Source organism: Cobetia sp. QF-1, from assembly GCF_002213105.1.
GTDB classification, from domain to species: Bacteria; Pseudomonadota; Gammaproteobacteria; order Pseudomonadales; family Halomonadaceae; genus Cobetia; species Cobetia crustatorum.
The window spans coordinates 461,374-692,059 of sequence record NZ_NBVS01000002.1 but is presented as its reverse complement, the minus strand read 5'-3'; the positions used below and the strand labels follow the sequence as shown (position 1 = coordinate 692,059).

General features: G+C 56.8%; 195 protein-coding genes and 7 tRNA genes (1 of these 202 cut by a window edge). 70 read left to right on the top strand and 132 right to left on the bottom strand.

All coding sequences use genetic code 11. The features are described from left to right. Positions 1-405: 405 nt before the first annotated feature. A complete protein-coding gene (locus tag CFN46_RS06315) occupies positions 406-1,347 on the bottom strand; it encodes a LysR family transcriptional regulator (protein ID WP_024953390.1) in 942 nt (313 codons plus the stop codon). A gap of 311 nt (positions 1,348-1,658) precedes the next feature. Here CFN46_RS06315 and CFN46_RS06310 point away from each other — a divergent pair, with 311 nt between their 5' ends. Continuing rightward, the gene (locus CFN46_RS06310; protein WP_024953389.1) at positions 1,659-1,958 is read left to right on the top strand and encodes a hypothetical protein; all 300 of its coding nucleotides are present in this window, start codon (positions 1,659-1,661) and stop codon (positions 1,956-1,958) included. Positions 1,959-1,974: 16 nt separating this feature from the next. After that, positions 1,975-3,387 carry a nucleotide 5'-monophosphate nucleosidase PpnN gene (gene ppnN / locus CFN46_RS06305; protein ID WP_088742979.1) on the top strand — a complete coding sequence of 471 codons (1,413 nt, stop codon included), beginning with the start codon at positions 1,975-1,977 and terminating at the stop codon, positions 3,385-3,387. A gap of 87 nt (positions 3,388-3,474) precedes the next feature. On the opposite strand, the gene CFN46_RS06300 is transcribed toward ppnN, so the two are convergent. Beyond that, the gene (locus CFN46_RS06300) at positions 3,475-3,888 is read right to left on the bottom strand and encodes a hypothetical protein (RefSeq protein WP_024953387.1); all 414 of its coding nucleotides are present in this window, start codon (positions 3,886-3,888) and stop codon (positions 3,475-3,477) included. Between the two features lie 33 nt (positions 3,889-3,921). After that, entirely contained in the window at positions 3,922-4,383 is a 462-nt protein-coding gene (locus tag CFN46_RS06295) for a flavodoxin domain-containing protein (RefSeq protein ID WP_088742978.1), read from the bottom strand. A 546-nt stretch (positions 4,384-4,929) separates the two neighbouring features. Here CFN46_RS06295 and CFN46_RS06290 point away from each other — a divergent pair. Both CFN46_RS06290 and CFN46_RS06285 read left to right on the top strand, forming a co-directional pair. Next, a complete protein-coding gene (locus CFN46_RS06290; RefSeq protein WP_088742977.1) occupies positions 4,930-5,868 on the top strand; it encodes a DMT family transporter in 939 nt (312 codons plus the stop codon). 543 nt (positions 5,869-6,411) lie between these two features. Further along, the gene (locus tag CFN46_RS06285) at positions 6,412-7,323 is read left to right on the top strand and encodes a LysR family transcriptional regulator (RefSeq protein WP_176426421.1); all 912 of its coding nucleotides are present in this window, start codon (positions 6,412-6,414) and stop codon (positions 7,321-7,323) included. 70 nt (positions 7,324-7,393) lie between these two features. Here the strand turns inward: CFN46_RS06285 and CFN46_RS06280 are convergent, their stop codons facing one another. Continuing rightward, entirely contained in the window at positions 7,394-8,209 is an 816-nt protein-coding gene (locus CFN46_RS06280; protein ID WP_088742976.1) for a hypothetical protein, read from the bottom strand. 196 nt (positions 8,210-8,405) lie between these two features. Here CFN46_RS06280 and CFN46_RS06275 point away from each other — a divergent pair, with 196 nt between their 5' ends. After that, positions 8,406-8,837 carry a secondary thiamine-phosphate synthase enzyme YjbQ gene (locus CFN46_RS06275; RefSeq protein ID WP_088742975.1) on the top strand — a complete coding sequence of 144 codons (432 nt, stop codon included), beginning with the start codon at positions 8,406-8,408 and terminating at the stop codon, positions 8,835-8,837. Positions 8,838-8,931: 94 nt separating this feature from the next. Here the strand turns inward: CFN46_RS06275 and CFN46_RS06270 are convergent, their stop codons facing one another. The 5 genes from CFN46_RS06270 to CFN46_RS06250 all read right to left on the bottom strand — a co-directional run bounded on the left by CFN46_RS06270 (position 8,932) and on the right by CFN46_RS06250 (position 12,415). Next, the gene (locus CFN46_RS06270; protein ID WP_088743062.1) at positions 8,932-9,372 is read right to left on the bottom strand and encodes a hypothetical protein; all 441 of its coding nucleotides are present in this window, start codon (positions 9,370-9,372) and stop codon (positions 8,932-8,934) included. Between the two features lie 5 nt (positions 9,373-9,377). Continuing rightward, the gene (locus tag CFN46_RS06265; protein WP_088742974.1) at positions 9,378-9,791 is read right to left on the bottom strand and encodes a hypothetical protein; all 414 of its coding nucleotides are present in this window, start codon (positions 9,789-9,791) and stop codon (positions 9,378-9,380) included. A gap of 134 nt (positions 9,792-9,925) precedes the next feature. Next, a complete protein-coding gene (locus CFN46_RS06260) occupies positions 9,926-10,399 on the bottom strand; it encodes a phosphate-starvation-inducible protein PsiE (protein ID WP_088742973.1) in 474 nt (157 codons plus the stop codon). A 152-nt stretch (positions 10,400-10,551) separates the two neighbouring features. Further along, positions 10,552-11,250: a DnaA regulatory inactivator Hda gene (gene hda, locus CFN46_RS06255; RefSeq protein WP_088742972.1), complete on the bottom strand. Its 699-nt coding sequence runs from the start codon at positions 11,248-11,250 to the stop codon at positions 10,552-10,554. A 49-nt stretch (positions 11,251-11,299) separates the two neighbouring features. Next, entirely contained in the window at positions 11,300-12,415 is a 1,116-nt protein-coding gene (locus CFN46_RS06250; RefSeq protein ID WP_088742971.1) for an AI-2E family transporter, read from the bottom strand. Positions 12,416-12,715: 300 nt separating this feature from the next. Between CFN46_RS06250 and purM the strand changes: the two genes are divergently transcribed. Next, positions 12,716-13,798, top strand: coding sequence for a phosphoribosylformylglycinamidine cyclo-ligase (gene purM, locus CFN46_RS06245; protein ID WP_024951822.1), 1,083 nt, complete (start codon positions 12,716-12,718; stop codon positions 13,796-13,798). After that, on the top strand, positions 13,795-14,571 hold the full coding sequence (gene purN, locus CFN46_RS06240) for a phosphoribosylglycinamide formyltransferase (protein ID WP_088742970.1): 777 nt from the start codon (positions 13,795-13,797) through the stop codon (positions 14,569-14,571). Before purM ends, purN begins: the two co-directional genes overlap by 4 nt. 129 nt (positions 14,572-14,700) lie before the next feature. On the opposite strand, the gene CFN46_RS06235 is transcribed toward purN, so the two are convergent. The 4 genes from CFN46_RS06235 to CFN46_RS06220 form a co-directional block, all read right to left on the bottom strand. After that, positions 14,701-16,662: an autotransporter domain-containing protein gene (locus CFN46_RS06235; protein WP_176426420.1), complete on the bottom strand. Its 1,962-nt coding sequence runs from the start codon at positions 16,660-16,662 to the stop codon at positions 14,701-14,703. A gap of 190 nt (positions 16,663-16,852) precedes the next feature. Next, the gene (gene dcd / locus CFN46_RS06230) at positions 16,853-17,419 is read right to left on the bottom strand and encodes a dCTP deaminase (RefSeq protein ID WP_024951825.1); all 567 of its coding nucleotides are present in this window, start codon (positions 17,417-17,419) and stop codon (positions 16,853-16,855) included. 119 nt (positions 17,420-17,538) lie between these two features. Continuing rightward, complete coding sequence (gene apbC, locus CFN46_RS06225) at positions 17,539-18,387, bottom strand: iron-sulfur cluster carrier protein ApbC (RefSeq protein WP_254918423.1); 849 nt, start codon at positions 18,385-18,387, stop codon at positions 17,539-17,541. A 175-nt stretch (positions 18,388-18,562) separates the two neighbouring features. Next, positions 18,563-19,276 (bottom strand): RNA pseudouridine synthase, encoded by a 714-nt coding sequence (locus CFN46_RS06220; RefSeq protein ID WP_024951826.1) that lies wholly within the window; start codon positions 19,274-19,276, stop codon positions 18,563-18,565. A gap of 527 nt (positions 19,277-19,803) precedes the next feature. On the opposite strand from CFN46_RS06220, the gene CFN46_RS06215 reads away from it, so the two are divergent. Further along, a complete protein-coding gene (locus CFN46_RS06215) occupies positions 19,804-20,451 on the top strand; it encodes a cell wall hydrolase (RefSeq protein ID WP_217897782.1) in 648 nt (215 codons plus the stop codon). A gap of 101 nt (positions 20,452-20,552) precedes the next feature. On the opposite strand, the gene CFN46_RS06210 is transcribed toward CFN46_RS06215, so the two are convergent. Both CFN46_RS06210 and CFN46_RS06205 read right to left on the bottom strand, forming a co-directional pair. Next, positions 20,553-22,175, bottom strand: a complete 1,623-nt coding sequence (locus CFN46_RS06210) for an alkaline phosphatase (RefSeq protein WP_246116512.1) — start codon at positions 22,173-22,175, stop codon at positions 20,553-20,555. A gap of 351 nt (positions 22,176-22,526) precedes the next feature. Beyond that, entirely contained in the window at positions 22,527-23,012 is a 486-nt protein-coding gene (locus CFN46_RS06205; RefSeq protein WP_088742968.1) for a TerB family tellurite resistance protein, read from the bottom strand. Positions 23,013-23,280: 268 nt separating this feature from the next. Here CFN46_RS06205 and metG point away from each other — a divergent pair, with 268 nt between their 5' ends. Beyond that, positions 23,281-25,335, top strand: a complete 2,055-nt coding sequence (metG, locus tag CFN46_RS06200) for a methionine--tRNA ligase (protein ID WP_088742967.1) — start codon at positions 23,281-23,283, stop codon at positions 25,333-25,335. A gap of 91 nt (positions 25,336-25,426) precedes the next feature. Here metG and CFN46_RS06195 read toward each other — a convergent pair whose 3' ends face one another. Beyond that, positions 25,427-25,933 (bottom strand): DUF3465 domain-containing protein, encoded by a 507-nt coding sequence (locus CFN46_RS06195; RefSeq protein ID WP_254918422.1) that lies wholly within the window; start codon positions 25,931-25,933, stop codon positions 25,427-25,429. Between the two features lie 405 nt (positions 25,934-26,338). On the opposite strand from CFN46_RS06195, the gene rsxA reads away from it, so the two are divergent. The 9 genes from rsxA (at position 26,339) to CFN46_RS06150 (ending at position 36,363) form a co-directional block, all read left to right on the top strand. Continuing rightward, entirely contained in the window at positions 26,339-26,920 is a 582-nt protein-coding gene (rsxA, locus tag CFN46_RS06190; protein WP_024951830.1) for an electron transport complex subunit RsxA, read from the top strand. Position 26,921: 1 nt separating this feature from the next. Continuing rightward, the gene (gene rsxB / locus CFN46_RS06185) at positions 26,922-27,575 is read left to right on the top strand and encodes an electron transport complex subunit RsxB (protein WP_024951831.1); all 654 of its coding nucleotides are present in this window, start codon (positions 26,922-26,924) and stop codon (positions 27,573-27,575) included. Next, entirely contained in the window at positions 27,575-30,295 is a 2,721-nt protein-coding gene (gene rsxC / locus CFN46_RS06180; protein WP_254918421.1) for an electron transport complex subunit RsxC, read from the top strand. Before rsxB ends, rsxC begins: the two co-directional genes overlap by 1 nt. 43 nt (positions 30,296-30,338) lie before the next feature. Next, the gene (rsxD, locus tag CFN46_RS06175) at positions 30,339-31,379 is read left to right on the top strand and encodes an electron transport complex subunit RsxD (RefSeq protein WP_024951627.1); all 1,041 of its coding nucleotides are present in this window, start codon (positions 30,339-30,341) and stop codon (positions 31,377-31,379) included. Continuing rightward, entirely contained in the window at positions 31,376-32,209 is an 834-nt protein-coding gene (gene rsxG, locus CFN46_RS06170) for an electron transport complex subunit RsxG (RefSeq protein WP_088742966.1), read from the top strand. The genes rsxD and rsxG overlap by 4 nt, the downstream gene beginning before the upstream one ends. Next, a complete protein-coding gene (locus CFN46_RS06165; protein ID WP_024951629.1) occupies positions 32,202-32,912 on the top strand; it encodes an electron transport complex subunit E in 711 nt (236 codons plus the stop codon). Before rsxG ends, CFN46_RS06165 begins: the two co-directional genes overlap by 8 nt. 30 nt (positions 32,913-32,942) lie before the next feature. Next, entirely contained in the window at positions 32,943-33,578 is a 636-nt protein-coding gene (nth, locus tag CFN46_RS06160; protein WP_088742965.1) for an endonuclease III, read from the top strand. Positions 33,579-33,727: 149 nt separating this feature from the next. Beyond that, entirely contained in the window at positions 33,728-35,938 is a 2,211-nt protein-coding gene (locus CFN46_RS06155; protein ID WP_088742964.1) for a bifunctional diguanylate cyclase/phosphodiesterase, read from the top strand. 137 nt (positions 35,939-36,075) lie between these two features. Continuing rightward, positions 36,076-36,363 (top strand): hypothetical protein, encoded by a 288-nt coding sequence (locus CFN46_RS06150; RefSeq protein ID WP_088742963.1) that lies wholly within the window; start codon positions 36,076-36,078, stop codon positions 36,361-36,363. A gap of 121 nt (positions 36,364-36,484) precedes the next feature. Here the strand turns inward: CFN46_RS06150 and pepN are convergent, their stop codons facing one another. The 6 genes from pepN to CFN46_RS06120 all read right to left on the bottom strand — a co-directional run bounded on the left by pepN (position 36,485) and on the right by CFN46_RS06120 (position 43,571). Further along, entirely contained in the window at positions 36,485-39,130 is a 2,646-nt protein-coding gene (pepN, locus tag CFN46_RS06145; protein ID WP_088742962.1) for an aminopeptidase N, read from the bottom strand. A gap of 124 nt (positions 39,131-39,254) precedes the next feature. After that, positions 39,255-39,704 (bottom strand): YbaN family protein, encoded by a 450-nt coding sequence (locus CFN46_RS06140; RefSeq protein WP_024951753.1) that lies wholly within the window; start codon positions 39,702-39,704, stop codon positions 39,255-39,257. A 189-nt stretch (positions 39,705-39,893) separates the two neighbouring features. After that, a complete protein-coding gene (locus CFN46_RS06135) occupies positions 39,894-41,114 on the bottom strand; it encodes a glycerate kinase (protein ID WP_024951754.1) in 1,221 nt (406 codons plus the stop codon). A gap of 186 nt (positions 41,115-41,300) precedes the next feature. Continuing rightward, positions 41,301-42,143 (bottom strand): S1 RNA-binding domain-containing protein, encoded by an 843-nt coding sequence (locus CFN46_RS06130; protein ID WP_024951755.1) that lies wholly within the window; start codon positions 42,141-42,143, stop codon positions 41,301-41,303. A 218-nt stretch (positions 42,144-42,361) separates the two neighbouring features. Next, positions 42,362-42,850 carry a YajQ family cyclic di-GMP-binding protein gene (locus CFN46_RS06125; protein ID WP_024951756.1) on the bottom strand — a complete coding sequence of 163 codons (489 nt, stop codon included), beginning with the start codon at positions 42,848-42,850 and terminating at the stop codon, positions 42,362-42,364. 133 nt (positions 42,851-42,983) lie between these two features. After that, complete coding sequence (locus CFN46_RS06120) at positions 42,984-43,571, bottom strand: N-acetyltransferase (RefSeq protein WP_024951757.1); 588 nt, start codon at positions 43,569-43,571, stop codon at positions 42,984-42,986. Between the two features lie 218 nt (positions 43,572-43,789). On the opposite strand from CFN46_RS06120, the gene CFN46_RS06115 reads away from it, so the two are divergent. Next, positions 43,790-45,337: a RimK family protein gene (locus CFN46_RS06115; protein ID WP_024951758.1), complete on the top strand. Its 1,548-nt coding sequence runs from the start codon at positions 43,790-43,792 to the stop codon at positions 45,335-45,337. A gap of 184 nt (positions 45,338-45,521) precedes the next feature. Here the strand turns inward: CFN46_RS06115 and CFN46_RS06110 are convergent, their stop codons facing one another. The 6 genes from CFN46_RS06110 to CFN46_RS06085 form a co-directional block, all read right to left on the bottom strand. Then, positions 45,522-46,391: a glycine betaine ABC transporter substrate-binding protein gene (locus tag CFN46_RS06110; RefSeq protein WP_088742961.1), complete on the bottom strand. Its 870-nt coding sequence runs from the start codon at positions 46,389-46,391 to the stop codon at positions 45,522-45,524. 177 nt (positions 46,392-46,568) lie between these two features. Then, on the bottom strand, positions 46,569-47,528 hold the full coding sequence (locus CFN46_RS06105) for a DUF2797 domain-containing protein (protein ID WP_246116509.1): 960 nt from the start codon (positions 47,526-47,528) through the stop codon (positions 46,569-46,571). Continuing rightward, on the bottom strand, positions 47,516-47,803 hold the full coding sequence (locus tag CFN46_RS06100; protein WP_024951761.1) for a YeaC family protein: 288 nt from the start codon (positions 47,801-47,803) through the stop codon (positions 47,516-47,518). Before CFN46_RS06100 ends, CFN46_RS06105 begins: the two co-directional genes overlap by 13 nt. Before the next feature lie 148 nt (positions 47,804-47,951). After that, positions 47,952-48,848: a rhomboid family intramembrane serine protease gene (locus CFN46_RS06095; RefSeq protein WP_088742960.1), complete on the bottom strand. Its 897-nt coding sequence runs from the start codon at positions 48,846-48,848 to the stop codon at positions 47,952-47,954. A 298-nt stretch (positions 48,849-49,146) separates the two neighbouring features. Then, complete coding sequence (locus CFN46_RS06090) at positions 49,147-50,226, bottom strand: metallophosphoesterase (RefSeq protein ID WP_024951763.1); 1,080 nt, start codon at positions 50,224-50,226, stop codon at positions 49,147-49,149. Between the two features lie 16 nt (positions 50,227-50,242). Further along, a complete protein-coding gene (locus CFN46_RS06085; protein WP_024951764.1) occupies positions 50,243-51,127 on the bottom strand; it encodes an NAD(+) kinase in 885 nt (294 codons plus the stop codon). Positions 51,128-51,425: 298 nt separating this feature from the next. On the opposite strand from CFN46_RS06085, the gene CFN46_RS06080 reads away from it, so the two are divergent. Then, entirely contained in the window at positions 51,426-52,082 is a 657-nt protein-coding gene (locus CFN46_RS06080) for a sigma-70 family RNA polymerase sigma factor (protein WP_024951765.1), read from the top strand. Continuing rightward, positions 52,079-52,882, top strand: a complete 804-nt coding sequence (locus tag CFN46_RS06075) for an anti-sigma factor (protein ID WP_088742959.1) — start codon at positions 52,079-52,081, stop codon at positions 52,880-52,882. Before CFN46_RS06080 ends, CFN46_RS06075 begins: the two co-directional genes overlap by 4 nt. A gap of 196 nt (positions 52,883-53,078) precedes the next feature. Here CFN46_RS06075 and CFN46_RS06070 read toward each other — a convergent pair whose 3' ends face one another. Then, on the bottom strand, positions 53,079-53,465 hold the full coding sequence (locus tag CFN46_RS06070) for a histone-like nucleoid-structuring protein, MvaT/MvaU family (protein ID WP_024951767.1): 387 nt from the start codon (positions 53,463-53,465) through the stop codon (positions 53,079-53,081). A 703-nt stretch (positions 53,466-54,168) separates the two neighbouring features. Here CFN46_RS06070 and bioA point away from each other — a divergent pair. Then, positions 54,169-55,482, top strand: a complete 1,314-nt coding sequence (gene bioA / locus CFN46_RS06065) for an adenosylmethionine--8-amino-7-oxononanoate transaminase (RefSeq protein ID WP_088742958.1) — start codon at positions 54,169-54,171, stop codon at positions 55,480-55,482. Positions 55,483-55,623: 141 nt separating this feature from the next. On the opposite strand, the gene CFN46_RS06060 is transcribed toward bioA, so the two are convergent. Further along, entirely contained in the window at positions 55,624-56,244 is a 621-nt protein-coding gene (locus tag CFN46_RS06060; RefSeq protein WP_088742957.1) for a YrbL family protein, read from the bottom strand. A 279-nt stretch (positions 56,245-56,523) separates the two neighbouring features. Here CFN46_RS06060 and CFN46_RS06050 point away from each other — a divergent pair, with 279 nt between their 5' ends. Then, positions 56,524-57,870 carry a Na+/H+ antiporter family protein gene (locus CFN46_RS06050; RefSeq protein WP_024950933.1) on the top strand — a complete coding sequence of 449 codons (1,347 nt, stop codon included), beginning with the start codon at positions 56,524-56,526 and terminating at the stop codon, positions 57,868-57,870. A 207-nt stretch (positions 57,871-58,077) separates the two neighbouring features. Further along, positions 58,078-59,139 (top strand): DNA polymerase IV, encoded by a 1,062-nt coding sequence (dinB, locus tag CFN46_RS06045; RefSeq protein WP_024950934.1) that lies wholly within the window; start codon positions 58,078-58,080, stop codon positions 59,137-59,139. A gap of 1 nt (position 59,140) precedes the next feature. On the opposite strand, the gene CFN46_RS06040 is transcribed toward dinB, so the two are convergent. From CFN46_RS06040 to purU, 5 genes are all read right to left on the bottom strand, one after another. Further along, a complete protein-coding gene (locus CFN46_RS06040) occupies positions 59,141-59,962 on the bottom strand; it encodes an HlyD family efflux transporter periplasmic adaptor subunit (RefSeq protein WP_088742955.1) in 822 nt (273 codons plus the stop codon). 28 nt (positions 59,963-59,990) lie between these two features. Then, complete coding sequence (locus CFN46_RS06035) at positions 59,991-60,260, bottom strand: hypothetical protein (protein ID WP_088742954.1); 270 nt, start codon at positions 60,258-60,260, stop codon at positions 59,991-59,993. Then, entirely contained in the window at positions 60,260-61,615 is a 1,356-nt protein-coding gene (locus tag CFN46_RS06030) for a glycosyltransferase family 2 protein (protein WP_088742953.1), read from the bottom strand. The genes CFN46_RS06035 and CFN46_RS06030 overlap by 1 nt, the downstream gene beginning before the upstream one ends. A gap of 13 nt (positions 61,616-61,628) precedes the next feature. Continuing rightward, the gene (locus CFN46_RS06025) at positions 61,629-63,059 is read right to left on the bottom strand and encodes a hypothetical protein (RefSeq protein ID WP_141103635.1); all 1,431 of its coding nucleotides are present in this window, start codon (positions 63,057-63,059) and stop codon (positions 61,629-61,631) included. Between the two features lie 374 nt (positions 63,060-63,433). Beyond that, a complete protein-coding gene (gene purU / locus CFN46_RS06020; protein ID WP_088742951.1) occupies positions 63,434-64,288 on the bottom strand; it encodes a formyltetrahydrofolate deformylase in 855 nt (284 codons plus the stop codon). A gap of 373 nt (positions 64,289-64,661) precedes the next feature. On the opposite strand from purU, the gene CFN46_RS06015 reads away from it, so the two are divergent. Further along, the gene (locus CFN46_RS06015) at positions 64,662-66,242 is read left to right on the top strand and encodes a ribonuclease J (RefSeq protein ID WP_088743055.1); all 1,581 of its coding nucleotides are present in this window, start codon (positions 64,662-64,664) and stop codon (positions 66,240-66,242) included. Positions 66,243-66,371: 129 nt separating this feature from the next. Here the strand turns inward: CFN46_RS06015 and CFN46_RS17720 are convergent, their stop codons facing one another. The 10 genes from CFN46_RS17720 to CFN46_RS05965 all read right to left on the bottom strand — a co-directional run bounded on the left by CFN46_RS17720 (position 66,372) and on the right by CFN46_RS05965 (position 75,340). Continuing rightward, entirely contained in the window at positions 66,372-66,833 is a 462-nt protein-coding gene (locus CFN46_RS17720; RefSeq protein ID WP_246116508.1) for a hypothetical protein, read from the bottom strand. A gap of 53 nt (positions 66,834-66,886) precedes the next feature. Next, positions 66,887-67,873, bottom strand: coding sequence for a GTP 3',8-cyclase MoaA (gene moaA, locus CFN46_RS06005; RefSeq protein ID WP_176426419.1), 987 nt, complete (start codon positions 67,871-67,873; stop codon positions 66,887-66,889). After that, entirely contained in the window at positions 67,873-68,448 is a 576-nt protein-coding gene (gene moaE / locus CFN46_RS06000) for a molybdopterin synthase catalytic subunit MoaE (protein WP_024950939.1), read from the bottom strand. The genes moaA and moaE overlap by 1 nt, the downstream gene beginning before the upstream one ends. A 1-nt stretch (position 68,449) precedes the next feature. Then, a complete protein-coding gene (moaC, locus tag CFN46_RS05995; protein ID WP_088742950.1) occupies positions 68,450-69,340 on the bottom strand; it encodes a cyclic pyranopterin monophosphate synthase MoaC in 891 nt (296 codons plus the stop codon). Between the two features lie 255 nt (positions 69,341-69,595). Further along, complete coding sequence (locus tag CFN46_RS05990) at positions 69,596-71,047, bottom strand: molybdopterin-binding protein (protein ID WP_088742949.1); 1,452 nt, start codon at positions 71,045-71,047, stop codon at positions 69,596-69,598. After that, complete coding sequence (mobB, locus tag CFN46_RS05985; protein WP_088743054.1) at positions 71,044-71,643, bottom strand: molybdopterin-guanine dinucleotide biosynthesis protein B; 600 nt, start codon at positions 71,641-71,643, stop codon at positions 71,044-71,046. The genes CFN46_RS05990 and mobB overlap by 4 nt, the downstream gene beginning before the upstream one ends. Before the next feature lie 406 nt (positions 71,644-72,049). Continuing rightward, positions 72,050-72,763 (bottom strand): molybdenum cofactor guanylyltransferase MobA, encoded by a 714-nt coding sequence (gene mobA / locus CFN46_RS05980; RefSeq protein WP_051511132.1) that lies wholly within the window; start codon positions 72,761-72,763, stop codon positions 72,050-72,052. Between the two features lie 45 nt (positions 72,764-72,808). Continuing rightward, positions 72,809-73,579, bottom strand: a complete 771-nt coding sequence (locus tag CFN46_RS05975) for an ATP-binding cassette domain-containing protein (protein ID WP_024953338.1) — start codon at positions 73,577-73,579, stop codon at positions 72,809-72,811. A gap of 145 nt (positions 73,580-73,724) precedes the next feature. Further along, positions 73,725-74,399 carry an ABC transporter permease gene (locus CFN46_RS05970; RefSeq protein ID WP_211242490.1) on the bottom strand — a complete coding sequence of 225 codons (675 nt, stop codon included), beginning with the start codon at positions 74,397-74,399 and terminating at the stop codon, positions 73,725-73,727. A 26-nt stretch (positions 74,400-74,425) separates the two neighbouring features. Next, entirely contained in the window at positions 74,426-75,340 is a 915-nt protein-coding gene (locus tag CFN46_RS05965; protein ID WP_024953336.1) for a substrate-binding domain-containing protein, read from the bottom strand. Between the two features lie 445 nt (positions 75,341-75,785). On the opposite strand from CFN46_RS05965, the gene CFN46_RS05960 reads away from it, so the two are divergent. The 3 genes from CFN46_RS05960 to CFN46_RS05950 all read left to right on the top strand — a co-directional run bounded on the left by CFN46_RS05960 (position 75,786) and on the right by CFN46_RS05950 (position 80,204). Next, complete coding sequence (locus tag CFN46_RS05960) at positions 75,786-77,270, top strand: sigma-54 dependent transcriptional regulator (RefSeq protein WP_088742948.1); 1,485 nt, start codon at positions 75,786-75,788, stop codon at positions 77,268-77,270. Then, a complete protein-coding gene (locus tag CFN46_RS05955) occupies positions 77,267-79,489 on the top strand; it encodes a cache domain-containing protein (RefSeq protein WP_088742947.1) in 2,223 nt (740 codons plus the stop codon). Before CFN46_RS05960 ends, CFN46_RS05955 begins: the two co-directional genes overlap by 4 nt. Positions 79,490-79,577: 88 nt before the next feature. Then, positions 79,578-80,204: a helix-turn-helix domain-containing protein gene (locus CFN46_RS05950; protein ID WP_088742946.1), complete on the top strand. Its 627-nt coding sequence runs from the start codon at positions 79,578-79,580 to the stop codon at positions 80,202-80,204. 32 nt (positions 80,205-80,236) lie between these two features. On the opposite strand, the gene CFN46_RS05945 is transcribed toward CFN46_RS05950, so the two are convergent. The 17 genes from CFN46_RS05945 to CFN46_RS05865 form a co-directional block, all read right to left on the bottom strand. Continuing rightward, positions 80,237-81,421 carry a glycosyltransferase gene (locus CFN46_RS05945; RefSeq protein WP_254918420.1) on the bottom strand — a complete coding sequence of 395 codons (1,185 nt, stop codon included), beginning with the start codon at positions 81,419-81,421 and terminating at the stop codon, positions 80,237-80,239. Positions 81,422-81,628: 207 nt separating this feature from the next. Then, positions 81,629-82,966, bottom strand: a complete 1,338-nt coding sequence (locus tag CFN46_RS05940; protein WP_024952448.1) for an O-antigen ligase — start codon at positions 82,964-82,966, stop codon at positions 81,629-81,631. Between the two features lie 99 nt (positions 82,967-83,065). Next, positions 83,066-84,352, bottom strand: a complete 1,287-nt coding sequence (locus CFN46_RS05935) for a uracil-xanthine permease family protein (RefSeq protein WP_088742945.1) — start codon at positions 84,350-84,352, stop codon at positions 83,066-83,068. Positions 84,353-84,476: 124 nt separating this feature from the next. Beyond that, positions 84,477-85,106 (bottom strand): uracil phosphoribosyltransferase, encoded by a 630-nt coding sequence (upp, locus tag CFN46_RS05930; RefSeq protein WP_024952449.1) that lies wholly within the window; start codon positions 85,104-85,106, stop codon positions 84,477-84,479. 173 nt (positions 85,107-85,279) lie between these two features. Beyond that, complete coding sequence (locus CFN46_RS05925; RefSeq protein WP_088742944.1) at positions 85,280-86,572, bottom strand: hypothetical protein; 1,293 nt, start codon at positions 86,570-86,572, stop codon at positions 85,280-85,282. Positions 86,573-86,586: 14 nt separating this feature from the next. Beyond that, positions 86,587-87,936, bottom strand: coding sequence for an undecaprenyl-phosphate glucose phosphotransferase (locus CFN46_RS05920; RefSeq protein WP_088742943.1), 1,350 nt, complete (start codon positions 87,934-87,936; stop codon positions 86,587-86,589). Between the two features lie 55 nt (positions 87,937-87,991). Beyond that, positions 87,992-88,459 carry an adenylyltransferase/cytidyltransferase family protein gene (locus CFN46_RS05915; RefSeq protein ID WP_088742942.1) on the bottom strand — a complete coding sequence of 156 codons (468 nt, stop codon included), beginning with the start codon at positions 88,457-88,459 and terminating at the stop codon, positions 87,992-87,994. A 41-nt stretch (positions 88,460-88,500) separates the two neighbouring features. After that, positions 88,501-91,059: a CDP-glycerol glycerophosphotransferase family protein gene (locus CFN46_RS05910; protein ID WP_176426418.1), complete on the bottom strand. Its 2,559-nt coding sequence runs from the start codon at positions 91,057-91,059 to the stop codon at positions 88,501-88,503. A 36-nt stretch (positions 91,060-91,095) separates the two neighbouring features. Beyond that, positions 91,096-91,776, bottom strand: coding sequence for a hypothetical protein (locus tag CFN46_RS05905; protein WP_141103634.1), 681 nt, complete (start codon positions 91,774-91,776; stop codon positions 91,096-91,098). A 556-nt stretch (positions 91,777-92,332) separates the two neighbouring features. After that, positions 92,333-93,529, bottom strand: a complete 1,197-nt coding sequence (locus tag CFN46_RS05900) for a glycosyltransferase family 4 protein (RefSeq protein WP_088742939.1) — start codon at positions 93,527-93,529, stop codon at positions 92,333-92,335. Positions 93,530-93,986: 457 nt separating this feature from the next. Continuing rightward, a complete protein-coding gene (locus CFN46_RS05895) occupies positions 93,987-94,607 on the bottom strand; it encodes a sulfotransferase family 2 domain-containing protein (RefSeq protein ID WP_088742938.1) in 621 nt (206 codons plus the stop codon). Between the two features lie 285 nt (positions 94,608-94,892). Next, positions 94,893-95,969: a glycosyltransferase family 4 protein gene (locus tag CFN46_RS05890; protein WP_176426417.1), complete on the bottom strand. Its 1,077-nt coding sequence runs from the start codon at positions 95,967-95,969 to the stop codon at positions 94,893-94,895. Between the two features lie 141 nt (positions 95,970-96,110). Continuing rightward, a complete protein-coding gene (gene ung / locus CFN46_RS05885) occupies positions 96,111-96,830 on the bottom strand; it encodes a uracil-DNA glycosylase (protein WP_088742936.1) in 720 nt (239 codons plus the stop codon). A gap of 1 nt (position 96,831) precedes the next feature. Next, a complete protein-coding gene (gpt, locus tag CFN46_RS05880) occupies positions 96,832-97,329 on the bottom strand; it encodes a xanthine phosphoribosyltransferase (RefSeq protein WP_024952458.1) in 498 nt (165 codons plus the stop codon). 164 nt (positions 97,330-97,493) lie between these two features. Beyond that, positions 97,494-98,039, bottom strand: coding sequence for an adenine phosphoribosyltransferase (locus CFN46_RS05875; RefSeq protein WP_024952459.1), 546 nt, complete (start codon positions 98,037-98,039; stop codon positions 97,494-97,496). Further along, positions 98,039-99,340 carry an NCS2 family permease gene (locus tag CFN46_RS05870; protein ID WP_024952460.1) on the bottom strand — a complete coding sequence of 434 codons (1,302 nt, stop codon included), beginning with the start codon at positions 99,338-99,340 and terminating at the stop codon, positions 98,039-98,041. Before CFN46_RS05870 ends, CFN46_RS05875 begins: the two co-directional genes overlap by 1 nt. Before the next feature lie 329 nt (positions 99,341-99,669). After that, positions 99,670-100,281, bottom strand: a complete 612-nt coding sequence (locus CFN46_RS05865; RefSeq protein ID WP_024952461.1) for a riboflavin synthase — start codon at positions 100,279-100,281, stop codon at positions 99,670-99,672. A 512-nt stretch (positions 100,282-100,793) separates the two neighbouring features. On the opposite strand from CFN46_RS05865, the gene CFN46_RS05860 reads away from it, so the two are divergent. From CFN46_RS05860 to CFN46_RS05840, 5 genes are all read left to right on the top strand, one after another. Further along, positions 100,794-101,837: a methionine ABC transporter ATP-binding protein gene (locus tag CFN46_RS05860; protein ID WP_088742935.1), complete on the top strand. Its 1,044-nt coding sequence runs from the start codon at positions 100,794-100,796 to the stop codon at positions 101,835-101,837. Beyond that, positions 101,818-102,471, top strand: coding sequence for a methionine ABC transporter permease (locus CFN46_RS05855; protein ID WP_024952463.1), 654 nt, complete (start codon positions 101,818-101,820; stop codon positions 102,469-102,471). Before CFN46_RS05860 ends, CFN46_RS05855 begins: the two co-directional genes overlap by 20 nt. Before the next feature lie 119 nt (positions 102,472-102,590). Then, the gene (locus CFN46_RS05850; protein ID WP_088743052.1) at positions 102,591-103,409 is read left to right on the top strand and encodes a MetQ/NlpA family ABC transporter substrate-binding protein; all 819 of its coding nucleotides are present in this window, start codon (positions 102,591-102,593) and stop codon (positions 103,407-103,409) included. Between the two features lie 214 nt (positions 103,410-103,623). Then, positions 103,624-104,112, top strand: a complete 489-nt coding sequence (locus CFN46_RS05845; RefSeq protein ID WP_088742934.1) for a GAF domain-containing protein — start codon at positions 103,624-103,626, stop codon at positions 104,110-104,112. Positions 104,113-104,268: 156 nt separating this feature from the next. Next, positions 104,269-105,252 (top strand): alpha/beta hydrolase, encoded by a 984-nt coding sequence (locus CFN46_RS05840; protein WP_088742933.1) that lies wholly within the window; start codon positions 104,269-104,271, stop codon positions 105,250-105,252. A 119-nt stretch (positions 105,253-105,371) separates the two neighbouring features. On the opposite strand, the gene CFN46_RS05835 is transcribed toward CFN46_RS05840, so the two are convergent. The 7 genes from CFN46_RS05835 to glpT all read right to left on the bottom strand — a co-directional run bounded on the left by CFN46_RS05835 (position 105,372) and on the right by glpT (position 110,593). After that, positions 105,372-105,448: transfer RNA gene (locus CFN46_RS05835), tRNA-Val, on the bottom strand. Between the two features lie 45 nt (positions 105,449-105,493). Continuing rightward, positions 105,494-105,570: transfer RNA gene (locus CFN46_RS05830), tRNA-Val, on the bottom strand. A 38-nt stretch (positions 105,571-105,608) separates the two neighbouring features. Continuing rightward, positions 105,609-105,685: transfer RNA gene (locus CFN46_RS05825), tRNA-Val, on the bottom strand. 333 nt (positions 105,686-106,018) lie between these two features. Then, positions 106,019-106,741 (bottom strand): MIP/aquaporin family protein, encoded by a 723-nt coding sequence (locus CFN46_RS05820; protein WP_088742932.1) that lies wholly within the window; start codon positions 106,739-106,741, stop codon positions 106,019-106,021. Between the two features lie 198 nt (positions 106,742-106,939). Beyond that, the gene (locus tag CFN46_RS05815) at positions 106,940-107,662 is read right to left on the bottom strand and encodes an MIP/aquaporin family protein (protein WP_024953439.1); all 723 of its coding nucleotides are present in this window, start codon (positions 107,660-107,662) and stop codon (positions 106,940-106,942) included. A 2-nt stretch (positions 107,663-107,664) separates the two neighbouring features. After that, the gene (gene glpK / locus CFN46_RS05810) at positions 107,665-109,158 is read right to left on the bottom strand and encodes a glycerol kinase GlpK (RefSeq protein ID WP_088742931.1); all 1,494 of its coding nucleotides are present in this window, start codon (positions 109,156-109,158) and stop codon (positions 107,665-107,667) included. 91 nt (positions 109,159-109,249) lie between these two features. Further along, on the bottom strand, positions 109,250-110,593 hold the full coding sequence (gene glpT, locus CFN46_RS05805; protein WP_088742930.1) for a glycerol-3-phosphate transporter: 1,344 nt from the start codon (positions 110,591-110,593) through the stop codon (positions 109,250-109,252). Positions 110,594-110,979: 386 nt separating this feature from the next. On the opposite strand from glpT, the gene CFN46_RS05800 reads away from it, so the two are divergent. Together CFN46_RS05800 and glpD are read left to right on the top strand one after the other, a co-directional pair. After that, positions 110,980-111,762: a DeoR/GlpR family transcriptional regulator gene (locus CFN46_RS05800; RefSeq protein WP_088742929.1), complete on the top strand. Its 783-nt coding sequence runs from the start codon at positions 110,980-110,982 to the stop codon at positions 111,760-111,762. 551 nt (positions 111,763-112,313) lie between these two features. After that, on the top strand, positions 112,314-113,816 hold the full coding sequence (glpD, locus tag CFN46_RS05795; protein ID WP_088742928.1) for a glycerol-3-phosphate dehydrogenase: 1,503 nt from the start codon (positions 112,314-112,316) through the stop codon (positions 113,814-113,816). 128 nt (positions 113,817-113,944) lie between these two features. Here glpD and CFN46_RS05790 read toward each other — a convergent pair whose 3' ends face one another. Then, a complete protein-coding gene (locus tag CFN46_RS05790; RefSeq protein WP_024952289.1) occupies positions 113,945-115,342 on the bottom strand; it encodes an aspartate ammonia-lyase in 1,398 nt (465 codons plus the stop codon). 523 nt (positions 115,343-115,865) lie between these two features. Between CFN46_RS05790 and CFN46_RS05785 the strand changes: the two genes are divergently transcribed. Both CFN46_RS05785 and nadB read left to right on the top strand, forming a co-directional pair. Next, positions 115,866-117,128: an FUSC family protein gene (locus CFN46_RS05785; RefSeq protein WP_024952290.1), complete on the top strand. Its 1,263-nt coding sequence runs from the start codon at positions 115,866-115,868 to the stop codon at positions 117,126-117,128. Then, positions 117,125-118,819, top strand: a complete 1,695-nt coding sequence (gene nadB / locus CFN46_RS05780; protein ID WP_254918419.1) for an L-aspartate oxidase — start codon at positions 117,125-117,127, stop codon at positions 118,817-118,819. The genes CFN46_RS05785 and nadB overlap by 4 nt, the downstream gene beginning before the upstream one ends. Positions 118,820-118,843: 24 nt before the next feature. Here the strand turns inward: nadB and CFN46_RS05775 are convergent, their stop codons facing one another. Then, entirely contained in the window at positions 118,844-119,278 is a 435-nt protein-coding gene (locus tag CFN46_RS05775; protein WP_088742927.1) for a hypothetical protein, read from the bottom strand. A gap of 373 nt (positions 119,279-119,651) precedes the next feature. Further along, on the bottom strand, positions 119,652-119,927 hold the full coding sequence (locus tag CFN46_RS05770; RefSeq protein WP_024952293.1) for a succinate dehydrogenase assembly factor 2: 276 nt from the start codon (positions 119,925-119,927) through the stop codon (positions 119,652-119,654). Between the two features lie 270 nt (positions 119,928-120,197). Here CFN46_RS05770 and CFN46_RS05765 point away from each other — a divergent pair, with 270 nt between their 5' ends. The 3 genes from CFN46_RS05765 (at position 120,198) to lapB (ending at position 122,093) form a co-directional block, all read left to right on the top strand. Further along, on the top strand, positions 120,198-120,494 hold the full coding sequence (locus tag CFN46_RS05765; protein WP_024952294.1) for an integration host factor subunit beta: 297 nt from the start codon (positions 120,198-120,200) through the stop codon (positions 120,492-120,494). Positions 120,495-120,608: 114 nt separating this feature from the next. Further along, positions 120,609-120,914 carry a lipopolysaccharide assembly protein LapA domain-containing protein gene (locus CFN46_RS05760; RefSeq protein ID WP_024952295.1) on the top strand — a complete coding sequence of 102 codons (306 nt, stop codon included), beginning with the start codon at positions 120,609-120,611 and terminating at the stop codon, positions 120,912-120,914. Continuing rightward, the gene (gene lapB / locus CFN46_RS05755; protein WP_088742926.1) at positions 120,915-122,093 is read left to right on the top strand and encodes a lipopolysaccharide assembly protein LapB; all 1,179 of its coding nucleotides are present in this window, start codon (positions 120,915-120,917) and stop codon (positions 122,091-122,093) included. Positions 122,094-122,288: 195 nt separating this feature from the next. On the opposite strand, the gene CFN46_RS05750 is transcribed toward lapB, so the two are convergent. Next, on the bottom strand, positions 122,289-123,749 hold the full coding sequence (locus tag CFN46_RS05750) for a sodium-dependent transporter (protein WP_024952297.1): 1,461 nt from the start codon (positions 123,747-123,749) through the stop codon (positions 122,289-122,291). Positions 123,750-124,216: 467 nt separating this feature from the next. Between CFN46_RS05750 and CFN46_RS05745 the strand changes: the two genes are divergently transcribed. Next, on the top strand, positions 124,217-124,870 hold the full coding sequence (locus CFN46_RS05745) for a TrkA family potassium uptake protein (protein WP_024952298.1): 654 nt from the start codon (positions 124,217-124,219) through the stop codon (positions 124,868-124,870). A gap of 67 nt (positions 124,871-124,937) precedes the next feature. After that, positions 124,938-126,332, top strand: coding sequence for a TrkH family potassium uptake protein (locus CFN46_RS05740; protein ID WP_024952299.1), 1,395 nt, complete (start codon positions 124,938-124,940; stop codon positions 126,330-126,332). Positions 126,333-126,521: 189 nt separating this feature from the next. On the opposite strand, the gene ihfA is transcribed toward CFN46_RS05740, so the two are convergent. The 14 genes from ihfA to galE all read right to left on the bottom strand — a co-directional run bounded on the left by ihfA (position 126,522) and on the right by galE (position 142,939). After that, positions 126,522-126,881 (bottom strand): integration host factor subunit alpha, encoded by a 360-nt coding sequence (gene ihfA / locus CFN46_RS05735; protein ID WP_024952300.1) that lies wholly within the window; start codon positions 126,879-126,881, stop codon positions 126,522-126,524. 26 nt (positions 126,882-126,907) lie between these two features. Next, the gene (gene pheT, locus CFN46_RS05730; protein ID WP_024952301.1) at positions 126,908-129,292 is read right to left on the bottom strand and encodes a phenylalanine--tRNA ligase subunit beta; all 2,385 of its coding nucleotides are present in this window, start codon (positions 129,290-129,292) and stop codon (positions 126,908-126,910) included. A 56-nt stretch (positions 129,293-129,348) separates the two neighbouring features. Further along, positions 129,349-130,368 (bottom strand): phenylalanine--tRNA ligase subunit alpha, encoded by a 1,020-nt coding sequence (gene pheS, locus CFN46_RS05725; protein ID WP_088742925.1) that lies wholly within the window; start codon positions 130,366-130,368, stop codon positions 129,349-129,351. A gap of 367 nt (positions 130,369-130,735) precedes the next feature. Beyond that, positions 130,736-131,086 (bottom strand): 50S ribosomal protein L20, encoded by a 351-nt coding sequence (gene rplT / locus CFN46_RS05720; RefSeq protein WP_024952303.1) that lies wholly within the window; start codon positions 131,084-131,086, stop codon positions 130,736-130,738. Between the two features lie 45 nt (positions 131,087-131,131). Beyond that, positions 131,132-131,326: a 50S ribosomal protein L35 gene (gene rpmI, locus CFN46_RS05715; RefSeq protein ID WP_024952304.1), complete on the bottom strand. Its 195-nt coding sequence runs from the start codon at positions 131,324-131,326 to the stop codon at positions 131,132-131,134. A gap of 102 nt (positions 131,327-131,428) precedes the next feature. Beyond that, a complete protein-coding gene (gene infC / locus CFN46_RS05710; RefSeq protein WP_084488080.1) occupies positions 131,429-131,968 on the bottom strand; it encodes a translation initiation factor IF-3 in 540 nt (179 codons plus the stop codon). Between the two features lie 34 nt (positions 131,969-132,002). Then, positions 132,003-133,901, bottom strand: coding sequence for a threonine--tRNA ligase (thrS, locus tag CFN46_RS05705; RefSeq protein ID WP_024952306.1), 1,899 nt, complete (start codon positions 133,899-133,901; stop codon positions 132,003-132,005). 350 nt (positions 133,902-134,251) lie between these two features. After that, complete coding sequence (locus CFN46_RS05700) at positions 134,252-135,127, bottom strand: OmpA family protein (RefSeq protein ID WP_024952307.1); 876 nt, start codon at positions 135,125-135,127, stop codon at positions 134,252-134,254. A 280-nt stretch (positions 135,128-135,407) separates the two neighbouring features. Continuing rightward, positions 135,408-136,562, bottom strand: coding sequence for an amidohydrolase (locus CFN46_RS05695; RefSeq protein ID WP_024952308.1), 1,155 nt, complete (start codon positions 136,560-136,562; stop codon positions 135,408-135,410). A gap of 51 nt (positions 136,563-136,613) precedes the next feature. Further along, complete coding sequence (locus CFN46_RS05690) at positions 136,614-137,126, bottom strand: DUF2489 domain-containing protein (protein WP_088742924.1); 513 nt, start codon at positions 137,124-137,126, stop codon at positions 136,614-136,616. 193 nt (positions 137,127-137,319) lie between these two features. Then, positions 137,320-138,465: a glycosyltransferase family 4 protein gene (locus CFN46_RS05685; RefSeq protein ID WP_254918418.1), complete on the bottom strand. Its 1,146-nt coding sequence runs from the start codon at positions 138,463-138,465 to the stop codon at positions 137,320-137,322. Further along, complete coding sequence (locus CFN46_RS05680) at positions 138,462-139,814, bottom strand: UDP-glucose/GDP-mannose dehydrogenase family protein (protein ID WP_088742923.1); 1,353 nt, start codon at positions 139,812-139,814, stop codon at positions 138,462-138,464. The genes CFN46_RS05685 and CFN46_RS05680 overlap by 4 nt, the downstream gene beginning before the upstream one ends. A gap of 1 nt (position 139,815) precedes the next feature. Continuing rightward, positions 139,816-141,666 (bottom strand): phosphoethanolamine transferase, encoded by a 1,851-nt coding sequence (locus CFN46_RS05675; RefSeq protein ID WP_176426415.1) that lies wholly within the window; start codon positions 141,664-141,666, stop codon positions 139,816-139,818. Between the two features lie 250 nt (positions 141,667-141,916). Beyond that, positions 141,917-142,939: a UDP-glucose 4-epimerase GalE gene (galE, locus tag CFN46_RS05670; protein WP_024952312.1), complete on the bottom strand. Its 1,023-nt coding sequence runs from the start codon at positions 142,937-142,939 to the stop codon at positions 141,917-141,919. A gap of 427 nt (positions 142,940-143,366) precedes the next feature. Between galE and CFN46_RS05665 the strand changes: the two genes are divergently transcribed. Continuing rightward, a complete protein-coding gene (locus CFN46_RS05665; RefSeq protein WP_024952313.1) occupies positions 143,367-144,875 on the top strand; it encodes a DASS family sodium-coupled anion symporter in 1,509 nt (502 codons plus the stop codon). Positions 144,876-144,966: 91 nt separating this feature from the next. Here the strand turns inward: CFN46_RS05665 and gltS are convergent, their stop codons facing one another. Continuing rightward, positions 144,967-146,157 (bottom strand): sodium/glutamate symporter, encoded by a 1,191-nt coding sequence (gene gltS / locus CFN46_RS05660; RefSeq protein ID WP_024953409.1) that lies wholly within the window; start codon positions 146,155-146,157, stop codon positions 144,967-144,969. Between the two features lie 480 nt (positions 146,158-146,637). Continuing rightward, entirely contained in the window at positions 146,638-148,362 is a 1,725-nt protein-coding gene (locus CFN46_RS05655; protein ID WP_088742921.1) for a 2-isopropylmalate synthase, read from the bottom strand. A 575-nt stretch (positions 148,363-148,937) separates the two neighbouring features. Here CFN46_RS05655 and CFN46_RS05650 point away from each other — a divergent pair. Then, positions 148,938-149,426: an Lrp/AsnC family transcriptional regulator gene (locus CFN46_RS05650; protein ID WP_024953411.1), complete on the top strand. Its 489-nt coding sequence runs from the start codon at positions 148,938-148,940 to the stop codon at positions 149,424-149,426. 151 nt (positions 149,427-149,577) lie between these two features. Here CFN46_RS05650 and hppD read toward each other — a convergent pair whose 3' ends face one another. Continuing rightward, complete coding sequence (hppD, locus tag CFN46_RS05645) at positions 149,578-150,657, bottom strand: 4-hydroxyphenylpyruvate dioxygenase (RefSeq protein WP_088742920.1); 1,080 nt, start codon at positions 150,655-150,657, stop codon at positions 149,578-149,580. A gap of 423 nt (positions 150,658-151,080) precedes the next feature. Then, on the bottom strand, positions 151,081-151,686 hold the full coding sequence (locus tag CFN46_RS05640) for a LysE/ArgO family amino acid transporter (RefSeq protein WP_088742919.1): 606 nt from the start codon (positions 151,684-151,686) through the stop codon (positions 151,081-151,083). A gap of 141 nt (positions 151,687-151,827) precedes the next feature. Here CFN46_RS05640 and CFN46_RS05635 point away from each other — a divergent pair, with 141 nt between their 5' ends. Next, entirely contained in the window at positions 151,828-152,826 is a 999-nt protein-coding gene (locus tag CFN46_RS05635; RefSeq protein WP_088742918.1) for a LysR family transcriptional regulator ArgP, read from the top strand. Positions 152,827-152,848: 22 nt separating this feature from the next. Here CFN46_RS05635 and argE read toward each other — a convergent pair whose 3' ends face one another. After that, positions 152,849-154,078 (bottom strand): acetylornithine deacetylase, encoded by a 1,230-nt coding sequence (argE, locus tag CFN46_RS05630; protein WP_088742917.1) that lies wholly within the window; start codon positions 154,076-154,078, stop codon positions 152,849-152,851. A gap of 146 nt (positions 154,079-154,224) precedes the next feature. After that, positions 154,225-155,151, bottom strand: coding sequence for an EamA family transporter (locus tag CFN46_RS05625; protein WP_088742916.1), 927 nt, complete (start codon positions 155,149-155,151; stop codon positions 154,225-154,227). A 181-nt stretch (positions 155,152-155,332) separates the two neighbouring features. Between CFN46_RS05625 and CFN46_RS05620 the strand changes: the two genes are divergently transcribed. After that, entirely contained in the window at positions 155,333-156,712 is a 1,380-nt protein-coding gene (locus tag CFN46_RS05620; RefSeq protein ID WP_088743049.1) for a PLP-dependent aminotransferase family protein, read from the top strand. A gap of 146 nt (positions 156,713-156,858) precedes the next feature. On the opposite strand, the gene fdhA is transcribed toward CFN46_RS05620, so the two are convergent. Next, entirely contained in the window at positions 156,859-158,067 is a 1,209-nt protein-coding gene (fdhA, locus tag CFN46_RS05615) for a formaldehyde dehydrogenase, glutathione-independent (RefSeq protein ID WP_024953178.1), read from the bottom strand. Between the two features lie 420 nt (positions 158,068-158,487). Between fdhA and CFN46_RS05610 the strand changes: the two genes are divergently transcribed. Continuing rightward, a complete protein-coding gene (locus CFN46_RS05610) occupies positions 158,488-158,865 on the top strand; it encodes a hypothetical protein (protein WP_024953179.1) in 378 nt (125 codons plus the stop codon). 432 nt (positions 158,866-159,297) lie between these two features. Then, positions 159,298-160,476: a cyclopropane fatty acyl phospholipid synthase gene (cfa, locus tag CFN46_RS05600; protein ID WP_024953180.1), complete on the top strand. Its 1,179-nt coding sequence runs from the start codon at positions 159,298-159,300 to the stop codon at positions 160,474-160,476. 61 nt (positions 160,477-160,537) lie between these two features. On the opposite strand, the gene CFN46_RS05595 is transcribed toward cfa, so the two are convergent. Both CFN46_RS05595 and CFN46_RS05590 read right to left on the bottom strand, forming a co-directional pair. Then, the gene (locus CFN46_RS05595) at positions 160,538-161,098 is read right to left on the bottom strand and encodes a MarR family winged helix-turn-helix transcriptional regulator (RefSeq protein ID WP_088743048.1); all 561 of its coding nucleotides are present in this window, start codon (positions 161,096-161,098) and stop codon (positions 160,538-160,540) included. Positions 161,099-161,255: 157 nt separating this feature from the next. Then, entirely contained in the window at positions 161,256-162,809 is a 1,554-nt protein-coding gene (locus CFN46_RS05590) for a sigma-54-dependent transcriptional regulator (RefSeq protein WP_024953182.1), read from the bottom strand. Positions 162,810-163,231: 422 nt separating this feature from the next. Between CFN46_RS05590 and phhA the strand changes: the two genes are divergently transcribed. The 3 genes from phhA (at position 163,232) to CFN46_RS05575 (ending at position 165,760) form a co-directional block, all read left to right on the top strand. Next, entirely contained in the window at positions 163,232-164,164 is a 933-nt protein-coding gene (gene phhA, locus CFN46_RS05585) for a phenylalanine 4-monooxygenase (protein WP_088742914.1), read from the top strand. Between the two features lie 62 nt (positions 164,165-164,226). Beyond that, the gene (locus CFN46_RS05580) at positions 164,227-164,565 is read left to right on the top strand and encodes a 4a-hydroxytetrahydrobiopterin dehydratase (RefSeq protein WP_024953184.1); all 339 of its coding nucleotides are present in this window, start codon (positions 164,227-164,229) and stop codon (positions 164,563-164,565) included. 1 nt (position 164,566) lies between these two features. Next, complete coding sequence (locus CFN46_RS05575) at positions 164,567-165,760, top strand: amino acid aminotransferase (protein ID WP_088742913.1); 1,194 nt, start codon at positions 164,567-164,569, stop codon at positions 165,758-165,760. A gap of 131 nt (positions 165,761-165,891) precedes the next feature. On the opposite strand, the gene CFN46_RS05570 is transcribed toward CFN46_RS05575, so the two are convergent. From CFN46_RS05570 to CFN46_RS05555, 4 genes are all read right to left on the bottom strand, one after another. Beyond that, positions 165,892-167,085, bottom strand: coding sequence for a LysR family transcriptional regulator (locus CFN46_RS05570; protein ID WP_088742912.1), 1,194 nt, complete (start codon positions 167,083-167,085; stop codon positions 165,892-165,894). A gap of 228 nt (positions 167,086-167,313) precedes the next feature. Continuing rightward, a complete protein-coding gene (locus CFN46_RS05565; RefSeq protein WP_088742911.1) occupies positions 167,314-167,697 on the bottom strand; it encodes a RidA family protein in 384 nt (127 codons plus the stop codon). Positions 167,698-167,783: 86 nt separating this feature from the next. Continuing rightward, positions 167,784-169,043, bottom strand: coding sequence for a D-amino acid dehydrogenase (locus CFN46_RS05560; RefSeq protein ID WP_024952936.1), 1,260 nt, complete (start codon positions 169,041-169,043; stop codon positions 167,784-167,786). A gap of 335 nt (positions 169,044-169,378) precedes the next feature. Next, a complete protein-coding gene (locus tag CFN46_RS05555; RefSeq protein WP_088743047.1) occupies positions 169,379-170,680 on the bottom strand; it encodes an MATE family efflux transporter in 1,302 nt (433 codons plus the stop codon). Between the two features lie 426 nt (positions 170,681-171,106). On the opposite strand from CFN46_RS05555, the gene CFN46_RS05550 reads away from it, so the two are divergent. Continuing rightward, positions 171,107-172,069, top strand: coding sequence for a LysR family transcriptional regulator (locus tag CFN46_RS05550; RefSeq protein ID WP_024952935.1), 963 nt, complete (start codon positions 171,107-171,109; stop codon positions 172,067-172,069). Positions 172,070-172,217: 148 nt separating this feature from the next. On the opposite strand, the gene CFN46_RS05545 is transcribed toward CFN46_RS05550, so the two are convergent. Continuing rightward, positions 172,218-173,942, bottom strand: coding sequence for a bifunctional diguanylate cyclase/phosphodiesterase (locus tag CFN46_RS05545; RefSeq protein WP_024951819.1), 1,725 nt, complete (start codon positions 173,940-173,942; stop codon positions 172,218-172,220). A gap of 464 nt (positions 173,943-174,406) precedes the next feature. Between CFN46_RS05545 and queC the strand changes: the two genes are divergently transcribed. From queC to CFN46_RS05525, 4 genes are read left to right on the top strand one after another with little or no spacing between them, the layout of a single operon-like run. Next, positions 174,407-175,105, top strand: a complete 699-nt coding sequence (gene queC / locus CFN46_RS05540; RefSeq protein WP_088742910.1) for a 7-cyano-7-deazaguanine synthase QueC — start codon at positions 174,407-174,409, stop codon at positions 175,103-175,105. After that, the gene (gene queE / locus CFN46_RS05535; protein ID WP_088742909.1) at positions 175,105-175,797 is read left to right on the top strand and encodes a 7-carboxy-7-deazaguanine synthase; all 693 of its coding nucleotides are present in this window, start codon (positions 175,105-175,107) and stop codon (positions 175,795-175,797) included. The genes queC and queE overlap by 1 nt, the downstream gene beginning before the upstream one ends. 8 nt (positions 175,798-175,805) lie before the next feature. Further along, a complete protein-coding gene (locus CFN46_RS05530) occupies positions 175,806-176,723 on the top strand; it encodes a 6-carboxytetrahydropterin synthase (RefSeq protein WP_141103632.1) in 918 nt (305 codons plus the stop codon). Beyond that, complete coding sequence (locus CFN46_RS05525; protein ID WP_024951815.1) at positions 176,720-176,998, top strand: YkgJ family cysteine cluster protein; 279 nt, start codon at positions 176,720-176,722, stop codon at positions 176,996-176,998. The genes CFN46_RS05530 and CFN46_RS05525 overlap by 4 nt, the downstream gene beginning before the upstream one ends. Before the next feature lie 76 nt (positions 176,999-177,074). On the opposite strand, the gene CFN46_RS05520 is transcribed toward CFN46_RS05525, so the two are convergent. From CFN46_RS05520 to CFN46_RS05510, 3 genes are all read right to left on the bottom strand, one after another. After that, positions 177,075-178,280 (bottom strand): GTP-binding protein, encoded by a 1,206-nt coding sequence (locus tag CFN46_RS05520; protein WP_088742908.1) that lies wholly within the window; start codon positions 178,278-178,280, stop codon positions 177,075-177,077. Positions 178,281-178,456: 176 nt separating this feature from the next. Continuing rightward, entirely contained in the window at positions 178,457-179,608 is a 1,152-nt protein-coding gene (locus CFN46_RS05515) for an iron-containing alcohol dehydrogenase (protein ID WP_024951813.1), read from the bottom strand. 340 nt (positions 179,609-179,948) lie between these two features. Next, the gene (locus CFN46_RS05510; protein ID WP_024951812.1) at positions 179,949-180,947 is read right to left on the bottom strand and encodes an NADP-dependent oxidoreductase; all 999 of its coding nucleotides are present in this window, start codon (positions 180,945-180,947) and stop codon (positions 179,949-179,951) included. 269 nt (positions 180,948-181,216) lie between these two features. Here CFN46_RS05510 and CFN46_RS05505 point away from each other — a divergent pair, with 269 nt between their 5' ends. Further along, complete coding sequence (locus CFN46_RS05505; RefSeq protein WP_051510832.1) at positions 181,217-182,173, top strand: LysR family transcriptional regulator; 957 nt, start codon at positions 181,217-181,219, stop codon at positions 182,171-182,173. Between the two features lie 107 nt (positions 182,174-182,280). Here the strand turns inward: CFN46_RS05505 and CFN46_RS05500 are convergent, their stop codons facing one another. The 10 genes from CFN46_RS05500 to CFN46_RS05455 all read right to left on the bottom strand — a co-directional run bounded on the left by CFN46_RS05500 (position 182,281) and on the right by CFN46_RS05455 (position 191,760). After that, the gene (locus tag CFN46_RS05500; protein WP_088742907.1) at positions 182,281-184,095 is read right to left on the bottom strand and encodes a SurA N-terminal domain-containing protein; all 1,815 of its coding nucleotides are present in this window, start codon (positions 184,093-184,095) and stop codon (positions 182,281-182,283) included. A gap of 257 nt (positions 184,096-184,352) precedes the next feature. Continuing rightward, a complete protein-coding gene (locus CFN46_RS05495) occupies positions 184,353-184,625 on the bottom strand; it encodes an HU family DNA-binding protein (RefSeq protein ID WP_024951809.1) in 273 nt (90 codons plus the stop codon). 176 nt (positions 184,626-184,801) lie between these two features. Further along, positions 184,802-187,210: an endopeptidase La gene (gene lon, locus CFN46_RS05490; RefSeq protein ID WP_088742906.1), complete on the bottom strand. Its 2,409-nt coding sequence runs from the start codon at positions 187,208-187,210 to the stop codon at positions 184,802-184,804. Positions 187,211-187,444: 234 nt separating this feature from the next. Beyond that, complete coding sequence (clpX, locus tag CFN46_RS05485) at positions 187,445-188,734, bottom strand: ATP-dependent Clp protease ATP-binding subunit ClpX (protein ID WP_024951807.1); 1,290 nt, start codon at positions 188,732-188,734, stop codon at positions 187,445-187,447. An 88-nt stretch (positions 188,735-188,822) separates the two neighbouring features. Beyond that, positions 188,823-189,443 carry an ATP-dependent Clp endopeptidase proteolytic subunit ClpP gene (gene clpP, locus CFN46_RS05480; protein ID WP_024951806.1) on the bottom strand — a complete coding sequence of 207 codons (621 nt, stop codon included), beginning with the start codon at positions 189,441-189,443 and terminating at the stop codon, positions 188,823-188,825. A gap of 121 nt (positions 189,444-189,564) precedes the next feature. Further along, a complete protein-coding gene (gene tig, locus CFN46_RS05475; RefSeq protein WP_024951805.1) occupies positions 189,565-190,917 on the bottom strand; it encodes a trigger factor in 1,353 nt (450 codons plus the stop codon). A gap of 313 nt (positions 190,918-191,230) precedes the next feature. Next, positions 191,231-191,305: transfer RNA gene (locus CFN46_RS05470), tRNA-His, on the bottom strand. Between the two features lie 66 nt (positions 191,306-191,371). Next, a tRNA-His gene (locus CFN46_RS05465) sits at positions 191,372-191,446 on the bottom strand. Between the two features lie 92 nt (positions 191,447-191,538). Further along, positions 191,539-191,615: transfer RNA gene (locus CFN46_RS05460), tRNA-Arg, on the bottom strand. Between the two features lie 68 nt (positions 191,616-191,683). Continuing rightward, positions 191,684-191,760, bottom strand: a tRNA-Pro gene (locus CFN46_RS05455). A 375-nt stretch (positions 191,761-192,135) separates the two neighbouring features. On the opposite strand from CFN46_RS05455, the gene folD reads away from it, so the two are divergent. Then, on the top strand, positions 192,136-193,005 hold the full coding sequence (folD, locus tag CFN46_RS05450; RefSeq protein WP_024951904.1) for a bifunctional methylenetetrahydrofolate dehydrogenase/methenyltetrahydrofolate cyclohydrolase FolD: 870 nt from the start codon (positions 192,136-192,138) through the stop codon (positions 193,003-193,005). Positions 193,006-193,077: 72 nt separating this feature from the next. After that, positions 193,078-193,788, top strand: coding sequence for a 5'-methylthioadenosine/S-adenosylhomocysteine nucleosidase (gene mtnN, locus CFN46_RS05445; protein ID WP_024951903.1), 711 nt, complete (start codon positions 193,078-193,080; stop codon positions 193,786-193,788). A 123-nt stretch (positions 193,789-193,911) separates the two neighbouring features. Here mtnN and cysS read toward each other — a convergent pair whose 3' ends face one another. Together cysS and CFN46_RS05435 are read right to left on the bottom strand one after the other, a co-directional pair. After that, on the bottom strand, positions 193,912-195,294 hold the full coding sequence (gene cysS, locus CFN46_RS05440) for a cysteine--tRNA ligase (RefSeq protein ID WP_088743046.1): 1,383 nt from the start codon (positions 195,292-195,294) through the stop codon (positions 193,912-193,914). A gap of 251 nt (positions 195,295-195,545) precedes the next feature. Next, positions 195,546-197,225: a glutamine--tRNA ligase/YqeY domain fusion protein gene (locus CFN46_RS05435; protein WP_024951901.1), complete on the bottom strand. Its 1,680-nt coding sequence runs from the start codon at positions 197,223-197,225 to the stop codon at positions 195,546-195,548. A 225-nt stretch (positions 197,226-197,450) separates the two neighbouring features. On the opposite strand from CFN46_RS05435, the gene CFN46_RS05430 reads away from it, so the two are divergent. Further along, on the top strand, positions 197,451-197,945 hold the full coding sequence (locus CFN46_RS05430; protein WP_024951900.1) for a peptidylprolyl isomerase: 495 nt from the start codon (positions 197,451-197,453) through the stop codon (positions 197,943-197,945). A gap of 150 nt (positions 197,946-198,095) precedes the next feature. Further along, a complete protein-coding gene (locus tag CFN46_RS05425) occupies positions 198,096-198,863 on the top strand; it encodes a UDP-2,3-diacylglucosamine diphosphatase (RefSeq protein ID WP_088742905.1) in 768 nt (255 codons plus the stop codon). A gap of 102 nt (positions 198,864-198,965) precedes the next feature. On the opposite strand, the gene CFN46_RS05420 is transcribed toward CFN46_RS05425, so the two are convergent. The 3 genes from CFN46_RS05420 to CFN46_RS05410 all read right to left on the bottom strand — a co-directional run bounded on the left by CFN46_RS05420 (position 198,966) and on the right by CFN46_RS05410 (position 204,240). Beyond that, a complete protein-coding gene (locus tag CFN46_RS05420; RefSeq protein ID WP_088742904.1) occupies positions 198,966-202,880 on the bottom strand; it encodes an AAA family ATPase in 3,915 nt (1,304 codons plus the stop codon). A gap of 96 nt (positions 202,881-202,976) precedes the next feature. Then, positions 202,977-203,666, bottom strand: coding sequence for a tRNA-(ms[2]io[6]A)-hydroxylase (locus CFN46_RS05415; RefSeq protein WP_088743045.1), 690 nt, complete (start codon positions 203,664-203,666; stop codon positions 202,977-202,979). Between the two features lie 85 nt (positions 203,667-203,751). Next, positions 203,752-204,240 (bottom strand): DUF1289 domain-containing protein, encoded by a 489-nt coding sequence (locus CFN46_RS05410; protein ID WP_024951898.1) that lies wholly within the window; start codon positions 204,238-204,240, stop codon positions 203,752-203,754. A gap of 462 nt (positions 204,241-204,702) precedes the next feature. Between CFN46_RS05410 and acnB the strand changes: the two genes are divergently transcribed. Next, on the top strand, positions 204,703-207,306 hold the full coding sequence (gene acnB / locus CFN46_RS05405) for a bifunctional aconitate hydratase 2/2-methylisocitrate dehydratase (RefSeq protein ID WP_088742903.1): 2,604 nt from the start codon (positions 204,703-204,705) through the stop codon (positions 207,304-207,306). 181 nt (positions 207,307-207,487) lie between these two features. Here the strand turns inward: acnB and CFN46_RS05400 are convergent, their stop codons facing one another. Next, the gene (locus CFN46_RS05400; RefSeq protein WP_024951896.1) at positions 207,488-208,108 is read right to left on the bottom strand and encodes a porin family protein; all 621 of its coding nucleotides are present in this window, start codon (positions 208,106-208,108) and stop codon (positions 207,488-207,490) included. Positions 208,109-208,485: 377 nt separating this feature from the next. On the opposite strand from CFN46_RS05400, the gene rraA reads away from it, so the two are divergent. Further along, positions 208,486-208,986: a ribonuclease E activity regulator RraA gene (rraA, locus tag CFN46_RS05395; RefSeq protein ID WP_088742902.1), complete on the top strand. Its 501-nt coding sequence runs from the start codon at positions 208,486-208,488 to the stop codon at positions 208,984-208,986. A gap of 130 nt (positions 208,987-209,116) precedes the next feature. Here rraA and CFN46_RS05390 read toward each other — a convergent pair whose 3' ends face one another. Together CFN46_RS05390 and ppsA are read right to left on the bottom strand one after the other, a co-directional pair. Next, on the bottom strand, positions 209,117-210,382 hold the full coding sequence (locus CFN46_RS05390) for a dicarboxylate/amino acid:cation symporter (protein ID WP_211242412.1): 1,266 nt from the start codon (positions 210,380-210,382) through the stop codon (positions 209,117-209,119). A 419-nt stretch (positions 210,383-210,801) separates the two neighbouring features. Further along, complete coding sequence (gene ppsA, locus CFN46_RS05385) at positions 210,802-213,174, bottom strand: phosphoenolpyruvate synthase (RefSeq protein WP_024951893.1); 2,373 nt, start codon at positions 213,172-213,174, stop codon at positions 210,802-210,804. A 474-nt stretch (positions 213,175-213,648) separates the two neighbouring features. Between ppsA and CFN46_RS05380 the strand changes: the two genes are divergently transcribed. Both CFN46_RS05380 and CFN46_RS05375 read left to right on the top strand, forming a co-directional pair. Beyond that, entirely contained in the window at positions 213,649-214,482 is an 834-nt protein-coding gene (locus CFN46_RS05380) for a pyruvate, water dikinase regulatory protein (RefSeq protein WP_024951892.1), read from the top strand. 108 nt (positions 214,483-214,590) lie between these two features. Next, positions 214,591-214,878 (top strand): pyrimidine/purine nucleoside phosphorylase, encoded by a 288-nt coding sequence (locus CFN46_RS05375; protein ID WP_024951891.1) that lies wholly within the window; start codon positions 214,591-214,593, stop codon positions 214,876-214,878. A gap of 95 nt (positions 214,879-214,973) precedes the next feature. Here CFN46_RS05375 and CFN46_RS05370 read toward each other — a convergent pair whose 3' ends face one another. The 7 genes from CFN46_RS05370 to CFN46_RS05340 form a co-directional block, all read right to left on the bottom strand. After that, the gene (locus CFN46_RS05370) at positions 214,974-216,383 is read right to left on the bottom strand and encodes an MATE family efflux transporter (RefSeq protein ID WP_088742901.1); all 1,410 of its coding nucleotides are present in this window, start codon (positions 216,381-216,383) and stop codon (positions 214,974-214,976) included. 129 nt (positions 216,384-216,512) lie between these two features. After that, positions 216,513-216,926 carry a rhodanese-like domain-containing protein gene (locus CFN46_RS05365; RefSeq protein WP_024951890.1) on the bottom strand — a complete coding sequence of 138 codons (414 nt, stop codon included), beginning with the start codon at positions 216,924-216,926 and terminating at the stop codon, positions 216,513-216,515. Between the two features lie 144 nt (positions 216,927-217,070). After that, on the bottom strand, positions 217,071-217,985 hold the full coding sequence (mmsB, locus tag CFN46_RS05360; RefSeq protein ID WP_024951889.1) for a 3-hydroxyisobutyrate dehydrogenase: 915 nt from the start codon (positions 217,983-217,985) through the stop codon (positions 217,071-217,073). Between the two features lie 103 nt (positions 217,986-218,088). Next, complete coding sequence (locus CFN46_RS05355) at positions 218,089-219,270, bottom strand: enoyl-CoA hydratase/isomerase family protein (RefSeq protein ID WP_088742900.1); 1,182 nt, start codon at positions 219,268-219,270, stop codon at positions 218,089-218,091. Then, positions 219,267-220,103: an enoyl-CoA hydratase gene (locus tag CFN46_RS05350; RefSeq protein ID WP_088742899.1), complete on the bottom strand. Its 837-nt coding sequence runs from the start codon at positions 220,101-220,103 to the stop codon at positions 219,267-219,269. The genes CFN46_RS05355 and CFN46_RS05350 overlap by 4 nt, the downstream gene beginning before the upstream one ends. A gap of 65 nt (positions 220,104-220,168) precedes the next feature. After that, a complete protein-coding gene (locus tag CFN46_RS05345) occupies positions 220,169-221,335 on the bottom strand; it encodes an acyl-CoA dehydrogenase family protein (RefSeq protein WP_088742898.1) in 1,167 nt (388 codons plus the stop codon). 160 nt (positions 221,336-221,495) lie between these two features. Continuing rightward, the gene (locus tag CFN46_RS05340; protein ID WP_088742897.1) at positions 221,496-223,085 is read right to left on the bottom strand and encodes a CoA-acylating methylmalonate-semialdehyde dehydrogenase; all 1,590 of its coding nucleotides are present in this window, start codon (positions 223,083-223,085) and stop codon (positions 221,496-221,498) included. A 290-nt stretch (positions 223,086-223,375) separates the two neighbouring features. Here CFN46_RS05340 and CFN46_RS05335 point away from each other — a divergent pair, with 290 nt between their 5' ends. The 3 genes from CFN46_RS05335 to CFN46_RS05325 all read left to right on the top strand — a co-directional run bounded on the left by CFN46_RS05335 (position 223,376) and on the right by CFN46_RS05325 (position 226,929). Continuing rightward, positions 223,376-223,873, top strand: a complete 498-nt coding sequence (locus CFN46_RS05335; protein WP_024951885.1) for a MerR family DNA-binding transcriptional regulator — start codon at positions 223,376-223,378, stop codon at positions 223,871-223,873. Positions 223,874-224,047: 174 nt separating this feature from the next. Beyond that, positions 224,048-225,787 carry an AMP-binding protein gene (locus tag CFN46_RS05330; protein ID WP_024951884.1) on the top strand — a complete coding sequence of 580 codons (1,740 nt, stop codon included), beginning with the start codon at positions 224,048-224,050 and terminating at the stop codon, positions 225,785-225,787. Positions 225,788-225,852: 65 nt separating this feature from the next. Beyond that, entirely contained in the window at positions 225,853-226,929 is a 1,077-nt protein-coding gene (locus CFN46_RS05325; RefSeq protein WP_088742896.1) for a cyclopropane-fatty-acyl-phospholipid synthase family protein, read from the top strand. A gap of 361 nt (positions 226,930-227,290) precedes the next feature. Here the strand turns inward: CFN46_RS05325 and CFN46_RS05320 are convergent, their stop codons facing one another. Genes CFN46_RS05320 through CFN46_RS05310 form a run of 3 tightly spaced genes read right to left on the bottom strand, consistent with a single transcriptional unit; the run spans position 227,291 to position 229,778 of the window. Continuing rightward, complete coding sequence (locus tag CFN46_RS05320; protein ID WP_088742895.1) at positions 227,291-228,265, bottom strand: biotin-dependent carboxyltransferase family protein; 975 nt, start codon at positions 228,263-228,265, stop codon at positions 227,291-227,293. Next, positions 228,262-229,005: an allophanate hydrolase subunit 1 gene (locus tag CFN46_RS05315; RefSeq protein ID WP_088742894.1), complete on the bottom strand. Its 744-nt coding sequence runs from the start codon at positions 229,003-229,005 to the stop codon at positions 228,262-228,264. The genes CFN46_RS05320 and CFN46_RS05315 overlap by 4 nt, the downstream gene beginning before the upstream one ends. Beyond that, the gene (locus CFN46_RS05310) at positions 229,005-229,778 is read right to left on the bottom strand and encodes a 5-oxoprolinase subunit PxpA (protein WP_088742893.1); all 774 of its coding nucleotides are present in this window, start codon (positions 229,776-229,778) and stop codon (positions 229,005-229,007) included. The genes CFN46_RS05315 and CFN46_RS05310 overlap by 1 nt, the downstream gene beginning before the upstream one ends. Positions 229,779-230,058: 280 nt before the next feature. Between CFN46_RS05310 and CFN46_RS05305 the strand changes: the two genes are divergently transcribed. Both CFN46_RS05305 and CFN46_RS05300 read left to right on the top strand, forming a co-directional pair. Then, positions 230,059-230,493, top strand: coding sequence for a VOC family protein (locus CFN46_RS05305; protein WP_088742892.1), 435 nt, complete (start codon positions 230,059-230,061; stop codon positions 230,491-230,493). Between the two features lie 142 nt (positions 230,494-230,635). Then, positions 230,636-230,686 carry the 5' portion of a LysR family transcriptional regulator gene (locus tag CFN46_RS05300; protein ID WP_088742891.1) on the top strand. 879 nt of this gene lie beyond the right edge of the window, so only the first 51 of its 930 coding nucleotides appear in the window; the start codon lies at positions 230,636-230,638; its stop codon lies off the right edge, out of view.

Sequence of the window (230,686 nt, the reverse complement as noted above, 5' to 3'; positions counted from 1 at the left end):
AATGGCGGTGTGCCAAGAGCTATGTGCTAAGAGCTAAGAGCTACGCGCCAAGAGCCATGTGCCAAGAGCTAAGAGCTAAGAGCCATGTGCTGAGCGCGTCAGGTGAAGCATCAGTAGGCACTCATATCAGCTTCCCATGTCGACTGGCCTCTCGCATCAGGCCTTGGTCGATATCGGGGTCCACAATGCGGAATCCAGAGATGCAGGAATGTCGACCTGCCATGTTGCGCCCGCCATGCACCCCGCGAGATGTCCCAGATCACGCAAGACGCATTCAGTGCATCTCATCGTCATCCGTCGTATCTATGTGAGCACTATAGCCACAAAAAAGCCCGCTCCTGGGGAGCGGGCTTTCGATGATAACGCCACTTGATCACACGCGACGTCATCAAGCGTGCCGTGGCGTTACACCATGCGATCGAAATCCATGTTGTCGAAGCTGTCTGGCGCATCGGCGTAGCCATACAGCGTATTACGACGTTGCAGGCGGAATTCACCCAACAGCTGCTCGTAGCGACGCGGCACTTCGGCGTTGTCCCGCGTGACGATATACAGATTCTCGTAAACCGCCTCGGTCAGTGGCATCTCTCGCACCTGACGCTGCCACGGCGAGGTCTCAAGCACGGTACGCGAGACCACCGTGAAGCCCAGGCCACGCGCCACGGCGTCCAGCACCATGCCGATGTCGTTGGTGAAGCCCTGCTGCGGGAAGTGGCTCATGGAGCGGAACTCGCCCGTGAAATTGGCGCGCAGCAACGCACTGGCGTTGTTGACGCCGTCCGCGTAATTCATGAAGCCCAGCGCCATCAGCTCGTTGAGGCTGTTACCGGCAAAATCAGCCGGCACCACCAGACACAGCGGCTCCTGATGCCATAACTCAAAGTTGAGATCAGGATGCTTGACCGGCTCGGTGACGATACCGAGGTCAAAGCGACCGGCCAGCACGTCCTGCACGATCTCGGAATTGTAGGCAAAGCTGTAGCTTACCGTCAGGCCCGGATGCTGTTGCTGATAGCCCAGCGTGAACGGGTAGAACATCAGCCCGACACTTGAGGGACTGGCCACACGGCATTCACCGCTATCAGGAGAGTCATCATCCAGCGAGTGCATGAACTGGGTGTGCTCAGCAAACAGTTTGATGGAGTAGTCGTAGCAGCGACGTCCTGCCGACGTCAGCGAGAACTTGCGTCCCTGACGATTGAGCAACGAGCGCTCCAGGTACTGCTCCAGCTTGCGGATATGCTGACTGACGCCAGGCTGGGTCATTTCCAGCTTGCGTGCGGTATGGGTAAAGCTGCCGGTCTCCACCAGAGTGATGAAGGTACGAAAATACTGGGCATTGAACATGGAGGCACTGACCACTCACGAACGGGGGACGCGACTCGGCGCGTCGTGTTGCCGAATAGCTGCCTGAATGTCTGCACAGGTGCCACCGACCCGCAAAGCCCATGATTCTATCAGAGCCAGCGCCTATGCGCAGCGCTGCGCGGTGGCACTCTCGCGTGTTAGCATCGAGGCATTGTTGAGCAAGAATTGCCGAGTGCAGCCTTGGCCAATATTCCGCGGCCGCGTGCTTCGGAATAAGTGCCACCCTCTGCCCTTTTTATTTGTCTTTGCCGGTGCCTTGGAGCACTGGCTCGAATCACGAGATGCTCCCGATGCTTGATCCTCTGGCCGCACGCGGCGAAGCCATTCACAAGGCGCTGCTCGCGATGGAAAGCGAATGCGCTGAAGTTGACCTGTTCCCACTGGGTTACATGATCCCCCAGGTGGAATTGGTGCTCGAGAACGCCGATTACGCCGCCGATGACGTGGTCGCGGAAGATTTTGACGCCACCTTTGAAGAGTGGATGCATCACGCCTTTGCACAAGACAGCATGAGCGTGGATGACCGCGAACGCATCGGCGAACTCTGGACAGAAGTCCGGAAACGCGCCCAGACCACCGTGGGCGCCTGACACAAGGAAGACGGCCATGAATTCTGTCACCAGTGAAGCCACCACTTATTCACGCGATACCAGCTCTACGCTGGTATCGACCATCATCTCGCCGGAAGGCAGCCTGGAAGTGCTGTCTCAGGATGAGGTCAATCGCCTGCGCGACACCTCCTCCAATGGCCTGCATGACATCCTGCGCCGCTGTGCGCTGGCAGTACTGAACTGCGGTAGTCAGACCGATGACAGCGTCTCGGTGCTCAACGCCCACAAGACCTTCGAGATTGAAGTGCTGCAGCAGGATCGCGGCATTCGCTTGAAGCTGGATAACGCACCGGGCGATGCATTTGTCGATGGCAAGATGATTCGCGGCATCCGCGAGCATCTCTCCAGCGTGCTGCGCGATATCGTCTATGTGGCCAACGAGATCCAGAACACACCGCGTTTTGATCTCTCGACCACCGAAGGCACCACCAACGCGGTGTTCCATATCCTGCGTAATGCCGGTGCCCTCAAGGCCTCGCGTGAGCCGAGTCTCGTCACCTGCTGGGGTGGCCACTCCATCAACCGCGAAGAGTACGAGTACACCAAGGACGTGGGCTACCACCTCGGCCTGCGTGAACTCGACATCTCCACCGGCTGTGGCCCCGGTGCGATGAAGGGGCCGATGAAAGGCGCCAACGTCGCGCACGCCAAGCAGCGTCGCAAGGAAGGGCGTTATCTGGGAGTGTCGGAGCCGGGCATCATCGCGGCTGAGTCGCCGAACCCGATCGTCAATGAACTGATCATCATGCCGGACATCGAGAAGCGCCTTGAAGCCTTCGTGCGCACCGCGCATGGCATCATCGTCTTCCCGGGCGGCGTGGGCACCGCAGAAGAGATTCTCTATCTGCTGGGTATTCTGCTGCATCCGGAAAACGAGGGGCTGCCTTTCCCGGTCATCTTCACGGGGCCGGCAGCCAGCGCTGAATATTTCCAGCAGATCGACGAATTCATCACCTATACCCTGGGTGAGGAAGCGCGCGCGCGCTACACCATCATCATCGATGATCCGGTTGAAGTGGCCCGCACCATGCGCGCGGGCATTGATGAAGTGGCCGAGTTCCGCCGCAGCCATCATGACGCCTTCTACTACAACTGGCGCCTACACATTGCCCCGCACTTCCAGCAGCCGTTTGCACCGACGCATACCAACATGACGGGCCTTGCGCTCCACCGCAATCAACCGGTGCATGAACTGGCCGCCAACCTGCGTCGCGCCTTCTCAGGCATCGTCGCCGGTAACGTCAAGAAGGAAGGCATCGAAGAGATCGAGCGCGATGGCCCCTTCCGCCTGACTGCTGAGCCAGAGCTGATGCATCGCCTGGATGCATTGCTGACATCCTTCGTGGCCCAGGGACGCATGAAGCTGCCGGGCACCGATTACGTGCCCTGCTACACCCTCAGCAAGTGATACCTCACGACCATTGCTGAGAACAAAAACGAGAACGCCCCGATCAGTGATGATCGGGGCGTTCTCGTTTGTATGAGACCGAGCGTCTTACTTGTCGTTGCGACCACGGTGCATCCACAGGCTGATCACATGCGCGACCAAGCCCAGCGTCAGGCCATCCACCAGCACTTCAAGACTACCTTCCTGCACACGGTCCAGCATCGGCGCGGCGAAGTTGAAGGCTGCCATTGCGGCAAGCCCGACCACCATCCAGACCAGCAGGCGGCGCATCAGCATCGGCACTTCGCCCTTGGCGGTATCCGGCAGCTGACGATAGATGTAGACGCCTAGTGCGGTAATCGCCACGGCAAAGCCCACGATCAGCATGAGACGGGTGTTATCGCCACTCATCAGGAAGCGCGGCACATTGGCGACCATCACCACCGCCAGACCCGCCAATACCGAGACACGCTGCGGCGTCAGATTACGCGCGCGGGGATGATCAGATTTCAGTTTCGTCATGCAATCAGTCTCTGGAGTACGTTACGCGGGAAATCAGGCAGTCGCCGGCAGGGTCGGAATCCATGCCTCGACCCACGGCAGCGCCGCATCATCAGCCATGAAGGTTTCCATGGCATCAATCTCGAGGCGCTCACCGTGACGCGTGGCACCGAGGTCCGCCAGGCGCTCGTCAAGATGACGGCCAGCGCCGCAATAGGTTTCACCGTAGGAGCTATCGCCCAGCGCGATCATCCCATAGCGCAACCAATCGAGTGCGGGTGACTCAGTGCTGAGCGTATTGAGAAAGCCGGTGAGATTACCGGGCACATCGCCACTGCCGGTGGTGGAGGTGACGAATAGCGCCAGATCAGGGCGCGTCTCGGTCAGGTCAGTCAGCGTCGGCTGATCCAGCACCTCGACCGTATACCCTGCCTGCTCGAACAACGGCTGCACCTGCTCGGCCACATCCAGTGAACCGCCATACATCGTGCCGACAAAAATCTTCAGTAGCGCCATGCATCCTTCCTTATCCGGGCTATCACCCGCCAGTGGCGGGAACATGAATACCGAGCCAAGCGCGATGAGCTATCGCACCCAACATTTGGTCGCGATGGTAGCACAGCCTGTCGGCCTCCCACAGGCACCGCCGACCTTCGGCAGTCACCTCCCAACGCCGTGTTCTACCTTCATCAGCCACGAAACACACGCCACGTCTCAAAAGATATTCACCCAGTGACATCAGCCCGAAAACGTAACGTAAAAGCACACCCTACATCACATGCAGTCGACACCTCGCTGAGCCATGCTAGAACAGCGCCACGCATTTCGCGTGCCGCCAGCGACTTCCACCATCCCGCATTCACCGACGTCCTACACGGGTCTCATACAAGCCACGCTCATGCCACGACATCATTCTCCAAGCGCGCCACATGACCTTATCGAACAACATCAGCTCACCGCGCAACATTCCGAGCCGGGCCCTCTGCGCAGAAGCAGCACACTCCATGGCCATGCCAATGATGATCACGATCATCAATGCCAGTCTTGGCAGAGGGAATCCGCATGAGCCTGCCATCGTCCGTACCCGACCCCGCCTTCTCGATTCCTCCGCTAGCGCTGACATTACTGGGAGTATCAGCCGTACTGCATGCCAGCTGGAACCTGCTCGGCAAGCGTGGGCGTCCTTCACTAGCCTTCTTCAATCTCGCGATGCTGTATGGCGGACTGCTCTATCTCCCGATTCTATTGTGGAGCGGTTGGAGCATCAGCCAGACGCCCATGGCTTTCTGGGGCTGGCTAGCAGCATCAGGGCTATGTCAGGCGCTTTACATGGGCGGATTAGCCTGGGCCTATGCGCGTGGTGACATCAGCCTGCTCTATCCACTGGCACGCGCACTTCCGGTAGTGATGGTGCCTGTCGTGGGCCTGATGCTGGCGCTGGAACCCTGGCCGAGTGGACTGCACCTCACGGGCTTCATGCTGATCATGCTCGGTGCGCTACTGATGCCGCGAGGCTCGCGAGTGCCGACCAGCTCCCGCGTTACCCTGCCAGCACTCGGCTTTGTCCTGCTCGCCGCACTGGGGACTACCGGCTATTCACTGGTCGACAAGCAGGCCGTTGACGTACTTGGCGTCTCAGGCATGTCTGCCATACAGGCCGGCGCCAGCTTCATGGTGTTACAAGCGCTCGCATCAGCCGCATGGATGCTACCGATAGTCGCGCTCATCCCTGACGAACGGCGTGAAATGCGCCTTATTCTCCGCCAAATCGATATGTGGCCCTGCCTGACGGGCATCATGATGATGGGCACCTATGGGCTAGTGCTGGTCGCCATGGCCATGAGCAGCAACGTCAGCCAAGTGGTAGCGCTCAGACAGCTCTCGATTCCCATCGGAGTACTGCTGGGCATTCTGTATCTTGGCGAGCGCCCGGGAGGTTGGCGACTGGCGGGACTGGCGATTCTGCTCAGTGGTCTTGTCATGGTGGCGTGGCCCAGCTGATGGGCAGCGTGTGACAAGACTGAAAAGATGCCCATGTGTCGCGGATGGCGCTTTATGCGTACGTCATCAGTCATCAAGTCGCTTTTATGGCACCTGTCTGTCATCAGATACGGAACCATCTCCTTTATCTGACGTCTGAGCCGATAGGGCAGTAGAAAAGAATGTCGTACAGGGACGATATCCCCCCTGATCGTCGCGCCTTGCTGATACCGGAGTCGCGCAATACCTGGCTTCGTCAGATGCAACCTTGGCATAGCAATGATATAGTTAGCCTGCTCAGAGTGATCCTCCCTTTTTTATAGGTCCACTCCCTGTACCTGAGCCGGCATATCCCTGACATGTCGTACGTAATGCACTATCCGATTGTTGATCGATGAGCGTGTCTTTGCCGGTATCACGAACACCGGAAAGAGGGGCACGGTCATCGACAGGCAATCCGTTGTGCAGCGCCACGCGCTGCTGCGAGCGTCTTGCGAGGCTCGTGACAAGGTGGGTGTTTCCTTGATGGCGCACCCCGACCCACTGAACAACCGGACCTATTCGATGAGCGATATCGACGCCTATAACACCTTCCTGATGGTGGCAGACCTTGGCAGCCTGTCCCGCGCCGCAGAACGTCTGCGCCTGCCCAAGTCCACCGTCAGCCGTCGTCTCGATGCCCTCGAGGGTCGCTTCGGCACTCGTCTGGTCGAACGTGGCCACCGCGGCATTCGCCTGTCGGAAGCTGGCGAAACGCTATACCGATACGCCCGATCGATGGCCAACCTCGATGACGAGGCACATCGCGCTATCGAAGATCGTCAGTCTGATCTCACGGGCACCATTCGTATTCACGCCACACCGGCACTCGGGCGTCACTTCCTGGGCCGCGCGCTGACAAGCTTCCTGTCAGAGCACGATGGCGTCGATATCAAGCTAAAGCTGTGGCACAACGGCCGCGAGATTCTCGAAAACCAGCCACATCTGGTCATCGGCTTCCCGCATCTGGCCGGTAGCACTCACGTCTTCCGCCCGCTGACCCAGTGGCAGCAGGCCGCCTACGCGGCCTCTCACGTCGAGAATCCTGACGAGCTGCCGTGGGGCGAACTGGAGCCACTCGTTTCTGGTACCTCGCTGTCGCGTCACCCGGAAGACCCGCGTCCGAATCACATCCAGTCCGATGACTTGGAAGTGCTGACGGATTACGTGGCTGACGGCCTGATTCGCGCCGTGCTGCCGACTGACTGGGTCAACTCGCTCAGCGAACGCAACGGCCAGTCCTTCAAGCGTCTGGAATGTGACGAAATTCCGCCGGTCGAGATCGGCATGCTGCTACCGCGCGGCCCGATCCCGACCCGTGTGCGCCTGCTCGCCGACTGGCTGGCACGCGAAATCGGCAAGAACGAGCCGGAACGTGTCACTGCCAAGGCCGCACGTCGCACTGTCAGCGAAGCCGCCGCCAGCACGACAGGCTGATCAAGCGCGCCACACAACGCCCGATCAGTGCAGCAAAAAAGGCCAGCCCCTGAGGGCTGGCCTTTTTTGCTTAGTAGAAAAATGATTTCAACCCTTCGAAAAAAAGCAAAGCCTTTTCCTCATTAGTTATAAACCACATAAATAGCTGAGCCGCTATACCTAAAGCCCCAATAAGGAGTATTGCACTAGATATTTTATTACTCATCTTAGTTGATTTTAAAATATCCTTATGCCTCTGGATATTCAGCTCATATTCGGATAAAGTGATTAAGGCCTTTCCAGTAACACGATAACCATTTTCGTGTTTTTTAATATCACCAGATTCTACAAATGAATCTAAAATTAATTGTAGATGTGCTCGATACCGTTCTTTGTCCGGATGATAAAGCCATTTGTGTGCTTTCTTATTAAGCGCCATACTTATAGAGTCAAAGTTTTCCTTATCATTTTCAATCTTCTTCTCAACAAGATAGTTAAGCACATCCATTCTTTCTTCTCTAACTATAGACCTATTGTTATATAATGACTGATCGAGGCCATCCTTTAAAACTAGAAACTTATACCACTTAATATAATCAAAAAATATGAATTTAACAGCTGAGGTGTATGTAAATTGATGCCCTCGATAATAATGTTCTATTCTTAAGCTGTATTTTGCGTAACATTCTTCATCTATATTTAATACCCTCCTTATCCCTATTTCTTCGCCTTGCCATACAAGGCAGTTGAAGCCAAGATTTCCTTTCTCTTTCACTAAAATTTTACTATTATCACCTACAAGTTCAACTGAATAAAAATTATTATTTGAAGCTGATGGTAAGCTTAATGGAATTCGCGCAGGGGGCGGCTTCCTGATTGCTCTATCCAAAGCAATTGACAATAGCATAAACCACCTTTCCTTTTTATATGTATAAAACTGCGCTCATTTAGTTATACCTCATCTACATATTCGTAACAAAAAACAGCCTTATCTTGCAAAATATAGCTATAGACTTACAGCTATTAGGCTAGCTATCAAGGTAATTCCCTGACTACACACTAGGTGTTAAGGTAAATGCCAAACTTTTAACATAGGTGCTTTTATGTGGCAGCGCGACACCCTCAACCTCTCCGCTCGCAAGCGCGGCTTTCACCTCATCAGTGACGAGGTGGAGCAGGCGTTAGCCGAAATGCCACCGGTCAGTGTCGGCCTGTTGCATGTGCAGCTACTGCACACCTCCGCCTCGCTGACGCTCAACGAGAACGCAGACCCCGACGTACGCCACGACATGGACGCCTTCCTGCGCCGCCTGGTACCCGGCAACCTGCCCTACTTCCGCCATACGCTGGAAGGCGATGACGACATGCCCGCCCATGTCCTCGCCAGCCTGCTCGGCACTCAGCTCACGCTACCTGTCGAAGCCCGCCGCGGCGTCAACCGGCTCGCCCTCGGCACCTGGCAAGGCATCTGGCTCGGCGAACACCGCGACCACGGCGGCAGCCGCAGGTTGTGTCTGACGTTAAGTGGCGAATAAGAAGAACTGAAGCTAAACAAAAAAATCTAAAATACAGCCATCAATAAAAGAAAACTCATCAAGCATTAGTAAAAGGTATGATTTTGAACAACTCTCAACCAAGCCCAATAAGCACTCCACCACCAGACATTGTATTACCAGTGAATGTGCTTCCGCCAACTTTCAAAGATGACGAATCACCATAAATATTAAAACCAATCAATCTAAAATCCATCAACTCTACAACCGCAGACTTCTCAGAGGTAGATTTGACACTAAGGATAGCCTTACCTTGAAGCTTTACAGTAATTACCCCTGAAAGCTCGATAATATCTATAGCAGGATGTTTTGATACAGAGTTTTCTACAATAGATATGTAATTTTTAGACTGACCGTCAGAAGCAGCTTGTAACCATATTTGAGGCTTGTCTCCAGCGCCTATAATCAGAGGCAATACATCTCCTATAGACATAATATGACCACCGCCTAAAATTTTATTACTGCAAACAGTTAACTGATCATATTGAGAATACGATTTTGGAAGATTATTTCTCATGAAAGTCATTCGCTTATACCTCGAACTAACTGCTTACGCTTAGGAGAATTTTTAAAGTGATCTTTAATATCCTTCATAACTTTCTTATGATCACTTGACACAAAGAAACTTAGGGTAAAGAAAGCAATAGTAAAAAAAGCACCTACAGAGAATGCAATCCATTCGCCAAAATAAATTTTCTGGTCTACTCCAAAAACAACAGATGAAGCTTTTGCACCAAGATTAATGCCATAGCCAATTGTTATCAATAACAACCCATGGGCCAGTGTATAGAAGAAGTGTCGGCCATGTTTTATATGCTCAAATTCAACAGCAGTTAAAGAGTAATCGGCCTGTAGCGTAGCGACACTTGCATCAGTTAATGCATCGGGAACTACTACTGTATGAGTTATTACTTTATTCTCAAATATTTTATTCACTCAAAGCCCCATCCCTTTGAACTTCGTAATAACAGTAGCAACTCACAAAGGCTACTTTTAACACCTCAAAACAACGGCATACAAACATACAATAAAGATCAATTCTATATTAATAGTATATTATAATAACTCACCTATCGCGTCGAGTCCTCGTCCCCTACCGTACCGCCCATCGGATCGATGGATTTGCTGGAGGGGTATTTGTAGGAGGCGAAGCGTACGGCGAGTACCGAGAGGGCGAGGAAGAAGATGCCGCCGCAGAGGTAGAGCAGGCCGATATCGGGGGCCTTGTGGTGGGAGACATCGCCGATGAGGTAGCGCGTCAGCGCGGTGATGGCGATGTAGAGCAGAAAGCGGATCGGCAGGTGGTTGGTCTTGAAGTAGATACCGACCATCGCGCCGAGTTCGAGATAGATGAACAGCAGCAGAATGTCATCGACGCTGGCCGCGCCCTTCTCGATCATCTCCATGAAGGCGGTGACCGAGGCGATGGCAATCGCGCCACCAATGGCAAACAGCCCCAGATAGTGAAAGCCTTCAACCAGGAAGTTGCCAACCGAATTGGCGTGTTTGTGCATTTGATCCCGACTCTTGTCTAGCCAGTTCATGTCATGTCTCCTCGGACATCACGGCGGTGATAGATAGCGGTTTCACTGCAAGATCGGGGCCGCGCGCTGACGCGGTATCATCCGTATTGGCCCGCCCTACTCTCAACGGCCATCACGGGAGTTAACCGGACATCTGGAATAGAAAGCGGGCTTTACCAGCCAAGCGTCTGCTTGACGAAGGGAATGGTGAGCCTGCGCTGAGCCGAGAGCGAGGCGTTGTCGAGCTGACTCATGGCAGCAAACAGGCCCGGTAGGCTGCGCGGGCCGCGATGCAGGATGTAGCGGGCGACTTCATCCGGCAGCGCAAGGCCGTGATCACGTGCGCGCAGCTTGAGCGCTTCGAGACGCTGGCCATCATCGAGTCCGGAGAGGTGGAAGGTGACGCCCCAGGAGAGCCGCGAGGCGAGGTCCGGCAGGGTCGCGGGCAGCAGGCGCGGTGCGCAGCTGGCACTGACCAACAGATGACGGCCACCATCGCGCAGACGGTTGTAGAGGTGGAACAGCGCCTCTTCCCAGCGCTTGCGCCCGATGACGCCATCAAGGTCATCAATGGCGACCAGATCCATTTCATCCAGTCCTTCCAGCATGTGCGGCGGAAAGTGACCTATCTCATTGAGTGGCAGGTAGAAGGCACGCTTGCCCTGCTCCCCCGCCAGATGGCACGCCGCCTGCAACAAATGACTGCGACCACTCTGCTCGCCGCCCCAGAGGTAGACGAACGGCTCCCCACCGGGGGAGAGCTGTCCTTTGAGAGCCTCCGCCAGCGAGGTGGAAGTGAAGTGATAGTTGCTGAAGGTGGCAGCGTCGCGTACCCCGACACCGAGCGCCATCTGTCCTTGAGTCATTGCCATCCGTTGTGCTGTTTGTTGTTACCGTGATCAAGCATCACGCGGCGACTCATCAATGAGAGTCCTGAGTCGCGGAGGTCTCTGCTCCTGCTTCAGCGGAAGAGGTCACCCCACGAGAATCTCGCTGTTGGTCATATAAAGTACTGTTTTTATAGCGATCTAGCAGATAACGCAAGACCACCATGATGACCGCAGCCATCGGTAAGGCAAGCAGAATGCCGGTGAAGCCGAACAACTGCCCGCCCGCCATGACCGCAAAGATGACGGCCACTGGATGCAGTCCGATCTTGTCGCCCAACAGCAGCGGTTGCAACACCACGCCTTCCAGTAACTGTCCCAGCGCAAAGACGCCGCCCACTGCCAGCAGTGCCCACCATTCCCCAAACTGGAAGAAGGCGACGGTCGCGGCGATCACTACGCCGACGATCACGCCCAGATACGGCACGATACTGGCAAGCCCGGCGATCAGCCCGATCAACAGCGCAAACTTGAGGCCGATGATGGCAAGGCCGATGGCATAGACGATTCCCAGCGCCAGCATCACCAGCAGCTGACCGCGCAGGAAGGCACCCAGCACCTCATCACAATCATGCGCAAGCTTGGTGGCGGTGGGCTCCATGTGCCGCGGCAGCAAGGCTTGCAGCTTGTCTTTCATGCGGTCCCAATCGAGCAACAGATAGAAGGTGACCACCGGAATCAGCGCGATGTTGCCCAACCAGATGGCCATCGCCAGCCCGGACTTGGAGACCGTGCCCAGCAGCGCCGCCGCGAAGGTGCCGGTTTCTTTCCAGTTACCCAGCAGCAGACTACGTACCTGATCAAAGTCAGCGCTGAAATCCATGCCGGTAAACGACTGGATTTCGGGCAGTACGGTTTCTCGAATCCAGTTGAAGACCATCGGCATGAAGCTGATCAACTGCGCGAGCTGACGCCCCAGTAGCGGCACCAGTATCAGCACGGCGATCAGCAGTACCACCGACAGCACGCTGAACACCAGGCTGACGGCCAGACGCCGCGACAGGCCTCGCTCTTCCAGCCAGTCCGCCAGCGGATCGCCGAGGTAGGCGAGAATCATGCCGATGAAGAACGGCATCAGAATCGGTTCGAGCAGCACCAGCAAACCAACGAAGGCCATGCCCGCTGCCAACAACCACCATTTACGCTGCATCATCACTCCTTGAAAGGTGCCTGTATGGCGGCGATGCCATGTCACGTGGAACGGATCATACTCGATGCGTCATTGTTGCCTGTCCCCGAGTCACTCACAAGGCACGAAGACCGCCAATGCTGGGATGCCTTGCGACAGGTACGCCATGAAAGCCTCAACCTGTTCACATCATTCACATTTCAAGTGGTTTTTGTGAATCGGCACAGTGTCAGCCGTGATGCGCAATGCTACAATAGCCGCCTTCAATTCCCCCCGATCGATCGTGTCTCACCGCCCAGGCCGCACCGACAGGAACCGCACATGACGCAACGCCCCCAGGACTCCTCGCCTAGCAAGACTTCCCTGAGCTACAAGGACGCCGGTGTCGATATCGATGCAGGCAACGCCCTTGTAGAACGCATCAAGGGTGTCGCCAAGCGCACTCACCGCCCTGAAGTGATGGGTGGTTTGGGTGGCTTCGGCGCCCTGTGCGAACTGCCGGCCGGTTATCGCCAGCCTGTGCTGGTCACCGGTACTGACGGCGTCGGCACCAAGCTGCGCCTGGCCATGGACCTCAATCGTCACGACACCATCGGCATCGATCTGGTCGCCATGTGCGTCAATGACCTGGTCGTCGCTGGCGCCGAGCCGCTGCAGTTCCTCGATTACTACGCGACCGGCAAGCTCGACATCGACATCGCCGCTGACGTGGTGACAGGCATCGGTGAAGGCTGCCTGCAATCTGGCTGCGCACTGGTCGGTGGTGAAACTGCCGAGATGCCCGGCATGTACGAAGGCAGCGACTATGATCTGGCCGGTTTCTGCGTCGGTGTGGTCGAGAAGTCCGAGATCCTCGACGGCAGCAAGGTCGGTGCCGGTGACGTGATTCTGGGCCTCGCATCCTCCGGCCCGCACTCCAACGGCTATTCATTGATCCGCAAGATCCTTGAAGTCGCTGATGCGTCTCTGCTCGAGCAGGACATCGACGGCCAGCCGCTGGCTGACGCCCTGATGGCGCCGACACGCATCTACGTCAAGCCGCTGCTGTCACTGCTGCGCGAATCCGGCCTCAGCGTGCACGCCATGTCCCACATCACCGGCGGTGGCCTGCTGGAGAACATCCCGCGCGTGATGCCGAAGGATTGCACCGCTGAAATCGACATCGCCAGCTGGAAGCGTCCGGCGGTATTCGACTGGCTGCAGCAGCAGGGCAATGTCGAAGAACACGAAATGCACCGCGTGCTGAACTGTGGCGTGGGCATGGTCGTGGTCGTCTCGGCCACTGATGCCGCCGCTGCACGTGCACACCTGGAAGCGAGTGGCGAGACTGTCTTCACCCTCGGCAGCATCCGCACCCGTCAGGGTGAGGAAGAACAGGTCCAACTGGAGAATCTGTCGGCATGATTGATCCGAATACCACACCCACCGACGGCAGCACGCTCGGCGGATTCGGTAACGGATTCGAAGCCGATGACACGGTAGAGCGCCCCAGTGTCGTAGTGCTGATTTCTGGTAGCGGCAGTAATCTGCAAGCGCTGCTGGACGCACAGGAACATGACGAACTGGGCGGCGACGTGGTTGCCGTCGTCTCCAATACGGCCGACGCTTACGGGCTGGTACGTGCCCGTGAAGCCGGCATCGATGCTGTCGTGCTGCCACACACAGAGTATGACTCGCGTGAAGCGTACGATAGTGCGTTGATCAAGGTCATCGAGCGTCACTCGCCGGACCTCGTCGTACTGGCGGGCTTCATGCGTATTCTGACGCCGCTGTTCGTGCAGTACTTCTTCGGGCGTCTGCTCAATATCCATCCGTCACTGCTGCCGGCCTGGCCGGGACTCGGCACTCACCACAAGGTGCTGGACGCCGGCGAGAGTGAGCACGGTGCCAGCGTGCACTTCGTCACCGAAACGCTGGATGGCGGCCCTGTCGCGATTCAGGCGGTGGCCAATGTGCTGGACGGCGATGATGAGGCGAGCTTGCAAGAGCGCGTCCATACCCGTGAGCACCTGATCTACCCGATCGCGGTGCGCTGGGCACTGGAAGGCCGCTTGAAGCTTGAGGGCGATGTGGCCACGCTGGATGGTCACGCATTGCCGGTCGGCGGACTGCGCTTGTCACATGCTGATGTGGAAGAAGAACTCAGCGATGAGCTGCCGGAAGACGACGACGAATAAGCGCTGAGCACAACACCTTCTCATGTGCTGATAGCCTTTGCTGTCATGAAAAGCCCCGCGGCACTCATTGTGTCGCGGGGCTTTTGTCTGGGGCTCATTGCGGCCTGAACAGACCCGATCAAGACCTTATCAGAACGCGTAGCTGGCCCCCACTTCGACGCGTGTACTGACCTCATCCCACGTCTCGATGCCACCGCCAAGATGCAACATGCCGTTGGCCCCCAGCTGCATCCGCCAGCCACCATCGAGGCGCACATAGTGATCACTGCCGCGATCAAGGTCCTCTGCGCTGTAGGCATTGGTCGACAGGCTCGCCAGACGTACTTCGGCACTGTCAGCATCATCGTCAAGGCGCTTGCCGTAGGCCAGCTCACCGTAGAGTCCGAAACCATCGGCGATGGCGCGGTCGACCATGAAGCCCGCTTCTACGCGGCGGTCACGCAATGTCTGATCAGAGACACTCAAGGCATTGGCCGCCGAGCCGGACTCGGTGTAGCCATCAATATCAGATTCGGTATGGCGATAGGCCACGAAGGGCGCGCTGTACCACAGCGAATCGGCGTTGGTCAGACGATAATCGAGGCGTAGCTCACCGCTGAAACCGTCGCCCTCGGTCTCACCTGACAGCGTACGCGACGACTGGCCGAGCGTGACGGTACGATCCAGGTCGTAATCAAAGTCACCATAGCTGGCCAATGCCTGCATGCCGACCGCACCCCACTGCTGGCGTGCAAACAAGCTGAATACCTGCCCATCCAGTTCCAGATCGCTACCACCATCGACATCGTAATCGGCAGTACGGCGACTCACCGCCACCCCGCCCCATGCCTCACCCAGCGCATTATCCAGCGGCAACATCACACCGACTCCCGCACCGCGCTGCTCACTATCAAAGCCCTGTTGACCACTGGAAGTCTTGCTATCGCCGGTACCGTCACTGGATGAACCGATGGCGAAGACGCGTACTCCCTTATTCTCTTGCTGAGCACCGGGGCGTAATTCATCAGAGAGACTACGCTGGCTGGCATTGAGCGCACCGCTACCTAGTTGCGGTGCCAGCCCCAGCACCGAGGGCGCGGCGAGCATCGCATAGGCGTAGTCGGCGAGAATCTCCTGACCAGCGGTGGTCGGGTGAACGCCGTCATTGAACAGTAACTTGCTCGGGTCTTCCGCGGCCCCGCCCAGTCCATAGTCCGTGACGTTGCAGCTGTCAGAGAAGCACACCTGTGTCAGCGGTACATCGGTGGCAAAACCGAACTCGGCCGGCGATGCCAACACTTCATTGAGGATACCGACAGTGTCCAGACGAATGACATTGACCTGGCCATCCAGCGCGGCGAGCCGAGCACCAAGCGCATCATTGAAGACAGAGACCAAGGCAGAGGTGCCCGCGGCCTGGGCGGCACCACCTGATTGCCCTGCCGGGGTGCTACCGACATCCGGCAGGTTGGAGACCATGATGGTCGTGGCCCCGGCTGCCGCCAGCGCCTCGACCGCTGAGGCCAGATTGCCCGCAGAAGCGACCGCCGTGGCAGGTGACGTGATCACGCCCTGCAGGAAGTCATTGCCGCCGCCATTGACGTAATAGAGCGCGCTCGGGTCAGCGCTACCCTCGGCTCTGATCAGATAGCCATCCTCGCTACGCAGCACGGTGCCCGCTCCCGGACTCCCCACGGGGATGGCCACCTCGGAGCCATCCTCCTCCGTCACCGAGGCCAGAATCTGCGCGGTGGTATAGCCACCCACCGCGTAGTTGTTGCCATCATTGAAGCCTGCCAGCTGATAGATGACCGAGGTGGAAGGGTCTGCCGACAACCCAAGCTCCGTCGCCAGCAATTGGGTCGAGACGCTACCGTAAGGCGAATTCTCGTAATCCGGCCCGCTGCGATTGGTGAAACGCAGGCTGTTGATGCCGCCGAGATCACTATCCGGGAACTGACCGGAATCACTCAGGCTGTCACCAAAGATATACATGTTGGAGTAGGCCTGTGCTGGCGCGGCCAGCAAGGCACTACTGATGGCGAGCGCCAGGCTGCTCAAGGTGAAGTGCTTGGCGAGCCCGCTTCTCTTGCTGCGTGATCCAGATGACATGATGTGCCCCTTGCTCGAATTTTTATTGGCGCAGGCCGTCAAGGCGACCCACTCACAGCATAGGCAACAAACATTCAATTGAATCGGTTGTTTCATACAACTTCAGGCTAATGAGACTGGCCTGGCGGCGGAATCCGACGCATAAAAAAACGCGCCTCCGAAGAGACGCGTTTTTGCACTGCCATCGCGATCAGGCGCGTGGCAATGTCACACCACGCTGGCCCTGATACTTGCCACCGCGATCCTTGTAGCTGGTCTCACAGATTTCATCAGACTCGAGGAACAGCATCTGTGCCACACCTTCATTGGCATAGATGCGTGCCGGAAGGTTGGTGGTATTGGAAAACTCAAGGGTGACGTGGCCTTCCCACTCTGGCTCCAGCGGCGTCACATTGACGATGATGCCGCAGCGCGCATAGGTGGACTTGCCCAGACAGATGGTCAACACGTTACGCGGAATACGGAAGTATTCGACGGTGCGGGCCAATGCGAAGGAGTTGGGCGGAATCACGCAGGAATCGCCCTTCACATCGACGAAGCTTTTCTCATCGAAATTCTTCGGGTCGACGATCACGGAATGGATATTCGTGAAGACCTTGAACTCATCCGAGCAACGCACATCGTAGCCGTAACTGGAGGTGCCGTAGGAGATCACACGGCGTTCGTCGTGAAAGCGCACCTGATCGGCTTCAAAGGGTTCGATCATGTCGTGGCTTTCCGCCATGCGACGGATCCACTTGTCGGATTTGATGCTCATCGAGCGTACCTGACTGACTGATGGGATAAAGACGCGCGTACACGCCATGCAGAATCGGGCCAGCATGATACCGGCCCGCTGCTCTACTGGATACTGCTACGCCGTTGGCAATCGTTGCCTCAGCTGAAGCTGATGCTCGGTCCCTGTTCGGCATCGGCACCGTCCAGTGCCGCGGCGACCTGGCGAGCGATGACACGGAAGCTTTCGGCCACTTCGCCTTCCGGTTCCGCGATGACACTCGGGCGCCCGCCATCGGCATTGGCGCGAATGCTCAGGGTCAACGGCAGCTGACCCAGCAGGCGTGTTTCATACTCGCCCGCGATACGCTCACCACCGCCCGCACCGAAGACCGCTTCGGTATGGCCACATTGGGTGCAGGTGTGAGTGCTCATGTTCTCGACCACACCCAGCACCGGCACCTTGACCTTGCGGAACATCTCGATGCCCTTCTGGGCATCCAGCAACGCGATGTCCTGCGGCGTGGTAACGATGACGGCACCAGAAACCGGCACCTTCTGCGACAGCGTCAGCTGGATGTCGCCCGTGCCCGGCGGCATATCGATCAACAGGATGTCCAGCTCGCCCCAGGCGGTCTGGTTCAGCAGTTGCTGAAAGGCGCCCGCGACCATCGGGCCACGCCAGACCATCGGGTCCTTGACGTCGACCAGATAGGCCATCGACATGGTCTTGATGCCATGCGCAATGATAGGGCTGAAAACCTGCTCGCCAGCCATCTCCGGACGCTGCCCTGTCGGTACGCCAAACATCTGCGCCTGGCTCGGGCCGTAGATGTCGGCGTCCAGCAGGCCGACCTTGAGACCTTCACCTGCCAGTGCCAGCGCCAGATTGGCAGTGACAGTCGATTTGCCGACGCCACCCTTGCCAGAAGCGACCGCGACGATGTGCTTGATGCCTTCCATACTTTGAGACTCCTGTGACGGCCCGCCGCGATGATCTGCGAGCTTCAATGCCCATGAATACCGCAGGCGCAGCCGTCTGAACTGTCAGCGAAATGAGCTGTGAAACACGATGCGCACAGTATGCCTTCCCTCCGCGACGGGAGCCAACCCGTCACGATGACGTCAACTCTTCAGCGTCCGTCACATGCCAGTGGTGCATCGACTCCACACAGTGGGGAGCGGACTAGAAGCGCACATCAACCGGCAGGAAACGCCACTCGCCCGGTGCCATGCGACCCAGGGTGACGGCACCCAGACGCAGACGACGCACCTCGTTCACCTTGAGGCCTTGTGCCTCAACCGCAGCACGGATACCGCCCGGCGGCACGCGCTTCATCGCGATACGCAGGCGAATATCACTCTGCCAGCTGACGCTGACCTTAGGCTTGCGTCCGCGAATATCGGCACACAGTGCATAGCCGATACGCCTGAGGCCTTCTTCATCCAGCTCACCTTCCACTTCGACGATATATTCCTGCTCGAGCTGATCAAGGTCATCACCGAGCTTGCGGATGACACCGCGATTCTGCGACCAGACTGCCAGCCCTGACTCGCCTTCGCCAAGCTCTGCCAGTGGATGTTGAGACAGGAAATGCACCTTGAGCCAATCTGCGCCACTGTTATCCAGCGCACTGCGGGGGGCGCCATCACGTAGCGTCAGCGGGTCTATCTGCTCTTCACCGGGGGACTGATACCACACCAGGGTCAGCGGCTCGATAGGCTCCATGCTGGCGCCCTCATCGACAGTGACAATCTCGTCAGTGACCTTGAAGAACGGCGCTTCGACGATTTCACCCGCGACACGGACCACACCACTGGCGATGAGATGCTCGGCCTCACGGCGCGAGATACCCTGCTGATGGGAAAGAAACTTGGACAGACGGACGGGTTCGGTCATGGGGAGACTCTCAAAGCGGCAACGCAAGAAACACGCAGAAGATGGGGATGCCTGACTGGCGATCACAAATAGCCGGCCATGATAACGGCATGCGCCAACGATGACACGGCCGAATCATGATGCCACGGGATCGCTCAGCACCTCTCGTAGGCGTCGTGTCACGAGAAATGATATTCTATTGGGGCGCGCGCAGCGGGCACAACACGACGACTCTGCCCGTTGGGGCACGGAACCCTTTGCGCCGGACACCGCCAGAGTGACGTTGAACAGTACTGTGCTTAACAAGAACTGCGTTGAAGCTATTCATACGTCATGCCGACATGGAGTCAGGCAAACTATCGGGCTTGTCCGTGAAATGCCGCCATCAAAGACCGGCGGTGACTGCCGAATCGATCGGCCAGCGACCCATCAGAATGAGCGTCACCTCTCATCTGAACAGCCATCGCCCGCCGCCAAGTCTCTCCATGCTCCTCAGGCCATGATGTTCTTCAGGCCATGCCCTCAGGTCATGTTCACAGGTAATTCGTATGCGTCTACACCACCTTATGCGCCACGCACCATGTACTACCCGCACTTTACGCCACCTGGTGCTGGTGTTTGGTATTACCCTGGCCGCGGGCTGCTCCGCTCCACAGGCTGCGGATGCGCCCGCCAGCACTGCCACCAGCGCAGTAGTCAAGGCTGAGCGCCTGGAAAACTTGCTGGCACAGGGCGAGACCAACATTCCCGACACCTTGTTGCTGACTCAGGCTGGCGCCCGTGCCATTGATCCCAACGGTCAGCGCCCGCTGGATGACCCGCTGACCTGTCTGGCCCGCGCTGCCTACTGGGAAGCCAAGGGTGAAGGCAAGAGCGGTATGCAGGGTATCGTCAATGTCGTGATCAATCGCGCTGCTGATCCGCGCTTCCCTGACAGTCTGTGTGGCGTGATCAAGCAAGGTGGCGAAACGGGGAGCTGTCAGTTCTCCTGGTGGTGCGACGGACGCTCGGATGATGTACGTGAACCCAAGGCCTACGCTCAGGCACGCGACGTGGCACGTCAGGCGCTAAATCATCAGCTGGAAGACACCACTGATGGCGCACTCTACTTCCACGCACGCTATGCCACGCCTTATTGGGCCAAGCGCTTCGTGCGCACCGCACGCATCGGCCAGCATCTGTTCTATCGCAACTGATCATCAGAACGCGATAAAAAAGCCCGCCATGCAATACGCATGGCGGGCTTTTTTACGTCATGACATTTTCACCCTACACCATGGTAAAGCGGGCCTGATGACTAGTCAGCGACCAGCGTCTTCAGGTACTGACCCACCTCAGAGTGATGCAGGATAGAAGACACTGGCAGAATGGTTTCTGCTGGCCCCCAGGCAAAGACGTTAACTGGCGTATGCGTGTGCGTACCGGTACCCCAGACGGTATTCTGCTCAGTCGCCAGTGCACGTCCGAGCAAGTTGCCACGATCGTTGTAAGGGAAGAAGGCATCGAAGTCCTTTATCGCCGGCACTTCAGTGACGCCCAGATAGCTGTGTCCTTCGACATGGTAGGGATTGGGCTTGCTGGCCAACACATCCGTTGCCTGCGCTTCGGTAATCTGGAAGTCACTGTTGGCATTGACCATCTTCATCAGCTGCGCTGGCGTCCGCTCAGCCTCCGGTAGCGCCTCGAAGTCACTCAGCAGATTGTAGTAGTTCTGCTTCTGCTCATAGAGGCTATCCAGAATCGCAAAATCGCCGAAGTTGAAGTTAGGTGCGTAATCCTGGCTTTTGAAAGCCGGACCTGACTTCTTTTGCGCAGGCGGCAAATTGGCGCTGGAATAGCTGAAGCCAAAGGCGCCTGTTTCATGGTCCGCCGTCACGATAATGACCGTATCATCACGCCCCTTGGCCCAGTCATAGACACCCTGCACGGCCTCATCGAACTTGACCATTTCATTGAGCATGGTGCCGGCATCATTGGCATGCGCTGCCCAGTCGATCTGACCACCTTCCACCATCAGGAAGAAGCCATCCTCGTCCTGCTCCAGCATCGAGAGCGCTTTCTGAGTCATCTCGTGTAACGTGGGCTGCTGGCGCTGTGGATCATCGTGGCTATCACGGTAGGTGATACCGTCAGCCATGCCGGAGTTGGCGAACAGCCCCAACACCTTGTCACCCTTGAGTGCCGCCAATTGCTCGCGAGTGAAAGCTAATCCATAGCCCTGATCTGCCGCTTCCTGTAGCAGATTGCGTTCATCCTTGCGCTTGGAAGCAGGTGCCCAGGCGCCTCTCATCAGCGTGGCAACGCTATCGGCGCTTTCGCCCGGCTCACTGACTGACTGCGGCACGAAATAACGCAGGCCACCGGAAAGCATGACATCAGGCCCTGTGGTCAGCATGTCCTCGGCAATGGCATTTTCCAGCGAACGGTGCGGCTGGTGCGCTGCGAAGGCGGCCGGTGTGGCATGAGTCAAACGTGTGTCAGAGACCAGGCCTGTCGCCTTGCCAACGCGCTTGGCGAGTTCCAGCACTGTCTCGACCGTATTGCCCTCCGAGTCGATGCCAATCACCTCAGAGCCCGAGAAGATTCCCGTCGACAGCTGCGTCGCCGAACAGGCGGAATCGACCACGATGGCATCTTCCGGATGCGTCAGTGACGCTCCGACTACCCCTTCTTTCGCCAGCTGATGGAGCGCTGTCGGGCGCCCTTGGTAGATCGAATTCGGGGCACGATTGGCATAGGTCTCCAACATGCCGACCTGCTGCGGCCCCATGCCATCCCCGATCATCAGAATCACGTTCTTTATCTCGGCGGCGTTCGCCAGTGGCATAAAGCTCATGCCACCAATCAATGCCGCAGCGGTCCACCCAGCGCGACCCCATGGGCGGCGCGTGTCATGCTTGGATATCGCTGTAGTGATCATCCAGAACTCCTTGGCCTTGCCGGATATTCCGCCGCTGAATCACGTACGAGCTCTCCACTCTGGAAGCGGCAAATTACACGATTCACCTAATGACGCCAGACACCACGCTGACGACAGGAACGCGAGAGACATTCCTCATGGAATGCGGCAAAAAACCAGCGTAATGCATTGTTTTTATAGGCGTTCTAACTTGCCAGCACGATAACACCATCACTCTTCGGCACATGGCGTGCACTTCACTATTATCGAGACAGGCAGGGCCGTCTACCAAAACAGCCCCTGAGAAGGAGAAATGTGACGAAAGGATGACAGTCGGTGCTGTTACCCAGAAAGGCGGTGCAGCGGAATCAATCAGTGACGGGAGTCGTCTTCGGGACGCGCCGCCAGCTTGGTGCGAATGAACTCGCTGTGACTGACGTGCAACAGTCCGGCGAGACGACGGATACGATGCTCTTCATGGGCATCCAACTCGCCATCAGCATAAGCCAGCTCCCACATCATGCCGAGTAGCTCAGTACGCTCCTCAAGGCTCATGTGCTCATTGATCTGCTTGACGAAACGGTAGTAGTCAGTGGCTTGCTCAGCGTCGTGCTCGGCCTGCTCCAGCAAACTGGCCAGCTCGTCATCCGCGAGCGAGAAACGATCTGCCAGCTGATGCGCCAATGCCTGTCGCTCGCGTATATCCAGATCATCATCAGCGTGTACCACTTCGAACAGCAATACCGCCATCGAAAGCTCAGGGCCAGGCACATCATTGGGCCTGGCGTTGCTGCCGGGGGCCATCACTTGACGAACAAGACGATTGATCTGGCCGGCGACTGATAATCTGCTGGACATGAAATACCTCCACTGTCGTGAGCTGAATGAACGTGAACTGAATCATCACGATCAACTCTCTTCATGGGGTCCCTCGGGCGCGATTCGAAGTACGGGTCGCGCATGGAGGCGTTGCCAGTTACGCGACGTGCCCTTCGCGCCGCCCGCACCTTCGCGATATAGTATTGGCATCCCGTCGGGCCGGCTCTGCCAGCCCGAATCACGAGTCATTCCGGCAAACCTCTGCTGTCCGTGCAGTAGGCGCCCTTTACCATCAAGACGAGGCCTCATGTCAGCGCGCAAGATTCTGGTCACCAGTGCCCTGCCCTACGCCAATGGGTCGATCCACCTGGGTCACCTGCTTGAGTACATCCAGACGGATATCTGGGTACGCTTCCAGAAAAGCCGTGGCCACGAATGTCACTACGTGTGTGCCGACGATGCTCACGGCACCGCCATCATGCTGCGTGCCGAGCTGGAAGGTGTGACCGCTGAGCAATTGATCCAGCGTGTGAGTGATGAGCACCAGGCCGACTTCGCCAAGTTCGGTGTGGGCTTTGACAACTACCATTCCACGCATTCCCCGGAAAACCGCGCCCACAGCGAGCGTATCTATCTGGCACTACGTGATGCTGGCCATATTGCCACCCGTGATATCGAGCAGATGTTCGATCCGGTCAAAGGCCTGTTCCTCGCCGACCGCTTCATCAAGGGTACCTGCCCGAAGTGTAAGACCGAAGACCAGTACGGCGACAACTGTGAAGCCTGCGGGGCGGCCTACACCCCGGCCGAGCTGATCGATCCGGTCTCCGCCATCTCCGGTGCCACCCCGGAAATGCGTACCTCCAAGCACTACTTCTTCAAGCTGCCGAATTTCGAAGACTTCCTGAAGGAGTGGACCAAGAGCGGTCGCGTACAGAGCCAGATTTCCAACAAACTGCAGGAATGGTTCGAAGCGGGTCTGGCCGAGTGGGATATCTCCCGCGACGCACCTTACTTCGGCTTTGAGATTCCGGATGCACCGGGCAAGTACTTCTATGTCTGGCTGGATGCACCGATCGGCTATCTCGCCAGCTTCCAGAACCTGTGCGAGCGCGAAGGCCTCGACTTCGACAGCTACTGGAACGCCGATTCCGACGCCGAAGTGCACCACTTCATCGGCAAGGACATCGTCTACTTCCACGCCCTGTTCTGGCCGGCCATACTGGAAGGCGCAGGCATGCGCACGCCATCCAGCGTCAATTGCCACGGTTTCGTGACCGTCAATGGCGCCAAGATGTCCAAGTCACGCGGCACCTTCATCAAGGCCGACACCTACGCGCAGTTCCTGAACCCGGAATACCTGCGTTACTACTTTGCTGCCAAGCTGACGGCGGGTGTGGATGATCTTGACCTCAATCTCGACGACTTCACGGCACGCGTGAATTCAGACCTCGTCGGCAAGGTTGTCAATATCGCCAGCCGCTGCGCAGGCTTCGTCAAGAAGTTCGGCGACGGAAAATTGTCCGCCGAATGCGCCGAGCCAGCACTGGTCAACCGCTTCATCGCCGCCGGTGAAGGCATTGCGGCTGATTTTGAAGCACGTGAATTCGCCCGCGCCATGCGCAAGGTGATGGAGCTGGCTGATGAGGCCAACACCTACATCGCCGACAAGGCACCGTGGGCAATGGCCAAGGAAGACGGGCGTGAGCAGGAAGTGCTTGAGGTCTGCTCGGTGGGTATCAACCTGTTCCGTCAGCTGATGGTCTACCTGGCGCCGGTCATCCCGACGCTGACCGACAAGGCGCGTGAGTTCCTGAATGTCGATAGTCTTGACTGGGCCAGCCGTGAAGTCGTGCTGATCGGCCATGCGATCAACAAGTTCACCCCGCTGCTGACGCGTGTCGAGCCAGAACGCATCGACAAGATGCTTGAAGCCTCACGTGAAGTGCTGGTGGAAGAACAGAAGATCAAGGACGGTAGCGCCAAGGCAGAGGCTACCGCTGCAGCGCAGAGCGCTTTGGAAGCGGACCCGATCGCAGACGAGATCGACTTCGATACCTTCATGAAGACCGATCTGCGTGTGGCGAAGATCGTCAAGGCAGAACACGTCGAGAAGGCCGCCAAACTGCTCAAGCTGACGCTGGATATCGGTGGCGAGACTCGCACCGTATTCTCCGGCATCAAGTCTGCCTACGCGCCGGAAGCCCTGGAAGGCCGCATGACCGTGATGGTGGCCAACCTGGCCCCGCGCAAGATGCGCTTTGGCATGTCAGAAGGCATGGTGCTGGCCGCCGGTGATGATGAAGGCATCTACCTGCTGGAGCCGCATACTGGCGCCAAGCCGGGCCAGCGTGTGACCTGATCCACTGATGACCGAAAGCTGAGAGCCATTCAGCAAAACGCCCCGCCAACGATTCTCTGGCGGGGCGTTTTTGTATCAGGCAGACCGATTGTCACTCATAACGTCGACCTGCGTGCTCCAGCCAGCCGTCCACATGGCGGCCACCGGGATCATGATGCGTCCAGTGAATCACTCCGCCCTTGTCGTTCCATTCATACTCGCCGTAGAAGCCGAGGCGATCACCGACCTTGAGGCTGTCGATACGCGGCGCGAGATCGATATTGTGCGCCACCAGAATGGTCGTCCCCCCCACCACACGGATCAGGAATTTCTGATGACGACTGCCCTTGAGATCATCCCGGAGCAGACGTATCACCTCCCCCGTGCCATGCACCTGCACATCACTCTGCTGAGCGCTGATGGCGCGACGCAGACGGCTTTCATCCGCGGTAGCGGTGCCCGCACCCTGCGCAACCTCAGCGCTCGGTGACTGGAAGCCACTCCACAACTGGGAGAGCGAGAAGTTGCCATTGCCAGACAGCTGGGAGATGCCCGCCATGACGACCACGATGATGATGACCCATAACGGCCGCCTGCCCCGCGAACCTGCTCCACGCATACCTACTCCTTACTGATGAAAAGTCTCTGACGAACACCAGCATTATCAAAAAGCTATAAAGGAATAATTCTTTATTACTTCAAGTGCCAAGCAAAACACGAAACAATACCCGCCACATACTGGCCACAATACGCCTTACTGGCCGCGTCGCAGGCTATCGATAAGTAGTATCTTGCGTATAATACGCCGCGCTCAGCAATCACTTTGCCATATCGCTTCCTGACAGCGTGCGGCAGACCAGCAGTGACATGCTTGCATGCCTGAACGCTGACAACTGCCCGTGCAGCAGAGCAATGCCATACGCTATCGTGACTGCATGCACCAGCGTGTCTGAATGTGTGTGACAGCATGACGACAGTGAACAGTAGAGCGCCTTCGAAATACCCTGACCGAGCGACGCCCCTGATGAGTGAATACCTTCTTATCCTGATCAGCACCATTCTGGTCAACAATTTTGTACTGGTGCAGTTCCTCGGCCTATGCCCCTTCATGGGTGTTTCCAACAAGCTCGAGTCGGCAATGGGCATGTCACTGGCAACGACCTTCGTGCTGACACTGTCCTCGATGTGCGCCTATCTCACCTATCACTACATCCTCGCCCCGCTTGGGCTTGAGTATCTGCGCACCATCGCCTTCATCATGGTGATCGCCGTCGTCGTGCAGTTCACCGAGATGGTGGTCAAGAAGACCAGTCCGCTGCTTTATCAGGTACTCGGTATCTTCCTGCCGCTGATCACGACCAATTGTGCAGTGCTCGGCGTGGCACTGCTGACGCTGAATCGCAACTCAAGCTTCATGGAAGCCACCCTGTATGGCTTCGGCGCTGCAGTCGGCTTCTCGCTGGTGCTGGTGCTGTTCGCTGCAATGCGCGAGCGCTTGGCCGTCGCCGATGTGCCGCGTCCTTTCCAGGGGCCCGCGATCGCGATGGTCACCGCCAGCCTGATGTCGCTGGCCTTCCTTGGTTTCTCCGGACTGGTGCAGATCTGACATGCTCGATTTTCTCAACGACCATACCCTGATCTCCGCCATCGTCGCACTGGTCGCCATGGCGGTCGTGTTCGGTGCGCTGCTCGGCTTTGCCTCGGTCGCGTTCAAGGTCGAGGGCGATCCGATCGTCGAGCAGATCGATCATCTGCTACCCCAGACACAGTGCGGCCAGTGCGGCTACCCAGGCTGCAAGCCATATGCACAGGCCATTTCCGATGGCGATGAGATCAACAAGTGCCCGCCGGGTGGCGAAAGCACCATCGCGGCACTGGCGGACCTGCTCGGTCGCGAGGCAACTCCCCTGGATGGCGACAGCGACAACACACCCAAGGTGGCCGTCATCCGTGAAGATGAATGCATCGGCTGTACCAAGTGCATTCAGGCCTGTCCGGTAGACGCCATTCTCGGTGCCGCCAAGCACATGCACACCGTGATCGCCGATGAGTGCACCGGCTGTGATTTATGTGTCGAGCCCTGCCCGGTGGACTGCATCGACATGCTGCCAGTAGCCACCGATGTGCGTAGCTGGCACTGGCCAAAACCCGCCGGACCGATGCTCGACAACATCCGTTTCAGCGGTAGCCTGATCGCCACGGATGCTGCTGGCAACAACACGAATACTGCTTCCGCATCATCTGCAAGGAATGTCGCCTGATGGTTCTTTCGCTACTCAAATCCATGGTGACGTCCTCCTCAGCCCGCGGAAAGGCTCGCAATGGCGCGATGAGTGGTACATCTGGTGCCGACTCAGGCTGTGATGCCTCGCACAAGGTGTTCGATTTCAATGGCGGCATTCATCCACCAGAGCGCAAGGCGCTCTCCAATCGCACACCGCTGGTCGCCGCGCCGCTGCCGAGCGAGGTCGTGTTGCCGCTCAATCAGCATATTGGCGCGCCGGCTCAACCGTTGGTCGTGGTCGGACAGCGCGTGCGCACCGGCGAGCTGATCGCCCGTGCGCAGGGCATGATTTCAGCTCCCGTGCATGCCAGCATCACCGGCGTCGTGACAGCGATAGAGAAGCGCCAGATTCCCCACGTCTCGGGTCTTGAAGATCTGTGCATCGTGATCACCCGCGAAGGTGAGAGTGATGAATGGGTCAAGATGGACGCCTGGCGCGACTGGCGCGAACAGGACGGCCAGGACCTGATTCAGCGTCTGCAAGATTCCGGCGTGGTTGGCCAGGGCGGCGCGGGCTTTCCTGCCGCCGTCAAGGCACGTGTGCGCGAACGCCATGCCATCGATACGCTGATCATGAACGCCGCGGAGTGTGAGCCTTACATCACCGCTGACGACCTGACCATGCGCACCCACCCTGAATCACTGATCGAGGGGCTTGAGATTCTCGCTAGTTTGATCGGGCCAGAATGCATTCTGATCGGCATCGAGGATAACAAGCCTGAAGCCGCCATCACGCTTGAACAGGCCATTCGTGCACGCAAGGCCGACACTCGGCTGCCCGCGCTCGATGCACGTCTGGAAGTGGTGGTCGTGCCGACCAAATACCCCTCCGGCGGCGAAAAACAGCTGATCAAGTTGCTGACCAACCGCGAGGTACCTAGCCGCGGCCTGCCTGCCGATGTCGGTGTGGTGGTGCACAACCCGGGTACGGTACGTGCCGTGCAGCGCGCGGTATGTTTCGGCGAACCGATGATCTCGCGCGTCATCACCCTGACAGGCGAAGCGTTGGGCCATCCGCATAATGTCGAGGCACGACTCGGTACTGCGATCAGCGACTTGCTGCGCTTGGCCGCACCTTCGCCGGCGGGTATCGCGCGCCTGATCATGGGGGGGCCAATGATGGGCTTCACGCTGCAAAGCGATGCACTGCCCATCATCAAGACTACCAACTGCCTGCTGGCCGTCTCTGACGAGGCACTGCCGGCACCTGCGGTTGAGCAACCCTGCATCCGCTGTGGCATGTGTGAGCAGGCCTGCCCCGCTGATCTGCTGCCGCAGCAGCTCTATTGGTTCTCCAAGGCACGCGAATTCGACAAGGCGGAGCTTTACAACCTGGCCGACTGCATCGAGTGCGGTGCCTGTGCCTATGTCTGCCCGAGCCAGATTCCGTTGGTGCAGTATTACCGTTTCGCCAAGGGCGAGATTCGCAGCGCTCAGCACGAGGCGCGCAAGTCAGAACGTGCCCGTCATCGTTTCGAGTTCAAGCAGGCACGTCTAGCGCGCGAAGATGCCGAGAAAGACGCCAAGCGCAAGCAGCGTGCTCAGGCGGCACAGCAATCTGCGGCAGCACGTGCAAAACCCTCGGCCACGACGACCTCTGAAGCGACAACGACCTCAGCGCCAACAGCCGCGCCAGATGCGATGACTGACCTCAAGGCACTCAAGACGGCGCGCGCCGCCGCCAACATCGCGGTCAAGAAAGCCGAAAAGGCGCTCAAGCTCGCACAGGAAAATGGTGAAGGGGATATCGCCGCGCTTGAGGCGGCCGCCAATGCTGCACGCGAGACGTTGACCCACGCCGAGGCAACGCTGAAATCCGCCAGTGAGGCAGCAGATACCTCTGTCACTCCGGTCGCCGCTGCTCCATCAGTCTCCTCTGCTACACCAGCGGCATCACCCACGGCCAGCGCGAACCTCAAGGCGCTCAAGACGGCGCGCGCCGCGGCCAACATTGCGGTCAAGAAGGCCGAAAAAGCGCTCAAGCTCGCGCAGGAAAGTGGTGAAGGGGATCTAGCAGCGCTTGAGGTGGCTGCCAATGCTGCACGCGAGACGTTGACCCACGCCGAGGCGACGCTGAAATCCGCCAGTGAGGCAGCAGATACCTCTGTCACTCCGGTCGCCGCTGCTCCATCAGTCGCCCCTGCTACACCAGCGGCTTCACCCACGGCCAGCGCGGACCTCAAGGCGCTCAAGACGGCGCGTGCCGCGGCCAACATTGCCGTCAAGAAAGCCGAAAAAGCGCTCGCACGGGCCAGTGAAAGTGGCGAAGGCGATATTGAAGACCTGCAGACACTGTTGGCGACAGCGCAGGAAAACATGCGCGCCGCTGAGGTCCGATTGACAAGTGCTCAACCAGACGGTGGCGGCCAGATGCCTGAGCGCATACCAGGACAACGATCTGAAGCGCCGCAAGGGGCTGAGCCCACTGGCGGGCGTGGCAGCATGGCCAGTAACGTGACGCTCTCACAGGCCGAGATTGAAACGGCACGGGCCGAGAATCTCGCCAAGCGTCACAAACAGGTGACCATTGGCGCCAAGGCGGCCGAGATGGCGTACCACAAGGCTGAAGCGGCACTCACCAGTGCCGATGACGAGAGTCGCGCGCGCCTTGAGACCAAGCTCGACCGCACACGGCGTAATCTAGAACATGCCCGCGAGTCGCTCGCCGAGGTCCAGGCACTGGTGGATGCGCAATGATCAGCAAGATGCCACTTCCCCCCTTCAAGGAAATGAACGCCTCATGAGCCTGATGCACGCAAGCTCCCCTCATGCCCACGGGCCAACCGCGACCTCTCGCGTGATGGCATGGGTGCTGGCCGCCACGCTGCCGGGGATTGCCGTACTGTGCTGGCACTATGGCTGGGGCGTCCTGTTCAATCTGGCCTTTGCTTGCATGGCTGGCGTCACACTCGAAGCCCTACTGCTCACGCTGCGCGACCGTCCGGTGAGCTTCTTTCTCAAAGACAACTCGGCATTGGTCACCTGTGTGCTGCTGGCCGTTTCACTGCCACCATTGGCACCTTGGTGGCTAGTACTGACAGGAGTGATCGCGGCCATCGTAGTTGCCAAGCAACTCTACGGTGGACTGGGACAAAACCCGTTCAATCCGGCGATGGTCGCCTATGCCCTGCTACTGATTTCCTTCCCGGTCGAGATGTCACGCTGGTCAGCGCCTGATGGCTTCGTGCTTGGCTTCAGCGATAGTCTTGCGCAATTCTTTGGGCTCATCTCGACACCAGATGCCCTTACCGGCGCCACGCCACTGGACACCTTCCGCAATAAAGGTGAACTGAGCACTGCTGAGTTCTGGGCCAACCCCACGCTACTACCAGCAGCCAATCTACTGGCCTGGCAGCAGATAGCCATTGCCTGGGGGCTAGGCGGGCTCGTGCTACTCGCCAAACGCCTGATCACCTGGCATATCCCTGTCGCCGTACTGGGTAGTCTCGCGGTCATGTCTGGCATCTTCTATGTGATCGATGGTAGCCAGCATGCCAGCCCTGTCTTCCATCTATTGTGTGGCGCGGCCATCTTCGGGGCCTTCTTCATCGCCACCGATCCCGTGACAGCGGCAACCTCCAACAAGGGCAAGCTCTATTACGGCGTCGGTATCGGTGTGCTGATCTACCTGATTCGCACCTTCGGTGCCTATCCGGACGCTATCGCCTTTGCGGTGCTACTGATGAACTTCAGCGTACCCTTCATCGATTACTACACCCAGCCTCGTAGCTATGGCCACAAGAAGGCCCGTCGTGGCATCAAGCTGGAGGACAAGGCATGAGCCAGACGCCCGACACCCCCCCGAACGTGCCAGAGAATGCTCACGGATTCGGTCACAATATCCGTCGTGCCGCTTTAGGCCTTGCGGTGTTCGCCATTGTCACGGCGGGGGTGGTGGCCGTGACACAGATCACGACTGCAGACACCATCGTCGAAAATGAGCGGGCCGCTCAGAGTGCCGCGCTGGCCGAGATCATTCCGCCGTCCCTGCATGACAACAGTCTGCTGGACGATGCCTTTGCGCTGCCGCCCTCGCAGGTATTGGGCCTGGAAACCGCTGACACTGGCTGGCGTGCGACCCAGGACGGCAAGACGGTCGCGGTGCTGTTGCCAGTGGTCACGGGCAAGGGCTACAGCGGTGATATTCGTCTGCTGGTCGGTATTCGTGCTGATGGCAGTGTCGCGGGTGTACGTGCGGTTAAGCACAGCGAAACACCCGGGCTTGGCGACAAGATTGAAACGCGCAAGTCAGGGTGGATTCACGAATTCGATGACCAGACGCTCAGCTCCATGGATTGGAAGGTGCAAAAGGATGGCGGCGACTTTGATCAGTTCACCGGAGCCACTATCACGCCACGCGCTGTCGTGGGTGCTGTTCGTCAGGCACTGATCTACTTCATGGCGCATCGCACTGCCTTGTTGGCAGGAGACAGTGAGACATTGACGGCGACTCGGCGTGTCAGGCAAGAGACACTATCGCCAGCAGCTGAATCGCCCTCTGAATCAGCGCCAGAATCGGCCGCTGGATCTACATCAGCACAGTCCTCGGCATCCGCTGAAGGCAACACTCCCTCCTCACTCCAGCACAGCGGAGACAACGCTCATGAGTGATATCTCACTTGGCAAGATCAGCCGCGACGGACTGTGGAATAACAATCCGGCACTGGTACAGCTGCTGGGCCTGTGTCCACTGCTTGCCGTGACAGCGAGCATCGTCAATGCGCTGGGTCTGGGGCTGGCGACGTTGTTGGTGCTGGTCGGCTCAAATACTGCCGTCTCACTGATCCGAAATCTGGTACCCACGGAAGTACGCCTGCCGGCCTTCGTGATGATCATCGCGTCCTTCGTGACCTGTGCCGAGCTGCTGATGAAGGCGTATACCTTCGAGCTCTATCAGATTCTGGGCATCTTCATCCCGCTGATCGTGACCAACTGCGCCATTCTCGGGCGTGCTGACGCCTTTGCCGCCAAGAATCCGGTACTGCCGGCCGCGACCGATGGACTGATGATGGGGCTCGGTTTCATGGCCGTGCTGGTGTTGCTCGGCGCCATGCGTGAATTGTTCGGCCAGGGCACGCTATTTGCCGGAATGGAGCTTTTGCTGGGGCCGATGGCTGCCGATTGGCAACTGACGGTTTTCCCGGATTATTCCTTCCTGTTCCTGGTGCTGCCGCCGGGAGCCTTCTTCTGCATGGGCTTGATCATCGCGACCAAGAAGGCCATCGACGAGCGACTGGATCAACGTCGCAAGGCTGCTGCCGCGGAGACACCCAAGGTATCGCGCCGCGTGCGTGTCACCGGTACGATTTCCTGACGCCCCTTTCCGCCCCAGCCCAGAGATGACATGAACGCTCAGAAACGCCTCGAAATATTTACGCGCCTGCGGGCAGAAAACCCTGAACCCCGCACAGAGCTTTACTGGACAACCCCCTTTGAGCTACTGATCGCGGTGCTTCTCTCGGCACAGGCGACCGATGTCGGTGTCAACAAGGCGACGGCAAAGCTCTACCCCGTCGCCAATACGCCAGAGAGCATTCTGGCGTTGGGCGTCGAGGGCCTGAAGGAGTACATCAAGACGATTGGCCTTTACAACACCAAGGCCGAGAACGTCATCAAGACCTGCCGCATGTTGATTGAATTACACGACAGCGAAATTCCTCAGACTCGCGAAGCGCTGGAAGCCTTGCCAGGGGTCGGCCGCAAGACGGCCAATGTCGTGCTCAACACTGCTTTTGGGCAGCCGACAATGGCGGTCGATACCCATATTTTCCGAGTCTCGAACCGGACGCGCATTGCCCCAGGCAAGAACGTGCTGGAAGTCGAGCACAAGCTGATGCGCCATGTACCGAAGGAGTTCTTGGTCGATGCGCATCACTGGCTGATTCTGCACGGGCGCTATACCTGCGTGGCGCGCAAGCCACGCTGCGGAAGCTGCGTGATTGAAGACCTTTGCGAGTACAAGGACAAAGTAGACCTCTAAGCCTTTGTTACGCCAGATCCATCCCAAGAGTCAGAGAATTCGGGGCCTGTAGGTAACATCGTTGATTGGCACACGCGTACCGGACTCATCATTTTCAACCAGCGATCCAAGTAGACTGTACGTAATGACTATTGCTACAGGTACTTGCCATGTCAGTAAATCCAGATGCTCAGGAGCTCCCGGATGCACCGCCAAGCGGCGCGCCTCAAGCTCCAATGCCTGATATGGATACAAGCCTCACGTTCGATCCACTGGCACTGACTGAAAGGGTGAAGGCACTCGAAGAAGAGAATTTCCTGCTACGCATGCTGGTGGATACCCATCCCGACATCATGTTCGTCAAGGATGCTCAGGGACTATTTCGTTTCGCCAATCAAACGCTCATCGACTTCTATGGCACGACGCTTGAGGACATTGTCGGTCGCGAGGACAGCCACTACACCGGCAATACCGAGCAGGGGCACTTCTTTCGACGCAGCGTCCAGCAGGTGCTCAATAAATATGAGCGCGAGGTCATATTCGAAGATGCCACGGATGGTGAGACGGGTGAGGTCAATCATTTTCGCTCTATCAAACAACCCTTCCATAGCCCACAAGGGACGGGAATGGTGGCAGTACTGGCACACAACATCACCACTCAGGTGCGTGAGCACGAGCGCAAGAACCGCCAGATCGATCATATCTATGACACATCGCTGGAGGGCTTCTGGGACTGGAGCATTTCAGACAGCCAAGTAACGCATAATCGACGCTGGTCGCAGATATTGGAGATTCCCGAAAGCGAGCTCTGCAATAGCCTCGACGAATTTGCCGCCATGCTGCATCCCGATGATACACCAGAGGTCATGGCTGCCATCGAGGACTGCCTGGCAGGCAAGACGCCCTACTATCATCGACACCGCATGTTGAACCGAGAGGGTAAGGTACTGTGGGTCATCGACAAGGGGGACGTCATCGAGCGAGGCCGTGACGGGACACCGCTGCGCATGATCGGCTCGATTACCGATATCACCCGTGTGGTCGAATCAGAAGCGCTGCTGCATCAGCACAACCGCTTTGATTCGCTGACCAAGCTGGCCAATCGATGCTCTCTGATAGATGTGCTTCAGCAAACCATCATCACGACCGCTATCCGGGGCGATCATGCTGCATTGGTTTTCATTGATCTGGACCATTTCAAAAAGATCAATGACCTGCTCGGCCATGCTGCTGGCGATCATCTGTTAATCGAAGTCGCCCATCGCTTGAGCAGCCAGGTACGGAGCACTGACATGGTTGCCCGCTTCGGTGGCGATGAGTTTGTTATCTTGCTTCAGCCCTTGAGCGCACATGAAAGCGATGCCCGCCGCGAGTTCGAAGATGTGATGAGGAAACTGCAATATGCCCTCGATCAGCCCTACTCTCTGACAGGCCCGTCCGGGCAACCCCTGGAACATCACAGCTCGGCCAGCATGGGTAGCATCATCTTCCATGGCCGCGGCCTATGTGCCGAAGAGTTGATTCGGCGCGCAGATATCGCCATGTACTGTGCCAAGGACGCTGGCCGCAATCAGCGAGTCAGTTTCGATCCCAGCATGCGAGTGGAGTTGGAGCGGGCCGTACAACTGGAACACGACCTACGCAGTGCCATTGAACTCGGTCAAATGTGGATCGAACTACAGCCACAATTTGATCAGTATCAGCAACTACTGGGCGCCGAGTGCTTATTACGTTGGCGACACCCGACCTATGGCATGATCTCGCCGTTCGAATTCATTCCACTGGCCGAAAAAAGCCTGCTGATCGTGACGCTGGGAGACTGGGTGCTTGAAGAAGCGTGCACTCTACTCACGGCATGGGAGAGTATTCCCGCGCTGGCCAACATTCATCTGTCGATCAATGTCAGCGCCCGCCAGATCGACAACCCCAGTTATGTCGATGAGATGGTTGTGACCCTGGCTCGACATGGTATCGCTCCACAGCGTCTGCAACTGGAGCTGACGGAGAGCGTCTTCGTCTGTGACATGCCCACCACCGTAGGCCGCATGCATCAGCTGAATGCGCTGGGCTTGAGCTTATCACTCGATGATTTCGGCACCGGCTTCTCATCACTGACCTATATCAAGCAGCTGCCTTTCTCCGAACTCAAGATCGACCGCAGCTTCATCAATGATCTCGAGCATGACGTGATGGACTACCGTATGGTCGAGTTCATCGTTCATCTTGGCCATGAACTAGGCATGCGCGTGGTCGCCGAAGGCGTCGAGACCCGTAGCCAGATGGATCATCTCGTCACCATGGGCTGCGACGTGATCCAGGGATACCTGTTGGCGAAACCGATGCCAGTCACCGAATTCATCAAACGCCATGGAGTCTCCTGACACCGCTCAAGCAGTGTGCTGATGTTGTCATGAGTATTGACTGACGTTATCCCGAGCAACATCTGATCATCCGAGGCGCGCAGCGCTGCCAATTCATGGCACACTGTGCGCTCTTTTCTGTCCGGAATACCCACGCAATGGAAGACTTCTTTACCTGGATAGGCACTCAGCTTGGCGCTGCCATCCGTTTTATCGTCGAAGGCCTCAGTGGCTTCTTCACTCACTTTGACGATGCCTTGAAAGGCTTCTTCAGCGGACTGGCTGGCGAGCTTGGCATAGGCACCTCCCTCTTCAGTCTACTGGGGCTGATACTGGGCCTTTATCTGCTCTACAAGGGCGTCACGGCACTGCTCAGAGGATCAATCGTTGGCGGAATACTGCTGGTATTTCTCGGACTGACATTCCTTGGCTGGCTGATCTCCTAGCCTCTCGTTTACGCAAGGCAGTCCCCTAAAAAAGAAGCCCTCACCAATTGGTGAGGGCTTCTTTTACATCTGATGACGAGTCAGCCACTCAGAATCCAACAGATCCTGAGATACGCTGGCATCACGCCAGCGCCTTCTCCACGACCTCGTAGACATTACGCGACAGCTTCTCGTTACGAATACGCTCAAGCTCCGTCTTCATCAACGCCTGACGTGCCGCATCGAAGCGTTTGAAGCGGGTCAGCGGTGTGATGATGCGCGCCGCGATATCCGGATTCAGACGATTCAACTCAATCACTACATCCGCCAGCAGGCGATAGCCTTCACCATCAATACGGTGGAAGTTGACGCGATTCTGACCTGCAAAGGTGCCAATCAGCGCACGCACCTTGTTGGGATTGGTCAGCGAGAAAGCCGGATGCTCCATCAGGAAACGCACACGATCCAATACATCGGCCTGCGGGCGAGTGACCTGAATCGCGAACCACTGGTCCATCACCAGCGGATCGTGAGACCAGCGCTCAGCGAAGGCCTTCAGTGCCGGATTACCCAACTCAGTGCGTGAAGAGTGCACCAACAGTGTCAGCGCGGCGCGAACGTCTGTCATGTTATGCGCCGCGGCCAACTGGGCCTGAGCCAGGCGCATGCCTTCTTTATCCTCGATGCCCATCAGGTAACTGAGTGCAGCATTCTTGAGGCTTCTGCGCGCCATCTGCTCGAAGGTCGGTGCGTACTCACCCTGCTGTTCGTTGGCGTGATAAAGCGCCACGAATTCTTCGCGCAATACGGTCGCCAGCTGCGCCTTGGCCGTCTTGCGGGCCCAATGGATGGCATCGACATCGACAACAGCTTGCTGCTCGGCGATATATGCCTCAGACGGCAACGTCAGCATTTCGGCCAGCACTGCGCGGTCCGTCGGCTCACCCGTCAGCAGGAAACGATACGCCGCCAGCAGACGTTCATCGAGATGCGCCTGCTTGTCACCGCGCTGGAAGGCCGCCATCAGGTCTTCCAGCGCCGCCAGTGCCAGTCGCTGACCACACTCCCAGCGGTTGAAGCCATCACTGTCATGCTGCATCAGGAAGGCCAGCTGCTCGCGGCTATAGTCAAAGCCCAGCTTGACCGGCGCCGAGAAGCCGCGCAGCAACGACGGTACCGGTGCATGCTCGATACCGGTGAAGACGAAGCTCTGCTCGGCTTCGGTCAGCTCCAATACGCTCTCGCTGCCCAGTGATGCACCCTCCAGCACCAACGGCAAGTCATGGCCGTCAGCGCTGACCAGACCCATACGCACCGGAATCACCAGCGGCAGCTTCTCGTTCTGTCCCGGCGTCGGTGCCGTCGTCTGACGTAGCGTCAGCGTGTAGGTCTTGGCCGTTGCATCAAAGACACCACTGGCGGCCACCTCAGGCGTACCCGCCTGCGCGTACCAACGCATGAACTGGGTGAAGTCGCGTCCGGAGGCTTCACTCATCGCACTGATGAAGTCCTCAATGGTGGCTGCACGGCCATCATTCTGCGCGAAGTAGAGGTCACTGCCACGACGGAAGGCCTCTTTGCCCAGCAGATTGGCGACCATGCGCACCACTTCCGAGCCCTTCTCATAAATGGTCAGGGTATAGAAGTTGGAAATCTCGATGTAGGACGCCGGACGCACCGGATGAGCCGTGGGGCCAGCATCTTCGGCAAACTGCGCGGTACGCAACATGGCCACGTCTTCGATACGCTTGACCGGTGCCGAGTTCATGTCCGCCGAGAAGCTCTGATCACGATAGACCGTGAACCCTTCCTTCAATGACAGCTGGAACCAGTCACGACAGGTCACGCGATTACCAGACCAGTTATGGAAGTACTCGTGGGCCACCACGCCTTCGACGCGCTGGAAGGCAGCATCGGTCGCCGTGTCGTGATTGGCCAGCACACAGGAGCTGTTGAAGATATTGAGCCCCTTGTTCTCCATCGCGCCCATGTTGAAATCGTTGACCGCGACAATCATGAAGATATCCAGATCGTACTCACGCCCATACACCTCCTCGTCCCACTTCATGGAAGCCTTGAGCGAGGTCATCGCATGCTGGGTCTTGTCGAGATTCTCTGGCTCGACCCAGATTTCCAGTGCGACATCGCGACCGCTCATGGTAGTGAAGCTGTCGGCATGCTTGACCAGATCCCCCGCCACCAGCGCGAACAGGTAGCAGGGCTTGAGATGCGGATCTTGCCAGGTCACGAAGTGACGGCCGCCTTCCAGCTCACCACGCTCCACGGGATTGCCGTTGGAGAGCAGGATTGGATAATGAGCCTTATCACCGATGACCGTAGTGGTGAACACGGACATCACGTCCGGACGATCCGGGTAATAGGTGATACGACGGAAGCCTTCGGCCTCGCACTGAGTGCAGAACATGCCAGAAGACACGTAGAGCCCTTCCAGCGCCGTATTGGCCGCTGGATCAATAACCACGACCGTCTCAAGCTCACAACGTGCCGGCAAGCCATCGAGTGTCAGATGCGTCTCGCTGATCGTGAACTCGTCACTGGCCAGCACGCGGCCATCGACGCTCACGCGCTCAAGTGTCAGATGCTCGCCATTGAGCACCAGCGGCGGCGTAGCATCGCTGCCAATCGCGGCATCGGGATTGCATTCGAGCGTCAACACGGTGGTAACACGTGTGGCGGAAGGCTCAAGTTCGAAGGTCAGGCGAGTTTCAAGCACTTGCCAGGCCGGAGCCTGATAATCAGCAAGATGGATAGCTGCAGGTTGTGACATGAAGATCTCCGCAATCAACGCCGGCGAAGAACGATAGCTCCGCACGACAAAAAGAATCGGGCACCGAGGGACAACTCGCCTCTTGTGCCCTCAAAACAGCACATATTTGACACCCGTTAGACACTCATTCGCGTGGAAGCGTGTCGCCAGCGGTAGCCTCGGAAGCACTGCCGTCCACGGATGCCACATCACGCTCGCCCTTCGGCTCAGGACGCGTCGCCAGCCAGATCGCCAACAAGGTCAAGAAGACCAACAACGATGCCTTGACCACCAGTACCGACACCGTAAACAGGATGATCAGCATCGAGACAGCCAGCATGCTGACCGCCATGATGCGTGCACGCAGCGGGATGGCGCGTTCTCGCTCCCAGGCGACCAGTGTCGGCCCTATCTGGGGGTGCTCGCGGATATAACGCGCAAAGCGGGGAGAACCTCTGCTGGCACATGCCAGCGCCAACAGCATGAACACGGTCGTTGGCAGCAAAGGCAGAAACATCCCGGCAAACCCGATGGCGAAGAACAACCAGGCCAGGCCCAGCCAGCAAATACGCTTCATACGCCGGAAGATCGTCATCTCGGGTCCTCGTCACCATTGGCCACGCGCTGCTTGCGCTACCTGCCACCAGTCAACCGGCAAGCTGTCCCGGGGGGAAGTGTTTTATGGCTATCTACTTGATAGTACTCACTGCATGGTAACGGGCTTGCCTGAGTCACGAAAGGCTACACGTGCGCAACAACGCCGCACCTCATCCGCGGCACACCATCATCCTTGTGCGCGACGCGCGATCAACCACAGGCGCATGATGGCCTCACAACGGTCCGCCAACAGCTCCGGCGTGCGCGCCAGCGCCTGCTCCAGCGGCATGGCACTGTCACACAGGGTGAAGACGGCACTCACGCCCTCATCGTGCGCGGCCTGCCAGCCCTCGCTCAGCCGCCCTGCCAGCACGATGGCCGGTACGCCTGCAGCCCTGGCGGCACGCGCCGCGCCAATCGGTGTCTTGCCACCCAGACTCTGGCCATCCAGGCCACCTTCTCCCGTGATCAACAGATCACACTGCGAGAGGCGTTCAGTGACATTCAGACGCTCCATCACCAACTCGATACCGGGTCTGAGCGCACCCGATAGCCAGGCAGCTGCCGCATATCCCATACCGCCCGCGGCCCCCGCACCGGCAAGCGTCGATTGGTCGCCGCAGAGGACGTCAGTGCTCAAACGTGCGAAGTGAGCCAGCGCCGCATCAAGCTCTGCGACCTGCGCTGCGCTGGCCCCCTTCTGTGGCCCGAAGACAGCGGTAGCGCCTCGCGGGCCACACAGCGGATTGTCCACATCGACCGCTGCAGCCACGTTTAGCGTCGCAAGCCGTGCATCCAGTCCGCTGGCATCCAGACTGGCGAGCTGAGCCAGCGCCGCGCCGCCGGGTGGCAATGCCTCGCCCTGAGCATCCAGCAAGCGCAGCCCCAACGCCTGCAGCATGCCGCTGCCACCATCATTGGTCGCACTGCCACCCAGCGTCAGAATCAGTTGCTCGGCACCAGCATCAAGCGCGGCAAGAATCAGCTCGCCCACGCCGTGAGTACTGGCAATGCGTGCATCGCGCTCATCAGGGCTGAGCAGATGCAGACCGCTGGCCTCAGCAAGCTCGACAATTGCGGTGCGACTGCCCGGCTGCCAGCCCCATTGAGCGCTGACCTTGCGTCCGAGTGGGTCTTGTACCTGACAACGGCGCGCCTCGATGGGGTCTGACTCGCTGGCTGCCGCCAACAGTGCGGCCAGCGTCCCTTCGCCGCCATCGCCCAGCGGACATAGGTCCAACGTGGCATCAGGCAGCACGCGCCGAATACCTGTCGCCATGGCATCAGCAGCATCACTGGCCGCCAACGCCTCCTTGAAGCTGTCAGGAGCCAGCAGAATACGTAGTGCAGACGATGAAGCCGAAGCGGGGACAGATCCTGAAACAGGGACAGAGACGGAGGCAGACATGCGGACTTTCCTTGTCGAAGAGAATGGGCTTGAGAACGAATCAGGCAGGTACACCACTAAAAGTATCGTGCGCCATGAGCAGCGATACGCCTTCATTGGTGCCATGCGTTGCCCATAAACGCAACTGCCGCCCGTCGGAAGCCCGAGAGGCGGCAGTTGAAGTTCACTGATCCAACAACGTTCTGCTTACTTCACCAGCCGCGTTTCCGTCGGGGTCAGGCTCACCTTGCCTTCGCGCTTCAGATGACCAAGCGCGCGCTTGAAGTTGGCCTTGCTGGCGCCGAAGGCTTCGCTGACTGCTTCCGGTGCGCTCTTGTCGCCCAGTGGCAATACACCACCGCTAGCTTCAAGGCTCGCCAGAATGCGATCTGCTAGCTGTTGATGCCCTGCCGGTCCCGGTGCCTGCGGCGTCAGATCGATATTGCCATCGCCATCATTCTTCAACACCCATAGACGCAGACGATTACCGATGCGCAAGCGAGTGAAGATGCGGTCATGATGAACAAGGCCCCAGTGGGTATTGTTGATGATGATCTTCATACCCAGCTCTGTACGTGCAGCAACCAGTCCAGAGATTTCCTCGCCTGCGACATACTCGCTTGGAATCTTGTCCAACCAGCGGTCAAGACGCATCGAGGCGACCATGCGGTCACTGTGCTTGTCGAGGCCCACGTGCACCATCGCAAACTGGCCGGCCTTGAGCTCGCGCTTGCGCTCACCGTAAGGCAGCAATAGATCCTTGCTGAGGCCGTTGTCGAGGAAGGTGCCAATGTCGTTGACTTCGACCACCTTGAGCGCAGCGAATTCACCGGCCATGGCACGCGGATAACGCGTAGTGGCCAGCAGTCGGTCTTCATCATCAAGGCTGACGAAGACTTCGACAGCATCACCGACATCAGAACCAGGCGGAATGAAGGGCGTCGGCAGCAGAATTTCACCATGACTGCCGCCATCGAGGAAGACGCCGAAGCCGACCCGCTTGGTGATCGTCAGGGTGTTGCGCTGGCCGATAGCGAGCGGAGCAGACATGTAACCTCTCTTTGCGCAAACACTGCGCGGGTATTGCGAATAGTGGCGAACGGCTCCAAAACAGCGCTATTGAAGCAAGCGATGCTTTCGAAATCCAAACACCTGACCAACCACCTGAATCAAACGAAGACAGCACCGCCCGCAATGAGCGGGCGATGCTGAGCGTGACAGATACGTGAGTTCTGGCTTTTGAGCCTTACTGCTCAACTCCAGGTGTATCAGTCGCGGAAATTATTGAACTGCAGCGGCAGCTCGATGCCTTCATCACTTTTGAGCAATGCCATGGCGCCCTGAAGGTCATCACGCTTCTTGCCGGTCACACGCACTTTCTCGCCCTGGATCTGTGCCTGCACCTTGAGCTTGGCATCCTTGAGCGCCTTGACGACCTTCTTGGCGTTCGCCTGATCAAGCCCCTGACGCAGCACCAGCTGCTGACGGGCGCGAACACCGCCACTTTCAGGGTCCTTCTCTTCCAGACAGCGCACGTCGATACCGCGTGCAATCAAGCGTCCCTTGAGCAGATCAATCATCTGACGCAGCTGAAAGTCAGCTTCTGCTTCAAGATTGACGTTCTCTTCCTTTTCGAGTGTGAAGGTGGCGGTCACGCCCTTGAAGTCGAAGCGAGTCGCGAGTTCGCGATTGGCCTGATCGACGGCGTTCTGAACTTCGTGTTTATCGAGTTCGGAGACAATATCGAATGACGGCATGGAGTGATTCCTTTAGAGCCTTGAAAAATAGCGCATTGAAGCGAAAGCACCCTAGAACGAAAGTGCCATAAAGAACAGCGCATCCTAGCCCATGGAGGCGACTCGCGCCATGCCCACGAGCAAGGAGTCTGACTTAGACGACATTGGCCTCGACAAGCGCCATCAGCGTCTTGCGCATCTGCCAGGCCGAAGCACCATCAGCATAGTAATCCGTCAGACGGCCGCATTTGACAAAGCCATGGCGCTCGTAGAGTGCAATGGCAGGTGCATTGCCGGTATGCACCTCAAGATCTAGCTGCTGACAGCCATGCTCACAGGCCAGGCGCTCAAGCTCACTCAGTAGCTGTTGCGCCAAGCCGCGTCCGCGCGCATCGGGATGCAGACAGAAAGAATAGAGCCGTGCACGTTGTGAATTGCGTCGAAACAGCAAGGTACCGTAACCCAATACGCTACGTAGCGGCGTGGCATCATCCTGCTCAACGCTGCCTGCCGGCCACAGGGCAGCGATGACATCACCAGAGGTCGCAGCTGCGCTAGAACTCTGTAGAGATGATGCCGCCTCTTCATCGGGCTGAATGACCACCAGCGTGCACGCATTGGCACGCAGAACAAGATGAGACAGCTGACGGCGACTGAACCAATCGCTGTCGAAGCTCACTTCCTCGAGCTCTACAAGCGCATCGAGATCGGCCCGAATGGCGGGACGCAGAATGGGGTTCATGGTGCAGGCTCTCTCGCTTGGCAGTGCCCGCAAGCTGCATCATGGGCAGCTTGAACTGGCGTGTTGGGATGCGCTGCATTCTGGCCATGCAAACGTGTCTTGTCTTGGCCTGATTGCATGAAATTATTTCACCTTTCAGACTATTGCGATGACAGAGATTATTTTTCATGATGCGCGCATTCGGCACCGCTTCGGTGCCTGCCCTTCGAGGCTCTGAGATGTCACGTCTGCGTATTGTGGTTGACCGTGTTTCCGACTGGCGCGCTTTCTATCCCAGCGACGACGTCATCAGTGCCCATGATTTTCTCTCAGAGCTTTCAAGCGATGCACCTGCCGTGGCACTGGGCGATGATGCGCCGCAGCCTGCGACTCATGTCATCAACCTGTGCGGGGGTCTCGACTACCTGGGTATCGGCTATTACGTCTCGTTACTGGCTCAGGCACGCGGCCAGAAAGCGCTGCCGACAGTGGAGACGCTCAATCAGCTATCGCGTAAATCGCTGATCGACATGGAGCTGGGCGGCATTCGCGTGCTGCTTGAGGAGCTGACGCGCAAGGGTGCCCTGCCAGCCCCCGCCAGTCAGCCACTCATCGAGGGCAAGCGGGCACGCCTTGATCTCCTGCTGACCTTCGGTGAAAGCGATGATCCTGCACTGTCGCGACTGGGGCGCAAGCTGTTCGAGCGACTGCCCTGCCCGCTGCTGGAAGTGCGTCTGGAAGCGCGTGGCGATACCTGGATACTCAAGCGTGTGCGTCCTCAGTCACTGAGCCATCTGGCAGAGTGCGATGAAGACCGTTTTGCACAGGCGATAAACCGTCATTCGCGCAAGGTATGGCGCACGCCCAAGGCACGTCATCATTATCGCTTTGACTTGGCGATGCTGGTGGACCCTGAAGAGGAACTTCCGCCCTCCAATCGCACGGCACTCAAGCACTTCATTCGTGAGGGCCGACGACTGGGTATTGATGTCAGCCTGATCACACGCCGTGACGAGGGCCGTCTGGCCGAATTCGATGGCCTGTTCATCCGCGAAACGACCAGCCTTGATCATCACACTTACCGGATGGCAAAGCGTGCCGAGTACGAAGGGCTGGTAGTAATGGATGATAGTCAGTCGATTCTGCGCTGCACCAACAAGGTCTTTCTGCACGAACTACTCAAGGCACGCGGTCTGAGCGCGCCCCAAGGGCGCCTGATTCATCGCGGTGAGCTTCGTCAGCTGGCCGAGCGTGGCCAGCACATGCGCTATCCGCTGGTGATGAAGGTACCCGATGGCGCTTTCTCCCGCGGTATCGTCAAGATTGACGGCCCGGAAGCGCTGGTGCGTGAGGCCGAGCGCCTCTTCCACGACTCAGCACTGCTGTTGTTGCAGGAGTGGCTGCCGACGGAATTCGATTGGCGCATCGGCGTCCTCGACGGCAAGGTGTTGTTCGCCAGCCGCTACTACATGGCGCGCGGCCATTGGCAGATCTATGACCACAGTGGTGCGCGTACTCGTTCCGGTGGCTTTGCCACGATAGATCCGAGTGAAGCCCCTCTAGCCATCATCAAGGCCGCACTGAAAGCGACACGCCTGATCGGCGATGGTCTGTATGGTGTTGACCTCAAGCAGCTGGAGGACCGCGTCGTGGTCATCGAGGTCAATGACAATCCAAATCTGGATGCGGGCGTTGAGGATGTCGTGCTCGGTCGCGAGCTTTATCGTCGCGTGATGGAAGTCTTCCTGGAACGCATGCAGGCACGACGCCAGCCCGTGCTTGGCTAACTCGTGCGTAGCTAAACCGCCCCTGAGCTTAGGTGGGCCAAGCCTCCCGGCCATCATGACTCAGGATAGCGACTCTGTGCCTTTGCCTGAGCGCAGCACGCCCGCCATGTTAGACAGGCGGGTGTGCTGCATTCAGGCTTTCGATCATGTCAGGCCATGCTGCTAAGCCATGCTGACAGCCCTATCAGAGACCACCCGCCGTCAACCAGCGTTCAATCTGTGCAGGGTGCTCATCAATCCAAGCCTGCGCGCCCTCCACCGGGTCACCGCGTGATTCGATCCCTGCCATCAGTGTGGCAAGTTCTTCATCACTCATTTCCCATGCATTCAAGACCTGTGTGATCTTCGGAAAGTCCTCGCCAAACGCGAGACGCGACATCCAATAAATATCTTCATTATCGCCGTAAACACCTTCAGGGTCTTTCAGATACTTGAGGTCATATTGGGCGAATGCCCAATGAGGATTCCATAGCGTCACGAGCATCGGCGCCTGACGTGAATATGCATCACTCAATGCCGACATCATCGCGGGCTCCGAGGAATTGACCTGCTTCATATCGAGTTCATAGCGATCAATCGCATCATCTGTCAAGGCAGCAATGGCAGATCCGGCATCGATGCCTAGCACTGTTGGCCGCCCCTTATAGGCGAATTCATCTTCACGCCCCTTGAGGTCCGCAATGGAATCAATATCCACATAACTTGGCACTACCAACCCAAGTCCAGTACCACGGTACCAGATGTCGTGAACTTCAATATCGTCATCATAGGGCGCTAGAAACGGTGCATCTGTCGTAGGTAGCCACAACTCCAGCGTGACATCGATATCACGAGTCGCAAGCCCGGCAAACAATACACTCTTGCCAATGGACTTCAGTTCGACGTCATAGCCTCGCGTGTCTAGCAGCAGTTTCCACATATTGGCGACAGCCACGTTCTCAGCCCAATTATTGGTACCGAGAATCACCTTACGGTCATCGGAGGCTTGTGCTTGACCAAGCGCCGTACTCAATGCCACCGCGCCTAGCAGGCCGAATAATGCTCTCTTGATCATGCCACCGTCCCTTTGTTATCAATATTATATAATTATTTATAATTGAATTATGGAAACACCATAACAAAAAGGAATAAAAATTTCATCCTTTGGGCCAAATGCAACAACGCCCGCTCCTCCTGCAAAGAGGGAGCGGGCGTTATTGTTGAGTCAGAAGAGTCAATGTGACGACAATATTTACTCGCCCAGCGTGACTTCTACCTCATAACCGGTGAACTTGCGCAGGTTGATCACTCCAGTGTCGAGAATCAGGTACTGACCCTTGAGGCCCTCGAGCACACCTTCCACGACGGGTGTCTTGTCAAAGTTGAATGACGTGACCTTGGTGGGCGCAGTACGTACTGGAAAATCAAACGCCAGTGGCGTCGTTCTCAGCACACGAATGGCACCCTCACCACAATGTGCCTGTAGCGCTGCCAGCCCATCTTCCATCTGTGCGAGTAGTTGATCACGCTCGGCTTCCAGATCCAGCTCAGCCACATCGCCTTTCAGCATTGCGCGCCAGTTGGTTCTATCATTGACCGCCTGCTTGAACAATACCTCGACCAGCCCAGACTGTAGCCGGTTGGACACCTCGACAATCGGTAGCGCCTGAATGGCGCCCTGATCAAACCAGCGGGTCGGCATCTGAGTCGCACGTGTAATGCCGACCTTGAGTCCCGAGGAATTGGCGAGATAAACGATGTGCGGCTGGAAACAAAACTGCTCGCCCCACTCCGGGTCACGACAGGTGCCCTCGGCGAAGTGGCAGGTTTCTGGCTTCATGATGCAGCCATCGCACTGCGGCAGCTTGCGAAAACAGGGATAGCAATGGCCCTGCGCGAAGCTCTTCTTGGTCTTGCGACCGCAGTGTGTACAGTGAATCTGGCCACTGAAGGTCAAGCGTATCGGCTGGCCCAGATAAGCGTTCAGAGGCTGGCGCTCATCACCGAGACGCAGGACGTAATTGGCAGTCACACGCTCACGCAGGCCAGCAACGGCATCGGGTGAGGTATCGATCACCACCGGCTCGCCTGACGGCTCAATCGCCATCTTGCCAAGCGTACCGCTCAGCGTACGAGGCTCTGCACTGTCGCTAGCCTTGCGCTCTTGGCCTTCGTTTGCGTCCAGCACATCGTCGAGTGTCAATTGACCCACTTGATCTGCTCCGGCTCATCCTTGGTAGCCTTATTTTCAGTAGGCTCATCATCACGCGGGCCACAGGTGCCGTTATCGATGAAACCAACTCGCGACTCGGGCGGTACATTATTGTGCGCTTCGTACTTGATGACGGCTTCCATGCACAGCTCGACCTGCTCTGGCGTCAGCACTCGACCATCCGGCCACTTACGTAGCTGCATGGATTGCTTGAGGCTCTCATAGATAGCGGGCGTCATCTGTCCCACCATGCCGTCAAAGGTCATGTTGCTCATGGCTTCTCTCCTGATACTGGGCCACGGCTGCCGTCGCAGACCGTGATTGATGGCCGTCATTCTATCACTGTCATCTTCCCCGCTGTCAGCATGCGAGCCATGACAGCACCTGGGCTACCTGCCGTGTATCTCCAACCACGCATTTCAGCTAGCGCTTGGCTGCCTGCCTACGCGTGCGCCTCGGTAGCAGAAAGCCAAGTACCAGGCCTGACAGCAAGCCCCCTAGATGCGCTTCATTGGCAATGGCACCAAGCCCGATAGCACTCGATAGCGGTGTCATGCACAGCACTAGATAGATCAGCATGAAAATCATCAGTGAGCGTTGGATCTGATAGCCAAGCCCCGGACGGCGACGAGCCGCCATGAACACATAGCCGATGACCGCGAAATCGATACCGGAAAGACCGCCAAACAACACGCTGCCTACCGCGTATTGCGCCAGATTGGCAGCAATGCCGCTGATCAATAGCACCAGAGCGAAACGCCAAGGACCATCAATGGCTTCGATCTGTCGTCCAAAGACCCACAGCCACAGCAGATTGAAGACAAGGTGCAGCACGCCGAAATGCATCAATGATGGCGACCACAGTCGCCACCATTCACCAGATAGCGTGGCCGACAATGTCTCTGGACGAATGTGCTGGGAGTCAATCAATTCAAAAGGCACGATCGCCAGCCACTGAAAGACAGCGGCCTGACCGAGCGAGTACTGCGCCAACACGGTCAGGCAGCAGGCAAGGCCTACCAGCCAGGTTAACGGTGTCTGACGCACGAGAGGCCAGAGGCCGGTGGATTTCACGCCACATGAGCGAGTAGTGGCCGAATCAGCATCGCGCAGCGGTTCGCCATTCGAATGGCGTTCCAACATCGCAACCACGATAGGCAACTTTTCAGGGTCAGCCAGCCACAGCACTTGCTTGACCTCGTCGACACCTGGCGACGCGTCAGCGTCGTGCGTAATTTGATGACCAATTCCCTCTGCCCACAACGCTTCGCGCAATGAGCGGCTATCAAACGTCTGCGGTAACGTCAGAACCTTGAACATGCAGTGCCCTTAGCAGTACTTAACAAGTAGTAATGCACCGTCGACGTGCTGCCGCGACGCAGAAAGAAGACATGACGGGCGAGACATCAGCATATCGTCCCAGATTGTCAGCAGATAGGCATAAAAAAAGCCCGGTGGGGGGCCACCGGACTGAGCAAGGGATCATTCAAGGGAACACTTACTCAGAGTACGCCAACAGTGAATGGTTCACTGAATAACGATTGAAAAAAGCAATCAACAGCAACCAATATTTTAAAAAATCCTATACGACGATTCCAACACTCTACGCTACCACTGACTACTCCGCAGGCTCATCATGGCTTGGGCCTCGACTTGCCAATGCATCAACCGGTAGCTCTTCAGGCAGTGGTCGCCGAGAGGGCTCACGTGGGACCGGCACCCAAACAAAGTTTTCAGCGTCCAATGTTGCTTCACCACTGAAGCGATAGGCCACCAGTCGACCGAACTTTACGGCGCTGTAATCCAGGCAGGCAATGTTAGGCGCAGGCAGCGCTGGCAGACCCTCGCACCAATAGTGCCCAAGGAACAACGGCGGCTGCTCTGGCCCGTAATAGGGCAGGTTCGAAAGCTCGTCATCACTCAACCAGCGCGATTCCAATTCGCCCGGCAGATTGTCCGGCTGAAAGACGACATCACCATAGGTACGCGGTTCGCGTGCCCAGAAATGCGTGCGGAAACTGCGCCGCGTAAAGCCATCGCCGGAGTGAATCTCGATGCCTTCCGGCAGGCGTAGACTCGCACCACGCGTCAGTCGCTCCAGTACACGCCAGGCAAAGCTGTTGGAATCAATGGAGTCATGCAGAAAATCTTCATCGATACGCCCGTCGGGGTAGCGCTCCAGGAAAGCACGCACCAACGACTCATCCCAGCAAGCATGAACCACCCGCAGCCCGCTCTTGCCCGGAGCTAGCGGTGGTAGATCAAGACACAACGGCATACGCATGAACCAGCGCAGTGCTTCATCCCATTCATCAGGATGATGCTGATACTGTTCCAGCGTCTCACGAATGATGCGGTTATGCCGTGACGTGTGGGGGCGCAGAAAATCGCGGTGCTCTTCGCCCTTGTGCTGACGAGCACGCCGACAGTACGCCAATGCATTGTATTCGTGATTGCCCATCACGATCAGCGCCTCGCCAGCATCTACCATACGACTAGCCAGCTGAACCGCTAGCCGAATACGCGGACCACGATCAATGATATCACCGAGGAAAATCACCTTGCGCGTCGGATGACGATAAACCCCATCGATCAGATGATAGCCGAGCGTTTCCAACAGCGTCGCCAATGTAGCGCCGCAGCCATGTACATCACCGATCAGGTCATAGCCATCTTGTGGCGTCACAAACTTATTCATGCAGTGAGCCTTGATGTCATTCGCCGAGGCGATTGCTCCAGCCGAGCTTGGTACGACAGATCTCGAAATAGTTGTGCTCCAGCGGATGAATCAGTGTCAGGCGCTCGCGCTTGCGGCGGATCTTTAGCACATCTCCCGGCTTGGCGACCACCTGCGTCTGACCATCACAGCTGATATGCGGATAGGTCGAGTTGCTGGCACTGATATGCAGCGTGATCTCGCTGGCCGCGTCGATGACAATCGGGCGACTGGACAGCGTATGCGGGAACATCGGTACCAGCGTGATGGCCTCAAGGCGAGGGTGCACAATCGGACCGCCACCTGACAACGCATAGGCCGTTGATCCTGTCGGAGTTGCGACAATCAGGCCATCAGAGCGCTGCGAGTAGACGAACTGTCCATCGATGAAGAGCTCAAACTCGATCATGCGTGCAGCCTTGCCGGGATGCAGCACAACATCATTCAAACCATCTGCAGCACCTATCTTCTCGTTATCACGAAACACCTCTGCCTCCAGCAGAAAGCGCTGCTCACTGAGGTACTGGCCCTCGAGCACTTCTGCGACTTTCTGCTCCAGCTCATCGGGTCGAATGTCGGTGAGAAAGCCCAGCCGTCCACGATTGACTCCCAGAACCGGGGTGCCACTACGACAGAGCGCGCGTGCGGCGCCCAGCAAACTACCATCACCGCCGACAACGATGACCAGATCACAGCGTTCGCCTATCTGGCGGCGACTACCCACTTCCAGGCCATGGTCCAGCAACAGCGTGGCGGTGCGTTCTTCGATCACCATGGCGAGCCCACGGGCGTCCAAAAAGCGAATCAGGCGCTTGAGCGTGTCCACTACCTGAGCACTGCCTAGCCGGCCGATCACGCCGATCGTATTGAATGTCTGCTCCATTGCGCCTCCCCGGCTGTCATGCGGGCCATTATGCGGACTCCCTGTACAGGCGGCAATGCGCCCTTCTTCCGTAGAGGTTCTTGTCTCACGTCGCCTCCCCCCCCCCTCCGCTCGATGTTGCATAACATCGACTCCCCATACATCCATCTTCCGCGCATGAGCGTTAATCCATCAGTCCCTCATGTCCTGTGCGGCTGTGTTTTCGATGTCATTGATTCTCGATGCACCTTGTTCTTGGCGCCCGCTGGCTCTCGAGAACTCACCGTCGCCTGTGCCTTGCTTTCAGGAGTACCTGCTCATGCAGCTTGCCATCGCCCAAGGGTGCGACTACCGTCACTTGAACAATGGATCTCCACCCAGAGGAGCCGGCACCACCATGCCAGCACACACACCGTCTGCCAGTCCGCAGGAACCGGACACCTTCGACCACGCCAGCGCTATCGAAGCCTGTGCCCGTGGCGAAGAGTCCGCCTTTCGTAGTCTCTATGATCTGGAATCGGGTCGTATGCTAGCGCTCGCCATGCGTTTGCTGGGAAGCCGTGATCAGGCCGAAGATGCCGTTCACGATGCCTTCATCAAGCTGTGGTCCAACGCTGGGCAATATCGACGAGAATTGGGGAATGGTCGTGCCTGGCTGTTCAGCATTCTACGCTATCGTGCGCTGGATCAGCTACGCGCTCAGGGGCGTACACCGCGTGGTAACAGCGATGCGCTTGAGACCCTGGCGGATCTACTCGCCAACCCCGAAGCTGCCGCAGATAACACCCAGACAGCCCATCAGCTCAGCGATTGTCTCGGTGAACTTGAACTGCCTCGTCGTGAGCCTATATTGCTGGCCTTCTTCAAAGGGCTGACCCACGAGCAGATCGCAGAGAAAATGAGCTCACCGCTCGGCACTATCAAGGGACGCATTCGCGCCGGACTCAAGCTACTGCAGGAGTGCCTGTCACGATGAACACTTCCCTTATTCCTGATACGCCAGAAGAGCAGAACCTGTTGCTGGGTGAGCATACGCTTGGCCTGCTGGATCCTGAACGAGAAGAAGAAATACGTGCCTGGATCGCCCGTGATGATGAAGCCGCTCGTATGGCGCTTCGCTGGCAGCAACACTGGCTGAGTGTCAGTGATCGCCTTCCGCCGGAACCAGCTTCCGATTCTCTCTGGAAGCGTATTGATGCCAGTCTTACACGCCTGAAGCAAGCGCCAGCCTCGGCACCGACGAGCCGTACAGAAACGCGTCAGCCGTCGTGGCTTGTGCGCTGGCTGGGAGGCGGCATCGGCCTTGGGCTGGGTGCAGGTCTGGCACTCGCGCTTGCGATGCAGGTTGGTCCCTTTGCGCCTCAGGAAGGTATTGATACCGGCACGCCTGATATGGCGGTGCAGGCACCCGACACCATTGAACAGCGCATGGTGGCTGTTCTGCAGACACTGGAAGATCCGGGCACTCCGACCTGGGTTGCGCATGTCACTACTGCCGGTGGGCTGCAGTTGACGCCCAAGGCCAACATAGAGCGGCCATCAGATCGAGTTATCGAACTGTGGACGCTGACCGACCCAGCCGAAGGTCCTCGTTCGTTGGGCCTGGTAGATCCTGTTGCAGGCATCGAGCTGAGCGCTGCGCAGATTGGCAGCATGAACCCAGGCCAGCTGCTGGAAATGACGCTGGAGCCAGAGGGTGGCTCCCCGACGGGCAAACCGACGGGCAAGGTGCTCGCTATCGGCCGCTTGGTTGATCTCAATCAACTGGACAGCTAAACGCGAAGCACTCCATGAACTTGGATGCACCTGAAAGCGTGAAAACTTTCAGGTGCATGAAAGATCTAGTGCACGAAACGCTGTAAAGACACCAGACATCAAAAAGCCCCGCATTCGCGGGGCTTTTTGATGTTCGAATACTGCTTAGAATATCAGCGCGGATGCGATATTGATCACATCCCAAGGCGCGAACAACTTAGCTTTCGGTGCGTTCCAACCAGGATTCAACCGTTTCAGCACCGTGAGCTTCTTTCCACTCTTTCAGCTGCTTGTGGTTACCACCACGAGTCTCGATCACTTCACCCGTGTTCGGGTTGTTGTAGATCTTGAGCTTGCGCTTGCGACGCACGCCACCAGACTTGTTCTCACCAGCGGCAGCAGCAGCCGGGGTCTGGGCAGCCTTCGGGTCCAGCAGAGAGATGACATCACGCGTGGACTTGCCATACTCGCTCATCAAGGCATCCAGCTTGTCCTTGAATTCAAGTTCGTTTTTCAGGCGATCATCATTGCGCAGGGTTTCGAGTTGCTCTTGAAGTTTCTTGAGCTCTTGTTCTTTCTGCATGAAGTCAGTTAGCAGGGACATGGACATCTCCAGTTTGTCGGGACAGACAGTTAAGACACAGGAAGGTTATTCTGAAAATTAGTCGGGGAAATATTCATTCGCCTGACAAACAAATCATCACCTACCTGAAAGATTTGTGCGGAGCACTCGGGACAGTTAAGCACCCGCACAAGGACAGGAGCGATTATAGACCAGAGATACCCGCAGCGTGAAGCGTTAAATAGCGTGTTTCAAAAATATGCAATATTTGATGGTATTGCAATAGCCTTCTCCAAAACAATACTCAATACCTACTGGCGTCATTAACCCATATCATCAATCACGGCGGTTACGAGACGGTTTTCTTGGTAGAGAAGATATTGTATCTACGACAGGATCTCTCGCTTTAAGGCTGTGAGAGCACCTTATCCTAAAAGTTCACTGGATATGCACAATCCCCATTCACAGTATGTTCATTCAGCCTGACCTTCCGGCATCTCTCTGAAGACTCTCTCTTTCATTTACGGTTCATCAAAGCCTGAAGCTTTCTTTGCCGTTCATGAAAAGCATGCATTCTACGTTACAATGGCAGAACTTTCTAAAGTAGAAAAATGAGCAAATTAGTTTACGCCGAAAAGGACTTTCTCCATATAGCGTCGTTTTATATCAACAGTCAACCTGATAGAATAAAATGGTTAACAAAGAACGATCTATCTTTCCCTTTCTTTCTTGCTGGAGACTTTACATGCCCTGTACTCGGACACGGCTAACGCCTCAGACACTTCCGCAGCAGGCACTCTGGCATCCTTATACGCAGATGCAGGCCATGGCGGCACCTCTTGAGATAGTCGGTGGCGCAGGCCCCCGCATGACTCTCGCCAGCGGTGAAACATTGCTGGATGCCACATGCTCCTGGTGGTGCATGATTCATGGTTATAGCCACCCACGCCTGGTCTCCGCCATTCAAGCGCAAGCCGCTGAGCTATGCCATGTCATGCTGGGCGGTATACGGCATCGCCCTGCCGTGGAGCTCGCCGAGGCTCTGGTACGTATTACACCAGCGGGGCTAAATCATGTCTTTTTCTCGGACAGCGGTTCTGTAGGAATGGAAGTGGCCATGAAGATGGCCGTGCAATATCAACAGCAGCGCAAGGATCGTGATGACACCAAAGGGCGCACCCGCATGCTGTCCCTGATGAAGGCATATCACGGCGATACCGCAGGCTGCATGGCGGTGTGTGATCCCGAAGAAGGCATGCACTCACTATTCGCGGACTTTCTTCCCAAGCACTACTTCGCCCCCGCACCCACAGCAGGCTTCACGGCTTCTCGAGAAGCTGTTGAAGCTGATATCGCCGGACTAAGAGCCTGTCTGGAAGCCCATCACCATGAAATAGCCGCACTATTGATGGAGCCGCTATTACAGGCAGCGGGCGGACTCAACATGTACTCGCCGTTCTACCTGGAAGCAGCGCGCACTCTGTGTGACGAGTTCGGTGTGGTATTGATTTTCGATGAGGTAGCCACCGGTTTCGGGCGTACCGGAAAACTCTTTGCCTGTGAGCATGCCAGTGTCACGCCTGACATCATGGTGTTGTCAAAAGGATTGACCGGCGGTTATCTGGGGCATGCTGCCACTCTCGCGCAAAGCCATATCTTCCACGCCTTCGATGGCGAGGATGCCAATACCGCTTTCATGCATGGCCCCACGTTCATGGGTAATCCATTAGCATGTCGAGTGGCACTGGAGAGTCTCAAGGTCTTCGAGGAAGATAATTATCTCGCCAAGATTGCCGAGCTCAATCAGGTGCTGCGCGAAGAGCTGCTTGATTTCTCCCATCCCGCCATTCGCGATATTCGCGTACTTGGCGCAACCGCGGTCATTGAAGTTCATGACGCCAGGAGTCTTGAGGGAGCTCAAGAACACGCACGTGCACAAGGTGTCTGGCTACGCCCGTTCGGGCGTTGGCTATACACGATGCCCGCCTATATTACGTCGCATGATGACTTGCGACAGATCACCCGAGCCATGACGAGTCACTTCACCACGCTGAACTAACATGCTGGGTTGATGTGTCTGACTGATATATCTGACTGATATGCTTGGCGAGCATTGGCAGTGATTGTTTTCAATGCTCACCCTTCGCCATCCAATGGCTTAGGGTGAGTATCGACAGCGACCAGGGAGGCGCTCTGGAAATCAGGCGCCCCATAACCGAGCTTCAAGTTGCTGATAGTCCGCCGGCGTGAGCTGCCCTCCCTTGAGCAACTTCTTGAGAAAATGACGATAGCGGCGCGCAATCTTGCGCCGAGCAAGCCAGGCGACACCTGTGGCCAGTGGCAGGAAGTCAGGATTGGAGATGCCATCAATCAGCCACAGACGTGGCGGCTGATCAGAGATGAACTGCACCACGACATTGCGATCATTCAGATCCGAGGGGATCAACCAGCGCTTGTCCAGATAATGATAGAGGCTTGCCAGCTCTTCTATCAGCTCGCTATCGCTCAGCGACGCCGGGCTGTCCTTGCAGACCTCACGCAGACGCCTTGAGGTAGTGCCATCGCCGTCGAGTATCAGATCAAACACCAAGCCCAGCCCTTCATGAGTCGCCACGCTACCGTGATATGCCGGTACGTGCGTCCAGTCACGCATGCCACGCCTGACAAGCCCTTCGAAATAGCGCTGCTCGCGCTGATTCTGACGACTTCCCTTGTCGGGATAGCGTGGCACCTTGATACAGCGCCGTGGATTCTGCGGGTCTTGATAGACGCGCCGATCATTCCCCATGCCAATTACGCGGGCATTTTCCAGCTCCAGCATGCGCACTCCTGTTGAATAACGCCTGCGACTGCAGCCGCCGGGCAGCTCGGCATTCTACAAAATGCTGTCAAGCGGCGCCAACCTGCACCAAAAACTGCATGCACTGTTCATCAGTCATTCAGCTTGGCGCGCCCATCTGGTACGATGGCGCGCCGTTTTTGATGGTTTTCAGGATGACGCCATCAGTCGAACACCATGCGAGGTATTGCCCGAGATAGGGTGGCCACGCACCCCTGCCGATCTCGCGTTTCAGGCACTCACATCTCACGAGGTACTCGCATGAATGCGGTAATTCTGGCCGTCCTGGTCATGGTCGGTCTATCCTTGGCCCGCGTCTCGGTCGTCTTTGCGCTGGTCGCTGGCGCTCTGGTTGGCGGCCTGTTCAGTGGTCTGTCATTGACCGACACCATGACAGCCTTCAACGACGGTGTTGGTGGTGGCGCCAAGGTCGCACTAGCCTACGCCACTCTCGGTGCCTTTGCCGTGGCCCTGTCGCGCTCAGGCTTGCCGGATATGCTCGCAGCCCGCCTGATCGGCATGCTCGGCGGCCAGACCACGCCACGACGCCAGACAGCCATCAAATACGGCCTGCTGGGTAGCGTGACACTGGTCGCCATCTCGTCACAGAACCTGATTCCGGTGCACATTGCCTTCATTCCGATCCTGATCCCACCGCTACTGGTCGCCATGAACCGCCTGCGTCTTGATCGTCGCGCGGTTGCCTGTGCATTGACCTTCGGTCTGACGGCTCCTTACATGCTGCTGCCGGTCGGTTTTGGCTCCATCTTCCTCAACGACATCCTGCTGGCCAATATCAATGATGCAGGCCAGGCACTCGGACTGAATGTCACACGCGGCATGGTGCCAATGGCAATGGCAATCCCCGTCGGCGGCATGTTTCTCGGCCTGCTGACTGCACTGTTCGTCTCTTATCGCAAGCCGCGTGATTATGCGACTCGCGAGATCAAGTCTACCAATGTGCCTCACCACACACCGGTGCACGCTCCCACGAAGAGCGGTCTGATCATGGCTGTCATCGCCATCGTCGCGGCGCTGGCCATTCAGTTATATTCAGGTTCGATGATCCTGGGTGGGCTGGTCGGCTTTGCGATTCTCTCGCTCGGCGGGCTTTTCAAGTGGAACGAGGCAGATGATCTGTTCACTTCCGGCATGCGCATGATGGCACTCATTGGTTTTATCATGATCTCGGCAGCCGGTTTTGCCTCGGTCATGAAGGCCACTGGCGATATCCAGACACTGGTTGATACTTCCTTCCACATCATCGGTGACAACAAGCCGCTGGCCGCGCTGGTCATGCTGATCGTCGGTCTGTTCATCACGCTGGGAATCGGCTCCAGTTTCTCGACCATTCCGATCATCGCCGCCATCTATGTTCCGCTTGCGCTGCAGTTCGGTTTCTCGCCGCTGGCGACGGTCGCCCTGATCGGTACTGCAGCAGCGCTGGGTGATGCAGGCTCACCGGCCTCTGACTCGACACTCGGCCCAACCTCCGGCCTGAATGTCGATCAGCAACACGATCATATCTGGGACAGCGTGGTGCCGACCTTCATCCACTACAACATTCCGCTGATCGTGTTTGGCTGGATCGCCTCGATGACGCTGTAACACGCCATTCGGTTCAGTGAGCCACCGTCATCAGGTTTGGCAAGACAACGCGACAACGACAACGCCCGGCAAGGAGAGCACTCCTCCTTGCCGGGCGTTGTCGTTGTCATTAAGCGATACAGGAACAAGGCAGCAATGCATCAGAGTGCGGTACGTGCCGCCAGACAACTACTGGACAACCATCCAGTCTTTTTGCATCATGCGTAGATGCGCAAGATACTCCACGCCGATTGCGACTGCTTCTATGCTGCCGTCGAAATGCTCCGCCACCCCGAGTGGCGCGATGTGCCGATCGCCATCGGTGGGCGCACAGAACAACGTGGCGTTATCGCAACCTGCAACTACCCTGCTCGCGCCTTCGGTGTCCATTCGGCCATGTCGACGGCACGTGCTCTACGCTTGTGCCCACAGCTGATACTGGTGCCGCCGGATTTTGAGCGCTATCGCGCCATTTCCGAGGAGATTCAGGCCCTGTTCATCGAGCTGACACCCCTGATAGAGCCGCTATCACTGGATGAAGCCTATCTGGATGTCAGTGACGTGACGGCCTTTCAGGGCAGCGCCACCTGGATGGCGCGCTGGCTGAAGGAAGAAGCCCTCAAACGCACCGGCATTACCCTCTCCATCGGTGTGGCCGCCAACAAGTTTCTGGCCAAGATCGCCAGCGACTGGGAAAAGCCCGATGGCCTGACGGTGATCACCCCACAAAACAGTGACGCATTCATCCGCCAGCTCCCTGTCGGAAAATTACATGGTGTTGGCCCCGCGACCTTGGCTCGCCTGACGCGGCTGGGCATCACCACCTGTGACGATATGCGTGAGACGCCGCTGACCACGCTGGTCGAGCACTTCGGAAAATTCGGCACCCGCCTGCATGAACTGGCGCATGGCATCGATGACCGCCCGGTCAGAGTCGAACACGAACGCAAATCCATCAGTGTCGAACACACCTATGACCATGACCTGCCAGACATGACCGCGTGCCTCGAATATCTTCCTGCGCTATTGGAGCGACTGACGCAACGCCATGCACGCCATGACAAGCCCATACTGGCCAAGCAGTTCGTCAAGGTACGCTTCAATGACTTCACCAGTACGACGCTTGAAAGCGCACTGCCCGCCTCGAGCACGTCACTACCCAGCACAGCAAGCTTTGCCATCCTGATGGAGCAGGCCTGGTTGCGTGGCCAACGCCCGGTGAGACTTCTGGGCGTCGGCGTGCGCCTCAAGGCACCCGAAGACGCTCAACAACTGGGACTTTTCCCGTAATTCATCGGCGCACGGATGCCTCATCCATCGAGGCATCATCGCCCCAGCTGCCCCACAGTGCCGAGGGTGAGCGCAGCCGAATTTCCAGCGGCAAACCTTCCACATCATGCTGAAGATCAATCTCTTCGAGCGGCGTCAATCTCACTTCCAGCATGGCCTGGTTGCCATCAAAGGGCCCTGCCAACTGCGACGGCAACTTCTGCGTCAATTCAGGCGGTGCGACGATACGCGCCAAAACGCTATGCCCATCGGAAAAATGCGCCTCCGCAATCCGGCCTACTGCCACCTTGCCCACATACTTTGGGGAGAAATAAGCATGTAACTCCGGCGCATTCGCTGGCACCAATACGCCCAGCGACTCACCGGCACTGACTCGCTGGCCTGCCTGCACATACGTCTTGGCCAATAAACCTTGCTGAGGGGCATCGATATTCAGCTCAGCGATGGTGGCTTCAAGCTGCGCCAGCTGTCGTGTCAGATTTTGACGACGCTGGACGACTGGCCCAGTGAGTTCGGCACGCAGTTTTTCACGCTGCTGTATCAACAGGTTTTCCTGAGACTGTGACAGCTGATCCTGAGCACTGGCCCGCGACACATGAATACTCGCCAGATCGGTCAATGGCACTTCGCCTTGACGTCTGAACGCATCAAACTTGTCTGCCAAGCTCGATTGAAATGTCAGCGAAGATTGCGCATTCGCCACGCGGCGCTGAGCAGTATCGATCAATGATTCACTTTGCTCCTGAGCGCCTTTGGCAGGTAGCGTCGCGAGTATGTCCATAAGCGCTTTCTGATCCGCGATGAGGGCTGAGTCTTCAAGCAAGAATAATGATTTTCCTTTGGAAACCTTCTCACCGGCCCCCCTGTGGCACTGCCACGACCCGAGCATCACGTGGGCTGGTGATCACTAGCGGTGAGTGGGTCAATACCGCAGGCGCCACCAGCAACACGCGATCGCGAAGCGCATACCAGCTAAAGGCGATCACTGGTACCAGGATCAATGCCATCAGGCCAAACCAGCGCCAACGTCCACCTCCACGGCGTACTTTCGCATAAGGTACCTTGAGGCCATTCTGCTGGTCAGGATGGCGGGATTTTTCAGGGTCGAAACGAATATCCATCAGAAGCGGTTTCCTCGGCGCAGGACCCACCATGGGGCCATGCTGGTTTCTTCGTGGCTACGGCGCAGTATTTCATTGAGAATCGCGACAAGCGCAAGCAGACGCAGGGCCAATTGATACAGAGGAATGACCGGTAACCAGGCCATGTCGCGCAATGTCGAGCGTGGATCGCGGCTGACGCACAAAAAGCCGACCAAGGCATACCAGCTGCACAACACGAGATAGATCAAGTACAGCAATACACTGATGGTCACTGCATACACCGGCGGCTGAGTGGCATACCACCACACCACATATCCTCCGATGACGAAGGGCAGCGCCACGCTCTGGACCAATCCATATGTCAGCGTAAAGAGGGTGCCTGCCCAGCCCATCAGACGAGGACGAATCCCGCGCCAGTGCTTGCGCAGGTACACGAAGTAAAGATCCCCCTCCCAGCGCATGCGTTGACTGGCCAGACTCCGTACTGTTTCTGGCCCATCGGTATAGCCGATGGCGTCCGGAATGAATGCCAAGCGCATGTGCGGATGGCGACGCTGGTACTGCTTGAGGCGCAGTGTGAGATCGAGATCTTCTGCGGTATGCGTGTCCCAGCCGCCGACTTGACGCACGATATCGGTTCGGAAGATGCCGAAAGCCCCTGAGATATTGTTGATCAGGTTCCAGCGGGCAAGGCCGGTACGGCCATATTCGATGGACAGCAGATACTCAAGAGACTGAAGGCGAGTGACCAACGACTTGGTGCGATTGCGGATACGCAGGTTACCCGCGGCGGCCAACACATCAGGGTCCTCAAACACCACCACGCTGCGCGTGATCATGTCAGGCGCAAAACCGGTATCGCCATCCAATGCATACACCAGCTCGCCGGTGGCAAAACCAAGCCCAGTGTTAAGCGAGGAAACCCGCCCACCCCGCTGCCACTTGGGAATCACTCGCAGCGTACGGTTGGGCAGTCGACGAAACGCCGCGGCCTGACGCCGCGCCGCCAGCAGAGTGGCCTGATTGGCCGTCGCGCCATCAATCACCATGATGACTTCTACATGGCCGGGATATTCCTGATGTAGCAAGGTTTGAGCGCTTTCGGCAACGCCTTCTCCCTCCGAGTAACACAGCACCAGACAACTGACTGACGGATAGCGCTGGGGCATGGCATCAGCATCATGCGGACCGCCACGTCCACGGTTACGAAGATGTCCGACCATGCCAGTAATCACGATGGCCGCCAGCGGCAGTTCAAAGAGAATCAGCAACGGCAACAGGGAGACGGTTCCCTTGAAGGAATGCAGCATCCACTCAACCGTCGAGTGTAGTTCCCACAGCACCTGAGAGATGAAGAGATCCAGCTCATTCATGTGGATCTCCTCCTCATGCCGATTCCGAGACTGATAGCGACTCCGGGACCGATGACGGAGGGCCTACCAGCAGGTTCGGAAGCCACTGCGATGCCTTGCCACTATGGTGTTCGCTCGGCAGCTCGTGCATCTCAAGCGACATGTTGAGCTGTCCATCGAGATGCTTGAGGTCCGTCAATGACTGGATGCGCAGCGCGACATCCTCGAAGCGTTCACGCGGCGTATGCGGTAACAGAAACAGCCACTGGTGCGCCGTGTATTCGCAGATGAGGTCTGTATCACGCAGCAGGCTACCCAGACGCTGGGCCATTCCCTCAAGAAGGTCATGCTCACCGTCACGATCGTGAGACAGCACCATCAACAAGTGACGATGAGAATGACGGCGCGCCAACGGCACCAGCAAGTCCAGCATATGGTGCAGGTCAGACGGCACCACACGCTGCCCGGGCAATGACGTCGACATGCCTACCTTGTCGGGGACTGCCACAGCCCTGCGGCCTTCGCCGCTCAGCTGCAATGAGGCAATGCGCTGCTGAACCAGTTCGCCGGGCTGTTGTGTCTGACCGCAATCCAGGCAATGGGCCTCAACCTCGCCTTCTACCAGCCAGAGATCACACTTTCCGCAGGCCAGCGATTCCAGAGGACGGTCGTAATCCACGCCAATATGACGCAGGCGAACTCGGCACTTCGGGCAACTGAGCTGGTCATGCTGTGCGAAGCGGTCCATACGATCCACGTGTCCGCAGGCGAAGCAGTGCAGACCGTCCAGCGGCGTGAGATCCAAGTGGCGGCAACGCGGGCATACATCCACATAATTGAGATGCACGCTTCGGCACTGACGACAATGGCGAGTGCGCGTGACCAGCGCCTTTTCTTCAATCCAGCTGCGGTGCTCAAACGCGTCCAGCAGATTGCGTTGAGCAGCAGCCTCAATGCCCCACGCCGACAGCAGCGGCCAGTGACACCCGGCCTTCAGCTCCGCGGCAAGAGACACTGCCAGCACATGCTCTGGATAGAGGCTCCACCACCGCATCAGCCGTTCGAAGGGAGCAAGCACCTGATCATCACGCGCTTCACTCGCCTCGAGTGCCTCACGATGTTCGATAACAGTCTCCAGATGCATTGCTCGGCTGCCCGGCCATTGGTTGGCCAATGCCTGAACATGCGCTGTGACAGCGCCTTCGACGATGATGGGAATCAGCGCCCCATGCGGCGTGGCACGGATGGCCGAGAGCAACGTATCGAGCTGTCGCAGCCCATCAGGACCGTCTTCTTCGGGAAAGAGATGAATGGCGCTGAACTGCTCAAGCACAGGAAATGAGGGTGACACAGCCTGGGCGTGACTCGGTTCACTCGATGGGCAAAGCACTCGAAGTAGGGAATCTTGTTCGAGACGAATTTCAAGGGGGGGAGTCGCAGCGCGACCGACAACAGCAATACGCATGACAAGGCTTCCCATGAGGTGTGTCAGGCACGCCTGCTACCAAACTTTCGGGAAGGTGGAAAGAGTGGCAGCTGCATGCCGGATTCTGCTTCAGCCCCTCATGGACTAGCCTTGTACAACCAAGTTCACGCCCGTCGTTCGCCAATGATGACTTTAGTAGTAATTCCATGCTCGAATAAGCATGAAAAGCTGCAAGTCTAATCACTTATAGTGACAAAGCTGGTTAAAAAGTTTTACGTAAAAACAAGCTATACCTTATGTAATAGCAGCTTGCAGATAACTGAATGATAAAAAAACCGGCACCTGCTGTGGCAGATACCGGCGGGGGGGCAAGGCGGCTGTTGTCTCATCTCAGATGGCGACGGCAAGAAATCTCAGGCAAAAACGATGGTCTTGTTGCCGTGAATCAGGACACGGTCTTCCAGATGCCAGCGTAGGCCGCGCGCCAATGCCTTTTGCTCGACATCACGTCCCAGACGCACCAGGTCTTCTGCGGTATGACAGTGAGTGACGCGGTGTATGTCCTGTTCGATGATCGGCCCAGCATCCAGCTCTTCCGTCACGTAGTGACAAGTCGCGCCGATCAGCTTCACGCCGCGCCCGAACGCCTGATGATAAGGCTTGGCACCGACGAATGACGGCAGGAAGCTGTGGTGGATATTGATCAGTCGACCCGCATAGCGCTCACACAATGTCGGCGGGATGATCTGCATGTAGCGCGCCAGCACGATGCAATCCGCTTGCGCGGCTTCTACCAGACGCTCTACCTCGGCAAAAGCCGGTGTCTTGTCGTGCTTGTCGACCGGTACGTGGTGGAACGGAATGCCGTGCCACTCCACGAGAGAGCGCATGTCGTCATGATTGGAGATGACACAGGGAATATCACAATCAAGATCACCCGACTGCCAGCGATGCAGGAGATCAACCAGGCAATGAGAGTCCTTGGACACCATCAGCACGACACGCATCTTGGTAGCAGTGTCATGGACTCGCCACTGCATGCCAAACTCTTCACCAATCGGTGCAAAGTGCTTGCTCAACTCTTCAGCGCTCAACCCGATGGACTCGGGATTGATTTCATAGCGCATGAAGAAGCGACCAGCACCAAGATCGGAGTGCTGATTGGCTTCGGTGATCCAGCCACCCTGCTCAGCGATGAAGGTAGAGACCCGGGAAACAATTCCGACCCGATCAGGGCAGGACACCACCAGGCGATAGGCGTGAGACATCGTAAGTTCAACCATTGTGAAAGCGGGAATGATGATAAACCGGTGACACACACCGGCGGGCACAAGTGACAGGCACTGATACGACAGCCTGTTGCTCGGCAAGGGGAGGCTATTGTAGCGGATCCCATGCGCGGGAACAGTGCTCGCTCGCCATTTGTCCTTCCTGCCAATTCGACCTCGGGGTCAGAGTGGAAGCCCTCACCAGTCGACGCCATCACAACTCGCCATTTGTGGCGCTTTGCGGGATTCCCGTATAGTTGAGCAACATTTTATTGATGGCATGACATCCATGTTGAAACCCCGCGTTCAAGTCCGTCAGAGACAACGTCCGCCGCTGCACCTGCTTCCGCTGGGTGGCTGCGGCGAAATCGGCATGAATCTGACATTGTATGGCTATCAGGATCACTGGATTGCCGTGGATTGCGGCATGATGATCCGCCAGGACCTTCCCGAAGGGCCATTGCAGGTTCCTGACATCGAGTCATTGGCCGGGCTAGGCATCTGCCCGAAGATGCTGGTGATCACGCATGGTCATGAAGACCACATCGGTGCCGTTGCCTGGCTATGGCCCAAATGGCGCTGCCCGATCATCGCCACGCCACTGGCGGCTGGTCTGTTGCGCGCCAAGTTTGCCGAGCGCGAACTCGAGACGTCTAGCCTGCAGATCATCGAAGTGGACGAAGGCTTCGAGTCAGGCCCCTTCGCCTTACGACTGTTGCCGTTGACGCACTCGATTCCCGAAAGCTGTTCATTGCTGATCGTGACACCGGAATATCGTGTGATGCATACCGGTGACTGGAAGCTGGACCCTGAGCCGCTGATTGGTGAGCCGACCGACCCGGAGCGCTATCAGGCTCTGGCACCGATCGATCTGGTCGTGGGGGATTCCACCAATGCCCCTCTACCAGGCCATTCACGCAGTGAAGGCGAAGTCGCGCGCGCACTCGAGAAGACGCTGGCCGGCTGCCGCGGCCGTGTCGTCGTCACCTGCTTTGCCAGTAATCTGGCACGTATTCTCGCTCTTGGTCGTGCGGCGGCGCGCAATGGCCGCCGCATCAGTTTGCTCGGCCGCTCGATGGAACGCATGGTAAGAGTCGCACGCGGGCTGGGTTATCTGGACGACTTCCCACCGCTGGTGCCCGTCAAGGACCTCGGCTATCTCCCCCCGGAAGAAGTGATGGTGATCGCTACCGGCAGCCAGGGCGAGCCACGCGCAGCACTGTCACGCCTCGCCAATTCACGTCACCCAGACTTTGAACTGGCCGCTGGCGATACCGTCATCTTCTCTTCCAAGGCCATTCCTGGTAACGAGTTGTCTATTGGCAAGCTGCACAATGCGCTGACTCGTCTCGGCGTAGGCATCATGGAAGAGAAGCAATTCCCGGATCTACATGCTTCAGGACACCCGGCACAAGAGGAGCTACGCACCTTCTACGGCTGGCTGAAGCCTGTGCGCCTGCTACCGGTCCATGGCGAATATCGTCATCAACTGGCACATACCCAGGTGGCGCAGTCGATGGGAATCGATGCCCCTCTGATTCCCGTCAATGGGGACCTGATGCGTCTCGATGCCCAAGGGCTGTCGGTAGAGAAGCGCCTGACACTGCACGAGCGCATTATCGAGCACGATAAAGTCAGGCCATTGGACTCCATGGACCGACGCGCCCGTGCGCGACTCGGCCGTCATGGCAGTATTTCACTCGCGCTGCCAGTCACGCTTCAACAAGCGGGCTGGGTGCGCATCGGTCGATTGATGCTCGACATCAGCGGTACATCCAGCTTGGATGAAGAGAGCTTCTCCGAATGGCTTGATGACACTCTCGCAGGACTTGAAGCCACTGACGAGCGAGAGCTAAAGCAGCAGTTGGATGGTCGCATCAATCGCTGGTTGCGCAATCATTTGCGCCATGAGCCCGTGCTGTTCCTGCACGTGATGATCATGAGTGAAATGTAAAATCAGATCACGAATGAGACTGCTCCACCAACGCCGAATGTGAATAGCCAAAATACCGCATAAAAAAACCGCCCGGAGTTATCCGAGCGGTTTTTATTTTCCGCCAACACATGAACCGGCAGTTATTTATCAGGCGGTCTTATTCTTCGGCGGGCGACCACGACGCTTCGGCTGATCGCTGACGAGATCATCTACCGAAAGACCCGCTTCGATCATGGCATCTCTAATCTCGGCTAGCTTGCGTTCTTTAGCCACTTCCTCTTCGCGACGCTGCTCATCTTCTTCAGCTTTTTGCTCGATCACTTCATTGATGACTTCAGAAAGCTTATGCAGTTGCTCCATGGACAGCTGACGCGCAGCGGCACGAGCAACATTCTTGTTACGAGCAATCTTTTCCAGAGAATCTGCTGTCATTTTACTACCTCCATCGATATGAGCCAGACTGAAATCAATGCGTGATACCGCATCAGGTGGGCTAATGCAGCAAAGTATAAGCCCTAAGTGTGAACTAACAAGTCTTGATAAAAGCAAGGCTGTGTTTCCACAGGATAGATCAACAAAAACCCCGCTCAATGGCGGGGTCTTGATCAACGCTGCACTTCATGACACACACCGACACGGCTGAAACAGCCATGCAAGGGAATTCACCCGCCGGTCATGTTCATGAAGCGAACGATTTGAACATCACCGTTGGTCGTGAAGTGATGACGCTCGGGCTTGAGATGCATTGCATCAATAATCGCAGCCTTGAGCGGTTCAATATCATCGGGATAACGACGCATGATCTCGCGAAGATCCAACGAATGTTCGTTACCCAAGCATAACAACAACCGTCCTTCTACCGTCACGCGAACACGATTGCAGGTCGAGCAGAAGTTATGACTGTGTGGAGAGATGAAGCCGACACGCGACTCACTGTCTGCCATACGGAAATAACGCGCCGGCCCGAGACTGTCTTCTAGCGTCGGAATCAGGGGGTAACGTTCCTCAATCCGAGCTTGAACATCATCACTGGAACAGAACGTTTCTTCACGTCCATGATCAGACACCTCCCCCAGTGGCATCTCTTCGATAAAGCTGATGTCGAGTCCTTCCTGCCGAGCGAACTCGACCAGCTCAACCACCTCATGATCATTGCGTCCTTTGAGCACGACGGCATTAAGCTTGATCCTGAAACCTTCATCACGTGCTGCACGAATACCTGCAATCACCTTGGCAAGCTCTCCAGTCCTTGTCAGCGCTTTGAAGCGCTCAGGGTCCAGCGAGTCAAGGCTGATATTCAGGCGACTCATACCCGCCGCCTTGAGACGTGCTGCATGCTTGACCAGCCCAGAACCATTGGTCGTCATGGAGAAGTCCTTGAGCCCCTCCAGCGCACCAATCTCTTCAACCAGTGTGCCAATATCACGGCGTACCAATGGCTCACCGCCCGTCAGGCGAATCTTTTCAACACCTAGCTCCACAAAAGCACGTGCCAGCAGGGCGATTTCTTCGAGGCTCAACACCTCATCGCGCGGCAGGAACGTCATCTCCTCACTCATGCAATAAACACAGCGGAAGTCGCAACGATCAGTGACAGACAAACGCACATAGCGGATGCGACGACCGAAGTCATCGACCAGGGTTTCCATCACGTTTCTCCTGAAGTCTGAGGCACGCCGAGCGATGAAGGGTCAGGCTTGTCAGGATGCTCGGTCATGTTTGTAGCAGCCTCTGATACTGGCAGCTGCCAGCGCATCAGGGCATCACGATCGCTGGTGCGCTCACGCACCCAATAATCACCGGAAGCGGTGTGTTCTTTTTTCCAGAATGGCGCACGCGACTTGAGGTTATCCATCAGGAAATCACATGCCGCAAAAGCGGCCTGACGATGGGCACTCGCCACCAACACCAATACAATATTATCGCCAGGTTCGAGCCGACCCACACGATGGATGATGCGCGCCCCATTGAGAGAAAAGCGCTCACGTGCTTCATCAAGCAGCTGCTCGAGGCTGCGCTCGGTCATGCCAGGATAATGTTCAAGGGTCAGCGCAACCACGTCAGGACGCTGATTGAAGTCGCGCACCAAGCCAGTAAAGGCAACGATAGCCCCCACCTGCCCCCGTGTATTCGTCAGATACCGCTGCTCTGCACGGATATCAAAATCATCCACCTGAATACTGACAGAAAAAGCCTGCTTATCGGTTGAAGAAGGCATCGACATCTCAGCCTCCTGTGACGGGCGGGAAGAAGGCAACTTCATCGCCTGCCCGCAACGGATGGTCGTCGCGCACCATGTCCTGATTGACGGCACAGAGTACGCGCGTGTCATTCAGTGCTTCCAGCTGAGGATCGCGTAGCGCCAGCGTGCGTTTCAGGCCACCGACAGTAGCCTCCGTCAACGTCTCGGGATTCAGCACGAGGGACTCGAGGTCCAACCGTTCACGCAACTCAGCCAAGAAAAGCACCCGCAGCGTTTTACTCTCGCTATCCGTACGTGCGGTAGCCGCGCTAACGCCAGAAGGACTGGTAAAGACCGGGTTAGCCTCAGAAGAGTTCGTCATGGAAGAGCTGGCAGCCATCGAGAGCGAATCGGCTAGCGCAGCGCCGGTCGAGGCTACATCAGCAGAAGCGGTAGGCGCATTGTCACGCTGCCAGTCCCCGCTCTTGCCGCCGGTCTTGGTCTCGAGCTGGATATCACCAATCACGATGCCCTTGTCCACTGCCTTGCACATGTCATAGAGGGTCAGCGAGGCAACCGAGGCTGCTGTCAGCGCTTCCATCTCCACACCTGTGCGCCCGTTGAGACGACAAAACACCTGTACATTCACGCAGCTATTCACTTCATCAAGCGTGAAGTCGACCGTCACCTTTGACAGCATCAAGGCATGGCACAGTGGAATCAATTCATGTGTGCGCTTGGCAGCCTGAATACCGGCAATACGTGCCGTGGCCAGTACATCGCCTTTGGGCAGCCCGCCCTCCGCCAGCAGTGCAAGCGTGGCAGGCAGCATGCTGACGCGAGCACTCGCACGTGCCTCACGACGGGTTTCCTGCTTGTCCGCAACATCCACCATGTGGGCTTCGCCGCGTGCATTGAGATGGGTAAGGCTCATGGGCTGTCTCATATCCGTGTCAGGTTCACCACTCTATGGCGGCTACCTCAAAAAGCATGGAGGCCTGTGTGACAGGCCGAGAGAGGAGTTCAATACGCCTCTCTTGAAAATATTAGCAGACTATCGTTACTGCAGATTACCACTGCGACCCTTGATACGGCCAGCCTGGCCACTCATTCATGAGTCGCTTGCCTACAGGTCATTGACTTGCAAGTCATTTGCTTGCAAGTCATTCACGATACACGCACGGACTACTCACTGGGCGCCCAGCCATTGCACCATGACCGGCTCACCGGCGTCGATGCGTGCACATCCCGCCGGAATCTCGATCAAACACTCGGCGGCCAACATCGATGTCAGAATGCCGGACCCTTGCTTACCGGTCGTCATCACCACCTGTCGCCCATCTTCACCCACCACAAGGCGCCCGCGGTGATAATCGACACGCTCCGGGCGCGAGCGCAGCGTTTCACCGGCGATCAGCTGAAGCCGCGGAGACTGCCAATATGCCAATGAGGTAGCCATCGGCACGACTGTCATTGCTGATTCACCCTCCTGCTGATGGGCGGGAGCCGTCATGCGCGGTTGTTGACCGGCCATCTGACGCAGTGCGGGCAGCACGAACTGCAGAAAGGTCACCATGGTCGCGACAGGATTACCGGGCAGACCAAAGAATGGCACCTGGCCACCTGCTTTCTCACTACCCACTGCCACCTTTAGTGTACCAAATGCGAGTGGTCGACCCGGACGCATGGCGATGCGCCATAACGCGAGCTCACCGCAGGCTTCAAGCGCACCACGAACATGGTCTGCCTCACCTACCGAGACACCGCCGGACGTCATCACCATATCGGCGCGTGAGGCTGCATCCTGCAGTGCCACGATCAATGCTTCACGATCATCGCTCAGGATACCGAGGTCGAGTACATCGATGCCCTGCTCAACCAATAACGCAGAAAGGCTAAAGCGATTGGCATCGAAAATGCCGCCAGCCGACAAGGTCTCACCCGGCGCAGTCACTTCATCGCCAGTGGAAAAGATCGCCACCGTCAAAGGGCGGTAGACTGTTATCTCGGCAAGCCCCAATGATGCCAGAACCCCAACGGCGGCTGGTGTCAGCCACTGCCCTAGAGACACTACGTCACTGCCACATGCAATATCTTCTCCTGCCTGACGTACATTCTGGCCCTGCCGTACGCTCGACGCGCCTTCAATCACGACCCGCTCAGCGTCGCCCGCGCCAGCCGCCGGCAATGAATCAGTGCGAGCGTCAACAAGCCCTGTAGCAAAATACTGCAACTGCTCCTGCATCACGACGCTATCCGCGCCCACAGGCAGTGCAGCACCGGTCGTGATACGCAGTGCTTCACCCGCTTCAAGCGCGCGTCCGTGCCACGGGTGCCCCGCCAGCGAGCTACCGATCACGCGCAGCTCACATGCATCATTCGCCGAATCCTGCAATGTAGCGCGTGGAAGCGACGCATGCGCCAGAGCGATGCCATCCATCGCAGCATTGGTCTGCGCAGGAACATCGAGCGGCGAAACGATGGTCTCGGCCAGTATCCGCCCCACCGCCTTATCGAGAGTGACACGCTCGGTAGCACGTAAGCGCTGCATGGCAGCCAGGCTATCGCCCAGCACGGCCAATGCCTCATCGACACTCAGCATTCGCTCACCAAACATCGGGTCAAAACACGACAGGCTCATGACGTTACCTCCCGACGCGGCTGGCCACCCTCGAGGCGCCAATGTATCGGCCATGCCGAGACCCAGGCAGCCAGTGTCTCGATATCATCGAGGTCCAGCTGCTTCAAATCGACCGGCAATGTGTCTTGCACGTCAATCGTGGCACCAGGTGTAGCGAGTGCGTGAATCCAGCGATCTTCCAGCACACGCAACGGCTTGCCGACAACACTGCGATAAAGCTCAAGCTTCGGTAACGGCCACTGCTTGAAACCTTCGACCAGGATCAGGTCAACCTCCAGGCTATCCAGCTGTGCAACCAGTTGCTCAAGGTCCGCCTCTTGTTGCTCAGGGGTTTCCATCATCAACGCGAAGCGCTTCGCCGACGCCACCAGCATGGGCACGGCGCCCGCCATGCGTAAGCGATGACTATCCTTGCCCGGCACATCGACATCGAAGGCGTGATGAGCATGCTTGATCACCGCGACCTTGAGGCCTCGCTCGCGCAGCTTGGGCAACAGTTGCTCCAGCAACGTGGTCTTGCCTGTGCCACTCCAGGCCGCGACTCCCAGCAACGGGCAAGCCGTCGGCGCGAGGCGCGCAGCCCATGCCGACGACATGCTGTTGTCTGCCTCACCACTGCCTGGCGCACCTTCGGAAGAGATCGTCGACGATTCGCTCGGGGAGGTAACAGGCCGTGAAGCATTCGCGGGGAACTCGGACATGAAGACTCTCTTGGTAATTCCTGCGTACATACCGTCATGACAGCACGTACATCCGTATGCTGTGGACATGTGCTGTGAACAATGAACATCAGATGGGGGCGATGGTGAGACACGACAAGCAGAAGTAACGTTGCAAACCGAAGGCCGTGAAATCTCATCAGAGAAAGACAATAGACCGACAGGCTCCGGAAAACACAGTGGCGACGCAAAGACGGTGCATCATTTTGACTCGCCTATCGTCGCCAGCTGCTTCTTGATGACACGCATTGCTCACTGTCATCACTGAAGAGCAAGCCTTATGCTAGCGCGAGCCGGATTCCATCTCGCGGCATTCTTCAAGGGTATTCAGATTGGCGAAGGCGTGGCTATCACCGGCCTGCACGCGAAGCCAGGCATGTTGATCAAACCAGCGGTCAATCTTGCGCTCGCCAGCCGCAAGTGCAGCCTCCAGCGACGACAGCAGACCGCGATGCATCAGACAGATCACCGGATGATAACGCTCTTCATCGGCGGCGACGGCCAGCAATGCCAATGCGTTGGGAGCGGTATCGCCCTGAACACTGAAGCCCGCGAGCTTGTCGCCGTTGGCATGATCAATCAGCGCGACACTCAAGGTATCGATCAGCTCGATGGGCAGATGAGGCACGTCACAGGCAACGATGATCACCCACTCCGTTCGGGCAGCAGCCAGCGCGCTGGCCATTCCCATCAAAGGCCCGTGATAGCCCTGCTCACGGTCAGCCACCAACGTGTGCCCATAGGCTGCATATTCGGCGTGAGACCGATTGGCATTGATCAGCACCTCACCCACCTGCGGTGTCAATCGTGCCAACACATGCTCAATCAGTGGCACACCCTCCAGCGGCACTAGCCCCTTGTCGATGCCGCCCATGCGACGTGCCTGGCCACCGGCCAGTACCACCCCCGTGATGTTGCTCGGCGTCAGTGACGCCGCAAGTTGCTCACCACTCGCGGGGAGCGGGGTAACAGCGGGAAGTTCATTCGATGTTGACATGCAGGCGTGTCCCGATCGAGCGCGACAGGTGCGCGGGTAGATTCATTACAGCAATGACTCAGTGTGCAGCCTGCCCTCGGTCAGCGTCCAGCGTGCGCTACAGCCATCACTCAGCGCATTGTCCTGATGCGATGACAGGATCACGGCACACCCCTCACGACACATTTGCTCAAGACGGGTCGCCAACTGCTCGACGGCAGCCTGATCCAGGTTGGCAGCGGGCTCATCGAGCAACAGGACCGGAGGACGCGAGAGCCAGGCGCGCGCCAATGCCAGTCGAGCGCGCTCACCACCCGACAATGAGCGCGCCGGCTGACGGGCCTTATCACTCAAACCACTCCAATCGAGCATCTCCTCGACCTGAACACGCTGCTGCCCCGCTGAACGACGCTGCGGCTGCCAGCGGGCAGCCAATACGAGATTGCCGGACACACTGGTATCGAAAAGGTAGGGTTGCTGATGCAGATAGTGTACCCGCTCAGTGCCCGGGACTGCCCATTGCAGCTCGCCACCCGTAGGTGATTGCATCCCCGCCAGCACTCTCAGCAAGGTGGTCTTGCCGCTGCCATTGTCACCTTTCAGATGCACCCATCCGCCACTATGCGCAGGGGTCCAATCAAGCAACGGCACCTGCCACAGCAAGCGGCCACTGGCATCACAAGCGTCAGCGGTGCCGCGCGCAGCGGGGGGCAGGCGGTAATGGAGGTCTCGCACACAGAGCAGGGCATGACGTGCACACGGCGCCGCAGCAGCGGTGGCTGCCGAAAGGGATTCGTCCGTCGTGGCAGACGAGGACGAAGAAGTTGGGGGGGACATCATGACTCCATACGACAATTACGGCGTGTGCGACTCAGCGCTCCATGGTCAGACGCGACAGGGCTCGATGGGCTCTCTCGGCCGACGCTATGCGGCGATTGTATTACATCGCCCCATCAGGCATGAATTCGCTTGCGCGATCGGGTCAAGCTTGCACTGCCAGCTGGCCACGGCCCCGCAGCAGCCCCAGCAGAAGATTCAGCGCCAGCGCCAACACCAGCAATACCATGCCCAGTGCAACGCCTTGGGCGTATTCACCCTTGAGTGTTTCAAGCGCAATGGCCGTGGTGATGTTGCGCGTGAAGCCGGCAATGTTACCACCCACCATCATGGCGCAACCCACTTCAGCGATGATTCTGCCAAACGCCGCCACCAGCGCTGCCATCACACCAAAGCGCGCTTCCATGACCAGTCGCCAGAGGGCCGCCGGACGCGAGGCTCCCAACTGCAACGCAGTCTCCCAGGCACGCTTGTCAACGCTGGCCAGCGCAGCATGCAGCATCACGACCAGAATCGGCAGCGCCAGCAGTATCTGCCCCATAATCATGGCCGGCTGGGAAAACAGCAGATGCCAATCACCGAGAGGGCCAGCTCGCGACAACAGGATAAACAGCAGCAGGCCCACCACGACGGTGGGCACTGCCATCAACGTGTTCACCAGCGAAATCAGTAGCCAGCGCCCCGGAAAGGCGCAGCGCACCAACACGAAGGCGATCAACAGCGCAGGCGGCACCGCCGCCAGCATGGCCAGCAGCGATACCCGAAAAGAGACGCCGATGATCTCCCACAACGCGGCGTCCATGCGCAGCAGGAGGCCCATGGCCTCCTGCGTGGTCTCCCAGAGACTCACGAGCGTGGCTCGGCCTGTTCAACCTTGCCCTGAGACGGGGAAGTGCTATCAGCGGTCTGCTGGGCATCAAAGCCTGTTTCACCGTGGCTTGCATGGAACAGCGCCTTGCCCTTGAGACGGAAGTCATTGATGGCCTGTTGACCTTCTTTCGAGATCAACCACTCGGCCAGCTCACGCGCGCCGTCAGTATTCAACCCCTCATGGTTGGCCGGATTGACCAGAATCACCTGGTAAGGATTGAAGAGGCGTGCATCGCCCTCGACCAGTACCGAGAGATCGAGCTTGTCTTGCATGGCAAGCCAGGTGCCACGGTCACTCAGTGTATAATCCTGTAGTTCGCTGGCCATGCTCAGCACCTTGCCCATGCCTTGGCCGACCGACTTGTAGCCGGAAAATTCAGGCACGACATCGGCACTCTTCCAGAGCGTCAGCTCTTTCTTGTGCGTACCAGAATCATCACCGCGCGAGACAAAGCCAGCATTGGCGGTAGCAATCTTGCTCAGCGCTGCATCGACATCCTGCATACCCTTGACAGCAGCAGGGTCAGCCTTCGGCCCAAGCAGCACAAAATCGTTGTACATCACGCCATGCGGCTCCACGCCGTAACCGGCATCGACGAAGGTGCGCTCGGCACCCGGTGCGTGGGTCATCACCACATCGACATCCCCATCCTGCCCCATGCGCAGTGCCTTGCCAGTGCCGACGGCAATCACCTGGATCGTGACGTCATGCGCCTTCTCGTAAGGCGGCAACAGGTTATCCAGCAAGCCAGAGTTATAGGTGCTGGTCGTCGTGGCCAGACGGATGATGTTGTCGGCAGCCTGAACGGGCAGGATGCTCAATGCACCGAGTGACAGCGCAGCAATGGCGCCCAATAGACGATGGGCAGAGACTGAATGGCGGTGCTGCATGGTAAAGCTCCCTTGGCGTATCAATGTTGTCAGGTGAATTCTGTTATCTCTGAGCGAGCGTCATGTCATTGCAAGGGGCGTGCCCATCTTCAGCTCTGGCGTTCACATCAATGTCTCGCCTCGAACGATATCCTGACTGGGCGCGAATCATAACGGTATTGCGCCCAGTTATGCATACATGAGTCTGTCTCTCAGCTAGCTGAGCCTCCACACTCATATTCGGAAAATACTTACCCTATTGCTGCTCGTGCAAGAAATAGCGCCACTTCGACACACATGAGCATCCGATTGCGTCATCACGTCACGCCCCATAGATGTAGCTTGGCGCTAGCTGTCTACTGCCATTGACGAGACAATGGCTAGATAAGCCCTGAACTCCGCGCCACAATGCTCGCATGCCCGACATCAATATTTGCCAGCTCACCATGCAGCCCAGAGGAACGTCATGACCGCCCACGCCACCTCTCCCTTACGAGATTCTCGTCGGGCCAGCGATGAGCAGCGCCTGCCCACCGCTTCGGTACTGATCGTCGATGACGAACCCGGTATGCGCCGCTATCTGGAAAAGGCGCTGACCTCACGCTTCGCGTTGATCGAGTGCGTCGACAGTGTCGAGCAGGCCGAAGCACTACGCTCGCGACTGCACTTCGACCTGATCCTGCTCGATATCCGTCTGCCGGGGCGTGATGGGCTGGAGTGGGATGAAGCCTTGGCGGCCGACTCGGTCAGCGACGTCGTTTTCATGACCGCCTACGCCGACCTCGACACCGCGGTACGCGCCCTGCGTGCCGGTGCCAGCGACTTCATCATCAAGCCCTTCAGGCTTGAGCAGCTGCATGCGGCGGTGGATCGTTGCCTTGAACGCCGCCAGCTAGCACGTGAGAACTTCCTGCTGCGTCGCGACAATGCACGTCACCAGTCAGAAGAAGCCAGCCTCAAGGGCGAAAGTGCCGCCATGCGTGAGCTGGGGCAGATCATCGTACGTGTCGCGCCAGCTCCTTCACCGGTACTGATTCTCGGTGAATCCGGCACCGGCAAGGAACTAGCTGCGCGTGATCTGCATCGGCTATCCGGAAGACGTGGCGCTTTCGTGCCTATCAACTGCGGCGCCATCAGCCCGGAGCTGCTTGAAAGTGAATTGTTCGGTCACCTGAAAGGCGCTTTCACTGGCGCGCATCGTGGGCGTGACGGTCTCTTCAGCTTTGCCGATGGCGGCACGCTGTTTCTCGATGAGATAGGTGAAATGCCGTTGGCCATGCAGGCCAAGCTGCTGCGCGTGCTGGAAACTCGCCGCGTGCGCCCTGTGGGTGGCGAGCAGGAACAGGCCGTGGATGTACGCATTGTCGCTGCCACACATCGCACACTTGAGATAGAAGTGGCGGCAGGCCGCTTCCGCGAAGATCTTTACTACCGCCTCAACGTACTGAGCCTGACGCTGCCCGCCCTGCGTGAACGACCAGAGGACATTCCTGCGCTAGCCCAACACTTTTCCCAGCAGCTATCACGTGATCTCGGCCTGCCCCCCGTGCCCTGGGACCATGCGGACCTGACTCGTCTCTGCCGCTACGGCTGGCCCGGCAATGTCAGAGAACTCAAGAATGTCATTGAGCGCTCCTTGTTGCTCGGCCGCCTGCCAGGCGATGCACTGCCGAACGATCCCAAGACAGCTTTGCGGGATGAGAAAAACGCGACGGATACACCAGGAAGCAGCAGCTATCCACTCGAATGGTCGCTGGATGCCGTTGAGCGAGCGCATCTGTGCGCAGTACTCGAGCGTCACGCCAACAACAAATCCGCCGCTGCGCGTCAGCTGGGAATCTCGCGCAAGACTCTGGATCGCAAGCTGACGACGTGGCGTAGCAATGATGTCGATACGCACAACGATGCCGATTCGAGCAGCGGCACGCGCGATGCCGACGACAGCGCATGATCCAACGACTCCGTCATTACCTCGCCAGCTCGCTGAGACGCCGCCTGCTGCTATTGACCCTCGCCCCGCTGCTGATCCTGCTGCTGGCGCTGGTCGGATTGACGGCCTACTGGACCACGGCCTACACCGATCGCCAGCTGTACATGAATGTGCGCAGTGATCTGGACGTATCAAGCCGTGTTCTGCAGAGTCAGCATCAGCGTCTGCGTGATGGATTGGAGGCCATGCGTCGTAATCTGCATCAGACCACGACGACGACAGATCAGGCATCACGCCTGCTGCCGCGACTGGTGCCGCGCCTGCATGCCATGCGCGAGACACTGAATGCGGATTGGCTGCGCTGGCTGCCCGCGGAGGAGCTGAGCCAGACCCCTGGCGTTGCTTCGCTGGTGCCGCAGCTGGCGCGCGGCGAAAGTCTGGATGGCCTCGACGTACTGAGCGCTGATTCATTGGCCTCACTGGACCCGACCCTCGCTGAGCGTGCGCGCCTGGCATTGCGTCAGACACCGCATGCACAGCCCAGCGCGCGACGTGAGGAAAATCGCGGCATGCTGCTGCGCGCACTGGTACCTGTCAGCAACACCCAGGGCGAGCTGCTGGGCGTGCTGGATGCTGGCCGCCTACTCAATCGTGACCCACGGCTGGTCGATGAAATACGCGATCTTCTCTATGGTCCTGGCACCCTACCCGAGGACGGTATCGGCACCATCACGTTGTTTCTCGATGATGTTCGTATCGCAACCAATGTCACCGATCTGATCGGCGAGCGTGCGATAGGCACCCGCGCCTCATCAGACGTCACTCATCAGGTGCTCGACACCGGCCAGCGCTATGTGGATCGCGCTTTCGTGGTCCGTGACTGGTTCGTGGCCGCCTATGCGCCTCTTGAAGCGCTTGATGGCCAGCGTATCGGCATGATCTACGCTGGCTACCCTCAAGCACCTTATGCCGCGCTGTACCGCGAAACCCTGGTACACATCAGCCTTATCCTGCTGGCCGTCAGTCTGCTGGGCGTCTTGTTGGTCTGGAGTGGTATCGAGCACCTGATGCAGCCAATTCGCCAGATTCGCCGCGTGGTACACGCCGTGCGTGACACACCCGCGCGTGATGACCTGCGAATCGGCACGCTCACCTCACTGGGCCCTGCTCAACGCCGCGGTGATGAACTTGATGACTTGGCCGAGGAATTCGATGCCATGCTGGCGCGGCTGGAAGCCCATCGACATGAGATTCAGGCAGCGGCCAGCACGCTGGAAGCACAGGTCGAGGACCGCACCCGTGACCTCAGTACTCAAACCGACACGCTGCGTGAACGTAGCCAGGCGCTGGAAGAGCACGTTCACCTGCTACGTGAGGCGAGAGCGCGACTGCTCACCCGTGAAAAGCTGGCAGCACTCGGTGAGCTGACGGCGGGAATTGGCCATGAGATCAATAATCCTGCCGCCGTCATCCTCGGCCACGTTGAGCTGATCGAAGTGATTCTTGGCGAGCAGGCCAAACCGGTGCAAGAAGAGATCTCGACCATCATTCACCAGGTCGAGCGTATCCGCGCACTGGTCGACAATCTGCGTCAGTACGCGCGTGATCCGCATCCCATGGCGGGTGATACTGACTCGCCGGGGTCTCTGGGCACTCCTGTGCTCAGTCAGATTCATCCCGATGAGGCGATTCACAGTATCGAGGTCTTGGTCCGCCATGCACTGGACCATCAGGGCCATCAGCTAAGACATCATCTGAGCGCTACACGCCTCATCGAGGCCGATCGTGCACAGCTCACGCAAGTGTTGGTCAATCTGCTGATCAATGCTATCGAGATGGCACCCCGCCCCGATACGCTCTGCATCACCAGTGCCGACCGCGATGACGTGCTGACACCGGACCTGGCAACAGAGCAGCAGCTCGACATGCCTCCTCAAGCTGCAGTAACAGGGGTCGAGATTCGCATCATCGATCACGGTAACGGCGTGCCGGAGCATCTGAAGGCACGTATCTTTACGCCCTTCTTCACTACGCGCGCCAACGGATCTGGCATTGGGCTATCCGTCTCGTCTGGCCTCATCACTCAGCTGGGTGGCCGTTTATGGCTAGAAGATACTCCTGGCGGTGGCGCGACGTTCTGCCTGTGGCTGCCCTGTATCGCGCGACGTCATCATGAAGACAATCAAGGTCGTCATCTGCTCGAAACCCTGAGTGCCGGCGGTAGTAGTCGCGCACATTGACGATGGCCATTCGTCACTCGTTTTCTATCTTCATTCAGCTGAACGTCTTTTCCTTTCTTCTCTTCTCCTTGATCAAGGCTTTTGCGCCATGCAGCAAGACAGCCCACCCTCTCTCCCGTCGAGTCACCCAGCAGAACGCACACTTGGCGAGCGCTTACGCGCTTTGCGTATCCGCCACGGTCTCTCACAACGAGAACTTGCCAAACGTGCCCACGTGACCAATTCGACCATTTCTCAGGTTGAACAGAATGCCGTCAGCCCTTCGGTCAGCTCGCTCAACAAGATTCTCGACGTCTTTCCAATATCGCTCAGTGACTTCTTTGGTGATGAAATTCCAGAGCCTCCCGCCCGCGTGCTGCGCGCTGCAGAACATTCGACGGTAGAGGAATGTGTCGCGGGCATGACGTTACAGCGGCTGGCCGCCTGGCCGACAAGCGGCCACCACGACATGACGGCTCCCAATCTCAGTATTGGCAGTCTGACAGCCAATACCAGTGTCAGCCTTCAGGCGAGCCACGACACCGTGTTGGTCGTCACGCAAGGCGGTCTGCGTATCGAGGTACCGGGCACGGGCAGTGAACCGCTCGACACGCAGCTGTGGCCGGATGATGCAGTACGCCTCTTTGCTGGCGAGCGTTATCGACTGCATCACGCACCCAGTGACGATATAGCATCAGGGCCCTGCCGCTGGATCAGCATGACACCCGTGCGCTGACGCGTTACACACGCAGAATCATATGGAGTGCGCTAGCAGGGGAATGCTTCGGGATCTACAGAGTCGGCAGAGCGAGCAGGGTCGGCGAGAAAGCGTTTCACCATGGTCTGCGGACAGAAGTCTTCCAGCCATTCATCACGGATCGGATATCCTCCGGCGGCCAGTAGCTCGTTCATACGTGTCGCAAGCCCTTCGGCAGAATGTGGTGCGATCGCCTGTTCAAGTCCGCCCTTGAGTATCTCGCGGATGCCACCGCGGCAATCGACCGAGACGACCGGCGTTCCACAGGCGAGCGCCTCCATCAGCACAATACCCATACCTTCGACTCGCGAGCTGAGCACGAACAGCTTGGCCGCACGCATCCACGCATAGGGATTAGCACGTTGCCCGGCAAACGTCACACGCTCAGCAATGCCTAACTGCTCAGCCTGCGCCTGCAACTCCTCGAGCTTGGGGCCTGCACCGACGATGACCAACCGTTCGACAGGCTGCGCCAACGCATAGGCTTCAAGCAGCAGCGCGTGGTCCTTCTGGGGCACTAGCCGCGCGACGTTGAGAAGGAATGGTTCATCAGGAATATCCGGCTCGTCCAGCACCGCCTGCTTGCGTATCTGGTCAATCGGGCAGGCATTGACGATGGTCTCGACATGCATGGGCTGAACGCCAAGGCGCTGCGCGACATCACGCGCGCCTTGGGCGACATCATCCGACACGCCAACCAGATGCTTGCCTTGTAGCAGACACCGCGCAAACAAGCGCTGCTTCCACTGCGGCCCCTTGAAGTCAATGCGATTCTCGAGCACATAACGTGCGCGCGGATCTTGAAAGCCCCAGACCAGCTCGAAGGTACCCAAGCCGCGGAAGATGATCCGATCGACTGTGCCGTGCTCACGCTCAAACGCGTCGAGCCAATACGAAAACACCTTACCCCCTGCTCTCCCTACCCATACAAAATGCGAGCGACGGATCAATGGGTTCAGTAGCAAGCGGGACACGAACGTCATCACCGCCCCGCTCACCGAACGACGGACTCGTTGTTGAATCGGCACCATATGCAAATGAACCGCTTCATGGCCAGGCGCCAATACCTGATCACGCTTGCGCCAGGTAACCATATGAGTCTCATGGCCTGCCGTCGCCAAGCTGTCGGCCAAATTGACGGCGACGCGTTCCATTCCACCCATTTTCAGGCTTCTCACTACTACCAGTGTGCGCAAGATCGAATCCTCACGTTGCACGTTTGGGCCTTATCCTACGGAGGATCTATCACATATGCGATATCGGAAATGTCATCAGAATACACAAACGTAAATCCCCCCACTCCGGAGTTCCGAAGCAGGGGGATTATAGTGAACACGCCGAATCATGCTGAGAATAAACATAAGACAAGCGACAGGCGCTGGCAGTCTATAGTGGACCTGGTCTCACACCTCAGCTAGCTTCGCCCCCTCTTCTTGCTCGGTACGCCAGTGCCAGTAATGTGATACTAGCCCCCCAACAATAAGATTATGGACAAAGACACCGGTCCAGAAGGAATTATAGGACTCGAACTGATTGACGATCATCCAGAACACAAAGAAGACTGAGCCGAACAACGCCATATCACCGGGCATGGCACCACCTCGCCATGCAAGCCAGGTAGCTCGGCCAATCCAGATAGCCAGTGCCGCAATGACTGCCACTCCCAGAAGACCGTAGCCCACCCATATTTCCAGGAAGAAATTGTGTAGATGGCCAAATTTCTGCGATATCTTTTCTGGTAGCCATTCGGTTTCATCCATGACCAGGCTTCGCCCTTCGGAACCCCAGCCAACCATTGGACGCTCGGTAATCCAATCAGTAGCCGCCACCCAACTGTGAATGCGAATCCCAACGCTGGTATAGGGCACTCCTGACACATCGCCTTCCAATACCTGAGAGATGACGGCGTTTTCCTTGTTAAAGCGATGGTGAATGGAATCACCCAGTAGAAAATCCAGTATGCCGCCAATCAAGACAAGCAAGATCACGATCAATGCCAATGGCTTAACGAGACGCCTTGCTCCCTGTGCCAGTACCACTCGGGCGCTCCAGAGCAGCAATCCCGTCGCGAGCGCAACCGTAAGCCCCAGCCAGATAGCCCGAGTTTGCCCTACTGCAATCCCGGCAACTGTTATCGCCATGGCTAAACTCCAGGCCAGGATGCGTGCCGCCCTCCAAGGTCCGGGCATGAAACAGCGAGGCGCAAATACCGTCAATCCAAGACAGATAACTCCGAAGAACATGGAGGCATGTTGCTTATTACGTACTCCAAAACCAACACGCTCTCCTGTGAACCCAGCCGCCCAACCATCACCACCGGGGGCCAATAGCGTTGTTATCAAAAAACCTACAACTGCCAAGCCCCAAATCAGCAACGTATTGCGCGTACTGCCTCTAAGCCACCAGGCAATACTAATAAAAATGAAAAGCTTAGCCAGACGATCTACATCGGGGTACAGCTTGGTCCATTCAGGGTGGTCTAGCCTCCCCATCCCCCAAGCGATGAGCTGAACGAGAATAGCCATGCCGAGTAGCAACATCACGCTTCGTCGCAAATAGCCCCCCCAGACGCTGAAGGCTATCAACCCGCTTAGCGCTAACGTCAGTTCAACGGGTTTAATCGATGAGTCAAAGAGTACTCGCGCGAAAGCGTATGCCATTAACGACACTGCGCCAAGAGCGAGCAACCACACAGGTCCTTTCCAATGCAGGTCGTTCTGCCAAACTTTTAGCGGCATCATCTTCGTATCGCCATCTCTCGTTATATAAAGTAAAACCGCGATTCTAACATTACCCACATAACAGTAAGGTGTATTATTCAATATCCCTTTCGGAACAGCTCATTCTCCTTCTCTCGCTGGCGGCAGTATCAGATTAAGCACAATACCGAGGATCGCGGCCAAGCTGACGCCCTGAAGCGTGAACTGCCCGCCACCGACCTGCATGCCTCCAATACCAAATACCAGAATCAAGGAGGCAATCACCAGGTTACGCGGCGCCGTTAGTGAGTCACCTGCACGCACCAGTGTATTCATCCCGACCACAGCGATGGAGCCAAATAACAGGCACATGATCCCCCCCATGACTGGTGTCGGGATGGTCTGAAGAATGGCCCCCACCTTGCCAATGAAGGCGAGTGAAATCGCCACGCACGCTGCCACCGTCATCACCCGCGGATTGAAATTACGCGTCAGCATGACCGCCCCCGTCACTTCCGAGTAGGTCGTGTTGGGCGGCCCGCCGAACATGGAGGCCACTGACGTCGCCAAACCATCCCCCAGTAACGTGCGATGCAGGCCCGGCTTCTTCAGGTAATCGCGACGCGTCACCGAGCCGATGGCGACCATATCACCGATATGCTCCACCGCCGGTGCGATAGCGACCGGAATCATGAACAGGATGGCTGAGAACTCGAAGGCGGGGGCAGTGAAGCTCGGCAGTGCCAACCATTGCGCCGCATGTACTGGCGACAAGTCGATGATCCCCATGGCAAGCCCCAACAGGTAGCCCGTCAGAATACCGCCCAGAATCGGGATCAAGCGCAACATGCCGCGCCCGAAGATCGACAGTAGTAACGTCACCCCGAGACTGATCAATGACAAAATCAATGCCTGACTGTGCGTGATGCTGTCACTGAATTCCCCCGTGGCCATCTGGACGGCTGTCGGTGCCAGTGCCAGCCCAATAACCATGATCACCGGCCCGACCACCACTGCGGGCAAGAGCCGATGCACGATGCCAACGCCCTTGACGCGAATACACTGTGCAAGTGCGATATATACAAGCCCCGCGACGAACAATCCCCCCATGGTTGCCGGAATTCCGAAGCTGGCCACCGAGCCCTGGATTGGTGCAATGAAGGCAAATGATGAAGCCAGGAAGACCGGCACGCTCGCTTTGGTGACGCACTGGAATACCAGAGTACCGACACCAGCCGTGAAGAGCGCTACGTTAGGATCAAGCCCTGTCAGCAATGGCACGAGTACGAGCGCACCAAACGCCACAAATAACATCTGTGCGCCTGTCACGACGGTGGTCAGCGTGAAAGGCTCTTTCGCAGGAGGCAAAACAGTATCGGGGGAAGCAGAAGAAACGGGGGAGGAATCAGAAGATGAAGAGGACGACATGGAGAAGTTTTCTTTTCAGTGACTGGCAAGGATGCGCTTAACCTGACTGCATAGACAGGTTAAGCAGATACAAAAACGCCCCGCGTGAATACGCAGGGCGTCTTGATGATCTCAAGCGAGGCGCTTAGCGCGTCCCGAAGATCTTGTCACCGGCATCACCAAGACCCGGCACGATATAACCGTTCTCATCGAGGCGGTCATCGACAGAGGCCGTATAGATATCAATGTCAGGATAGGATTCCTGCACCTTGGCGATGCCTTCTGGTGCCGCGACCAGAACGATCACCTTGATCTGCTGGCAACCCTTGGCCTTCAGCATGTCCAGTGTTGCAATCATGGAGCCACCCGTCGCCAGCATCGGGTCGATGACGATCGCCAGACGCTCATCGAGATCAGAGACGAACTTCTCGAAGTACGGCACCGGTTCGAGTGTCTCCTCGTCGCGATAAAGCCCCACCACACTGATACGCGCACTGGGGATCAGGTCAGTCACACCCTCCAACATGCCAAGGCCTGCACGCAGGATAGGCACGATAGTGACCTTCTTGCCCTTGATGCTCTGGACTTCGAGCTCGTTGCCGCTCCAGGCATCAATCGTGGTGGTCTCGAGCTCCAGGCCTTGGGTCGCTTCATAGGTCAGCAACTTGGCGACCTCACTGGCCAGCTCACGGAAGCTCTTGGTGCTGATGCCTGCCGCGCGCATCAGGCCAAGCTTGTGCTGGACCAATGGATGATTGATGGCATGGACGCTCATGGAAATACCTCTTGGGACAGAAGATGATGCTCACGATGCGCAGCACTGCACTGCACTGCCGATGCGGGACAATGGCAAACAGGCAGGCTGGCAAATTGTGACGCATTCTAGCCGAGCACGGATGCAATGTTAAGCGAGCCCCAGCCACTCAGCCGAAATGGGCGAGATGCCGCTTACTGATAACGATAGCCATTGTGTGTACTGACGATCATTCCATCCGATACGAGAGCATTCAGATAAACACGAGCTCGCTCATTTTCGCCATCCAATAAGTATCGGTATATCACCTTGCTAAGGTAGGTCACAGAGCGTGCCGTTCGGGAATAGCGGATGTTTGGGGGATCAATACTACAGTCGAAACTCGTCACAGGCGTCCGCCAGTCACCATAATTTTCTGTTAGATAGCGGTCCGCATCCGAGGCGCCATGGACTGTCTCATCTCCCAGCGGGTATTCGGCCAAGGTAAAGGAGGAATTATCCCAGCGATGGATGGCAGAGCCATGCCATAGGATATTCCCATCCCTGACATGTACGAACAAGTCCGCTACCAAGCCAGAACAATGTACGAGTTTGACGAGGATTGGCTGCTCTAGCTGGGAGTAACGGACCTTATCCTTGGACTCTACCTCACGGAAAGTGCAATAGCTTTCGGATTTTATGAACCACGTATTTACAGAAGCTGCGACAGCGTCTCTCAATACCTGAATATCAAACACATCTTCATCAATACCAATATCAATGTCGTAATCGTGACCAAGAAAGTCCTTTTCTCGAACGGCTCCCAATAAGGTGCCACTAATTACATACCAAGGCCACTTGATCGACTCCATGAGTGATCTGTAATCACTGATCGTCTGATAGGCATCAGCCTTATCGAAGGATTCACCCGCCTTCTGAAAGGTATGTGTAGGCCGTGTGTCGGCCGAAGGCGTTGCGAGCATCACTGTGATGGCCTCCAGCGCAGCATTCACGCTACCAACGAATGCTTGGTCTGTATCCCAAAGGCTATCTTGTGGGGTCAATAGCAGCTCTCGAGATGCTTTCTCCTTGCGTGCATCAACACCATTCATAGGTTGACTCACACGATTCTCAAGCACGCCCCCATGAAGGTCCGCCTGCCATACATGGCGTTCAAAATCACTGATTCGGGTATTCGTCTCCAGCCATGCCAGAAGGTCATGGCTGGCCTTCTCGGACATCTTCTCTGATATATCAAAGAAAAAATCAGAGCAGATCGCTACTGGAACCCACCCTGTGTGTACAAACCAGATAGCTCGACGAACCACTATTTTCAAACCGTTGCTACGAGCAGCCAATTGCATGCTGTCCTTGGCGACCGACATCGGTGCGCCAACCGTCAAAACCCCTACGCCCGCTAGGAAGGCAAGCGGATAACGAATCATCTTATGTCGTGGCTTATTCAAGAATCGGAGAAGCCGATACGATTTTTCCAATTCAACCTTCATGTTGATTCACCTGATCAGTACGCATGCTTATTGATTAGCCCTTTGAACAAAGTCAGAATGATAATGCGAATATCAAGCCATAAAGACCAATGCTCTACATACCAGAGATCACATTCAATTCGCTTCGCCAAGTCTGTATCGCCACGCCAGCCGTTAATCTGAGCCCATCCGGTAATCCCTGCCTTTACCATGTGCTTCTGCATATAGCCGGGGATTTCGTGACGAAGCTTCTGTACAAAAATCGTGCGTTCTGGACGTGGGCCTACAATAGACATATCCCCTCGCAGGACGTTCAGAAACTGAGGTAACTCATCAAGACTGGACTTCCTGAGGAAACGTCCAATACAGGTAGTATCTTTAGATTTAGCATTCCCCCACTGTACTCCGCCCACCTCACTATTCACCGGCATGGAGCGAAATTTCAACATCTTGAATGGCCTACCGTTCAGACCCACACGCTCTTGTGTGTAAAAAACAGGGCCTCTAGAGGTGCACTTTACCAAGAGCGCTATCAGCAGCAACAGAGGTGATAATAAAATGACAATGAGCAGGGATAACAAGCGATCCTCAACCCACTTGAGCAATTGTGCACCCAATGACATTCGACTACAGCTTAGATCTAGCATAAACAACCCGGCAACATCAGATACATCGTGATTGATCAAGCGAAAGTCACTCATATCGGGCATATAACGTACGTTGCAGGTTGTCAGGCTAAGCTCTGACTGTATCTCACGTACAAGATTACCTTGTACCAGCGGTAGGCAAATCCACACCTCTTGTTCTGCATGTGCAATTTGCGCACCTGGCTCGTAGGACTCTACTGCAATATCGGTATATCGCCACTCACTCCATTGGTCCGTCAAGATGACGCGGCCAACATCGAAGCCTGCAGTAACAACAGTAGAAAGCTGACGCGTTACTCGCTCACAAGTGTGTACATCCCCAATAAGCAGAACACTCTTGCGGTTTTTACCCTTGGCACGCAAGCGATTGAGTATGGGATAGGCAATAGCTCGAGCTAGTATGGAGTACCCCCCGGCACTGATCATCCAGTAGCCAACCCATAGCCGCGAGAACTTATCTCCCGTCTTGGTCATGAACATGACCAATGCCAATAACCCCCCAAGCATCAGATAACCGGCAACAATCTGGAACACAAGGCGGAAACGTACCTGCCCACGCCAAGAGCGATATATATTGAAGTGCGGGAGGACTAGAAGAGCCAATAAACTGCCCAGCAACATACCCCATCCATATCTCTCAGAGATATCCAACACACCAAAATGAAACCAATGCGCACTGAAACCAGCCAGGATCACGATGCAGAAGTCGACCAGACGTACAAACTCAGTGGTGTACATTGTATAGCCACTAAGAACTCGATTTTGTGCTTTCATAATGTATATGACTTCACGGTTACTCTAGGTCTCTACGGAGTAATTCGAGGACTTCAAATGCCTTTATGAGATCCTCATGGGGAATCGATAAGAAGCGCTTCAGAGAGCGCTTCAGATCTGTTGTAGAGATATCTTTTGTACGCTCTAGATATAAAACCTCACAATGCTCTTGGAGAAAATCGAACTTTCCTTTCCAATCTTCTCCTATGGCAAAGGTATTCACATTATACTCTTTGACATCATGCACCTTTTGATTCCAATCATTTTCAGGGATAACAAGGTCTACACACTCAATTGCCTCGACAATCTTGGCACGTTGATCATAGGGTATGAGAGTTTTCTTGCCTTTAAGCAAATTGAACTCATCCGTAGACACACCAACGATAAGGCGATCACCTAACTCACTGAGTTTTTTGAGAAGATTGAGGTGTCCTATATGAAACATATCAAATGTTCCATAGGTTATAATAATTATTTCTTTTCTCATAAACTCTCCTAAACCACTATTCAGCAAAATAACTATAGAAATCATTCAGGACTAAAAATACTTTTTATTTCATTATACTTGGTCCTTCTAGAAAAGCATTCAATCTCTGTGAACTTTAAATTTGGCAGTATTCTTGCAAGTTCTTTCTTATAAGCTCTACGTGCAAATAATTTAAAATATCCAGTCATTCTCCACAATCTTATTTCAATCATATTCAACAATGAAAAGAGTGTATCGCTTGGAATGACAATTAAAGTAGCATTATTGTCATTTAAATAAGAATTTATGTCATCACTAAAAGTATTAGCATCTAGAATATATACAATATTTTTATTATTACGATTAAAAACTATAAACTCACGTTCTTCTTTTGACATATGGTCAGAAAGAAATACTACTTTATTTATATGCTCCAAGAGCGAAGGTTCTTTGGTGTCAGTTCTATCTTGAATTTCACCAAAAAATTTAGAATTTATATATCGAGCAGGAGCAATATTGCTTTCTCTATAAGGAGCAATATTAAAGTTATCCAAGTCTATCTCTACCGGAGATATTTCTCTAGATTTTTCAATTTCACTTAGCAAACTAGCAAGATCTTCACTCTTTGTAAATGGAAGCTCTTCTATAGGAAAATATAAGCCTCGCTCGCTAAGATATTCCTCTTTATCAGGTATATATAAAAACACTGGCTTACCTGTCGCCGCATAATCGAACATTATACTAGAATAATCAGTAATTAATATATCTGTACAACATAAAAACTCGTAATTTTCGAAGCCACTAGGAAATGGCTTTATCTTTGAGCTATTATATAGCTTTATTTTTGAAGCTACTAACTGATGAAGATTATAATACACTACACAGTCAGATTGTAAATTATTTTCCAGATAGTCAAACAACTGGTAATATATATTTGTTTGTTCAATAACATTCAAACTTCCTGCACTTAAGCCTCTCCATGTTGGCATATAAGCTATAACTCTTTTATTTTCTATATTTAAAAGCTTTTTTATTTCAACTTTTTTACTCTCAAAAGTTGCTATCTGATTCTGTGGGTAATCGCTCTCTAACACCTCACCATTGTATAATTTATCTAACCCATAAGCTCCTAGCAAAGAAGATTTGGCATAAGGATTTGGAGTCAAAAAATAATTTGACATTAAAAATTGCGTTTGATTTCTCCATAAATCAACTGCACCTTGTTTTATATCTAAACCTAACGTCTTTAGAGGGGTGCCATGCCATGTATTAAGCAGTATCTGGTTTTCACGCTTTACAAAAAAGGTCGGAAATCTTGAATTGGTGATCAAGTACTTACAGGTAGCCAATCTATATAAATATTTTATAGATCTAGTAGAAAGTAACTCTACACCTTTGATATCGTTTTTAATGAGAAAACTACTATCTCTTCTAATATTATTAGATAAGAATGAAGCCTTAACATTACTATTATTTAAAATAGCATCTTGCATCAAATAGTAAGGTGAACCGCTTAAGCTAGCACCAGAATACGAAGCATACAATGCTCTATTTTCACTCAAAGGCATCCAGCTTCTGGAAAAAAAGTATAAATTCTTCTTTATAAATGATTTTCTTCTTAGACGATTTAACTTGATCAGTGAAGATTTAACTAAGTTTGGCGACAGTATATAAATATCATTTTTAATTTTTGTATCTAACTTCTTGGCTAAAGCTTCATTTTTATTTAAAATTAATGGTGCGGATTTCACATCAGCAAAGTGCTCATCCATTAAGCTCCGCATTTTTTGAGAATACTTAACTTGAGTTGCTTTTCCATTTTGATTAGAAAATGCTTTTAACCTTCGGCCATAATAACCTAAAACCACTTTATATATATCTTCTTTATTCCTTGTAAAAGATCCATCTCTAATCAAGAGATCGATAATGACGCGAAGCGCTATAGGTGTATCTAAAATTGATTCAGAAATTTTATTAGAAACACTATCTTGTGAACTAACACGATAGTTATATAACGGTTCGTTAACAACAGATACTTTACTTGATCCAATAAAGCACTTCATTAGAAAGACATAATCTTCTGCATATCTTAAATTATCATCAAATTGTATTCCATTTTCTTCGATCATTTTTCTGCTAAAAATCTTATCCCATACGAAAAGTGATACTTTCCTCAGAAACCCATTTCCTTCTTTATAGTTCAATGAATTAAAAAAATTTTCAGGATATATTTTTGATTTTTTTAAATTTGATTCAAATACATTATTTCTACACCCTATAGCAATTTCTGATGAGTTTTCCATAGCTGAATCATATAGCTTCTGAAACATTTCAATTTCTACATAATCGTCAGCATCAACAAACCCTATATAATTCCCGGTGGCTATAGAAAGTCCTTTATTTCTAGCATGGGACACACCTGCTTGAGCTTCGTTTGTAGGCTTAATAACATCTGGATAACTTTCAGAATATTTATCAATGATAGACTGACTAGCATCTTGACTGTTATTATTTACTACAATGACTTCATAAATATCTATTGTTTGTTGTACCAGTGATTCTAAACATTGCGCCAGATATTTCTCGGCATTATACACTGGAACGATAATACTAATTTTCATATATAAGTCCTTATGATGCATCTTGTTGATATCTGCTTATTTTATATTAGCTTGGAAATGAAAGCTTTCTACCAAAGCCCTTTGCAAACTCTGTATATAAAGTCTAGAGATAAGAAGTAGAAATATCGTTTCATAAGTACCTAGAACCTTATAGTAAACTAAACCTACCAAAATGAAGAATAAAGCTAAATAAACCATAGCTGATATATATTCAACTAATTGTTTTCTATGTAGCCCTATAAAAGTAACTCTATCATCTTCCTTAGCTGCAAAACCGTACCTCAAAAAAATTAATAACACTACTAATGAGAGTGCTATCAACGAGCTCGTTATATAGAAACTAACTATGGCTGACATACATAATATTATAATGCATATAAAAATATCACTATTTAATCTTGACGTTTGTCCATAAGCAACCCTTAAGTGCTTCCCTTTCAGGAAGAAATTATTCTTTTCGAAACTAGAATTCCAAATCAAAGCTAAATCTTTATCAATCATTTTTCGATATATTAATCCTATGAGCATATATGACAAATAAAACCCTGGAACTAAAGCTAAAATTGTTATTATAAAATCTTCATAACTAATCCAATCTGATATTAATTGAAAATAATCAGGTGGTTTTTTCAATGACAACATTATCAAAACTTTTATCGGTAAAAAAAAAGCAATTGTCTGAATTACTTTAGAGCATGCAAGCAATAATGATGCCATGAAATAATAACTGCTTTTTTTAACAAAGTATTTGGACAGATCAATCCATACTGAAAGAAAATTTAAATACATACTGAAGCACGCTCATTTACTTTAACATAATTTATATTCACGCGACCCATAATTTATATAGCTCGCTAGGGAGGCAGCCCTATAATATATAACTCAGACACGCTACCGCCCCAGGATTATAGGGCAATTCCTGAGGCCAGACGGCAAGCAGGGCACCGTAATGAAGGACGGTGCCCTGCTTGCCAAGAAAGCGGATAAAAATTCATAAAAGCTTCATCAATTATACACATTTTTGTCGTATATGACCAGAAGCTTACCCGGAACAGTAGCCTCATTTTTCACTCAACCAAAGGTTCATTGCATCATTAGAAAGTTGTTAAAAATCAAAATGATACCAAGCCCATACCAAAAGGCTTCCTGTAAACGAAAATGATTCTTAACTACGGGAATAGGAGAGGAGAATAAATAATTAGATAGGCTAATACTGAAATGTCAATTGCAACACCTAATCTAACGATTCATAGTTCCATCAATAAATGGAATTTCAGCTATCAGTGACAAGTCGACCAAGAAAGTCTGCTATTGACTGGCAATAGTGATGGTAATCAAAGTCGTTTTGGATAATTTCACGCGCAACCTTGCCCATCTCACTTCTTTTTTGCGGCTCTTTCATCCAGCTCTCAATAATCTCTGCCGCCGCCATTGCTGAGATGACCTTGGCAACGACGATAGCGTCTTGCTGTGGAGAGTAAACACAGACCTCAGGGCCAACAAAAGCTGCATCATACTGCCCTAACTCACTGATTGATCGCTCAGGTGTTAGAACGGCACCGTTCTTCCCATGTGCCACCTGCTCGGGCAATCCATCTACATCTCCAACGATTGCCGGTACACCATGCGCCAGTGCTTCTTGCACTACATTCCCGAAAGGCTCCCTCCAGGAGGGGCAGATGAAGGCATCAAGCTTTTGATAGAAGGCTGACATATCCTGCACAGCACCATGGAAATGAACAATGTCGCTCATATCCCACTGTGCTGCCAGTTTTTCAAGGGGCTGGCGCAGTGGGCCATCACCTGCAACGTGCAGCTCCACATTTAATGCCGTTTCACGTAATAGCTTGATCACTTCAAGTGCTACAACCGGGGCCTTCAAGGCTGTCAAACGTCCGGCAAAACCAAGTCGAAATACCTTTGAATCATGTGATGCCATCTGCTCCGGGAGTTCCATTGCATTTCGAGCGACCAAGGCCGGGCACTCAGAGGACAATCCCAGCTTGAGCTGCAACATGCGAAGAGAGGCATGGGAGTTGCATATCACGCCCGTCCAGCGTGACAGGTATTCTTTCACTTCAGGCGAGGGTTCAACAAACCAGGCACTACCACGCTCGAAGTGAACGATGGGAAGGTCAGATGGGAACGCTACAGGAAAGTTGTGGTACTTGTTCCAGACCACGAGCTGATCAAGCTCCAGCTTCTTGAAAAGAGCTCGCTGATAAGCATCGCGCAGCCTAGGAATCTGACGAGGAAAACTGAAGCCCCACGGCCCCTTTATCGAATGGAAGCGAACCAAGTGTTGGCCCTGTTCTTTCTGCACGATAGGGTGAAGCTTGGTCGTCATCGGCAATACATGATAGTCATGCCCAGCCTCCAGCATCGTGCTCAGAAAGCGCGAGAAGTGTCGCTCGACACCTCCAAGGTTCTTGAGGCTGACAAGATGTCCGGTTCTAGGCTTCCGTTTCATATCATTTCCTGAACGAATGTGATGGCTAGTTATCACTCAATCGAAATCCCGCCCTATTGCCTCCAATGAAATCTTCATCCTGAGCGAGTTAAAGGATTTCACTAAAAATAAATAAGATAGCAAGGAATAAATATAACAATAGAGGCTTCTAACCAGTGATTATCAGCTCTCTTCTGGATAATTATCTCTTCAGGCAGGAAGATTTATCCATTCAATATTGACTGATCTCATTGATGTGCAGTCAATGAACCGTTTATACTCTACGCTTGATGCGAATAGCTGGAGACTCATTGAGAAACTACCAGGGTACAAGAATATCCCACCATACACAGTACTTCCCTGACTCATTGATACAAGAGTAACAAGATGCTAGAAATTCGGAAAGTACTGTATATGTTAAGACTTTGAGGTAATTCGCTATACTTTAGTTTGCGAGTTTTTTACGCTCACCTTGCTTTCAAAAGGCATAACCAAAGTTGGCGAAATCCTGAGCATAAAGGATAGCCAGCTTCTCCCTGGTAGCCGCGGCCATGCCAGCCCCACTATCCCCTGTAGTTGCATGCCCTTTGTTACGATGAGTAATGTCACACCGGATACTCAATCTATCGGCAATCTGCTTGAAATCCTGCTCGAGTGTTTCAAAATATCCGAGGAAGTCTACCATTAGAGTTTCATTCGCATCCATAATGAAATTGGACTGCGGCAAGAAAAGAAGGTGACTACGAAAAGTACCTTTCCATAAAGCCTGCTCGACAAAATCATCAAAATCAGAATAGTTTTCTATTTCCTTTGCGACCGCCAAATCTTGAGCACCTTGATTACCACCACTCAATATATAGCGATAAGCTGAATGCGCTCGGTCATAAGGATTTCTGACGAAGGAAAACTTGAAATATGTCTTGAACTTTCTATTGCTGGCCTTCTTGTAAGTCTGCCAGGAGATGTGATCCCGCCCCTTCTCTTTCTTCTTTCCCAAAGCCGCCAGTACAGAAGTCCCTGCTGCCTTGGGGATATGAATAAAGATGCACTTGTTCTGCACAAAGTGCTTGCGATAAGGAAAATCATTTCTTTGCCACATGACGTCACTCTAGGATTGAAGGGAGCCTCTCTTTAATATGAGAGAAAGGCTAACCTAAGACAGGATATGTAACATGCATACTGTTACAGCAGTCTAGAGAAGAAAAGTGGAAAGAAAGATCATCGCATCGTGCAAAAACGCAAAAAACATGAAACCTTATAACCTCAGCAGTTAATTAAACATTACAACAATATGCATTAAGAAAACCTGAATATTAAACTGCTTTATTTTCTGACAACCTTGTATTGGATATCATGAGGGCGATACCTCTCATGATATCCAATTTCAACCCATGACAATATGCTCAATGAAGTCACCAATTCCGCGGCAATAATTCTGCTGACAGAAATCACGTGCAATGATCTCACGTGCTGACTCCCCCATCCTCCGACGCTGCTGAGGTGATGCCGCCCAACGCTCAAGAACACTGGCTATGTCAACAGGGTCAAGAACCTTGGCAATCACAATGGCATCTTTCTCGGGGCTATAAACTCGATCAGGCCCCTGGGTAAAGTCCTTGCCATAGACGGCAAGTTCCTCTCGACTTCTTCGTGGAGAAAGCACCTCACCATTGATACCTTGCGTTATCTGCTCAGGAAGGCCATCAACATTACCGACAATGGCAGGTACGCCATGAGCGAGAGCTTCCTGGACAACATTGCCAAAGGGTTCACGCCATGAAGGGCATACGAACGCATCCAGGGATGCGTAGAACTCGCTCATGTCATCGAGCAGGCCACAGAAACGCACGCTTTCCTCAAGCCCCCAGTGCTTGACCTGTGCTTTCAACGCCTCTTCCAGCCCCCCTTCCCCTGCGATCCAGAGTTCAGCATGTGGCACACTGCCTTTCAATTCCCTCAAAGCCTCGATTGCAATGATAGGTGCCTTGAGCCCTGTAAGCCGACCTGCAAAACCGATGCGGAAGTGCTCTCCGCCATGCTCGGCACTTGTCTCGGGCAACACGATGGAGTTGCGTACCACCTTGTAGGGCAATGACTCACTGATCCCGAGTGATAACTGCAACATGCGACTGGCAGCGTAGGAGTTGCAGATGATGCCATCGACCTTGGAAAGGTACTCATGGATCTCAGGCGAAGGCTCCACGAACCAGGCGGCACCATGCTCATAGTGAATGAGACTGATATGTTCAGGGAAATGTAGCGGATGATGGCGAAACTTGTTCCACACCACAATGGCCTGAATTTCTTCCTCTTCAAGCAGTCGTGCCTGACAGATATCACGTAACCAACGAATCTGACGTGGCACCTTGATACCCCGATAGCACTTTATATTGTGCACACGGTCTACGTAATCAGCATAGGCCGGCTGTAACATGGAGTGTATGACGGGGGTCTGTAGCAAGACATGATGATCCCGCTCCTTCACTGCCATCCGAAAAAAGTTGGTAAAAGTGCGTTCTGCCCCCCCCAAGTTCTTGAGACTGATCAGATGGCCCGCGCGCGGCCCTTGCAATGTCGAATCCGTCAATGTGCTATTCCGTGTTTACTCTAATGCATGAGCCAATGGCAACTGCCAATCTATCGGCACATCGCCACGTGATTCCAACCAGGCATTGGCCTGTGAGAAGTGCCGCGAGCCGAAGAAGCCGCGATGAGCCGCTAACGGTGAGGGGTGCGGCGCATGCAATACCAGGTGTTTCTGGCTATCCACGGCGCTCGCCTTCTTCTGGGCATAACCCCCCCAGAGAAGGAAGACGACTCCCTCACAGTGCTGGTTGATCACGTCAATGGCTCGGTCGGTGAACTGTTCCCAACCTTGCTTTTGATGAGAAGCGGCCTTGGCCTGCTCCACCGTCAGCACGCTGTTGAGTAGCAGAACGCCCTGCTTTGCCCAATTTTCCAGGAAACCGTGATCGACGGGTTCGACCCTGACATCGGACGCCAGTTCCTTGTAGATGTTCTTGAGCGAGGGCGGTGGGCGCACTCCGGGACGCACGGAGAAGCACAAGCCATGTGCCTGCCCCGGCCCGTGATAAGGGTCTTGGCCCAGTATCACGACTTTCACATCGGAGAGTGGTGTCAGCCAGAAGGCACGAAACCAGTCGCTGGAATGCGGATAGATGATCTTGCCAGCGTCTTTCTCGGCACGCAGAAACATCTTGAGCCGCTGCATGTAGTCAGCGTGAAATTCCTGCCCGAGATGCGCCTGCCAATCGGCAGGCAGCACCTCGGAGCTACCGGAAGTGGCAGTCTCCAGCGGCATGTCAGCTATCGCTCTCTTGCTTCTTGAGCTGCTCGGAAATCGGCTCGACATAAGCGATTCCCATATCCCACGGGAACTGGATCCAGCAGCTCTGCGGCACTTCGGTGATGAAACCATCGACCAGCGGACGACCTTCCGGCTTGGCATAGACGGTCACGAAGTGTGCCTTGGGCAGCATGTCACGCACGGCGCGCGCAGTATTGCCGGTATCGACCAGGTCATCGACCAGCAACCAGCCATCGCCATCGTGATCAACACCCTTGACCACTTCCAGGCCACCCTGCTCCATGTGGTCGTGGTAGCTCTTGATGCAGACGGTATCGATGTGACGGATACCCAGTTCACGAGCGATCAGGCCAGCCGGAATCAGGCCACCACGGGTGATGGCAATGATGCCCTTGAAATCGCGGCCGATCAGCGTGTGGCAAAGCGCGCGCACGTCGCGGTGCAGCTGATCCCAGGAGACGATGAAATGGTCGTGATAGCGTTCGGAAGACATGGTGGTCACTCGCAATGACAAAACAGAAATGAAGCATGGTGGCTTGAAGACCACCGTACAAGGACGGAAAGCATTACCGCCAACCAAGCAGAGCGGCGGCTTGGTTGGCGGTAGCAACGACGATGGCCCTGCCAAGAGACAGGGCCATCGTCATGAGACATGACTTATTCGGATTCAGTGAAGCTGCACGCGGCGAAGACACTGTGGCCTTCTTCGCGAATCTTGGCAGAACCACCAAGCTCCGGCAGATCGATGATCGCTGCTGTCTCGACCACGATCCCGCCACTGCGCTCAATCAGCTTGCAAGCAGCCAGCATCGTACCGCCAGTCGCGATCAGGTCATCCATCACCAGAATGCGATCGCCCTCGCGGAAAGCGTCAGAGTGTAGCTCGACAGTCGACTCACCATATTCCAGCGTATAGGTCTCGCTGATGGTCTTGAACGGCAGCTTGCCCTTCTTGCGCACCGGCACGAAGCTACAACCTAGCTCGTAGGCCAGCGGCGCACCGATGATGAAGCCACGTGCATCGATAGCGGCGATGGCATCGATTTCCATCTCCTGATAGCGGTGCACGAAAGAGTCGATCAACTTGCGGAACGCAGCAGAATTCTGCAGTACCGGCGTGATATCACGGAAGTTGACACCCTCTTGGGGCCAGTCCGGCACGGTACGAATGACAGACTTGATATAATCGCTGTAGATGCTCATTAGAGGGCTCCGTCGAGGAACAGATATTTGCAGGCGAACAGGATGGCGAGAATCACCAGCCCCGGGCTCAAATCACGATAGCGGCCAGAGAACAGCTTGATCACGGCGTAGCTGATGAAACCCAGCGCGATCCCGTTGGCAATCGAATAGGTCAATGGCATCACCAGAGTGGCAATCACCACTGGTGCTGCTTCGGTAATATCGTTCCAGTCGATGCGCGCCAGTCCACCGGTCATCAGACAGGCAACGTAGAGAAGCGCGCCGGCAGTGGCAAAGGCCGGAATGGAGGTCGCCAGTGGCGACAGGAACAGGCTGACGAGAAACAAGCCTGCGACCACGACAGCCGTCAGACCAGTACGCCCGCCTGCGGCCACGCCGGTAGCAGACTCGATATAACTGGTGACATTGGAGGTTCCCATCACGGACCCGACCATGGTGGCGCTTGAGTCTGCCATCAGCGCACGTCCCAGACGCGGCAGGTGGCCGCGCTCATTGGTCAACCCCGCCTGCTGAGAGACGGCAATCAGCGTGCCAGATGTATCGAAAAGATCAACGAACAAGAACGCGAAGATGATCGAGACCATGCCTAGATTGAAGGCGCCGGCAATGTCCAGTTCCGCCAATGTCGGCACGATGCTCGGTGGCATCGAGGCAAAGCCATGGAAATCATTGTTGCCGGTCAGCGTTGCCAGAAAGGTGACACTCAAGATGCCGATCATCACCGCACCGATGACCTTGCGATAGGACAGCGCCACGATAAGGAAGAAGGACAGCAGCGCGAACATGGCGGACGGCGAGGACAGATCGCCCAGCGTCACCAACGTGCCCGGCGCATCCACCACGATGCCACTGCCCTGCAGCGCAATGATCGCCATGAACAGGCCGATACCTGCGGCAATGCCTGTCTTGAGCGAGGCGGGAATGGCATTGATGATCCACTCACGAATCTTGAAAGCGGAGAGCAGGAAGAAGCTGACACCTGACAGGAAGACTGCCCCGAGAGCCACCTGCCACGGCACACCCATCTGGCCAGCAACCGTGTACGTGAAGAAGGCCGTCAGCCCCATGCCCGGCGCCAGTGCGATGGGATAGTTGGCGTAGAGTCCCATGATCAAGCAGCCAATCGCCGCGGCCAGACAGGTCGCCACGAAGACGGCGCCGTGATCCATGCCGGTCGAAGCCAGCATCGAGGGCGCTACGAAGATGATATAAGCCATCGCCAGGAAAGAGGTAAATCCGGCGATGACTTCAGTACGCACGTTGGTGCCGTGTTCACTGAGCTTGAAAAGACGTTCCAGCATGGGAGTGGTCTCTGCCCTTGGCTGCACTGCCTGTCCGGCAAGGCGCTATGGTCGGTTACGATCGGAGACTGCCGATCAGCTCGGACAGGAGTGCCGGACAGGAGGGGCAACGGGTGCCCGAATGCCTGTGCAGACTGCCTGAACCACGATGCCCTGCAAACGGCAGGGCATCGGAAGGCGCAACATGGTACCCAAAGGTCTGCAGGGAATCGAGCCTTGAACATCAGGTCGTGCTCAATTCCTGACTAAGCAGTCGACTTTACGTACCCTAACCTTGTGTCCCACGATTCTTGTACAGATCGGGACGAATCAGACCGCATCTTATCAGGTCAGGCCAGACGCGATGCCATGACGCGCTCGACAGTCTCAACAATAGCTTGAGTTTGCGGGTCTACCTCAAGGTTGATGCGATCACCGACTGCACGTGTGCCCATCAGGGTGCGCTCCAGCGTCTCCGGAATCAGATTGACGCAGAAACGAGTGCCCTGCACCTCGCCAATGGTCAGGCTGACACCGTCGAGCCCCACGTATCCCTTGTCGAACAGAAAACGCATCAGCTCGACCGGCGCCTGAAACCAGATACGGCGATTATTCGCCGTCGCTTCGATGGCATCGATCGTGACCATCGCCATCACGTGGCCGGACATGGAGTGACCGCCAATCTCATCGCCGAAACGCGCGGCACGCTCGATATTGACGTGACTGCCGTTCTCAAGCTCGCCCAGGTTGGTCAGACGCAGCGTCTCGCGCATCAGATCAAAGCTGGCCAGCTGCCCTTCCAGATGCGTCACGGTCAAACAGCATCCGTTATGTGCCACCGATGCGCCTAACTCCAACCCGACCTCCAGACCTTGCGGCAACCGCACCTGATGGATACGAAACTCGGTACGCTCTTCAATGGCCACCACTTCAGCCATGCCCTGTACAATACCAGTGAACATGCGCGTGCTTTCCTTGACGACAGTGCTCCCCGCAGCGCGGAAGCCGTGAATATGAGCGGCATATCACATCATTGGGAGCATGAGCATGCCAGAACGAAATCCTAGCATGCTGCAGCGGATCTCGGCAGCCATGTGCACGGCAAGCCATGTGCTTCTGGCGCGACTTTGTAAGATTTTTCTTACCTAAATTGTCGTTAGCTGCCGCCATAAGCTGACGAAGGCGACAAACACCTGGCGCCAGACCAAAGTCGTTGACAGCAGAAGGCTGACTGATAGAATGCGGCTCAAATCTGTTTGGCGCCGATTTGTACCCGGATTGCGGGCGCCCACTTCGAGAGCTTGTCTCACGGGGTGCAAGTTCTGCTAAAAGGGTGTGTCCAGCGTTGATGGCCACCCATCTTGGGTGGTCTTTTTTACCCTCTGGATCACTCCTCTGTTTCTTGCGCAGAACGCTCTGTTTACCGCAGACTTTCGCCCGCATTCCGGCTGGTGCCTCTACCATTCGGACCCCCATGATCACACTCAAGAACGTCTCCAAGACTTACGGCAGTGGTGACAAGGCCGTGGTCGCGCTCAAGGATGCCAGCCTGACGGTTCCTCAAGGCGCCATTACCGGTGTCATCGGACTTTCCGGTGCCGGCAAGTCAACTCTCATTCGCTGTGTCAATCTGCTCGAACGCCCCACTGCAGGTAACATCATTGTCGATGGTCAGGAACTGACCGCCCTCGATGAGAGTGCTCTGCGCAGTGCTCGGCATCAAATCGGCATGATCTTCCAGCACTTCAATCTGCTGTCTTCACGCACTGTCTTTGCCAACGTGGCACTGCCACTGGAATTGGCGGGCATTTCGAAGGCCGAGATTCGCAAACGCGTTGAACCGCTGCTTGAGCTGACCGGCCTGAGCGACAAGACTGCGCAATATCCGGCTCAGCTTTCCGGTGGCCAGAAGCAGCGTGTGGCGATCGCCCGCGCATTGGCCAGTCGTCCCAAGGTGCTGCTGTGTGACGAGGCGACCTCGGCGCTCGACCCGCAAACGACTGCCTCCATCCTTGAGTTGCTCAAGGACATCAATACCAAGCTTGGTCTGACCATCCTGCTGATCACCCATGAAATGGAAGTGGTCAAGAGCATCTGTGATCAGGTCGCGCTGATCAGTGATGGCGAGTTGGTCGAAATTGCGCCGGTCGGTGATTTCTTCACCGCGCCGCAGACACATCTTGGTCGCGAATTCCTCAATGACTTCCTCCAGCTGGAACCGCCGCGCGCATTGGTCGAGCGTCTCGAGACGATGCCCGGACCGCACACCCATCCGGTAGTGCGCCTCGCCTTCAGCGGCGATGCCGTCTCTACCCCGCTGATCTCGCGCCTGGCGCGCGAATGTCAGGTGGATGTCAGCATTCTTCAGGCCAAGGTCGAATCCATTCAGGAACGCACGCTCGGCCTGATGATCGCCGAGCTGATGGGCGACAGCCACCAGACCCAGCAAGCGCTGGACTATCTCGAATCCCACGACCTGAAAGTGGAGGTGCTCGGCCATGTCACCCGCACTGCTTAATCTCGTTTTCGAGTCGACGCTCGAAACTCTCTATATGGTCGCCATCGCTGGCCTGATCTCGGCAGCGCTCGGCATTCCGCTCGGCGTAGCACTCTATACCTCGCGCCCCGGCCAGATTCTGGAGCGCCCAGTACTCAACAACGTGCTGAGCATCATCACCAACGTCGGCCGCTCAGTACCGTTCATCATCCTGATGGTGGCGATCATTCCGCTGACGCGCTTGATTGCTGGTAGCTCCATCGGCACCAATGCTGCCATCGTGCCGCTGACCATCGCCTCGATACCCTTCGTCGCCCGTCTGATCGAAGGCGCGCTCAACGAAGTGGGGCCAGGACTGGTGGAAGCTGCACAGGCCATGGGCGCCACTCCGTTGCAGATCATCACCAAGGTACTGTTGCCGGAAGCCCGCGGCGGTATCATCAACGGCTTGACCATTACCGTTGTCACGTTGATCAGCTACTCCGCCATGGCCGGCACCGTCGGCGGTGGCGGTCTGGGCGATCTGGGCATCCGTTATGGCTACAACCGCTTTGATCCGATGGTGATGCTGGTGACGGTCGTCATCCTTGTCGTCATGGTGCAGGGCTTCCAGAGCCTGGGCGACCATCTGGTGCGCAAGTCAGACCATAAGTAGCACTACAAGCACACGCTGATTTCGGTATCGTGGCGGCTCGAAGAGATGAGCCGCCACTCATAATATCCCGCGGACTCCATCGGTCACGCTGGGTCACAAGGAGAACATCGATGCGCAACATGCTGGCCACCCTTTCTTCCCCGCTGCGCCTTGCCGGTGCGGCTACCCTGTTCGGCGCCACACTGCTGGCAGGCTGCGGCAACGACGCGTCCGACGAGAATACCCTGAAGATGGGCACCGTCGCAGGCCCGGAGACCGAAGTCATGAAGGTCGCCGCTGATATCGCCAAGGAGAAGTACGGCCTGACCGTCGAGATCACCGAGTTTACCGACTACGTGTCTCCGAACGCAGCATTGGCCGACGGCTCTCTGGATGCCAACGCCTACCAGCACCAGCCGTACATGGAATCCATGGTGCGTGAGCGCGGCTACAAGTTCGCCAGCGCCGGCAAGACCTTCGTATATCCGATCGGCGCTTACTCCGACAAGTACACTGACATCAGCGAACTGCCGGACGGCGCTACCGTCGCCCTGCCGAATGATCCGTCCAACGAAGGCCGTTCACTGATCCTGATGCACGATCTTGGCATGATCGAGCTGACCGACAAGAACAATCTCGAAGCGACCCCGATCGACGTCGCCAAGAACCCGCATGACTATCAGTTCAAGGAAATCGAGGCTGCTCAGCTGCCGCGCATTCTGCCTGACGTTGATCTAGCCTTCATCAACAACACCTTTGCTCAGCCGGCTGGCCTGGCACCGGAAGATGCACTGATCCGTGAAGGTGCCGAATCTCCGTACGTCAACCTGATCGTCGTGCGTCAGGGTGATGAAGACAGTGAGAAGGTGCAGAAGCTGGTCAAGGCGTACCAGACAGCAGAAGTCGAAGCCAAGGCTGAAGAACTGTTCAAGGGCGCTGCGGTGCCGGGCTGGAAGTAAGCTTCACATCTCAAGTAAGCAACCGCCTCATGAGGTGATGTTTACGCGCAAAGCGCCGGCCACTGGCCGGCGCTTTGCGTATAGCGACATCATTTTCCGAGGGGCGCCATGCTGAACCCTCTCCGCATACGCTGTCACTTGAATCGCACCTCCGACAACCTCATTTACCAACATACTCATTTATTGCTGCCCTCATCTTCCACAAGGAGCCATCATGGCCACTCGTCCTGACTACCCGATGCTGGCCCGCCAGCTCGATGCCACGCTCGACACTCGCGACTGGCTGACCAACGCCTCCCAGACTGCCGCTTTCATCAACATGACGGTCGACAATCTCAACTGGGCCGGATTCTATGTGCAGCGCCTGCCTGGCACTCTGCATCTTGGACCGTTTCAGGGGCAACCAGCCTGTCATCCCATTCCCTTCTCCAAGGGAGTATGTGGCGCTGCTGCCACTCAGCGCACCACGCAACGCATTGCAGACGTGTACGAATTCCCGGGGCATATCGCCTGCGATGCCGCATCGCGCAGCGAACTGGTCGTGCCGGTCATCGTCACGCAAGGTGAGCAAGAAGTACTGTGGGGCGTGTTGGACCTGGATAGCCCCAGCCCGGAACGCTTCGACGCCGAAGACCAGGCCGGCATCGAGCGCCTGGTCGAGATCTTCATCGCTTCCAGCGATTTTAACACCGTGCCTGACTGACACATCAGGCCGTCATATAGACCTTCAGTAAGATCGTCAGTACAGACCCATTTGACGCTCCGACAGCCCATTGCTCATCTCACGAACAGTGGGCTGTTTTCGTGGCGAGTGGCGAGGTGTAACGTACAGACTTCGCTGACCCGACAGGAGCAGGACATGGACTCTCACGCCGATGCGCCACTACAGAACACTGACGATGCCCATGCGGGACTCGCACCGGTCATCGCTCACCTGAAGCACATCAAGGCATTGACCCTGCGTACCGGAACCGATCTTGGCGCCAAACGCACACTGCTGAATGCTTACTTCGCAGCGGATGCCCGCATTCTCGATACCGGCGTCACCCCCACCCTGCTCATGGTGCCTGGCGGCGCAGATGAGCGCCTGTGTGAGGTGATTGAGTTACCTGCGGCCAGTGAAGCCCCCGCCAAGCCCCGGCGCCTGTTGTATCTCCATGGCGGTAGCTGGATCGCGGGATCACCAGCAGGCCATCGCCCTCTGGCAAGCCGTCTGGGCGCTGCAGTCCGCTCACAGACCTATACACTGGATTACCGCCTCGCGCCCGAGGCTGCCTTCCCTGCGGGGCTTGACGATGTACTAAGCGCATGGCGCTGGCTATGCGCTGAATTCCCGGATGACCATCTGCTATTGGCCGGTGACAGCGCCGGCGGCAATCTGACACTGGCCGCACTCAATGTACTCAAGAGCGCCAATGAGCGTCTGCCGGACGCAGTGATCGCCCTCTCGCCACCTACCGATCTCAGCTGGGGCAGCGCCTCGCTGTCACGCAAGGCAGAGGTGGACCCAATCCTCGACCCCAACCTGCTGCCTTATGTAAGCATGGCTTATGTGCAGGATGGTACCGATCTCGGTGACCCGCGCATCTCGCCGCTGGAAGGCGACCTCTCTGGCCTGCCACCCATACTGATCCAGTGCGGAGAAGCTGAGATCCTGCTTGATGACAGTCGTCGTTATGCTGCGCAGGCGCAAGATAGTGGCTCACCGGTCACCTTGAGCCTGTGGCCAGACATGCCGCATGTCTTCGTCGGCTTTGCACCGCTGTTGACTGCGGCCAATGAAGCGCTGGAGGAAGCTGGCCAGTTCGTGGACATGACGCTAGTAGCGTCCGGCACAGCCTGATCAAACCCCGGCACGGCCCCTTGGACCAGATGCCTCACCAGCTGCACTCCTCGAAAGCCGAGCACTGTTTCATGCACACGAAAAAGCCCGACTCATTGAGCCGGGCTTTTTCTGGAATCTGGTAGGACCAGGCGGATTTGAACCGCCGACCTCCACGATGTCAACGTGGCGCTCTAACCAACTGAGCTATGGTCCTAAATACGGTGTTCAGACTAACACTTGAAACACTGCTATCACAGCTTGGTAGGACCAGGCGGATTTGAACCGCCGACCTCCACGATGTCAACGTGGCGCTCTAACCAACTGAGCTATGGTCCTGAATCAAGTAGCGGTGAAGATGTCATCACTGCCGATGCTGGTAGGACCAGGCGGATTTGAACCGCCGACCTCCACGATGTCAACGTGGCGCTCTAACCAACTGAGCTATGGTCCTATATCAGCGTGCCAAACAAGGTAGCACTGTGTTGCAAAACGTTTTGCCTTGTCAGCGGAGACGTATTCTACTTATCTTCCGTTTTGATGCAACCCCCTGATGATAAAAAAATTTCTCGCCTGAGCAGCATCGCGATACTTGCCGTATGCGCCTTCTTTCAGGCGTCTCACCGGGGCCACCGATCCTCCCCCGAGAACGCGCGAGGCGGTGCCAGTCCATGCCGGCACCGCCTCACTTCATCACGCCTTCACTTCATCACTTCATCACTTCATCACTTCTTCACTTCTTCACGCCCTCAGCGCCGCGCAAGCGACATCACAAAGCAACGGGGCGTCAAAACAATACCCATCGCAGTCCCGCGGCCACAGCCGCCCCCAACAAGGGGCCGGCGATCGGCACCCAGGCATACCCCCAGCCGGAACTGCCCTTGCCGGGAATCGGCAGAAGCCAATGCGCGAAACGTGGCGCAAGATCGCGCGCCGGATTCATCGCATTGCCGGTCGGGCCACCCAGTGACAGACCGATGGCCCACACCAGTGCCCCGATGAGGTACGGCAATACCCGATCAGTGATCAGCTCGCTGTTGACCATGCTGCCGATAGCGAAGACGAGCACCACCGTCGCGATCGCCTCACTGACGACATTCGCCAATCGGGAATCGACTGCCGGATCGGTACAGAAGACCGCGCGCTTGCGCAGCGGGTCACGGGTCACCTTCCAGTGGGGGTAATATGCCGCCCACACCAGCACGGCCCCGGTGAAGCACCCCAGCATCTCCGCCAGCATCATCCTGGCTACCTTGAGCTCGCTTGCATGCACGCCCAGCAGATACTTGGCCAGGGTGACCGCTGGATTGAGATCTCCGTAGGGAGAGCCTGTCGAGGTCGATACCAGCACCCCGACCATCACCGCAAAGCCCCAGCCGGCATTGATCATCAACCAGCTGGAGCCGGCTCCCTTGGTCTTGCGCAGCATCGCATTGGCGACAACTCCGCCGCCCAGCAGGATCATGAGCGTGGTACCCAGAAATTCGCCCGTCATGACGTCAGTCCACATGCCAGATGACCTCCGTCACTTGTCCCCATCCACCACCCACTGTGTCTTCCAGCCCCGAGAAAGGTCGCGGCATCGCTCCCCCAGACAGGAATGTCAGCACACGGGTATAAAGACTTCGCCCCGTCGAGTGACGGGGCGAAGGAGGCGTTACATTGCCACAGCTAACGAGGTGGCTCCAGCCACTTGCGACAGAAGGGGTTACAGCAACAGATGCCACATGGCAGCAGCGATCAACGCGCCCATCAAAGGACCGACTATCGGCACCCAGGCATATCCCCAGCCAGAACTTCCCTTACCATGAATAGGCAGTAATGAGTGGGCAATTCGCGGCCCAAGATCACGTGCCGGATTGATGGCGTAGCCCGTCGTGCCGCCCAGCGAGAGCCCAATCGCCCACACCAGCATGCCGACAAGATACGGCAGCAGTCCGGGGCTGATGGTGCCAGCCCCCGCGATCGCACCAATACCAAAGATCAGCACCACAGTGCCAATCACTTCACTGAGCATGTTGCCCAATCGGCACTCTATCGCCGGATCAGTGCAGAATACTGCCCGCTTGAGCCCTACATCACCCGTACGCTTCCAGTGTGGCAGATAGGCTAGCCACACCAGTACAGCACCGGTAAAGCAGCCCAGCATCTGAGCGACCACTAGCCGTGCCACTTCGAGCAGGTCGGCATGCACTCCCAGCAAATACTTGGCCAGCGTCACTGCCGGGTTGATATCAGCCTGAGGCGACCCCGTGGAGATGGCCACGAAGACACCGATCATCACGGCAAAGCCCCAGCCGGTCGTGATCACGATCCAGCCGGAGCCGTTACCCTTGGTGTCCGTCAATAACACGTTGGCGACCACACCGCCGCCGAACAGAATGAGAAACAGACAGCCGAGAAACTCGCCTGTCATGACTTCAGTCCACATGATCAGTGAGCTCCGTCGCTTTTCACCCTCTCTACCGCTTCCAGCCAACCGGCATACAGACGCTCGCGCTGCTCCTCATCCATCTGTGGTGAGAAGGTACGCTCGCAGTGCCACAGCTCGCTGATCTGCTCCAGGCTTTCGTACCAGCCAATGTGTAGGCCAGCCAGATAAGCCACACCCAGCGCGGTTGTCTCAAGGACACGCGGGCGGTCCACCTTGACACCCAACATGTCGGACAAGAACTGCATCACCCAGTTATTGCTGACCATGCCACCATCGACACGCAAATTCGCGCAATTGATAGTGACATCACGCAGCATGCACTCCTGCAGGTCACGCGTCTGATAACAGACCGACTGGAGACCAGCCGCCACGATATCGGTAATACCGGTACCACGAGTCAGGCCGAGAATCGCGCCACGTGCCTGCGGGTCCCAGTGCGGCGCTCCCAGTCCGGTAAAGGCCGGCACCATGTAAACGCCATGTTCGGCCTTGGCGGCACGCGCTAGCGGCTCAGTCTCAGAGGCATCGGAGAATAGCTTCAGGCCATCACGCAGCCACTGAACCGTCGCACCGGCCACGAAGATGCTGCCTTCCATGGCGAAGGTTGGCTTGCCATTCAGGCGATAGCCAACGGTGGTGAGCAGGCGGTTCTTGGAGAGTTCCATGTTCTCACCGGTATTCATGATCATGAAACAGCCGGTGCCATAGGTACTTTTGCTCATGCCAGGCGTGAAGCAAGCCTGGCCTACCAACGCCGCCTGCTGATCACCCGCGACACCGCGAATCGGCATGGCAGCACCGAACAGCTGAGGGTCCGTCGTACCGAAATCATCACTGGAGTCGAGCACGCTCGGCAGCATGTTTTCAGGAATTCCGAACAGTTCCAGCAACTCTGTGTCCCAGCATTGCTCAACAATGTTGAACAGGCAGGTACGCGAGGCATTGGTGGCATCGGTGACGTGACGCTCACCGCTGGTCAGCTTCCAGATCAGATAGCTATCGACGGTACCGAAGGCTAGTTCGCCCTTCTCGGCGCGCGCGCGGGCACCTTCAACATTCTCGAGAAGCCAGCGTAGCTTGGTCGCGGAGAAGTACGGATCAATCAGTAGACCGGTCTTGCGCTGAATCATGTCGCCGTAACCGGCTTCCGTCAGTTCACGGCAATACTCATGTGTGCGGCGATCCTGCCAGACAATGGCATTGTGAATCGGCACACCCGTCTTGCGATCCCAGACGATGGTGGTCTCACGCTGGTTGGTGATACCGATCGCAGCCACCTGCTCGGCGCCGATATTGGTGTTGATCAATGCCTGACGGACGGTGCGCTTCACCGAGCCCCAGATATCATCAACATTGTGCTCGACCCAGCCACTGTCGGGGAAATGCTGGGCGAATTCTTCCTGCGCGAGCCCTGTCACCGCGCCTTCACGATCAAACAGAATAGCGCGTGAACTGGTCGTGCCCTGATCGATGGAAAGAATATGGTTGGTCATAGCAATAGTCTCCCGGTAATCCGTTACAAAAAGGCCCGTCAACAATAAACGCCACGGGCCTTTCGAATGATCATGCCCGTCAGCTGATAAGTCAGTGGCTCTTGAGTGCTGCCAAGCGAGAACTTTCAAACATGGTCAGTGACAGCAGCACAACTGCCATCACACACGAACCGATCAGCAGCATGAAGCCACCATCCCAGCCATAAGCATCGACGGTGTAGCCCACCAGTGCACTGGCCGCCACGGAGCCGCCCAGATAACCGAACAAGCCCGTGAAGCCTGCTGCTGTTCCTGCGGCTTTCTTCGGCACCAGCTCAAGTGCTTGCAGACCGATCAGCATGACAGGGCCGTAGATCAGGAAGCCGATAGCCACCAGACACAGCATGTCGATACCCGGGTTACCGGCAGGGTTGAGCCAATAGACAGTGGTGAAGACGGCAACCAGAGCCATGAAGCACACGCCGGTCGCGCCACGATTGCCGCGGAATAGCTTGTCGGACAGCCAACCACACAGCAATGTTCCGGGAATACCGGCCCACTCATAGAGGAAGTATGCCCAAGAGGACTTGTCGACGCTGAAGTCCTTGGCTTCCTGCAGGTAGGTCGGCGCCCAATCGAGTACACCGTAGCGCAGTAGATAGACGAAGACGTTAGCCAGTGCGATGTACCACAACATGCGATTCTTGAGCACATATTTGACTAGAATTTCACGCGTCGTGAGCTCGTGTTCGTGGCTTTCATCGTAGCCTGCCGGATAGTCATTACGATGATGCTCGATCGGTGGCAGGCCACAACTCTGCGGCGTATCACGCATGGTCAGCAGCGCAAAGATGGCTACGAAGACAGCCAGTGCTGCCGGGACATAGAAGGCAGAGTGCCAATCGTTGAACCAGGCCATGCCCAGGATGAACAGCGGGCCTACCAAGCCACCACCGACATTGTGTGCCACATTCCAGACCGAGACGATCTGGCCACGCTCACTCTGCGACCACCAGTGCACCATGGTACGACCACAAGGCGGCCAACCCATGCCCTGAACCCAACCATTGATGAACAGCAGCACGAACATGATACCGATGCTAGACGTGGCCCAGTCAGTGAAACCGAACAGGAACATGATACCGGCAGACATCAGCAGGCCGGCTGGAAGGAAATAGCGCGGGTTGGAGCGGTCAGAGACTGCCCCCATCACAAACTTGGAAATACCGTAAGCGATCGACACGCCGGCAAAGGCCAGACCCAGATCACCACGGGAGTAACCTTGCTCCACTAGCGAAGGCATCGCCAAGGAGAAATTCTTGCGTACCAGATAGTAGCCAGCATAGCCTATGAAGATACCGAGAAAGATCTGCCATCTCAGGCGCTTATAAGTGTCATCTACCTTGGCGCTTTCAAGCGGTGTGGCGTGCACCGCGGACTTGAATAAACCGTACATTCTGCTGCTCGCTCCTGATGTTACGACACCGGCCTCTACACGGGCATAGCGACGCCTTGACAGACGCGCCTAGTGTTCGAATTCGAAAGTACAGGCTTCGCTTCGCTGTAACAATGCGAAAAGGCCCTGAAGCCGCTAGACCTTTGTCTACTTTATATAAAAATATCTTATATAACAGCAGGTTAAATAAATTTTAGTGCACTTTAAGAGCCGCCTTATCAATAGTCTGAGCGGTATGAAATGAACACCGCGCCGAACATGTTTCAAAAGGAACATCAAAAGAACATCTGACGTGCTAGCAGCAGTCGCCACGCGCAGATAATCCGTGGCGCGGACAGATAGATCGGCAGCCATTTTCCTTTTCGAACACCAAACAAGAGAGCCGGATGATGCAGTCCAAGCGCCATCGCGCCATTATCGAACTCATCACGCGCCAGGGTTATGCCTCTATTGAGCAACTGGCCAGTCATTTTGACGTGACGCCCCAGACCATACGTCGCGACCTCAACCAACTATCGAAAGCAGGTGCACTCAAGCGCGTGCATGGTGGTGCCGGGCTTGAATCAAGCACGGTAAATACGGCTTACAGCACCCGCAAGACGCTCAATCTCGATGCCAAGCGTCGCATTGCACGCACGTTGGCTCGCGAAATCCCCAACCACTCTTCGCTATTCATCAACATCGGCACCAGTAACGAAATGGTGGCAGAGGCGTTATGTGACCATCACGGGCTTGAAGTCATTACCAACAACTTGAACGTCGCGGCCATTCTTCAGCATAAGGAAGACTTCAATGTCATTGTGGCGGGGGGCATGGTGCGCTCCCGCGATGGCGGCATCATTGGCGAGGCCACCATCGACTTCATCAACCAGTTCAAGGTCGACGTCGGCATCATCGGTATCAGCGGTATCGACGAAGACGGCTCGCTGCTGGAATTCGACTATCAGGAAGTCCGCGTCGCCCAAGCCATCATTCATAACTCACGCCAGGTATTCCTGATCGCCGATCATTCCAAATTCCAGCGTAATGCGGTGGTTCGTCAGGGAAACCTGAGTCAGTTGGATGCCTTGTTCACGGATATCCAGCCGCCGGAAAGCATCCTTACGCTGATGCGCCACAATGAAGTCGCGCTTCATCTGGCCAGTGACAGCACTGAAGTGACGCTCTGAACCTTCTAGCCACTGCCAAATCATGAGCTGTCCCTTGAGCACGACCCGCGCGTAGCCTTGGATGAATGGGCGTGCGGGGCTGCATTCGTTTCTCTGCCAATACTCGCGCCTAGCCTCCTCTCCACCAGCTCTTCCTTGCTCCTGCAACCGCCCCTCATCTGACTTCCCCTTATCTCTTGTTCGAGCACTTCTCTCTTCTTGCTACCTTCGTCATAACCTGCCCTGTCGGTGACTACCGGCTACTCTTTCAATGCAGGAGCCATTCTTCACTCCTTAGCCGAGGTTCAGGCAAGACGATTTCATGAAAATGTCATCCCGTGCCAAGAGACTCAGAGACCTGTGCAGACAACGAGTTGAACCCCAAGCAATCAACAGTTGCGGCCCCGTCACTTTAATGTGCACATGCGAAAGTGAATGGCGCCAAAAAATCGCCTTGATGTTCGACTTTTGCTACGCTATGTTCACTTTCGAAACCTTATTCTTCTTGCACCGCGGCGGTGCAAACCTTCTTAGACCTTCCCGGTAGCGCCGGGCACGAGCAGGAGCAGCCCATGTCCCGCGATAACGACGCACTTCTTGACCTCTTCATCATTGGTGGCGGTATCAATGGTGCCGGTATTGCCAACGATGCCAGCGGCCGCGGGCTAAGCGTTGCCCTGTGTGAGCAGAACGACCTTGCCAGTGCAACCTCGTCCGCCAGCAGTAAATTGATTCATGGCGGGCTGCGCTATCTGGAGCACTATGAGTTCCGTCTGGTGCGTGAAGCGCTGCAGGAACGTGAAGTACTGCTCAAGAAGGCGCCGCACATCGTGTGGCCGCTGCGTTTCATCCTGCCGCACCAGCCGCATCTACGTCCGGCATGGATGATTCGCGCCGGCCTGTTCATGTATGATCATATCGGCAAGCGCGAGACACTACCGGCCTCCAAGGGGCTAAAGTTTGGCGAACAGAGCCCGCTGGTCAGCGAGATTACCCAAGGCTTTGAATATTCCGATTGCTGGGTCGATGATGCACGCCTCGTCGTGACCAACGCACTGCAGGCCCGTGATCAGGGTGCTGAGATCATGACGCGTACGCGCTGTGTCGGTGCTCGTGATATTGAAGGCCGCTGGGAGCTGACACTGGAAGATATCGACAGCGGTGACACCTTCGTACGCCATGCGCGCACGCTGGTAAATGCTGCCGGTCCGTGGGTGGAGTCTTTCATCAAGGGTGCCACTGAGCGCACGCCACGCTATGGCATCCGCATGATCCAGGGTAGCCATCTTATTGTCCCGCGCATCAACACTGACGACCGTGCCTTCATCCTGCAGAACAAGGACAAGCGCATCGTCTTCGTGCTGCCGTATCAGGATGACTTCAGCCTGGTGGGCACCACTGATGTGCGTTACAAGGGCGATCCGTCCGAAGTCGCCTGCAGCAGTGACGAAACCGACTATATGCTTGACGTGGTCAATAACCACTTCAAGCGTAAGCTGAGCCGCGAAGATGTGATCTCGACCTTCTCCGGCGTGCGCCCGCTGTGTGATGACGAATCAGCCGATCCTTCCGCGATGACGCGTGATTACACTCTGCACCTAGACGACAGCGGTGCACCGATGCTGTCCATCTTCGGCGGCAAGATCACTACCTATCGCAAGCTGGCTGAGTCTGCACTTGAAGACCTCAAGCCGCTGCTGCCGAGCATGGGCGAACCCTGGACTCATGAGAAGCCGCTGCCGGGTGGCGATATCGAGAGCCGCAGCGCCTTTACCCGTCAGCTGATTCGCGACTTCCCCTTCCTCGGGGAAGCACGCGCCAAACGCTTGGCCTCCAGCTATGGCAGCCTGTGCCTGCACTTCCTCACCGGCAAGAAGAGCGAAGCCGAATTGGGCGAAGAGCTGGGTGCCGGGCTAACCGCAGCTGAAGTGGATTATCTGGTCGAGCGCGAATGGGCACATGAGGTGCAGGACGTCGTATGGCGCCGCACCAAGCTGACTCTGCGCCTGAATGACGAGCAAAAGGCGCGTATCGGTCAGTATCTGCAGGAACGCCTACTGGCACGCGCAGCCTGAAACAGGTAGCCACTGCCAACTGATGATCTAGAAGGATCAGTGCCAACAAAACGCCCGCCACTCAATGAGTGGTGGGCGTTTTCGTGTGTGACATCATCTAGAATATGGCCCGCAAGGCCATCACTCCATTACTGAATACCGCCAGCGGTCAGGCGGGCAGGGTCCAGTAGACGTGCAAGCTCATCACGGGAAAGGTCCGTCTCCTCCTCGGCCACATCAAGGATCGGACGGCCCGCCTGATAGGCCTGCTTGGCAATCCGCGCCGCTTCGTTGTAGCCGATCACCGGATTAAGCGCCGTCACCAGTATCGGATTCTTCGCCAGCGGCACCTGCAGATTATCGTCACGCACCGTGAAAGTCGCGATGGCCTTGTCCGCCAGCAGGCGGCTGACATTGGCGCTCAGTGTGATCGATGACAACAGGTTGCTGGCGATCAGCGGCAGCATGACATTGAGCTGGAAGTTACCGCTCTGTCCGGCAATGCCGATGGTAGCGTCATTACCCATCACCTGTGCTGCCACCTGAGCAGCAGCTTCCGGAATCACCGGATTGACCTTGCCAGGCATGATGGAGCTACCCGGCTGCAGTGCTTCAAGCTCGATCTCACCCAATCCCGCCAGTGGGCCAGAGTTCATCCAACGCAGATCATTGCTGATCTTCATCATCGCCACGGCGTAGGTACGCAGATGACCGGAGAGCTCCACTGCGGTGTCCTGTGATGATAGCGCCGCAAAGAAGCTATCTGCTGGGCGGAAGGCATGGCCTGTCTGACGTGATAGCCGTGCGGCGATGCGCTCAGCAAATTCAGGGTGAGCATTGATACCACTGCCGACCGCGGTACCGCCCTGTGCGAGGCGCTCCAGACGTGGCAGAGTTTCCTCGAATCGCTCGATGGCCTGAGCAACCTGCGCCTGCCAGGCGCCCAACTCCTGGCTCATGCGGATCGGCATTGCATCCATCAAATGGGTACGACCGGTCTTGACGACGTGATCGACCTCACCGGCCTTGCTCGCAATCACTTCGTGCAGATGACGCAGTGCGGGCAGCAATGTCTCACTGACTGCCAGCACCGCTGAAAGATGAATAGCGGTCGGGATCACGTCATTGCTCGACTGCCCCATGTTGACATGGTCGTTGGCACCTACGCTGACATCACTGCCAGCCTTCGCCAGATGCTCGTTGGCCAGATGTGTCAGCACTTCATTGACGTTCATGTTGGTGGAGGTGCCAGAGCCCGTCTGGAAGATATCAACCGGAAACTGATCAGCATGCTCACCATCGATGATCTGCCGTGCCGCCTGCACAATCGCCTTGGCACGCGTGTCATCCAGCAGTGTCAGGTCATTATTCACTTCTGCGGCAGCCAGCTTGATGCGCGCGACGGCGCGGATGAAAGCGGCGGGCAAAGGCTGACCGCTGATCGGGAAATTATCGACCGCTCGCTGGGTCTGGGCGCCGTAAAGCGCACTCACCGGGACATCAAGCTCACCCATGCTGTCACGTTCACGACGGGTCTGGCTGCTCATTCGGTCACTCCCTGTACTGATGCAGGCACCACCTTCGCGTGAAGGTACTGCCGGTAGACGTGGCTATGCGCTGCGCTAGCGTTTCGCTACGCCAACGCTTCTATACCTTCATGATCAAGTGGGGTCGGAAAGGATACCAATCAAGCCATTTAATGGGAGTGATTATCAATAATAATTATCATTCCACCTCCTGAGCCCGACACAGCTGCTCATGCAACTGCGTTTGCACGTTCTCGCTCTCCCCTCAAACAGCGTCGAGTGCGATGAACGAGAACACCCACCCTTCTCTCTCGCACGCTGGCTTCTCGTCAATCCTCTGTTACGCGAGACTGACCCTCGGTTACACTGTTATCCCGCCCAAGCGGCCGATACTGTCCCGCCCAAGCACTCCGCTACCGCCTTTACTATTTGTCGACGGAATCTCTTCGCGCCTGATGTTCATCTCATTACTGACCATGACTGCTGATATTGCAGCCTACCTCCTAGCCTGCTTTCTCACGCCAACTCAAGGGAGACGCGCCCCATGAAATGGCTCCAGCACGATCCCTATTTCAACTATCTGCATCGTCAGCGACTGCATATTCTGCGAGTGACCGTCGCACTGACGCTGTGCTTTACGGTGATAGAGCTTTTCAGCATTCCGCATAGCTCATGGGCGCTGGTCAGTACCGTGATGGTGATGGGCAATCTGCCTCACGTCGGCGGCGTACTCGACAAGGGCTGGCAGCGCCTCGTCGGGACGCTTCTCGGCGGACTGTGGGGGCTGATTCTGATTCTGGTCGCGGAGCCGCTACCAGGTGTCGTACCGCTGTGGAGCATGGTCGGTATCGCGCTGGCACTGAACGCCACCTTCAGTAATCGCTATGGTTATAGCTCGCTGCTGTTCTGCGTCACCCTGCTGATGGTGGTCGGCGACGGTAATCATGATATCGGTATCGGCCTGTGGCGCATCTTCAATGTCGTGCTCGGTACCTTGATCAGCATTCTGGTCAGCCTGCTACTGATGCCCCAGAAGGCAACTGATGTCTTCCGCTTTCTACTGGCGGACAACCTCGACAAGCTGGCGCGCCTTTATCACGGCCACACCAAGGCATCTCACGCCAGTGCTGATGATGCCCTTGCATTGGTACGCGCGACCTCAGCACAGCTGGTCAAGCAGCGAGGTCTGGTCGACGCCGTTGCCCGGGAAGGGCGTATCGATCGTGCGGCAATAGAAGAGATTCTCTCCTTTGAACGTCGCATGATCTCGACCATCGAACTCCTGCAAGAAACACACTGGAATACGCGCGAAGGTCATGAATTCATTGAGGGGCTGGAGGGGCTACGCGATGCGCAACATCGCCTGGCACGCGCACTTGGTACATTGGCCTTTCAGATACGTACCGGTCAGCCGATTGACCTGACCGTCACGCCATTTGATCTGCAGCGCTATGCCAATGTGCGTAGCGTCGAAAGTCACAAGGGACGCGCACTGTTCAGCCCTGCCGGCTATCTATGGCTGAATCGTGAGCTGGCACGTCTGGCGGAAGCGCTGGGGGAACGCTTGGCCCTGTTGGAGCACCTGCCTAGCCAACGTTTGCAACGCCGCCTGCCGGGGCATGGTTTGATCAGTGATGCTCGTCGCCTGTTCTTGCCGGAAGACCCGACGCCGGGCGACACCGCCATGCCAGTAAACCCCGACAGCACATCACGCGATAAAGCCAAGACGACAGCGGAGACCTCACACGCTTCCGCCGAGCCAAACGAGCCAACGCCCCCGAGCCCCTCGTCACGGAGAGACTCATGAGTCAGTCATCCTTTGATCATCAACAGGATATGCATGATGTCCTGATCGTTGGTGGTGGCGCAGCGGGTCTGACACTGGCGCTCAGCCTCGCCGATAACCTTTCCAAGGCACCGACGAGACGACGCGTGACTCTGCTTCGACCTGCCCGCGAGGCACAAGGTGCCAGCCGATGGGCACAGGGAGGCATTGCGGCAGTGCTGGCGCCTGAAGATGATGTGGAATCACATGTTGCCGACACGCTGATTGCCGGTGATGGCCTGTGCAATGAACGTGCAGTGCGCTTCACCGTCAGCCATTCCCGCGAGGCCATCGAGTGGCTGATCGCACTTGGGGTACCGTTCACGCCCGCCGAAGGGGATGCCAGCTACCCCTATCATCTGACGCGAGAAGGTGGCCACGGCCGTCGCCGCATCATTCATGCCGCAGACGCGACCGGGCGCGCCTTGCTGGACACGCTCAGTGCACATGTTGAAGCACATCCGGCCATTCAGGTGCTTGATGACCTACTGGCTGTCGATATCGCCGTGACGAATCAGCGGGTCGATGGCTTATGGGTGATGGATGGTACGGGTGAGCGGTATCCATTGAGGGCACGAGACCTGGTATTGGCGACGGGAGGTGCTAGTGGTCTGTTCACACATGCCACCAGCCCCAGCGCCAGCGTCGGTGACGGTATGGCGATGGCCGCACGCGCCGGGGCCAGCCTGATGAACCTGGAATTCCAGCAGTTTCACCCCACCTGCCTGTATGACCCGCGGGGCACTCCCTTTCTGATCTCCGAGGCCGTCCGCGGTGAGGGGGGCCTGCTCATGCGCCCGGATGGCCATCGCTTCATGTTCGATTATGATCCGCGCCTCGAGCTGGCACCACGCGACGTGGTGGCCCGCGCAATCCTGGCCGAGATGCGCACGCACGACCTCGCACATGTGAATCTGGACATTAGTGCGCTGGGGGCCGAGGCCATTCACCATCACTTCCCCACAATTGCTGAACACTGTCTCGCTCGAGGAATCGACATTACGCGCGCCCCTATTCCGGTCGTACCTGCGGCGCACTATAGCTGTGGTGGCATCGCTACTGGACTCGATGGAGCCAGTGATCTGGAAGGACTGTGGGCGATCGGCGAGGTTGCCTGCACGGGCTTGCATGGCGCCAATCGCATGGCCAGCAACTCATTGCTGGAGTGTCTGGTGCAGGCGCGTGCCTGTGGCGAAGCACTCGGCATGCCACGCAAGACAATCGACGTAGCGCGTGCCATTACGCTAATTGCACTGCCGTCCGCACAGGTACACCTGCTACAGCAGCTGGCTGACCACCACGCAGTATGGCAACACGTCATTGGCCTGAATACTGATCAAGCACGTGAACGACTTGATGCTTTACGGCAGTTAATGAGCCTGCGGGCTGGCATTGAACGCAGCCAGCGAGGATTGGAAACAGCACTTCAGCAGATAGTGGACTGGTTGACGCAAGCCCCCCACCGCTGCGAGGAAGACGTCAGCGAGGCAAGGGAGTCACTGCAACATGCTGCGAGTCTCAACCATCTATCGCTCTATCAGGCGTTGACGCTGGCGCCGCTACTCCTCATCAGTGCTCACCAACGTCGCGAGTCTCGCGGACTGCACTTCGTGCGTGATTATCCGACGCCAGCACCACGCGCCCATGACAGCGTCATTCGTCTGCCAGTCTGACCCTGCCGCCCTGCACACCTCGCGTCATCTTCCGCGTATCGTTTCAAGCGCGGGCGGCTGACGGGGCATATCGTGAGGCTGTGGCGGCCACAGCAACCAAAGGCGTAACTGATGCAGATCCTGGGCATCACCGCTATCAGGCCACAGCCACAGCGTACGTGGCCGCTCACCAACAGGCGTCACACGTAATCCGATCAAACGTGGTGAGCACCAGACACAGTGCGCGCTGACGGCTAACCAAATTGTCGATCGTGAGTCTGCCCACCACCAACAGAGCCGCATGGCAGGGCGTCGATGGCGCATGGCCTGACCCACCTCGTCCTTCACACTGTGCTGAGTATCCTCTCGAGCACTTTCTCGAGCACTTCCTCGGATACTGTCTTGAGTATCTTCCTGCGCCTCTTCCTGACTCGTCTCAGGCATATCATCGAGCGCGCCTTCGGTGAGCGACGATGACATCTGTGGCCTATCCCCCCCTGCCATAGAGAGCAGCGACCCTCCAGATAGCGACTCCCCTCCCAGGGCCAGCCACCAGTGTTCATTGCCACTGGCACGCTCTCTATGCGCTCGTCGCCACCACCATAACGTCTCAGCCAACTGCGTCAGTACACACAGTGTCAGCAACCTGAGGATTAACCAGGCCATCGGCGAGACAGATGCTGTGGTTCCAAACGCACAACGCCCTGTCTCGAAAGACAAGGCGCCATATATGCAGCTCAACAGCGAGGCGATGTCAGGAGACACGCTTGATAGCCGTGCCAGCCAAGCCGTCAAGACAATACTCACCATCAGCAGCCCTAACCGCAGGCTAATCTGAGCATAGAAAGCCTGCCTAGAGGCCCTTAAACTGATCACGCTCGGCATTTTCGGCATTGGCGATAACCATGTCGATCAGACGCTGATAATCAGGATTGCCCGATGGATTACGCTTCATCAGCCAAACGAAAAGGTCCTGGTCCTCTTCTGCCAGCAAGTCCACGTAAATCGCCTTGTCCTGCTCGCTCAGCGCGTCATAGCGCTGTTCCAGGAAAGGCAGCAGCAACAGATCAAGCTCCCACATACCGCGACGCGAATGCCAGTGAAGCCGCTTACGAATCACATCTTCCATTGCCTGAACCTCAGTCGTCACATCAATGCACGCAGTATACCCGAGGGGATTGACGGCAGCATCCGTTGACCCGTTACCTCATGGTGAATTGGCAATCCGAGCCCTGATCAGCAATGATGTCCGTAGTGCGTTGTTTTCTCAGGATTTGCCCATTATGCTGAGGTGATAACAATCACAAGGATGCGTGCGCCTGTCCGGCGACAAGACGTTGCCCGACTGCCGCATCACGAACGCCTTTCTTTTCAGAAGGCGCAGGCATGGAGAGATCCGATGACCAAGTCCGAGCTAATCGAACAGATAGCCATGCGACAGCCTGAATTGTCGCTCAAGGATGTAGAGGCCGCTGTACGCATCATTCTCGATGATGTGACCGACTCTCTGGCCCATGGTGGCCGAGTCGAGATTCGTGGCTTTGGCAGTTTTTCGTTGCACTACCGTGAACCGCGTCTGGGCCGCAACCCCAAGACAGGTGAACCGGTGCAGCTGGACGGCAAGTTCGTCCCGCACTTCAAGCCGGGCAAGGAGCTCCGCGAGCAGGTCGACGCAAGTCGCGCGTTAGGCTACTAAACGACTCATCATTTGAGCCGCCATCCCTTCGGCGGCGTCAAGACTCGGGCGCTGGCCAGTGATACACTCGCCCTGCGATGATTCACGACTGCATTTCATGACAAGGAAACCGTTATGCGTTGGCTAAAAGGTCTCGTTCTGGCCGTGATCCTGTTGATCGTCCTGCTGGTCGGCATTCTGTTTGCCGTTCACAATCAGCAAGCCGTGCCCCTCGACCTTATCTGGGTTGAGCTTCCCGCCGCCTCTCTTTCCATGTGGCTGCTATTCTCCCTGGCCATCGGGGTTGTCCTCGGCATGGTAGCGATGACGGGTATGTATCTGCGCCTGCGCACTCTGTTGACCCGCGCGCAGCGACGCAATCAGCAGCAACGCAAGGAACTGGACCAGTTGCGCATCCAGGAGATCAAGGAAGTGGCATAAATGCCTGATCTGATGATGCTGGGAATGCTGATGGCGGCCATCGCCATTGGCTTCTGGCTGGGGCGACGTGATCGCCGCCCCGACACACAACCTCCTGCGCCTACTTCTTTATCCCGCGACTATTTCGTTGGCCTCAATCATCTGCTCAACGAGCAGCCTGATCGCGCCATTGAAACTTTCGTTCAGGCGCTGGAAGTCAACAGCGATACGGTCGATACCCACATCGCGCTGGGGAATCTTTACCGCAGCCGCGGCGAGGTCGATCGAGCCGTCAAGATTCACCAGAACCTATTGGCACGCCCGGCTCTCGACAGCGAGCAAGGTGAGCGAGTTCAGTTGGAACTTGCTCGCGACTTCATGCGCTCAGGTGTTTATGATCGCGCCGAGAAGCTGCTGGAAGCCCTCCTCAAACAGGCACAGAACGACTGTCATCGCCGTGATGGTAGACGCCTGCTGATTGATCTTCTTGAGCGTGAACGCGAGTGGGAAGCCGCACTTGAAGTCGCACACTCCATCTTGCGTCAAGAAGGCGGCATTCGCCGTGCGGCGGCACATTGGCACTGCGAGCTAGCGGCTCTGGACATCACAGAAGGTAGCCTGGCACTCGCTCGCAAACGCCTAAAGCAGGCGCTGTCTACCGACGAGAAGTGCGTACGCGCCAACTGGATGCTGGCAGAAATCGAATTCGATCATGCCAACTACAAACAAAGCATTCGCCTGCTGCAACGTATTCCACGGCAAGATACCGGCTTCACTCCCATCATTCTGGAACCGCTCGGCAATGCCTTCCGCATGCTCGATGACGAAAGCGGTCTAGTGCGCCATCTCCATCAAGAAGTTGAGCGCGCGCCTTATACCACGACCGTTATCAGCCTGGCCCAACTGATCGAGCGTCGCGATGGCGTCGAGGCAGCGGCCAGCTTCGCAAGCCAGCAGCTGCATCGTCACCCCAGCCTGCGCGGCGTTGACTACTTGCTTGATTTGTATTTATTGGATGCCGACGAGCGCGAGACAGAACGCTTCAATCTCCTTAAACGCCATACCCAGCAATTGATCGAGGCACGCCCGCGCTATCGCTGTCATCGCTGTGGCTTTGAGGCATCACTGCTGATCTGGCAATGCCCCAAGTGCCGTCATTGGGGGACCGTCAAACCCATTACCGGCCTCGAGGGCGAGTAGCACCCTCTCCCTTCCTTACTGGCCCTCTCCTCACTGGCTCTTTTCTAACGCGCTCTGTTCTGCGTTACGCAAGTCTTCCCGCCGTATCGAGCACTGCTTGTTTCTCCTCTTAGTCTACAGTGCTCGCAAAAACGCCCCTCCAGCCTTGGCTGTCGGGGCGTTTTGCATGTCACCGACGTGGTTACCTCAATTGCATTACGCTGCGGAGGTCCGTTCGCGTAGACGCGGTGACAGTACCTCACCCACCAGGCAGGCGATCACGATGATTGCGAGGAAATAGGGCCAATCGCCGATCTCCAGATGCGCAAGCCCCAGCGCATCGACGAAGATTGCGACAATACACACTGGACTGACATAGCGAATCATGAACAGCCAGAGGCGATAACCACCAGCACTCAGGCCCAATTCATCACGCATCATGCTGCTCTTGAAGACAAAACCAGCCAACACCACCATGGCGATACCTCCGATGGGCATCATCCAGCGCGAGGTCAGGTAATCGAGCCAGTCGAAGAAATGCTTGCCAGCAAACTTCCATTCAGCGCCCAGATTGAACGATAGCATCGCAAACATCGCGACCAGCCAAAGTGCCACACCAGCGATCCATGAAGCCTTTACGCGGCTCATGCTGCGATTCTCAGTTAGCCAGGCAACGGTGGCCTCGATCATTGAAATCGCAGAAGTCAGCGCTGCAATCGACAACATGGCAAAGAACAACACACCAAACAGTTGACCAAAAGGCATTTGATTGAAGGCCACCGGCAGGCTCATGAAGATCAGTCCCGGGCCGGATGATGGGTCCATGCCATTGGCAAAGATGATTGGGAAAATCGCCAATCCAGCCATCAGCGCCACCAAGGTATCAGCAATCGCGACCGTGAAAGTGGTACGCGCGATCGACGTGCCCGCAGGCAGATAAGAGCCGTAAGTCAGGATGGCACCGGAGGCTAGCGATAACGTGAAGAAAGCATGCCCCAGCGCTGCCAACAGCCCTTCACTGGTGAGCTTGGTCACGTCAAAATCAAACAGGAAGTGGAAACCCGCCGAGAAGTTACCCGAGGTCAATGCATAGCCGATCATGATCAGCAACATGATCACCATACCGGGCATCATCCAGCGCACGCTCTTCTCGACGCCTTCCTGGACCCCTCTCCCGACAATCAGCATCGTCACTGCGGTCACCAAGGTAGCCCAGCCACCGAGCGCCCAGGGATTCGCATTCCCGGCTTCAAAGATGCCACCAAGCTCGGCGACACTCTGACCTGACAGCGAACCGCTGGCCATCTTCCATAAATAGCTGAATGACCACCCCGCCACCACCACGTAGAACGATAAGATCATGAAACCCGCCAGCATCGCGATCCAGCCGAAAATGCGCCATAGCGGATTAGCCCCTGACTCACGGGCCAGATTGGTGATCGCATCGATGGGGCTGCCGCGACCGCGACGCCCGAAGGCGATTTCCGCCATCATGACCGGCACACCTACCGCCAGAATGCAGGCCAGATAGACCAGCACAAAGGCTCCACCACCGTACTCGCCAGTGATATAGGGGAATTTCCAAATATTACCCAGCCCCACAGCGGAGCCGGTGGCCGCGAGGATAAAGCCCCAGCGACTGATCCAGAGGTTCTTGGGTTGCTGTCTTGCCGTCATGGAATACCTTGCGAGTTATTGTTGTGAATCAGTGATGCCTTATGCTTGGCATCCGCCGCCTCCAGCGATTCACTGGGACATTTTACTGATATAAGCAGGATTCGTCCGCGATTTTCATGCTAAAAGCATTAATGCCTGTGGGAAAAGGGGGGCTTGAGCACTACACGACAAACTCTGATGAATGCCTGTCATGCCCATAAGGTTACATATGAAACTATACGATGCGTATACTGACCTTGGAAACTCTATTTTCTCTCCTGACCTCCACCACTAGCGATCGGCGTCACACCTCATTGACACTCCTGTCACGCTAGCCTGCCACTCGACCAGACACATCAGAGGGAATAGGGTAGAAAATACAAAAAAGAAGCACTTGATAAATAAAGAGAGAACGCAAAGAAAGAACACAGGTCATCGACACACGGATCGTTCACGACAAACGACAACATCGTGGCAGGGAGCAGTTCATGCATCGTCAATTTGCGGTTATTGGGCTTGGTTACTTTGGCGCTACCGTTGCACGCGAGCTAAGACGTCACGAACATGAGGTACTGGGCGTCGATCCTGATGAGAAACGCCTCAATGCAATTGCCGACCTTCTCAACCAGGCAGTCATCGCGGATCCAACGGATGAACATGCACTCCGTGAGCTGGGACTGGATCAATTCGACGCCGTGCTGATCGACCTTTCCGATTCAATGGAGCAGAGCCTTACCTGTGCCCTGCTGGCGCGTGAATTAGGCGCAAAGGAGTTATGGGTCAAGGCCACCTCCGATGCCCATCACAAATTACTCAGCCGACTGGGCGTCGATCACATCGTACATCCTGAATATGATCTCGGCATCCGCGTTGCTGAAAGCCTTGCCTATCACGCAATGGTCGATTTCATCCATCTCGGCAATCATCAGTTTGTGGTCGAGCTGGAAGTCAGTGAGCGCCTGTGCAATGACTGCCAGCAACTCGATCATCTACCACTGGGTGATGACATCAGCGTCATTGCACTGCGCAAGGGCGAAAGGCTGGATCGTAAACCTGCCGCTGACACTCCACTCACCCATGGCGATCATCTGGTGCTGATCGGAGAACTGAGCGCATTGCGCAAGCTGGGGGCGCATCTATGAGGTCGCTGGATGGCCTCTCCAGCAAGCGGTCAGGGCTCTCTGACAACACACTCGCTGGCCTACTACGATGAGGCATCATTATCGACGTTACCTGCGCCCACTGACACGCTCACCACGTGGCCCGATCATTCATCTGTCACCACCGGAAATACTGCTCGGTGGCTTTCTCGGGCTCAGTCTGCTCGGTGCCGGACTACTCAAGCTGCCCGGTATGCACCATGAAAGCCTGAGCTGGCTGTCGGCACTCTTTACAGCGACATCGGCGGTCACTGTCACAGGACTATCCGTCACGCCACTCAGCGAATTCACTCTCTCGGGTCAAGCAGTAGTGATGATCTTGATCCAGCTGGGCGGCCTTGGTTTCATGACCCTCGCCGCCCTCTCACTCGTGATGCTCGGGCAGCGCCTGCCCATGCACCAGGCAAGCCTGGTACGCGAAGCCTTGAATCGCAGTAGCTCGCGCGAGATCGCCCGCCTGCTCAAGATCATCACGGCCTTTGCCCTGACACTAGAACTGACCGGCGCGTTGCTACTAGCGATTGACTGGGTGCCAATCTACGGCTGGCGTCACGGACTGTGGCTTAGCCTCTTCCATTCCATCTCGGCCTTTAACAATGCCGGTTTCACTTTGTGGCCGAATAGCCTACTGCGGGAAGCGACCAATCCGCTTGTGACAAGCGTGATCAGTGTGCTGTTCATGACCGGTGGCATTGGTTTTGCCGTCATTGGAGAACTTCGCGAGCGACGCCGTGAATATGGCTGGCGTGTACTACTGCAACCGTCTCGCTTCTCGGTGCAGACACGGCTTGTTCTCGAGGCCACTGTCATACTTAATCTGCTGAGTCTGGTGGTGATTCTGGCACTGGAATGGCGCAATCCCGGCACACTGGGTGGAATGGCCAATCAGGGTGAACGCGTACTTGCCGCCGCTTTCACCGCGGTCACGCCACGCACGGCTGGCTTCAGCGTCATCGATACTTCTGCGATGACTCACGCCAGCACACTGTGGACGATGGCACTGATGTTCATCGGTGGCGGGAGTGGCTCTACCGCAAGCGGAATAAAGCTGACCACCTTTGTAGTGCTGCTGTTGACGACTCGCTCCTTCCTACGCCGAGAAGCATCTCCTTCACTACATGGCAGACGCATCGGCGACGAGACGGTCTTCAAAGCCATTGCCGTGGCACTGACGGCAATATTGCTGATCTTCACCATGCTATTTGCGCTGACCATCACCGATCCGAATCATGACTTCCTGACGCTGGCCTTCGAGGTCGTCTCGGCCTTTGGCACCGTCGGCCTGAGTCGGGGGCTGACGCCTGAGCTGTCGACTCCCGGGCAACTGATCATCATCATCACCATGTTGCTGGGACGCACTGGGCCGCTGGCACTTGGCTACCTGTTGGCGACACGCAAACATCACGGCATCAACTATGCCCGCACGGAGCTTTCCATTGGCTAACGCAACGGTGACAACTCTGATGCTTGCCCGCTCTACAACACCAGGTACTGATCTCTAAAATGGCTTGAAATGACATTAATAACGCTCTGAAACGACAACAGCCCCGACGCAATGCGTCGGGGCTGTTGAATGATATGAGTCGACAGAATCCGTCACCCATGGAGCGGCAAGCAGATTTAGCCAACGACGCTAGTGGTCATCATCATCGTGATCATCATGGTCGTCGTGCTCATCCAGGCGCTGATGCGTATGGCCTTCGCCGTCGTACTCGTCCACGCGGGCCTTGAGTTTCTGGCCTGGGCGGAAGGTCACTACGCGACGCGCAGAGATCGGAATCTCCTCGCCGGTCTTGGGGTTTCGCCCCGGACGCTCGCGCTTGTCACGCAGGTCAAAGTTGCCAAACCCGGACAGCTTCACCTGTTCGTTCTCACGCAGGCAGCCACGAATCTCGTCGAAGAAGACTTCTACCATCGACTTGGCTTCGCGCTTGGACATGCCAAGATCTGAATGCAGATGCTCGGCGAGTTCCGCCTTGGTCAATGCTCCCATGTCCGCTCCCTCGTTCAAGTGGCGACTCATGCTCTCAGCGCCGCCCCGAAGCGTGTATGGCTATCGGTGACGATCGCATCGACTAACTGATTGATTTCATCATCATTGAGCGTGCGCGAAGGATGCTGCCAGGTCAAGCCTAGAGCGAGCGACTTGTGACCATCGGCTACCCCCTGGCCCTGATAAACATCAAATAGACGCAAATCTGTCAACCATTCCCCAGCCTGAGCACGAATAGCGTCGAGTAGCGACTGCACATGCACACCCTCTTCCACCACGAAAGCCAGGTCGCGACGAACTTCCGGATACTTCGACAACGGTGCGAAACGCGGTAAGCGACCCGCACAGGCAGCGGAAAGCGTAATTTCGAAGACGAATACCTCAACCTTCAGGCCAAGTTCGGCACGCGTGGCAGGATGCAAAGCCCCCATCCAGCCCACCGGCTCATCATTGAGCAACAGACGAGCGCTTTGCCCAGGATGCAGCGCTGGATGCTCAGCCGCATCAAAGCGCCATGCTGCGAGATTGCCACCTAATGCCAGCAGCGCTTCAACATCACCTTTGAGGTCGAAGAAATCCACCTTGTCACGACCGCCATTCCAACCTTCCGGCAAACGTGCACCGCTAATCAGACCGCCGACCATTGGGGTCTGCTCGAGCGTATCCAGCTCACCACGGAAGACAAGACCGGTCTCGAAAAGACGAACGCGTGACTGCTGACGATTGAGATTATGGCTCAGTGCCTTGACCAGGCCCGGCCATAGTGAGCTGCGCATGACAGCCATATCACTGGATATCGGGTTGGCCAGCGCCGGCGCCACACCGTCAGGATCCAGCGCTTTCTGCTGCTCCGGTGCGACGAAGCTATAACTGATCGCTTCCTGATAGCCACGCGCCACCAACTGACGACGTAGACTCGTCAGCGGCTGAGTCGCCTCGTGGGAAGCCGCTGGCGTCAGACGTGCATTCGGACGGCTGACCGGCAGATTGTTATAGCCATGAATGCGTGCCAGCTCTTCGATCAGATCAGCTTCGATACTGACATCGAAACGCCAGCTCGGCACCACGACCTGCCACTGGCCATCGCCATCGGCACGCATCTGCATGCCCAGACGCTCGAGAATCTCGACGATCTCGTCATTCGGCAACGCCATGCCCAGCATGCGCTCGACGCTGGCTGCACTCAGCCCAACGACAGCCGCCTTGGGTAGCTCAGCATCACTGGCCACTTCAATGACAGGGCCCGGCTGGCCACCAGCAATCTCGATCAGCAAGGCAGTCGCACGCTCCATGGCGTCACGCTGCAGCTGGGCGTCCACACCACGTTCGAAACGGTGCGAGCTGTCAGTATGCAAGCCATAGCTACGTGCCTTGCCGGCAATCGTCAGCGGAGCAAAGAAGGCAGCTTCGAAGAAGATATCCTGAGTATCAGCACTCACACCGCTACCCTTACCGCCCATCACGCCCGCAATGGCCAACGGGCCATTCTCATCAGCGATGACCAGGGTATCGTCACGCAGGGCGATCTCCTGGCCATCGAGCAGCGTCAGCGGCTCTTCGGCTTTTGCCATGCGTACGTCGATGCCACCGCTCAGGCACGCCAGATCGAAGGCATGCATCGGTTGACCGAGTTCAAGCAGCACATAATTGGTGATGTCGACCACTGGATCGATGCTGCGAATGCCGCTACGACGCAGTCGCTCTTCCAGCCACAGCGGAGAAGTCGCCGCTACATTGACACCACGGACCACACGGCCCAGGTAACGCGGGCAGCCTTGTGCCGCACTGACGGTCACCGGGAAGGTGTCATCGATCACAGCTGTCACCGGCGCGATGGCCGGTACAGTCACGGCAAGGCGATTGAGCACACCCACTTCACGGGCCAGCCCCTTGACGCTTAGGCAGTCACCACGATTCGGTGTCAGATCGACCTCGATGGCATTGTCATCGAGCTTCAACCACTCACGCGCGTCGCGACCGATTGGCGCGTCTGCTGGCAGCACCATGATGCCATCAGAGGCATCATCTTCAAGGCCCAGCTCAGAGGCACCGCAGATCATGCCGCGGGATTCAACACCGCGCAACTTGGCCTTGCGAATCTTGAAGTCGCCCGGCAGCTTCGCGCCGACACGTGCGAACAACACCTTCTGACCCACCGCCACATTGGGCGCACCACACACGACCTGCACCGGCTCATCAGAACCGTCATTCACCTGGCAGACATTAAGGCGATCTGCTTCAGGATGTGCTTCGCGAGAGATGACCTCAGCCACGACGACGCCGGAAAACTCACCGGCTACCGGATCGATACCATCGACTTCGAGGCCTGCCATGGTGATCTGGTCGGCTAGCTGCTGGGTCGTCAGCTCCGGCGACACCCATTCACGCAGCCACTGTTCGGAAAATTTCATCTTGCTGTCCTGTTCCGTAAGTCCACGCCCTCAGGGCGCGATACGTGAGTGAATGCCTAGCTGAACTGGCGAAGGAAACGCAGATCGTTCTCGAAGAACAACCGCAGGTCGTTGACGCCGTAACGCAGCATCGCTAGACGCTCCACACCCATACCGAAAGCGAAGCCGCGGAAGCGCTCGCTGTCGATACCGGAGTGACGGAAGACTTCCGGATGAACCATGCCGCAACCCATCACCTCAAGCCAGCCTGTGTGAGAGCAAACGCGACAACCATCGCCGGCACACATCACGCACTGAATATCGACTTCAGCGGACGGCTCAGTGAACGGGAAGTAGGACGGACGGAAGCGCACTTCCAGGTCATCACGCTCAAAGAAGGTATGCAGGAATTCTTCTACCGTTCCCTTGAGGTCAGCAAAGCTGACATTCTCGTCAACCAGCAAACCTTCCACTTGGTGGAACATGGGCGTATGTGTCAGATCGGAGTCGCAACGATACACACGCCCTGGACAGATGATGCGCAGCGGCGGCTCACTGGCCTTCATGCTCCGTACCTGCACCGGTGATGTGTGCGTGCGCAGCAGACGTGTGGCATCAAAGTAGAAGGTATCGTGCATCGCGCGCGCCGGGTGATGCGAAGGAATGTTCAGCGCTTCGAAGTTATGATGATCGTCTTCGATTTCCGGACCTTCCGCGACACCGTAACCAATGCGCGAGAAGAAGCTTTCGATACGCTCGAGCGTGCGTGTGACCGGATGCAGGCCGCCAACCGGCTCACCACGTCCCGGCAGGGTCACATCAATACGCTCCGAGGCCAGCCGCGCATTGAGCGCAGCAGTTTCCAACGCATTACGCTGCGCATCCAGCTCGCCACTCAGCAGCTGCTTGGCTTCGTTGATGGTCTCACCGGCCTTGGGACGCTCTTCGGGAGACAGCTTGCCCAGCCCCTTGAGCAATGCAGTGATCTCGCCCTTCTTGCCCAGGAAGCGTATCCGAACCTCGTCAAGGGTCTGGACGTCTCCGGCCGCCTGGATCGCGGTGCGTGCTTCGTCCACCAGGGTGGAAAGATGTTCCATCCGTTCAGCTCCGATCGCTTGAGTCACTGATGGGAGTCGCCCCACCATCAGCGGAAGTCGCGCCGACCATAAGGCCGGCAGGGAGAGCGTCCCGTCGACGGTGATACACGTCAGCGATCACGCTCTTGCCAAAGTCTGGCTCCTGAACAAGGAACCAGACTTATCAATATAAATGCCTGGCACACCCAGCCAGTACCACTATTCGAGAGTGCCAAACAAAAACAGGGGAAGAGCGGCTGCTCTTCCCCTGAGACGTAACACGTCATCGTAGTGCCATCTGATCAGCTCGATGCGTACACCTTGCTAGCCTTATCAAGACAGTATCCGAGGATGCTGCCAGGACATCGATGGCACCTGATCCGGTCACTTAGGCAGCTTTTGCTTTTTCAACGATGGCAGCAAAGGCAGCTTTTTCGTGAACCGCGATATCGGCGAGGACCTTACGGTCGATCTCGATATTGGCCTTCTTCAGGCCAGCAATGAAGCGGCTGTAAGACATGCCATTGATGCGGGCCGCAGCGTTGATACGCGCGATCCACAGTGCACGGAACTGACGCTTACGGACACGACGGTCACGGTAAGCATACTGGCCGGCCTTGATGACAGCCTGCTTGGCTACGCGGAAGACGCGTGAACGCGCTCCGTAGTAACCTTTGGCCTGCTTCATGATCTTCTTGTGACGGCGACGTGCGACGACGCCACGCTTGACGCGGGACATAGCGTACTCCTGATATTAAGAAAGGTAGACCGAGGTAAGGACGGCTTACAGGTTCGGCAGCATACGGCGGATGAGCGCCTTATCTGCAGCGTGAACCTGTTTCATGCCACGCAGCTGACGCTTACGCTTGGTCGACTTCTTGGTCAGGATGTGGCTACGGAAGGACTGCTTGTGCTTGAAGCCATTGGCAGTCTTCTTGAAGCGCTTGGCAGCGCCGCGGTTAGTCTTGATCTTCGGCATGAGTTTTAACTCCGCTCGGTTTCTTGAGAAAATCCAAGGCCGACAAAAACAGAATCACGCCCGCAGGCGTGACCCTGAAATGTCCGTTTTAATGCCTATGGATCACTTCTTTTTCGGCGCGAGAATCATGATCATCTGACGGCCTTCCATTTTCGGGAAGGACTCGACGACCACAAGCTCGCCAAGGTCGCCGGCGATTCGTTCCATCAGCTTGCGGCCGATGTCCTGATGCGCCATTTCACGACCACGGAAGCGCAAGGTTACCTTACCCTTGTCTCCGCCTTCGATGAAGCGAATCAGGTTGCGCAGCTTGACCTGATAGTCGCCTTCATCGGTACCAGGACGGAATTTGACTTCCTTGACCTGGATTTGTTTCTGCTTCTTCTTCTGCAGATTTTTCTGTTTCTTTTCATCGAAAAGAAACTTGCCGTAATCCATGATCTTACAGACGATGGGATCGGCATTGGAAATCTGGACGAGGTCGAGCCCTGCCTCTTCGGCTTTGGTGAGCGCTTCTTTCGTTGGCACTACGCCAACCTGCTCTCCGTCTGCGTCGATGAGGCGGACTTCGTCCGCACGAATACGGTCATTGATGGGAGCCCGCTTTTCCTGGGGGCGTCCGCGCTGATTATTCCGCTTGATCGTTGCGTCTCCGTTTGGCTGAAAATCATTACTGTCAGACTCGTTCTTCCGTCAGGTGTTCCACGAATGCTGAAACACTCATGGTACCGAGGTCTTCACCAGAACGGGTACGGACAGCTACTGCGTCAGCTTCCACTTCCTTGTCGCCTACGACGATAAGGTAAGGGACCTTCTGCAGAGTATGCTCACGGATTTTAAAGCCGATCTTCTCGTTCCTCAAGTCTGCTTTGACACGGATGTCATGTTTCTCGAGGCGAGAGACCAGATCCTTGGCATATTCTGCCTGGGAATCCGTGATGTTAAGTATGACGACCTGCTCTGGGGCGAGCCAAAATGGCATCGCGCCTGCGTGGTGCTCAATCAGAATACCGAGGAAGCGCTCAAAAGAGCCGAGAATCGCGCGGTGTAGCATAACCGGCGTGCGACGCTCTCCACTTTCATCGACAAACTGGGCACTGAGACGCTCAGGCAGATTGAAGTCCAGCTGTAGAGTACCACACTGCCAGACACGATTCAGACAATCTCGTAGTGAGAATTCAATCTTCGGTCCGTAGAAAGCACCTTCGCCCGGCTGAAGATCCCATGGCAGACCGGTAGCATCAAGTGCTGCCTGCAGTCCTGCTTCAGCCTTGTCCCATGCTTCCGGCTCACCGATGTAGGATTCAGGGCGAGTAGAGAGCTTCAGTTCGACGTCTTCAAAGCCAAACTGCCGATAGACCTCAAGCGTCAGACGAATGAAATCTTCTGCCTCTGTCTGTATCTGATTATCAGTACAGAAAATGTGAGCATCATCCTGAGTAAAACCACGTACACGCATCAGACCATGCAGCGAACCAGATGGCTCATTACGGTGACAGGAGCCGAACTCAGCGAGACGCAGCGGCAGATCACGGTAGCTCTTCAGGCCTTGATTGAAGACCTGGACGTGACACGGGCAGTTCATCGGCTTGACCGCGTACTCACGCTTCTCGGACTCTGTGGTGAACATCAACTCATTGTAATGTCCCCAATGCCCGGATTTTTTCCAAAGCGAAAGATCAACCACCTGCGGCGTCTTGATCTCCTGATAGCCATTCGCACGCTGGATACGGCGCATGTACTGCTCGAGCACCTGGTACATGGTCCAGCCATTCGGATGCCAGAACACCATACCCGGTGCTTCTTCCTGCATGTGGAACAGATCAAGCTTCTTGGCCAGCTTGCGGTGATCGCGCTTCTCGGCTTCCTCAAGACGCTTGAGATAGGCCTTGAGCTGCTTCTTGTCCGGCCATGCGGTGCCGTAGATGCGTGTCAGCATCGGCTTGGTGGAATCGCCACGCCAGTAGGCGCCGGCCAGCTTGAGCAGCTGGAAGTGCTTGAGATGGCGGGTATTCGGCACATGCGGACCGCGGCACATGTCGGTGTATTCTTCATGGTGGTACAGACGAATAGTATCGCCTTCACCGATACCTTCGATGACTTCCTGCTTGTAGGGCTCGTTACGTGTCTCGAACGCGGCGATGGCCTGGTCGCGTGACACATATTCGCGCACTACATCATATTCGGTATCGATCAGCTGCTTCATGCGCTTCTCGATGGCCTCAAGATCTTCCGGCGTCACCGAGCGACCGAAGTCGATATCGTAATAGAAACCATCAGTGATGACCGGACCGATAGCCATCTTGGCATCAGGGTAGAGCTGCTTGACGGCATGACCGATCAAGTGGGCGCAGGAGTGACGAATCACCTCCAGGCCCTCTGCGTCACGCGCCGTAAGAATGGCGACGTTGGCATCTTCGGTGATCATGTCGGCGGCGTCGACTTCGACTCCATTGATCTTTCCAGCAACGCAGGCCTTGGCCAGACCAGGACCGATGGACTCGGCCAGCTGCATCACGGAGATCGGAGTATCAAAAGTACGCTGGCTGCCGTCAGGCAGAGTAACGATAGGCATGAAGAATTCCTTGCGTTCAGTGGTGGCCCTTACCAAGGGTCACGTGAAACGGATTTAGCCGAGCGCCACCGGCGTCGGCTCGAAAAGGGTGTAGCACATCACGAGTCCACGGCCCCCGTTATCCCCGGCCTACAATGCCTGGAGAGTCAGTCCTGCGTTGCCTGTAACAGCCAAAGCTGTCGCATACAATGCAAGACGCAGGAGCCATCCGGTCACGGACGAACTCGACCTTAGCAGCCTATCAGAAAAGCGTAAAGGCACTGCCAGGCGGGCCAAACTCGATCACTCACTCGCAAACGCAGACAGGGCGCCCGAAGGCGCCCTGTCTGTTTCAACATACGACGTATGGCTTACTTAACTTCGGCAAGCTCAACACGACGGTTTTCTGCACGACCTGCAGAAGTATCGTTACCGGCAACAGGCTGTTCTTCGCCGTAGCCCATGGTTTCGATACGAGCAGAGCCAACGCCTTCGGAAGCCAGGTAGGCCTTCACGGAATCAGCGCGCTTCTGGGACAGCTGCTTGTTGTAGGTGTCAGAGCCGACAGAGTCAGTGTGACCTTCGACGCGAACACGGACGTTCTCGTTGGAGACCAGCTTCGCAGCAACGCCATTCAGCACTTTCTCAGCGTTGGCAGTCAGCTTGGCGGAATCGAACTCGAAGTTCACGTCACGCAGCACGAGGTCGGCGACGCAACCCAGAGCGTTGACCTTGGCACCGGCCGGAGTATTCGGGCACTGGTCCTGGTAATCCGGCACGCCGTCACCGTCGGAATCGAGCGGGCAGCCTTTCGCATCAACAGTGACGCCTGCCGGAGTCCCCGGGCACTGGTCTTTATAGTCAGCAACGCCGTCACCGTCGGTGTCCAGCGGGCAGCCTTTCGCATCAACAGCGACGCCTGCCGGAGTACCCGGGCATTCGTCACGGTCGTTCGGCACGCCATCGCCATCGTCGTCCATGGACTTCGGAGCATCGTCAGCACACAGAAGTGCACCAGCAGTTGCGCCGCCCACAGCACCCAGAGAAGCGCCAGTGTCTTCGTCGCTATCGCCGGAGACGCTGTAACCCAGGCCGCCACCGATCAGGCCGCCGGCCAGACCGCAGACGAACGGCTGGCTGTACCAGGGCTTCTCAGCAGATGAAGACTGGGAAGCAGAGCTTGCGCAGCCGGACAGGCCAACAACCAATGCAGAACCCAGAACCAAGCCAGTCGTAGATCTTTTCATGTAAGACTCCTTCTTAACACAGCGCTATATGTAACGGGGGTGTTACGCAGCGGCTCCGAGTATAAGAGCCGAACTCGTTACGGTGAAAGGAATTTCATGCAACATCATCCCTTTAGAAGAAAGCACATGTAGGTGCGTCCTTCCAGCTCTGATCGGGTCTGTTTCCCTTGAAAACGGTACCGATCCTCATGCATACGTTGAAGGAAAACAGTGTTTTTTGCAACGTCGAAAAACTTTGACACTATCTGTATCTTTATAGAGACGCTGTAAAAGACCTGTCTCACCTCCTCCCGAGGTGTTGACGAATCAGTCCCTCGAAGAGATCAACGCCGAGCGTGATCAGGGTATCAGGAAAATCATATTGCGGGTGGTGCAACCCTGGCATTTCTTCACCAGCGCCGAGCGTAAACATGGCTGCATGGCAGTCGCGGCCTAGTACGCCAACATCTTCAGACCAACGGTGAGCATGAAGAAGCTCGACGCAATCATGCCCCAATTGTGCAGTTACCTCGCGAATCACGTCGTTTGCCTGCGGTGAATTCCAGGTCGCCTCGAAGACATCACACCAGTCGACCTCAATCCCCAATCGGTCTTCTTCTGCTTCGCTACGCGCAAGAGAAACAGCAGCTTCAGCCAGTGCTTTCATCATGTCATTGCTTTCGGTACGCAGCGTTGCCATGACTTCGGCATCTCCCGGGGATGTGCCAAAAGCCACTTCTCCGAGGCGCGCATGGATCAATGTGACCATCGCCAAGCCAGTTTCATCCGCAAACTGAAGCGGCAATCGTGACAGTCCTTGCATGATTCGACACATGGCCATTGCAGGGCTACGACCATTTTCGGGGTGTGCCGCATGAGCACATAAACCGGAAAGCCGCACGATCATGCCGCGCGAGGCACAGGTAAAGGCCTCGTCACGCACACTGACTTCACCCAGAGGACGTCCCGGCAGGTTATGACAGGAGTAGAGATAATCGGGCCTGATAGCCTGAAATGCGCTGGTACGCACGACCGCCCTCGCCCCTTCTCCCGTTTCTTCTGCAGGCTGGAATAACAACACGACCTCGCCCCGCGCGACTGGCGTTTCAGCAAGACGTTGCGCTACGCCCAGCAACCAGCTCATGTGCCCGTCATGGCCACACAGATGCCCCACATGCGGGCGACACGACGACCAGTCGCCACGCGGCTCCTCATCAATAGGCAGCGCGTCCAGCTCACAGCGCAGCATGACACGAGGGCCAGGCAAGACACCTCGGAAGATAGCCGCCAACCCATGCCCGCCGAGTCCGGTGACCACCTCGCCACCAGCCTCTTTCATCCAGCCGGAGATACAGGCAGCAGTAGCCGCTTCCTGGCCAGAAAGCTCTGGTTCGCGATGTAACGCGTGACGCAATTCCACCAGAGAGGTCCCCAGCAGGGGGAGTGTTACGTTCATGATCGCCTCACAATGATCAATAAGAGCGCACAAGGATTAGCCTCGCAACCACTAGACGGCCCTGCCCAGGTCAGCAGGCACCACCGGCCGCTTGCGGCCAAGATAGTGCTGATGCCAGAAATCCATATTTTCAAGCACGCGATCAGCGGCCTTTTGAAGCGCCTCAGTGAGCGTTTCCTCGACGGCGATACGCTCCCGATCCTCGGCAAGACGCTCGCGCGGACTCAATGCCTTGCGAGCTGAATGAGTGTGCAGGTGCGCCACACGGCCATGCAGAATGCCGAAGGCAGACAACACTTCATCCTCGGCAAGCGTTGTATCGAGAATTTCGACCAGTACCTTGCAGCGAAGCCCCCCCTCGACCAGATCAATCTGCCCTGCCTGCATGGCGCGCGCGATCGTCTCGAGGCTCTCGAGGCAGTTGGCCCGCGCTCGCGTCAGCTCTTCCTCTTGCAACGCCTCTCGCTCCTTGACCTGACCACGTAGCTTGAGCGCATACACCGCGAGACCCACGATGATAATGAGCGCGATAGCGATCAAGATAATGCTGCTGCTCAAAGACATGCCTTTCTCCTGCAGAAAACAAACCACGAGTATAGGGATTGGAGGCACGACACCCAAGACAGATCATCACACAGCGGATGGCAAGCATGGCGAGCACTGGCAATAAACCTTTTTGTGACAATTCACTGCCATCAAGCATGAAAAAGCCCTATATCGTCATGGATACAGGGCTTTTAGCATCACAAGAGCGCCATTAGCGTTCGGCCATCAATGCCTCAAAGCTCGCCTTGAGCTTGAGATTCTGCGCCTGATGCGAGTAGTCACGAGCCAGATTCGCCAGTGTTTCTCCCAGCGCTTGCGCATCGCTTTCCAGCAACTGGATACAGCGCTCAGCCCATTGCTCAGCGGTAGATTCAGCTGCCATGACCAACAGCGGATGCTTATCCAGTAACTCTGCAGACCCGACCCGCGCATTCAGCAGTACCGGTGCACCACAGGCCATGGCCTCCAGCGCGACACGACCAAACTCTTCGATATGTGCCGGCAATACGAACAGATCCAATGCGCCGTAGAGCGTTTCAACCTCGGGGATAGTCGAGCGCCACAGCATACGTGCCTCTATACCGACCTCACGCGCCTGTTGCTGGTAAGGCGTGGCATTATCCTTGCCGACGACCAGAAAGCGGTACCGGCCCGGTGAGGCCTGCTCCATCAGCGCCGCCATGGCCACGAAACCCGCCACATTACGCTTGGTGAAGTTACCGGAAGAGACCAGACCAATCAGGAGCTCATCATCACTGACTCCCAGTGACTCACGCTGGACGGCGCGTCCGGCACGCGCCCGCTCGGGCGTGAATTGCTCTGGATCATAGCCCGGGTAACTGATCTCGATCTTGTCACGTGCAATGCCGTAACGACTGATGAGATCTTCCCCCATCATGCGCGAATTGACCGCCACCTGACGAAACTTCCCTCCCTTGAGCACGTGATCGTGTATGGCCGCGACCTCGTGACCGTCTGGCAACTCGCGGCCATGTATGCACTGCGAGGCCAGATGCACGCAGTTGTGCAGATAGACCGTATCCGGGCTCTCGCAATCACCATGACTGATCAAGAGATTCGGCGCATGACGCTTGGACCACGCCTGTACACGACGATTGAACCAAAAGCGGCGGAAAGCACCTTTCAGCGGCCAACGCCACAAGCGCACCAGCTCGGCCCCGTGCTGACGCGAGAGCTCTGGTTTGCCACGCTCGGCCAGAATCACTACGCGATAGCCCAGCGCACGCAAGGCATCCGCCTGTTCAAACGCGTTACGGCTGGCGCCGGTATTTTTCTCGACCTGCCGAATGGCAATAGCCGCAAGCTTCTTGCCGATTCCAGACCGTCCCTCGTTCACGAGGCCTCCCGCGCGGCCAGCATGGAATCCCCACGGCCAACGGCGTAGTACATCAGGCCCGCTGCTTTCATTGCCGCAGGTTCAAACAGATTGCGTCCGTCAACGACGACCGGGAAACCGAGCTGTGCCTTGAGCCACTCGCCATCCAACGTGCGGAATTCCTTCCACTCGGTGCAGATCACCAGCGCATCTGCGCCCTTGACGGCCTGAACGTTGTCAGCCACCAGCACCAGATCATCGCGCTCACCGTAGATACGGCGGCACTCCTTCATTGCTTCCGGATCATAAGCCTGCACCTTGGCACCCGCGGCCCACAGCGCTTCCATCAGCGTGCGGCTCGGCGCATCGCGCATGTCATCGGTATTGGGCTTGAAGGCCAGCCCCCACACTGCGATGGTCTTGCCGGCGAGATCGCCATCGAAGGCGCGTGACAGCTTCTCGAACAGCGTGACTTTCTGACGCTTGTTGACGGCTTCAACAGCTTGCAGAAGCTCAGCGTCATAGCCGACCTGACTGGCAGTACGTGCCAGTGCCTGCACGTCTTTAGGGAAGCAGGAGCCGCCATAACCGCAGCCCGGATAGATGAAGTGGTAGCCGATACGCGGGTCACTGCCGATACCACGCCGCACTTCCTCAATATCCGCGCCGAGCCGCTCGGCCAGATTGGAAATCTCGTTCATGAAACTGATCTTGGTCGCCAGCATCGCATTGGCAGCATATTTGGTCAGCTCTGCAGCTCGCACGTCCATGAACATCAGCTTTTCATGGTTACGGTTATACGGCGCATAACATTCACGCATGCACTCACGAACCTTCTCAGAGTCAGTACCCACCACGATACGTGCACCGCGCGTGAAGTCTTCCAGCGCAGCACCTTCCTTGAGGAATTCCGGGTTGGAGCAGACATCAAAGTCGTGCATCGCACCGCGCTCGTTCAGCACCTCGGCGATGCGCGTGGTGACACGGTCTGCTGTCCCCACTGGCACGGTCGACTTGTCGATGATGACCTTGTAGCCATCCATGAACTCACCGATGGTGCCCGCCACGGCCAATACATACTTGAGGTCGGCACTACCGTCTTCATCCGGCGGCGTGCCGACAGCGATGAACTGCAAAGTGCCATGCTCGACAGCCTGGCGGGCATCGGTAGTGAAGTTAAGGCGCCCCGCTTCGACATTGCGCAGCACCATACTCTCGAGGCCCGGCTCATAGATGGGTATCTCGCCACGCTTGAGACCGTCGATCTTGGCCTCGTCCACATCCATGCACACTACATCATGGCCAACATCCGCCAGGCAGGTACCAGTGACCAGGCCTACATAGCCTGTTCCGAAGACAGTGATGTTCATGTCAGTCCTTGAGCGTTTCTGAGGGTAATGAAGGGGGTGATAGCATGATCGGCGCCGAGACATCCGATGGCGTCACGCCAGCCCCGGGAATCTTGCCCGGCACTGCAAATTCGGTGCCTTTCTCAGGCATGAAACCAGGATTTTCCAACAGCCGCGTCGTCGCCTGAACCGCCTCTTCCAGCTCCTCAGCTCCTGGAGCCAGAGGGCGAGCAAGATAATCGGACGGCAGACTCTCAAAGAAATTCAGACGACCTAGCTGATCCAATACAGGATGGCGTGCACGCGGCTGATAACAAGCCGACCAGGGTGATAGACAGGGCTTGTTACCCGAAAAATGGATTCCCATCCAATCACTGGCCAGGTAAGGAAGGTCAAAGCTGGCAAAGGGCTCATCGGCGTGAGCACGTAATCGCGTCATTTCACGCGTCGGATTGGGCCCCTGACCTGCCTGCCACAGCCACAGGGGGATGCGGTAAGGTGCCTGACTGGGGCGATCACCACCATGCACATAGGCATCGTTGAGCGGATCATGTTCCAGTCCGTGATCCGAGAGATAAAGCACCCCAGCCGGATGTCCTTCAAGGCGCTGGAAGACACCTTCCAGTACCTGATCGGTAAAGCGAATACTGTCATCGTAAGCATCGGTCAGTGGTTTGGTGCTGTCCGGTGTCAGAAAATAACGTAGCGCTTCCGGATACTGCAGGCTCGCCGGCGGATGACTGCCATAGAGATGCAGCACAATCAGTCGCGGCCCCTTGACGTCACGCGCCAACGCCTCATCAAGCGCATCCAGCAGACCATCATCGTAATCACTCATGATGGTCTTCGCGATATCGGCGCGCCGGGCGATCGCAGTGATCCAGGTGTGCTCAGAGCTGATATCAAGCCCCTGCCGCGACAGCCATTCGGTGTGAAATCCTGCCTGATTGGCGAGCGCAATCAGGTTGGCATCCAGATAGCGCGGCGAAAAGGTACGCGGGTCGGTCAAGCTAGCCAGCATCGGTACCGCCAACACTGTTTGCGGCGCCGGTGCGATCGCCTGATCGAACACGACCAGCTGCTCGCGTCGCGCATCAAGATTGGGTGTCGTCGGGCGCGGATAGCCATACAAAGACAGCTGGTCACGCCGCTGTGATTCACCGATCACCAACACGAACACCGCATCGTCAGGTATCCGAGGGCTGCGGGTCACTTTACCGAAATCGTAGTCATCCGCCATCAGTGCCTTGAAGCGCTCCTTTTCCCACCAGGCATGCGAAGTGGTCGCCAGATTCCAGCCCGGTGACACCGCCAACATCGTGATAGGCAGCGGAACGCTCGCACGCCCCCACTGCCAGCTACCCGCCAGTAGCATCAGCATCCAGCCGACAAACATCACTCCACTACGTCTCGCCCAGCGTGAGCGCGCCAAACCTGCGCCATGGCGATTCGCCAAGGACAGCGCCAGCAAAAAGAAGCCCGGCGGCACGATAAGCGCCAGCGGAAACTTGAATAGCATCGCCATCGATTCGCTGCGACTGGTATCCAGCGAGCTCAGTGCAAACGCCAACCCATAGCGGGAATCATAGTAGACCGCACTGACGACACTGGCAGAGAGATTGATGCCTAGCGCCGCCATCAGCACTAGCGTCGACCAGCGCCAGCCACGCCTATGAACGCCCGCCAGCAGGCACGGCCACAGTAGCAAGTTGCCGATCAGGATAAGGCCGCCTTCCAGCAGCCCGTGATAGATCAGTGGCACCACGCTTGCCAACAACGACATCACGACAGTGGCAAGCAGTCCCCCTCCAACACTTGCCTGAGGGCGAACGCCAAACAGGCCATGTCGAAGACACCTGAAAGCACGCTTCACTCTGCCATCACTCGTGGCTGCATGATGTTGGCGATCAGCAGGCATAGGGCGTCCCATCAAAGCTCATGATTTGACCCACTAATACCGGGCGATTCCAGATCGAGCGCAATAGTGAGCTGATGCATGATAAATCTCACGGTAAATCAAAAGGAACGTCCACATGATTTCTGTGGCACATGATACGCAAAAGCGGCCGCGAGTGCTGATCGCGACCGCTCTAATAGACGGAAACCTGACTGCCGTCAGTACCTTACGACTGGCGATAACCATTAGGGTTATTTGACTGCCAGCGCCAGCTATCCGCCATCATGCGGTCCAGCCCCAGCTCAGCCTTCCAGTTAAGCTCATTGAAGGCCTTGTCCGGCTCCGCCCAGCACTCCGCGATATCGCCCGGACGACGCGGCGCGATACGATACGCCACCGGACGACCACTCGCTTTCTCGAAGGCCTTGACCATCTGCAGCACGCTGTAGCCCGTCCCCGTGCCGAGGTTATAGGTATGCACACCATCACGCGCATCACCGGCTAGATAGTCCAGCGCCTTGAGGTGGCCATCTGCCAGATCTACCACATGAATGTAATCACGCACGCCAGTCCCGTCCGGAGTTGAATAGTCATCACCGAACACCGCCAGCTCATCCAGACGACCCACCGCGACCTGGCTGATGTAGGGCACCAGATTGTTGGGGATGCCGTTGGGATCTTCACCAATGGTGCCAGAGTCGTGCGCGCCGACCGGATTGAAGTAGCGCAGCAGCGCAATACGCCAGCTGCTATCAGCAATCGCCAGATCACGCAGCATTTCCTCGACCATCAGCTTGGAGCGGCCGTAGGGATTGGTTGCAGAGGTCGGGAAGTCTTCACGAATAGGCGTAGAAGCCGGATCGCCATATACCGTGGCAGAAGACGAGAACACGATACGCTTGACGCCAGCGCGCGCCATCGCATCACACAGCACCAATGTGCCGCTGACGTTGTTGTCGTAGTAGGCCAGTGGTTTGGCGACACTCTCACCCACTGCCTTGAGGCCTGCAAAATGCACGACGGCCTCGATATCATGACGCTCGAACAGGCTGTCGAGCAGCGCACCATTGCGGATATCCCCCTCAACGAAAGGCACTTCACGCCCTGCAAGCGTTGCCACGCGCGCAAGAGATGCCTCACTGGCGTTGGAAAGATTATCCAGCACCAACACTTGATGGCCGGCTTCCATGAGCGCCAATACCGTGTGAGACCCGATATAGCCTGCACCACCCGTGACCAGAATCATCAATCATCTTCCTTGTGCATATAATCGTGCGATCGTCAGTCGAGCAGCGCCCAGCGCTACATCAACCCTTTTCATGGCAGCTAACCCTACCTGCCGACCTTGTGGCTCACAAGTCCACAGTGGACGACAGCGTCTGTCGCCAGACGGCAACCGGTAGCGTAGCCAGCGGAATATCGTTGCGATTGGGCATTGTCGATATTTCACCTTTCTACCTGCTCGATACCGCCAATATTGGGTAGTGAGCAGGTGCCTAATGCTGAGATAATAGCGCGGTCTCGCACGTCGGAGAAAAGCTCCCACGCCAATATCCGACAGACACCTGACCAATAACATCAATATCGCCTTACTGGCACATCGCCATCATCTATCATGACCCATATGAACAACATGATGAGGAAGTCCGTGGCTGCACGGCTTCTCTGGAGTCAACATGCCTGACCACTCTTCTGATCAGACCACTGATCGCTCAAGCGAAAGCCCTACGCCTGATTCACAACAAGCGCCCCTTGCCGCTCGTGTCGGGCTAATCCTTGGACCGCTATTCCTGCTGCTGACCTGGCTGACACCGCCACCGGGCGGCATGCCGGAGACTGCCTGGCTATGTGTGGGCCTGGCCCTGTTGATGGCGACCTGGTGGGCTACTGAAGCATTGCCTATTCCGGTGACGTCATTGCTGCCTATCGTGCTGGTACCAGCGCTCGGTATCAGTGACATCAAGAGCACGACCGCGGCCTACGCCAATCCCACCATCTACCTGTTCCTCGGCGGTTTCCTGCTCGGCATCGCCATGCAGCGCTGGGACCTGCATCGTCGTGTCGCTCTACATACGCTGAAACTGGCTGGCAGCTCGCCACGCCGCCAGATCGCCGGCTTCATGATCGCGACTGGTTTCATCAGCATGTGGGTCTCCAATACCGCCACCAGCATCATGATGCTGCCGATCGGCATGTCAGTGGTCAGTCTGATGTCCAGTGGCAAGGACGAACGCGATAGTGGCGACCCGGAACTCAAGCGCTACGCTGCCGCCCTGTTACTGGCGATCGCCTACTCCGCTAGCCTGGGGGGTATCGCCACACTGATTGGCACCCCGCCCAATGCGCTGCTGGCAGGTTATCTGGCCAGTGATCAAGGCATCGAGATCGGCTTCGCCCAGTGGATGCTGATCGGTCTGCCGGTCGCGATCGTCATGTGCACCATCACCTGGTGGTGGCTGACACGCACACCCTTTACCTTCAAGGCCAATCAAGACAGCGGCCAAATGATTACACGTGAGCTAGGTGCGCTAGGCACGATGAGCAGCGCCGAGAAACGTGTGGGCATCGCCTTCCTCACCGCAGCATTGCTGTGGATGTTCCGTCCGTTGATCAATCAGGCCGGCTTCGACTGGCTGTCGGATACCGGCATTGCGATGGCGATTGGCGTATTGCTGTTCGCAATCCCCTCCGGCACGGCACGCGGGCGACGCCTGCTGGTGTGGGAAGATGCGCGTGATCTACCGTGGGGCGTGCTGTTGCTGTTCGGGGGTGGCCTGGCACTGGCCGGGGTCATCAAGAGTTCCGGATTGGCGGAGTGGATCGCCGCGCAACTGTCCATCTTCAGCGTGCTACCGCTCATCGGGCTCGTGGGCATCGTGGTACTGGTGATCATCTTCCTGACCGAGGTCACGTCCAATACCGCGACGGCAGCCGCCTTCCTGCCGCTACTCGGCGCGCTGGCACTATCGTTGGATATTGATCCGCTGCTGATCACCGTACCGGCAGCCATCGCCGCGAGCTGTGCCTTCATGATGCCAGTCGCGACGCCCCCCAATGCCATCGTGTTTGCCACTGGACACCTCAAGATTCAAACCATGATGCGCGCAGGCTTCTTCCTGAACCTGGCAGGTACCGTCGTGGTAACTCTGCTGGCCTACGCGCTTATCGTGGCCTTCTGGATGTAACGTTCAAGCTCGTCTTCTGTCCCTGAAAACGACAACACCGGACTCCATTGGAGTCCGGTGTTGTCGTTTTTTACAGGAGATTCGCTCAGGCTTAGAAGAAACCGAGGAAACCCTTGATGATCAGCGAGTTTGCGATATCGATCAGGAAACCACCCACCACCGGTACGATGATGAAGGCTAGCCGCGATGGGCCATGATGCTGGGTCACCGCCTGCATGTTGGCAATCGCCGTCGGCGTAGCCCCCATGCCGAAGCCACAGTTACCTGCGACAAGTACCGCAGCATCGTAGTTCTTGCCCATCAAACGGAAGGTCACTTGAGTGGTGTAAACGAACACCAGCACCACCTGCACCAGCAGGATAGCCAGAATCGGCAACGCCAGGTTGGCAAGATCCCACAGCTTCAGCGTCATCAATGCCAGCGCAAGAAAGACGGATAGGCAGATGTTGCCCAGCACGTCGACCGCATGGCTATTGAGATGCTTGTCACCAAAGGTGCGCACCACATTGCCGATCACGATACAGCTGAACAGTACCCACACGAAGGTCGGTAGCTCGAAGGCAGTGTCAGCCGCAAGACTCTGCAGCTGCTGACCACAGACCACGCCCAATAGCAGCATGAAGAGCGTCTTCAGTGCATTGGCGGTATTGAGCGGATGCTGGACTTCACTCTCATCGTATTCAGATTCGCTGGTCTGGGCGGCAATATCCTGCCCATCGCGCTTCATGCGCTTGATCAGATAACGCGCTGTCGGACCACCGATCAGCGAGCCGAATACCAACCCGAAGGTGGCACACGCCATCGCGACTTCCATGGCGCCATTGATGCCATATTCCTCAGCAAAGACGTTGGCCCATGCCGCGCCCGTACCGTGGCCCCCGGACATGGTGATGGAACCACCGAGTAGACCCAGCACCGGGTCAAGACCGAACAGGCTGGCTACGGCCACGCCAAACAGGTTCTGCAGAATCAGTAGACCGATCACCAACGCGAGGAATAGCACCAACTTGCTGCCACCGGCACGAATCATCCGTATGTCAGCAGACAGACCGACGGAACCGAAGAACAGCAACATGAAGGGGGTCTGCAGCCCACCGAAGAACTGGAACTCATAACCAAGGGCACGTAGGCCGGTCACGATGACAGTGGCGATAAGACCGCCGACCACAGGTTCGGGGATATTGAATTCTCGAAGCACGCTCACGCGTTCGACAATGAGATGGCCAACGACAAGGACAAGCGCCGCCAGCAGCAGGGTGGTGATTGCATCAAGTTGAATCATGCGATACCGATGAGTAGTTGTGGATTGTTCTAGCGGACCTTTTGAACGAGAGGTGCACTGGCGATACTCGACAAGAGGAGGATGGGGACACATCCATTATCTCTCTCATCAGGGAGGCTGCCTTTGCACCGCTTGGAATTGTTGTGTTCTCGAATCCGGTCTGCCACCAGATCGTTATCATTATGCGAGTGCTGCGATGATACGCAGGGATTACACCGGTGCAAGCGCCGATGTTGAACAGCCAGACAACTTCCGACAAAAGTCTATATCACTGCTCGTCAGAGACATTGCCGAACACGCGGTCTGAAACACATCAAACCCCGCGCCACCGCTGGCTTGAGCACCAATGTCTCCTGGCTTGAAGCACAACACCCCCGTTCATCTGAACGGGGGTGTTGTAAGTGCTCCAAACAAGCATTTCAGACATGTTTTGTGACGTATCTCGCAGCGGGCGTCAGGATTTTCACATTTCGTGTTTCATTACACCGATACAGGCGCTGCCTCTTCGGCACGTTCAGCTTCACTGCGAGCATTACTTTCCAGGCCACGATTGACCGCCGAGAGCACCGCCTTGAGCGAGGCACTGACGGTATCACCGTCTTCCGCCATACCGCAGACGCGCTTGCCATCCAGGTTCAGCATCACGAAGGCGACTGCGACGGCATCACTGCCCTCACCGAGCGCATGCTCACCATAATCGACCACGCTGACCGTGGAACCGGTATGGCGCTGCCAGGCATCCATGAAGGCGGAAATAGCACCATTGCCCTCGCCTGCCAACGAGATCTGCTCGCCATGTTCATCCACCAGGGTGGCAGTCAGCTGCTCAGCGCCATCGCGATCCAGACGATAGCCCTTGAGATTTAACGGGGACTCGCGCTTGAAGCTGGCATCCAGAATATCGCGAATCTGCTGACTGGAAAGCTCACCACTGACCTGTTCACTGGCCTTCTGCACGTGCGGTGCCAATTCAAGGCTCATCCAGCGCGGCAGGTTGATGCCGTGATCGCGTTCAAGCAAGAAGGCCATGCCGCCCTTGCCGGACTGGCTGTTGACGCGAATCACCGCCTGGAAGTCACGCCCCAGATCCTGCGGGTCGATCGGCAAGTAGGCGACCTGCCACGGTTCATCTGGCTGCTGCTTCTTGAGGCACTTGCGAATCGCATCCTGGTGACTGCCTGAGAAGGCGGTGTAGACCAGCTCGCCGACCCACGGATGACGCGGGTGTACTGGAAGATTGGTGCACTCGGTGTAGACCTGGATGATCTCATCGGGATTGGAGAGATCCAGCTGCGGGTCGATGCCCTGGCTGTAGAGATTCATCGCCAGCGTGATCAGATCCATGTTGCCGGTACGCTCGCCATTGCCGAGCAATGTGCCTTCGATACGATCTGCACCAGCAAGCAGGCCCAACTCAGCAGCAGCCGCAGCGCCGCCACGATCGTTGTGGGTATGCAGCGAGATGATCGCGCAGTCACGACGACGGAGGTGCTTGATGAAGTACTCGACCTGATCGGCAAAATGATTGGCCGGACCCACTTCTACCGTCGCCGGCAGATTGAGAATGCAGCGATTTTCTGGTGTCGGCTGCCAGACATCCATGACTGCTTCACATACTTCAACGGCATAATCCATCTCGGTGGAAGTGAAGCTCTCCGGCGAATACTGGAACACCCAACGCGTCTCGGGATAGCGTGCCGCATAGTCCTTGACCAATTGCGCACCTTCTACTGCAATGGCCTTGATGCCTTCGCGATCCATCTCAAACACGCGCTCACGCTGCACGGTAGACGTTGAATTATAAACGTGAACAACCGCGTCACGTGCCCCGATCAGTGATTCGTAAGTCCGTGCGATAAGGTGTTCACGGGCCTGCACCAACACTTGAATGCTGACCCCTTCCGGCACTTGATCCTCTTCAATCAACCAGCGCACGAAATCGAAGTCCAATTGACTGGCAGATGGGAAGCCTACTTCGATTTCCTTCAGACCGATCTTGACCAGCAGCTTCCACATCAGTTTCTTCTGCTCGACCGTCATCGGCTCCAGCAGTGCCTGATTGCCATCGCGTAGATCGACACTGGCCCATAGCGGCGCCTGAGTCACTGTACGCGACGGCCACTGGCGGTCGGTCAGCGCCACAGGTGTCACGGGGCGATATTTAGTGTGGTCGAACGCAGCACTTGGCGTGGATGCAGCAATCATAAACGTATCCTTGGCGGTCTGGGCGCGTGAACAAGGTAGCGTCTTGGCACCTGATTATGGTGATTCGATGGCACCTTTCGCACTCAGCAGTGTCCCAATAGGGGCGCCTGAGTGAATGTAAAGTAACGAGGGCCTTATGAGTCTCGTCTCTGAAAGCTTGCCGTTAGCGTCGCAGGCAAGCAAGCCACAATGCATATGCAAGTCAGAGTGCATAAGCCAGAGCGTGCAAGACCAAGACAGAGTGCACATGGACCGGGCCGCTCGATTGTGTAAAACCATGGCACCGGATCACGGCTACCAACAGCGGGCAAGGCAGAAAGGACGGGGTGACCGCACTATTCCTGTCAGCAGGACCGTCTCGATCAGAAGTCTCCTGCTTTACCGCTTTACCGAACGAAAGAGGCGTGTGGCCAGCGCCGGCAGCTTACATTGCGCAGTGACCTGAAAGGTCGCCAAGCAGTGAATACAGTATATGCCGCATATCAGGGCGGACGATTGCGAAAATCACATGACATCGCCATCTTAACAGCAGATTATTTTACCATTCACATATTCACCGCTAATGGATTGCGAAAATGAGCCAGAACATCACTTTCCCTACGCTGGATCGCTTTGATCGTCGCATTCTAGATGAGCTTCAGCATTCAGGACGTATTAGCAACCAGGAGCTCGCCGAGCGCATTGGTCTGTCACCGTCACCCTGCCTGCGTCGCGTACGTGCTCTGGAAGAAAGTGGCATGATCCTGGGCTACCGTGCTCAGATCGATGCTCGCAAGCTGGGACTGAGTCTGATGGCCCTGCTGCATATCTCAATGGATCGACACACACCTGAGCGTTTCGCCAATTTCGAGGATACGATCGCCAGCCTGCCACAGGTCATGGAATGCCTACTGATCACTGGGCAAGAAGCCGACTATCAGCTCAAGGTCGTCGTGAAGGACATGGACGACTATCACGATCTGCTGCTAAAGCAGATTACGCGTATCGAAGGTGTAACCGGCGTGCATTCAAGCTTTGTGCTGCGCCAGGTCATTGATCACCAGCGCGTACCAACGGCATCCTGAGCATTCATCACCAGTGCCTACCGAGACATCCGTAACGACAACGCCCCACCGAGTCTCGGTGGGGCGTTGTCGTTTGCAAGAGTAGTCATCCGCTGTTACTCAGCTTGAATACTCATCTGAACATCACTTGATCCTCAGGAAAACTTCACTATCACTCTGCGTCCAATACACCGCGACGAATCTGATCTTCCTCGATGGACTCGAACAACGCCTTGAAATTACCTTCGCCGAAACCGTCGTTACCCTTGCGCTGAATGATCTCGAAGAAGATCGGCCCAATCACGGTCTCGGTAAAGATCTGCAACAGTACGCCTTCGCCCGGCGCGCCATCGACCAACAGATTCAGCGCTTTGAGATCCTCGACCTTCTCTTCGTGATTCGGCACCCGCGCATCGATCTTCTCGTAATAAGTCGCCGGAGTAGACAAGAACTTGACCCCATTAGCCTTGAGCGCTTTGACCGTGGCGTAAATATCGTCGGTTGCCATCGCCAGATGCTGAATGCCCTCACCGTTATACTCACGAATGAATTCCGCGATCTGTGAATTGTCATCGGCAGACTCATTGATAGGAATGTGCATCTTGCCGCACGGCGCAGTCATGGCCCGTGAGAATAGGCCGGTCATCTTGCCTTCGATATCGAAATAACGGATTTCGCGGAAGTTGGCGATACTGGAGTAGAAGCCGGCCCAAACGTCCATCTGTCCGCGGCCGACATTGTGGGTCAGGTGATCCAGCGTATGCAGGCCAACGCTGTTGCTATTCGGCACCGCGCCTTCAATGGCGACGAAATCAGTCTCGTAAATTGATTGCTCACGATTGTGGTCCACAAAGTAGAGCACTGAGCCACCAATGCCCTCCACTGCTGGAATGCCCACTTCGCCAGGCCCGACCGGATGCACGACACTGCGTGCCCCGTGAGCCAAGGCGTAACGATGAGCCTGCTCGGCATCCGTGACACGCCACGCCATTGCGCAAGCACTCGTACCGTGTGCGGTAGCAAAGGCCGCCGCGGGAGAGTCGGGTTCAGCGTTCAGTACCACATTGATGCCCTGCTGCTGGAACAGGAAAACCTGCTTGGAACGATGACGACGAGTCTCAGTAAAGCCGAGCTGGTTGAACAAGGCGCGCAGCCCTGCAATGCCAGCAACATCTGGCGCCGTAAACTCGACAAACTCGAAGCCGTCAGTGCCGATAGGGTTGTGCTGTTCAATACGCGCAGGTGCATTCATGAGGGACGCTCCAGGTGTCAGGCTGCCGAAACATGAGCCGGCAAGAAAAAGGGAAAAGCACAAAAGCCGTCAGATCAGACATTGGGCGTGGGCGTGGGCGTAAGAGTAAGAGTAAGAGTGAGCATGGTCGCTGCCACTTCACTCTCTCCGCCCTTCCTCCAATGTCTGCGCTGAATATGTGACCTCAATCTATGCCCTGCCCGCCGCTCTGCCCATGCCCGCTAACGCGCACTCTCATGCTGCCGTGCCTCCTGCAGGCTCCATGCATGTAACGAAAACCTGCCAACCATGAAACCCGTTATATGAGGGCCGTTGTAGCGGCGCATCAACATGACACATCGTCATGTTTTCTTTACACATACTATCGTGACTCTTCGCCATTCACGTCTTGCCGTCCATCGGCGGTTGATTTGGAGGCCAGCCTTATAGCCAGGCACCGCTTCCCAGCTGCCATGCCACCCATAGCAAGATAATGGCGATAAAGGCTTCAATACACTGCCAAGCACGTGGACTGGTCAGGCGTGGCGCCAGCCAGCCCGCACCGGCCACCAGGCCAAAGAACCACCCAGACGAGGCCAGACTAGCCCCTATGATGAAGCCGACCGGCGATGTCTGTTGCGCACCGATAGCCCCCAGCATTACCAGGGTATCCAGATAGACCTGCGGATTGAGTAGCGTGATGGCCAACGTCGCTGCCACTACCTTGCCAAGACTCGCCGTGAGGGCACTGGTTGCCGTGAGCTGACCGCCCGTACACATACGCCCTATCGCCTTGCCCGCCTGCCAAAGCAGGAACACAACCCCGCCCCAGCGAGCCACACTCATCAGCAGCGGAGATTGCTGTATCAGCGTGCCCAATCCCAATACGCCGATGACGATCAACAACCAATCACACAGCGCACAGATCCCCGCGACCCACCATTGATGTTCTCGCTTGAGCCCCTGGCCTAGCACGAAGGCATTCTGTGCTCCGATCGCGATGATCAGGCCTGCACCAACACCCGCTCCATTGAAGAATGACCACCACATGTTGTGCCCTTTTTCATTTGTCATATTTCACAAATACAGCGCCATGACTTCCAAGCCGGTGCGGCTGCAGCCCGAAGCAGAGTACGCTAGGATGTTTCTATCAAGGAAATTGATTCAGTGAATGACTCATAAGGATTTCTGATGCTCGATTACAAACTGCTGGAAGCACTAGCGGCAGTCATCGACCAAGCGGGGTTTGAGCGCGGCGCACGTGCGCTAGGACTCACCCAGTCAGCTGTCTCGCAACGTATCAAGTTGCTGGAGGCGCGACTGGGCCAGCCGGTACTGGTACGGACTCCCCGCTTGGGGCCGACGCCATTGGGCCGTCGCTTGCTGAATCACGTACAACAAGTGCGTCTACTGGAACATGATCTGCTCGATCAGATTCCCGCATTGGGTGAGAGCGAACAACGTCTACGCATCGCCATCAATGCGGATTCTCTGGCCACCTGGTGGCCGAAAGTGACCGGTATCTTCTGCCAGGAGCGCGATCTGCTGTTGGATATGCTGGTGGAAGATCAAGAAGTCGCGCTCAAGCGCATGCGCGATGGCGAGGTCGCTGGCTGTATCTGCGCCACCCCACGGCCAGTGCAAGGCGCACGCTCTCATCCGCTGGGCAGCATGCGTTATCGAGCACTGGCCAGCCCGGATTTTGTGCGGCGATACCTGATACCCACCGATGCGTCATCCGCAGACCACAAGACCGATAGCAAAACAAAGAACCAGAAACAGAGCACTTCACTTGAGATGCCCGAGCATCTGTCACACGAGGTGCTGCGCCGCATGCCGGCCATCGTCTTCGGCCGCGATGACAAGCTGCAACATCGCCTGCTCTCCAGCATGGGCTTTGACGAACCCTTCCCTCATCACCTGTGTCCATCATCGGAAGGCTTCGTTCGCTTGGCATTAAGTGGCATGGGATACGGCATGATTCCCGAGCAACAGGCCCGCCATCTGCTAGAGAGCGGCGAGCTGATCGACATTGCGCCGAATCATGCGCTCGAGGTTCCACTTTACTGGCATCACTGGCGCCATGGTGGCAACACGCTTGAGCGCTTGACCGACCACTTGCTGCGCCACTGTGAATCACTGTTGTTGCCCATGCCGGAGCAGGACCCGCCTCGCCCCGGCACACTGTAATAAGCTCAGAGGGAAGGCAGCCTCAGCCAGCTTGCTGCTCGCGCACGAGTTGCGCGAGGAAGCGGTCACAGGCAGCCAGCTGACTCAGCTCGATATACTCATTGGCTTGATGCGCCACGCCAATCGAGCCGGGACCGCAGACCACGGTCGGCCAACCTTCGCTCTGGAACTGGCCCGCCTCAGTGGTATAGGTGACGGCTTCACTGGCGCGGCTATCGCCCAGCAGACGCTGACAGAGACGAATCGCCGGATCACGATCACCGTGGCCCAATGACGGCACTGTCTCTACGGTGCGCTCACTGCGAATCCCTACCTGCGGTGCCCGCTCTCGATACGGGGCGACCAGCCGTTCCGCATAGGCATCTATCTCAGCCAGCATCGCCTCGACATCCTCGCCCGGCAAATGACGTAGCTCCCAATCAAAGATGCACTCACCCGCCGTGATATTGACCGCCGTACCGCCTTCGATACGCCCGACATGCAAGCTGGCATGCGGCACATCGAAACGCTCATCAAGGTGTCCACAGTCAATGCGTGCCTGCATGCGGTCTTCGATGAAGGTCACCATGCGCGCCGCCAGATGAATCGCGCTGACGCCCTGATAGACCTGACTGGAATGCGACGGCTTGCCTGTCACCGTGGTGCGCAGATCCGTGATGCCCTTGTGGGCATCGACGATCGCCATCATGGTCGGTTCTCCGACCAGCACCGCTGCCGGACGCGGCAGGCGATCACGCAGGCGAGCGATCATCCGTGGTGCTCCCAGACAGCCGATCTCCTCATCGTAGGAAAAGGCGAAGATGACAGGTTTCATCAGCTTGCCTTCATGCTGAGCGCCGACCAACGCTGGCACCGCTGCCATGCAGCAGGCAATGAAGCCCTTCATGTCAGCAGAGCCACGCCCGTAGAGGCGCCCATCAGCCTCGCGCAGCGTGAACGGGTCACTGTCCCAGGCCTGTCCTTCCACCGGCACCACATCCGTATGTCCGGAGAGCACCACACCGCCCTCGACCTCAGGTCCAATCACCGCCAACAGATTGGCCTTGTCGCCACCGTCGTTGTGAATGACTTCCGCACTCACACCGGCCACTTCCAGTGCATCACGCAGGCAATGGATCAGCGCCAGGTTCGACTCGCGTGACACGGTATTGAAGCTGACCAGATGTGTAAGCCAGGCATGGCTATTCGGCCAGTCGGAGAAATCTGCCTGACGCGGCAGCTGAAATTCTGTCGTCACGTGAGCAGTGGTCATGAACGCCTTCCTGTCATCATCGGATCTGGTGAGCGCCATCTTCATGCAATGACGCGGCATGCACATCGGTATAACGCAGTGCATGCGTGGCAACAAGGGGCTGACAACAGGCAGTCGAAGAACGGCAACAACGCAGGACGCCCGACTCAGGGCACCGATGCCTCCGCGCGATCTTGACTTGCAGCCGGCAGCTTGCGATCACTCTCGCCAGGTGTCTTGTTGCGTTGGGGATATAGCACCAGCGCGATACCCAGCAGAAAGGTGCTGCAGGAGATCCACTGTGCCAGCGACAGCTGTTCATCATAGATCGCGTAGCCGCTGAGCAACGCGAACACCGACACCAGCAACGTCATGGGCGCCAGCTGACTCATCGGGTACTTGAGCAGCATCTTGTTCCAGACCCAGTAACCGAATAGCGTCGTCGGATAAGCCTGAAACAGTACCGAGATCCAGGCATCCGCGCCCCACTGTTGATAGGTCGCACTCAGCACGCCCCAGCCGTTCATCGCGATGCTCAGTGCCATCAGCGGTAGCGGTGCAAACAGCATGCCCCAGATATTGAAGGCAAAGGGAGCCCGCGTACCGGAACTGCGCAGAATCACGCCAGCCAAGGGCCAGCAGATCGCCGCCAGCATGATGAAAGCCACTCCCGCCAGTGTCACATTACCGTTGGTGTAGAAGATAGAGACCACCAGCCCCATCAGCGAGATCAGGATGCCCGCTGCCATGCGTGATGAGATGACTTCCTTGTAGAGCAACACGCCAACCAGCACCGTCGTCAGTACATCGGTCTGCAGCAGTACCGCCGCCATGCCCGACGACAGACCGAAGGTGATCGAGCACGAGGCCATGCCCCAGATACCGGTCCCGAATACCAGCCCATAGGCGATCAGATAGCGCCATGGCACATCCGGCTTGCGAATGAAGAAGATGATAGGAAAGGTGGCACATGCGAAGCGTGCCGCAGCGATCAACAACGGGTCCAGCTCGCTGACGCCCAGCTTGATCATCGAGAAGTTGAACCCCCAGATCGCCATCACGCTGATGATGAGCAGTAAATCCCGTCCCTGCATGGCTGTTCTCCTGATTTTGGCCCTGGCCCTGATCCTGTATTCAAGACGCGGCGCGGCGTGGTGCTGGCGCTTGGGTGAAGCACTAGCGGCGTGTCATGGACAAGAACGCCAGTCTCGCTTGCCGCTTCAGAGCCGTACAGATACAGTTTCTGGACATTCCACCAGTACAGTTCATCCAGCCATGGCGCGATACCGACAACTGGCAGAGAAGTGCATTCACGACATCCAGGCCGGAAAGCTGACTTCCGGTGACCGCATGCTGTCGCTGCGCCAGTTTGCCCACCAGCATGGCATCAGCGTCTCGACGGCAGTCAGCTGTTATGCGGAGCTGGAGTCGCAGGGATGGTTGATGGCTCGCCCGCAGGCAGGATTCTTCATCGCCGATCAATCGCATGTCGTGCCCATACCCACCTGGCAACCGTTTCAAAGCCGAGTCACCACTCCCACCACGCTTCGCCACCGCACAGACATCGTGTGCGGACCGCTCGGCACGGCGCATCTAGCGCTGGACAAGGTGACTCGACAGGCGCTAGATCGCAGCCTGCGCCGTGCCATGCAACGTGCCTCACACACGCTCACTCAGTACCCTGCCCCTCAAGGCGAACCCGCGCTGTTAAGTACGCTGGCGACACATTTCACCCAGGCCGGCTTTCCTCTGAGGGGTGAGGAACTGGTCATCACCCACGGTTGCATGGATGCGGTCAAGACGGCGCTGCAGGTCTGCACTCAACCCGGCGATACGGTGGCGGTCAGCTCACCGTGTTACAACGGCCTGCTGGACCTGCTGTCACAGCTGTCGTTGAAAATCATCGAAATTCCCTCGTGCGCGGAGGGCATCGATCTCGACCAGTTCGAGCAACATCTGGCACGCGGCCAGCTACAGGCCGGACTGTTCTGCACCACCCACATGAATCCACAGGGGATCACTCTTTCCCCTACGCAGAAGCAGCGACTCGCCAGTCTGGCCAATCACTACCGCGTGCCGGTGATCGAAGATGATGTCTATCTCGAACTGACGCATCATCAGCCACTGCCATTGCCAACGGCCTACCACGATGAGGGCGGCTTCGTGCTGTGGTGTGGCTCGGTCTCAAAGACCCTGTCGCCGAGCTATCGACTTGGCTGGTGTCGACCCGGCCGCTTCTTCCAGTCCTATCTCAAACGTGCACTCGGTGTGCCGACTCTGGTGCAGTGCGCAGTCGCGGACTTCATCGAGAGTGGCGCCTATGCGAGCCATCTCAAACGAACCCGCCATCTCATCCGCCAGCACAAGGCCGGCTATCTCCGCTATCTGAGTCAGCATCTGCCCTCAGGTAGCCGCGTGACGCAGCCGGATGGCGGCCTGGTGCTCTGGATTGAGGTACCTGGCCTGGATGCCAGCGCCGTTGGCAAGGCCGCCGAGCAGGCACAGCTCGATATCCGCATCGGGCCGTGGTTTACCGAATCAACGCGCTACCTGAATTGCCTGCGACTCAATATCGGCCTTGCGCTGGATGAGCAGGTCGAGCAGGAGCTTGCCCGCCTGATGATGCTGATCGAGGCGCACTGTTCATCAGCCTGAACATCGCTTCCAGCAGCCAGACACGACGATGCCACGCCTTGTGATCAAGGCGTGGCATCGTCGTTTACGGAAAAATGACGACAACAAGGCTTGCTACATTTACTGCCACAAGACTTGCTATCACAAGATGTCAGTCCTGCCTGGCCTCAGGCAGCGCGGCCGTTACGCACCATGGAGTGCGGATCGATCACGAATTTCTTGGCGGCACCACCATCAAAATCGGCATATCCCTGTGGCGCTTCTTCCAGACTGATGACCTGAACATTGACGGCATCCGCGATGTTGACGCGACCGAACAGAATCGCCTGCATCAGCGGGCGGTGATACTTCATCACTGGGCACTGGCCAGTATGCAGCGAGTGAGACTTGGCCCAGCCGAGCCCGAAGCGCATAGAGAGTGCACCGATCTTCGCTGCCTCATCCTCGGCACCCGGGTCTTCGGTGACATAAAGGCCCGGGATGCCGATCTGCCCGCCAGCGCGTGTCAGTGCCATCGCCGAGTTCAGCACCGTCGCCGGTTGCTCGCGTCCGTGGTCGCAACCACAGCCGTGGGCTTCAAAGCCGACACAGTCAACGAAGCAATCGACTTCGCGATCGCCCAGAATCACCTCGACCTTGTCTTCCATTGAACCTTCCTGACGCAGATCAATGGTTTCGCAACCAAAGCTCTCGGCCTGCTTGAGACGCTCAGGAATCATGTCGCCGACGATAACGCAGGCCGCACCCAGTAGCTGAGCAGAGACCGCCGCCGCCAGACCCACTGGCCCTGCACCTGCGATATAGACAGTGGAGCCCGGGCCGACACCCGCCGTCACACAGCCATGGAACCCTGTCGGGAAGATGTCTGACAGCAGCGTCAGATCACGAATCTTCTCCATCGCCTGATCGGCATCCGGGAATTTGAGCAGGTTGAAATCAGCGTACGGCACCATGACGTAATCCGTCTGGCCGCCGGTCCAGCCCCCCATGTCGACATAACCGTAAGCAGCGCCGGGACGTGCCGGATTGACGTTGAGACAGATGCCGGTCTTGCCTTCCTTGCAGCTACGGCAACGGCCACAGGCAATATTGAACGGCACCGACACGATGTCACCAACCTTGATGAATTCCACGTCACGCCCAGCCTCAACGACCAGTCCGGTGATCTCGTGCCCCAGAACCAGCCCTTCGGGTGCTGTCGTCCGGCCACGCACCATGTGCTGGTCACTACCGCAGATGTTGGTCGAGACAACCTTGAGGATGACGCCGTGCTCACACTTGCGATTTCCCAGTGCGAGTGTCGGATAATCCAGCGACTCGACACTGACCTTTCCACCGCCCTGATAGACGACTCCGCGATTGGCATTGGCTGACATGACGTACTCCTGATTGGCGTAGATGGCGGCGCTTGCGTGAATGGCGCTTGATACGCCTGGCGCGAGATGACCCACTATCGGTATGGCGTCCAATAGGAAGGGATGCCCGCAGCGTAGGCCGGTGAGCATTCGCCAGCTGTCCAGATGAGGCATCGACATGTCTATTTGAGACATCTCGCGACCAAAGTGGCAGAAGGATCTCAGTGCCTTCAGCCGCGGTGGGTAATCACGGCAATCCCATCCTGTTGCCGTCGACAGACAGTTCGCGTCGAAACATCTCTACACTTGAATCCACCCGCGGTGCCCCAAGATTGAGGTGCATGGCAAAGTGTTGCCACAGGCTTTGCTGCTCTACTCCGCCAGACACGGTTGATATGTAAGCCGTGAGCAGTCAGGCGTTAATCACATCAAGGAGAGATCATGACCATGACTTCCACTGCAATGCGTACCACCTTCATGACACTGGCTATCGCTGGTTCCGCCTTCATTGCCGGTTGCGGTAACACCAGCGTGATCGAGAAGCAGGACACGCGCTATGAAGTCAGCGCTGTCGACGAGAACCGTGACGATGCTCTCGCTCAGGTCAAGGAGCGCGCACTTGAGGTCTGCGAAGAGCAGGATCGCGACAAGTATGATGTGATCGATTCCCGCGTCTTCGGCCCGGAAGATGCCACTGCCAAGAATGCCGACGGCAACCGTCAGCTGGAAGGCGGCACCGTCAATGAAGACACCGAAATGGCCGCTGCCACTCACGAAGGCGAAGGCTACAAGGTCGTATGGACCGTACGCTGCCGTTAAGCGCTACGCCTAGCATTGATATAAAGAGAAGCACATGAAAAAGCCGCCCACTGGGCGGCTTTTTCATGTGCGACATTGGTGATGGGCTAGCGCAGCAATGTGCTATTCCCAATATCTCTGATAACACCTTCAGCGCTTGAGAAATTTCGATTCCTGCCCTGCATGCCTCCCATTGCCACAGCCAGCGCAACGATCTGTTGCAATAGATGATTGATACTATCCCTCCATATCAGGCGTCGCTTGTCTATGCTGTGAGCAATACTTCTACTACTGCGGCTATCTTCTAAAGCGCCCAAGATGACAACAAGCACCACGACAGCCCTGCATATCGGTCTATGACACAACACACCAGACACATGCTGGCTGACAACATGCCATGACGAACCCATCAGGACACCCTTTGCGCTCATTGCGCCGTCAAGGAGGCTACCCATGACCCTCGAGCAACGCTTGGCCCCTACCGCTTTACCTGACACCCGACACCGACAGGTGACTGAACGCCTGCTGAAAGGCTCCGGAGTCAGACTCAATGGTGATCAGCCCTGGGACATATGCGTCCGACACCCAGATCTTTTCCGCCGTGTACTGCATCAAGGCAGCCTTGGATTGGGCGAGGCCTACATGGAGGGCTGGTGGGACTGCGAGCAGATCGACGAGATGATATATCGCCTGCTGAAACATGGCTTGGGCCATCGTGCCCACACCTTCGGTGAGCGGATCGCCTATCGCCTACAGGCCGGCGTCATCAATCTGCAGAGTCGTCGACGCGCCGGCGAGGTGGGTAAGGTACATTACGACTTCGGCAACGATCTCTTTACCCTCATGCTCGACACCACTCTGTGCTACAGCTGCGGCTACTGGAAGGGGTTGGCCACCACGCCTGACAATCTCCAGCTTGCTCAGGAGGCCAAGCTCGACCTGGCCTGCCGCAAGCTCGGACTGGAACCCGGTATGCGGGTGCTGGATATCGGCTGTGGCTGGGGGAGCTTCGCCGCTTACGCCGCGCACCACTATGGCGTGGAAGTCGTCGGCATCACCATCTCCGCTGAGCAGGCCGCCTTGGCCCGCGAGTACTGCAGTGGCCTCCCCGTGGAAATTCTACTCAAGGACTATCGCGATGAGGATTTCCGCCGTGAGGTAGGTACTTTCGATGCCATCGTCTCCATCGGCATGTTCGAACACGTCGGCCACAAGAACTACGCCACCTACTTTACTCATGCCGCACGCCTGCTACGCCCCGGCGGCCGCTTCGTGTTGCACACTATCGGCTCCAACCAGAGCGATATCTCCGCCGACCCATGGGTCAACCGCTACATCTTCCCCAATGGCGTTCTTCCCAGCGCCAGTCAGCTGATCCGCGCCAGCGAAGACCACCTGATCATGGAAGACTGGCACAACTTCGGCGCCGACTATGATCCGACGCTGATGGCCTGGCGAGCGAATCTCGATGCTCATTGGAATGCACTGGCCGATACCTATTCACCACGTGACAAGCGCATGTTCGAGTACTATCTCGGCGCCTGTGCCGGTGCCTTCCGTGCCCGACAGCTCCAGCTGTGGCAGGTCGTCTTCACTCATGGCACCGCAGGTCGCTATGATGCGCCGCGCTGAGTATCAGCGATCAAGAAAGAGCCAATCGGTCACGAAAAGTCCGCGATGACATTACCGAAAGTCATGCCATGTTGCCCTCATCTCCCAGCGATGCATGTCTATCCGCCTGGGAGCGATGGATACTGACACTCGCATTGGCTTCCAGGGTCAGCAGCATTTCAGCGAACTGGTTCAGATCAGCATCATCGAAACCGACATACAGCTCGGAACGCACTCGAGAGATACGCTCGGCGACTTGCTGCAAGCAGTCACGCCCCGCTGCGGTGAACCACAAGCAGCGAGCGCGCTTGTCAGTAGCATGCGCACCACGCCGAATCAGCTGCTGGGCTTCCAGCTGATTGAGAGTCCGCGTCAACGAGGGCATCTCGATACCCAGCTCACTGGCGAGCATCTGCTGGGTACAGCCCTCGCCGAGCTTGTCCAGATGCACCATGACCGTCCAGCGTGCCTCAGTCATGCCAAGCGGCTGAACTGCGATAGTGATGGCCGTGCGCCACACACGATGAACGCGACCGACCAGCCCCCCTAACGAGGGCTTGATTGTTTCGTGGAGATGCAACTCTTCCGGACATGACTTGTCCGGGCGCGGCTCAAAATCAACCACGGCTGAATTTTCCTGCATGACCATCCTCGCGACAGCAGGCCCTCATGAAGCCCTTATACAAGTAACTTTTGAGAGCCTGCGTTTAATTTAGCGTGCTAATAAAATGGGCGAATCATACGCTTCACCAGCAGGCAAGACAATTCAATAATACGGATATTCGTCGATCAAGAATGACTCACTCCTGGCCGATACCATGACGCTTGAGCTTGTTGGCAATGGTGGTGTGCGATACACCCAAGCGCCTCGCCAATAGGCGACTAGAGGGAAAATCCGGATACAGTCGCGCCAGTACCCGCCTCTCTACCTCATCGTGGATATCGCCGAGGCTACCCGCCAGATCGATGCTCTCGAGACCGTCTTCACGTGCCTCTCCTGTCAGACGCAGGTGCACCGCCTCGATCACCTCGCCGTCGCACAACGATACGGCCTGAAACAGTACGTTCTCCAGCTGACGCACGTTGCCCGGCCAGTGGTAGCCGCGCAGGCGCGCCATCGCCTCCGGCGAAATATCGCGTACGCGAGCACCAATCTGGCGTACAGCACGTTCAAGAAAGTGACGGGCCAGCTCTTCCAGACCATCCAGACACTCTCTCAACGGCGGAATCTGTACTGACAGCACATTGAGACGATGGAAGAGATCGTGACGGAAGCGTCCTTCGCTACACAGCGCAGGCAAGTCTTGTTGAGTGGCGCAAATAACGCGCACATCAAGGAAGGTTTCTTCGTCACTCCCCACACGCCTGAAGCCGCCGTCCTGCAAGAAGCGCAGCAGCTTGACCTGCATGCGCGGGCTCATCTCACCCACTTCATCGAGGAAGATGGTGCCGCCGCTGGTCAGCTCCAACAACCCGAGCTTGCCTTCAGGGCGTGCCCCCTCGAAGGCACCGGGTGCATAACCAAACAGCTCCGTCTCCGCCATGGATTCCGGCAGGCCCGCACAGTTGAGCGCCATGAATGGCGCCTGCCCGCGAGGACTGGCCAGGTGACAGGCACGTGCCAACAGCTCCTTGCCAGTCCCTGTCTCACCTTCAATCAATAGCGGCGCGTCCAACGGCGCCATGCGCCTAGCCTCTTTTACCACGGCTGACAACTGGCGACTGGCCTGAAAAATGGCCTCGAAGCCACGCACCTCGGTGCGCTGGACTTGGTAGATACGCGAGCCAAGACGGTCCGCGCGGTGCAGTGTCACTACGGCACCTGCCAACGAGGCCACATCTTCGTTCTCGGTATGCAGTGGCGCGATATCAGCGAGGAACGTCTCATCACCGACGCGCAACCTGAGACCGTTGACGCGAGCATTGTTACGTCGAATCAGATCCGGTAGATCGACATCCTGAATATGGCGTGTGAGTGCCAGGCCCGGCACCTCGTCGATGCGCACTCCCAGAAGCTTGCCAGCTGCTCGATTCGCCGCGACTACGCGGCCATCCATATCAATGGACATCACTGGGTCCGATAGCGAAGACAGCAACGCATTGAGCTCCAGATGGCGGCGCTCGGTAGGCATCAAACTGACGCGAATCACCTTGAACACGCCAGAAATCTCTTCAAGCGCAGGCTTCAAGGTGGAGAGCTGCATACGCAGCATGTTGGGCACGTGAAGATAGATGGTGTTATTGGCTTCGCCGCCTACCTCTCCACGCAACACGTTGAGTCCGTAGTCAGCAAAGAGCGCAAGGATGTCACGCAAAATGCCGATCCGATTCTGGCAAGTCAGTTTGAGGCGCATGTGTCTCTCGGCGTTGTTGTTGTCAGGTGTCTCGCGATCAAAAAGGTCTGCCAGCAGCCAAGGCAGCTCTATGACATGACGTTAACGTAAGCATTGACAAGATCGTCGTAAAGTCTTCTTTACGATAGATGTATTGGCGTGACGCATTTATGCCACAGATACCGGCACACACGACCCATTGCGCAGAGCTGTCAGGTTTATGTGACGATATTGTCTGTCACTGGCTTCCGGAAAACGCTGACCGACACCATTTTCCTCTAGCCAAAGCCCATCGTGCACGCCTAGCGTAGAGGAAGATGCCAAGCGCGCCAGAATCACTTGATGCATCCCACAACGATACGGCGATACACATACAACGGCTGTAAAAAAACAACATGGCTGCGCACGCAGCCCAGCGGTATCGAAACCGCCAGGGAGGTTGCATGAACGCTTCGCAAGGTCGGCAATGGCCTGACACACACACCGTTGTCACACCCTCACCCAGCCCCCATTCTCACGTGGCCTCGTCTCCCTCTGCACAGGGCAAGGGCACCCGTTACATCGCGCGTGAACCAGATGCCAATGGAATCATCCACTACAGCACGGAAGAGCATGCCACCTGGCAAACGCTGATGGAGCGCCAGATGGCGTTGGTAGAAGGTCGGGTCTGTCGTGAATATCGGCAGGGTCTTGAGCGCCTTGCCTTGCCCCATGATCGCATCCCGCAGCTCGGCGAAATTGATCGTGTACTGAAAGCGACAACCGGCTGGCAGACCGCACGTGTGCCAGCACTGATTCCCTTTACGCGATTTTTCGAGTTGCTGGCCGCAAAGCGCTTTCCTGTCGCAACCTTCATTCGTAGCCCGCAGGAACTCGACTACCTGCAGGAGCCGGATATCTTTCACGAAATTTTCGGCCACTGCCCGATGCTGACCAACCCAGCCTTTGCCGAGTTTACCGCCACCTATGGACGCCTTGGGCTGGCCGCCAGCAAGGAAGAACGCGTCTATCTGGCACGCCTGTACTGGATGACCGTCGAATTCGGCATGCTGCGCGAACGCCAATCTGATGGCAGCAACGCCTTGCGCCTGTATGGCGGCGGCATCATCTCTTCACCGCGTGAGACGCGCTACGCGCTCGGTGAGTTAGGCGATACGCTCGGTCGTCCTGAGCATCTCGACTTTGATCCTGTCGAGGCACTACGCACGCCTTACCGCATCGATATTTTACAGCCGCTCTACTATGTACTGAAATCGCTGGATGACCTGCATGAACTGGCAGGCCGCGACATCATGGCGCTGGTGCATGACGCCATGCGCATTGGCCTGAAAACACCACGTTTTGCGCCGAAAGATGCTGGGGCCACCAGTGCTTGAAAGTCCTATCACGTCGTTCCCTATAATCACTCATGTCTAGTCCTGACGATGGAGATTTGCCCATGACCGATCTTGCCAACCAATCCTGTGAAGCCTGCAGCTTCGATGCCCCCAAGGTCAGCGATAGCGAAATCGAGACGCTCAAAGGCGCCATTCCTGAGTGGCAGTTGCTTGAGCGCGATGGCATCATGCAACTGGAACGATGCTTCACGTTCCGCAACTTCAAGCAGGCGCTGGCATTCACCAATCGCGTAGGCGAGATTGCCGAGGAAGTCGGGCACCACCCGGCACTTCTCACCGAATGGGGCAAGGTCACCGTGACCTGGTGGTCCCACGAGATGAAGGGCCTGCACAAGAACGATTTCATCATGGCCGCCAGAACCGACGAGGTAGCGAAATAAGATGTTCGAGCAGATTGCGCGTGTACCCGGGGATGCCATCCTCGGCCTGATCGAGACCTTCAACAAGGACACCAACCCGCAGAAGGTCGACCTCGGAGTGGGTGTCTATCGCGATGCGAACGGCAACACGCCGGTGATGCGCGCGGTCAAGCAGGCCGAAAGCCGCCTGGTCGACAATGAGGTCACCAAGACGTACATCGGCTCTCACGGCGATCCGCGCTTCGGCAAGGTCGTGCTGCCGATGGTGCTCGGTGCATCCTCGCCAGTGCTGGCGGCCAATCGTGCCAGCGCCACTCAGGCACCTGGTGGTACCGGTGCGCTGCGTCTGGCCGCTGACTTCATCGCCAGCAACCTGAAGGGCCGTGATATCTGGCTCTCCACACCGACTTGGCCGAATCATCTGGGCATCTTCGATGCCGCGGGCGTGACACGTCATGATTATCCGTACGTTGATGAGCACAATCGTCTCGACTTCGCCGGCATGCTGGCGACGCTCAAGACGATTCCGGAAGGCGACGTGGTACTGCTGCACGCCTGCTGCCACAACCCGACCGGCTTCGATCTCAGCCGTGAGCAGTGGGATCAGGTGCTGGAAGTCGTCCAGTCCCGCAAGCTGCTGCCGCTGATCGATTTCGCCTATCAGGGCTTCGGTGACGGCTTGGAAGAAGATGCCTACGGCGTGCGTCTGCTGGCCGAGAATGTCGATGAAGCTATCATCACCAGCTCCTGCTCCAAGAACTTCGGTATCTACTGCGAGCGTACCGGTTGCCTGATCCTGATCGCCAAGGATGAGGAGAACATGCTGGATGTGCGCTCCCAAGCCGCGATCACCGCACGCGAAAACTATTCCAACCCGCCAGCACACGGTGGCGCAGTAGTGATCGACATCCTCCAGGACGACACCCTACGCGCCGAGTGGATGAGCGAACTGACCGAGATGCGCGAGCGCATCAATGGCCTGCGTCGTGACTTCGTCGAAGCGCTCAAGCCGTATGGTCTGGATGAGCAGTTCGCCTTTATCGCGGAGCAGCGCGGCATGTTCTCCTACACCGGTCTAACGCCGGAACAGGTTGACCGTCTGCGTGACGAATTCGGCATCTACATGGTGCGCTCTGGTCGTGCCAATGTGGCGGGCTTCTCGACCGAGAACCTGTCCTACGTGGCCAAGGCTATCGCTGCTGTCGTCAAAGGCTAGGCTGTAAAGCCAGCGCTTGATGCTGCGAGATGCATGAAAGCACGAAGCCCGCCAATTGGCGGGCTTCGTGCTTTCATGCCTTGTATTTTTAGACTCGTACTTTTTAGATCAAGAAGACGGCTTTACCTCAATCATTCCTGCTCGTCATTCCCTGTCGGAAGCTCGGCAAGACACGCTGCCACTTCGGCTTCCAGCAAGGCGATCAATCGTGTCTGCACTTCCTGCTCAGCACTGCCATCTTCCGCCACCGGCAGCTGCCAACTCAATTCCAGATAACGTTCACTGCGCATCGATAGTGCCATTCCAATCAGACTGCCGTTGGCTCCGCTCAGGGTCTGACGAGCCGAGAGCACATCGATAATGGTGGCTGCCACACCTGAGCAGGCCAACCGCCCTGCACTGTCTGGCGTTGCCGCTTCAGCCTGTATCGCAGGTGTCACTCGCTCACGCTTGAGCAACCCTCTGATCAGACGCCCTTGGCTAGTGTTCTCTGGCAAATCGACAAACGGGCGCTCATTGAGGCGGGCCAGACACAGCGGCTTGTTCAACAACGGCCAACGCGCCGGCCATAACAGCATCAATGGTAGCCTGAGGACTTGCTGCTGATGAGCAGTAGTCTCCTCGTCTGACGCGTCCGTCACCGGTGCCTCAATGACAGATTCCGGCTCACTCGACGACGGATTGTCTCCCAGCTCTGGCATGGTAGCTGTCGCACTCGTGCCATCCTCGTCTTCTATCAGGACGGTCTCTTCACGGGCACGCTGCCGCAGGCTGGCGTTGAGCTCACGCGCACGCGCCGCCGCTGTCGCAGCCCGCTTGCCACCCTGCGGCTCTGGCGGTGCTTCCAGATTCACTGCCATTGCTACCCGCCCTTCGCGCGCGGCCTCTACCTGCTGCGATGGCTCCATCACCTCAATCACCGGCAACCAGTCACTCAGCGCTTCACAGGCTGCGATACGCGTCAGCCAACCAGCACTGAAGGCTTCAAGCGCAGGTGTTACTGCCAAGACCAGCCGTGGACGAGTACCACTGCCAGGCCCAAATGCCAGACGACGCAACTCGGATTGTGCCGTGAACATCTGTGCCAGCGATGGCGTCAGCCGCTCAGCCTCAGGCGTCGGCACCAAGCGGCCGCCTTCACGCAGAAACAGCGAATAGCCCAGCGTCTGCTCAAGCTGCGCCAACCCACGCGAGACAACCGGTACGCTGATACCCAGCTGCGCCGCACCGCCCTTCATCGAGCCACATTCGATGACTGCCCATAGCATTTCCAGCTGCCGCAGCCGCATGCCTGGCTCACGTGTTCCGGTGTCTGACTGCGCCATCTTGTTGCTCCCTGAAGATATCGACCGATATGCCCCTGTGATCGAGTCAGCGGCATCTGCCTATTTTAGCCTTACGCTAATCATGCTGAGACTAAATGTCACGCACGTTATGAAAGCAGCTCCCCAGAACGACGCCACCCTCGCTGACGAATCAGCGAGGGTGGTGGTATGGCTTGCCATCGATGGCCCAGTGGCATCAGGGCAGCCTGGCGTCAGAGCATCGACGGATCAGGACAGCGCAAGCACGCCTTCCGCTTCAAACAGCGCGCCCTTGGGCAGCTCCTTGACGCCGACGGCAGCACGCGCCGGATACGGCTGAGTGAAGTACTGCTCCATCAAGGTATTGACCACGGCAAAGTTGCTCAGGTCGGTCAGGAACAAGTTGACCTTGACCAGTTGATCCAGACTACCGCCAGCCGCTTCACACACCGCCTTGAGGTTGCGGAACACTTGATCTGCCTGTGCTTCAAAGCCGCCTTCAACCACTTCCATGGTAGCCGGGTCCAATGGGATCTGGCCGGACAGGAACACCAGATTGCCCGTCTGAACTGCTTGGGAGTACGGGCCAATCGCGGCCGGCGCGGATTCGGTGGAGATAATCTGCTTGGTCATGCGTCATTCCTCAAGAAGCCATCAATCACTAGGGGAAACATCAATCAACGAGACAGTATCAATCGATGAGAAAACATCAAAAACGATCAGGCGGCGTAACGACCGAGGCTCAAACCATTCGGATCAATACCGGGCTTGCGGCCGTCTACCAGGTCCGCCAACAGGCTCGCACTGCCACAGCTCATGGTCCAGCCCAGGGTACCGTGACCAGTGTTCAACCACAGATTGTCATACTTGGTGGCACCAATGATCGGCGTGGAATCCGGTGTCATCGGGCGCAGGCCAGCCCAGAACTCGGCACGTGCATAGTCGCCGGCTTCAGGGAAGATATCGCGGACGACCATGTTGATGGTCGCGCGGCGCTTCTCAAGCAGTGACAGATCGAAGGATGCCAGCTCGGCAGTGCCGCCGACACGAATGCGGTCATCAAAGCGCGTCAGCGCCACCTTGTAGGTTTCATCCATGACAGTAGACTGCGGCGCGGCATCGGCGTCGATGATCGGCACTGTCAGGCTGTAGCCCTTGACCGGATAGATCGGCAGGTCCAGATCCAGATCCTTGGCCAGAAACGGTGAGTAGCTACCCAGACACATGACATAACTATCCGCCGTCATCTCGCCACGGTCCGTGATGACCTTTTCAATACGGCTGCCACTGCGCTGAATACGCTGAATGGTGGTATTGAAGACAAACGTCACGCCGAGAGTGTCGCGGCAATAATCTGCCAGTCGATTGGTAAAGAGATGGCAATCGCCCGTCTGGTCATCCGGCAAGTGCAGGCCAGCGATGAACTTGCCCGGTACGCGAGCCAGAGCCGGCTCGACGAGTGCACAGGCATCAGCGTCCAGCAAGGAGTGACGCACGCCACAGCCTGCCAGTACCTTCATGTCCTTCTGTACCGCTTCCACCTGAGCCTCAGTGCGGAACAACTGCAGCAGACCTTGCTGGCGATCTTCGTAACGCAGGCCAGTGTCGTCACGCAGCGCGTTGATGCACAGGCGGCTGTACTCGGCGACGCGCACCATGCGCTCCTTGTTGACGGCATAGCGATCAGCATTGCAATTGGCGAACATCTTGACCATGAACTTGGCCATCTGCGGATCCATGCGCGGCTGAATCTTGAGCGGCGCGTGCTCCTGGAACATCCACTTGACGGCTTTCTGCGGAATGCCAGGGGCTGCCCAAGGAGATGAGAATCCGAAGGATACCTGTCCTGCGTTACCGTAGCTGGTTTCCATCGCAGGGCTGGCCTGACGATCCACCACCGTGACCTCATGACCCTGGCGTGCGAGATAGTAGGCACTGGTGACACCGACGACGCCGCTTCCGAGCACAAGAATTTTCATGTTGGCCTACTCCGTGACTGCAAACCGCGCCCTGCGGTAAATGAAAAGCATATCCAGCGCCCATCAGCACCGGATGAATTCAATAGGCCATTATCGGGCAACCGATTACTCGCAGCTGCTTGACCTGAATATCACCAGTATAGGGCCACCGCTCATCACTAATATTCTGTTATATACCCAGTAATCAGAAAAATATTAGGTAATTTTGCCGACTCTATAGTGTTAAACAACAAAAAAGCGGTCATTTTTAGAATGGCCGCTTTTTTGTTGCGCACTGCGTTGTTGGCTATCTCATTTATCCCTCAAGACCTTGCGTCTACGCCACCCCTTTTAGTTCAGACGGAGGCCGCTGCAGAAATCTTGCGTAATGGCTTGCCCAAGCTACCGATGGCCTGACGATACAACCGCCAGGCAACGATACCCGCCAGCAGATTGCCAATGGCGGCACCGATCGCCACCCCACGCAGACCATCCATCTGAGCCCCGATCCACACCGCCGGCAGAAAGCAGACAAAAAGACGAATGAAGGACAACAACGTTGCCCGCAATGGCCAGCCCAGCGCATTGGCCGCAGACACCACCAGCATACAGATGCCCAGGAAGGCATAGCTGGGCAGCATCCACGGCACCAGCAGGACCAGTGCTTCAGCCACGTCACTGCTACCGACCAGTACATTCGCCAGCGGCGATGCCAGCAAGGTCACGATAACGCCCAATATCAGCTGCCAGACAACGACCACGCGCGCGACCAGGTTCATCAGGCGGCGAACCTCTTGCCAGCGACCTGCCCCGTAACAACGCCCTAGCCACGGCGGCAGCGACATGGTCAATGCCAGCACCACGATCAGCGAGAAGGTCTCAAGCCGAGAGGCAATACCCCAGGCGGCGACCTGAGTCTGTCCCAGGCTTGCCACAATCGCTGTGACCAGCATGGCTGCCAGCGCAGGCATCATCTGGCAAAGCATGGCCGGACCTGCAATCCCCATCAACTGACGACGTGATTCACGCCACTCACGAAGCAGACCGCGATACTCGACCCATCCCTGTCCACTCAACTTGCTTGCCGTGATCACCAGGCCGATGGCAAAAGCGATCAAGGTCGCCCAGGCAGCTCCTGCCAGACCAAAGCCAGGAATCGGGCCGAGACCGAAGATCAACAGAGGATCGAGCGCCAGGTTCAATAAGCTGGTGATCAGCATCATCACACCCGGCAGCCGAGTATTACCGTGCGCACGAAACAGGCTGTAGAGCACATAAGCCATCGCACCCAGCCAACTGGCGACCAGCCACGGCCCCCAATATTGCTCGATCAGCGTGAGTTCCTGATCATTGGCGCCCAGCAGATGGAAGGCTGGTACGCGCACTATCCACAGCAATAGCAGCAACAACGCGAGCACACCACCGGATGCCAAGACCACGACTCCTCCCAAGCGGCGCGCGCGCGCATCCTCTTCTGCGCCCAGCGTACGCGAGACAATCGCGGCAATCGCAATCCCCATTCCGACCTGAACACCAATGATCAAGAACGTCAGCGGAAAGGTGAAGGACTGAGCCGCCAGTGGCGCCGTACCCAGACGAGACACAAAAGCAGCATCGACCAGGTTGAAGCCCAGCAGCCCCATTATTCCGATTGTCATGGGCAAGGTGCTGCGCCACAGTCGCGACATCAGCTCACGGGTACTTGGGCAATCGGGCGACGACGATGTGGGTTGCATGATTTTCGAAGACATTCACTCACTCCCAGCATGCCAGGCATCGCTGGTCAAAAAATGACAAGAGCCTCAGAAGTCAGCCCCTGTGGTTAGACAGATGATTCTAAGACTTTGCATCCCATGTCGATAGCATCAGGAAAACATGACTTTGATGCATTATTGGCAACAGGAAAGGCGATGAAATAGCGTGGCGCGTGGTATTAGAGGAAACAGTCGCCGTGCTAAGCTTTGCGAATCACACCTTCTTGCCATCAGCACTCACCTGGCGACATCGATAGTCACATCACTTCCTGCCATCAAGGCAAGCAGCGAAGTGACCACTTTTCCGATTGCATCACGAGAGGTCATACCGTGGATAAAGCATCCCGCTTGTTGCTGTTTCTAGATGTCGTGGAAACGCAGAGTTTTTCCAAAGCGGCAGACCATCGTCAGGTCAATCGCTCGGTGGTTTCCAAACAGATTAGCCGCCTGGAAGAAGAGCTTCAGATTCGCCTTTTCAATCGTTCCACTCGCTCGCTGGCATTGACTGATGCAGGACGTGAGATTCATCAGCATGCACTACGACTGCGTGAGGTACTGGAAGATACTGACGATGTGGCTGGCGCCTATCAGGATGGGCCACGTGGTGTACTCAAGATCACCAGCCCAAGCCATTTCGGTCGCACTTATGTAGCTCAGGCAGTCCGCCTGTATATGGAACGCTATCCGGACACTCAAGTAGAAGTACGTCTGGAAGATCACCTGACGGACATCATCGGTGGTGGGTATGACCTCGCCATCCGCATGTCGGAGCTTGAGGATTCCAATCTGATTGCTCGCCCGTTGGCAGCGCACCGTCACTTGATTTGCGCATCCCCTGCCTTTATCGAGCGCTATGGCATGCCAAAGACCACGGAAGACCTTTCAGGCCTGCCCGCGGCCGTCTACTCCCGTGATGGCTTTATTCTCGACCGCCTACGCATATGCAGTGAAAGTGGCGTCGAGGAGAAGGTCGCATTGGACTCACGCCTCAAGGTCAATGATGGCGATGTCCTGCTAAGCGCCATCAAGTCAGGCGCCTGTTACGGCATGGTATCGGCCATCAACATCAATGATGAAATACTCACTGGTGAGTTGATCCCACTGCTGACCGAAGTAACGATGAAGCCATTGCCCTTTATTCATCTGGTCTACCCGCACCGTCAGTATCTACCGCAGAAAACGCGTCGCTTCAGCGATTGTTTGCAGGAAGTGGTAGGCACACCACCGGTCTGGGAGCAGCGAATCCCGGGCTTCGATAGCATGTACGGCTACGGCAAGGTCTGCGGTAGCTGACACCAATATCGCCAAGGTCGAACTAGAGCGTCAGAACTAGAACACCAAAGCTAGAACACCAGAACTAGAACGCCCGCCATGCAAGTGCATGGCGGGCGTTTGTTTGTCGATGCTTAGCGATTCGTGTCTCACTACCACGAGACAGCGGTCAGGAAGTCCCAATACATGGATGAACGTAAGGCTTGCGGTTCAACCACTCGATCAACTCTGGAAGCCGCTTGGGCCGTGCATAGCGGAAGCCCTGCACCAGATGACACCCCATTTCGATCAATAGGCGTTCCTGCTCGGCGGTTTCGACGCCTTCTGCCAACACCTCCATTCCCAAGCTATCTGCCAGAGAAATAGCGTGAGACACGATGGCCCGATCGCGTGAGTCATGATCAAGGCAACGCACGAATTGTTGATCAATCTTGAGGCGACACGCACGCAAGTCACGTACATAGAGTAATGATGCAAAGCCGGTCCCAAAATCATCGATAGCCAAGCGCACACCACGGTCAATCAGGCCAGTCAGTCGCTCCACGACACGATCGAGATCCGGCACGCGTGAGGATTCGGTAATTTCGAGCTCTAGGCGCTCCGGGGCAAAATCATGCCGCGCCAGTGCCTCTGACACCCGCGCCGGGAAACCGGGATCACGGAACTCCTGCGCTGAGACGTTGATGGCCACCGATAGCGGTTTGCCATCTGGCGTGACCAAATCTCGCGTCGCCAGGAATGCTGTATCCATGACCCGCGCCCCGACCGTACCGATCAGCCCATACTGCTCGGCCAGTGGGATAAAGCGTCCCGGGCCGATGGTGCCAAGCTCCGGGTGATCCCAACGTACCAGCACCTCAACGCCGACTGCCTGCCCACTGACAAGGTCAAACTGCGGCTGGAAGGCGAGATCGAGCTCTTCAAGGTGCTCACGCAGATCACTGGTCAGACGGTAATCATTGAGATGACGCATATGAGCTCCCGGCGAGAACACATGCCACGGACCACACACATCGATATCGTCGTGCTCGCCGTGCAGCATGGCCAGTTCTGCCAGATGCATGAGTCGGTAGGCGCGTCGCGCATGTAGCGGCGCAAGACTGATACCCACCCGCGCTGTCACCGGCAGCATCTTGCCATCCAGGCGCATCAGCGTGACCAACCGCTCGCATAGCTCACTGGCGCGAGCGATCAACGCCGCTTCATCGCCCTTGAGGAACAATGCAAAGGCATTACCCAACGGACGACAGACCAATGCATCGCGATACTGCAGTGACATGGACTCTGCCATGCGCTCCAACAGCGGGTCTATTCGTTCAGCACCATGGGCGGAGTTGATGATTTCCAGGTGCGTCAGAGATAGATAGATGATGCCACCATCGGTAGCCTCCTCAATCAGCAACTCATCTACCTGGGCATTGAAACGGTCACGTGACAAAAGGTTGATCGGCTGCAAACGACGCAATGCAATCAGTGCCTTGTCGTCGAGACCGGACGCTCTTGCTTCTGCCAATCCCGAGAAAGGAGCCTTGAGACGCACACGGCGCTCGCTCACCGGCTCCAGGCGCGGACGAGCCAGCCCGAAGAGTTCTTGCCAGCCGCAGGTATTAGCGATCAGTTGCTCATCATCGAACACCGCTATCCTCCACGGAAGATTGGTCTGCTGTACTAACAACCAATCACCAAGTCTTCCGGTAATGCCGACAAGCCAGAAATTCGGCTGACCACTCAAGCCACAGGGCTCTGGCATGCGAGGCACAGGAGATGGCAGCTCTGGCTGGTTATCCACTTGACGGGCGCGCGGAGAACTCCAGGCTAGCTGGCCGAAACGATCATAGATCCACAAGGGTTCTTCAATGGAAGACAGCAGTTTGATCAGGATATCGAGAGGCACGTTTACCCCGCCTATAGTGACAAAGAAAAATCCTTTCGGCCCTGTTCGACAGCGCCTTCAGCAGCACGCTGTTTTCACCACCAAGAATGAGACAAGACAACTCGGGTTACGGTGAATCCATCAACAGATACACGGTGTCGCCATACAAAAGCACACACAAGAACTCTATACACGAATAATAGTCACTTGAGTCTATGCCAAGCCATAGGAAAGGTACCAAGGCTATTTTCTCGACAACTCAACGCTTGGATCTCGACCATGGCATTCCGAGTCGCGTAAAGCCATGTATAACTTGTGTTGCGGCATCTCGCGTCAGTAGCATCAGGCGGTGCGGAAGAGTAGGATAGGCGCCCGTTTCGCCCGGACCGGATCCCGGGCGCCGAATCCATCGGTCAAAGAAATTCTCCGTCATGACTCAACACGTCCCGAATTCCGCTACACCCTCTAGCACTCCTGCCACTGACATGGTGTCTGCGCCACGCGCGGTCGTCATCTATTCCGGTGGCATGGACTCCTACACTGTACTGCATCAGGCATTGAAGGAAGGCTTCGAGGTACATGCTCTTTCCTTCCATTACGGCCAACGTCATTCACGTGAACTCGATGTCGCTCGCGCGGTATGTGAATCACTGGGTGTGGCACATGAAATCGTCGATATTCGTGCGATTCATGGCCTGATCAGTAACTCTGCGCTGACCAATGTCGATCAGGCGATGCCGAAGGCTGACTACGACGAAGCCTCGATGACCTCGACCGTGGTGCCTAACCGCAACATGATCTTGCTGTCATTGGCCATCGCCAAGGCGGTCAATATTGACGCCGATGTCTGCTTCTACGGTGCTCATGGTGGGGATCATGTGCTTTATCCGGACTGTCGCCCTGAATTCGTCGACAAGATGAATGCAGTCGCCGCGATCGCCAATTTCTCGCCAATCGAGATCCGTGCGCCCTTCTTGCACTCGCGCAAGGATGAAATCCTGGCCGCTGGCATCGCCATGCAACTCGACTACAGCCAGACCTGGACTTGCTATGAGGGTCGCGAACTTGCCTGTGGCGAATGTGGTAGCTGCCGTGAGCGCTTAGAGGCATTTGCCAGCCACGGCCTGAGCGACCCACTTGGCTATGAAATGCCTGCGACAGCCAAGGGCACGGACACTCTCTGATGTATACGGTAAAGGAAGCTTTCTACACCCTGCAGGGCGAAGGTGCTCGCGCAGGGCGCGCCAGCGTGTTCTGCCGCTTTGCCGGCTGCAATCTGTGGAGTGGTCGCGAGCGCGACCGTGACACGTCTGTCTGTCGCTTCTGCGATACCGACTTTATCGGCACTGATGGCCAGAATGGCGGCAAGTTTCGCGAGGCGCAGTCGCTCGCGGATTTCCTCGCAAGCCTATGGCCGGAGCACTCAGGCATTGCGACACCCTATGTCGTCTTCACCGGCGGGGAGCCACTGCTGCAACTGGATAGCGTCTTGATAGACGCCATGCATGCTCACGGATTCGAGATTGCGGTAGAAACCAATGGCACGGTTATCCCGCCAGCAGGTATCGACTGGCTGTGTGTCAGCCCCAAGGGCGCTAGCACTCTGATCGTCAGTGCCGGCGATGAGCTCAAACTCGTCTATCCGCAGCCCGAGGCATTGCCAGAGCGCTTCGCTAGCCTGGATTTCACCCACTTCTATCTGCAGCCGCTGGATACCTCCGCACTGGAAGCACTGCCAGCGCCCGCTGCCGCGCTGGCGCATTACCATGAAGTACTGGCCCGCGAGACGCCCATGACGCAGTGCGTCAACTACTGCATGGCCAATCCTCAGTGGCAGCTGTCGCTACAGACTCACAAAATCAGTGGTATCGATTGATGAAAGCAATGATCACCAAGACCCTGTTCGTCAGGGCACTGACAGCGTTGGATGCCTCCACCTGGAGCAACACGCGCGGCCTGTACGGCATCAGTCAGCATCTTGATATCGAACTGGACGGCGAAGTTGGCCACGATGGCATGCTGTTCGACTTCGGCAATGTGAAGCCATGGGCCAAGGGGCTTATCGATCAGGATGCGGACCATACCTTGATCGTGCCAACACTGGCGGAAGGTGTCAGTGTCACCGATTGCCCCGAAGGGCTGTCACTGCGCTTCACCCAGCCCTACGCCATGGAAGTCCGTGGCCCACGTCAAGCTTTCTGCCTGCTACCCGTCGCCGAGATTACCGACGAGGTGATGACTCAGCACTTCGAGAAGCTGCTGATGCGCAGGCTTCCGCCACGCGTTGATGCCATTCGCGTCAAGTTGCGCAACGAAGTCATCGACGGCGCGACCTACACCTATAGCCATGGCCTGCGTCATCATACGGGCAACTGCCAGCGTATTGCGCACGGCCATCGCTCACCGCTGATCATCGAGCGCAACGGCGAACGCGATACGACACTGGAAGCAGAGTGGGCCGAGAAGCTGCATGACAGCTATCTGGCGGAAGAGGCGGACCTGTTCGACCGCCCAGGCCGTGACATGGTGTTCAGCTACGAAGCACCGCAGGGCAAGTTCCGCATTCGCCTGCCGCGTCAGCGTGTCTGGCTGCTGCCAACGCCGACCACCATCGAATGGATCGCCGACTGGTTGGCTCGCCAGATCGCACTCGAGAGCGGTGATACGATCCGTGTCGAGGCCTACGAAGGCATCAACAAGGGCGCCATCGCCCTGCACACGCCTGAAAGCGCTCGCCAACCCCTGGTCATGCCTACGCTGGATACATCCAGAGAAGAGGTAGCAGGCAATGAAGCCTCATGAACCACAACACGGCCACTGATCCCGCACCCGGCTGTCGTGCCGGGTGCGGTGCCTGCTGCATTGCGCCTTCGATCTCGAGCGCCATTCCCGGCATGCCCGATGGCAAGCCGGCAGGCGTACGCTGCATTCAGCTCGACACTGACAACCTGTGCAAGCTCTTCGGCCAGCCGGAGCGTCCGGCGGTGTGTGGCAACTTCGGCTTTGACCGTGAGCTGTGTGGTGATGGCCGCGATGAAGCACTGCGCCTGATCGGTGAGTGGGAACGCCTGACCTGACCCTCCTGCGCCCCCATCAGGCCACCTCACCGGATGCTCTCAACAAACAACACGGCTGCTGTCCAGATGAAGAGATCTAGCGGAAAAAGCTGAAAGGCTCCGCTGCCCCGTCACTGCGACATGCCAACAGTGCCTGAGTCAGCATCGCTGTCTCGCCAAAGGGCGAGGCCACGCTGCTATCCATGGGTGACTGGCCATCCGAGTGCGAGGCAATCAGCTCCAGACGCGAATCCTGTCGCCAACTTGAAGGCGATAACTCAGCTCGCCCATTGGCACGGTTGTAACTACGCCAGCCCTCCTGCACATGAAAGACTCCTTTCACTCGCCATTCGCGCGGCAAGCCATCCAGCCACTGGGTCAGACGGTCGAGATCAAATACCTCAGCGGGAGCCAGTCGCCAGCCGATGCTGGCATGCCCAAGGCGCTCTGCCTGCTCGATCACCGGCGCACCAGGCAAGGGGATTACGGAAGATGAGGCATCAGAAGGCGGCGAGGAACGCGATGCATCAACCGCGTCACCGTCCTGCGGTAGAGTCGATGCTAGACGAGCACTGGCATGCGCCACGCGATGCTCGGCAGGCATTGCAAGTCCTGCAAACGCCTGAATATCTTCCTCTGTCTCGATACCGTTTATCAGCCATTCGATCAGCGTGGCATCATCCCCTTCTCTCATCGCCTGCGGAGCACCTTCTGCATCGCGACCCAGCTCTGCGATCCAGCGTTTGCGTGGCCATAGCCCTTCCAGATAATCATGGGCTGCCGTCAGCTGCTGAGGAGTCGACAGATCACGCTTGCTCAGCACAACGCCACCGGCCAGGCTCAACTGATCCTGGAAGGTGCCATGTTCGAACGTGCGTGCATCCTCCAGAGCCCGAGGGTCAAGCAGCGTAATCACCTCCTGCAGCACTAATGCTGAGGCCAGCCCTTCCCCACGCAACACATCGATCAAGCCTGCCGGATGGCCCAGCCCCGATGGCTCGATGATCAGTCGATCAGGGCGCGCCCGATGGATCAAGCTGACCAGACCCGCTTGCAGCACGAACGCCAGCTGACAACACATGCAACCGCCGGGCAATCCTTTGACGGTGATGTCATCGCGCTCAGCGAACAGCGCCTGATCGATCCCCACCTGCCCGAACTCATTGACCAGGATTGCCCAATGTTCGTCCGCAGGCTTGGCAGCGACCAATGCCTGTATGAAGCTGCTCTTGCCGGTGCCGAGAAAACCGGTAATCAGATGGACAGGAATGGGCCTGAGCGGCGCACGTGAATCCAAGGGCATGGAAGAATCTCCGCAGCAGGAAAAGCAATTGGTACGCATCAATTGTTACATAATAACAAAACTTACCTGACAGTCACCCACAAACTGAGCTTCCTGAACGCACAATCCCCCCGCCACCGGAGTGACGAGGGGATTGAGTATCGACGAGCGCCTGGTATGCCGCCAAGCAGCGCGCGTCAGGCAGCGCGCGTCAAAATGCGGCGAGCAACGTCAGGGGTGATATCACCGTGCTCACCGATGGCAGTAAAGCCGTGACGGGTCAGATTCTCGACCAGTTTGTCGATGCTATCAGCCGAGATGCTGGCCTCACTCAACGACACTGGGGCACCCATGCGTGTGAAGAACTCACGCGTCTTGACGATGGCAGCCCGTGCAACGCTCTCGTCATCGCCTTCCAATGCCCAGACACGGCGGCCGTACTGGGCCAGCTTGGCGCGCTTGGCCTCGAACAGCTCCTCCCACAGCGCCGGCATCACGATGGTGAGAGTGCGACCGTGATCAACGCCATGCAGTGCAGTGATCTCGTGTCCGATCATGTGCGTAGCCCAATCCTGCGGCACACCACGACCAATCAAGCCGTTGAGACCCAGATTGGCGGCCCACATGATATTGGCACGTACCGCCAGGTCATCCGGCTGACTCAGCACCTTGGGGCCTTCCTCGATCAAGGTCATCAGCAGCCCTTCCGAAAAGCGGTCCTGCACTGGTGCATTGACGGGATAGGTCAGGTACTGCTCGCTGACATGAATGAAGGCATCGACCACGCCATTGACACTCTGGCGCTCCGGCAAGGTCAGAGTCGTTGCGGGGTCAAGCACCGCGAAGCGCGGATATGCCAGCTCGCTGAACATCGGCAGCTTGTCGTGAGTCTCATAGTTGGTCACGACGGCATTGCCGTTGGATTCGGAACCGGTAGCCGGCAGCGTCAGTACGACACCCAGTGGCAGCGCCGTCTGCGGATGCTTGCCTTCAGCAAGGATTTCCCACGGGTCGCCTGCATGGCACGCCGCCAGTGCCAGAAACTTGCTACCGTCAGCCACGCTGCCACCGCCAACGGCTAGCAGAAAATCGATCTTCTCGCGCTTGATGACGTCCAGCGCCTCCAGCAGGGTATGGTAGCTCGGATTGGGCTCGATGCCACCGAAGCTCCACCATTCACGCCCCTCAAGAGCGCTCTCGATCTGGTCCATCACGCCATTACGCTTGATGGAACCACCACCATAGGTGACCAGCACGCGGGCATCTGCGGGAATCTCATCGCGCACCTTGGCAATCTGGCCAGCACCGAAGTGGACACGGGTCGGGTTCTGATAGGTAAAGTCTTGCATGTTGCGCTCCTCGCGACGTCAGCGACAGTGCAGGGTTCCATTACGGACTCAATGCCAGCAGGTGTCGTCTGACGCGATATATCGTTTTCGGGGTAAGAGCGATGGGTGGCAAGACAGGTAACATCGCCGCCTATCGCTACAGATGCTGAGGAGCATTCTACCGACAGAACTACGACTAAAGGAGAGGGTGATGCTCACGTCTTTGATTCCATACCGGCATCAATAGAGTTATCACCACTTTCTGAAATACCCTCTCAAGTCTTTCATGGCCGTACTGATGACATAAAAATGGCCCGCCGAGGCGAGCCATTTTCATCAGCTAGAACGATCAAGCAACCGCTTACAGACGCACTAGCATCTTGCCTTTGTTGGCACCGGTGAAGAGCTTCAGGAACGCATCTGGCGTCTGCTCGAGCCCTTCTTCGACGGTCTCTTCATACTCGATCTCACCCTTGGCGACGAGCGGCCCTACTTCTTCGAGGAAACGAGCATAGTTATCCCAATGCTCGAAGACGATGAAGCCCTGCATGCGAGCACGGCGTACCAGGATCATCGCGAGGTTCGCAGGGCCTTCCACCGGCTGAGTGTCGTTGTAACGCGAGATCATGCCGCAGACAGCGATACGTGCACCGACGCGCAGGTTATTCAACGCCGCCACCAGACAATCACCGCCGACGTTCTCGTAATAGACATCGAAGCCGTCTGGGCAAGCATCATGCAATTCTGCTGTCAGTTGCTCAGCGTTCTTGCCTTTGTAGCTGACCGCCTTGACGCCACGTGCCTCAAGCCAATCAAGTTTCTCCTGACTACCGGCGATGCCGACGACGGTGCCGCCCTTGGCCTTGGCCAGCTGTACAGCAAGAGAACCCACCGCGCCAGAGGCGGCACTGACCAGCACATTATCACCTTCTTTCATTTCAGCGATGATATTGAGACCTGTCCAGGCGGTCATGCCTGGCATGCCCAACACGCCCAGATAGGCCTGATCCGGCACTTCGATGCTCGGCAGCGCCTCAACCTGATCAGCCGACAGCTGAGCAATATCACGCCAGCCATCCATATGACGCACCTTGTCACCGACTGCGAAGCGGGAATCACGTGATTCGATCACTTCCCCGACGGCAGCGCCCTGCAGCGGAGCATTCAGCTCAAAGGGGTCAATGTAGGTTTTTACACCACTCATACGGCCCCGCATGTAGGGGTCGACAGATAACCAGGCATTACGAACACGAACCTCGCCTTCAGCCAGTTCAGCCAGTGCCTCTTCACGCAGCTTGAATAGCTCGCGCTCCGGAGTGCCTGTCGGATAATCGGTAATGGTGAAATAACGTGTCTGCATGGGATGCTCCTTGCGAGTAGGTCTGTCGAATCATCACGTTGATCTGCTCAATGTGACGATAGCCGCTGGTAATCGTTCCACCAGCGGGAAGATGCCGCCAGATTACTCGCGATCGAGTTATCACACCAATGCCAAAAACTGAATTCCGGTATGCGCAAGGCTGATATCATTGGTGGTTGAAAATCACTGCCGATTCCCCAAGCGAGCATTCCGCTCGCCTCTCGGATTGGCTTTCTTCACGTTGGTCTTTTCTACACTTGGAGACTGTCATGCACTTGGCCGAATTGGCACGCCATGATCTCAATACACTCGTGGCACTGCATGCCCTGCTGGAGACGCGAAGTGTCTCGCGGGCCGCAGAGCGCCTGAACCTGAGCCAGCCTGCCGTCTCACGCACACTCGGACGCTTGCGTGAAGCCTTTGATGATCCACTCTTTGTACGCGCTCAGCGCGGCCTGCGCCCTACCGCGCGCGCTGAGGCACTACAACAGCCTCTAGCGCGTCTACTACAGGCGCTAGGCGCGCTATTGGCACCGCCGGAGTTTTTCCCGGCGGATAGCCAGCGACGCTTTCAGCTGGCGACCACAGACTATGGAATGCATGCATTCGTCGCGCCACAGATTGCGCCTCTGCATCGTGAAGCTCCAAACGTGCGTCTCGATATTCAAGCCTACGGTGGCAATGTCGAACAGCAGCTGGATGAAGGAGGACCTGAACTTGCGATGTGCGTGCCGACTGCCAAAGTTCCGGCAGGAGTGCACGGGCGAGAAATTGGAGCGGATCACTTTGTCTGTGTCATGCGCAAGGACCATCCGCTGGCTACCAAGCCCACGTTGAGTCTTGACGATTTTCTGGTGGCGGGTCATCAATTGATCAGCATGGGCGGCGATGAACGTGGCGCGGTAGACCTGGCACTCGCTGAGCAAGGCTTGAGTCGCCAAGTCGTCCTGCGCCAGCCTCACTTCCTCGCTGCTTTCAGCGTCACCTGCCACAGTGACTTGCTGCTCTGTGTGCCTGGCTGTCTAGCCGCCAGCATGCTGGAACAACTACCTTTGACCATCAGACCACTGCCGATCGATATCAATAGCTTTTCCTACTGGCTGGTATGGCATGAACGTCTGCATCACGACGCTGGGCACAGCTGGCTACGGCAACGGCTATCTGCAGGCATCCAGGTTCGTCATCGTGAGCTGACACAGCGACTCCGCCACCTCCTTAACGTCTGACAATAAAGGCAGGCGAGGTCGCATTAATTACGCATGGACTTCTACAGACATAAAAAACCGCCACCCAAAAAAGGTGGCGGTTTTTTATACTCTCGAACAACTAATGTTTACTTACGTTCGATGTCAGCCCGCTCACGCAAGGATTCCTGTAGTCCCTGCACCGCTGCCTGCGCTTGCAGGCGACTGGCGAGGCGCGACAGGAACTGATCCATCTCGCCTGGCTCGGATTCACCAACATCCGTCAGTTCAATCAGCGCAATACCGTTCTTGAGCACTGCATGACCGTATACCGACTTGCCACCCTGCGGATGAGCCAGCGCAAAGGCCTGCTTGACAAGGCTTTGTGGAAGCTGGGAGTCGGCCTGGCGGCTAACATCCTTGGCCTCGCGCCAATCAATACCATCAACCTGCTGTCCATCACTCAGGGTTTTCAGGTCTGACTCGGCCAGGGCCTTGAGCGCATTGGTGGTCTTGTCGGCAGTTGCTTCACGCTGCACCTGCTGCTTGACCTCATCAAAAGCCAGTGTGGTAGCAGGGCGCTGCTCAGCCACACGCAGTACCAGACGACGACTGTCATCCAGCTCGATCACATCGCTGTTGTAGCCTTCCTTGAGCACTTCATCATCGAAGGCAGCAGACATCACGCCAGGCTCTGATAGCAACGCATCATCAGTATCCTGTGCGACCCAATCCGTCTGCTGCAGCGGGAGGTCGAGATCCTTGGCAACACTCTTGAGGTCATCTGCCGCGAAGCTCTCATCCTTCAGCTGCTGCGCTTTCTCGTTGAAGGCATCGCGTGAGGCCGACTGGCGAGCATCCGTCAGCAGCTCGTCACGCATGTCATCAAACGAGGCGATATCCAATCCCGTCACCTTGATCAGGTGCAGGCTGTCGCCGGTATCGACGATGTCAGAGACCTGACCTTCATCCAGCGCGAAAGCGGCATCATCAAACTCTTCACCGAAGATGCCACGCGTGATGACACCCAGTTCACCGCCTTTATCAGCAGTCGAGCTATCTTCGGAGACACTTGCCGCAACCTTGCCAAAGTCGTCGCCAGCGGCCAGCTGATCACGAGCGGCTTCAAGCTTGCTACGCGACTCTGCTACGTCGTCACCCTTCTCAACCATGATATGTGCGATCTCACGCGGTGCTTCAGCGCGCTTGGCAGCATATTCAGCTTGCAGGGCTTTATCCGTCACCTGTCCCCCTTCAGCAAGCTTTGCTTGATCCAGTAGCACGTAAGTCAGCTTGACCTGTGCCGGACGGCTATAGTTCTGCTGGTGACTGTCATACCAGGCCGTCAGCTCGTCATCACTCAATGTGACCGGGGCTTCAAGATCTGCACTGCTCAGTGTGGCGTAGCGGAAGCTACGGGTCTGGCGCTGAAGCTTGCTCAGCGCTTCTGTTTCGCTCGGCAACACGAAAGCGCTACTAGCAAAGCCTTGACGCAGCTGCTCACGCAGAGTGTCGCTGCTCAGTTGCTGACGGAAGGACGTCGGCGAATAGCCAGCGCTGGCCAGGCGGTTACGGAAGACATCGGCATCGAAGCGCCCCTTGTCATCCTGAAACTCAGGAAGGCTCACGATCAGTTGATCGAGCTGGGCATCCGAAAGATGCAGACCACCCTCTTCTGCATACTGATCCAACAGGCGTGAGTCGATCATCTGATTGATGATTTGAGTGCGCGCTTCACGCTCCTGCTCCGGCGCCACCTGGCCAGAACGAATAGCACGCTGTACTTCAGTTTCTACCGACTGACGGCTGATCTTGTCACCGTTGACGGTCGCCACCTCATCGCTACTGCCAGTAAAGGCACCAATGATGGACTCGACGCCAAAGAAGGCAAAGGTGACAACAATAAAGCCAACGATCGTCTTGGCCACCCAGCCATGCGACCGGTCTCGAATTCGTTGCAGCATGCAAGCCTCGAACTACAGGGATAGGAATGGCCACAAGGGCCGCGACTCAGTGACTGATGATTATACGCATGCCGCCAGCAGATGCAGGTGCCTTTCAGCTACCGAATGATAATGGCTGGGCATCAGTCATGAAAACAGTCACAAAAAAAGCGCATCGCCAGGCGATGCGCTTCGGTATCTTGGTTCCGACCCGGCAGACAATGAAGCACCTGACGAATCGGAACCGCGTCACCGGGAGCCTGCAACGCAGGCAGACCTCAGTTGACGGCGTCTTTCAGTGCCTTGCCTGCTTTGAAGCTCGGCACCTTGGCAGCACTGATTTCGATCGGAGCGCCAGTCTGCGGGTTACGGCCAGTACGAGCAGCACGATCCTTGACAGTAAAGGTGCCGAATCCGACCAATGCCACGGTCTCACCTTTTTTCAGGCTATCAGTGACGGTGTCGACCATCGCATCGAGTGCACGGCTAGCTGCTGCTTTCGGAATATCGGCAGATGCAGCAATGGCTTCGATCAGCTCGGATTTGTTCACTATTCACCCCTTGAATTTGCAAAAATTACCAGAAATCAGCGCGAGAAATACGGATACCAAACACGATCGCGACGATGCGGAGTTTATAGCAACGCCCTCAAACGACTGTCAAGCAACCTCACGCGCAAAACCGCACCATACCGCCGTTTCGACAGCGGCATGGCCGAAAAAATCCGTCAATGTGTACTGATCATTGTCTGACGACCACTTGCATCGTCTGACCGAGTTTCATCCTTCTCAGCAGAAGGCTTTTCTGCTAGAGCGACCTCAAGAACCTCATCAATCCAGCGCACCGGCCGAATATCGAGTGCATCCTTGATAGTATCCGGGATCTCTTTGAGATCACGGCGATTTTCCTCGGGAATCAGTACCAGCTTTATACCACCACGTCGGGCTGCCAGCAATTTCTCCTTGAGCCCACCGATCGGCATGACTTCGCCACGCAGGTTGACCTCACCGGTCATGGCCACATCACAGCGCACGGGTCGTCCGCAGTAAGCGGACACCATCGCAGTGACCATTGCAGCGCCCGCACTGGGGCCGTCCTTAGGCGTAGCGCCTTCCGGCACGTGAATATGCAGATCTTCCTTCTCGAAGCGCTCAGGCGCGATACCGAAGGCTTCTGCACGTGCACGTACGACGGTGTGTGCCGCGCTCACGGACTCTTTCATGACATCGCCCAATGAGCCGGTCTTGCTGACCCGCCCCTTGCCAGGCGTCACGACGGATTCGATGGTTAATAATTCGCCACCCACCGACGTCCAGGCCAAGCCAGTGACACGACCAATCTGATCTTCTGCATCAGCCAAACCGAAGCTGTACTTGCGCACGCCAGCATAATGCTCAACCTGCTCAGCTTCGAGGTGCATTGAGGCCAGTGCACCTTCCTTCGCTTCCGCTACGACACGCTCACGCACGATCTTGCGACATACCTTGGCAATCTGACGCTCCAGCTCACGGACACCCGCTTCACGGGAATAGTAACGAATCAATTCCAGCACGGAGGCTTCACTGAACGTCAATTCACCTGGCTTGAGGCCATTTGCCTTGAGCTGCTTAGACACCAGATAGCGCATCGCGATGGCGAGCTTCTCGTCTTCGGTGTAACCCGGCAGACGGATGATCTCCATGCGGTCACGCAGCGGGCCCGGAATATTCATCGAATTGGAGGTACAGATGAACATAGCTTCGGACAAATCATAGTCAAGCTCGAGGTAATGATCTGCGAACTTGTCGTTCTGCTCCGGATCCAACACTTCGAGTAGCGCCGACGCCGGGTCGCCACGATGGTCCATGCCCAGCTTATCGACCTCATCGAGCAGTACCAACGGATTCTTCACACCCGTCTTGGCCATGCGCTGGATGATCTTGCCCGGCAATGCGCCAATATAGGTACGCCGATGGCCACGAATCTCGGATTCGTCACGCACGCCGCCCAACGCCATACGCGTGTACTGACGATTGGTCGCACGGGCGATGGACTTGCCCAACGAGGTCTTGCCGACCCCGGGAGGGCCTACCAGACACAACACCGGCCCCTTGAGCTTCTTGACGCGCTTTTGCACGGCGAGATACTCAAGAATGCGTTCCTTGACCTCATCAAGTCCGTAATGGTCTTCGTCGAGCACGCGAGAGGCGTGATCGAGATCATGGCGGACGCGAGTGCGTTTTTTCCACGGCACGTCGCACAACCAGTCAAGGTAGGTGCGCACGACAGTCGCTTCAGCAGAGGTCGGGCCCATCATCTTGAGCTTGTTGAGCTCTTGATTGGCCTTGTCCTCTGCCTCTTTCGGCATGCCAGCGTCCTTGATACGACGCTCGTACTGCTCAACCTCATTGGGTACGTCATCCAGCTCACCCATTTCTTTCTGGATGGCCTTCATCTGCTCGTTGAGATAGTACTCGCGCTGTGACTTCTCCATCTGCTCCTTGACGCGCGTACGAATGCGCTTCTCGACCTGCAGCAGGTCGATTTCCGCTTCGATCAACGTCATCAAGTGCTCGATGCGGTCGCGCACCTTGTCCATCTCGAGCAGCGCCTGCTTGTCATTGATACCCAACGACAAGTGCGCACTGATGGTATCCACCAGTCGGCTCGGGTCTTCGATACCCTGCAGGCTGCCCAGTACCTCGTTAGGCACTTTCTTGGACAACTTGACGTACTGCTCGAACTGATTGAGCAGCACACGCACCAGCGTCTCCTGCTCACGCTCGCTGAGCGGCTGGCTTTCACGCAGGACGACATCAGCAATGCTGTGGCCGTCTTCGTGCAGACGAATATCCTTGATATCAGCGCGCGAATTGCCTTCGATCAGCACCTTGACGGTGCCGTCCGGCAGTTTGAGCAGCTGCATGATGTCAGCAACGGTACCGATGGCGAACAAGTCTTCCGACGTCGGATCGTCCTGACCGGCTTCACGCTGCGCAGCCAGCAGGATTTTCTTGTCACCTTCCATGGCCACTTCGAGGGCCTGGATCGACTTCTCCCGGCCGACGAACAGCGGAATCACCATCTGGGGATAGACCACCACATCCCGCAACGGTAGCAGCGGAAGTGTCAGGGTCTGATCATCGTTCTGCTCCATGGCAGACGTTCCTCGGTATTCGGTGGGTGGGCCGCGTCACGCGGCTCTCGGATTCAGAGACCATGGGGGCAAGGTCATGATTTTGCAATGATCCCGACACCTGTAGCGGTAACTCAACGCTAATTGAAGCCACAGGACGATGATCAATCACATTGTCAGAGGTCACGATGAGTATCCGCATACGCAACGGGGGGCCTTGCGGCCCCCCGTTGGTGATACTCAGGCCTGGACGCGTTAGCCGTCCTTGCCGGCCACCTTGTCCTGACTTTCTTCACTCTTGGAGTAGATCAGCAATGGCTTACTGTCACCGAGGATGACCGACTCATCGACCACCACCTTGCTGACGCTCTCTTCAGAGGGAATGTCATACATGGTATCGAGCAGCACAGACTCAAGAATCGAACGCAGGCCACGTGCACCGGTACGACGCTCGATCGCCTTGCGTGCCACAGCACGCAGCGCATCTTCACGCAGGTCCAGCTCGACATCTTCCATCTCGAACAGACGCGAGTACTGCTTGACCAGCGAGTTCTTCGGTTCCGTCAGAATCTGCACCAGCGCATCTTCATCCAGCTCGGTCAGTGTCGCGATGACCGGCAGACGACCGACGAACTCAGGGATAAGACCAAACTTGACTAGATCACTCGGCTCGACGTCTGCCAGCACACGCCCAACGGTTTTCTCATCCTGCTTGCTCTTGACCTCAGCATTGAAGCCGATGCCACCCTTCTCGGCGCGCTCACGGATGACCTTGTCGAGACCCGCGAAAGCTCCCCCTACGATGAACAGGATATTCGCCGTGTTCACCTGCAGGAACTCCTGCTGAGGATGCTTGCGGCCACCTTGCGGCGGCACCGAGGCAGTAGTGCCCTCAATCAGCTTCAACAGCGCTTGCTGCACGCCTTCACCGGAAACATCCCGCGTGATGGACGGGTTATCAGATTTGCGTGAGATCTTGTCGATCTCATCGATGTAGACAATGCCACGTTCGGCCTTCTCAACATCGTAATCGCACTTCTGAAGCAGCTTCTGGATGATGTTCTCGACATCCTCACCGACATAACCTGCTTCGGTCAGGGTGGTCGCATCCGCGATGGTGAAGGGCACATTCAACAGACGTGCCAGCGTCTCGGCCAGCAGCGTCTTACCGCTACCTGTCGGGCCGATGAGCAGAATGTTGGACTTACCCAGCTCCACCTCGTCCCCAGTCTTCTGACCGGCACGCAGACGCTTGTAGTGGTTGTACACTGCCACGGACAGCACACGCTTGGCGCGGTCCTGACCGATCACGTAATCGTCGAGAGTCGAACGAATCTCACGCGGCGCCGGCAGGCGATCATCATCACCTTCGGCGTCGGCTTCAAGGACCTCTTCGCGAATGATGTCATTGCACAGATCGACACATTCGTCGCAGATGTAGACGGAAGGTCCCGCGATCAGCTTGCGCACTTCATTCTGGTTCTTGCCACAGAAGGAGCAGTACAGCAGTTTGCCGTTCTCGTCCTTACCTTTGCCGTCAGCCATTCGCGTACCTCTCAATGGCGGCGACTCCCCCGGGGAGTCGCCGGAAATGCATGTTTGCCGACGTCAGGTCAGCCGTGTACGAGGAAGATTATTCCACGTCAGGACGGCGTTCCAGCACGGCGTCGATCAGGCCGTACTCCATTGCCTGATTGGCGGCCATGAAGTTGTCACGGTCGGTATCACTGGCAATGGTATCGAAATCCTGGCCAGTGTGATGCGCAAGAATACGATTCAGCTTCTCGCGGATGGTCAGGATTTCCTTGGTATGGATCTCGATATCCGTCGCCTGACCCTGATAGCCGCCTAGCGGCTGGTGGATCATGACGCGTGAATTCGGCAGAGCGTAACGCTTCTCAGCCGCACCGCCGGCCAACAGCAGTGCACCCATACTTGCAGCCTGACCAATACACACGGTCGACACGTCGGGCTTGATGAACTGCATGGTGTCGTAAATCGCCATCCCTGCAGTCACCGATCCACCCGGCGAGTTGATATACAGATGAATGTCCTTGTCAGGATTTTCAGACTCGAGGAACAACAGCTGAGCCACCACGAGGTTGGCCATGTAGTCCTCAACCGGACCGACAAGGAAGATCACCCGTTCCTTTAGCAGGCGGGAATAGATGTCGTAGGCCCGTTCGCCGCGAGCATTCTGCTCGACAACCATCGGAACCAGACCGCCAGCATTCTTGATGTCGAAGTCGTTCATGGGGGCTTCCTTCATCCGATGACGTTGATATCCATTGAGCATGCCACTTTACCCCGCCCACTGACCAGAGACCCGGCCGTAGCCGGGTCCTGATCTAGCAAGCAAAAGGGGTAGACAGGATTTAGGCCTGCTCGCCTTCTGCTTCAGCAGTCTCTTCTTCTGCTTCTTCCTGCTGCTGAGCGGCTTGCAGGGCTTCCTGGTAGGACATGGTAACGTCCTTAACCTGAGCCTGTGTCAGCAGCTTGTCAACGGCCTTCTCTTCCAGCAGAACAGACTTGAGCTGGTTACGCGCCTGTTCGTTAGACGTGTAGTACTCAGTGACCTGGGTCGGGTCCTGATACTGCTGAGCCATTTCGGCAACACGCGCTTTCAGCTCGTCTTCGCTGACATCCATTTCGCTACTGCTGACGACTTCGCTGAGCAGCAAGCCAGTCTTGACACGCTGAACCGCTTGATCCTGGAACAGCTCAGCTGGCAGCTGGGAGACATCGAAGTCTTCGCCCAGACCAAACTGCTGTGCAGCTTGACGCTTCAGGCCGTCGATTTCCTGATCAGCCAATGTCTGCGGCACCAGGATATCGTTAGCTTTGGTCAGTTCGGCCAGCACTTGCTGCTTGACGCGATTCTCGATCGCGTTCTTCAGCTCACGCTGCATGTTCTTCTTCACTTCGACCTTGAAGCTTTCGACGTCAGTCGCTTCCAGACCGAACTGAGTGATGAACTCCGCATTCACTTCCGGCAGTTCCTGAGCCTTGATGGCGTGGACCTTGACCTTGAAGGTCGCTTCCTGACCGGCGAGGTGCTCAGCCTGGTAGTCAGCCGGGAAGGAAACCTTGATTTCCTTTTCGTCGCCAGCAGCGGCGCCGACCAGCTGCTCTTCAAAGCCCGGGATGAAGCTGTTGGAGCCCAGCACCAGCTCGTGACCTTCAGCCTTGCCGCCTTCGAATGCTTCTTCACCGAGGAAGCCTTCGAAATCGAGGTTGACCTGGTCGCCATCGGCAGCAACGCGCTCGACGTCAGTCCAGGTAGCATTCTGCTTGCGCAGAGTCTCGATCATTTCTTCAACATCAGCATCGTTCACTTCAGCCTGCGGACGCTCGATTTCAGCGCCGTCGATCGGCTTCAGGTCGATTTCCGGATAGATTTCCAGAGTTGCAACAAACTCCAGGTCCTTGCCAGCTTCATCGACAGTCGCGTCGATTTTCGGCCAGCCAGCCGGGTTGAGTTCGTTTTCAGTGACGGCGGTCACGTAGTGCTGGCGCATGATTTCGCCAACAATCTCGTTACGCACATCTTTACCGTAACGCTGGTGCACCACTGCCATCGGCACGTGGCCCTTGCGGAAGCCGTTCAGACGAACGGTCTTGGCGGTTTCCAGAAGACGGGCGTTGACGGCCTGGTCGACTTCAGAAGCCGGCACCGTAATGGTGACCGTGCGCTCGATCGGAGAAGTCGTTGCGACAGAAGCTTGCATGAAATTTCCTCTACCCACTGGTGGCGTTCGAATCATAAAGGCGAAGATTGTAGAAACCCCGCCACGCGCTGGCAAGCGCGGATATGACATGCCATATGGTGCCTTGGTCCAAGATTTTCAAGGAACCAGGCCATTTTCTGCTCTACTCAGCCGTTCTGCGGACGCATCGTGTGCGTACCCGCTCGAAATTTGCGTGAGTGGAACAGTGCGAAAAACACGAAAAAAGGGGGAGAAAGCCATTGGCCTTCTCCCCCTTTTGCGGCATGCCGCCCGCCCAAGCGGGCCAGGCAGCATCCTGATATTCATCGAGAAATGGGGTGGATGATGGGGTTCGAACCCACGACCACCGGAGTCACAATCCGGGGCTCTACCACTGAGCTACACCCACCACTTCTGAAACCTGACAAAAAATTGCCATTTCCATCTCGTTGATACTGTTCAAGCTGATATACAATGGGGTGGATGATGGGGTTCGAACCCACGACCACCGGAGTCACAATCCGGGGCTCTACCACTGAGCTACACCCACCACTGTATGGACAACTTTACATCGTCTGGTCGTAACCATCAGATTCACAACACGCAATCTGACTTCCATCCACATGACAAATATCATGCTGATGGTACGCCCAGCAGGACTCGAACCTGCAACCTACGGCTTAGAAGGCCGTTGCTCTATCCGGTTGAGCTATAGGCGCAGAAACTGACACTGCGAGTCAACTCCGGATAAAGTTTGAACACCACCCTAAAAGGCATTGCATTCAAATGGTCGGGATAGAGGGATTCGAACCCCCGACATCCTGCTCCCAAAGCAGGCGCGCTACCAGACTGCGCTATATCCCGAAACCGTCTTCAACCGACTGTCGAACCCCGTCGATGCGAGGCGTATTCTACCAAACTTCCGTCTGCGGTCAAGCCCTTACGTGATTTTCTTTCCAAAAGAATCACGACATGAAAAAAACGACGTATCGCTCCGAGACACCTTTGCCTCGAGTCTTGCTTCTCAATGCTCATACCAGACTATACAGCTGAACTATCACGGCGAACTCTTGCGCTTAGCCATGCACCATTGGGCAACATTACGTCAGCATTCAGTCGACATATCGCCACCGTTTCGACCAAGGTCGTCATTCGGCGTTGACTGGCGAGCAGGGCATGCGAAAATTGGCGGCAGTTTTCCCTCCTGCATCTATCGCCCACGAGAAGGAATGATCGCTGATGGCAGCACAACTGATTGATGGTAAGGCCATCGCCGAACGCGTACGTCAGCAAGTCGGCCGCCAGGTCGATGCGCGCCGCAACGCCGGTGAACGTATTCCGGGACTTGCCGTCGTGCTGGTCGGTGAAGACCCCGCGTCCGAGGTTTATGTCCGTAACAAGCACCTCGCCTGCGAGAAGGCCGGCATTACTTCCACTCAGCACCGCCTGTCTTCCGATACCACGCAGAGCGAGCTGGAAGCATTGGTTGACGAGCTGAATGCCGATAACAGCATCGATGGCGTCCTCGTTCAACTACCACTGCCGGCACACCTTGATTCGCGCCCCATCCTTGAGCGTATTCGCACCGACAAGGATGTTGATGGTTTCCATCCGTACAATCTGGGCCGTCTGGCTCAGCGCTTGCCGGTCATGCGTCCCTGCACGCCCAAGGGCATCATGACGCTCTTGAGCGAGAGTGGTCTGCAAGTGCGCGGCATGGATGCCACTATCGTCGGTGCATCCAACATCGTGGGCCGCCCGATGGCACTCGAGCTAATGCTTGCCGGTTGCACTACTACCGTCTGTCATCGCTTCACCAAGGACCTGGAAGGCAAGGTTCGCCAAGCTGATCTGGTCGTGGTCGGCGTCGGCAAACCGGGACTGGTCAAGGGTGAGTGGATCAAGGAAGGTGCTGTCGTGATCGACGTGGGCATCAACCGCCTTGAAAACGGATCACTGGTCGGCGATGTCGAGTTTGCACCGGCCGCTGAGCGCGCTGGCTGGATCACGCCGGTACCAGGTGGTGTAGGGCCGATGACCGTCGCCTCGTTACTGGAAAACACCCTGTTTGCTGCCGAGCTGCACGACGCACGTCTCGCGACTGAGTAACGCCCTCTTTTTTCCCACGCCGCCTCTTGATCACGAGGCGGCGTGTCGTTTGCGCTAAAGGACTCCTACATCATGTCTCTCAAGACACTTGGCATCATCGGTGCCATGGCCGAAGAAGTGGCCATTCTCGCCAAACTGCTGGAAGACAGCACCACGTCTAGTCACGCTGGCTCTACCTTCCATATCGGCCAGCTACACGGTATCAAGGTCGTGCTGCTGCAATCGGGTATCGGCAAGGTCAACGCTGCCGTCGGTGCCTGCCAGATGATTGAGCGCTATCAACCAGACGCCATCATCAACACTGGCTCCGCCGGCGGCTTTGCGGCAGACCTCGAGATCGGCGATGTCGTGATTTCCAGTGAAGTGCGTCACCATGATGTCGACGCCGTGGTCTTCGGCTACGAATACGGCCAGGTACCGCAGATGCCGGCCGCCTATCCATCTGACCCGCAACTGGTGAAAGTGGCACGCGAGTGCGTCGAAGCTCAGGGCGAGATCACGGCGCGTGAAGGCCTGATCTGCACCGGTGATATCTTCATGTCCGACCCAGAACTGGTCGCTCTCACCCGTTCACGCTTCCCGGACATGCTGGCCGTCGAGATGGAAGCCGCTGCTATCGCGCAGACCTGCTTCGTCTACGACATGCCATTCGTGGTCATTCGTGCGCTATCTGACATCGCCGGCAAGGACAACAACAGCCAGTCCTTCGAGGAATTCCTGCATGTGGCGGCACGCCAGTCCTCACGCATGGTCGATGCCATGGTCAAGCGACTCGCGAGCTGATCAAGCGCTGCTGCCTGAACGATGATGACTAAGCACTGATGGCTATCAACGTAAAAAGCCGCCGTCCCATATGGGCGGCGGCTTTTTATTTCCAGCATATCAATCACACACGAGAAGCATGGCCTAGCCTTCCAGCACCCAGGTCGTCCCCTCACGGGAATCCTTGAGGATGATGCCTTGAGCGGCTAGCTCGTCACGAATACGATCCGCCCCTGCGAAGTCCTTGGACTTCTTGGCGGCGGCGCGCGCCTCGATCTGCTGCTGGATATCTTCTTCTGACAACGCCAGCCCTTCGGTATCGCCCTTGAGGAAGGCCGCCGGATCCTGTCCGAACAGCCCCAACAGACTGCCGAGCGAGGTGAGTTCAAAGGCCAGTGCCGGCGCCTGCTGCGGGGCTTCCTTCTTGGCACGATTCAACTCACGCGCCAACTCGAATAGCACCGACAGCGCACCGGCCGTGTTGAAGTCGTCATCCATGGCTGCAATGAAACGTGCACGCCACTCATCACTCACGTCGCCCTCTTCGGGCGTAACATTCTCTAGCGCGTTATAGAAGCGCTCCAGTGAACGCCGCGCCTCATCCAGCGAGTTGGCTTCATAGCTGATCGCGCTGCGGTAATGGCTTGCCACCAGCAGATAGCGCACCACTTCAGGATTGTGCTGCTCCAGCACGTCACGGATAGTGAAAAAGTTACCCAGCGACTTGGACATCTTGTCCTGTCCCACGCGCACGGCACCGGCGTGCATCCACACATTGGCGTATTGCTGGCCAGTGGCGGCTTCAGACTGGGCGATCTCGTTCTCGTGGTGCGGGAAGGTCAGGTCCGGGCCACCGCCGTGGATATCAAAGGTGTTGCCCAGGCAGCAGGTCGACATCGCCGAGCATTCGATATGCCAGCCCGGACGTCCGTCTCCCCATGGTGATGGCCAGCTAGCCTCACCCGGCTTGGCAGCCTTCCACAGTACGAAATCAAGCGGATCTTCCTTGGCCGCTTCAATCTCGATTCGTGCCCCGGACTGCATGTCGTCCAGCTGGCGATTGTTGAGCTTGCCGTAACCTTCAAAGCGGCGCACGCGATAGTAGACATCGCCATTGCTGGCCGCGTAAGCGAAGCCCTTATCGATCAGCGTCTCGGTCATCGCGATGATATCGGCGATGTGAGCGGTAGCACGCGGCTCTATATCCGGACGCAAAATGCCCAGGCGCCCCTCATCTCCGTGCATCGCCTGAACCATGCGTTCGGTGAGCGCCTCAAAGGCCTCACCATTCTCATCAGCGCGCTTGAGGATCTTGTCGTCAATGTCAGTGATATTGCGTACATAGGTGACCTCGTAGCCACGTGCCCGCAAGTAGCGAGTAATGACATCGAAGGCCACCATCACACGCGCATGGCCGATATGGCAGAGGTCATAGACCGTCACGCCACACACGTACATGCTCACCTTGTTGCCTTCCAGCGGCACGAAGGGTGCCTTGGTACGACTCAGTGTGCTGTAGATCGACAGCGTGCTTGATGCATCTGCAAGGTGGGTCATGCGTGGTCGCCCTTGGCTCTGAGCCGACAAGAAACGTCTGTCGGCCTTGCGAAAATTAAGCGGCCCGCCATCAGCGACCACTCGCCTCCATCATGAAGTCACGAGTGGCCGCGATGCGGGCCGTGAAGCTAAACACCCTCCTGTCCTTGATGCGATACAGAAAGCAAGAGACAGGAGGGCGACACTGGCAGGAGCCTCAAAAGACACCCACCAGCATAAAATCAGCCCTTTTTCTGAGCCTTGGCCCAGCCATCCTTGAGGCTAACGGTGCGGTTGAAGACCAATGCACCTGACGTGCAATCATGACGATCAGCCACGAAGTAGCCGATGCGCTCAAACTGATAACGCGTCTCCGGCTCAGCATTACGCAGGCTTGGCTCGCCATAGCCCTGCACGACACTCAATGACTCGGGGTTCAAGTGATCGAGGAAGTCGACATCCTTGTCACGGTCCGGCTCAGCTTCAAGGAACAGATTCTCGTACTGACGCACTTCGATCGGCACCGCGTGAACCGCACTGACCCAATGAATGACACCCTTGACCTTGCGCCCTTCCGGATTCTTGCCCAGCGTATCGAGATCAACACTGCAACGCAGCTCAATAACTTCACCAGCCTCATCCTTGATGACTTCATCACAGCGGATGACGTAGCCATTGCGCAAGCGCACTTCCTTCTCTGGCGCGAGACGGAAGAACTTCTTGGGTGCATCTTCCATGAAGTCTTCAGCGTCGATCCACAGCTCACGGGTCAACGGCACCTGACGCGTGCCCATGTCGTCACGTGCCGGGTGCCCAGGCACTTCAAACAACTCTTCGTGACCTTCCGGCAGGTTAGTCAGCACAACCTTGAGCGGGTTGAGCACACACATGGCACGCAGCGCGTTGTCTTCCAGGTCTGAGCGGATGGCATGATTCAGCATGCCGAGCTCAACCATACCGCCATCTGCGCGACTCACGCCGACCATATCGCAGAACTTGCGAATGGAGGCGGAAGTGTAACCACGGCGACGCATTCCAGAGATGGTCGGCATACGTGGGTCATCCCAACCATTGACGACACCTTGATCCACCAGCAGCTTGAGCTTGCGCTTGGAGGTGACGGTGTAATCAAGATTCAGACGTGCGAACTCGATCTGACGCGGCGTACACGGCACCGGCAGGTTGGCCAGGAACCATTCATACAACGGACGGTGATCTTCAAACTCCAGCGTACAGATGGAGTGAGTCACGCCTTCCAACGCATCCGACTGCCCGTGAGTGAAATCGTAAGACGGGTAGATTTTCCACTTGTCGCCGGTCTGATGGTGGCTCGCGTGGCGAATGCGATAAAGAATCGGGTCGCGAAGATTGATGTTCGGTGCTGCCATGTCGATACGCGCGCGTAGCACCTTCTCACTCTCGCCAAATTCCCCCTTTCGCATGCGCTCGAGCAGATCGAGATTTTCCTCGGAGCTGCGCTCACGATACGGGCTTGGACGTCCCGGCTCCCTCAGAGTCCCGCGGTATTCGCGAATTTCGTCCGGAGAAAGGTCGTCGACATACGCCTTGCCTTCACGTACCAGATGTTGTGCCCAAGCATACAGCTGATCGAAATAGTCGGAGGCAAAACGCACCTTGCCGGCCCACTCGAAGCCCAGCCATTCAACGTCTTCCTTGATGGCATCAATATAGGCTTGTTCTTCCTTGGCCGGATTGGTGTCGTCGAAGCGCAAGTGGCAATCGCCACCAAGCTGCTGTGCCAGACCGAAATTCAGACAGATCGACTTGGCGTGTCCAATATGCAGGAAACCGTTCGGTTCCGGCGGGAAACGGGTGACAACCTTCTCTGCACGGCCAGCCTCGAGTTCTTCGCGAATCTGGTTAAGAACGAAGTTCGGAGCGCTCTGGGTCTCGGTACTCATGAAGTTTCGCTGCACCTCTATGTGTTCTTGGGCGTCGTGTTCCTGAAGCCTACCTATGCTCAAAAGGCAACAAGACGGATCGCGGAGTCTGCATCTGGGGCCTGCCGCTCGCTCAGGCTTTCGTCACTGGATGCAAAGCCGCTATTATAGCGCGACGCCTGCAGGCGATGCCATGTAACCGCGCCTGCCTGACACTTCAGCAACACAGATGACCGGGAAGCCCGAATGATCGTTCTTCATACCAACTACGGCGACATCACACTCGAACTCGACTTTGACAAGGCGCCCAAGACCGCCGCCAACTTCGAGCAATATGTGCGTGACGGCCAGTATAGCAACGTGCTCTTCCATCGTGTCATTCCGGGCTTCATGGTTCAGGGTGGCGGTTTCGACACCGACTTCAACCAGAAACCAACACGTGGCGTGATCGAGAATGAAGCCGACAACGGCCTCAAGAACAACCGTGGCACCATCGCCATGGCGCGCACCATGGACCCGCACTCCGCCAGCGCGCAGTTCTTCATCAACGTCAATGACAATGACTTCCTGAACTTCACCAGCAAGACCAGCCAGGGCTGGGGTTACTGCGTGTTCGCCAAGGTCGTTGAAGGCATGGATGTAGTCGACAAGATCGAAGGCGTCAAGACCACCCGTCGCGACGGCCATGCCGATGTGCCGGCTGAAGACGTGATCATCACCAGCGCTGAAGTCACCGAATAATCGCCTTCACCTGATCACTGATCTGCCGCCCGGTCTTGCCTCGTGCCCTCGAGTGTCAGACCGGGCGGCTTGCGTTCTACTCTTCAATTCATTGACGTGACCCTTGGCTTCCTGCTCTCCGCCCCACCCCATCAACTCCGGACCCTGACCATGACTGCCACTACCCTGTTCATCTCCGATCTACACCTGCATCACGAGGCACCGGAGATAGCCCAAGGCTTCATCGATTACCTGGCACGCCTCGAAACCTGCACGCCGGTTGCCGAGCGCCTCTACCTGCTGGGCGATATCTTCGAGGTCTGGGTGGGTGATGACTACCGTGACGAGTTCACGCGTACCATGAGCACCGCCCTCAAGCGTGTCGCAGCGCGTGGCACCACCATCTTCTTCATGCACGGCAATCGCGACTTCCTGGTCGGCGAGACCTTTGCCGCCGAAGCCGGTGTCACCCTGCTCCCCGACCCCAGCGTCATCACGCTGGATGGCGAGCGTGTACTGCTGATGCACGGCGACAGCATGTGCACACGCGATGAGGCCTACATGAAATTCCGCGCCATGACCCGTGACCCTCAGTGGCAGGCACAAATTCTGGCGATGCCGCTGGAACAGCGTCTGGCGCTGGCACAATCATTGCGCATGCAGTCTGGCGAAACCAATAGCGCCAAGGACGAAGCGATCATGGATGTCACGCCAGAAGAAGTCATCAAGCACATGCGTGAACATGATGTGCGCACGCTGATTCATGGTCACACTCATCGCCCTGCCGTACATCCGCTCGAAATCGAGGGTGAGCCGGCACGTCGTATCGTGCTCGGCGACTGGCGCCCAACCCAAGCCTTCGACATTATCTCGCATGGGCAGGGTCCGGAACTACGCGAGTTCGCCCTACCCCTTGCCGATGCAATCACTCATGGCTAACGCCACCTGAGCGGAAGCTGCTCCTGAAAATCAAAAAACCCCACTACCTGAAGAAGGTAGTGGGGTTTTTTTCATGCCACCCGACATATATCCAAACTGCTATCAGGCCGGTGAAGAGGTTCTGCGACGCGCGCGCCCTTCAGCGGACTCCACCAACTGATGCCAGCCCAGCACTGCCGGTGCATCCGAGCCAGGCAGCTCCTCCAGCAGTACCTTCAGACGTGCACAGCGCTCAGCATCATTGCCATCGACTAGACGCAACCACGTCGCCAGACCCGCCGCCTCATGATGCGGATTACCCTGTTCAATGGCATAAGACATACCTTGCTCGATAAGCGAACGCACGCGCTCAGTCGGCAACCCCTGTGCAGTCCGCAGCGCCGCAACCAGATAGCTGACCTCTGCCAGATAGAAGGAATTACGCTCCTGAGCGACCAGCAGCACCTTCTCCATGTACTCCTCGGCAGCCGCATGCTCACCCAGCGCCATGACTGCATCCATGTACCATAGATTCGGCCGCTGATGACGCTCGCGCCCAGTCAGCTCGGCAAACTCGTTGATACTCGACTGCAGCATGGACAGGCCATCACGATCGCCATTCATGGCGCGATCCCACCCCAACACACCATGCGCTGCCATGTGCCACAGATGTAGATCTGCGGAGCGCGTCAGTTCCAGCGCGCGTTCGGCACGCTGAGTCGCAAGATGGGTATGACCCAACTGACGATATAGCGAGGTGGAGAACATCAGTGCCATTGCCAGTGAACCGGGCTGACCAATCTCTTCTGCCATGCGAATGGCCGCCTCGGCCTGCTGCTCGGCCTTCACATAATCGCTGCGCAGACAGGACGTCCAGCTCTGCAGACAGGCAGCCGCGACCTGCGGGTGATCACTGAACGGCAACCACTCGAGCACCATCGCATTATTGAGCGGATCAATTTCGTCGAGATGCTCACCAGCGACCTGCACACGACCCGCCCAGAATTCACAATGCGCTTGGGCATAATCGGCCAAGCGACGATAGCGAATATCCGATAGCTCCTCGGCCAGCTCACTAAGGCCGGAGGCCAGTGAAAAAGCATCAGCATGAGCATGACGCTCACTGCACCCGACCCACAGGCCCCATTTGACGATGAATGCCTGCTCAAGATCCGGCTCGTCATCCTCGACCAGTGCTGGGCTACTCAGCAGGTTACGCGCCTGCACGAAGCTCTCATGCGCAATCCGAGAGCCATGTCCTTCCAGCGCAAAACCAGCCTGGCCGCGCACGGTCAGCAGACTCACTTCACGTTCTTCCTGGCCATCAATATGCTTGAGACACGCCAGGCCATTATCAGCCATTTTCAGTGCCGTACGGTTGGCGCTGATCTTGAGCGACTCACGTGCAGAAAGCTCGAAATAGCGCGCAGCGCGACCGAAGTTCTGCGATTTACGCAAATGAACAGCAAAATAGCCGGGGTGACGTCCGATCCAAGCGGGATACTTGTCTTCAATAAGCCCCACAACCTGATGATGAATCCGACGTCGTACATCACGCGGGCAGGACAGGTACGCAGCTTCTTGAATCAGCTGATGGGTAAACTGGTAATCAAATTCGCTGTCGTTACCGCATGTCTCGATAATTTCCAGACGCTGCATGTTCTCGATGGCGCGTTTGAGTCGTCCTTCCTCAAATTCACAGCTCTGACGCACGAAGCTAAGCTTGAACACACGCCCCAGTACGGCAGCGGCATGTGCAACGTCACGACCTTCCTCCAGCTGATCAATACGACTGGAGAGCAGCCCGATCAAGCCCTTGGGCAGCTCATCAAGTTGCACTGGACGCCCTTCGCGGCGGTCCATGTCGAGACGGCGACAGATTTCCTGCAGGTAGAGCGGCACGCCATCGCAGCGCTCGATCAACTGACTGCGCATGCGCGGGCTGAGGTGCAGACGATAACGACGTGACAGGTGCGACAACAGGCGTGAGACCTGCATTGGATCAAGGCGGCCCAACGCAATGTGTTGATCCCAGTTGAGCTTGACGGCAAGGCTATCGCGGCCATTATGGCTGGCTGCCAGCATGAAGCCGATATTGATCGGTAGACGTGCCTGCAAGCCAGCCAATACCTTGAGCGAGGGCTCATCGAGCCACTGCAGATCATCGATCATCATGACCAACGGGCGCAGACTGGCGGCTTTCTCGATCACCAGATGCAGTACACGGACGACGCGCTCGACCGTCTCGCTGCTTTGAATCAATACTTCGTCTTCGTTCGACTCTTCCGCCGTGCCCAATATGGCATGGAAAGAGCGACGCGCTTCCTCGCTAACGCCCTGCAGCGCCTCGGAGGTCTCAAACAGCTGCTCGACGGCATCACGATCGACATGGCCATCGAGACGCCAGCGAATGAGTGCACGCACCACGCTATAAGGCTCAAGCTGAGACAGGCGCGTCGTCGGCATCCAGCACAGCCCCACATCCTGACTCTGCTCCAGCTGACGGAAATTGACCATCAAGGCCGATTTGCCCATACCAGAGTTGCCACTGACCAGCACACTCTGACGCAGACCGATGCTGGCGCGTGCCAGCGCATCACGCAGACGCCGCAGCTCGCCTTCACGCCCAATCAGCGTTGGTAGCGAAGCCTCGCGGGTCGCGACGCTGCTACCCAGCACCAGGGCACGCAGGCGTACACGACCATCGGCAGCCAGTAGTCTGGATGTCAGACGCGGTTGAAGATCAAGCGCCGGCGGCATGTGCTGGCTGGCCTCCAGAGAGATCACCAACTCACTACCCTCGGCAGCCGTCATCAGCTCCAGCGAATACTGGGTGACCTGACCCAGCGGATCCGCCAGCTGACGCTCAGGCAGATAGATGACCTGACCGGAATGCAGACCTGCCGACAGCGAGAAGACCGGTGGCTTGCCTTCACCGTCCCATAGCTTGGCGATTTCATCGGACAACGCCTTGCTGCAATGCTCATAGAGCGCGACAAGTTCGGCCAGTTGATGTGCCGGACCGTGGGTCCCGAAGCACGCAAGACCCACACCGCCCGTCGCCCCCGGCAGCCAGAAGCCACCCAAGTGATGGCATTGCTGCTCAAGCCAACGCAGTAACTCGATCTGCAACGTCAAACAGGCACGCGCCCAGACACGGTCACGATGGCTGTCCTTGACGCTGAGGCGAATCGCCATCACTGATAGCTGACGGTGATCGATTTCATCTTCACGCAACGGTGCGCTATCCAGCGACAACGTGCGCGAGATGGCACCCTGTGGCGTGAGTGCGCCCATCGCTTCGCTCTTGCCATCCGACCAATAACGCGCCAGTTGCAGGAATCCCGGATCAGGCTGTTGACCAGACAGCGCCAATTGCTGCAAGAACGCATTGAACTGCTCATGGGCCGCCGCCGACTGGCCGTCTTCCGCCAACTGGCGCACCAGGCGTTCATGGAAGGGACCATAACCTGAAAAGCGACTGACCAACGTGCGCAGCACGTCGTCCGAAACAGGTTCATCAGTTGCCAGCACACGCTCCGCAAACTGGATGACACGCTGGCGCCATTCACCGCGCACCTTGATCATCCAACGCTGGAAGTCAGGGCATTGTGTCAGCGATAACTCTTCGACCAGATCACCACGGTATAACGCGAGGATCTCAACGAGCGTAGCCGCTGAAATAGGTGCCAACAGCAGCGCATTGAGCTCGTCGAGGTCCAACTCCCAATATTCCGGCAACGTGAGCGCGATGGTCTGGCGAGAGACTGTCAGCAGATTGTCCGCTTCTTCGCCAAGGCTTTGACGCAGGCAATGCAGCGCGTGGCGCAGATTGGTGCGTCCGGAGGATAGCCCTTGGTCTGGCCAGAGCAATTCGGCCAGACCCGCGCGGGAGACGGCCTGGTCGTGCAGCAGCAGATGCAGCAGCAGCGCCTTGACCTTGTCGTAGCTGAACTGGGTCAGCGTGTCATCACCCAAGGTCAGCTGGAAATGTCCCAGCAGCGCCAGTTGAGCTTGACCAGATGTTTCCTGCGTCATGTGTCATCCATTTCAAAGTCGCGAACGAAACGCCAGCCCTGCCATGGCGCCGGTGATCCCCTGTTCTTGAGCCTTGCCTTTGTTGTCTGTCGCGCGTCAGCCCACCCTGACTGACGCACGCTGTTCTCGCCGCGAGACTGGCAGACCACTGTGGAAGCGGAAGGAAGAATCGGGGGTTTCGATCAATTCCTGTTCCACTGCGCGCAGCACCGCGAGACGGGGTTCCAGTGGTTCATTGGTATAGCGTTCCGCCAACATGAGGTAATCCTCATAGTGGCGTCCTTCTGACTTAACCAAAGTGCGATAGAACTTTGCAAGCTCTGGCTCAAGATAAGGGATGAGGCGTGCGAAGCGCTCGCAAGATCTGGCCTCGATCAATGCACCGATCAGCAGGATATCCACCAGTCGCTCAGGGTCTTCATCTCTTACCTGTTGACGTAGTCTTTCAGCATAACGAGAGGCCTTGATATGACGATAGACGATTCCGCGCTTTTCCATCAGGCCCACGACCTGTTCAAAGTGCAAAAGCTCTTCTCGCGCCAACTGAGACATCTTGGTCAACAATAGCGGTCTGTCCACGTAGCGGTACATCAAACTCATCGCGGTGGAGGCCGCCTTCTTTTCACACTGAGCATGATCAATCAGCAGCAACTCAGGATTCTCAAGTGCTGCCTCTATCCAGCCCAATGGCGTACGGCACGGTAAAAAAGCCAACAACGATGCCGGCAACAGAGCATCGGTATCTTCATCATCAGGACCTTCCGGCGCCGAAATGGCATAAGGCATGTCGTAAACCACGGGAGCTTCAGTCAGAGAAAAGCCAGGATCTGTCGTCACAATCATCGTGTCATTTATCGTATCAGTCATTGTGTCAGTCTTTTTCTCCAGGCACCCACTCCTCAACGGGAGTAAACATCTGGCTATCTGAATTCATGTCATTATCGGCGCGTCTTGTGGCTTCCACCATGATTTCATCGTTTATCTGCGAAAAAAGGCGCTCCGGATCAAGTTTATTCCCTATTTCACGCACTGTAAGACCATACGCTTCAAGATCACGAATCCGAGTGCGCCCAACACGCAAAAGCTCCACGGCACGCGAGAGCGCCGACTGCCCCTGACGAAAGCGGATGCGGTGACGCTCCATCTGCGCCGTCAGAACTGCCTCGTCGTGGACGATCAACCAACGCGCAGCCACGTGGCTGCGCAAGGCGTCCAGCTCAGCCATGCGCTGTGAGCGCTGCTCGCTGTCGTAGCCAAACCAGTCAAGAATCTCGTGATCGTGGCGCTGACAACCACGACAGACAGTGTCACCGACAGTGGTGGAGCAAACCCCGACACAGGGAGAAAGAATACGACTCATGGTGCCCTCGAATTGAGGCGGAAAATTGAAGCGGAAAGACACGATCATCATACCCCGCCCACCCTGCCCCCAACAGTCACCTCCGACGCACGCTCAATAGCAGCCACCCTCCTCGTATCGCGACAGCGCTCTCCTCAATACAAGCCCTTTATCTATCAACACGGGCCTCATATCTCTCAATACCTGCCAAGCACACCACGAGAGACACCAACTACAATCAAAGATGAATAACTTAAATATCAATGTGTTATACAAATTAAGGCGACCAAAGTTGCAGTCTCTTTCAAAGGGCACTCCTTAACATTGTCGACAAAGTTGAGTAGACTCCGTTTCGCCTCGTAGCGCCTGACTTACTCGCGATAAGACGCTTGATTTACCCGCAAGAAGCCTCGAGATGCGCAGGCCGGTCTTGTAACTACCGGCCTGCGCATCTCGACACGATTACAGATGAGGGTCTCCCACGTGCTTGAAGCCTACCGTCAACAGGTTGAAGAACGCGCCCAGCAGGGCATCCCGGCGAAGCCGCTGACCGCAGAGCAGACCGCTGATCTGGTCAAACTGCTCAAGAATCCGCCGGCCGGTGAAGAAGAGTTCATTCTTGACCTGTTCACCAACCGTATTCCCCCGGGCGTTGATGAAGCCGCTTACGTCAAGGCTGGCTTCCTGACCGCCATCGTACGTGGCGAAGCCTCCTCACCGCTGATCGACAAGACTCACGCCACCAAGCTGCTCGGCACCATGCAGGGCGGCTACAACATCGCCACGCTGGTCGAGCTGCTGGACGACGAAAGCCTGGTCAAAGAAGCTGGTGAGCAGCTCAAGCACACCCTGCTGATGTTCGACGCCTTCCATGACGTCGCTGATCGCGCCAAGGCGGGCAACACTGTCGCGCAAGAAGTGCTGCAGTCCTGGGCCGATGCCGAGTGGTTCCTGTCCAAGCCGGCACTGGCTGACAAGATCTCGCTGGCCATCTTCAAGGTGCCTGGCGAAACCAACACCGATGACCTGTCTCCGGCACCTGATGCCTGGTCGCGTCCGGACATTCCGCTGCATGCCAACGCCATGCTCAAGAATCCGCGTGAAGGCATCATCCCGCAGGAAGAAGGCGTTACCGGCCCGCTGGCCCAGATCGAAGAAGTGAAGGCCAAAGGCTTCCCGGTCGCCTACGTCGGTGATGTAGTCGGTACCGGTTCCTCGCGCAAGTCCGCCACCAACTCGGTGCTGTGGTTCTTCGGCGATGACATCCCGTTTGCACCGAACAAGCGTGCCGGCGGCTTCTGCTTCGGTAACAAGATCGCGCCCATCTTCTTCAACACCATGGAAGACGCTGGCGCCCTGCCAGTCGAAATGGATGTCGACAAGATGGCCATGGGCGATGTCATCGACATCTTCCCGTATGAAGGCAAGGTCTGCCGTCACGACAGCGATGAAGTGGTCTCCACCTTCTCGCTCAAGACTCAGGTCCTGTTGGATGAAGTGCGTGCTGGCGGTCGTATTCCGCTGATCATCGGTCGTGGTCTGACCGACAAGGCGCGTGCCGAACTGGGTCTGGACGCCTCTGACGTCTTCCGCCTGCCGGAACAGCCGAAAGACACTGGCAAGGGCTTCACCCTGGCACAGAAGATGGTCGGCAAGGCCTGCAACATGAACGGCGTGCGCCCGGGCATGTACTGCGAGCCGAAAATGACCACCGTCGGCTCACAGGACACCACAGGGCCGATGACCCGTGATGAGCTGAAGGATCTGGCATGTCTGGGCTTCCAGGCTGACCTGGTGATGCAGTCCTTCTGCCACACCGCCGCCTATCCGAAGCCGGTCGATGTCGAGACTCACCACACCCTGCCCGACTTCATCATGAACCGCGGCGGCGTCTCCCTGCGTCCGGGCGACGGCATCATCCACTCGTGGCTGAACCGCATGCTGCTGCCGGATACCGTCGGCACCGGCGGTGATTCCCACACCCGCTTCCCGATGGGCATTTCCTTCCCGGCGGGTTCTGGCCTGGTGGCCTTCGCTGCCGCCACTGGCGTGATGCCGCTGGACATGCCGGAATCCATTCTGGTGCGTTTCAAGGGCGAGCGTCGTCCGGGTATCACCCTGCGCGACCTGGTGCACGCCATCCCGCTGTACGGGATCAAGCAAGGCCTGCTGACCGTCGACAAATCCAACAAGAAGAACGCCTTCTCTGGCCGCATTCTGGAAATCGAAGGTCTGGAAGATCTGACTGCCGAGCAGGCATTCGAGCTGTCCGATGCCTCTGCCGAGCGCTCTGCCGCTGGCTGTACCATCACGTTGTCTGATGCAAGCGTGACCGAGTACCTGACCTCCAACGTCACCCTGCTCAAGTGGATGATCAGCAACGGTTATGGCGATGCTCGTACCATCGAGCGTCGTATCGCTGGCATGGAAGAGTGGCTGGCCAACCCGAGCCAGATGCGTGCCGACAAGGACGCGGAATACGCCGAGATCATCGAGATCGACCTCGCCGAGATCGACCAGCCGGTGCTGTGTGCGCCGAACGACCCGGATGACGCTCGCGTGCTGTCCGACGTCGCCGGCCAGAAGATTGACGAAGTCTTCATCGGCTCGTGCATGACCAACATTGGTCACTTCCGCGCGGCAGGCAAGCTGCTCGAGAAGCAGCCGGCTGGCAGCCTGAAGACCAAGCTATGGCTGGCACCGCCGACCAAGATGGATCAGCACCAGCTGACCGCAGAGGGCTACTACGGCATCTACGGCCGTGCTGGCGCTCGCATGGAAATGCCGGGCTGTTCACTGTGCATGGGTAACCAGGCACGTGTGGCCGCCAAGTCCACCGTTGTGTCTACCTCCACGCGTAACTTCCCGAACCGACTGGGCGACGGCGCCAACGTCTTCCTGGCCTCTGCCGAACTGGCCGCCATCGCAGCCGTCATCGGTCGTCTGCCGAGCGTCGAGGAATATCAGGGCTACATGGGCGAATTCGATGCCATGGCTGGCGAGATCTATCGCTACCTGAACTTCCATGAAATCGAAGAGTACCAAAACGCCGCTTCCAGCATCATTCCGGTCACCCAGGAAGCCTGATCCCGTGTGACGCCGCTGCCTATCGAGCTGATCGGTAGCGGCGTCATGCAGACAGCCACCCGGTGATGTGAAGGAATACAGCGTGTGGATGTGCTGCCAAGCATCGAGCCATTCACACGACGAAACGGGCCGCCCCTTGAAGGGCGGCCCGTTTTTCATGCCTGGCGATCGTCGAATGTGATTAGAACTTGTAGCCGACTGATGCCGTGAAGGCATCGACCTGGTAATCGCTGTCGAAGTCGTAACGCTCGTATTCGGCACGAATCAGGAACGGATTCAGGTTGATCTGAGCGCCGGCACCATAGACAGGATCAAAGCCGTCGTTGTCCTTGAGGTCAATACTGGAATCGCCCAGGTTGCCGTCGACATCGGTTTCCCACTTCGCCATACCCGCCTTGGCGAACAGTGAGAAGTACTGGCCAATCGGCAGGATACCGACCACGTTGACGCCATAGGCCTTGGACTTCAGGTCCGTGTTGCCGAAATCGTTACCCTTGAGCTGTACGGTGCCCAGGTCGGTATAGAACGCTTCAGTGGCGAAGTACGGGTTGTACTGATAGCCCACGAAGGCCTTGTAGACGTTGTCATCGTCATCTACATCAAAATCATCACTGCCTGATTCAATGAAGTCACCGGCATCGTCAGAGTCATCATTTTCCAAGCTCGAAAAGCCCGTACCAACACCGATATAAAGACCTTCATTGGCATTCTCTGCTGCGTGCGCAGTGCCACTCAGTGCCAATGCCAGAGCTGCAAAAGAAACGGTAGCCAAGGGTGCGGCCAGAAAACGTGACTTGCTCATATGAAGCTCCTTGAATCAGAAGACGGCACAAGGACGATACGCGCCGAGAGGACAGTCAGTAGCAGCAGACTCTACCGCTAGTGTGTTTACATCGTGGTAGATATCGAACAGTGTTTCAAGAGTGGATTTTTCGCTACTTGAGACGTCGCCAGTCAGCTACATTTGCAAGAGTTTCCAGGGCATTTCCTGATCGATTCAATCAGAAACCTTAGCCCTTCGCACAGGTGCAAAGGCCTGTCATCTGGGGCATGCTGAGGTATATGGCAGTGCAGCAACCATTCAGCAAGGGCGCATCAGCAAGGGTGCAATAGCGACGTGATACTCGTGCAACCCTCTCTCGGCCCGTACGGGCCTGATCAGCACAAGGAGCCAGACACATGACCCACCCCATCTCCACTCCCGATCTCTGCGACGAGTTCCCTGAAGTTCAGGTACTTGATCCGCTCTTCATCAACTTTGGGGGCGTCGAGTCCTTCGGTGGTGAGGTCGTGACGATCAAATGCTTCGAGGACAATTCACTGGTCAAGGCTGCCGTCGCCGAACCAGGTGCCGGTCGTGTGCTGGTCGTCGATGCAGGTGGTTCCATGCGCTGCGCCATGCTGGGCGATATGCTCGCCGAGCAAGCCTCCAAGAGTGGCTGGGCTGGCGTCATCATGTATGGCTGCATTCGTGACGTGGATGAGATCCATGCCACGAATCTCGGCGTTCAGGCACTGGGCTGCTACCCGCGACCCAGCATCAAGCGCGGCGAAGGTCAGCGCGATGTACCGGTCACCTTCGCGGGCGTCACCATCGTGCCAGGCGATTACCTCTATGCTGACAACAACGGTATCGTCACTGCCAAACACGCATTGATTCGTACTCAACCCACACCGTAATCACTCTCAGCTTTACCTCTTCACGAAAACGCCCCCGCAACCTTATCGATTGCAGGGGCGTTTTCCTGTCGGACAGCTACTGGGATTAGCAGCTCATCACTTAGCAGCTCGTGACTTAGCAGCTCGTGACTTAACGGGCGCTGGCAGGCTCGACGGCCGACGTTTCCTGCGCCGTGACGGCTGCGTCATCGGCACGTGCAAAACGATCCACCACCGCAGCGCATGCGGCATCACCGGTGATGTTGAGTGCGGTACGCGTCATGTCAAAGATACGGTCCAGCGCGAACAGCAGCGGCAGGCCTTCGATGGGAATACCCGCGGCCAGCAATACCGCCACGACAAGGAAGGATGGCCCCGGCACTCCGGCCTGACCAATCGCGCCCAGCGTGGCAGTAAAGATAATGGCAGCATAGGCAGATAAGCCGAGATCGACATTGAAGACCTGGGCGAAGAACATCGCGACAAGTCCGTAATAGATGGCATTGCCGCTCATGTTGATGGTCGCGCCCAGCGGCAGCACGAAGGCCGTGGTGGCGTTCTTGAGGCCCAACTCCTTCTCGCAGACTTCCATGTTGACCGGTAGCGTCGCCATGGAGGACGCGGTGGAGAGTGCCACGGCCTGCGGCTTCTTCATCGCCGACATGAAGCGACCTACCGGTACATCCGAACCGAACTTGACGATCAGCGGATAGAACACGAAGCCGTAGATGAGGATGGCGCCCATATAGACGAGGAACAACTTCATCACCAACGTCAGCACGTCAAAACCGAAGGTACCTACAGCGTCCGCCATCAGACCGAACACACCAATCGGTGCGACCCACATCACCACGTTGATCATCCATACGAAAGCTTCGATGACAGTGTTAAGACCTTCGATCAGCGGCTTGCCACGCTCGCCTGTCTTGGACAGGCCAATGCCGAGGAACAGGCAGAACACCAGAATCTGCAGGATGTTGGCATCGTTCAGTGCGCCAAAGATATTGGTCGGCACCATGCCCAGAATCGTGTCCATTACGCCCGGTACATCACCCTTGTCAGCATAGGCATTGGAGAACATGCCCTTGGCACTGTCGAGGTCCACACCACTGCCCGGTTGGAAGATGTGCCCCATCACCAATGCCAGCACAACGGCCACGGCAGATGTGAGCATGAAGAAGGCAAAGGTCGACAGACCAATCTTGCCCGCTGACGGACTGTCACCCAGATTCGCGGCACCCGAGATGATCGACACCGCGATCAGCGGCACCACCAGCATCTTGATCAGATGAATAAATAGCTCACCCAACGGCGCAAACATGGAGGCACTCTCCCCCATATACGCACCCACACCGGCACCCAGTACCATGGCGATAACCACCTGGACACCAATATTCTTCCACAGAGACTGTTTCACGTTACGACTACCTTAGATTTTGTCCGAAAAGTCGGTTGCTACACACCGTCGTATTGCTGGCTACCGGTGAGGCTTGCCATCGTCGCCACCAATGATCTTGTGGTCAGTGGGGTGGCAGGGATTATAAAGGACTGCATTTCTTACATAAGTCAGGAAGATACTCATTTAGTCGCGCTTTCGAGATCGTTTTGTTGCTATTTGTTACTAAACAACGAGAAATGACGAATCCATTCGCCATTGGTCTAAGGCAGCTACGCCGGTTTGCTCCATTCCTGCCAGAGCACCTCAGCCTGACCAGATATTCAGTTTCTGCGCCCTGAAATGAAAAGCGCCCATTGCACATAGGGTGCAATGGGCGCTTTTCATTTCAGGGCGCCGGGTACTGACATCCGGCTTACCCTTTCAGCAGAAAGAGGGCATTACACCAACTCTTTATCCGCTAGCATGAACCAGGTTTCCAACACGGAATCCGGGTTGAGAGACACGCTGTCGATACCTTCTTCCATTAACCACTTGGCCAGCTCCGGGTGATCTGACGGCCCTTGGCCACAGATACCGACATACTTGCCCTGTGCCTTGCAGGCACGGATCGCCATCGACATCAGTTGCTTAACCGCCGGATTACGCTCATCAAACAGGTGAGCGACGATACCGGAATCGCGATCCAGCCCCAGCGTCAGCTGAGTCAAGTCGTTGGAGCCGATGGAGAAGCCATCAAAGTGCTCGAGGAACTGATCCGCCAGCAGCGCGTTGGTCGGCAGCTCGCACATCATGATGACGCGCAGGCCGTTCTCACCACGGACCAGACCATTTTCGCCCAGCAGCTTGATGACCTGCTCTGCCTCACCAACGGTGCGCACGAAGGGCACCATGATCTCGACGTTGGTCAGCCCCATCTCATCACGCACACGCTTGAGCGCACGGCACTCAAGATCGAAGCAGTCACGGAAGGCTTCAGACACATAGCGTGATGCGCCACGGAAGCCCAACATCGGGTTTTCTTCACCCGGCTCGTACATCTTGCCGCCGATAAGGTTCTCGTATTCGTTGGACTTGAAGTCCGACATGCGCACGATGACTTTCTGCGGGTGGAAGGCGGCCGCCAGCGTGGAGATACCCTCAACCAGCTTGTCGACGTAGAAATCCACCGGGCTTGTGTAACCGGCGATACGTGCATCGATGGTCTGCTGCAGCTCGATCGGCAGCGTAGCGTAGTCGAGCAGTGCCTTGGGGTGCACACCGATCATGCGATTGATGATGAACTCAAGACGGGCCAGGCCCACACCCGCATTCGGCAGACGCGAGAAGCTGAAGGCGCGGTCCGGATTACCTACATTCATCATGATCTTGAACGGGATCTCCGGCATCTCGCTGACGCTGGTGACAGTACGATCAAAGTTGAGGATGCCGTCATAGACATGGCCGGTATCACCTTCGGCGCAGGAAACCGTCACTTCACGGCCTTCAGCGAGTACAGCCGTCGCATCGCCACAGCCAACCACCGCCGGAATACCCAGTTCACGCGCGATGATGGCCGCATGACAGGTACGTCCACCACGGTTGGTGACGATGGCAGACGCACGCTTCATGACCGGCTCCCAATCCGGATCCGTCATGTCGGTGACCAGCACGTCGCCGACCTGCACCTTGTCCATGTGCTCCGGGCTTTCGATGATACGTACCGCACCCTGACCGATACGCTGACCGATGGCACGGCCCGTCACCAGCGTGCGGCCCTTCTCGCGCAGCTGGAAGCGCTCGAGATTACCGCCCTCTTCCTGGCTGACCACAGTCTCCGGACGCGCCTGCACGATGTAGAGCTTGCCGTCATCGCCATCACGCGCCCATTCGATATCCATCGGACGCTGGTAGTGCTTCTCGATGATAAGCGCCTGACGCGCCAGCGCCTCGACATCGCTATCGTTGAGGCAGAATCGGTGACGATCCGGCACCGGCACATCAACGGTCTCGACGGAGCGACCCGCGCTGGTGTCATCGGTGTAGATCATCTTGATCAGCTTGGAGCCCAAGTTGCGACGCAGTACCGCCGGACGACCCGCTTCAAGCGTAGTCTTGTGGACGTAGAACTCGTCAGGATTGACAGCACCCTGCACGACGGTTTCGCCCAGGCCCCAGGAGCCCGTCACGAAGACGGCATCACGGTAGCCAGATTCAGTGTCCAGCGTAAACATCACACCAGAAGAAGCCGTTTCGGAGCGCACCATCTTCTGAATGCCTGCCGACAAGGCCACCAGTGAGTGGTCAAAGCCCTTGTGCACGCGGTAGGAGATGGCGCGATCATTGAACAGCGACGCGAACACCTCGTGCACTGCACGCTTGATGTTATCGAAGCCTTCAATGTTGAGGAAGGTTTCCTGCTGACCCGCGAAAGAGGCATCCGGCAGATCTTCTGCCGTCGCTGATGAGCGCACGGCGACTTTCAAGTTCGGGTGACGGGCCTGCAGTTCACGGTAAGCGCGCGCCATTTCGGCTTCAAACGCCGGCGGCAGTGGTGTATCGATGACCCACTGACGAATCTCGGCGCCCACGCGGGCCAGTTCAACCACGTCATCGACATCCAGCGCGTCGAGCGCCGCATTGATGCGAGTATTCAGCGACTCATGCTCGAGGAATTCACGATAGGCGAAAGACGTGGTAGCAAAACCGCCAGGCACGGTAACACCCGCATCTGCCAGATTGGAGATCATCTCGCCAAGCGAGGCATTCTTGCCGCCAACGCGATCAACATCGTTCATGCCGAGTTGATCGAAGTCGATGACGTATTCGGATATGGCTTGCTGTGACAAGGGAACCCCCTGGTACCAATGGATTAAGAACAGTGAACCTGAGAACGAAGAAAAAGTGTCTCAACAGCCAGTGGGGAAATTTTCCAGTCCGCCAGCTGAGCACCGAGGTCGATACCAAGAACAGACCCCGGTGCAGCGATGCAGCCACCCTAACAAGCTCCCTCTAGCATTAGCCATTAGTCTAACCGGCTAGTCAATGGAGGAGGACTACAACCGTTACACTGACACGTGCGTAATGTCGCCAACGTCGGCGAAAATACCGATAGTCGATAATTCCCCGCTACAGGAATGTAGTTTCACCTACTGACACCCTCTTGTTGGAAAGATTGATTTCTTCTCTGGCAACCCTCTAGACCAGCAGGATATTGCAAGGTAGACAGTGAACACTGACACTTGAGTCTTCATCCAGGGACAGCTTGCGCCGCCCAGCACCCTCTTCGCCTTTCACGAGTGCCTCTCATGACCCGAACCGCCTTCTTCATTTCCGATGGCACCGGCATCACTGCCGAGACACTGGGACGCAGTCTGCTGGCCCAGTTCGAGAACACCGATATCCGTATGGTGACCAAGCCCTATATCGACTCTACCGAGAAGGCAACGGCACTGGTCAAAGCCATTGAAAGCGCTCACGCCAACGACGGCGAGCGCCCAATCATCATTGATACCATCGTCGATGATGATGTCCGTGACATCATCTCGGGATCTTCCGGTTTCAAGGTCGATATCTTCTCCACCTTCCTGAAGCCACTGGAAGAAGAACTGGATACCCACTCTTCTTATAGCGTCGGCAAGACTCACTCCATCGGGCAAGACGATGTGTACATGAACCGCATCGACTCAGTGCACTTTGCACTCGACAACGATGACGGCGCGCGTACTCATCAATACGACAAGGCGGACGTTATCCTGGTGGGTGTCTCGCGCTGCGGCAAGACACCGACTTCGTTATATCTGGCACTACAGTTCGGCATTCGTGCTGCCAACTACCCGCTGACCGAAGATGATCTCGATGAGTCCGGCTCACTCAAGATGCCCGCCTCATTGGCTCAGTATCGCCACAAGCTTTTCGGGCTGACCATCGACCCGCGCCGACTGGCCGCCATCCGTACCGAGCGCCGCCCCAACAGCCGCTACTGCTCCATTGATCAGTGTCTGCAGGAAGTCGAACAGACCGAGGCGCTGTTCCGGCGCTCCAAGGTCCCGTTCATCGACACCACGCGCTTTTCCATTGAAGAAATCTCGACACGCATGATTGCCGAGACCGGCCTGGCACGCCGCTTTTCACCGCGCTAAGCCGCTCGTTGTCAGTCGTCGTTAGTCATTGGCCTTTCAACAGCACGCACAATACCCACATACGTAATAACACCCACGACACATCACTCTCATGCAGGAAGCATCACTATGTTCCAGACCAATCACTACTTCGATGGCCAGGTAGCCTCCATTGCCTTTCAGACCGCCGACCTCCCCGCCACCGTTGGTGTCATGGGCATCGGTGAGTTCGTGTTCTCCACCAGCCAACGCGAGTACATGACACTGACCAGCGGTGACATGCAGGTGCTGCTGCCGGGCGCGGAAGAGTGGTATCAGCTGGCGCCCGGTGAAAGCTTCATCGTCGAAGCAGGTCAGAGCTTTGAAGTACGTACCACCGTCGAGTCGGCTTATCTGTGCAAGTACGAAGACGCCTGATCAACACTGTCACTCCCGAGATAAAAAGCCGCCGCAGCCTTAAAAGGCTACGGCGGCTTTTTCATTGATAGGCCAGTACCCACCCACGAAACAGCTCAGGCTCGGCGACGTCGTTTGAGCACCGTACGCAGCGCCAGATAACTGATTCCAGCCATCAGCAGGTAACTTGCCGCTACCCCGACGAAGATACCGACCACTCCAAAAATCTCTCCGCCCAGCCAGGCCAACGGCACCAGCAACGCAAACAGTCGGATCAACGATAACGTCATGGCGCGCCGAGGTTTATGCAACGCATTGAGACTGGAGTTAGTGAGGATAATCACACCTTGCGCTCCCAGCGCTGCCGGAATCAGCCACAAATAGGTACTGACTAGCCTGGCCACCTCCTCAGTCTCCGCAAAGCGCGCCGCTATCCATCCCCCACTCAATCCCAGACCCAGCCACACCGCCAGCTGCCAGACGAGAATGAAGCCAAGCACACCATGAATGGCTCGCCATACACGTGCCTGCTGACCCGCGCCGTCGTTCTGGCTGATGAAGGGTGACAACGTCATCGATAATGCCAGCACCAGAATCAAGGCCAGCGACTCGATGCGCGAGCCAATACCAAACGCGGCAACGGCGGCATGACCATGCTGGCTGACGATACGCGTCACCAGCGCCGTGGCGATCGGTGTCATCACACTGGTCATAGCAGCAGGCAAGCCTATCGCGCCCACCTCGCGGCAGGAAGCCATCATGCGCGTGAGACTTATCTGCCGAATATCCAAGCGGGCGCGCAACATCGGCAACGCCAACAAACCCAGTGTCATCGCCAGCCATGACACCACTGTCGCTAGCGCCGCGCCCGCCACGCCCATGCCTTGCCAACCTCCGACACCAAAGATCAACAGTGGGTCCAACGCGGCATTAAGCAGCCCCGCCGCCGCCATCACCAAGGACGGCACCAGCGTATTACCCTCAGCCCGCAACACGCTGCCCAGAACACGGGGCAGCAGCACGAAGGGTGCACCGAAGTACCAGACCTGCATATAGTCCTGAATATGAGGCATCAGAGCATCATCTGCCCCCAATAACCGGAACAAGGGTGCAATGCTCGCAAGCCCTCCCGCGGCTAGTCCCACCCCCAGCAATAATCCGAGCAAACCGGCATCAGTGGCGCGCGCACGTACGGTCTCGATTTCTCCACGGCCTAACCTACGCCCAACAACTGCCGTCGTCCCGATGGACAGACCGATGGCAATGCTGATCACCGCGAAGGTGACAGGGAAGGTAAAGGTCACTGCCGCTAGCTGCGCCGTGCCCAGCTGGGCGATAAACCAGGCATCGACCAGATTGAATAACATCATGGTCACGATGCCGCCGATGACCGGCCCTGTCATACGCGCTAGCGTTGTCGCGATTGGGTCACGTATCAGATCGCGCCGACCACGCGATACAGGGATGGCACCAGTAGAGCCAGCGCCAGTAGAAGATGAAGAAGTGGGTGTGGCAGGGTCAGACATGCAGGCTCCGGACAGAAAACGGCCCCGCCAGACAAGATGCCTGCGGGGCCACGTAGTGTAAGACATCACTCTGCCAAGAGCAGTTCCCGCCTGAAAAGTAGCAGTACTTACTCACTTTTCAGCGCTCGGCTAGTTACCCTGCATGAAGGGTGATACGACCTCTCCCCCTGCTTCACGCCAGGCAGCAAAACCACCGTCAAGATGCGCGACCGGCCCAAAGCCCATGTCCTGTAGCGCTTTGGTCGCTAGCGCCGAGCGCAGCCCGCCAGCGCAGAAGAGGACATAGCGACCTTCGCGAGCAAACTCAGCGCGGTGATAGGGCGAGGCAGGGTCAACCCAAAACTCGAGCATCCCACGCGGAGCATGAATTGCCTCAGGGACACGTCCCTCACGCTCCAACTCGCGCACATCACGAATATCCACCAATGTTAGCGGCGTACCACCACTGCGAGCCTCTTGTAATGCGACGTGTAGCTCGCTGGCCGACAGAGTCTCCACCTCGGCATTAGCCGAGGCCACTAGCTCACTCACCGGTCGAATCATGTTCACTCCTCTTGCTGCTGTGGCGACGGCTATTGACTACTGATCATGACTACCATCTACCGACTAGCAGCCGCCATTATTGGTCTGCACATACTGATCTGCACACCCTGAACCAATAGCTCAGCACCTCTTGCCAATCACACCCTACACATCGGCTTCGCCCACACGGTAAAAGCGCTGAATGCTTGAGAAGTCCAGTCGCCCGGCCCCCTGCGCCGCATGCTGCACGAACAGGTTACGCGCCTGAGCCCCCATCGGCACCGCCGACTTTGATCCCAGTGCCATTTCCCAGGCCAGCCCCAGATCCTTGGCCATCAGGTCCACCAGGAAGCCGCCTTGATAGTCATTGGATGCCGGCGCAGCCTCCATCACACCCGGCCACGGGTTATAGACATTCAGCGCCCAGTTACCACCGGAAGACTGTTTCATGACTTCTGACAGCACGGCGGGATCAAGGCCGTTCTTGACGCCAAGCGCCAGTGCCTCTGCCGTGCCACTCATCAAGATACCCAACAGCATGTTGTTGCAGATCTTGGCCACCTGACCACTACCGGCAGGCCCAGCGTGGAACAGGTTCTTGCCCATTACCTCAAGCAGTGGCAAGGCACGTGCGTAAGCATCAGCGTCACCGCCGACGATGAAACTCAAGGTGCCAGCGCGTGCTCCCCCAACACCACCAGAGACCGGCGCATCCATGAAATCAATACCGCGCTCAGCAGCGTGACCGGCCACCAGACGCACGTCATCAGGCGCGATGGTCGAGGCATCGATGACCAGCACAGAACTATCGAGCGCTGCCAGCAAGCCGCCCTCACCATCTTCCTTGTCACCCAGATAGAGTCTGCGCACATGCTGCCCTGCAGGCAGCATGCTGATCAGCACCTCAATGTCTTCACAGGCTTCACGAGGAGAAGCAGCGCGCTTGGCACCTGCCTCGGTCAGTACCGTCATGGCCGACTCGACCAGATCAAACACCTTCACGGGATGGCCGGCCTTGACCAGATTGAGGGCCATCGGCCCCCCCATGTTGCCAAGCCCGATGAATCCGATGGACGTCATGGCGTTACTCCTTATTCTTATAATAGAAATTTCTATCATGATGAATATTGATAATCGACACGTAAAAAGAGCGTCACCTCAAAGACACTGCGCCCGACAGTGCTTACAGATCCGCTAGCGGATGCTCGTCCTCTTCCCACAATGGGGCGAAGAAGCCATCGATATATTCCTCCGATACCTCAGCGATTCCGCGATAGGCCCACTGCGGCTGTTTATCCTTATCGATCAATAACGCGCGTACGCCTTCAGCAAGCTCAGTTCCCAGACAACAGCGCACGGAAAGCGTCAATTCATCACGGAAGGCTTCGGCCAGTGAAGAATGGCGATGACGCGACAACATGCGGAACACCAGATGCGGCGAGCTGGGACAACCTGAGGCGAGTCGTTCACGATTAGCATGTAGCCAGGCATTGCAGTCCTTGCGTGCTTGCGGATCATCGAGAATCTGCTGACAGGCTTGTTGCACTTCTTGACCCGCGACCAATTGCTGCAGGTGATCAAACAACGGTGCGACTTGCCCAGGGGGCGCGAGCTCGCGATGCTCGAACGCGCTCAGCACTCGGCCAAGATGGCGCATCGGGTGCCGACCAAACTCGCCATCGCACAACGCCTGTTTGAGCGCCTCACGCTCGCCATCGGGAATCAGTCGCGTCGCAATGCCAAGATCCAATGCATCACGTGCATTCAACTGCGCCCCCGTCACACCAAGATACTCACCCAGCCCACGCGGCAAACGATTGAGCAACCAGCTGGCACCTACGTCCGGATAGAGTCCGATGCTGACTTCCGGCATCGCCAAGCGTGATGTCTCGGTGACGACGCGTTCGCTGCCCCCTGTGAACAGGCCCATGCCGCCGCCCATCACGATACCGCCCCCCCAGACCAGCAGCGGCTTGGGAAAGGTGTGCAAGCGGTGGTCCAGTCGATATTCCGCCGTGAAGTAACGAGTGGCAAAGAAGTCTTCGAGCGCTTCAGCATCACTCCCTTCACCCGCAGGCGCTGTCGTCATGGCCTGATAAAGTGCCACGATATCGCCGCCAGCACAGAGTGCCCGTTCGCCGGCACCTTCCAGCCATAACATGGCGATGCTGCTATCGAGCTCCCATGCATCCAGCTGAGCCTCAATACGTTCAATCATCTCAAGCGACAGCGCATTCAGTGCACGCGGCGCATTGAGACGAATAATCGCCAGCTGTTTACCATCGCGTGCACGACGCGTCTCGAAAACAACCGATGCTTCGGTAGCGGCCACCGATGTACTGCTGACCCCTTCGATATGACTCATGACTGCTCTCTCCCTTGACCCTCGCCGCTTGTCACCCACTGAGGCGCACGTTTCTCGAGGAAAGCACTGACGCCTTCCTTCTGATTGGGATCATCAAACAGCTCGACAAACAGCTCACGCTCCATGCGCAGGCCGTCATTCATGCCACGATGACGTGACGACATTATCAGCGCCTTGCAGCGCGCCACGGCGCTCGGGCTCTGGTTGGCCACGCTTTCGGCGATCGCCAACGCGCGTTCAAGACTCTGGCCTTTCTCGACCACTTCTTCTGCCAACCCGATACGACCCGCCGTCTCGCCATCCACCTGCTCACCGCACAGAATCATGCGCTTGGCCCAGCCTTCACCCACCAGCCACGGCAGATGCTGAGTTCCCCCTGCACACGGCAGCAAACCGACCTTGGCCTCCGGCAGTGCCAACCTGGCTTGACGCTCAACAATGCGAATATCACACGCCAGCGCACATTCCAGTCCACCGCCCATGGCATAGCCGTTGACGGCAGCAATCGTGACACCCGGGAAGTTGGCCAGTCGCTCAAAAGCCAGCCCGAAACGGCGCGCCATGGTTGAGGCCACGCCCTTGTCTCCATCGGCGAAGGTCTTGAGGTCGGCACCGGCGGAGAAGAACTTGTCGCCTTCGCCGGTGATCACTACCGCACTCAAACTGCCATCGCGTTCGAGTTCATCGAGTAACTGCTCCAGCTCGATCAACGAGGCTTCCGTCCAGGTATTGGCCGGCGGATTGTTGATGGTGATCCGTGCGATATGACGGTCTTTCTCAAGAACGAGACACTTGTTTCGTGCCTGACTGTCCTGTGCTTGACTGGATGACATCGCGTAATCCTCTGAAAAAATTGCGACAAGTTAACCGTAGGGGATGGGAGGCCTGGATCAGCCACTCAGACCAGCGACTCAATCATGCCTGGCGTCATCAAACGACGCGCAATGATCAAACGCATGATCTCGTTGGTGCCTTCCAGAATCTGGTGCACGCGTGTGTCGCGTACCAGCCGCTCCAGCGGATACTCGCGGATATAACCGTAGCCGCCATGCAACTGCAGCGCCTGATTGCAGACTTCGAAGCCCATGTCAGTGGCGAAGCGTTTGGCCATCGCACAGTGGGCACTGGCCTCGGCATCCCCTTCATCGAGCTTGAAAGCCGCCAATCGCACCAGCGTGCGCGCCGCCGTCAGCTCGGTCGCCATGTCGGCCAACTTGAACTGCAGTGCCTGAAATTGACCCAACTCACGCCCGAACTGCTTGCGCTCACCGAGATAATCACGCGACAACTCCAACGCTTTCTGTGCTGCACCCAGCGAGCAGGTAGCGATGTTGATGCGGCCACCATCCAGCGCCTTCATGGCGAAGCGGAAACCCTCGCCTTCTTCACCCAGTCGATGGTTTGCCGAGACGCGCACACGATCGAAATTCACCAAGCGAGTGGGCTGGCTATTCCACCCCATCTTCTCTTCTTTCTTACCGTAGCTGATGCCGTCTGCATCCGCGGGTACCACGAAGGCAGAAATACCGCTCGCGCCGCTGTCTGGTGAACCAGTGCGTGCCATCACTACCAGCACGTCAGTGGCACCGGCACCGGAGATGAACATCTTGGACCCGGTCAGGTAGTAGTCATCGCCTTCACGCTCAGCGCGGGTGCGTAGACTGGCGGCATCACTGCCGCTGCCCGGCTCCGTCAAACAGTAGGAGCCGAGCTTGTCGCCCGCCACCATCGCCGGCACCCACTGCTCGCGGCACTCGTCACTGGCGAAGCTCGCGATCATCCAGCCGACCATGTTGTGGATGGTGATGTAGGCGGTGGTCGAGATGCAGCCAGTCGCCAGCTGCTCGAGAATGATGGAGCTATCCAAGCGCGGCAGGCCCAGCCCACCATGCTCTTCGGCGACATAAAGCCCCATGAAGCCGGCCTCACCGGCCTTGCTGAGCGTCTCGATGGGAAAGTGAGAGGTGGCGTCCCACTCTGCAGCAAAAGGCGCCAGTTCAGCATCGGCGAAGGCGCGCGCCCCCTCCTGCAGGGCACGCTGGTCATCGGTCAGCGAAAAGTTCATGCAGGTGCCTCCTGTTGTCCTTGTTCTTTATCTCCAGGCCCGCCGAGTCCTCGGCGAGCCTGTGAAGAGCCCTCAGCGCATCTGAAGAGCCCTCAGCGATCTTGTAAAGAGAGCCCTCTGCGCATCTGAAGAGCCCTCAGCGGTCTTGTGAAGAGAGCCTTCAGCGCATCTGAATAGAGAAGTTCGGCTGGTTGCTGTCCGTGGGCTCGTCATCGAACCAACGTGCCGTCACCGTCTTGGTCTCGGTATAGAAACGCACCGCCTGCTTGCCATAGGCATGCAGATCGCCGAAGAAGCTGCCGCGCCAGCCGGTGAAGGAGAAGAACGGCAGCGGCACCGGAATCGGCACGTTGATCCCGACCTGACCCACCGCGATCTCGTTCTGGAAGCGGCGTGCCGCCCCGCCGGAGCGAGTGAAGATGGAGGTGCCGTTGCCGTAGGGGTTGTTGTTGATCAGCTCGATGGCCTCGGACAGATCTGCTGCCTCCATGCAGCACAGCACCGGCCCGAAGATCTCCTCGCGATACAGCACCATCTCCGGCGTCACCTTGGAGAACATGCACGGCCCCAGCCAATTGCCATCGGGATATCCCTCGACGGTAATGCCACGACCATCCAGCAGCAGCTCGGCACCTTCCTCGACGCCCTGGCCAATCCAGCCCGTCACACGTTCCAGCGCCTGCGGCGAGATCAACGGCCCGTAGCTGGCCCCCTTGTCATTCCAGCCACCAGGACGCACTTCAGCCAGCGCATCGCGCACGCGCTCGATCAGTGCCTTGGAATCGCCGACGAATACCGCGACGGAAATCGCCATGCAACGCTGACCTGCAGCGCCGACACTGGCTCCCACCAACGCATTCACCACCTGGTCTGCCGGGGCATCCGGCATGATCACCATGTGATTCTTGGCACCCGCGAAACACTGGGCACGCTTGAGATGATCCGTTGCGGTGCGATAGATATGCTGACCAACCGGCACCGAGCCAACGAAGCTGACCGTCCGCGGAATCTCGTGAGCCAATAGATGATTGACCTGATCACGGCCACCCTGCACGACCGTCAGGATGCCTTCAGGTGCACCGGCTTCCATGAACAGTTCGGCCAGGCGCAGCGTGGTCAGCGGTACCTGTTCAGAAGGCTTGAGGACAAAGGCGTTGCCGCAGGCGATCGACAACGGGAACATCCACAGCGGTATCATGGCCGGGAAGTTGAACGGCGTGATGCCCAGGCATACACCCAACGACTGGGTCACGGAGTAGCTGTCGATGCCGGTGGCGACGTTTTCTACCGTCTCACCCATTATCAGGCTCGGGATATTGGCGGCGTGCTCGACGACCTCGATACCACGCCAGACATCGCCCTTGGCATCATCAAATGTCTTGCCCAGCTCGTGGGAGATGATCTCGGCCAGTTCATCGTGATGCTGCTTGAGCAGGTGCTGATAGCTGAGCATCAGACGGGCACGCGTCGGTACCGGCGTGTTGCGCCAGCGCAGAAAGGCCTGCTCGGCGAGCTCTAGTGCGTCATCCAATTCACTCAGCGGCGTGAGTGGTACCCGTGCCACTTCAGTATTCGTCGCCGGGTTGGTCACGCTGATGTGCTGATCAGCAGTACTTTCCACAAACTGCCCATTGATCAGTTGTGGCAGTACCAGCGGCTGGCTTTCGCCGGCCACGACAGCGCGCAAGCGCGACAGTAGTTCGAGTGCACCACCAGCAGAAGGTGTGGGAGTAGAGAGAGACGAAGACATGGCGTGGCATTCCTATGACTGTTGTTGTTAGGGAGGACGGCTACGTGACGCTCTTCATTACACAGACGGGCGTGAGAAGATGCGACCTGACTCAACCTAGCATCTGCTTGGTTGGATGCAAATACTATTACCCTTTACGTTAACGTAAACAATGCTAGGCTATAGCAAAAAGCGGCTAGGTGCCGCTGGCAGCCTCTGCGTCATGGGAATATTTCACTACGTAACTCGTACACGGAGCGGCAGCGCCCATGACAAACACGACGACTCAACACACTTTTCTGGATACTCCGATGGATACCTCTTCAGAGCCAAACGCTCCGGACCCGACGGCAGAGGCAGCACTTGCCGCCCACGAAGATGGCCTGCTGAGCAGCACGACTTCCGGTGGCATCCGCCCTAGTCAGCGCACCTGGAGCATCGGTGAGCTGGCACGTCACTTTGATGTGACCACCCGTACCATCCGCTTCTATGAGCAGGAAGGCCTGCTGCATCCAGAGCGTCGAGGCCAGACACGTGTCTATCGCGACAAGGACCGCGTGCGCCTCAAGCTGACCCTGCGCGGCAAGCGGCTAGGCTTTTCGCTGGCCGAGATTCGCGAAGTAGTCGATCTTTACGATGCAGCCGATGGCGGTGGAGAGAAGCAGTTGACGCGCTTGCTCGGCATTCTGAGCGACAAACGCGAAGGACTCGAGCGCCAGCTGCACGATCTCACCACCATGCAACGTGAGCTTGACGATGTAGAAAGCCGTGCCCGTGAAGCACTCGCGCGTTTGAAGACGGATGATTGAAGACAGCACACTTGAATAGAGTGCTTGAAGACAGGCATCAACAAGACTTGATGTAGCACATGGCGCCGCCGAAGAGCGGCCCTATCATGTTTTAGCCTCACCACCCCGCCTAACGGCGACTCCCCCTGCACAGCCTTGCCACGCCAATAACAACCAAGGACACAGGACTGCACCATGCCACAGGACGCCATTGACTCACGCCATCCCGCCACACCTTCATCATTCAGCGCTCACGATGTCAGCTATCTTAGCGCCACTTCCGACACGCCACTGATGGGCGAAACCATCGGCGACTGCCTCGATCGTATCTGCGCTACCTACCCGGAGCGTGACGCACTCATCAGTTGTCATCAGAACCTGCGTTATAACTGGACTGAGCTACACCAGGAGGTCGAGCGCGTCGCACGCGGACTTCTGGCGATGGGCATCACGCGCGGAGACAGAGTCGGCATCTGGTCACCCAATCGCGCCGAATGGACCTTGATCCAGTACGCCACCGCCAAGATCGGCGTGGTGCTGGTCAACCTCAACCCTAGCTATCGTGGCCACGAACTGGCCTATGCACTCAAGCAATCCGGCGCGGCCACGTTGCTCTTCCAGTCACGTTTCAAGGGCTCTGATTATGTGGCGATTCTTGAGGAGCTATTCCCGGAATCATCTCAACAGCAAGGGCGTCATGGCATTCACAATGTTGCTCTACCGGATCTCAAGCGCCTGATCTGTTTCGAGCCGGGAGATGCACTCCCCGGCATGCTGCATTGGCAGGATGTATTGAGTGGTGCCGACAACGTGACGCATGAAGCGATGATTGAGATTCAAAGGAGCCTGACCTTCGATGACCCGATCAATATCCAGTACACCTCCGGTACGACTGGTGCCCCCAAGGGCGCCACGCTCTCGCATCACAACATCCTCAACAACGGCTTCTTCGTCGCCGAGCGCATGAATCTCAGCGAGCACGACAAGCTGGTGATGCCAGTGCCGCTCTATCACTGCTTTGGCATGGTGATGGGCAATCTGGGCTGCCTGACCCACGGCGCTGCCATCATCTATCCCGAGGCGGGTTTTGATCCGCTAGCGACGCTACAGGCAGTCAGCGAGGAAGGCGCTACCGCCATGTTTGGCGTGCCGACCATGTTCATTGCCGAGCTTGAGCACCCACGCTTTGGCGAGTTTGATCTGTCGAGCTTGCGCACCGGCACCATGGCGGGTTCCATCTGTCCTATCGAGGTCATGCGCCAAGTCATTGAGCGCATGCACATGAGTGAAGTCACCATCGCTTATGGCATGACCGAAACCAGTCCCGTGAGCTTGCAAACCACCCGCGAAGCCCCCCTCGAAAAACGCGTCTCCACCGTCGGTACACTGCACCCGCATCTGGAAATCAAGATCGTCGATCCAGACACTGGCCGTGTGGTATCGCGTGGTGAAAAAGGCGAGCTGTGCACGCGCGGTTACAGCGTGATGCTGGGCTACTGGAACAATCCGGAGTCGACCGCCAAAGCCATCGACAGTGGCCGATGGATGCACACTGGCGACCTCGCTACGCTGGATAGTGACGGATACGTCACGATTGTCGGGCGCATCAAGGACATGATCATTCGCGGAGGCGAGAACATCTATCCACGCGAAATAGAAGACTTCCTCTATACGCATCCAGCGGTATCGGATGTGCAGGTGATCGGCGTGCCCGATGAGCGTTATGGCGAGGAAGTGATGGCGTGGGTCAAGCTCAAGGACGGCGAGCAACTCGATGCTGAGGGTCTGAAAGCGTTCTGTCAGGGGCGCATTGCCCACTTCAAGGTGCCGCGCTATATCAAGTTTGTCGACGAATTCCCGATGACCGTGACTGGCAAGATCCAGAAATTCAAGATGCGCGAGACGGCCACCGCCGAGCTAGGGCTAGATGAATGAATGGCCAAGGAAGGGCCAGAAGATACAAAAGGTGATGATGGGATAAACCACACCAGAGGCCGGCCATGAGCCACGAACGGCCGGAGAATGAGATGACAGAAAACTATCGTGAGGATGAGCCCGGCGGCTCAACCTCACGCCACCTGAAAATGGCCTGTGATCAGGTATCCCACTACGCGTCCACCAGCCGTCATGCAGCACTCAACAGCGCACTGGAGGCGCTGCTGAGTGCTTATCCGCCCAGTGAGGTACCGGTAACGGCACTGGCCGGATTGGACCAGTTACACCTGGGTGGCGTGGGAGACACCCACGAATTGCTTGCATTGGCCAAGCTGCAGAAACCTTCCTCCTTCACTCCACTCAAGATTCTGGAGCCCGGCGCCGGGCTCGGCGGACTGGCTCGCCATCTGGTAAGCCAGTCCGCACGCAACGGTGTCCAACATCATGTCACCACACTCGATCTCTCGGATAGTCTCTGCCAAGTGGCTATCGCCCTGAATCGGGCTACGGGACTGAGCGAGCATATCCGCGTTCTTGAAGGCGACGCCTGCTACCCCGAGCTGCACCCGGCACTACCCGGTCGGCGTTTTGATCGTGTGTTAAGTCAACATCTGCTGGTGCACCTCAGTGACAAACCTGGCGTGCTGAAGCAGTGGCATGACTGCCTGGAGGATGACGGTTATCTGATATTGCATGAGCCAGTGCTCAGCGTGCAGGCACAAGCCTTCGGCGAGCGACCTGAGCTACCGGTACCCTGGGCGCTGACAACGCGTGCCGATCAGCTCGCGACCTGTGAAGAACTACATGAAGCCATGGCCAACAGCGGATTTGAGGTTGATACACATGTCGAGCTGACTGATCAAGTGCTCGCCTGGCAAGCACGCCGCCAGCAGCATGCCCGTTCCTCACATCAGAGCGATAACGCTGGAGACCCGCTCGGCAGCTGCGATGCTCAAGAGCTATCAAACGCCATGCTTGCCGCGAGAGCATTGACGCCCGAATTGATCTTTGGCCCGACGTTCGCACTGATGCAACGCAACATCGCACAGGCCCTGGAGGCTGGCTGGCTGGAGGTACATCTGTGGCGGCTGCGCAAGCGTCCTGCACAGCATGCATCAGGCACTGGCCGCCCTCACCTCTGACAAGGAAAAGCCGCGAAATGGCCATTGTGGTAAAAATTAGGAAACAGCGCTCTAAAATTGCTGGCGTCGCGTTGCGTCAACCGTTATTCTTGCAAGTACAGTCCCGTTCGGGGGATAAACCGTTCTTTACCCGTTGGCATGTGAGGGTAAATATTCTCTCCATGACGACCGCACTGCTTCGTGTTCTTTCATTACCCACGAATCAGCGCACAGTTTCCCGATGCTCGCGCAATGTTTCTCCGGGAATCTGTTCATCAAGGAGGTGATCTGATCAATCAGCTCCGACTGCATCAAAGATTCCTTAACGGGAAAACCGAAAGGGCCTCCACTTGGAGGCCCTTTTTTTGTGCAAAGCGCTTGATCACACCTGCCAGGCTTTCAATGCCCTCAAGTAGTCACGGCGTGCCTGACCCGGCGTTACCGCGGCCAGCCGTACACGAGTACCCGGCACACATTGCCCCAGCTGTGCACATGCCAGTGGCGTCAAGGCGCCGATACGCGGGTAGCCACCAATGGTCTGACGATCATTGAGCAATACGATCGGCTGGCCATCCGCCGGCACCTGTACCGCGCCGAGCGGAATCCCTTCCGAGACCATTCCCGCCCCATCGCGCTCCAGTCGTGGACCCGTCAAACGCACGCCCATCCGGTCAGCGCGGCCATCCACTGCCCAGTCACTGTTGAAGGCACGATAAAGACTATCACCACTGAACTCGGCGATTTGCGCTCCAACCACCAGCGGCAAAATGATTGCCGTCTCCTGGTCGGCAGGCGATAGACCTGTTTGCCAGTCCAGGGCAGCTTGCGGCAGCTTGCGCAAGGACAGCTCATTGCGGGCAGCACGCAGCTCATCACCGCTGGCCAGCGCGCGGCCTTCACCGTCCAGGCCGCCAAGACCATCACGCACCACGCAGGCAACACTGCCCAACACCGGCGCCACATCCAGCCCGCCCGCAAAGGCGAGATAGGCTCTCAGACCAGTCACGGGGCGCTCGAACTTGATTACCTGTCCTGTCGTTACCGTGAATGCCCGACCGGGCAACAGCGGCTCACCATCGAGGGTCGCGGCAAGATCTGCCCCATGCAGGGCTAGAGTACCTCCCTGCTCGACCTTCAAGCTCAGCCCCCCCCCAAGGGTAATCTCGAGCGCCGCCGCATCAGGCGCATTCCCCAGCAACCAGTTGGCCCAGCCCAGTGAGACCCAATCGGCAGCGCCACCCTGAGTGACGCCAAGATGACGCACGCCGAGACGCCCGCCATCCTGCACCAGTGCCAGGGCGCCACTTCGCTCGACGCGTAAGGTGACCACGCTTTCTACTGCTGATGCGGCACTCATGAACGCTCCTCCAGCGGTGTGACATCGCCACCCTGACGCAGAAATTCTTCGCGGCTGACCGATACGAATCGTACTCGATCACCAGGCATGAACAGACTCGAAGGCTCGCCGACGGCGTTACGCCCAAACAGTGTCAACGGTGTGCGCCCCAGGATATTCCAGCCCCCGGGTGAGCGTGACGGGTAGATGGCGGTCTGGCGATCAGCGATACCGACACTGCCCGCCGCCACCTTCTGACGCGGAGTCTTGAGGCGCGGAGTCGTCAGCGCATCTTCCAATACGCCCATGAAGGCGTAACCCGGCGCAAAACCCAGCGCAAACACACAGTAATCATGCGCGCAATGTCGTTCGATCAATGCCTCGACACTGATACCAAGGCGCGTGGCAATAGGGACGAGTTCTGGTCCAACACTGTCGTCGTACCACACGGGTACCTCGTGAAGCTGGCCCTGCTGGCCGTTATCGGGTGATAGATTTTCAAGCGCTTGCGATACCCGTGCACGCGCCTCGCTCTCTTCAAGCATCGTCACATCGTAGTGCAGCAGCAATGTGGTATAGGACGGCACCAGGTCAATCAGCGCCGCTCCGAATACCTGGCGCAGCGCGCTATCTGCCGCCAGTACCCAGCCCATGTTGGACTCTTCAATACTGTCGAACAGCCGCACGATCAGCGTGTCCATGCCGACTGTCTCGAGACGCAAGTGAGGCACGTCACTCGTCTGTATGCCAGCGCCCGCCATCAGGCACCCGCCAAGGTGTCGAAAGCTTCACGAATGGCGCGAACCGCCGCCACGGACTCGGCATTGTCACCGTGCACGCACAGCGTGTCGGCCGATAGCACTAGCTGGCCACCGCTGCTGTCCGTCAGTGCCTCACCGCGTGCCAGGGTCACTGATTGCGCGATGATCACCTCGCTATCGTGATGCACGGCTCCCGGCTCACGACGTGACACCAGATGGCCACGGGCGTCGTAGGCACGATCCGCGAAAGCTTCAAACCACAGCGTGATGCCCATCTCGTCGGCCAGCGCCTGCATCGGAGCAGGATCAGCGGTTGCCATCACCATCAGCGGCAGGCTGGCGTCGTAACGCACCACGGCCTGCATGACGGCACGTAGCAGTGTCGGGTCAGCGGCCATGTCGTTATAGAGCGCACCATGTGGCTTGACGTACTGCACACGGGTGCCTTCAGCACGACAAATACCTTCGAGCGCGCCGATCTGATAAAGCAGCATGTCTTCGACTTCGGCGGGCGAGCAAGCCATGGAGCGACGCCCGAAGCCTTGCAGGTCCGGATAAGCGGGATGCGCACCGATGCGCACGTCATGCTGGACGGCCAGGCGTACGGTACGACGCATGATGCTGGGGTCAGAGGCATGAAAACCGCAGGCGATGTTGGCGCAATCGACAAAGGGCATCACCTCTTCATCGAGGCCGATCTTCCAGTTGCCGAAGCTTTCGCCCATGTCACAGTTGAGCAGAGGGAGGGCGGGAGCAGAAACGGAACGGGACATAGGGACACCTCACAGGCTGATCTTGTGTGTTGTTATGCCTCCACTCTATGTAAGGCCATGCCTTGGTATCCAATCGTATTTTATGATTCGTTATATCGAAGAAATCTTTCATTACCTGAGGAAATGCAAGTATTGGCACCCGATTGCTTGCCCAATCTCTGGCTGCGTGTTTCTGTCCCTTCAGGCTGCCTGACCCTCGCAGTCTATCGACAAGACTGCCCACAAGATCAGCCGCAGACAGGCACAATAATCATAAACGACTACATGAGGAGCCTTTTCCATGGCCGTCAGCGATCCGTTCCATCTCGCCATTCAAGTCCACGATATTGAAGAAGCGCGGCGCTTTTATGGTGAATTTCTCGGCTGTCCCGAAGGTCGTTCTTCTGATAGCTGGGTCGATTTCGATCTCTACGGACACCAATTTGTCTGCCACCTGAATACCGAACTCGCCAAGCAGGGCGTGGCACAGCACAAGAACCCCGTCGATGGTCACGGCGTCCCTGTGCCTCACTTCGGTGTCGTGCTGGAAATGAACGCCTGGCAAGCCTTGGCTGACCGCCTGAAGGCGGAAGGTGTCAGTTTCGAGATTGAACCCTACATTCGCTTCAAGGGTGAGCCCGGCGAGCAAGCCACGATGTTCTTCTTTGACCCCAGCGGCAATGCGTTGGAATTCAAGGCATTCAAGGACCGCGAGAGCCAGCTGTTCCGCAAGTGATCACGTCAGCGGGCCAACTCTGACCCGCTAGAACACTGCACGCCCCGGCATGAGATGCGTGCCGCCCCGTGATGAAAGCTGACGCCCTGCGCTGCATGCGGCAAGATGGGCGATCATCACGATTCATCACGGGGCACCTGCCATGTTCGACTTCAAGGAACTCGAGGCCTTTGTCTGGGTCGTGCGGCTCGGC

Bases quoted from the DNA above. Each gene is read 5' to 3' on its own strand.
- CFN46_RS06315 (WP_024953390.1), bottom strand. From the start codon at position 1,347: ATGTTCAATGCCCAGTATTTTCGTACCTTCATCACTCTGGTGGAGACC.
- CFN46_RS06310 (WP_024953389.1), top strand. From the start codon at position 1,659: ATGCTTGATCCTCTGGCCGCACGCGGCGAAGCCATTCACAAGGCGCTG.
- ppnN (WP_088742979.1), top strand. From the start codon at position 1,975: ATGAATTCTGTCACCAGTGAAGCCACCACTTATTCACGCGATACCAGC.
- CFN46_RS06300 (WP_024953387.1), bottom strand. From the start codon at position 3,888: ATGACGAAACTGAAATCTGATCATCCCCGCGCGCGTAATCTGACGCCG.
- CFN46_RS06295 (WP_088742978.1), bottom strand. From the start codon at position 4,383: ATGGCGCTACTGAAGATTTTTGTCGGCACGATGTATGGCGGTTCACTG.
- CFN46_RS06290 (WP_088742977.1), top strand. From the start codon at position 4,930: ATGAGCCTGCCATCGTCCGTACCCGACCCCGCCTTCTCGATTCCTCCG.
- CFN46_RS06285 (WP_176426421.1), top strand. From the start codon at position 6,412: ATGAGCGATATCGACGCCTATAACACCTTCCTGATGGTGGCAGACCTT.
- CFN46_RS06280 (WP_088742976.1), bottom strand. From the start codon at position 8,209: ATGCTATTGTCAATTGCTTTGGATAGAGCAATCAGGAAGCCGCCCCCT.
- CFN46_RS06275 (WP_088742975.1), top strand. From the start codon at position 8,406: ATGTGGCAGCGCGACACCCTCAACCTCTCCGCTCGCAAGCGCGGCTTT.
- CFN46_RS06270 (WP_088743062.1), bottom strand. From the start codon at position 9,372: ATGAGAAATAATCTTCCAAAATCGTATTCTCAATATGATCAGTTAACT.
- CFN46_RS06260 (WP_088742973.1), bottom strand. From the start codon at position 10,399: ATGAACTGGCTAGACAAGAGTCGGGATCAAATGCACAAACACGCCAAT.
- hda (WP_088742972.1), bottom strand. From the start codon at position 11,250: ATGGCAATGACTCAAGGACAGATGGCGCTCGGTGTCGGGGTACGCGAC.
- CFN46_RS06250 (WP_088742971.1), bottom strand. From the start codon at position 12,415: ATGCAGCGTAAATGGTGGTTGTTGGCAGCGGGCATGGCCTTCGTTGGT.
- purM (WP_024951822.1), top strand. From the start codon at position 12,716: ATGACGCAACGCCCCCAGGACTCCTCGCCTAGCAAGACTTCCCTGAGC.
- purN (WP_088742970.1), top strand. From the start codon at position 13,795: ATGATTGATCCGAATACCACACCCACCGACGGCAGCACGCTCGGCGGA.
- CFN46_RS06235 (WP_176426420.1), bottom strand. From the start codon at position 16,662: ATGTCATCTGGATCACGCAGCAAGAGAAGCGGGCTCGCCAAGCACTTC.
- dcd (WP_024951825.1), bottom strand. From the start codon at position 17,419: ATGAGCATCAAATCCGACAAGTGGATCCGTCGCATGGCGGAAAGCCAC.
- CFN46_RS06220 (WP_024951826.1), bottom strand. From the start codon at position 19,276: ATGACCGAACCCGTCCGTCTGTCCAAGTTTCTTTCCCATCAGCAGGGT.
- CFN46_RS06215 (WP_217897782.1), top strand. From the start codon at position 19,804: ATGCGTCTACACCACCTTATGCGCCACGCACCATGTACTACCCGCACT.
- CFN46_RS06210 (WP_246116512.1), bottom strand. From the start codon at position 22,175: ATGATCACTACAGCGATATCCAAGCATGACACGCGCCGCCCATGGGGT.
- CFN46_RS06205 (WP_088742968.1), bottom strand. From the start codon at position 23,012: ATGTCCAGCAGATTATCAGTCGCCGGCCAGATCAATCGTCTTGTTCGT.
- metG (WP_088742967.1), top strand. From the start codon at position 23,281: ATGTCAGCGCGCAAGATTCTGGTCACCAGTGCCCTGCCCTACGCCAAT.
- CFN46_RS06195 (WP_254918422.1), bottom strand. From the start codon at position 25,933: ATGCGTGGAGCAGGTTCGCGGGGCAGGCGGCCGTTATGGGTCATCATC.
- rsxA (WP_024951830.1), top strand. From the start codon at position 26,339: ATGAGTGAATACCTTCTTATCCTGATCAGCACCATTCTGGTCAACAAT.
- rsxB (WP_024951831.1), top strand. From the start codon at position 26,922: ATGCTCGATTTTCTCAACGACCATACCCTGATCTCCGCCATCGTCGCA.
- rsxC (WP_254918421.1), top strand. From the start codon at position 27,575: ATGGTTCTTTCGCTACTCAAATCCATGGTGACGTCCTCCTCAGCCCGC.
- rsxD (WP_024951627.1), top strand. From the start codon at position 30,339: ATGAGCCTGATGCACGCAAGCTCCCCTCATGCCCACGGGCCAACCGCG.
- rsxG (WP_088742966.1), top strand. From the start codon at position 31,376: ATGAGCCAGACGCCCGACACCCCCCCGAACGTGCCAGAGAATGCTCAC.
- CFN46_RS06165 (WP_024951629.1), top strand. From the start codon at position 32,202: ATGAGTGATATCTCACTTGGCAAGATCAGCCGCGACGGACTGTGGAAT.
- nth (WP_088742965.1), top strand. From the start codon at position 32,943: ATGAACGCTCAGAAACGCCTCGAAATATTTACGCGCCTGCGGGCAGAA.
- CFN46_RS06155 (WP_088742964.1), top strand. From the start codon at position 33,728: ATGTCAGTAAATCCAGATGCTCAGGAGCTCCCGGATGCACCGCCAAGC.
- CFN46_RS06150 (WP_088742963.1), top strand. From the start codon at position 36,076: ATGGAAGACTTCTTTACCTGGATAGGCACTCAGCTTGGCGCTGCCATC.
- pepN (WP_088742962.1), bottom strand. From the start codon at position 39,130: ATGTCACAACCTGCAGCTATCCATCTTGCTGATTATCAGGCTCCGGCC.
- CFN46_RS06140 (WP_024951753.1), bottom strand. From the start codon at position 39,704: ATGACGATCTTCCGGCGTATGAAGCGTATTTGCTGGCTGGGCCTGGCC.
- CFN46_RS06135 (WP_024951754.1), bottom strand. From the start codon at position 41,114: ATGTCTGCCTCCGTCTCTGTCCCTGTTTCAGGATCTGTCCCCGCTTCG.
- CFN46_RS06130 (WP_024951755.1), bottom strand. From the start codon at position 42,143: ATGTCTGCTCCGCTCGCTATCGGCCAGCGCAACACCCTGACGATCACC.
- CFN46_RS06125 (WP_024951756.1), bottom strand. From the start codon at position 42,850: ATGCCGTCATTCGATATTGTCTCCGAACTCGATAAACACGAAGTTCAG.
- CFN46_RS06120 (WP_024951757.1), bottom strand. From the start codon at position 43,571: ATGAACCCCATTCTGCGTCCCGCCATTCGGGCCGATCTCGATGCGCTT.
- CFN46_RS06115 (WP_024951758.1), top strand. From the start codon at position 43,790: ATGTCACGTCTGCGTATTGTGGTTGACCGTGTTTCCGACTGGCGCGCT.
- CFN46_RS06110 (WP_088742961.1), bottom strand. From the start codon at position 46,391: ATGATCAAGAGAGCATTATTCGGCCTGCTAGGCGCGGTGGCATTGAGT.
- CFN46_RS06100 (WP_024951761.1), bottom strand. From the start codon at position 47,803: ATGAGCAACATGACCTTTGACGGCATGGTGGGACAGATGACGCCCGCT.
- CFN46_RS06095 (WP_088742960.1), bottom strand. From the start codon at position 48,848: ATGTTCAAGGTTCTGACGTTACCGCAGACGTTTGATAGCCGCTCATTG.
- CFN46_RS06090 (WP_024951763.1), bottom strand. From the start codon at position 50,226: ATGAATAAGTTTGTGACGCCACAAGATGGCTATGACCTGATCGGTGAT.
- CFN46_RS06085 (WP_024951764.1), bottom strand. From the start codon at position 51,127: ATGGAGCAGACATTCAATACGATCGGCGTGATCGGCCGGCTAGGCAGT.
- CFN46_RS06080 (WP_024951765.1), top strand. From the start codon at position 51,426: ATGCAGCTTGCCATCGCCCAAGGGTGCGACTACCGTCACTTGAACAAT.
- CFN46_RS06075 (WP_088742959.1), top strand. From the start codon at position 52,079: ATGAACACTTCCCTTATTCCTGATACGCCAGAAGAGCAGAACCTGTTG.
- CFN46_RS06070 (WP_024951767.1), bottom strand. From the start codon at position 53,465: ATGTCCCTGCTAACTGACTTCATGCAGAAAGAACAAGAGCTCAAGAAA.
- bioA (WP_088742958.1), top strand. From the start codon at position 54,169: ATGCCCTGTACTCGGACACGGCTAACGCCTCAGACACTTCCGCAGCAG.
- CFN46_RS06060 (WP_088742957.1), bottom strand. From the start codon at position 56,244: ATGCTGGAGCTGGAAAATGCCCGCGTAATTGGCATGGGGAATGATCGG.
- CFN46_RS06050 (WP_024950933.1), top strand. From the start codon at position 56,524: ATGAATGCGGTAATTCTGGCCGTCCTGGTCATGGTCGGTCTATCCTTG.
- dinB (WP_024950934.1), top strand. From the start codon at position 58,078: ATGCGCAAGATACTCCACGCCGATTGCGACTGCTTCTATGCTGCCGTC.
- CFN46_RS06035 (WP_088742954.1), bottom strand. From the start codon at position 60,260: ATGGATATTCGTTTCGACCCTGAAAAATCCCGCCATCCTGACCAGCAG.
- CFN46_RS06030 (WP_088742953.1), bottom strand. From the start codon at position 61,615: ATGAATGAGCTGGATCTCTTCATCTCTCAGGTGCTGTGGGAACTACAC.
- CFN46_RS06025 (WP_141103635.1), bottom strand. From the start codon at position 63,059: ATGCGTATTGCTGTTGTCGGTCGCGCTGCGACTCCCCCCCTTGAAATT.
- purU (WP_088742951.1), bottom strand. From the start codon at position 64,288: ATGTCTCACGCCTATCGCCTGGTGGTGTCCTGCCCTGATCGGGTCGGA.
- CFN46_RS06015 (WP_088743055.1), top strand. From the start codon at position 64,662: ATGAATCTGACATTGTATGGCTATCAGGATCACTGGATTGCCGTGGAT.
- moaA (WP_176426419.1), bottom strand. From the start codon at position 67,873: ATGGAAACCCTGGTCGATGACTTCGGTCGTCGCATCCGCTATGTGCGT.
- moaE (WP_024950939.1), bottom strand. From the start codon at position 68,448: ATGTCGATGCCTTCTTCAACCGATAAGCAGGCTTTTTCTGTCAGTATT.
- moaC (WP_088742950.1), bottom strand. From the start codon at position 69,340: ATGAGCCTTACCCATCTCAATGCACGCGGCGAAGCCCACATGGTGGAT.
- CFN46_RS05990 (WP_088742949.1), bottom strand. From the start codon at position 71,047: ATGAGCCTGTCGTGTTTTGACCCGATGTTTGGTGAGCGAATGCTGAGT.
- mobB (WP_088743054.1), bottom strand. From the start codon at position 71,643: ATGTCGTCGGCATGGGCTGCGCGCCTCGCGCCGACGGCTTGCCCGTTG.
- mobA (WP_051511132.1), bottom strand. From the start codon at position 72,763: ATGTCAACATCGAATGAACTTCCCGCTGTTACCCCGCTCCCCGCGAGT.
- CFN46_RS05975 (WP_024953338.1), bottom strand. From the start codon at position 73,579: ATGTCCCCCCCAACTTCTTCGTCCTCGTCTGCCACGACGGACGAATCC.
- CFN46_RS05970 (WP_211242490.1), bottom strand. From the start codon at position 74,399: ATGGGCCTCCTGCTGCGCATGGACGCCGCGTTGTGGGAGATCATCGGC.
- CFN46_RS05965 (WP_024953336.1), bottom strand. From the start codon at position 75,340: ATGCAGCACCGCCATTCAGTCTCTGCCCATCGTCTATTGGGCGCCATT.
- CFN46_RS05960 (WP_088742948.1), top strand. From the start codon at position 75,786: ATGACCGCCCACGCCACCTCTCCCTTACGAGATTCTCGTCGGGCCAGC.
- CFN46_RS05955 (WP_088742947.1), top strand. From the start codon at position 77,267: ATGATCCAACGACTCCGTCATTACCTCGCCAGCTCGCTGAGACGCCGC.
- CFN46_RS05950 (WP_088742946.1), top strand. From the start codon at position 79,578: ATGCAGCAAGACAGCCCACCCTCTCTCCCGTCGAGTCACCCAGCAGAA.
- CFN46_RS05940 (WP_024952448.1), bottom strand. From the start codon at position 82,966: ATGATGCCGCTAAAAGTTTGGCAGAACGACCTGCATTGGAAAGGACCT.
- CFN46_RS05935 (WP_088742945.1), bottom strand. From the start codon at position 84,352: ATGTCGTCCTCTTCATCTTCTGATTCCTCCCCCGTTTCTTCTGCTTCC.
- upp (WP_024952449.1), bottom strand. From the start codon at position 85,106: ATGAGCGTCCATGCCATCAATCATCCATTGGTCCAGCACAAGCTTGGC.
- CFN46_RS05925 (WP_088742944.1), bottom strand. From the start codon at position 86,572: ATGAAGGTTGAATTGGAAAAATCGTATCGGCTTCTCCGATTCTTGAAT.
- CFN46_RS05920 (WP_088742943.1), bottom strand. From the start codon at position 87,936: ATGTACACCACTGAGTTTGTACGTCTGGTCGACTTCTGCATCGTGATC.
- CFN46_RS05915 (WP_088742942.1), bottom strand. From the start codon at position 88,459: ATGAGAAAAGAAATAATTATTATAACCTATGGAACATTTGATATGTTT.
- CFN46_RS05910 (WP_176426418.1), bottom strand. From the start codon at position 91,059: ATGAAAATTAGTATTATCGTTCCAGTGTATAATGCCGAGAAATATCTG.
- CFN46_RS05905 (WP_141103634.1), bottom strand. From the start codon at position 91,776: ATGGCATCATTATTGCTTGCATGCTCTAAAGTAATTCAGACAATTGCT.
- CFN46_RS05900 (WP_088742939.1), bottom strand. From the start codon at position 93,529: ATGAAACGGAAGCCTAGAACCGGACATCTTGTCAGCCTCAAGAACCTT.
- CFN46_RS05895 (WP_088742938.1), bottom strand. From the start codon at position 94,607: ATGTGGCAAAGAAATGATTTTCCTTATCGCAAGCACTTTGTGCAGAAC.
- ung (WP_088742936.1), bottom strand. From the start codon at position 96,830: ATGCCGCTGGAGACTGCCACTTCCGGTAGCTCCGAGGTGCTGCCTGCC.
- gpt (WP_024952458.1), bottom strand. From the start codon at position 97,329: ATGTCTTCCGAACGCTATCACGACCATTTCATCGTCTCCTGGGATCAG.
- CFN46_RS05875 (WP_024952459.1), bottom strand. From the start codon at position 98,039: ATGAGCATCTACAGCGATTATATCAAGTCTGTCATTCGTACCGTGCCG.
- CFN46_RS05870 (WP_024952460.1), bottom strand. From the start codon at position 99,340: ATGCTGGAACGTCTTTTCAAGCTCAGTGAACACGGCACCAACGTGCGT.
- CFN46_RS05865 (WP_024952461.1), bottom strand. From the start codon at position 100,281: ATGTTCACTGGTATTGTACAGGGCATGGCTGAAGTGGTGGCCATTGAA.
- CFN46_RS05860 (WP_088742935.1), top strand. From the start codon at position 100,794: ATGATCACACTCAAGAACGTCTCCAAGACTTACGGCAGTGGTGACAAG.
- CFN46_RS05855 (WP_024952463.1), top strand. From the start codon at position 101,818: ATGTCACCCGCACTGCTTAATCTCGTTTTCGAGTCGACGCTCGAAACT.
- CFN46_RS05850 (WP_088743052.1), top strand. From the start codon at position 102,591: ATGCTGGCCACCCTTTCTTCCCCGCTGCGCCTTGCCGGTGCGGCTACC.
- CFN46_RS05845 (WP_088742934.1), top strand. From the start codon at position 103,624: ATGGCCACTCGTCCTGACTACCCGATGCTGGCCCGCCAGCTCGATGCC.
- CFN46_RS05840 (WP_088742933.1), top strand. From the start codon at position 104,269: ATGGACTCTCACGCCGATGCGCCACTACAGAACACTGACGATGCCCAT.
- CFN46_RS05820 (WP_088742932.1), bottom strand. From the start codon at position 106,741: ATGTGGACTGACGTCATGACGGGCGAATTTCTGGGTACCACGCTCATG.
- CFN46_RS05815 (WP_024953439.1), bottom strand. From the start codon at position 107,662: ATGTGGACTGAAGTCATGACAGGCGAGTTTCTCGGCTGTCTGTTTCTC.
- glpK (WP_088742931.1), bottom strand. From the start codon at position 109,158: ATGACCAACCATATTCTTTCCATCGATCAGGGCACGACCAGTTCACGC.
- glpT (WP_088742930.1), bottom strand. From the start codon at position 110,593: ATGTACGGTTTATTCAAGTCCGCGGTGCACGCCACACCGCTTGAAAGC.
- CFN46_RS05800 (WP_088742929.1), top strand. From the start codon at position 110,980: ATGATGCAGTCCAAGCGCCATCGCGCCATTATCGAACTCATCACGCGC.
- glpD (WP_088742928.1), top strand. From the start codon at position 112,314: ATGTCCCGCGATAACGACGCACTTCTTGACCTCTTCATCATTGGTGGC.
- CFN46_RS05790 (WP_024952289.1), bottom strand. From the start codon at position 115,342: ATGAGCAGCCAGACCCGTCGTGAACGTGACAGCATGGGTGAGCTTGAT.
- CFN46_RS05785 (WP_024952290.1), top strand. From the start codon at position 115,866: ATGAAATGGCTCCAGCACGATCCCTATTTCAACTATCTGCATCGTCAG.
- nadB (WP_254918419.1), top strand. From the start codon at position 117,125: ATGAGTCAGTCATCCTTTGATCATCAACAGGATATGCATGATGTCCTG.
- CFN46_RS05775 (WP_088742927.1), bottom strand. From the start codon at position 119,278: ATGTCATCGTCGCTCACCGAAGGCGCGCTCGATGATATGCCTGAGACG.
- CFN46_RS05770 (WP_024952293.1), bottom strand. From the start codon at position 119,927: ATGGAAGATGTGATTCGTAAGCGGCTTCACTGGCATTCGCGTCGCGGT.
- CFN46_RS05765 (WP_024952294.1), top strand. From the start codon at position 120,198: ATGACCAAGTCCGAGCTAATCGAACAGATAGCCATGCGACAGCCTGAA.
- CFN46_RS05760 (WP_024952295.1), top strand. From the start codon at position 120,609: ATGCGTTGGCTAAAAGGTCTCGTTCTGGCCGTGATCCTGTTGATCGTC.
- lapB (WP_088742926.1), top strand. From the start codon at position 120,915: ATGCCTGATCTGATGATGCTGGGAATGCTGATGGCGGCCATCGCCATT.
- CFN46_RS05750 (WP_024952297.1), bottom strand. From the start codon at position 123,749: ATGACGGCAAGACAGCAACCCAAGAACCTCTGGATCAGTCGCTGGGGC.
- CFN46_RS05745 (WP_024952298.1), top strand. From the start codon at position 124,217: ATGCATCGTCAATTTGCGGTTATTGGGCTTGGTTACTTTGGCGCTACC.
- CFN46_RS05740 (WP_024952299.1), top strand. From the start codon at position 124,938: ATGAGGCATCATTATCGACGTTACCTGCGCCCACTGACACGCTCACCA.
- ihfA (WP_024952300.1), bottom strand. From the start codon at position 126,881: ATGGGAGCATTGACCAAGGCGGAACTCGCCGAGCATCTGCATTCAGAT.
- pheT (WP_024952301.1), bottom strand. From the start codon at position 129,292: ATGAAATTTTCCGAACAGTGGCTGCGTGAATGGGTGTCGCCGGAGCTG.
- pheS (WP_088742925.1), bottom strand. From the start codon at position 130,368: ATGGAACATCTTTCCACCCTGGTGGACGAAGCACGCACCGCGATCCAG.
- rplT (WP_024952303.1), bottom strand. From the start codon at position 131,086: ATGTCCCGCGTCAAGCGTGGCGTCGTCGCACGTCGCCGTCACAAGAAG.
- rpmI (WP_024952304.1), bottom strand. From the start codon at position 131,326: ATGCCGAAGATCAAGACTAACCGCGGCGCTGCCAAGCGCTTCAAGAAG.
- thrS (WP_024952306.1), bottom strand. From the start codon at position 133,901: ATGCCTATCGTTACTCTGCCTGACGGCAGCCAGCGTACTTTTGATACT.
- CFN46_RS05700 (WP_024952307.1), bottom strand. From the start codon at position 135,127: ATGAAAAGATCTACGACTGGCTTGGTTCTGGGTTCTGCATTGGTTGTT.
- CFN46_RS05695 (WP_024952308.1), bottom strand. From the start codon at position 136,562: ATGAACGTAACACTCCCCCTGCTGGGGACCTCTCTGGTGGAATTGCGT.
- CFN46_RS05690 (WP_088742924.1), bottom strand. From the start codon at position 137,126: ATGTCTTTGAGCAGCAGCATTATCTTGATCGCTATCGCGCTCATTATC.
- CFN46_RS05680 (WP_088742923.1), bottom strand. From the start codon at position 139,814: ATGAACATCACTGTCTTCGGAACAGGCTATGTAGGCCTGGTCACTGGT.
- CFN46_RS05665 (WP_024952313.1), top strand. From the start codon at position 143,367: ATGCCTGACCACTCTTCTGATCAGACCACTGATCGCTCAAGCGAAAGC.
- gltS (WP_024953409.1), bottom strand. From the start codon at position 146,157: ATGATTCAACTTGATGCAATCACCACCCTGCTGCTGGCGGCGCTTGTC.
- CFN46_RS05655 (WP_088742921.1), bottom strand. From the start codon at position 148,362: ATGATTGCTGCATCCACGCCAAGTGCTGCGTTCGACCACACTAAATAT.
- CFN46_RS05650 (WP_024953411.1), top strand. From the start codon at position 148,938: ATGAGCCAGAACATCACTTTCCCTACGCTGGATCGCTTTGATCGTCGC.
- hppD (WP_088742920.1), bottom strand. From the start codon at position 150,657: ATGAATGCACCTGCGCGTATTGAACAGCACAACCCTATCGGCACTGAC.
- CFN46_RS05640 (WP_088742919.1), bottom strand. From the start codon at position 151,686: ATGTGGTGGTCATTCTTCAATGGAGCGGGTGTTGGTGCAGGCCTGATC.
- CFN46_RS05635 (WP_088742918.1), top strand. From the start codon at position 151,828: ATGCTCGATTACAAACTGCTGGAAGCACTAGCGGCAGTCATCGACCAA.
- argE (WP_088742917.1), bottom strand. From the start codon at position 154,078: ATGACCACTGCTCACGTGACGACAGAATTTCAGCTGCCGCGTCAGGCA.
- CFN46_RS05625 (WP_088742916.1), bottom strand. From the start codon at position 155,151: ATGCAGGGACGGGATTTACTGCTCATCATCAGCGTGATGGCGATCTGG.
- CFN46_RS05620 (WP_088743049.1), top strand. From the start codon at position 155,333: ATGGCGCGATACCGACAACTGGCAGAGAAGTGCATTCACGACATCCAG.
- fdhA (WP_024953178.1), bottom strand. From the start codon at position 158,067: ATGTCAGCCAATGCCAATCGCGGAGTCGTCTATCAGGGCGGTGGAAAG.
- CFN46_RS05610 (WP_024953179.1), top strand. From the start codon at position 158,488: ATGACCATGACTTCCACTGCAATGCGTACCACCTTCATGACACTGGCT.
- cfa (WP_024953180.1), top strand. From the start codon at position 159,298: ATGACCCTCGAGCAACGCTTGGCCCCTACCGCTTTACCTGACACCCGA.
- CFN46_RS05595 (WP_088743048.1), bottom strand. From the start codon at position 161,098: ATGCAGGAAAATTCAGCCGTGGTTGATTTTGAGCCGCGCCCGGACAAG.
- CFN46_RS05590 (WP_024953182.1), bottom strand. From the start codon at position 162,809: ATGCGCCTCAAACTGACTTGCCAGAATCGGATCGGCATTTTGCGTGAC.
- phhA (WP_088742914.1), top strand. From the start codon at position 163,232: ATGAACGCTTCGCAAGGTCGGCAATGGCCTGACACACACACCGTTGTC.
- CFN46_RS05580 (WP_024953184.1), top strand. From the start codon at position 164,227: ATGACCGATCTTGCCAACCAATCCTGTGAAGCCTGCAGCTTCGATGCC.
- CFN46_RS05575 (WP_088742913.1), top strand. From the start codon at position 164,567: ATGTTCGAGCAGATTGCGCGTGTACCCGGGGATGCCATCCTCGGCCTG.
- CFN46_RS05570 (WP_088742912.1), bottom strand. From the start codon at position 167,085: ATGGCGCAGTCAGACACCGGAACACGTGAGCCAGGCATGCGGCTGCGG.
- CFN46_RS05565 (WP_088742911.1), bottom strand. From the start codon at position 167,697: ATGACCAAGCAGATTATCTCCACCGAATCCGCGCCGGCCGCGATTGGC.
- CFN46_RS05560 (WP_024952936.1), bottom strand. From the start codon at position 169,043: ATGAAAATTCTTGTGCTCGGAAGCGGCGTCGTCGGTGTCACCAGTGCC.
- CFN46_RS05555 (WP_088743047.1), bottom strand. From the start codon at position 170,680: ATGACAATCGGAATAATGGGGCTGCTGGGCTTCAACCTGGTCGATGCT.
- queC (WP_088742910.1), top strand. From the start codon at position 174,407: ATGGTGTCTGCGCCACGCGCGGTCGTCATCTATTCCGGTGGCATGGAC.
- queE (WP_088742909.1), top strand. From the start codon at position 175,105: ATGTATACGGTAAAGGAAGCTTTCTACACCCTGCAGGGCGAAGGTGCT.
- CFN46_RS05530 (WP_141103632.1), top strand. From the start codon at position 175,806: ATGATCACCAAGACCCTGTTCGTCAGGGCACTGACAGCGTTGGATGCC.
- CFN46_RS05525 (WP_024951815.1), top strand. From the start codon at position 176,720: ATGAACCACAACACGGCCACTGATCCCGCACCCGGCTGTCGTGCCGGG.
- CFN46_RS05520 (WP_088742908.1), bottom strand. From the start codon at position 178,280: ATGCCCTTGGATTCACGTGCGCCGCTCAGGCCCATTCCTGTCCATCTG.
- CFN46_RS05515 (WP_024951813.1), bottom strand. From the start codon at position 179,608: ATGCAAGACTTTACCTATCAGAACCCGACCCGTGTCCACTTCGGTGCT.
- CFN46_RS05510 (WP_024951812.1), bottom strand. From the start codon at position 180,947: ATGCAGACACGTTATTTCACCATTACCGATTATCCGACAGGCACTCCG.
- CFN46_RS05505 (WP_051510832.1), top strand. From the start codon at position 181,217: ATGCACTTGGCCGAATTGGCACGCCATGATCTCAATACACTCGTGGCA.
- CFN46_RS05500 (WP_088742907.1), bottom strand. From the start codon at position 184,095: ATGCTGCAACGAATTCGAGACCGGTCGCATGGCTGGGTGGCCAAGACG.
- lon (WP_088742906.1), bottom strand. From the start codon at position 187,210: ATGGAGCAGAACGATGATCAGACCCTGACACTTCCGCTGCTACCGTTG.
- clpX (WP_024951807.1), bottom strand. From the start codon at position 188,734: ATGGCTGACGGCAAAGGTAAGGACGAGAACGGCAAACTGCTGTACTGC.
- clpP (WP_024951806.1), bottom strand. From the start codon at position 189,443: ATGAACGACTTCGACATCAAGAATGCTGGCGGTCTGGTTCCGATGGTT.
- tig (WP_024951805.1), bottom strand. From the start codon at position 190,917: ATGCAAGCTTCTGTCGCAACGACTTCTCCGATCGAGCGCACGGTCACC.
- folD (WP_024951904.1), top strand. From the start codon at position 192,136: ATGGCAGCACAACTGATTGATGGTAAGGCCATCGCCGAACGCGTACGT.
- mtnN (WP_024951903.1), top strand. From the start codon at position 193,078: ATGTCTCTCAAGACACTTGGCATCATCGGTGCCATGGCCGAAGAAGTG.
- CFN46_RS05435 (WP_024951901.1), bottom strand. From the start codon at position 197,225: ATGAGTACCGAGACCCAGAGCGCTCCGAACTTCGTTCTTAACCAGATT.
- CFN46_RS05430 (WP_024951900.1), top strand. From the start codon at position 197,451: ATGATCGTTCTTCATACCAACTACGGCGACATCACACTCGAACTCGAC.
- CFN46_RS05425 (WP_088742905.1), top strand. From the start codon at position 198,096: ATGACTGCCACTACCCTGTTCATCTCCGATCTACACCTGCATCACGAG.
- CFN46_RS05420 (WP_088742904.1), bottom strand. From the start codon at position 202,880: ATGACGCAGGAAACATCTGGTCAAGCTCAACTGGCGCTGCTGGGACAT.
- CFN46_RS05415 (WP_088743045.1), bottom strand. From the start codon at position 203,666: ATGCCTTATGCCATTTCGGCGCCGGAAGGTCCTGATGATGAAGATACC.
- CFN46_RS05410 (WP_024951898.1), bottom strand. From the start codon at position 204,240: ATGAGTCGTATTCTTTCTCCCTGTGTCGGGGTTTGCTCCACCACTGTC.
- CFN46_RS05400 (WP_024951896.1), bottom strand. From the start codon at position 208,108: ATGAGCAAGTCACGTTTTCTGGCCGCACCCTTGGCTACCGTTTCTTTT.
- rraA (WP_088742902.1), top strand. From the start codon at position 208,486: ATGACCCACCCCATCTCCACTCCCGATCTCTGCGACGAGTTCCCTGAA.
- CFN46_RS05380 (WP_024951892.1), top strand. From the start codon at position 213,649: ATGACCCGAACCGCCTTCTTCATTTCCGATGGCACCGGCATCACTGCC.
- CFN46_RS05375 (WP_024951891.1), top strand. From the start codon at position 214,591: ATGTTCCAGACCAATCACTACTTCGATGGCCAGGTAGCCTCCATTGCC.
- CFN46_RS05370 (WP_088742901.1), bottom strand. From the start codon at position 216,383: ATGTCTGACCCTGCCACACCCACTTCTTCATCTTCTACTGGCGCTGGC.
- CFN46_RS05365 (WP_024951890.1), bottom strand. From the start codon at position 216,926: ATGATTCGACCGGTGAGTGAGCTAGTGGCCTCGGCTAATGCCGAGGTG.
- mmsB (WP_024951889.1), bottom strand. From the start codon at position 217,985: ATGACGTCCATCGGATTCATCGGGCTTGGCAACATGGGGGGGCCGATG.
- CFN46_RS05355 (WP_088742900.1), bottom strand. From the start codon at position 219,270: ATGAGTCATATCGAAGGGGTCAGCAGTACATCGGTGGCCGCTACCGAA.
- CFN46_RS05350 (WP_088742899.1), bottom strand. From the start codon at position 220,103: ATGTCATCCAGTCAAGCACAGGACAGTCAGGCACGAAACAAGTGTCTC.
- CFN46_RS05345 (WP_088742898.1), bottom strand. From the start codon at position 221,335: ATGAACTTTTCGCTGACCGATGACCAGCGTGCCCTGCAGGAGGGGGCG.
- CFN46_RS05340 (WP_088742897.1), bottom strand. From the start codon at position 223,085: ATGTCTTCGTCTCTCTCTACTCCCACACCTTCTGCTGGTGGTGCACTC.
- CFN46_RS05335 (WP_024951885.1), top strand. From the start codon at position 223,376: ATGGATACCTCTTCAGAGCCAAACGCTCCGGACCCGACGGCAGAGGCA.
- CFN46_RS05330 (WP_024951884.1), top strand. From the start codon at position 224,048: ATGCCACAGGACGCCATTGACTCACGCCATCCCGCCACACCTTCATCA.
- CFN46_RS05325 (WP_088742896.1), top strand. From the start codon at position 225,853: ATGAGCCACGAACGGCCGGAGAATGAGATGACAGAAAACTATCGTGAG.
- CFN46_RS05320 (WP_088742895.1), bottom strand. From the start codon at position 228,265: ATGAGTGCCGCATCAGCAGTAGAAAGCGTGGTCACCTTACGCGTCGAG.
- CFN46_RS05315 (WP_088742894.1), bottom strand. From the start codon at position 229,005: ATGGCGGGCGCTGGCATACAGACGAGTGACGTGCCTCACTTGCGTCTC.
- CFN46_RS05310 (WP_088742893.1), bottom strand. From the start codon at position 229,778: ATGTCCCGTTCCGTTTCTGCTCCCGCCCTCCCTCTGCTCAACTGTGAC.
- CFN46_RS05305 (WP_088742892.1), top strand. From the start codon at position 230,059: ATGGCCGTCAGCGATCCGTTCCATCTCGCCATTCAAGTCCACGATATT.